Origin of the sequence: Rhodococcus sp. JG-3 (assembly GCF_000482405.1) — a bacterium.
Lineage (GTDB): Bacteria > Actinomycetota > Actinomycetes > Mycobacteriales > Mycobacteriaceae > Rhodococcoides > Rhodococcoides fascians.
This window is the reverse complement of sequence record NZ_KI519398.1, coordinates 343,033-570,621: the sequence shown is the minus strand read 5'-3', so window position 1 is coordinate 570,621 and position 227,589 is coordinate 343,033. Positions and strand designations below refer to the sequence as shown.

Below are 227,589 nucleotides of genomic sequence, written 5' to 3'. Positions count from 1 at the left end.
GTTCTGCGACGCGGCGATGTCCGAAGCCCGGTGCTCGCACCACGACGGACTGCATCGTGTTGTGCATGTTTCCACCGACCAACAGCTGCATCGCCGGTCCATCGACGTCCTCGGCGATGACCACCAGGGGACGATCTGCGCGCTTCGCAGCTTCGATGCTCGGCATGATGTCCTGGACCTGGTTGATCTTTTTGTTGGTCAACAGAATGACCGGATTTTCGTGGACGGCTTCTGCACGCTCGTGGTCGGTGATCATGTAGCCGGAGATGAACCCGTGATCGAACTCGATGCCGTCGACCACGTCGACCGACATCCCGAGAGTATCGCTTTCCTCGGTGGTGACGATGCCCGACTTACCCACGTACTCCACGGCTTTGGCCACGCACTGGCCGATGGCGTCGTCGTCGCTGGCCGCCAGTGTCGCGATGCGCTCGAGGTCTGCATTGCCGACCACCTCGACGGCTTGAGCGCGCAAGGAATCGACGACGGCCGAGACGGCGGTCTCGATGCCTCGGCGCAGACGCATCGGGTTGGCACCGGCGTCCACTGCTCGCAGCCCCTCCCGCACCATCGCTTGGGCGAGCACGGTGGCAGTGGTGGTTCCGTCGCCGACCACTCCGTTCGTCTTCATCGCCACCTCTTTGACCAGCTGCGCACCCATGTTCGCAAACGGGTTGCTGAGCTGAATCTCTTTCGCGATGGTGACGCCGTCGTTGGTGATAGTCGGTGGGCCCGTGAGCTTCTCGAGCACGGCGTTGCGGCCCTTCGGGCCCAGAGTCACCTTGACTGCGTCGGCGAGTGCGTTGACGCCTTGCTCCAGTAAAGCGCGCGCCTCGGTGTTGAACCGCAGTTCTTTGGCCATGACGTATTCCCTTCGAGTGGTGTGATGTGCGGTCGATTCGGTTCACGGGGTCGAGAGCGTGGACTATCCGGACGAATGTCGAGGCCCTCTTCGTTCGTCCGGCATCATGGGTTTGCCGCTCTCGTCCACGAAGACGCGACTGTTGGGACAGATGCTCAGCCCGAGTGCGCTCCGCCGTCGCAACAATTCTGTGGTGTGTCTTTCGCCCCTGATATCGCGGAGTGTCAGGGAACGAACACCATCGGTACCTTCTCCGGTGCGAGCCAGATGCTCAGCGATCGAACGATCCAGAACCGCGAAATATGCTTCGAGACAGGCAGTCTCGTGTTGGTCGACGTCGGTTTCGTACATCTTCGAATCTCCCACTCGTGTCGGTTCGGGGCTGCGCATCGATGGCCGGCGCTCGATCGGCCGAAGCGAGGTCAGGGCCGTTCGGCGAGATCGAACCCGATGTACTTGGCGGCGTCCTCGGGGCTGGCGAAGAGCATCGTCTTGTCGTCGAGGTGTACCATGCGGCCGTAATGCGTCGAGCTGATCTCCTCGAAGACCGACCCGTCGAATTCCTGGCCGAGTGCATCGGTCAGCTCGTCGTAGTCGAACGAGAGGAGTTTGGTGCCGTCGACGCGGATCATCGAGGGATACTCGGTGAGCTCGACGCCGTCCTTGTCACCCATCACCTCGGCAACCACACGTCCGACCGGCGTGTTCATCAGCGTCACGCCGCACTTGTTGGAGAACTCCGTGTCCGATCCGAAATGCATGGTCATAGTGCCAACTCCTGCGGGATGTCGAGGCCGAGTGATTCGAGCAGAACGGTGAATTTGGCGATCGCCGCGTCCAAGCTGGTCGCGAACGTCACAGCCTTGTCCGCGGGCTGCGACCAGATGGGTTGCAGGGCGCGCGCGGCGGCCAGACATCTCGGTACCCACAGCGCCATCCATTCGCCGAACAGTGCGCGATTGGCTTCGCCGTGTTCTGGATCGTGTGTGAGCAGTTGGAACAGCGTCCGGGTGTAGTTGAGGTCGCGGTCGTAGTCGTGCTCGCCGGTACCGACGATGGTCGGGGTGATGTAGTCGCCGTTGCGGGCGGAAATCTGCATCACCAGTTCGGTGCGGAACAGGGAGCCGACGAGCTGCTCGAAGACGATGTTGGTTGCGAAGAGCAATTCGCACCAATCCGGTACAGCCGTCAGCTGTTCCACGACCTCACGTGTCGGTTGCCACTCGGGTGCGCTCTTCCACACCTCCATGTGGGCCGAACCGTCGAAGGAGACATCGGCCTCGGACAGATCGAGATTGAACAATGCGAGGTCCTGTGCGAACCGCATCTTGTGGGCGGCGTTCACCGCAACGGCCGTGTTGATCATGTTCGTCGGCCCCGAACGCTGAATGGACGTGAACACATGCAGTGCCAGTCCATTTTCCGCGTGCATCCACGCCCCGACGTTCCGCTCGATGAACTTCAGCCACGGGGTGTTCCAGCCGGCGTAGGCACGGGCCCGCTTGGCGTTGCTCAGACACAGCTCGACTTGATGCACGACCGCGGAGTTGTTGCGGAAGATCGTCTGGTCCCATTCTTCGTTGGGATCCAGAAATTGGTGCCAGTTCGAGGATTTCGCGACCGTCCACTCCTGTGGGTAACCGCCCGGGCCGTCGCCGAAGCCGTAGATCCACCCTTGCGTGAGGTGCCGATCCGGGTCCGGCTGAACGTCGACGGTCACGTCCTCGTACATCGTGGCCCGACGTTTGGCCGGTGTGTAGTAGCTGTACGTACGGCTTCTCGAACTGGGGAACTCCTTGGCTCCGGCCTCGGAGTCGGTGAATTCGATTGTGGGGAAGCTGCGTTGCTTCGGCTCCGTCGTGGCAGTCGAGTCTGTGGTGGCAGTCATGTCTGGCCTCTCGGTTGAGGTAGGGGCTGGTGTTCGTGGTGCGCGTGCCCGGTCTCGGCGGTGAACTAGTCGAAGGCAGGGCTGGTGAACTTGTCGAAGAAGATCTGGTCCGTCGGCGTTCCGCACACGTCGAGGAGATCCAACGCAGCGTCGACCATCGGGGGAGGTCCGCACAGGTAGACCTCGGCTTTGGCGATGCCGGGCTCGAGGCGACGTACGACGTCGGTGACGTTTCCCTCTTCGATCGACAAGGATCCCGAGGATGCGACTCCCGCTGCGTCGGATACGCACGCCACGAAGGTGAAGTCGGCCAAACCTGCACCGAGGGAGATGATCTCGTCGACGTAGAACAAGTCGGCCGGGGTTCTCGCGCCATAGTAGAAGTGCACGGGACGGGTGTTGCCGGACTCGCTCATGTGCCGGACCAGCGACAGGACGGGTGCCATGCCGGCACCACCGCCGATGCAGACCACCGGCAGGACGTGACCGTCCTTGAGGGTGGAGGAGCCGTACGGGCCGGTCAGAGAAATGCTGTCGCCGACCGAAATTCCGTCGTCCAGCAAGGCCGCGAATACGCCGCCCGGATATTTCTTGATGAGGAACTCGACCTGGTTCGGCGTCGACGGTGTCGACGCCATGGAGAAGGATCTGAACTCGTCGGTGCCGGGGATCTGCAGATCGGCGTATTGGCCGGGTTTGAACTCGAACACCTCGGGCTCGATCGGTTCGAGGCGTAGGGCCACGATGTCGGCGGTGACCGACTCGACCGAGACTACGCGGGTGGTGACGTTCTGAATTGGAATTCCACCGAGTAGTTCGTCTTCGTCGAAATTGAGCAGCTCGATGGTGCAATCACTGTAAGCCTTTGTGCGACAGAGTAGTACGAAACCCTCGTCCTGTTCTGCCTCGTTGCACGCGAAAGTGGAGTGGCCCTCCATCTGAATGTCTCCGTCGAGAACGAACGACTTGCACGCCGAGCAACGTCCTTCGCGACAGCCGTGCATCAGGTGGATTCCTTGTCGGAAGGCCGCGTCGAGAATGTGTTCGTCCTCTCGGACTTCCATCTCGATGTCGACCGGGTCGAACGTGATTCGGTGTGTGTCGGCCACGAGGGGGTCTCCTGAATCGAAAGATAGTGATCGTGCTGGATGCGGTGGGCAGCGCCCGTGATCGGCCGCTGCCCACCGAGTCTGTGATCAGGCAGGCATGGTCGCGCCGGCTCGGTACGCGGCGATGTGTGCGTTCCGCTCCGATTCGGTCATCTGGTTCAGCAACACGTTCGGGCTCTGGAAGGTGTTCCCGCGGACATCGTCGAGTGTCCACATCTTCTTCGGATCCAGATCGAGATGTGGCTGACCGACGAGCGTCTTGCCGTCGTCGCGGACGTAGCCGAGATCGGAGACGATGTCGGCGAGATCCTTGCCGTGGTGCAGTGTCTCCCATTCACGGAAGCCGGTGAGACGACCCATGTTCGGCGTCTCCTTGCCCTCGTACTCGCCGCGGAAGGCAACTGCGTCGGTCCAGTAGCACGTCTCCGAACAGTAAGTGCGCCACTGGTTGTCGACCTTCTCGACCACCATGTCCTCGCGGATGAGGGCCGGCACCATGCACGTCCAGCAGCGGTGCGGGTACTGGTAGCCGACGTCCTCGAATGCGATCGGCTTGTTGATCCCCGGGTACGCGAGCCGGTTGTACTCCTCCCACCATTTGCCGTACTTGCTGTACCAGCCGGGGTACTTGTGCTCGAACCACTCGAAGTCCGTGTCGGTCATGGTGTCGATGCGCCAGTAGTTGACCGGCCAACCGGTGGCGAAGAATCGCGCAACCTCGTGCACGTAGCCCTTGTTCGTGATCCGGTTCCACGCTTCTTCGACCAAGTCGTGGGGGATTGTCAGGCCGTATTTCTCGAGCGGGATCAGGTAGCTGCGGTAGTAGTCGTCGTAGATCCACCGCTGCCACATCTCGGCGTAGCTTTCGCGGTCCTTGCGTCGATCCTTGGTGCCGTACTCGATGAACGTGCCGATGGCCGCGTCGACGACGCAGTGGTTGTTCCACCAGGCGTAACGCAGATCGCGTTCCAGGAGAGGACGATTCCGCTCGTCAGCGAGGGCCATGAGCAGAATCGAGTACCCGTTCGAGATGTGCCGTGATTCGTCGGACTGCACCGAGTGGAACACCGTCGGCAACAGGTAGTCGCCGTTGGCGGCGGCCTCGTCCGGCATGGCCACGAACAAGGTGTTGGTGAACGCCGTCTCCGCCACCACCGTCAGATAGATATTTGCCGCCGTGATGGCATCACCGGTGATGAAGCCCTCGCCGAACTGCCTGCCGATTGTGCCCGCGTAGTTGTTCGCGAACGCCTTCTCGGTCATATCGAAGCCGGCCGGGTCGATGTAGTTGTTCATGTAGAGCTTCTTGAGATTCATCTGAATCGTCGAGTGACGCACCTCGTCGATCATCTGAACGGCAAGGCCGTTGTGGATCTCGGGGTTCGGCACGGCGTCGATCGCCATCGGCATCGCACGTGCCGCCGAAATCTCGGGGAACGGGATGATCGAGAGGAACAACTTCTGCCACTCGAGCCAGCGTTGCTGGACCTGGCGGAACATGTTGCCGCGAATGGCACCGTCCATCGCGCCGTACACGCGGTTGTCCTTCTCCTCCTCCATGGGGAAGTAGGACCGCATGATCTGCTTGAGTGGGTCCTTCTTGGGTGCTTTCTCGAACGTGTAGTCCGTGCCGAAGCGAGTAGCAGGGGTAGCGAACGTGGGTTCCCACGTCAGCTCCGAAATCTTCGCGTGTGCCTTGGTAAGGCTTTGCCTACTCAATGTGCGCCTCCTGGATGCGAGGTCGGCAGGGGTTGTCGACCTTCTCGGGAAGATGTGCACATGATTGAACACCGTGATCTACGTCTCATCCGTCTCAGTTTGAGATTTGTGGCACTCAATGTGCGGCCTGGTAGACGGCGTACAGATCGGTCGAAAGTGCACCCAATGGAAACAAACCGAACGTAAGGTGTGATTGTCTCGCCGAGGAGGGCACGTGAGTTTTAGTTCAGGCAGAACGGCGACTGTGAGCGAGTCGGATGCTCAGGCTTCGCCGTTGTTCATCCCGCTGTTGTTCATCTCGGTGCTCTTCGTCGGTGCGTTGCCGTTCTACGTTCGGCAACCGGTCGTCAGCGGTGAGTCGGTGTCGGGTCCGGCGTGGTTCGGCGGTGCGCACCTCGGAGAACCAGCAGCCGGTGTGTACTGGCTGTGCGCTCTGCCGGTGTGCATCGGGGCCGTCGCGGTCTACTGCGTGTGGAGCGAACGTCGATCGGGCGTCGCCTTGCATGTTCGGCTGTGGCTCGTTGCGAGTCTCGGATTGTTTAGTGCAACAGCAGTTTTCGTGCAGAACGGAATGATGTTCTACGTGGGTAACATGACGATTCGAGGATTGTTGCCCTTACTGGCGATATCGATCGCGGTCCTGGTGTGGGGTGTCGGCCTGCGGTCGCGGTTGCTGGTGGCAATCGGTGTTGTCGCCGTTGCTGCGAGTCTGGTGTCCAACCTCTACAACGTCGAGAATCTCGTGCCGCGGGAGTGGGCACTGGACCCCCGCTTCGGTCTGTGGCCGAACATCGTGCTGACCGCAGCGGTGTTCGCGGTCGGAGCAGTGGGGTCGGGGTTTGCCGAACGGTCCCGGCGGTAAAGCCTGCAACGCAGCGTGACCCGGGCGATGGGGGTCGTCGCCGGCGGTGGACACTGGCAGGATGGCCAGCCCAGGTGACCCGAAGTCGGTGTGGACGACAGTCTCGGTGATCGTCGGCACCGTGGCAGCAGGCGTCGTAGTCGCCGGTCTTCTCCACGATCCGCAACCCGACGCCGTGTCGATACCCGGCTGTGCGGAGGTCGTCCAGCCCGAGGACATGCAGAGAATCAACTACGCCATCGTCGGACCGGATTCCGCCCCGGCGGGGTTCGACGCAGCAGCCAAGTCGGCCGCTTTGGCGCGAGCCCTTCCCGCCGGGACCACGGTAGAACCCGATGCCATGTTCCCGCCGCTGACATTCGACTCCAGCGCCTCTGCGTATGGGCGTATCTCGCTGGGCGGAGCCGTGGGTGACCTGAACGTGAGGCTGTCGACATCCGACCAATCTGCCGGTCCATGTTTGGCCGGCTACGTCGATGAGCGTCGGACACTGAGTGACGGCACAGTCGTCGATCTGAGATCATCCGAAAGAGGCAGTCGCGTAGAGGTATACGGGACCGACGGCAGCATCGTCGATGTATCCGCCGACCCTGTGTTGACGGTCCGAGAAGTGACCGACATTGCGATGACGCCCGGTCTTCGCTGGAATTCCTAGGCCCCCTTAGTCGACGTACCTTGCACGCCGGTGTCGGAACTGCCCCAACATGTCCGACCCCGCCGCAATGTCTGCGACGGGGTGGGGCACATGCGCGTGTTTCTACGCGCGGGCGACCAGCTTTCCTGCGATTCCCGACAAGATCTCGGTCGGCCTCTGCTGCTCACCCTGCTGAGCACCCAGCACCACGAGGGTTCCGGTCAGGACCGGCAATGCCCACTGGAGGTACTTCAATTGCTTCTGTGCTGCGGCGGCCTCGCGTGGGGTACCTGCTGACGGCTCGGTTGCCGAATCGATCGAATGACCCTGAGCCTTGGTCGTTTTCGCGCCGAGGACACCGCTGTACGCGGTGGCGGCGAGGGCGGCCCCGGTAACGGCGATCTTGAAGTTGGTGTTGGCGGTGACACCCTGTTGATGACGAGCACGACCGCGGTTGGCCATGAGTATGCCTGCGCCGCCGATGAGATGTGCACCGATGGCCGCGGCGTTGACCGGAGCCCATTTCGCCCACCCTGCCGCGGCAACCTGTGCGCGGTCTCGCGGATCCTGCACCGCAGTGGCAGCACCGTTGACGCCCACGGCACCCATGAGCGAGCCGCCGAACCAGGCAGCGGCACCGAGATCGTGTAGCGAACGGATGAGGGTATTTCTGTTGGACATCTGAGGATCCTTCGGTTGTGTGCGCTGCTCCGATCGCGAAACGCGCGATATAACAGAGGTTTTGGCGGCCGCGTGAACGGCTCCTTGGCTATCGGTTACCCGCGTGAGCGGTTTCCACACCTGGGCCCAACGCCGATTCGCGTTGGAATGCTGGTCGTTTGAGCCATATCGCGGTCGTACCGGGGGCTGAGGCGTGTTCAGGTTCGATGGCGCGAAAAGTCACCCGCCGATCAGAGGCGGCGGGGTGTGCTCGTACATCTCGCTGAACGTAGCGTCGTCCAATGTCATCACGTGATTCGACGCAGTGACGACCATCCAGCTACCCACGTCGGCGATCACGTGCCCGATCCCGACCGCGCCACCGCAGTTGGCCGCGTCGAGCCCCTTGGTCTCGAGCCAGGTCACGACGTCGTCGGCGTTGGTTCCATCGACGCGGACCGCCTCCACCGGAGAACCGGTGTAGGCCTGTGGAGTGGAGCCGGTTCTCCACCGTTCGTAGTTACTGTTCACCACGGATGCGCCCTCCTCGCTCTTCGGCTCCGACGGCGTTCATTGCGCGTCGTCCTCTTCCTCGCCTTCCGCCTGATCCGGTTGCGTGCCGGCGTTCTGCGTGAGGTTGGCCGGGTCCGCATCCGGATTTTGGCCGGGGTCGTATGGGTCCGTCGAATTCTGTGGACTGTTTTCACTGGTCATACTGCAGCTCTACCCGCGCGGAACGTGCTCAATCGGCACTCGGTCGTTTGATTCGATCCGGACCGGATATCTCGATGTCGAGGTAAAGCCACCGACTTCGTCACCCGAAAGGACCGACCGTGAACGACACCGCCGATCGACTGCAAGCTCTGTACGACAGCACCCCCGATGCACGACTCGTTCTGGTGGAGGGCGAACTCGTGCTCGATGTCCCGGAAAAGTCCGGCGACGAGTCGCAGGACGACGTCGCTGTTGTTGTTGTGACCCGAGCAGCGTTGACGGAGCGTCTGCAGGACGCCGGCGGCTTCTCCCGCGCGGCGTTGGAAGACTTCGCCCCGGTCGTCGATGACATCGCTGCGAAGTTGGGCGCATGAGTTACCTGCATTCACCCCGTAGCGAGAACCGACACAGCAGGGGGTGAATTCCATGTCCGTCCTCGATCTCGCGCGACGCAGTCGAGATGCGCAGCGCGCTGACGACAGCAGATTCTCCGAACTCCGCACTGTATCGACGCACTTGCTGGGTCTGCCTTTTCGCGGCCTCTCGGCCGTGCGGGACGCCCGGGCTTTTCATCCGGACGGGGTGAGTTTCAGTGGCTCCCTCGAACGGCTGTTGCCGGACCGTTACGGAATTCCGTTGCGTTCCTGCGAGGTGACCGTGCGAATCTCGAAGGGGATCGGTATTCCCGCAGGCCTCCCCGATGTCGCCGGGGTAGCGATCCGGGTCCCACCGCTCGAGGTCGGGGCCACCCCGTGGGATCTGTTGCTCGCCGGCTCGGCGACCGGAGTGGTAGGACGTATGGTGCCGTGGCCGTCGACGTCGTGGAACGACGCGCATCTGTCGTCTCTGATGCCGGTGAAGTACCAGGGCAGGATGTGGTGGTTGCGTGCACGGCTGACCCGCCCGCAGATGAACGGGATGAGCGTCGCGGACGTTCGACAAGCGATCGACGACCACGGTGTGAGCCTGGTTCTCGAACATGCTTGTGGTACAGCTGCGTTCGAGCCACTGGCCGTCGTTCACTCGACGACAATTCTGCAACCGTCCGAAGAGATCGACGCGTTCGATCCGGTGCTGAACAGTCCTGCGTCGGTGCGCCCCCAGCCGGAGTGGCTCCGCAACCTGAGACTGTCGGCGTATCGCAATTCTCGCGCAGGGCGAGGTATCGACAACGTCCGCAGAGGCGACAGAGGACGTCCCACCTGAGTGAACGAAACACATCGGCAAGCCTCTGCCGATGTGTTTCGTCCTCGAACTCCCGTCAGGCGTTCAGAGCAGTGAGCCGACCAGTCCGCCGTCCAGGACGAGGCTGCTCCCCGTGCACCAGGACGACTGTTGCGATGCGAAGAACGCGACAGCTGCTGCTACTTCCTCCGGTGTGCCGTAGCGCCCTTGTTTGTCGGCGATGAGGGTGTCGAACCCTCCTGCCGGTAGCCCCAGAGCTGCCTCGAATTCGGGGGCTGCCTTGGTGACCAGGGCGGTGTCGATGAACCCCGGCAGCACCGCGTTGACTCGAACACCCTGCGTTCTGAACTCCGTTGCGGCGGTTTCGGTCAGATTTCTCACCGCGGCCTTGCTGGCGGCGTAGGGCGCGAGCAGCGCCGAACCTGCCGTCGCGGTGATCGAGCTGATGGTGACGATGGAGCCGCCGCCGGATGCTGCGATCGCGGGTGCGGCGTAGCGGATGGTCAGGAACACGCCGTCCAGGTTGACTGCGGTGGTACGCCGCCAATCGGCGTACGACATCTGTGCGATCGCTCTGACTTCGCCGACACCGGCGTTGGGAATTGCTATGTGCAGGTTGCCGAAGTGTTCGACGGTCTGCTCGACGAGAGATCGAACCTCATCCTCGTCGGTGACGTCTGTCGCGACAGCGATCGCACCGTCGATCGACGACGCCACCTGGCGAGCGGCGTCGAGATCGATGTCGGAGACGACCACCTGTGCGCCGTCGGAGGCCAGTCGCCGCGCTGTGGCGGCACCGAGGCCTGCCCCGGCACCGGTGACGAGTGCGACCTTGCCGTGGAGAGATTCGTCGATTGGCATTGTGTTCGGTCCTTCCGTGGGAAAGCAGAGGTGGTGCCTTCTCGCTGACGACAGAGAAGACGAAAGGTATTGCTGTGTAGCTGTTTCAGCGCTTCAGCAGGTCATCCAGAGCTCGTCGCGCTGCATTCAGTCCCGCCATGCCGTGTGCACCGGGTCCGGGGGGAGTTGCCGCCGAACACAGATAGAACCCCGGCGTTCCCGTGCGGTACGGGTCTCGGCCGGGCCGTGGTCCGAGGAGCAATTGTGTCGGTGACGACGTACCGCACAGAATGTCGCCGCCGACGAAATTCGCGTTTCCTTCGGCGAAGCTCTGCGGAGACGTGCTGACTGTCTCCACAATTCGCGAACGCAGGCCCGGTGCGAACTGTTCGATGCGGTCGATCACGACGTCGGTGACATCGTGGTCGAGGCCGGCGGGAACATGGGCGTATGCGTACAACGGTACGACGTCTCCGTCCGCGCGCTGAGGATCTGCGACGAACTGCTGCCCGACGAGGACGAACGGCCGATCGGGCATTCGTCCTGCAGCAACGGCCGCCTCGGCTGCGATGGTGTCCTCGGCGCTACCTCCCACGTGCACAGTGCCGGCCTGCGCGACCCGGGGGTCGGTCCACGGGACTCCACCGCGCACCGCGAGGTCGACCTTGAACGCAGCCGGGCCGTGCCGAAACCTGTTGTAGGAGCGACGTGTACGCGTCGTCAGATCCTGGCCGAGTACGTCGGCCACCACGGCCGGCGTCGTGTCGAAGATCGTGATGTCCGACGACGGCAGATCGGCTCGCGTGGCAACCCGCGTCGAGGTCTGCACGGTTGCTCCCAGTTCGATGAGCGCGGAGTGCATCGCCCGTGAGATCGCCGCGGTTCCGCCCTCCGCCACCGGCCATCCGTTGTGGTGTCCCGCGGTCAGGATTCCCACCCCGATGGCGGAGGAGAACACTTCGGTCAACGGACGCATCGCGTGTGCCGCTGCTCCGACGAACAGTGCCCGCGCCTGCGGCGTGGCGAACACCCGAGACAACACCGCAGCGGGCAGAGCAGTCGGCGCACCGAATCTCGCCAGCAGCAGTGGATGTCGGGGCAGGTGCACGACCGGTCCGAGTAGGTCTGCGGACAGTCTGTCGTACGACGACGACGGTTGCCCGAACAGTGCCTTCCATCGTTTGCCGTCCGCGCCCAGGCCCACAGCAGTCTCGTTCATCGATCGATGGAGCAGCGCTGCCGCATCGTCGAGAAGCGGATGGGCGCAATCGATCTCGGGCCACCGCCACGTCAGTCCGTGTTGCTCGAGACCGGCGAGGGCAGGTGAACCCACCGCCATCGGATGGAAACCGGCACAGTGATCGACGAGCAGATCGACGGTGGTGAAAGGCCGGTGGCTACGGGTGCCGCCGCCGATCTCGCTCTCCGCCTCCAGCACGGTGACGTGTATGCCGTCGCGCGCCAGAGCAAGCGCAGCGGCAAGCCCGTTCGGGCCGCTGCCCACTATCGTCGCGGATCGTGTCATGATGTCGATTCTCCAGCACCGGCCGCCGCTGACGACGTCTCCGGTGCCGAGTGTCGAGCGGTTGTCGAGTCTGCGCGTCGCCGCCACGTCACCGACATGGGGATGGGGCCGTCGGGTAGCCACGGCTGGGCGGACACCGCGTCGTCGACGTTCCACGTACCGGTTTCGATCACGCCGAGGGCGGCATCGATGAGTTTGTAGGACTGCGTCTTTCGATGGATGGGCTGCGATTCGACCCAGGCCACCACGAACTCGCCCGGCTCGAAGTTGCAGCGTCGCTGAATCGCTGCGATGAGGGAGGCGTCGTGCAGGTGGCCGTCGCCGAAGTTGAAGCCGAGGATCGAGTTGCAGGCGAATTCGCCTTCACGCACCGTCCATCGATCGATGTCGGGAACGTTGCGGATCAGAAGCGAGAACAATCCGCGACCCTGACTGTGCATCGAGCGCCATGCGATGGTCTGTTGCATCGTGATCTCGGCGACGGCAGGCGGGTAACCCATGGCTTCGAGCTGTCGTACCTGATTGCGGGTGGGGCGCACGATCTGATCGAGCTTGTCCTCGGCACCCGGTGCGAACGCCCACAGACCGGAGGCCCAGTTGCCCGCGTACTGGCGCATCGAGGGCGTGAAGGCCACGAGGTCCGGTCGGAGGTTGCCCAGAACCGGGAAGAAGAACAAGCACACCAGCGCTGTCGCCACGAACCACGGGGAGGCGTCGAAGATCGAGAATCCCTGTCCTGCAGGGTGTCCGACGAAGAGGAACACCGCTGCGTAGCCGAACAACAGATTCCACTCCAGTGGGACCGCCAGCGGGAACGTCGAAATGATGAACAGGTGGAATGCCACCATGAGAAGTGCTCCGACGAGTGCGACGGTCGTGTTGGTGGTGAGCAGCAACACGACCGGTACTGCGATCTCGACGGTGGTGCCCGATACGTGCGCGATCAATTTGGCCGTTGCCGAGGGGCGAATGTCGTCCGGGAAATTCCGGTAGTGCTTGCGCCTGGCCCAGCGCGTGGGAATGCAGGGGCTGTTCGAGACCATGGGCGGAACGACGTTGGCGAAATGTGCACCGAATTTCGAGATGCCGGCCCCGACCCACACCGAGAAGATGAGCAGTTTCAGTCCGACGACGAGGTCGACGATGGCGTTGTCACCGAGGATTCCCACGAGACCGAACAGGACTATCGCAGGACCGTACTGCTCGGCGCGGGCAGCGATGAAGATCGTCTTGTCACGAAGGCCCACAACGATGGTGAGCAAGACCGGCGCGATCGCCCAGCGTGGATCGACGAGGTTGCCGATGCCCTCGGGCAGGATCGAGGCAAATGCACCAGGCGGTGTTCCGGGCGCGATGACGGGTACGAACAGACTCACCAGGAGCGCGAGATACAGCACGACGTCCAGCGGCGTCCTGGTGTCACCCGAGGTGAACGGCACCTTGCCCGGCCACGGAGGCATCCGAACGGTCCCCGGTTTCGCCCAGAACAGGATTCCGCCTGTCATCGGCTTGAACTTGCCGGCGATCGGTCCCCACGACCCCGCGAGTCCGACGGTTTCGAGCAGCATCGTCCAGTAGACCAACTTCTGGTAGACGATCATGTCGTCCCACCACGAGCCGACGTCCCACGGCATCCCGACGCCGGAAGTCAGTGTCGCCAGAGTCAGGCCGATCCCGATGTAGAGCACCAGGAGCTTGACGACGTAGGTGGTGGGGATGACCTTCGGCGAGCCGAAGCCGTAGTCGACCCAATGCAGTGCAAGGGTTTTCACTCGTTCCAGCAGAGGCCGGTCGAGGAAGGTTTCGAGGTCGACAGGTGGAAACTGTCCGTTCTTGAATCCCATGAGTGAGCTTTCTGTAGCGAGCGCTGAGGATGAAGGAGCAGGAGTCAGCCCTTTCGCCCGAGGCTCGGGTCGCGGTGACGCAACCATCGGACTGTGTCCTGCACCACAGAAAGCTACGGGGTTCCTATCGGCGGTCCCAATGGTTCGCCGACCCGAGGCTCACCTTCGTTTTTGTGACGCCGACACAAAGTGCACTCTCAGGAGAGGATGCGAGCCCCGAGCCACTGACATGCGGTGAGGGCAACCTCGACGGCGAGTCGGTCGTCGGACAGTGGCCGGGGGAGCAGCTTCTCGGCGTTGTCGACGCGGTAGCGAATCGAGTTCTTGTGCATCGTCATCACCGCAGCCGCCGCGGAGAGGCTCCGTTCGCACGCGAGGTAGATCCGCAACGTGGTGCGCAATCGTTCGGCATGTGTGGTGTCGGCGGCCAACTGCGGTCCCAGCACGGTCAGGACCCAGGCCTGCAATGCCGACGGGTCGCGAGCGCACAGGTCCACCACGGCCAACCCGGGGTCGTCGTAGCGTTCGATCGTTCGGCCTCGGCCACCCAGAACGGCCACGTGATGGGCGCGCTGAGCCTGCCGGTGGGATGTGACGAACCCGGCCGCGTCGAGTCCGATGGCCCCGGCCGCCAGCAGGGGTGCGTCCTCGGTCCGCGGTCGAGTGTTGATGCGATCGAGAACGACGGCGAGATCTGTGTCGTTCGATGGAACCTGAATCCATCCCCACGCGGTAGCGCCGTCGCGTCCGACCACCAGGGGAGGGGCCGGACTGTCCAAGTCCGCCGCCAGAGCGCGGATGGTGGTGGTGAACCTGCGCATCCGGTCGCCGCGAACGGCGGACTCACCGACCCAGGCCACGACGGCCAGGTGTCGTCCGCGCAGTCGATACCCGGTCACTCGCTCGACGACATCCACCGACCCCTTGCCGTTCAGGAGATCGAGTACCGCATCGAGTCGAGCATTCTCGCGGTCCGCCAGCCAGGACTCCCGCTCGGTCTCGTACACCGCGGCCACCCGTTGCGAGATCCAGTCGATGTAGTCGAACACCGAATCGACGATCACGCGGTGCGCTTCCATCCGGACCGGGTCCGGCGCGGCCAGCGACATCGAGGTCTCGAATGCTCGATCGAGCAGAAATTGCTGTCCGAGTCGATAGGCGCGAACCAAGGCATTGACCGGCACGCCCCACTGAGCCAGGCGGCGCGCATATTCGATGGCCGCCGCCGGCGGCTCGAATCCGGCACCGCCGATGTCGTGCTGCAGAGCGTGCAGGATGGTGTCGACGTTGCCCTCGATACTCGATCCCAGCAGCTCGATCAGCGATGGTTCGTTGTTCAGTTCCGTGATGCGCGACGCGAGTGTCGTGCGCATCTGCGCCACGACATCTGCCAGCCGGGCATTGAGGTGCGCGGCAACCGCGGCCACGTGAGTGCGCACCGCCTCGGCGGAGGCGGGCGAGATGTCGGCAGGTGTCGGCACGGGTGTTCCTTTTCGTTTCGGGCTACAAATAATCCGCGGTTTTTGTGCTGCTGGACCGAAGTCTTTCAAACGGGCAATCCGTAACCTACGTCACATGCTGCCAATTCTCGACGCCTTCTCGCCGGTTCTGCAGGCCATGTACCGCCGCATCGACAACGACCCGGACGGCGCGTGTCTGTCCGACGACTCCACTCGGTTGAGCAATGCCGAGTTCGGGCTCGAAGTCGACTCGGTTGCCGCCGAACTCGTCGACGCGGGGGTGGGAGCGGGTGATGTGGTTGCAGTCTTGCTTCCGAATCGCATCGACATCATCACCACGATGTTCGCGGCATGGGTGCTGGGAGCAACGTTGACTCCCGTCAATCCCGCACTCACCGACGACGAGGTGCGCTATCAACTCGAGGACTCGACCGCCCGCGTGCTCGTCGGTAGCGAGCGAGCCTGCACTCTAGGCCGCGCACAGGATATTTCGTTCATCGACGTGGACTCCGGCGATCGTCGTCCCCGCACGCCGCAGTTGGACGGCGCGCATCGTGGATCGGGGCCTGCCGACAGCTCGGCACCGGCCTTGATCGTCTACACCTCGGGAACGACGGGGCGGCCGAAAGGCTGTGTGCTGACTCATCGCAACGTCGACCGGATGAGCGCCGCGATCGTGACGGCCTGCGAATTGACCGAGGCCGATACGAGCCTGTTGGTGCTTCCACTCTTCCATTGCAACGGACTTGTCGTCGGCTCGGTCGCTCCGCTACGAGCCGGCGGGCGTGTGCACGTCGCGCCTCGTTTCTCGCCGGACACGTTCTGGGACAACGTGGAGACTGTCCGGCCCACCTACTTCTCCGCAGTGCCCACCATGTACTCGCTGCTTGCGGACCGTGGATCGACCGACCGCGACATCTCGTCGCTTCGATTCGTCATCTGTGGAGCAGCGCCCATGCCTGCCGGCCTGATCGCGTCATTCGAATCGATCTTCGGCGTGCCGGTCGTCGAAGGGTACGGCCTGTCGGAATGCACTGTGGCGGCAACGATCAACCCGCCGAACGGGATTCGCAAGCCGGGCACGGTCGGCATCGCGCTACCCGGTATCGACATCGCGATCGATACACCCGACGGTCCGAGCTCCCTTCCTGGCCGGACCGGTGAAGTGTTGGTGAGCGGAGAGACGGTCATGCAGGGATATCTGGGCCTGCCGGACGTGACCGCTAAGACCATTCGAGAGGGGTGGTTGCACACCGGCGACATCGGAGTCCTCGACGAGGACGGCTATCTCGTCTTGGTGGATCGACTCAAGGACATGATCATTCGCGGCGGCGAGAACATCGCGCCGAGCGAAATCGAACATGTCCTGCAATCCCATCCCGACGTCCTGGAAGCGGCCGTCGTCGGCGAAGCGCATCCGGTCTACGGGGAGGTGCCCGTCGCACACGTCGTTGCACGAGCCGGTCGCAGTATCTCGGTCGACGAGCTGGACGCGCACTGCGCGCGGAGCCTGGCCAAGTTCAAGCGACCGACTCGGACAGTGGTCCACGACGCTCTACCGAAGAACTCCGTCGGAAAGATCGTGAAGAAGGAGCTCGGCGCGTAGTCCGATCCGGCCCGCCGCTACCGGGGCGGGACGGTCGCGGTCACATGGACGAGGCCGCGAAGGTCAGGAACACGACGAACAATCCGATGCCACCGAGCGCCGCACCGATCACGGCGTCGCGACCGTTGGACGCGTCGCCCTCGACTGCGCGGCCCAGACCGATCCAGCCACTGACCACCGCGATCACTCCGGCCGGGATGGTCACAAAGTCTCCGACGAACGGCACGAACGCGCAGACGACCGCGACGATGCCCGCAATCAACGCCAGGTTTCCGGCGCCGTCACGGAACATCGACCGAGAAGGGGACTTGCGCATCACCGGCACTCCTTCTCGCATGCAGTGCGGCAGCACCGCCCCGACCTGTTTTTCTGCAGGTAACCGGCAACGACGCCTCCATAGTAGAGACTCGATCATCTCTTCCTCGGCGACGGTCGGTCGGATTTCACCGGCATGTGGTGGGAGTCGCGGCCAGTTGTATGCGCTGCGCCGTCGGGCAATCGCCGTCGAGCTTCCCGCCTGGCCCGAGTGGTCAGGGGGTGGGCGTGCTTCTGCGGACTCGGTGGTTGTGCCATGCATGCGCCGCCAGGGGCACCCCGACAACGCCGATGCAGACGACCGCTACTGCGAAAGACCACGGCACGTATGCGCTCTTCGCGGTCAACGCGACGCCGAAGACGGCCATCGGAAATCCGAAGGCCTCCAGTAGGTCTACTTGCCGGGGTTCGATCGGTGGCCGACCGTTCCAGGGAATTCGGCGGCCCGCGTTCTCGCGCATCCTTCGGCGCGTCGACGCAACGGTCAGCGCCGCGCCTATCGCTGTCGTGCATATCCCTGCGACGACCATCCATGACTGTCCGTCCTCGACCAGAACCGCCGTCAGAACAAGTCCTACAAGGACGATGCGCGCACCCCACACCTTCCATCGAGGTGCAGCCTCGCGCTCGTCCCGTTGCACGTCGACCGGCCGCATCGGCTGCAGGGGCTCCATGACTCGACCCTCCCATACAGCGGCTCTTGACCGGTCGCTGCGACTCACCGTACCCTGACCGACAGTTGATATATCAGAACCGCAGCGGACCGCCGAACCGAGGAATCGAAAGTATGACCACAGCGCTCAAGATCGACGGAACCGCGGTCAGCGCGATCGTCAAGGACGATCTGCGATACCGCGTCGAACGGCTCGCCCAGCAGGGGATTCGGCCCGGTCTGGGCACGATTCTGGTGGGCGACGATCCGGGTAGCCGTTCCTATGTCGCGGCGAAGCATCGCGACTGCGCCGAGGTGGGACTGCATTCGATTCAGGTCCGGTTGCCTGCAACCGCGAGTCAGCAGGAGATCGAAGATGCCGTGCACGCTCTCAACGAGGATCCCGAGTGCACCGGTTTCATCGTTCAGTTGCCGCTGCCCTCGCACATCGACACCCATCGGGTGATCGAGCTGATCGATCCTCGCAAGGATGCCGACGGGCTGCATCCGACCAATTTGGGTCGGCTCGTACTCGGCATGGATGGGCCGCTGCCCTGCACCCCACGCGGGATATTGGAACTGCTTCGGCACCACGATGTTCCGATCACCGGTGCTCGCTTCTGCATCATCGGATGTGGAATCACGGTGGGTCGTCCGCTCGGCTTGATGCTGACGCGTCGCAGCGAACACGCCACCGTGACCATGTGTCACGAGGCGACGGTGGACACCGCCGCGCACACTCGGGCCGCCGACGTGGTCATCGCGGCAGCGGGTGTTGCGCATCTGGTGCAACCGGACTGGATCAGTGCCGGGGCCACGGTGTTGTCGGTGGGAATCACCCGTACCGTCGAGGGCATTCTCGGCGACGTGCACCCCGGCGTCGAGCACATTGCGGGGCGGCTCAGTGGAGCGACCGGCGGGGTCGGGCCGATGACCAGGGCGATGCTGCTGACGAACGTGGTGGAGTGCGCGGAGGCCGCTCAGGCCGAGGGGATGAAGGACTCCCGGTAGCCCATTTTTTCGCTGATCTCGGCGGCGGCGGCCAGCACGTCGGGGACGATGGCCCGCATTCTGGTTTCGTCGAAGCGGTATACCGGTCCCGAGATGCTCAGCGCGGCGGTCGTCTTGCCGGTGTAGTCGAGAATCGGGGCTGCGATGGCGTTGAGTCCGGTCTCGAACTCTTCGACGACGACGGCATATCCGAGGGATACCGCGGCATCGAGTTCGGCAGTGAGACCGGCTTTGGTGGTGAGTGTGTGCTCGGTGTATCGGTGGAGGTCGAGTCCGTCCACGACGTCCTGACGAGTATCCGAGTCGAGGGCAGCCAGCAACACCTTGCCGCTCGCGGTGGCGTGCAGCGGTGTCTGCTCCCCGATCCAGTTGTGGGTTCCCACCGAGCTGGGCCCGCGGGCCTGGTCCAGGTGGACCGCTGTATTGGACCGCAGCACAGCGATATTGACCGTTTCGCCGAGCTTGCCGGCGAGGCGTTCACAGACCGCGTGGCCGTATTCGGTGATCTCCAGACGCTCGGGCACGGCCGCCGCGAGCCGGAGGACTCCGAGGCTGAGCCGGTACTTGCCGCGATTGTGCGTCTGCATCACCATGTCGTGTTCTTCGAGCGACGCCAGCAGCCTCGACACCGTGGATTTGTGCACACCGATCTCGGTGGCGATGGCGCTCACGCCGGCCTCTCCGAGCCGTGCCACGACCTCGAGCACCCGAAATGCGCGGTCGACGGACTGGACGCCACCCTCGGGGGCACGTGTCGAATCGTCGCTGGCCACCCCCGCGACTATACGTAACAGGCACTTGGCCGTGGTGTTGCCCCTCGAAGCGTGGCCCGAGTCGGCGATCTAGATGACGGCGCGCACCGCGTCGTCGAACTCGGTCACGTGTGCTCGGGCGATGGTCGCGGCCTTCTCGGCATCCCCGGCCGCGATGGCGCGCAGCAGCTCGGTGTGCGTCCCCACATGGTCGGCCAGGGGAGGCAGACGATCCATGAACAACCAGAAGATTCTCGTCGCGAGATTGTTGTAGCGAATCAATGCGTCTTCGAGAACCGGGTTGGCCGCCAGCCGGTAGACGGTGCGATGCACTTCGGCGTCCCAGTTGATCAGGTCGTATTGGCTCGGCGGCGTCGCCTCGAACTTCTCGGTGCGGTCGGCCATGCCCAGCAGAACTTGGCGTTGGGTTGCGGTAGCCGCGGTGGCGGCCTTCGCTGCGGCCAGTGGCTCGAGCCGCTGGCGGATTTCGGAGATGTCGCCCAGATCGGCGACGTCGATGGCCGTGGCAAAAGTGCCGCGGCGGGCGTGCGAGATGACGAGGCGCTCGTACTCGAGCCGCTTGAGAGCTTCCCGTACCGGCGTGCGTCCAACGCCCAGCTCGGCGGACAACGCCGATTCGACGACGGCCTCACCCGGCTTGATGGTCAGCATGATCAGTTTGTCGCGGATAGCCGAGTAAGCGACGTCGGCCATCGTCGCTCCGGGTTCGCCCGGCACCCCCGACGATCCGGGGGCGCCCGGCGATGCGACCTCGACACTCATGGTTACCGATCCTATCGGCACCGAGTGCGGGGCAGCGTGCGGTCAGGCCTCGATGCGGTTCTTCAGCCAGTCGTGGAAGATGCCGATGTGGTGTTCGCTGCCCACCAGCACTCCGCCGTCGCGGTACTTACGTGAGCTCATGGCGGGCTGGCAGCGTTCGCACGCCTCGAAGTCCTGCAGATTGACGCGGTGGAACAACTCCACCGATTTCTGCAGATCCCGTCCCGATGCGACGACGCCGGGCAGGTACAGCCAATCGCATTCCACCAGAGTGCGATCGGCGGCAAGTGGATACATCCGATGGATGATCACGTGATCCGGGACGAGGTTGACGAACACCTGTGGCCGGACGGTGATGGCGTAGTAGCGCCGGTCCTGTTCGGGTGCGATTCCGGGAATGGAGTCGTGTCCCTCGGAACCGTCGAGCGTGAATCCCTTGACGGATTCCCCGAATTCGGCCCCGTGGCCCACGTAGTACTGGGCGGCGTAACCGTCGGCGAATTCGGGAAGTACCTCGGTCAGCTCGGGGTGGATGGTGGCGCAGTGGTAGCACTCCATGAAGTTCTCGATGATGAGCTTCCAGTTGGCCTTGACGTCGTAGCTCACGCGGCGGCCGAGACCGAGGTCTTCGATCTTGTAGCGGTCGATCGACTCGACGTCGCCGAGTCGATCACGGATGTCCTGCACCACAGTGGTGTCGAAGGAGGCCGGATTGTCGCTCAGATTGACCCAGACGTACCCGAGCCATTCCTCGACCGACACCGACGCCAGGCCGTAGCGAACTCGGTCGATGTCGGGCATCTTGGTGAGATTCGGTGCTGCGATGAGCTTTCCGTCGAGATCGTAGGTCCAGGCGTGGTACGGACACTGGAACGATCGCTTGACTTCGCCCTTGTCCTCCATGCAGATTCGAGCACCGCGGTGCGCGCACACGTTCAGGTAGGCCTTGATCGCCCCGGTTCGGGTGCGCGTCACGATGACGCTTTCGCGGCCGATCTGCACGGTGCGGAAGGCGCCGGGCTTGTCCAGGTCAGCGGCACGGACCGCGCAGATCCACAGTTCCTCGAAGATCTTCTCCTGCTCGAGCTCGAAGATGGCCGGGTCGGTGTAATAGCGACCGGGCAGGGTGGAGATGAGGCTTTCGGGCAGGGGAAGGGAGGTTGCGGGCGGCGTGGTGTCGGGAATGGTGGTCAAGGGGTCCTCCGTACGTGGCCGATCTTGTGGATCGGTGACGAGACGTCAACTGGGGTAATGGAATACGACGGGTGGAGCAGCGGCCTGGGTGATTTCAGACCGCGCGAGCGGGAGCCGAGAGCTGTCGGCGCCAGCGGGTGAACAATCGAACTTGATTGACACCGAGTACACCGACCGGAAGTCCGTCGGATCGATACACGGCGAGGAAACTCCCGAGTTCGGGCGAACCCTCTTCGATGGTGCATTCACTGTCCGGTCCGGCGGTGCCGGCGAACTGAATACGTGACCCGTACTGGTCGGACCAGAAATACGGAGGTTTGACGTGTTGGCCGCCGTAACTGCCCGAGAGCAGGGTGGCCACTGCAACGGTGGGTCGTTCGGACGCCCCGGCCCAATGCTCGACGCGTCGGTGGACGCCGGTCGCATCCAGCCATGCGGCGCAGTCGCCGACTGCGACCACTCCTGGTACGGCAGTCGCGCCGCCGCCGTCGCACAGGATTCCGTTGCCCAGTGCGAGTCCGCTGGTGCCGAGCCAGTCGATGTTCGGAATGCCGCCGATGCCGACAACCACGACGTCGGCGTCGAGGAGTCGGCCGTCCGCGAGGCGAACGCCCGTCACTCGGTCGGTGCCGGTCAGGCCGTCGACGGCGATTCCGCAGATCAACGTGGTGCCGTTGTCGCGGTGCAGATTTCCCACCGCGCTACCCAATCGTGCACCGAGTGGCCCGGCGAGCGGTGACGGGGCGGCTTCGACGACGGTGACCTCGAGGCCCAACTTCCTTGCGGTGGAAGCTACTTCGGCTCCGATGAAGCCTGCGCCGATGACGACGAGACGTGCGCCGGGCGTGAGATCTGCACGCAGCCGGTCGGCGTCGTCGATCGTACGCAATACATGCACACCGGCGAGGTGATCGGTACCGGGAAGCGATCGCGCGCGTGAGCCGGTGGCGAGGACGACGCCGTCGGAGGTCAGCTCGGCACCGTCGTCGAGGGTGACGGTGCGACGCGATGGATCGAGGGCGGTGGCTGTGCGGCCCAGAATCCAGGTGGCGTCGAGGTTTTCGTCGTCGGGTTCGAGGGCGAGAGTGCTCACGTCCACGTCGCCGGCGAGGTATTCCTTCGACAGGGGAGGGCGGTCGTAGGGTCGGTGACTCTCGGCACCGACGATGGTGACGGAGCCGTCGAACCCAGCGGCCCGTAGTGCACGCGCGGAGCACAGGCCTGCCAGGGAGGCTCCGACGATGGTGACGCTCTTCATGAATGTCCCTCGGCGGCCAACCGGCTGCGAACGTCGGGCGGAAGATTGGGGGCCGCGGTGCTCAGCTCGACGTAGACGACGCCGTCCTCGACGACGACGGTGTGCGTGCGGACAGGCAACTTGGCGGGCGGAGCGTCGACAGCACCGGTACGCAGGTCGAAGGTGGACGCGTGGAGTGGGCATTCGACCGCGCACCCTTCGAGCCAGCCGTCGGCGAGCGACGCGTCTTGATGCGTACAGGTGTCATCGATCGCGAACAGCTCACCGTCCTCGGTGTGGAACACCGCCACCGGAGGGGTGGTGTCGACACGCAGAGCTTCGCCGCCGGGGAGATCGGCCAAGGAACACACCTTGAGCATTCGGATCCTTTCTGTATCGCTATGCGGAACACGTCTTACTTCCCGCAACAACAGTGTGAACATCGCCACAAGAGTGTGTCAATAGGTGACGGCACTTTTCATACATGCGAAACACGGCGTAACCGGAACCGGACAAACCACGCGTTGTACCAGCTGAGCAGGTGGTTAGCCCGTGCAATGACTTGGGTAGCCGGTGCCGCATCCGCTCGACTCGATGATGCCCCCGACGTCGGAATACGTCGAGGGCACCATGAAACAAAACGCTTCCGACGGGTAAAAAGGCCAACTTTGATATATCAGAGGTGTCGAGCCGCAGCGCACGGGCTCGAGTCACCGGAAGCGGCCACCTTCTCGACCCGGAACTGCCCACTCACAGGACCACCACCGAACGCAGCACCGTGCCCTGATGCATCTTCTCGAACGCCGCCTCGATATCACCGAGACCGATCCGTTCGGTCACGAACTTCTCGAGCGGCAACCGACCCTGCTCGTACAGATCGACCAACATCGGAAAATCACGCTCCGGCAGGCAATCGCCGTACCACGACGACTTCAACGACCCACCCCGGGAGAAGAAATCGATCAACGACATCTCGACGGTCATCTCCGGGGTCGGCACCCCGACGAGGACGACGGTCCCGGCGAGATCGCGGGCGTAGAACGCCTGCTTCCAGGTTTCCGGGCGACCGACGGCATCGATGACCACATCCGCCCCGAACCCACCGGTGAGCTCCTGGATGGCCTCGACGGCATCGACCTGGGAGGCATCGACAGTGTGGGTGGCCCCGAGTTCGAGGGCCCAGTCGAGTTTTTTCTTGTCGCGGTCGACGGCGATGATCGTCGACGCCCCCGCCAGGCGGGCTCCGGCGATCGCCGCATCACCGACACCGCCGCAGCCGATCACCGCGACGGAATCCCCGCGGGAGACGTGGCCGGTGTTCATCGCCGCCCCGAGCCCGGCCATCACCCCGCAGCCGAGCAACCCCACCACCGCCGGATCGGAGTCCGGGTCGACTTTGGTGCACTGTCCTTCGTGGACGAGGGTCTTGTCGGCGAACGCCCCGATCCCCAACGCCGGCGACAGTTCGGTGCCATCGGCGAGAGTCATCTTCTGCGACGCATTGTGGGTGTCGAAGCAGTACCAGGGGGTGCCTTTCTTGCAGGCTCGGCATTCCCCGCACACCGCACGCCAGTTCAACACCACGAAGTCGCCGACCTCGACATGAGTGACAGCGTCGCCGATGGTTTCGACGGTGCCTGCGGCTTCGTGGCCGAGCAGGAACGGGAACTCGTCGTTGATGCCGCCCTCGCGGTAATGCAGATCGGTATGACACACCCCGCACGCGGCGATGGTGACCACGACATCGTTCGGGCCGGGATCGGGAATGGTGATCGTCTCGATCGAGACGGGCTCGCCTTTGCTCGTGGCGACGACGGCGCGGACCTGCTGCGGCATGGTTGGTACTCCTGAGTGAGGTGAAGGAGCGGCGTTCGAGGCCGCCGGCAGTGGTGGAATCGGCTTAATATATCAGTTACCGGGCAGTATCGAATGTTAAAAGCGAGTATCGAATTCGGACAACTTTTGGCATTTACACTTGCATAGATGCTGTTCAGGGGCGTTGTCCGTTTCGAAAAACCGTGATGAACGCGTCTAAATGACCAGCCATCTATTGACATAGCCCCTGGGTCGGCTCAGTCTTGTTCGAGTCCAAACAAATCGTAGTTGCGCAGAGAGCAACGAGTCGCGCACCTATCCGACCACCCACGCTGCGTGCACGGGCGACACACCTATTCGGCGAGAGCCGGAGGGAGAACGATGTGACAACGAACAGCAAACCCCGGGGCGACAAAACTCGCGTCGATGCACCCGAGAAACATGCCCCTCATCATTACGGCCCCCTCGAGGTCTACCACCACGGAGAGGAGGGCAAGCCGCGCACCGACAAGGTGGTGTTCGGTATCACCGCCGCCATCGTGATCGCGATTCTGGCATGGGGCATCCTCGGCACCGAGAACATGAAGTCCGTCAACGCGTCGGTACTCGACTGGGTCGTGACCAACGTCGGCTGGCTGTTCATCTTCTCGGCCACCGGGTTCGTGATCTTCGCGCTGTGGCTCGCGCTCAGTCGCTACGGAAAGATTCCGCTCGGCAAAGACGGTGAGAAGCCCGAATTCAACACCGTCAGCTGGATCGCGATGATGTTCAGCGCCGGCATGGGAATCGGCTTGATCTTCTGGGGAGTGGCCGAGCCCCTCACCCACTTCGTCACCCCGCCGCCCGGAATCACCGATTCCACTGTGGGAACGGCACTGTCGACGGCCATCTTCCACTGGGGACTGCATCCGTGGTCGATGTACGCGGTGGTCGGATTGTCCATCGCCTACGGCACCTACCGGATGGGCCGCAAGCAGCTCATCAGCTCCTCGTTCATTCCGCTGATCGGTCGCCGCGCCGAAGGCCCCATCGGCAAGGTCATCGACATTCTGGCGATCTTCGCCACGATGTTCGGCACCGCGGCATCCCTCGGCCTCGGCGCTCTCCAGATCGGTTCCGGTATCGAGGTTCTCGGCTGGGTCAACCAAGCGGGGACGCTTCTGCTCGTGGCTGTCGTCGCCATCCTGACACTTGCATTCGTGGCCTCGGCAGTGTCCGGGGTTTCCAAAGGAATTCAGTGGCTGTCGAACATCAATATGGTGCTGGCTCTCGTGCTTGCGATCTTCGTGTTCGTCGCGGGCCCCACGGTCCTGATCCTGAATCTGCTGCCCACCACTCTCGGTGACTACGCCGCGCACATCGCCGGCATGTCGGCGCGCTCGGCGGCATCCGGTGGTCCCGAGACCGAGTCCTGGCTCTCGTCCTGGACGATCTTCTACTGGGCCTGGTGGATCTCGTGGACCCCCTTCGTCGGTATGTTCCTCGCTCGCATCAGTCGCGGCCGCACCATCCGCCAGTTCGTCATCGGCGTCATTCTCATCCCTACGTCGGTGAGCTTGGTCTGGTTCTCGATCTTCGGTGGAGCGGCAATCGGCGAGCAGCAGAAGGGAACCGAGGATCTGGTGGCCCTGGGTAAGGCGGAGTCGCAGCTGTTCGCGGTTCTCGACCACTTCCCGTTGGCCGGCATCTCGTCGGTGTTGGTGATGGTCTTGGTGGGCATCTTCTTCGTCAGTGGTGCCGACGCTGCCTCGATCGTGATGGGCACGCTGTCGCAACGGGGCACCCTGGATCCGTCCCGTGGGGTCGTCGCCTTCTGGGGTGTCGTCACCGGCGGCATCGCGATCCTGATGCTGTGGACGGGAGGTTCGGACGCTCTCAACGGGTTGCAGACGATGACCATCATCGTGGCGGCGCCGTTCGTACTGGTGATGATCGGTACGTGTGTCTCGCTGTACAAGGACGTCACGAACGACCCGTTCATCGTCAAGAACCCCAAGGCCCCGCCGAAAGTCAAGGCCGGCAAGTGAAGTGAGCGATGGTGCGGGACGCGAAACTATGCGTCCCGCATCATCGGTATTTCGGGGGTTGACCACAACCATCCCTGCCCATACTCTTGATATATCAATCTCTGGTTAGTTGTCGTGCAGGCCGTGGACCGCTTCGGCCGAGCTCCATCTCTCCACCCCGATACGGAAGGACCACCATGGGTTCACCGAGAGTTGTCATCATCGGCGCCGGCATAGTCGGTACCAACGTGGCCGACGAGCTCACCGCACGCGGTTGGGATCGCATCACCGTGCTGGATCAGGGGCCGCTCCCTCTCACGGGTGGATCCACCTCGCACGCACCGGGTCTGGTGTTTCAGACCAATGCATCCAAGACCATGACCGAACTCGCCCGATACACGGTCGAGAAGTTCATGGGCCTCGAGGTGGACGGGCAGTGGTGCTTCAATCAGCTCGGCGGCCTCGAAGTGGCCACCACCGAGGAGCGACTGGCCGACCTGCATCGCAAGCAGGGCTGGGCCACGTCCTGGGGAATCGAAGGATCGGTCATCGACCCGTCCGAATGCGCCAAACTGCATCCGCTGATCGACCGTTCGCGGGTTCTCGGCGGTCTGTACGTCGAGACCGACGGTCTTGCCAAAGCGTCCCGTGCCGTCGTGGCACTCACCCGTCGCGCAGAATCGCGCGGAGCCGTGTTCCGTGGTTCCACCAAGGTCATCGGTATCGAACAGACGGGTGGCCGCGTCACCGGTGTGGCAACCGACAACGGCGTCATCGAGGCCGACATCGTGGTGTCCTGCGCCGGCTTCTGGGGCCCCGATGTGGGCGAACTGGTCGGCATGAAGGTGCCGCTGCTGCCCTTGGCGCACCAGTACGCCAAGACCGATCAGATCCCGGAACTGGTGGGACGCAACACCGAAGCGGCCGAGGCCGGCATGCCCATTCTTCGTCATCAGGATCAGGACCTGTACTTCCGCGAGCACGTCGACCGTCTCGGCATCGGAACCTACGCGCACCGCCCGATGCCCGTCGACACCAAGACCCTGCCCGGCGGAGACGGTGTGTCCGACGAGGCGATGCCGTCCATGCTCGACTTCACGCAGGAGGATTTCGCCCCGTCGTGGGAGCAGTCCAAGCTGCTGTTGCCCTGCCTCGAGACCGCCAAGATCGACCACGGCTTCAACGGAGTCTTCTCGTTCACCCCCGACGGCGGACCGCTGCTCGGTGAATCCCCGGACGTCAAGGGCTTCTGGATCGCCGAGGCCGTGTGGGTGACGCATTCGGCCGGAGTCGGCCGGGCCATCGCACAGTTGCTGGTCGACGGACGCTCCGAGGTCGAACTGCACGGATGCGACGTCAACCGCTTCGAGGATTTCCAGCTCGATCCCTCGTACGTCAGCGAAACCTCGCAGCAGAACTTCATCGAGATCTACGACGTGCTGCATCCCTCGCAGCCGCGGTTGTCCCCGCGTGACGTTCGGGTCAGCCCCTTCAACGCGCGGCAGCATCAACTCGGTGCCGTGTTCCTCGAAGGCGGCGGGTGGGAACGCCCGCACTGGTACGAGGCCAATGCCGATCTGGTGCACCAGCTTCCCGTCGAGTGGCAGCCGCCCGAGCGCGACGAGTGGGCGTCGATGTTCCATTCGCCCATTGCCGCGGCCGAGGCGTGGAAGACCCGTACGTCCGTCGCCATGTACGACATGACCCCGCTCAAGCGTCTGCGCGTTCGCGGGCCCGGTGCGCTTGCACTGTTGGAGGGATTGACGTCCGGCAAGATGGACAAGTCCGTCGGGGCCGTCACGTACACGCTGGCTCTCGACGAGAAGGGCGGCGTCCGAAGTGATCTCACCGTGGCGCGGTTGTCCGCGGACGAGTTCCAGGTCGGAGCCAACGGCAATCTCGACTTCGATTACCTTCGCCGCGAAGCACCGAGTGACGGCAGCGTCACCGTCGACGACATCACCGGATCCACGTGCTGCATCGGCCTGTGGGGTCCCCACGCCCGCGAGGTCGTGGAGAAGCTCACCCAGGACGACTTCTCGAACGAGAACTTCAAGTACTTCCGCTGCAAGCAGGTTCGTATCGGGGGAGTGCCCGTCACCGCGATGCGGTTGTCATACGTGGGCGAGCTCGGGTGGGAGCTGTACACCACCGCCGATTACGGCCAGCGACTGTGGGACATGTTGTGGCAGGCCGGTTCCGAGTTCGGGATCATCGCCGGCGGGCGCGCTGCGTTCAACAGCCTGCGCATGGAGAAGGGCTACCGGTCGTGGGGTTCGGACATGACCACCGAGCACAACCCCTACGAGGCAGGCCTCGGCTTCGCGGTACGCCCACAGAAGGGCGAATTCCGCGGCCGCGACGCCGTACTCGAGATGTCCGACGACACCGTCTCGAAGAAGTTGGTCTGCTTGAAGATCGACGACGGCACGTCGGTGGTACTCGGCCACGAGCCCGTCCTGGTGGACGGTGAACCCGCCGGCTACGTCACCAGCGCCTCGTTCGGTCACACCGTCGGTGCGCCGATCGCCTACGCCTGGGTTCCTGCCGGTAGCGCAGAACCAGGTGCAGCAGTACAGATTCGATACTTCGATCGGCTCGTGTCCGCCACCGTCGTGGCCGAGCCCCTCGTGGACCCCGAGATGGCCAAGATCCGCAGCTGACGACCCACCAGTACCAGGAGATTCGATGACCGAGAACTTCACCCTCACGCTCAGCTGCGGCCAGCGGCCGGGCATCGTCCGGGCCGTCAGTGCGTTCCTCTTCGACAACGACTGCGACATCGCCGAACACCAACAGTTCGACGACTCCACGGACGGCTCGTTCTTTCTTCGCACCTCGTTCGTGGCCAGCGGCACCACCGACATCGAGAAGCTGACCGAGAGCTTCCGCGAGGTGGCCGATCGATTCGCGATGACGTACACCTTCAACGGCTGCAGCCAGCCGCGCGTGCTCGTCATGGTGTCCAAGATGGGGCACTGCCTCAACGACCTCATCTTCCGTTGGCGCTCTAAGAATCTCGGCGGCGAACTGGTGGCCGTGGTGAGCAATCACGAGGTGCTGCGGCCGATGGCCGAGGCTGCCGGGCTGCCGTTCGTCCACGTTCCCGTCACCCCGGGAACCAAGGCCGAGGCCGAGCAACGCCTGCTCGACCTCGTCGCAGAGTACGAGGTCGACCTGGTGGTGCTGGCCCGGTACATGCAGGTGCTCTCCGACGAGACGTGTCGAGCGCTGCACGGCAAGGCGATCAACATCCATCACTCGTTCCTGCCCGGCTTCAAGGGCGCGAAGCCCTACCACCAGGCCTTCGACCGGGGCGTCAAGCAGGTCGGAGCGACGGCGCACTACGTCACCCCCGACCTGGACGAGGGCCCGATCATCGAGCAGCAGGTCATTCGTATCGACCACACTCACGACCCGTCTCGTCTGGCCACCGTCGGACAGGACGCCGAGGCACTCGCACTCTCGCGGGCGGTCCGCTGGCACTGCGAGAATCGCGTCCTGCTGCACGGACACCGGACGGTCATCTTCAGCTGAACCGACACACGACGAGGGGCCCGTACCGAATCGGTACGGGCCCCTCGTCGTTGTGTGGCGGTGGAGAAAGTTCTCGGCCTCTAGCACTCCACGAAGTTCACCGGCACGTTGATCGCGAGGCCGCCGCTGGAGGTCTCTTTGTACTTCGAGTGCATGTCGGCCCCGGTGGACCGCATCGTCTCGATCACCTGGTCCAGGCTGACGCGGTGGGTACCGTTGCCGCGCAATGCCATCCGAGCGGCGTTGATAGCCTTGCCTGCCGAGATGGCGTTGCGTTCGATGCACGGAATCTGCACCAGTCCGCCGATGGGGTCGCACGTGAGACCGAGGCTGTGCTCCATCGCGATCTCGGCGGCGTTCTCCACCTGTTCGGGTGTGCCGCCCAGTACCTCGGCCAGACCGGCTGCGGCCATCGACGCTGCCGAACCCACCTCGCCCTGGCAACCCACTTCGGCACCGGAGATCGACGCCATCTCCTTGTAGAGCGATCCGATCGCGCCGGCGGTGAGCAGAAAACGCACTGTGCTGCCGTCGGGATCGGCGACCCCTGCCGCGGTGTAGCGGGTCGCGTAGTGCAGCACGGCCGGGATGATGCCGGCTGCGCCGTTGGTGGGTGCTGTGACGATTCGTCCGCCCGACGCGTTCTCCTCGTTGACGGCGAGTGCGACGAGATTGACCCAGTCCTCGGCGAATTCGCTCGAACGGTTCGGATCCTCGGCATCGAGCCGCAGGAACCAGTCCCGTGCTCGACGCCGCACTCCCAGGGCGCCGGGAAGGTAGCCGTCGCGGGAGATGCCGCGAACCTCGCACTCGACCATGACGTCACGGATGTGCAGCAGCGCGTCCCGAATCTCCTCGTGTGTGCGGCGTTCGAGCTCGACCTCGGTCATGACGTCACTGATGCTGCAGCGCCGACGTTCACAGAGCTGAAGTAGTTCCTTGGCCGACGCGAATCCGTTCGCGGAGGCGAGGGGTGCGACGGCCTCGACGCTTTCGGCCTCGGTCACCACGAAGCCGCCACCGACGGAGAAGTACACTTCGCTGTGCAGTTCGGTCGAATCCGCTCTGCGGGCAGTCAGTTTCATCCCGTTGGGGTGGAACGGCAGTACCGTCAACGGACGCAGCACGATGTCGTCGACCGCTAGGTCGATCTCTCGGTGACCACCGAAGACGATTCGGCCGGTGGCCGCCATCGATGCCTGCCGTTCTTCCATGACCTCGGTCGTGATGGTCTCGGGCGCATGGCCTTCCAGCCCCAGCAGTACGGCGGTCATGGTGCCGTGGCCGGCTCCGGTCGCGGCCAACGAGCCGTACAGATCGACCGCCAGCTCTCGAACGTCGTCGAACGCAGACATGGTCCGCAGATCGTCGACGAATCGGGCGGCCGCGCGCATCGGTCCGACGGTGTGCGAACTCGAGGGGCCGACTCCGACGGAGAAGAGGTCGAACACACTGATGGTCATGAGGTCGTCCGCACTGCGCCGGTCGGCTCGCGCATGGTCAGGTCGTCGAACGACGAGGCCGCGGGAGTCAGGACCGCGAACAGCCAGCCGGCACCGAGCGGATCGGCAGCGACGAGCGACGGGTCCTCGCGCACAGCGGGGTTGACGATCGTGACCATGCCGCTCGCCGGGGCGTACACCGTGACCGAGCCGGCGGAGGTGTGGATAGTGCCGCACGCATCACCGGCGGCGAGCACGGTACGTACCGACGGAAGATCGACGCCGATAATGTCGGCCGCGTCGGCCAACGCTGCCGGCGTCACCCCCACACGGCTCGGAGTCTGGGCCGGTGAACCGAACGGGTCGACGGCCATCCAACCGTGCTCGGCGCTGAAGAGCCGACGGGCGGAGGAGAGGGATGCGGTCATGAGGTGGCCTCGGCATTCGTCGTGGATTGACCTGGGTGTGAGGGCAGTACGTCGAGCGACCGCACTGCCCGCATCACGGCCAGTGCGTCGATGGTGGTGGCGACGTCGTGAACCCGCAGGAGTGACGCCCCGTTCTGGGCCGCGAAGATCGCGGCGGCGAGTGATCCGGCGAGTCGGCCGTCGACCTCTCGGCCGGTGATGGCACCGATCATGCCCTTCCGCGACAGACCCGCCATGATCGGTCGCCCGGCCGCGGTGAGCGCCCGAAGGCCCTGCAGCAGTTGCAGATTGTGCTCGAGAGTTTTCCCGAACCCGAATCCGGGATCGACCAGGATGCGGTACGCCGGGATTCCGGCCCTGATGCATTCGGCGGCCCGGTCGTCGAGGAACTGGCGGACCTCTGCCGTGACATCGCCGTACCGAGGGGAATGCTGCATGGTCGCCGGTTCGCCCTGCATATGCGTCAGGCATACGGCAACGTCCAGTTCGGCAGCTGCGGCGAGTGCGCCCGGAAGACGAAGAGCACGAACGTCATTGATGACACTCGCCCCGGCGCGTACCGCCTCTCGCATCACCTCGGGCCGTGATGTGTCGACCGACAGCGGTGTCGAGGTGAGCCTGGACAGGGCGTCGATCACCGGTACGACTCGCTCGATCTCTTCCTCGACGGTGGGTGGGGTGGCCCCCGGCCGGGTTGACTCACCGCCGATGTCGAGCAGTTCGGCACCCTCGTCGACCATCGACAGAGCATGCGCCACAGCACGATCCGAGTCCAGGAAGCGGCCGCCATCGGAGAACGAATCCGGGGTGACGTTGACGATCCCGCAGACGACCGGATGCGAGGTCGTCAACCGGGTCAGCAGCCGGTCGCGGGCATCGGCTGCCCGGGTTGCCGTGGAGACGGTCGTGAGCACTGCGGTCACCTTTTCTCTCGCGTCGGGTTCGGTGGTGCGACTCAGCCGGCGTCGGTGTATTCCTCGGCCGCGTCGGTCAGCCAGGCAGCGAGATAGCGTGCGAACGACGAGCGCACCAGGATGCGATAGTCCGTTCCGGTGTCGTCACAGGCAATGAGGATCATGCCTGCCATCGCCAACATCGTCTGTACCGTCGACCCGGCCGGGAAGACGCGAGGGTGCAGATCGATCGAGCACCCCTTCGCCAACACGTCGCGGGCCCGGGAACCGCTCAGCCGCAGACTGGTTCGCTGTGCGGACACATCGGTTGCCGCACCGCGATGCTCACGAACGGCCGAGCCGAGACGGTGTTCGAGTTCGACCGGATCGAGGCCCGCCCCGATGATCAGCCACTCCTCCGGGCCGAGCCAGATCGCGGTGGTGTTCGTGCCCTCGGCGACGCGTCCGGGGCCGGGCAGCTCGGTGCCGAGCTCGGCCGAGGCAGCGGCACCGCCCGGCCCGCTCGGGTCGACCCACAGGTCGATCCCGGCCAAGAACGGCTCCTCCACGATGCGTACAGCAGACGAGTCCGGCAGAACTGTTTCTGCGAGTGGGCTTCTGGCGGCGAGTCGGTCAGCCATCACGGCGGTTACCTTCCGGGTCGACGAGTACGGAGCCGGTGACTTCCACGGCGACGAGGGTGTCGCCCACCGGGACGTGCAGGATGTCGCCGAGTCGGTCACGCCCGGCCTCGAGCAGGGCCAGCCCGAACGGCCTGCCCAATTCTGCGCTGGCGTAACTCGACGTGACGTGGCCGAGCATCGGAACCGGAAGCTCGGGGAGGACGCCGCTCTCGGAGTGCTCGATGATCTGCGAGCCCTCGGGGAGGACGGTCTCCCGATCGACGGGCAGGAGCCCGACGAATTGCTTGCGCAACGGGTTCCGGTTCTCGGCACGGTCGAACGAGCGCTTTCCGATGAAGTCGAGCTTCTTCTTCGATACCGCCCAGCTCATACCGAGGTCCTGTGGGGTGACGGTCCCGTCGGTGTCCTGGCCGACGATCGGGTAGCCCTTCTCGGCCCGCAGCACGTGCATGGTCTCGGTGCCGTAGGGGGTGATGCCGTACTTCTCGCCCGCATCGATCAGCCGCGACCACAGTGCGCGGGCGTGCCAAGAATCGATGTTCACTTCGAAGGCCAGTTCACCGGAGAAGCTGATGCGCGCCACGCGTACCGGCACACCGTCGACCGAGGCGTCACGCCAGGCCATGAACGGGAACGCCTCGTTGGAGACGTCGAGCTCGGGGAAGATCTCGCCGACGAGGTCGCGGGAGCGCGGTCCGACGACGGGGAACGTGGCCCACTGCTCGGTCACCGACGTCAGCCGAACCGCCAGGTGCGGCCATTCGGTCTGCAGCCATTCCTCCATCCAGTCGAGCATTCCTGCTGCGCCGCCCGTGGTGGTGAACACCTGGAATCGGTCGTCCGCCAACCGCATCACGGTGCCGTCGTCGATCACCATGCCGTCGGCACCGCACATCACGCCGTAGCGAACCATGCCGACCTTCAAGTTGCTCATCATGTTCGTGTAGAACATGTCCAGCACCACACCGGCGTCGGGGCCCTGCACGTCGATCTTGCCCAGTGTCGAACCGTCGAGCATGCCAACGCTTGCACGCACGGCCGCGCACTCGCGGAGCACGGCGTCGTGCATCTCCTCGCCGGGCAGTGGATAGTAGCGGGGCCGCTTCCACTGTCCGACGTCCTCGAAGACCGCGCCGCGGGCGACGTGCCAATCATGAACTGCAGTAACCCGTTCCGGGTCGAAGGCCATGCCGCGGTTGCGGCCGGCCAACGCCGCGAACGCCACCGGGGTGTACGGCGGTCGGAAGGTGGTGGTGCCCAGGTTCTCCACCGGCTTGTCGAGCAGCTCCGCCACGATGCCCGAGGACACCACACCGGAGGTCTTGCCCTGATCGTGCGCGGTGCCGATCGTGGTGTAGCGCTTGATGTGTTCCATCGACGACATGCCTGCACCGACGGCGCGGACCAGATCGGCCACCGTCGCGTCACGCTGCACGTCGACGAACTGGCTGTCGGCTCCTAAGTCGTCGCGCACCCGCCACAGCACCAGCGACTCGCTGCTGGGCACGGATTCGACTGCTGGTGGCGACGTTTCGGTGACGTCGAAGCCGAGACGGGTCAGCGCACCTGCCGCGGCCGAGTTACCGTCGCGGAGGCATCCTGCCAGATCGAACACTCCCGAGGCCGACCCGGCGACACTGATGCCCTCGACGTCGTCCGCGGGAACGAACGCACCGAGTTCGCCGTCGTAGCGGAGCTTTCCGCGGGCCTGACTGAACAGGTGGACGGCGGGGTTCCAGCCACCGCTGACGAGCAGTACGTCGCACGCCACGGTGTCGGTGGCACCGTCGGCACCGGTCACCAATGCATGAGTGACGCGGGTGTCGCCGCGGGTGCCGGATACGACGCTGCCGGTGCGCACCTCGATACCGCGCTCGCGGCACGGGCCGAGCCAGTGTTCCGGTGCCTCGGAGCGGGCATCGACGATGCGCGCGATGCGGACCCCGGCGTCGTGCACATCGACGGCTGCCTTGTACGCGCTGTCGTTGGTGGTGAACACCACGGCCTCGGTTCCTACCGTCACGCCGTAGCGATGCAGGAACGTACGTGCACTGTGCGCCAACATGATTCCGGGTCGGTCGTTGTCGGTGAAGACGACGGGCCGCTCGTGGGCGCCGGTGGCCACCAGGATGTGACGCGAGCGAATACGCCAGACTCGCTGACGGCTCAGCGCTGCAGGAGCTTCCAAGCCCAGGTGATCGGTGCGACGCTCGAGGGCGAGCACGAAGCCGTCGTCGTAGGAACCGAACGCGGTGGTGCGGCGCAGCAACGTCACGTCGGGGAAGGTCGACAAGTCGGCCACCGCGTCGGCAACCCAGTCCAGGGCCGGCCGTCCGTCGATGACGTCGTCGGAGCCGAGCAGGGAGCCGCCGAATTCACTCTGATCGTCGACGACGACCACGCGAGCGCCACTGCGGGCGGCGACCAGAGCGGCCGTCAGACCGGCCGGGCCGGCGCCGACGACCAACAGGTCGGCGTGGGCGTGCATGGCGTCGTACTTGGCGGAGTCGGAGATCTCGGCGAGACGCCCCTGTCCGGGGATGCCCCGAGCGACCAGGCCGTCGTACAGCTCGATCGTCGTGGCGAGCAGCATCGGCTCGGGGAACGGCTCCTCGATCTGTACGAGTCCGCCGGTGTCCTCGGCCCATGCAGCGGTGAATCCACGGGGCCTGCCGAGCTTGATGCTGGTGGTCACCTGATGAATACCGTTGGCGAGCAACGCAGATGCCAGCGTGTCGCCCGGGTGGCCCTGCAGGGCCGAGCCGCCGAACGTGAAGTCGAAGGTGCTCGTGCGGTCGATGCGGCCGCCGGATGCGGTGCGGAATGCGGTCATGGGTTCACCGGCTTCGGGTCGTCGAGGCGATAGACACTGTGGATTCGATAGGTGGCGGTGTCCCGCACGGCGTTGAACCAACGCCGACAGCCCGCGCTGTGGCTCCACCGTTCCGCAAAGAGCCCCTTGGGGTTGTCGCGGAAGAACACGAAGTGCGCCCACTGTTCGTCGGTCAGAGCCGAGGGATCCTCGGGGTAGGCGATGTGCGCCTGGCCGCCGTAGTGGAACTCGGTCTCTTCTCGACTCCCGCACCACGGGCATTCGATCAATTGCATTGCCACTCCAAGATTTCTCGTTCGGGTGCTGCGTGTGTCGGGGCGGAGAAACTAGTGAGCCACGCCTGCGGCACCGTGCTCGTCCACCAGCGCGCCGGTGACGAATCGGTCCAGACTGAACGGTGCGATGTACTCGTGGACCTCGTCGTTGGCGATGGTGTCGGCCAGGCACCAACCGGCACCGGGGGTGGCCTTGAATCCGCCTGTACCCCAACCGCAATTGAGGAACACGTTGTCGAACGGCGTGCGTCCGACGATGGGGGAGGCATCGGGGCAGACGTCCACGATGCCGGCCCAGGTGCGCAGCAGGTGCGCGCGAGCGAAGACGGGGAACAACTCGACTGCAGCTGCCATCTGCCGTTCGATGATGTGGAACGCACCGCGCTGGCCGTAGCCGTTGTAGGAGTCGACGCCCGCACCCATCACCAGTTCGCCCTTGTGGGCCTGAGAGACGTACACGTGCACGGCATTCGACATGACGACCGTGGGATGCACGGGCTCGAGCAACTCCGAGACGAGGGCCTGCAGCGGATGGCTCTGCAGCGGAGTCTTGATGCCGAGCATGTCCGTCAGCGTCGAGGTGTGCCCGGCTGCGCACAGCGCGACCTGGCCGGTGGCGATGTCGCCACGCGTGGTCTTGACCCCGGTGACGCGGTTGCCGTCGGTGGTGAAGCCGGTGACCTCACAGTTCTGGATGATGTCGATACCGGCCGCGTCGGCGCGTCGGGCAAATCCCCAGGCGACGTAGTCGTGCTTGGCGATGCCGGCGCGTGGCTGGTACGTCGCACCGAGCACCGGGTAGCGAATGTCGCTGGAGATGTTGACGATCGGGCACAGCTTCTTGACCTCGTCGGGGTCGACCCACTGAGCGTCGATGCCGTTGAGTCGGTTGGCCTCGACGCGTCGCACGCTGTCGCGCACGTCCTGCAGACTGTGCGCGAGGTTGAGGACGCCGCGCTGGCTGAACAGGATGGGGTAGTCGAGGTCGTCGGCGAGCCCTTCCCACAGCTTCAGCGAGTGCTCGTAGATGCGCGCGCTCTCGTCCCACAGGTAGTTGGACCGGATGAGGGTGGTGTTGCGCGCCATGTTTCCGCCGGCGAGCCACCCCTTCTCCAGCACAGCCACATTGGTGATGCCGTGGTTCTTGGCGAGGTAGTGCGCGGTGGCCAGGCCGTGTCCGCCGCCGCCGATGATCACGACGTCGTACGACTTCTTCGGCTCGGGGTTGCGCCACAGGAAGTCCGGGTGGTCGGGCAGATGTGCGCCCGGAGGGGTTACGGGGGCGGTCATCGGTAGCCTTCCGTCAGGTCGGAGTAGAGGGGGAACTGCGCGGCGACGGCTTCGACCCGGATTCGCAGTGCATCGAGTCCGCGGTCGTCGGTGTCGGGACGCAACGCGTGGGCGATGACGTCGGAGACCTCGGCGAAGGCCGTGGCGTCCAGGCCGCGGGTCGCGAGGGCCGGGGTGCCGATGCGGACTCCGGAGCTCACCATGGGTGGCCGTGGATCGAACGGAACTGCGTTGCGGTTCACGGTGATTCCGACGTGATGGAGTCTGTCCTCGGCCTGCTTGCCGTCCAGTTCGGACTTGCGCAGGTCCACGAGAACGAGGTGGACGTCGGTGCCGCCCGAGACCACGTCGATGCCTGCGGCTGCTGCGTCGTCGGTCAACAGTCGATCGGCCAAGATCTTCGCGCCTTCGAGGGTGCGCTGCTGCCGTTCCCGAAAGTCCTCTTCTGCAGCAAGTTTGAAGGCGACGGCCTTGCCGGCGATGACGTGTTCGAGGGGCCCGCCCTGCTGACCGGGAAAGACCGAGGAGTTGAACTTCTTCGCCAGCGCGGCGTCGTTGGTGATGATGACGCCGCCGCGCGGTCCGCCGAGCGTCTTGTGCGTCGTCGAGGTGACCACGTGCGCGTGCGGTACCGGTGACGGGTGCAGTCCGGCGGCGACCAGGCCGGCGAAGTGCGCCATGTCCACCATCAGGTAGGCACCGACTTCGTCTGCGATGCGGCGGAATTCGGCGAAGTCGAGGTGGCGCGGGTAGGCGGACCAACCGGCCATGATCAGCTTGGGACGGTGCTCGTGGGCGAGGCGCTCCACCTCTGCCATGTCGACGAGATGGTCGTCTTCGCGGACGTGGTAGGCCGAGACGTCGTACAGCTTGCCGGAGAAGTTCAGCTTCATGCCGTGCGTGAGGTGTCCGCCGTGGGCGAGTGCGAGACCGAGAATCGAATCGCCCGGCTGCAGCAGTGCCGCCATGGCAGCGGCATTGGCCTGCGCACCGGAGTGCGGCTGCACGTTGGCGAACGACGATCCGAACAAGGCGTTGAGCCGGTCGATCGCGAGTTGCTCGATGACGTCGACGTTTTCGCATCCGCCGTAGTAGCGCCGGCCGGGGTAGCCCTCGGCGTACTTGTTCGTCAGTACCGAACCCTGCGCCTGCATGACGGCCAAGGGTGCGAAGTTCTCGCTCGCGATCATTTCGAGGGTGTTCTGCTGGCGGCCGAGCTCGGCACTGATCGCGCGGTGCACCTCGGGGTCGAGATCGGCGAGTACTCGGTTCGTCACGCCTCTCGGGTGCGGTGCCGTCGCTGTCGGTGCGAAGTCCTGCGTCAAGATGGCCGCCCTTCTGGAAGATCAATGATCTGGAACTGATATATCAAGATGCCAATAGAGTAAGATCACAAAGCAGAGCCGTCAAGGGCGGGGCGTCGACCGGGAGTGAGCAGACAAGATGACGATCGAAATTCAGCCGGTGATGGATGCAACGCAGTTTGTCGGAACCAACGCCGATCGAGCCTACGAAATAGTGCGTGAGCAGCTGATCATGTTGGAAATTCGTCCCGGTGAACCGATCAACGACGACCGCCTGGCCGAGCAATTGGGGCTGGGGCGCACACCGATTCGTGAGGGTCTGAAACGACTCGAACGTGAGCGCCTCGTCGTCGCGTATCCCCGACGCGGAACCTTCGCGACCGCCGTCGACATGACCGACCTGGCCAACATCTCGGAGATCCGCAAGCAGCTCGAGCCGGCGGCCTCGGCTCGTGCGGCGCGGACCGCGACACGGGCGGCTCGAGACCGGCTGGCCGAGCTCGCGGCCTCCATCGCGAGCATCGACGACACCGACGATTCACGCGAGGTGCTGCGCAAAGATGTTGCGGTGCATCGAGAGATCTATCGGGCGTCGGGCAATCCTCACCTCGAAGACATTCTGGTCAGCCTCGACGCGCACGCCACGCGCATCTGGTGCCTGTTTCTCGACCGACTGCCTAACGTGGCCGGCCATGTCCGTGAGCACGTCGTGTTGCTGCAGGCGATCATCGACGGCGATGCGGACACCGCGGCCGAACTGACCCTCGAACACGTCACCGGCTTCGAGAACGCCATCAGGGAACTGCTGTAGTCGCAGCTGCGATGCGCTCGGCCGCACCGCGCAATGCGGTCGAGATGGCATACATCGCCGGGGTGTACTGACGCCTGGCGAGTGACGCGATGTAGATGACGCGCGTCGGTACCCGATCCGTGTCGGGGAAGTCGATGGTGGTGACGTCGGGTCGATGGTGAATGACCGACAACCCGGGCACCATTGCGATGCCGACACCGGCAGCCACCATGGCCTCGATCTCCTGATAGTCGTGTGCCTCGTAGACGACGTCGGGCTCGAATCCTGCTACGCGACAACTGCGATAGAGAACCTCGGCAGCCGGGTGGTCGTTACTGCGGATGATCCATCGTGCGTCACGAAGATCGTGCAGCGACACATCGTGCTGCACCCGATCGTCGTCGATCGGCAGCAGCAGCACGGTCGGGTCTTCCATCAGCGGCTCGAGTGACAGTGATCGTTCGGCCTCTTCCGTCCAGGCATAGCTCCACAGCAGCGCCAGGTCGATTTCGCTCGAATGCAGCATGTCGAGCAACTGCGGGCGCACCGCCGATCGCACGCGGACGTCCACACCGGGCCATCGTGAGTGATAGTCCTTCAGCGCGTCCGAGAGCAGCGACGCGCTGACCGTGGGAAACGAGCCGAGTCGAACCGAACCGCGTTCGAGCCCTCGGATCGCTTCGAGGTCGCCGCTCGCGGCGCGCATCTCCCGTCGAAACAGCCGGGCGCGGCTGGTGAGGATTTCGCCGGCTTCGGTGAGTTGTACGCCGCGTGGCAGGCGGGTCAACACCGGTTGTTTGATGCCGTGTTCGAGTTTGCTGATGCGTTGGGACGCCGCGGAGGGCGTCATGTTCGCTCGTTCGGCACCTGCGGTCAGTGAGCCGGCCTCGGCGATGTCGAGAAGCAGAAACAACGTCACGACATCGAAGGTGTGGTTCATGCGCCTGTCTTTCAGCTCAGCTAAACGGCTAGGTAGCAAAACGATATTGTCCTAAAAGGCCGGCGTCAATAATGTGACACGGACAACGTTCGAGTGCGGATGTAACCGAGCACTGACCAGCCACCTGAAAGACGCCCATGACCTCCATCGAGATCCTCCCGCTCATCGCATTGGTTGCGATGTTCGTGATCGCAACCTTCTTCCCGATCAACATCGGCATCCTCGGCTTCATCGGTGCCTTCGTGGTCGGGTACTTCGCACTGGGATTCGACGACAAGGAAATCCTGAACGAGTTCCCCAGCTCGATCGTGTTGACCATCGTCGGCGTCACCTACTTCTTCGGTATGGCCAAACGCAATGGCACCATCGATCTGTTGGTCAACAGCTGCATCAGAGCGGTGCACGGCCGGGTGACGGTCGTTCCGTGGGTGTTCTTCTTCGTCGCCTCGGTCCTGACTGCACTCGGTACCTTCAGCCCCGCCGCGGTGGCGCTGATCGTGCCTGCCGCAATGGCGTTCGCCGCTCGAACCGGCATGAGCCCGCTGGTCATGGGCATCATGGTCATCAACGGTGCCCATGCAGGCGCGTTCTCCCCGATCTCCGTCTCCGGTGTACTGGTTCGCGACATCGTCGAGAACAACGGCCTCGCCCTGAACCCGTGGACGCTGTTCTTCGCCAGCTACGGCATCAACCTGCTGCTCTCGGTGCTGACGGTTGTCGGCTACGCCGCCCTGGCCCGCATGAAGGGCTTCGAGTACACCGCAACGGGGTCCACCGATCCCGCTCCCGGCAGTGGCCCCGTCGGCGGAACGCCGGTCAAGACGTCCGTCCCCACCGGCGGCGGTACCAGCGGCGGCAGCTCGGCAGGCGGCAGCACCCAGGTGCTCACTCGTCCGACCACAACCACCCTGGTCGACGCCCCGGCCCCGGTCACGTTCGTCCAGAAGCTCACGCTCTTCCTCATCGGCGCACTCCTGGTACTCGTTCTCGTACTGCACCTGCCGATCAGCTTCATCGCCATCGGAGCCGGAGCGGTCCTGGCGTTCACGGATCTGAAGAAGCAGAACGAAGCTATCGCAGACATCAGTTGGTCGACGGTTCTGCTGGTCGCCGGCATGGTCACCTACATCTCGATCCTGCAAGAAGTCGGCACCATCGATCACCTGGCCGAAATGGCGATCACCATCGGCGCTCCGATCATCGTGGCCATCGTGCTCTGCTACGTCATCGGCATCACCTCGGCGTTCGCGTCCTCCACCGCTCTGCTGGCCGCCGTCATTCCGCTGGCCATGCCGCTGCTGGGAACCGGTGCACTGCCGGTCGTCGGAGTCGTCGCTGCTCTGGCCATCTCGGCCACCGTCGTCGACGTCTCGCCCTTCTCGACCAACGGTGCGCTGGTGCTGGCCAACGCTCAGAACATCGAGCGCCCGCGCTTCTACCGTCAGCTGCTGCTCAATGCAGGAATCGTCGTCGCCATCGCGCCGGCCCTGTGCTGGTTGATCCTGGTGGTCGTGCCCGAGCTGTTCTGACCGGGACGCGCGCGTTAAGCGCTCCTGCACGGCCTGAACATATTTCGTAATTGTGCTTGACCATCCTCTGTCGCAGGGTGGAAGCATCGGATCCTGATCGGAAGGCACACCAGATGTTCACTCTTCGTGGAACGTGGATGCGTGGAGGCACCAGCAAGTGCTGGCTGTTCAACGCGGTCGACATCGACCCGTACATCGCCGACGCCGGCGGTCTCGACAACATCCTGACCGCGGCCTTCGGTTCTGGTGACCCGCGTCAGCTCGACGGGGTCGGGGGCGGCAGCTCCACCACCTCCAAGGCCGCCATCGTTCGACGTTCCAGCGCACCCGGTATCGATGTCGACTACCTGTTCGCTCAGGTCGCCATCGAGAACCGAACCGTGGAGTGGGGCAGCAACTGCGGAAACTGTGCGACGGCAATCGGCCTCTACGCCGTGCAGACCGGTCTCGTCGCCGTGGACGACCACGTCACCGTGGTCCGGATGCGCAACGAGAACACCGGCGCAATTCTGGCGGCGGAGATCGCGACCCCCGGCGGACGCATTCCTGCCGAGGGCGACGCGTCCGTCCCCGGCACCACGGCTCTCGGCGTCCCGGTGGGATTGACCTTCACCGATCCGGCCTCGGATCGAGTGACGATGCTTCCCACCGGCGCAGAGGTCGATCGAGTCGCGTTCGGCGGCAACGAGTTCCGCGGAACGTTCGTTCGAGCGGGTGCGCCCGCCGCATTGTTCGACGCCGCCGATTTCGGATTGACCGGGTCGGAGTCCAACGACGTCGTCGCCGCTCACGTCCCCACCCTCATCGCGCTACGGCGACAGGCCGCTCTGCGGATGGGGCTGAGCAAGCCCGAAGAACCTGTCTCGCATGCCATTCCGAAGGTCGGGATCGTCGGCCCGCCGCGGGAGTACGTGACGACGACGGGTGAGCACGTTGCCTCCGCCGACTACGACATCTCGGTACGCATGCTCTCGATGATGGCTCCGCACCCGGCGATCGGACTGACTTCCGCGGTGGCCGTGGCCGCAGCGGCGACGGTCATCGGTGGGGTCGTCACCGCCAACGCAGGGTCCGGCCGTCCAGGAACAATTCGGATCGGCACCGCCGCGGGAGTGCTCGAGGTCGACTACACGGTGGACGGCAACGGGTTACTTCAATCGGTCACCCTGCACCGCGCAGTGCGACGCATCGCCACCGCAGACCTCTTCGTGGTGCCGATGCCGGCTCTGGTCGGTGCCCACGCGTTCTGAGCAGCTTCCCTCGTGCGCGTTTTGCGTACCTGGAGGCGCGCAAAACGCGCACGACCGGAGCTACACACCACCGAGCACAGCATCGACCAGACTTTCTGCGTAGACGCGGTCCTCGGTGTCGCCTCGATCGGCATCGGTGTGATGCGAGAAGATGACGTGGCTGAGAACCGCTCCTGTTACCAGTTCGAGAATCCTGGTGGTATCGGCCGACTCGGGTAATTCGCCCCGTTCCTGGGCTCGGTGCACGATCAGCCGGGCCGCAACCAGTCGGCTTCGGTTGAGTGTGTCGATCATGTGCCCCAGTAGGTCGGGGTGCACCCGCGCATCGAGGGCGACGCGCAGGCTGACGAGACCGGCCGTTCCTCGGTAGCCCTGCAGAAGCTGCACCGCCAATTCGACGAGATCCGCCCGCAGGTTGCCGAGGTCGATCGGTGTCGCGAGCGGACTTCGAGCGTCCAGCGCGTCGACGACCAAGGCCCCCTTCGATTCCCAGCGCCGATAAAGCGCCGCCCTGCCGACGGACGCGCGGCGGGCAACGGCGTCGAGTGTGAAACCCGACCAGCCTTTCTCCCAGTAGACCTCGAGCACTGCGTCGTAGACGCGGTCCTCCAGATCAGGATCACGCGGCCTACCCCGTCGGCTCCTGGTTTTGTCGGTCACCCAGGGATTGTGACACCTACCCGGCATTGCGGACAATCTGTGTCTGTAATAGGTTCCCGGTCATGAGTTCAGTACGCCACGAGGCGTCGACGGTGGATCCGAGACGTGTTCCGGTGATCGTGGCTATCGGTGAGACAAGCGGCCGCGGCGAACCCATGGGCGTCGAACCCATGGAACTGATCGCGCGCGCTGCCACCGAGGCACTCCAGGATTCGCCGACGTCGGAGCCGTGGATTCGCAGAGCGGACAGCATCACGTTCTGCCATATCGCCAGCTGGGCTTACGCCAGTCCCGCCGCTGCGCTGGCCCGTAGATTCGGTGCCACCCCCACAGATGTGTTCGACGCGCCGATCGGTGGTCAGTGGCCCGCGCGCCTTCTCGACCGCGCAGCCTCGCGCATTGCGTCCGGGGAGTCGACGGTAGCGGTGATCGCGGGCGGTGAAGCGCAGGCCTCGATGGGCGCCTTGGTCAAGGCCGGGCGAGAGCCCGTGCGGGATGGGGGATGGACCGCGGACCCGGGAGGTCCGCCCACCTTCGACCTCGATCAACTCGGAAGTGCCGCAATGCAAGAGGCCGGCCTCATCACTCCGGTTCGGATCTATCCGTTGTTCGAGAGCCGCTTCAGATTCGAGGCCGGACTGGATCCGGAGTCTCGACTGGTCGAGTGCAGCGACCTGTATGCGGAGTTTTCCGTTGTCGCCCAGAAGAACCCGTACTCGTGGAACGGGCGAGTGCGGACGGCTGCCGACATCGGCACGCCGTCGCCGAAGAACCGCATCGTGTGCGAGCCGTATCCGTTGTCGATGAACGCCATGCCCTTCGTCGACCAGGCGGCGTGCATCGTGGTGACCAGCTTGGCCGAAGCCCGAGAACGCGGTGTCCCCGAGGGCGACCTCGTGTTCGTCTGGGGCGGTGCGGGTGCCGAGGATTCGGTCGACATTCTCGACCGCAGCGATTTCGGCCGGTCTCCAGCGATGGAGGATGCGATGGACCGAGCCTTGCGCGCCGCAGAGATCGGAGTCGAACAACTCGACGTGGTCGACGTGTACAGCTGCTTCCCGATCGTGCCGACCCTCGCCACCCGACACCTCGGAACGCCGAAATCATTGGTACCCAGTGTGACCGGTGGTCATTCGTCCTTCGGTGGTCCCCTCAGTAGTCATTCGCTGCATTCGATCACCGCATCCGTCCGCGAGATTCGCGGCGGCAAGAACTGCGCACTGGTGCACGCGAACGGTGGCTATATGACGTATCACCACTCGGTGCTGCTCGGTGGCGACCAGCACCCACAGGGCTACGTAGGAAATCCCGAACCCGCAGTGCTGACGCCGGATCCACCGCCTCGTGCACCTGTACAGGACGGGACTCTCGTGGTGGAGACAGTGTCCGTCGAGCATTCTCGGCAGCAGGAACCGAACCAGGCGTTCCTCGTCGCGAGAGACGAGCGCGGGCGACGCGTCGCCGCACAGACGGCACCCGGGGACACGGCCAGCGCCCGTGCGCTGTCTCTGTATCGAACCGACCCGGCACGCGAAATCATCGGGACCACACTCACTGTCGACACCATCGAGGGGAACATCCGTGTCCGAAGCAGCTAGCACCGAACCTGTCGTACTGACCAGGCGGGAAGGTCACGTACTCGTCGTCACCATCAACCGACCGCGAGCTGCCAACAGCATCGACGCCCGCGTGCACACGTTGCTCGGGGAGGCGTGGGAGTCCGCCGAGGCAGATCGAGACATCCGAGCCATCGTCCTGACCGGCGCGGGATCGGCGACTTTCTGCGGCGGTGCCGATCTGAAGGCCCTCGGCACCGGAGGGCCCGGCGCGGTGACCCCGTCCGAGACCGAACACTGGGGGTTCGCCGGCATTGTGCAACATCCGATCTCGGTCCCGGTCATCGCGGCCGTGAACGGGTCGGCGATGGGAGGAGGAACCGAGATCGCGCTGGTCTCGGACATGGTCGTCGCGTCGGACACGGCAGTGTTCGGCCTGCCCGAGATCCGGCGTGGTCTCATCGCTGGTGCAGGTGGCGCTTTTCGGCTGATGTCCGCGGTGCCGGAACACATTGCCCTGGAGATGATCTTGACCGGACAGCCGATCTCCGCGCAGGAAGCCGCACGGTGGGGATTGGTCAACAGAGTTGTGGCCCCGACCGAGGTCCTCGCCACCGCCCTCGAACTCGCTCGGCTCTGTGCTGAAGGCGCTCCGCTGGCGGTGCGCGCATCCAAGCGTCTGGCCCGACGTATCACCGACGGTGCCATCGCGCACGAGAAAGATTCGTGGGCACAGAACCGTCAGGAATTGGATCGACTCACCACCACGCAGGACGTCGTCGAAGGAATCACCGCATTCCTACAGAAACGCGATCCGACATGGACCGCGCAGTGAACGCACGGCCGTGAGCGTGGGAAATCCAAGCTTTACTCAGGCGGTTGCAGTGCGGGAGGCACCGTCGAAAGCCGAGTGATCCTCCCGCAGTGTTCCTCTATCGGGCAGTGACCTGCTCGTGCTCGTCGCTTGTGGGATTCTCGGTCCAGGGATTGGCTTCCCAGGCGAAATTCAGTCCGAAGACGACGCCCGCACCGACCAGAACCATCGATGCGGCTCGCCAGAGCGGGATGTCCCCGCCGACGCCCCAGAGAATTGCCAGCGCGACGATGGCACCCACGACCGGGCTCAATATCGCGCGTGTGGTGGCGTTCATGAAGTGCCTCCTGATTGTTGTCGTCCGGGCGGCTCGTTCGAGGTCGATTGAGCTCTCCGTTACGTACCAGAAGTAACGATAATGGAGCCGAAGGTTCCACGCACCCGCGTGGTCGGCTTTCGCAACCAGGCGCTCGAGCCCGCGAACAGCTGCTGGGCCGAAAGCGGAATGGAAGGCCGAGGGGCCAGTAGCTAGGTACCGGCGGTTCTGTGATCGCATGACCCCATGCGTACCTCGACATCCACCCGACTGATCACCGTGATCGCGGCGGCAACGTTGACGGCAGGCGTCGCGTGCTCCTCGACGGCCACTACCGAACCACCGCAATCCGCAGCGAGTACATCTCGGACCGCGACCGATCAGGCTATGGCCGAACAGCCATATTCTCAGCTCGAGGCGAGGGACGCCGCTCGGCTCGGCGTCAGCGCGCTCGATCTCACGTCCGGTTCCATCCAGAGTTATCGCGGTGACGAACGTTTCGCGTTCTGCTCGACGTTCAAGGTGTATGCCGTCGGGGCCGTACTCGCCGCCGTCGACGCAGGCAGGCTGCAGCTCACCGACACCAGAACAATCGCCGCAGAAGACAAGGTGCCTGAGTCGGCCGTCGATTGGGCACCCGGCTCGGTCGTCACCATCGCAGATCTCGCTTCCGCAGCGTTGACGAAGAGCGACAACACATCCGGCAATCTGCTGATACGTGAAGCAGGTGGCACAGCGGCGCTCACCGACTTCGCGCGATCGCTCGGCGACACCGAATTTCGCCTTGATCGCACCGAGCCGGAGTTGAACACGGCCATCCCCGACGACCCTCGGGACACCACAACTCCGAACTCGATGGCCGCCGGCTATCGGACCCTGCTCGACGGCGACGTACTGACACGGGCATCACGACAGCAGTTGCTGGACTGGATGGCGGGCACACAAACCTCCACGGCCCGCTTCCGCGCGGGCATTCCCCCGCAGTGGACGTCGGCCGACAAGACCGGAACCGGTAGCTACGGTGTCTCCAACGACGCGGGCCTGGTGCTCGGACCCGAAGGTCAGAAGATTCTGCTCGTCGTCCTCAGTGCTACGACGTCGGGTGCGGAGGACTCACCGGCCATGAACGCCCTTGTCGCCGACACGACTCGGACGGTCGTAGAACAGCTGGATTGACGTCAGTTCTCGGATCGGCGGATGGCGTCGACGAGGGGGACGAGATCCGGTTCGCTTGCTGCTTCGTCGAGGGCCTCACGCAGGGCCGCGTCGTTGGTCGGCCGCGCTGACTCGAGCAGAGCCAGGCCCTCGTCGCTGACGTCGGTGTAGATGCCGCGGCGGTCGGTGGGGCAGAGGTAACGGGTGAGCAGCCCGCGGTCCTCGAGGCGGGTGACCAGACGGGTCGTTGCACTCTGGCTCAGGACGACGGCGTCGGCCACCTGCTTCATCTGCAGGTGTCCGCCCACCCCGTCGTGCTGACGTGCCAGGACGTCGAGCAGCCAATACTCGCGAGCGCTGAGGTTGTGGCCGGCCTGCAGAGCCTTCTCGATGCGGCTCTCGATGCGACCGTGCAGGACCGACAACGCCAGCCAGTTTTGGGCCAGCGCCGTCAGGGCGGGGTCCTTCGCCGTCATTGCTGCGCCTTCCGTGCCGATGCTCGTACAGCCACCGTACAGCGCCTGCCGTTAATCGGCGTCTGCAACTACATCGGTCGGCGGGCGACGATGCGTCGAGCATGCGCCAGCACCGGTGCGTCCACCATCTGACCTCGGAAGGCGAACACCCCGCGATTGTGCTCGACGGCGTCGAGTACGGCTGTGGCCCAGTCCATTTCCTCGACCGTGGGCGCATAGGCCTCGCGAATGACGGGGATGTGGCTGGGGTGGATGGCCACTTTGCCGTCGAAGCCCACGGCTACAGCGTCGTCGGCCTCGGCGCGCACCCCGTCGAGATGGGGGATGTCGAGGTAGACCGAATCGAGCGCGAACAGTCCCCGCGCCTTGGCGGCCAGCAATGTCTGCGATCGAACATGCTGTGCGACATCGCGGTAGCGGCCGTCGCCCAGTCGACTCGAATTCCCGCCCATCGCAGCGACCAGATCCTCGGCACCCCACATGGCACCGATGGCATTGTCGGCTGCGAGTGCGTCGAAGACCGTCATCGCGCCGAGCGGGGATTCGATCAGTGCGACGACATTCAGTGATGCCAGAGCTGTTATCTGACCGGCAGATTCACACTTGGGCAACATGACGGTCGTGTACTCGGTGCGCTGCAACGCGTCGAGGTCGGCAGCCTGGTCTTCGGTGCCGTGCGCGTTGACTCGAACGATGGTGCGCGACGGGTCCAGCGGTGTCGACACCACGGACTCGCGAGCGCCGGCTTTGTCCGCGGCACCGACAGCGTCCTCGAGATCCAGAATGACGACATCGGCTCGGGCCGCTGCCTTCTCGTATCGCTCGGGTCGATCAGCTGGACAGAACAGCCACGCCGGGCCAGGGGCAATCCAGGTCACGACGCGTCGTCCTCGGGCCGCATCCGGACGAGAGTCTTGCGGACGGCAATCGCGACGACGTCACCGTGCTGATTTCGACCGGTGTGGGTGAACGTCACGATTCCCTCGCCGGGGCGGGACTTGGATTCGCGCTTGTCCGAGATCACCGTCTCCGCGTAGAGGGTGTCGCCGTGAAACAGCGGCTTCGGGAAGGAGACCTCGGAGAAGCCGAGGTTGGCGACAATCGTGCCCTGGGTCAGCTGCGTCACCGACAATCCGACGAGGGTGGACACGGTGAACATCGAATTCACCAGCCGTTGACCGAAAGATGTTGTCTCACTGTAGGCGGCATCGAGATGCAGGGCCTGGGTGTTCATCGTCTGTGTGGTGAACGATGTGTTGTCGGCCTCGGTGATGGTGCGGCCGGGGCGATGTTCGTAGACGGTACCGAGCTCCATCTCCTCGAACCACAGGCCGCGTTGCCGAATGCGCTTGTCGCTCATAGCCCCAAGCTCCGGGCGATGAGCATCAGCTGAACCTCGGTGGTGCCTTCACCGATTTCGAGGATCTTGCTGTCGCGGTAGTGACGGGCGACGACGTACTCGTTCATGAATCCGTAGCCGCCGTGAATCTGCGTCGCGTCGCGGGCGTTGTCCATCGCAGCCTCGGAGGCCACGAGCTTGGCGATGGACGCGGCCTTCTTGAACGGCTTGCCCGCCAACATCAGTGCCGCCGCGTCGTAATACGCCGTCCGTGCGGTGTGTGCGCGTGCCTCCATGCGGGCGATCTTGAACGAGATCGCCTGATTGCGGGCAATCGGAGCGCCGAATGCCTCGCGCTCCTTGGCGTACTTGACGCTCTCGTCGACGCAACCCTGAGCCGCACCGACCGATACGGCAGCGATCGCGATCCGGCCCTCGTCGAGGATGTGCAGGAAGTTCGCGTACCCGCGGCCTTCCTGGCCGAGCAGGTTCTCCTGCGGGACTCGTACATCGGTAAAGCTGAGCGGGTGTGTGTCCGAGGCATTCCAGCCGACCTTGTTGTACGCCGCTTCGGCCACGAACCCGGGAGTGTCGGTGGGCACGAGGATCGACGAAATCTGCTTGCGTCCTGTTGTCTCGTCGACGCCGGTCACAGCGGTGACGGTCACCAGTTCGGTGATGTCGGTTCCGGAGTTGGTGATGAACTGCTTGCTGCCGTTGATGATCCAGTCACCGCCGTCGCGCTTGGCGGTGGTCTTGGTGCCGCCCGCGTCGCTACCGGCACCCGGCTCGGTCAACCCGAAGGCCGCGAGAGCTTTGCCCGCGGTGAGCTTGGGTAGCCACTGCTGCTTCTGCTCGTCGTTGCCGAAACGGTAGACGGGCATGGCACCGAGCGAGACGCCTGCCTCGAGCGTCATCGCGACGCTCTGGTCGACCTTGCCGAGCTCTTCGAGTGCCAGGCACAGGGCGAAGTAGTCGCCGCCCATGCCGCCGTACTCCTCGGGGAAGGGCAGACCGAAAAGGCCCATCTCGGCCATCCCTGCGACCACCTCGTACGGAAAGGAGTGCTCGGCATCGTGTTTCGCCGAGACCGGCGCGACGACGGTGCGGGTGAAGTCCGCCACGGATTTGACCAGTTGCTGGTATTCGTCGGGCAGATTGGACGACGACAGATGTTCGGTCATGACTTGTCCTCTTCGGTGTCGGTGGGAACGATGCGGGCGAGGACCTGGTCGACGCGGACCTGATCTCCTACTGCGACTGTGAGTTCGACGGTGCCGTCGATGGGCGTGGTCAAGGTGTGTTCCATCTTCATCGCCTCGACGACGACGATGGCCGTGCCTGCGGTGACGGCGCTACCGGAGGTCGTTCCGATCGCGATGATCGAACCCGGCATCGGCGAGAGGATCTCTGCGTCGCCGGACTGCGTGTCGTCCTCGCGCACATTGGGTTCGGCGATTCGATCGATTCTCCAGGTGCCGCGTGAGCTGGATACCCAGGTGGACGATTCGTTTCGGGCTACGGTCATCGAATCGCGTCGATCATCGAGTACGAGGTCGATGGAATCCTCGGTAGCGGAGGCCCGCAGTCGGCGCGGTTCTTCGTCGTCGACGACGACCGTCGCCGCATCGAGGGTCCCGGTGATGGACACGTGCGCGGTCCGAGTGCCGGATGTCAGCCGGAGCTGGAACGGTGCGTGCGCTCCCACCCGCCAGCCCGACGGCGTTGCCCAGATGTCCTGGCCCGCCTCCTGCCACGTATCGAGCCAGGCGACGGTGGCTGCGGCGATCATCGCCTCGTCGGGGGCGTCGGCGGCAACGAAATCCTCGACGCGGCGGTCCAGTAGGCCGGTGTCGAGATTGCCGGCACGGACCTCGGTGTCGGCGAGCAGGAATCGAGCGAACTCGATGTTGGTGACGACGCCGAGTACCGAGGTATCGGCCAGCGCACGATCCAGGCTGCGCAGCGCTGTAGTCCGATCGGGGCCGTGCGCGATGACCTTCGAGAGCATGGGGTCGTAATTGCTGCCCACCTCGGTGCCGATGGCGAGACCGGAGTCGACGCGGATGCCCGTGCCGGTGGGCTCGCGCAACCCGACGACGGTGCCGCCGGTCGGGAGGAACTCGCGGCCGGGATCCTCGGCGTAGACGCGGGCTTCGATGGCGTGTCCGGTCAGTCGAATATCGTGCTGACTCAGCGTCAGTGGCTCGCCGGCGGCGATCCTGACCTGCCACTCCACGAGGTCGATGCCGGTCACCATCTCGGTCACCGGGTGTTCCACCTGGAGTCGAGTGTTCATCTCCATGAAGAAGAAGTCGTCGGGATGGTCGGCGGAGACGATGAACTCGACGGTGCCGGCACCGGAGTAGTCGACGCTGCGAGCGGTGTTGCAGGCAGCCTCGCCGATACGCGCTCGGGTCTGCGCGTCGAGCAGTGGGGACGGCGCTTCTTCGATGACCTTCTGATGGCGTCGCTGCAGGCTGCATTCACGCTCACCGAGGTGGATGACGTTGCCGTGACCGTCGGCGAGGATCTGCACCTCGATGTGCCGGGGCCGCAACACGAATCGCTCGAGGAACAGCGTGCCGTCGCCGAACGAGGAGGCCGCCTCGCGGCGGGCACTGGCCAGCGCGGCAGGCAGATCCTCGGCGCGCTCGACCAGACGCATGCCCTTGCCGCCGCCACCTGCGGACGGTTTGACCAGGACAGGGAATCCGACGTCGGGTGCACCGGCGATCAGGTCCTCGTCGGACAGTCCCGGTCGGGAGATGCCGGGTACAACCGGGACACCGAAGGCGCTGACCGCGGCCTTGGCGGCGATCTTGTCGCCCATCACCTCGATGGCCTTCTCCGGCGGTCCGAGGAAGGCGATTCCGGCTTCGACGCAGGCCGCAGCGAAGTGGGAGTTCTCCGAGAGGAATCCGTAGCCGGGGTGAATTCCCTGTGCGCCGGTGGCTTTCGCGGCGGCGATCACCTTGTCGATGTCGAGGTAGCTCTCGCGTGCGCTGGCGGGGCCGAGTCGTACCGCGGTATCGGCCTCGCGGACGTGCCGGGCGTCGGCGTCCGCATCGCTGTAGACGGCGACGGTCCGAATGCCCATGCGGCGCAACGTTCGAGCGACGCGTACCGCGATCTCACCGCGGTTGGCGATCAGAATGGTGTCCAACATCGTGGTCATCTCTCTCACATCCGGAAAACGCCGTAGGAGACCGGCTCGAGCGGCGCATTGGCGCACGCCGAGAGTGCCAGTCCAAGAACAGTTCTGGTGTCGGCGGGGTCGATGATGCCGTCATCCCACAGCCGGGCCGTCGAATAGTAGGGGTTGCCTTGACTCTCGTACTGGTCACGAATCGGAGCTTTGAAGGCCTCCTGGTCTTGCTCCGACCACGGATTACCCGACTCATCCAATTGGTCACCTCGGACGGTGGCAAGGACGGACGCGGCCTGTTCGCCGCCCATCACCGAGATTCGCGCGTTCGGCCACATGAACAGGAAACGCGGGGAATACGCTCTGCCGCACATGGAGTAGTTGCCTGCACCGTACGAGCCGCCGAGGACGACTGTGATCTTCGGAACGCGGGCGCAGGCCACTGCGGTGACCATCTTCGCGCCGTGCTTGGCGATGCCGCCGGCTTCATAGTCTCGGCCGACCATGAAGCCGGTGATGTTCTGCAAGAACACCAGTGGGATGCTGCGCTTGTCGCAGAGTTCGATGAAATGCGCGCCCTTCATCGCAGATTCGGCGAACAGCACACCGTTGTTGGCGATGATTCCGACGGGATGGCCGTGGAGGTGGGCGAATCCGGTGACGAGTGTCTTGCCGTATTCGGCTTTGAACTCGTCGAATTCGCCTGCGTCGACCACCCGAGTGATCACCTCTCGCACGTCGTACGGGGTGCGTGGGTCGGTGGGGACTACGTCGTAGATCTCGCTCTGGTCGACGATCGGGTCGCGGGTGGGAACGACATCCCATGGCCGCGGCGTGCGGGGCCCGAGGGTGGAGACGATCTTCCGGACGCGGCGCAATGCGTCGCGGTCGTCGTCTGCCAGATGGTCGGTGACTCCGGAGACCTTCGAGTGCAGGTCTCCGCCACCGAGTTCCTCGGCGGTGACGACCTCGCCGGTCGCAGCTTTCACCAGGGGCGGGCCGCCGAGGAAGATGGTTCCCTGATTCTTGACGATGATGGCCTCGTCGCTCATTGCAGGCACGTATGCCCCGCCCGCGGTGCAGGAGCCCATCACGGCGGCGATCTGCGCAATTCCCTTGGCGCTCATCGTCGCCTGGTTGAAGAAGATGCGTCCGAAGTGGTCGCGGTCAGGAAATACCTCGTCCTGACGCGGCAGGAATGCGCCACCGGAGTCGACGAGGTAGATGCACGGCAGTGTGTTCTGCAGGGCGATCTCCTGCGCGCGCAGATGCTTCTTCACCGTCATCGGGTAGTACGTGCCGCCTTTGACGGTGGCGTCGTTGGCAATGATGATGCACTCTCGACCGGCCACGCGACCGATGCCTGCGATCACGCCTGCCCCGGGGCACTCGTCGTCGTACAGGCCGTTGGCAGCCAGCGGTGCGATCTCGAGGAACGGGCTACCCGGATCCAACAGCTCGTCGACCCTGTCGCGGGGGAGCAGCTTGCCGCGGGCGATGTGCCGTTCCCGGGACTTCTCGCTACCGCCGAGTGCTGCCACGGCGAGCTTCTGGGAGAGCTGCTGCGTGAGTAGCTGATGATCTGCGCGGTTGGCAGCGGTATCGATCGCCATGAGATGCACGCCTTCAGGGGTTGGACGTCGGTGTCACACAGGGTTCAGTTAATGGTTGATAACTGACATGATAGTAAACTACGATTAACCGAGAGTCCAGGTTCGAGGGGGTGGCAGTGCAGGAGATCGAGGTCAAGCCGGCCACTGTGCGTGAGCAACGCAAAGCCGAACGTCGGCAGCAACTGCTCGATGCCGCGGCATCGCTGTTCGCCGAACGCGGGTTCGCGTCGGTGCGGCTCGAGGATCTGGGTGCAGCCGTCGGCATCAGTGGACCGGCCGTCTATCGCCACTTCCCGAACAAGGAGGCGGTGCTCGTCGAACTGATGGTCGGAATCTCGGAGTATCTGCTCGACGGCGGTCGCGAGGTGGTCGGCTCGCGGAAGGTCGATGAAGAGACGGTGTCGGCTCTGGTCGATTTCCACCTCGACTTCGCCTTCGAGACACCGGCTTTCATTCGGATTCAGGATCGCGACCTGCAGAGCCTCCCTGAGGGGGCGCGACGCAAGGTGCGCCGCATGCAGCGCGAATACGTGGAGCTGTGGGTGTCGACCCTGTGTGCCGTCGACCCGGAACTGAACGAGGCCGATGCCCGAACTACCGCGCACGCGGTATTCGGACTCATCAACTCCACGCCCTACAGCGCGGGCCGCACGCCTTCGCGCAATGCTCGACCGGTGCTTCGAGCAATGGCATTGGCGGCATTGGGGGTATTGCACTGACCTCAGCGCCCACAATTCGACTACGTAAGCGGGATTCCGCCTGCAGACACGAATTGTGGACACTCAGCACACCTTCGATGCCCCCTGGTTGCGAGCGAGGCGTCGCTGTCGATCGAATCGAGCCAAACTATTGAGACTCGCCCGCCGCAGCGTCGATGATTTCGTCGAGTGTGTCGCGGGAACGCTGGAGGTTCTGTATGGCCGCGTCGACCCGCGCCCGCTCTGAGGCCAACATCTCGGACAGCCTTTCTGTGGCGGTGTCGGATGGCCCGCCGTCGATGTCTCGCATGCACGGCAAAAGAGCGGACACGGTTCTACTGGAGACTCCTGCGGCGAACAGGTGCTGGATGTGCACGACTCGATCGACTGCCCACTCCGAGTAGAGCCGCTGGCCGGAGGGTGAGCGATCCGAAGCCAGTAGTCCTTGCTGCTCGTAGTAGCGCAAAGACCGCTCACTGACTCCTGTCCTGCGTGCCAACTCCCCGATTCGCATGGTTCGGTTATACCTTCGACGGTTGACTCTGACATGGGTGGCAGGTCTTACCGTGTCGTCCATGACAGACCAGCCACGCTTCGAGCCGCCGTACATTTACAGCCCCATCGTCGACAGAGCCCCGATCGTATGGCCCGGGTCCGCGCGGGTCGCGGTATACGTCGGGCTGAACGTCGAGCACTTTCTCTTCGACGAACCGTCGACCAGCATCTGGCCGAGCAGTTCGGCCCTGACTCCGGACGCGCTCAATCACGGGTGGCGTGATTACGGTGCCCGCGTCGGCATCTGGCGCACAATGGAAAGTCTCGATCGTCATGGAATTCGTCCCAGTGTTCTGCTCAATTCAGATGTTGTCGAGCACTATCCACAGATCATCGACGCTGGTCTGAAGAGACACTGGACATGGCTCGCGCACGGACGCACGAATTCGAGGTTGCACAGTGGACTCGAACCGGACGAAGAGCTGCGTGTACTGGGCGAGGTAACTGACGTCATTCGCGGAGCGACAGGCACCGCTCCTCGCGGTTGGATGGGCCCAGGGCTGACCGAGACCCATCACACTCCGGCCATTCTCGCGGAGCTGGGGTACCGATATGTCCTGGACTGGACCAATGACGACCAGCCGTACCCGTTGACAACCCCAGGGATGCTCAGCGTTCCGTACACCGTCGAACTCAACGATCTCCTGCTTTTCGGCAAAGGGCTCACCGGTCCGGATTTCTTGCAGATGGTGGTGGACTCTTACGAACAACTGCGTGCGGATTCGACGACGAGCGGACGGGTTCTGCCTCTTGCTTTGCACCCCTTCGTGATCGGGCAGCCTTTCAGGCACAAGTATCTCGATCTCGCGTTGGCCTACCTCGCGGCTCAACCCGATGTCTGGTTGACCACCAGTGACGAGATCGCCGACGAATACATCCGGCAGTCGGAAGGCTCAGATCCTCCTGAAGCATCCTGACCACGTGTCGCCGCGCCCTTCGTTCGAGTCGGCATACCCGCGTGCATCGGAGACAATGATCGACATGACGACCCAACTTTCGCCCGTCGAGATCGGCCGACGGCAGAGTCGATTCACTCGTGACGAGGTGCCGCGACTGCTGGCGATGGCCGGCTTCATCGCCGCTCTGCATGTGATCGGTTGGGGCCTGTTCACCCACTACGACTCGATTCCCAGCATCCACGGCCTCACCGGAGCCGACGGCACTCTCGTCTACGCCGGAGCCGGCGTGCTGGCGTACACCCTCGGTCTCAGGCATGCGTTCGACGCCGATCACATCGCCGCCATCGACGACACCACCCGCTTTCTGCTGCAGAAGGGCAAGCGGCCGTTGGCCGTCGGGCTGTTCTTCTCGCTCGGACACTCGACGGTCGTGTTCGTGTTCGTCGCCGCGATTGCCTTCGTCGCGTCGCAGGCGACGGCGTTTCAGGACGCGTTCGCCGGGGTCGGCGGCATCATCGGCACGTTGGTGTCGGGAACCTTCCTGTACCTGATCGCCGCGCTGAACATCGCGGTCCTCGCCGGCATCGTCGGAGTCTGGCGGCGCGCGAAACGCGGTGACGTCACCGAGGCCGGGCTCGACGAGCTGTTGGCCAAGCGCGGCTTGATGAATCGACTGTTCCGGGGCCGCTACGACAAGATGATCAACCATTCGTGGCAGATGTACCCGCTCGGCTTGCTGTTCGGACTCGGTTTCGACACCGCCACACAGGTCGGTCTACTCGCGATCGCCGGCACCACCGCTATCGCCGGCGGGCTCCCGCCGATGGCCATCATCGCGCTGCCGGTCCTGTTCGCGGCGGGCATGACGACGATGGACACGATCGACGGCATCTTCATGTCCAAGGCGTACGGCTGGGCGTTCGTAACTCCGGTCCGCAAGATCTACTACAACATGACGATGACGGGCCTGTCGGTCTTCGTTGCGTTGGTGATCGGGACGGTCCAGCTGCTGACGCTGCTTGCCGAGCAGTTCGAGCTGACCGGTGGCTTGTGGGACGCACTGGCCGTCATCGACCTCAACCTCGCCGGCCAACTCGTCGTCGGCACGTTTTTCGTTGTCTGGATCGGCGCGGTCGTGTATTACAAGGTGGCGCGCATCGACGAACGCGGTGGCGCACACTCGAACGCAACGGAGACCCAGTGATTGCTCGTCGTCGGATCGGTGCCCTTGCAGTAGTTACGGCGCTGGCGTCGGGCATGGCTTCTGGCCTGCTGACCGCCCCTGCCTCCGCAGCGCCGACGATCACCCAGAACATCGGCGATGTCGTCTCCAGTCGCGCTCTACCGCAAGAATTCTGGATCCCCGGCTCGTCCTCGGCCGAGGTGCTCACCTACGTCACCACCGACACGTTCGGCGAGAAGGCCCTGAGCACCGGCACCGTCTTCCTTCCGCAGGGCACTGCGCCCGAGGGCGGTTGGCCGGTGATCTCGTGGGCTCACGGCACCTCCGGGCTCGGTGACTCGTGCGCGCCCTCGGTCGCGGGACCCGCGCTGGCCGAACGAGATCTGCCGTACCTCGGTAACTGGCTCGCGCAGGGCTACGCCGTTGTGGCCAGTGACTATGCCGGCCTCGGCACCGAAGGATTGCAGGCATATCTGGACGGGCGGACCACGGCGCACAACGTGGTCGACATGGTGAAGGCAGGCCGCAACTACAGCGATCAACTCTCGCGCAAGTGGGTGACGGTCGGTCAGTCCCAGGGCGGCGGCGCAGCGATCTACACCGCGCGCTACGCGACCGAATTCGGTGGACCGGATCTGGACTATCGCGGCGCAGTGGGCACCGGGACTCCCGCGTACATCGAGAAGCTCGTCTCGATCGGTGGACCGGGGATGCCGCCGGTGGCGCTCCCGGCCGGTCTGACCGCGTACGTCGCGTACATCGCTGCTGCTCTTCGCTATTCGCACCCCGAGCTAGGCCTGGACAATATCCTCACTCCCGCCGGAAAGAAATACGCGGATCTGGCCGAGACGGCCTGTGTCGCGGACCTCGAGGAGCAGCTCGAGGGCGTCAAGGTCGGTGATTTCTTCACTGCGCCGTTGACCAGCCTGCCGAATTTCACCGCAGTACTCGACGACTACATGGCCATGCCCGAGGCCGGCTTCGACAAGCCGTTCTTCATGGGCCACGGACTGCGGGACACCGATGTCCCGTTCCCGACGACCGCCGCGTACGTCGCCAGGCTCACCGCCAACGGTCAGCCGGTGACCTTCCGGCCCTACGACGCCGATCACAGCGGAGCGCTCGTGCAATCACAGGCCGACACGATCCCGTTCGTCGCAGGGCTGTTCCGTTAGGTCACCGGTCGCTTGGTGGGCAGTCCGTACGCCCGGGCGGTGAACTTCTCGAGCACGGTGCGCGGCAGCAGTCGCTGCGCCATGAACACCGCGGGAGCGTTGCTGCCGACGGCATAGAGGGGTCGAGTCTTCTTGTCCTCGACGGCTTTCAGGACCGTCTCGGCCACGGTGTCCGCGGAGATACCCTGTGCCTCTTTGGCGTCGAGGTGCGAGATCACCGTTGTGAAGTCGCGGAGGTACGGTGAATGCGGTCCGCAGTACTTCGTGCGGCGGGCGGAGAGTCCGGTGGCGATGGAGCCGGGTTCGACGGTGGTGATGTCCACCCCGTAGGGCGCGAGCTCGAAGCGGGCCGCCGTCGAGAAGCCCTTGATCGCTGCCTTGGTCGCGGCGTACGACGAGCGATAGGCCAACGGGAAGCTGGCCAGCATCGAGCCGATATTGACGACCTTGCCCCGACGGCGTTCGCGCATCCCCGGCAGTACGGCTTGCATGAGCTCGACGGCACCGAACACGTTGAGCTGGAACAGCCGGGTGACCGCCTCGATCGGGAGTTCCTCGATGGGGCCGCACTGGCTTTCGCCCGCATTGTTGATCAGAACATCGATCTCCACGTCGGCAAGTCCGTCGACGAACGTCCGGATGGAGTCCGGGTCGGTCAGATCGAGATCTCGGTACTCGACCCCGGGGATGGGGTCGACCACGGTGGAACAACTGCGGCTCGTGCCGATGACGCGGTAGCCGCGAGCGAGCAGTAATTCGGCGACAGCTTGGCCGATACCGGACGTGGCTCCGGTGACAAGTGCGGTGTTCATCTACGCCTCTTCGTTGCGGTGTTTCCGGTTCTCGGGGTGGCTACTGCCGCCGTGGGAGTGGTTCGATCGATTCTTCGCAACCTGGTGCTCGGAACTCGGGTGTGCAAGGCCGGCACCGACTTACCCGCCGCCATGACGGTTCGGTCCGGTCGTACGACAGCCGCTACCGCGTGACCGCGCCGCAACCACAGTCCGAGCTCGGAGGAGGCCGCGACCTCGACGACGACAGCGCCACGACGATCGACCTCGCGTCGCTGTTCGACGGTCAACGGGGTCGTCGAGACGAAGAGAAACTGTCCCGGCGCGATGCTGTCCAGTCGGGTGCCGTTGTCCAGGGAGCTGTTGGGGCACAGCGCGCCTACCACCGAACGGATCTGCGCTGCCGGACGCTGGACGAAATCGGAACGGGTGAGCGGAGGAGTGGCGCTGTCGGACACCTTCGCTCCGATGAGGGGCAGGTGGCCGAGAGCCGGTGCGAGCGTGGTGCGCAGAATTCCGGTCAGTCGGCTGCCACCGGTCATTGTCCAGCCCATGGCGACGGCCATCCGAATCATGGCCGTGGCATGAGTCTTTCGCTCGATTTCGTAACTGTCGAGTGCCGAATCGGAGACGTGCCCGTCGAGGGCCCCGACGATCTTCCAGACCAGGTTGCGCGCATCACGCAGACCCGCGCCCATTCCCTGTCCGATGAACGGTGGAGTCAAGTGCGCCGCGTCGCCGAGGACGAACACGCGTCGATCCCGCCATCGGCCGGCGACCTGCGCCCGAAATGTGTACTCGGCGCTCCGAATCAGCTCCATGGTGGGGTCGTCGACGTGCCGCAGCCACGGCGCAATGAGCGGCCGGACGGCGGCGAGATCCTCGAACTCGTCGAGGGTTTCGCCGTCGAGCATCCGAAATTCCCAGCGGTAGCGGGTGGAGCCGATCCGCATGTACGTGGCGGATCGTTCGGAGTCGCACACCTGGTGAACGCCGTCCCACTGATCGAGTTCGGCATCGGTGGCGATATCGATCACCAACCACCGTTGCGCGAACCCGAGGTCCTCCATCTTCGACCCGATGGACCGGCGCACGATGCTGTTGGCACCGTCGCAGCCCAGTACGTAATCCGCGGTCACCCAGTGTGGGGTTCCGTCCTTGGTGGATGTGTACGACACTCGGGCGGCATCTTTCAGGTTCTGCACGTCGGTGATCTCGCACCCGCCGCGCATCTCGATCGTGTCGTATCGGGCGACGTGCGTGCGCATGAGGCGCTCGAGGTCCGGTTGATCGAACATGTTCGCCTGGGGGTAGCCGTGCGGTCTGTCGTCGGGATCGCGCTCGAACTCGGCCAGGGTGCGCAGATCTTTGGTGCACAGTCGCAGCCCGCGGCCGGGACGTGAGATGCCGGCGAAATCCTCCGCGACACCGATGTCGTGCAGAATTCGGTACACCTCGTCGTCGAGATGTACTGCGCGCGGCTGCGGATAGACGTCGGCCCAGCGATCGAGCACCAGGCAGGGGATGCCGTACTGCGCCAACAGCAGAGCGGCCGTCATGCCCGTCGGGCCGGATCCGACGATGACCACCGGGTGGTGGGTGCCGTCGGATCCGCGTTCGGTCATCGGTACGAGACCCGGGTGCGCTGCACTCCCAGGTCGAGGGATCCGTCGGGGGTGGAGCACGTCAGTTCGAGAACGTCGCCGTCCTGCAGGAAGTCGGGATTCTTGGCCTGCTTCTTGAAGAACACCTTCCACTTGAGCGCCGGCGGGATCAGAGATCCGATCATCTCGATCGGCTTGGCCGGAGCCTTCAGCGCAGTACCACCGGGAGTGCCGGTGAGCAGCAGATCTCCCGCGTCGAGCCGCTGGAACTTGCTTAGCGCCTTCAGGGATTCGACGGGACGGTAGATCATGTCGGCGACCGTACTGTCCTGTCGCACAGTCCCGTTGACGCGCAGTGTCAGAGTCAGCTCGCCGAACCGGTCGAATTCTCCGGCCTGGAGAAGGAGCAGTCGTGGGCCGACCGGCGTGAACGTGGGGTACGACTTACCCTCGTAGAACTGGGTTTTCGGTAATTGAACATCTCGCGCAGACACGTCGTTGGTGATGACGAGTCCGGCGACGTACTCGGCCACGTTGGTGGCGTCGATCTTTGTGCCGACGGTCAGCGTCTTGCCGAATACCAGGCCGATCTCGATTTCGTAGTCGAGGAGTTTCACGTGCGTCGGCTTGACGATGTCGTCGGTGGGGCCGCTGATCGAACCGGACGTCTTCCGAAAGAACGTCAGTGGCACCGTGTCGGGGTTCATGCCCGAGTCCTTGACGTGTGACACGAAATTGGTCATGTTCGCCACCACCCGGCACGGTGCGGTGACCGGGGAGACGAGCGAAAGCGTCTCCACTGCAACCACATCGGTGCCGGTACGTGCTGCGTCCACAGCGGCGCGATCGGCGAGAAGCTCGGCGGTCGTGGTTGCCGACGTGTCGATGCGCGACGCCCCGGCCGGGGTCTCGATCCACCAGGCGTCGGCGGTGCGTAGTACAGCGATGCTCATGAGGAAGCCACTTTCATCAGGCCACGAAGGCGTTCGGTATCGAACTCGTTGTCGGTGCGTAGGGAGGACAGGATCGATTTGAGCTCGTGCAGAGAGGCTTTGCTCGGGGCGATACCGAGAAAGTCCTTCGATGCCGGTGGGCCCCACTGGGCGAGGCCGGATGCCGTCATCGGTGCCCAGCCCGGTTCGAGCGAGCTGTCGAACATGTCGCCGTCGCTGAAATGCTCCACCAGGAAACCGTCGGGATCGCGCCAGTAGTCGAAGATCTGACTGCCCTGGATGTGTCTGCCGATACCCCAGGAGTGCTTGTACCCACGCTCGGTGAGGAATTCGCCACCGGCGGCGATGGCGTCGATGTCGGTCACCTGGTATGCCGAGTGCACGTACCGATTCGACGGGCCGAGAGTCATCGCGAGCGTGTGGTGATCGGACGGGATGCTGCCCCGATCGCAGCGGATGAAGCTCATCACCGGTCCGCGGTCGCGTTGGCCGTCGTAGTAGAGGAAATCGCTGACGATCAGACCCAGGTGGTGCAGGTACCAGTTCAGGTTCTCCAGGTAGTCCACTCGCTGCAGCACCACGTGCCCGAGCCGTTGGACGCGCGCGGGCTGACGCGGGGGCCTCTGGGTGGCGTTGATCCGGTTGCGTGGATCGCCGAAGTTGTAGGTGTGCGCGTCCTGGCCCGGGAGTTCGGGATGTTCGGTGTAGCCCGACACGATCTGCACAGGCTGCCCGCCCGGATCGGTCAGAGTGACGGCGATGCCGCCGAGTGTTTCGGGTAGCCGGTGCACCTGCTGCCCGGTGGCATCGGCGAGGCGGACGACGTCGGCGTCCTCGGCGGCAGCGAACGCCGCGCCGACGAACCGTGTTCGTCTGCCGCGTCGGATGATCACGCACGGCGACCCGACGTGCGTGCCGCGCAGGTGAATCTCCTCGGACGTGCGCAGTGAGACGGTGAAACCGAACGCCACCGCGAATGCCTCGGCCTTGGCCAGGTCGGGTTTGCGGAACTCGAGCCACGCGATGTCGCGCACCTTGATGATCGGGTCGGCGGCTTTTCCCGGGTGTTCGCCTGGAAGCGCGCCCTGATCCACATGCATGTTCTTGTGGCCGTCGACGTCGTGTCCCATCAGCCCTCCCTCGTTGGTGACACTATCGTCACCTATGACTAATCGGTCAGTCAAGAGTGTTGACAAATTCGTCAGCGGTGAGGAAGGGTCAAGGTGGCGACAAATGCACTCAGGAGTAGGGACCATGACCGAAACCCCGAATCGCCTCGAGCGACGCAAAGCGCGCACGCGCGGTGCCCTGATCTCTGCCGCGCAGAGCTTCATAGCCCGCGGCGAATTGCACGTGCCGATTGCCGAGATCACTCAGGCCGCAGACGTCGGCATGGGGTCGTTCTACAACCATTTCGAGAGCCGAGAGCAGCTGTTCCAGGCTGCGGTCGACGGTGCCCTCGAGCTGTTGGGCATCTACCTGGACTCGTTGAGCGACGACGAGGACGATCCCGCAGAAGCGTTCACCCGGTCGTTCCGCATCGCAGGCCGACTGTTCCGGCAACAACCGGATCTGAGCCGAGTGCTCATCCACTCCGGGCCGGAGTTGATCACCTCGAAGCACGGTCTCGGTCCGCGGGCCTCGCGCGACATCGAAGCCGGAGTACTGACCGGGCACTTCCGCGTGCAGGACACCCAGCTGGCTCTGGCTCTGGCAGCGGGGGCACTGCTGGGCATGGGGCAACTACTGCTCGAACAGCCGGAACGTAGCGACGTCGATGCCGTCGACAACATGGCGCACAGCGTGCTGCTCGCCCTCGGAATGTCCGATGCGGATGCGCGCGAGCTGTGTTCGCGAACCCTGCCTCCGCTGGACGCGGTTCCCAGCGTCGACGCGTAAGGGGCCCGTCCGGGTGTCAGTGCGCCCGGCTGTGTTCGAGGTCGCGAATGATATCGCCGACTGCGTTGTCACGCAGTAGCTTCCACTCCAGGATCGGGTTGAGGATCCCACGGAACCAGAAGTACGGTGCCCACACTGCAGGGGCGATCAGCCGTGCTCGACGCGTACGGACCGCGTCGACCAGGAGGTCCGCCGCCCGTGGGGACGGGAGTCGACGGCTCAACGGCCAGGGGAGAAAAGCACCGATCCGCTGGCCCATCGGATCGTTGTCGAGGGTGTGGCGCGCCAGATCGGTGTCGACCACCCCGAAGTACGCCAGACCGGCCGATGCACCGACCGCGGCGAGTTCGATGCGTAGCGCGCGGCCCAGTTGTTCCACGGCTGCCTTACTGACCATGTAGGCAGACCCGCCCATGCCGGGAGTGAATGCAGCACAGGACGATACGAGCAAAATGTGTCCACCACTGGTCACGATCTCGTCCGCCGCGGCGCGGACGATGGTGAGCACACCGCCGAAGTTGACCGCCATGACGGAGTCGAACACCGCGCGGTCGACGGTCCTGATGGTGGCAGGCGGCGGTGTGATGCCGGCGTTGGCGATCACGATGTCGATCCCGCCGAAGGCGCGCACCGTCGCCTGCACGCACTCCGCCATCGCCTCCGGATCCGTGACGTCCCCGGTCAACAGCAACACCCGTGCAGCACCAGCCGCGTCGGTCGGGAAATCTCGATCCACCACTGCCACGGACGCACCGGCGGCCACCAGTTTTGCTACGGTCGCGGCACCGATGCCGCGTGCACCGCCGGTCACCAGTGCGACCTTGCCGGTGAGGTCCATGTGGTTCTTCATGCGGACTCCTCGGTGACGGCGAGTGTGCCCGGCACATCGACAGTGGCACTGCGGCAGGAATAGTGGTCGAGTTCGATGGTCGACATACGACGGGTGAAGTTGCGTACCGAACCCGGCCAGTAGGTGACGTTGCGGCCCGATGGGCTCAGGTAGTAGCTGCTGCACCCACCCGAGTTCCACACCGAACCGGCCAACCGTTCGTCCGTGTAGTCCGCGAATTCCGTTTGTGCAGTGCGGGTGACGTCGATTGCGGCCAAGCGCTTGTCGTCCATCGCCCGCAGTGCTGCGAGAACGTAGTTCACCTGTGCTTCGATGGTGACGACCTGCGAGGTGTACACCACCGAATTGGGGCCGAGCACCATGAAGAAGTTCGGAAAGCCGTGCACCGTCGTCCCTCGATACGACGACATCTCTCCGTCGGGCCAGGTCTGCGCCAACGACCGTCCGCCTCGACCGACGATGCGCCGAAAGCCTGAATGCCCGGCGACGGTGAAACCTGTTCCGAGAACGATGGTGTCGACCTCGTGGACCGTTCCGTCGGTCGTGACGACGCCCTCGGGCACGACGCGGGAGATGGCGGTGGTCTCGACGGTGACGTTGTCGCGGCACAGGGCGGGGTAGAACTTGTTCGAGAACGTCGGCCGCTTGCAGCCGAATGTGTAGGTGGGAGTGAGCTTCTCGCGGAGTACGGGATCCTTCACCTGTCTGCGTAGGTGAGCCCGGCCCAGTGCGGTCAACGGCGTCAGCAGGGCGCGGTGCCGAATCAGGCCGGGCACCAGAGCTTCCTGGAACAGATCGAACGTACGACGCATGGCGCGCTGAGCCGCCGGAAACTTCCTCAGCGCGGATCTGCCGGACTCGGAGATGGGACGGTCCGGGTGGGGAAGGATCCACGTGGGCGTGCGTTGAAAAAGCGTCAGATGTGCGGCCGACGGAGCGAGTCGGGGTACGAACTGCACCGCCGATGCGCCGGTGCCGATGACGGCGAGACGCTTACCCTCGGCCGAATGGTCATGGTTCCATCGGGCCGAATGAAAGACGTTGCCTCCGAACGATTCCAGACCGTCGATACTGGGAGTGGCGGGTTCACTGAACGGGCCGAGGGCTCCGATCAGAATCCGAGAAGTCCATGTTCCGCCGCTCGTTCGCACGATCCAACGCGCCCGGTCGTCGTCCCACGTCGCGTCGAGCACCTCGTGTCCGAACCGGATTCGATCCCGGATACCGAACCGGTCGGTGCAGTCGTTGAGGTACTGCTCGATCTCGGGCTGCAGTGGATACAGGCGGGTCCAGTCCGGGTTGGGTGCGAACGAGAACGAATACAGCGCCGAGGGAATGTCGCACTGGGCGCCGGGATAGGTGTTCACGTGCCACGTCCCGCCGACCGCCCTGTCACGCTCGAAGATCAAGAAGTCGCCGCGGCCTTCCTGTTCGAGCCTGATTCCAGCTCCGAGCCCGCCGAAGCCGGCACCGATGATGGCGACGTCGATGTGCGACGCGGCAGAGTCGTTGTCGGTCATGATGTGTGGCTCCTTCTACAGATCGAGAACGACGACGTCGCCGTCGACCGCGGCGCGTGACACGCACAGGGTGAGTGAGTTCTCGCGTTCGGTGCTGCTCAGCACGCGATCGCGATGGTCGACGCGTCCGCCGGTGAGGCCGACGACGCAGGCACCGCAGAAACCTTGGCGGCAGGAGAACGGCTGATCGGGACGGACTCGTCGGAGGGCGTCGAGGGCGGTCTCCTGTGCGCCGACTTCGACGGTGTCGCCGGACCGTGCGAGCTTCAGCACGAACGGACGGCCGTCGACCACGGGGGCGGGCGCGAACAGCTCGGTGTGGAACTCCCGAACCGCGGTACTTCGGGTGGCCTCCTCGCGCAGCCGGCGCGAGAGTGCCGCGGGGCCGCAGACGTACAGGGCCGAGGATCCCGTCCCGAGATCGACGATGTCCGACGGACTCGGAAGTCCTTCCACGTCATCGGTTTTGATGATCACGTGACCGCGGGAGGTGAGCGCGGACTGCTGCAGTTCGGCGACGAACGGCAGGCTCGCACGAGATCTTCCGTGGTAGTAGAGGGTCCACCGTGTGCCGTCGGCGACGGCACGCTCGATCATGGACCGAATGGGCGTGATGCCGATGCCGGCCGCGACGAACAAGTAGTGCTCGGCGGCGGCCATGGGAAATGCGTTGCGGGGTCCACGGACTCGGAGGGTGTCTCCTGGAACGAGACCGTGTATCTCGGTGGAGGCCGTGCCGCCGGGGATCCTGCGGACACCGATGCGATACCGATCTCCTCCTGCCGGCCGACCTGCGAGCGAGTACTGCCGAACCGAGCCGGCCGGTGTGGTCACGTCGATGTGTGCACCGGGCAACCAGGTCGGCATTGCGCTCCCGTCGCTGCGACGCAGTAGAAGTGAGCGCACGTCCTCGGCCTCGTCGACGATCTCGTCGATGGTGGTCTCGAATTCGTATCCGATGCATCGGCGCGGTCGCGCCGGGGAGAGGGCGGTCACGACGGACGAGTCGGTGACCAGTCTTGCGTACACCCGAGACGCCGCAGCGATGGCTCGGAGGCCACGGCCGGGGTCGGTCACCGTGATCTCACCCAGATGGCTGTGCCTCGAGGCTGTTTCGGTGGTCACTGCTGTGCCGCCAGTGCCGCGGGTGACGTCGCCAGGTATCGCACGGCCTTGTCGATGTCGCCCATCTTGGATGGGTGAAAACCCGGTCGGATGTACAGGGCGAGTTGGACGAACAGAAACGACAGGCCAGGTATCAGTTGCTTGCGGGATGCTCGTGCGAAGGCGAGAGGCCAGGGGGTGCGAAGTCGGCGCTTCCCGGTGCGCGGGGTGGCTACCGAGTTCTTGTACAGGTACGCGGCGGTGCTGAACCAGAGCACGGCCAACCCCGCGCTGGCTATCACCGCGGTGCGGGCGCGGCGAAACGCACCCCCGTCGACGTACTGGAATGCGTCGAAGGCAACGTTGCGGTGTTCTAGTTCCTCGGCCCCGTGCCAGCGAAGCAGGTCCAGCATCGTCGGATCGACACCGAGGCGATCGAATTCGGTGTTGTCCAACAGCCATTCGCCCACTACTGCGGTGAAATGTTCGGCTGCGGCGTAGATCCCGAGGCGCTCGTTCAGCCACGCTTTGCCCGCGCGGCCGGTGAGGCCGTGATCGCCGAACACCACGCCCACCGCGAATCGAATGCGCTGCAGGATCGGCTCGATGTCGACTCCGTGCGCGACGAGGTACGTACGAAAGCTCTCGTGCGAGGACGCGTGCGTGGCTTCTTGTCCGACGAAACCGACGACCTCCTCGTGCAGTCTGCGGTCGTCGATGTACGGAAGCGCGAGGGCGAACACATCGGCCATCGCCCGTTCGCCCTCGGGCAGCACCAGGTGCATCACGTTCCAGAAGTGCGTGGCGTACCACTCGTGCGGAATGTACTGCAGCGGAACGCCGGTCCAGTCGAACGTCACTGCGCGGGCCACGATCGCGTAGGACTCGTCCAGGTGGCGCGCGTTCGGGTCGATCGCTCGGTCACGAGACATTCGAGCTCCATTCGTCGAAATGCTGATGAGGTGATGCTACATAGCAACAGATAGTGTTGCAATGTTGCATTCAATCATCGAGGGTGCCGTTAGGATCGGACGATGCATCCAGACGGTGACGACGGGCCGATCCTCGATGCCGCGTTGGAGTTGTTCGGCGAGGTCGGCATCCCCAGAACGACCATCGGGGACGTAGCCAAGCGCGCCAAGATCAACCGGGTGACGGTCTATCGCCGCATCGGATCCAAGGACGAGCTGGTGCGCGCGGTCATGGCACGTGAGTCGACGAGACTGTTCGTCGCGGTGGCGGCAGCGGCCGCCGAACAATCGTCTCGGGCGGATCGTGCCGCGCACGGATTCGCGACGACGATCGAGTCGGTGCGAACCAATCCCGTCCTGCTCAAGATGTTCGACTCCGAGAGTGCGTTGGTACTCGAACAGTTGACGACCAATGCGTCGACCCTGCTCGCGTCTGCAATAGACGCTGCCGCCCAGATCGCCCGGGGAGGGCTGGACTCGGACAGTTTCGCGGTACCCGACGCCCCGGAAATCGTGGTCCGCGTCGTGCATTCGATTCTGCTGACTCCGGCAGCCGGCGCTGCACTCGAGACGTACGACGATCTGCTGGCCTTCGCGCACCGGAGCATCGTGCCGTTGCTTGTCGGCGGTGACCACCGCGGCTAGAAGTTAGGCTAGGCTGCCCAGTTATGCCTCGATTCTTCGTGTTCCACGGCCGTGCAACCGGCCGGATGAGACGTTCCGCCTCTGCTGGGCTGTACACGCTCGTCGGCGCACTCTCTCTGGCTCTGGTCGGATGCTCGAGCGCCACGTCGGAACCGTCCGGTCCAGCCGAGGCCGCCGGCACCAGGACGGTGCAGGACTACTTCGGCTCGGTCGAGGTTCCCGAGCGACCCGCCCGGGTCGTCGCCGCCGACCCCATCTCACTGGCACTGATGCTGTCGCTCGAGGTGAATCCCGTGGCCGCGTCCTTCAACCCGCTGGCGCTACCCGCGCACGTCGACGAGCGCATCGGCGACATCGCGAACATTGCGGGTGAGGGTGGCGGCTTCGATCCCAACGTCGAGGGAATTCTGGCTCAGGACCCCGACCTGATCGTGGTGGTCGCCGGGTACGACGGCGAAGGCGAGAAGGCCTGGAACAAGGAGATCTACGACAAGCTCGCGGCCAGCGGAGTGCCGACCTACGGCTTCGCCTACAACGACGGGGTGTCGCTCGAGGATGTCTCGCACGGGGTAGCGGCCGTAGGGGATGCGCTCGGAAAGCAGAGCCAGGCAACGGACCTCATGCAGGGGCTGGCCGATCGCATGGCCGCGCTGAAGCAGCGGGTTGCCGACGCGGGCCTGGCCGACAAGCCGGTCTCCGCTGTTCGATTGAGCGAGCGTGGGGAGTACTCGATTCGCGTCGGCACGGGTGAGAGCATCGCCTTCCGCGGTGTGGGCATGGCGCAGCCCGAGGGCCAGCAGGATCCCAGTGTGTTCCGTATCGACATCACCGACGAGACGCTGAACATTCTGAACTCCGCCGACACCCTGTTCGTGTACACCGACCAGGGTGCCGACAGTGAACGGGACGCGATCAGTGCTGCACCGCTGTGGTCGACACTGCCTGCGGTGCAGCAGAATCGGGTGCACTGGGTCTCGGCGAGCGTGTGGAATTCGTCGGACCCGATCGGCCTGAACAGGATCATGGACGACATCGAAACGATGTTCGTCGAGCCGGCAGAGCAGAGCTGAACGCCCTGTCATGGCCGGTCGACGTGACGAGGGTGGATATCTCACCGCACGGGTAGTCCAATCGAAACGATTGTCACCGTCGCTGATTCGCGTCGTGTTCGATGCTTCCGCTGCACGCGGGTTCGAGTCGAGCGGAGTGCCCGACGAAATCGTGCACCTGTACTTTCCGGCCGACGGAGAGGACGTACCGCCCGAGATGACCCGACGCGACGGCGTTCTCGCGCACCATGACGACGTGGTTCGTGAATGCCGCAACTACACCGTCCGGTGCTGGGACGAGAACCGGATCACGATCGACTTCGTGGACCACGTCGGCGGCGTGGCCGCGGACTGGGCTCGCTCGGCCGAGCCGGGTACGGCGCTGGGGATGTGGGGAACACGGTCGTGGTACGAGCCGCCCGCCGACACGGAGTGGATGTTGTTGATCGCCGATCTACCGGGGCTACCCGCTCTGTGCCGTGCTCTCGAGCAGCTGCCTGCCGGACTCCGCGCGCATGCGATCGTCGAGGTGGCTCACGACGACGACGTGTTGGACGTTCGATCGGCGGCCTCGGTGACGATGGACTGGAGGGTGGCCGGAAACGGGCGCGCACCATCGCAACTCGACGATGCTGTGCGCACGTTCCGAGTTCCGGCAGGAAACGGGTACGTCTGGTTCGGCGGGGAGGCGTCGGCGGGTAGAGGCGTACGTAAGTACTTCCGCTGTGAGGTCGGCTTCCCTGCTAGCCGCATGGCCATCGTCGGCTACTGGCGAGACGACAAGGAAGCATGGATCGAACGCTATGAGAGAGTGGCCGATTCACTGATCGACGACTACGAGCGCATCGCGTCCGCTGGCATGGGTGAGGCCGAGGCCGAGATCCACTGGGACGAGATTCTCGAGCGCGCCGGACTGTGACTCAGGGACTCGTCGGACGAGCATTCACCGTCGCGTGATCACAGAACTGCGTCGGCCGATTCCTTGGCCACGTAGGCGTCACGCAGGTCGCGCTTGAGGATCTTGCCTGCTCCGCTCATGGGTAGCGCCGTCACGAACTCGATGGTGCGGGGAGTCTTGTACCCGGCAACGTAGGTGCGAGTGTGCTCGCGTAACTCGGCGGTCGTGGGTGAGAGTCCCTCGGCCAGAACGACACACGCATGAACTCGTTCACCCCACTCCTCGTCCGGAACGCCGATCACGGCGCAGGCCAGAACGGCGGGATGACGACTGAGCGCACTCTCCACCTCGGCGCTGTAGACGTTCTCGCCGCCGGTGATGATCATGTCCTTCAAGCGGTCGACGACGAACAGGAATCCGTCGGAGTCGAGGTAACCCACGTCGCCGGTGTGCATCCAGCCGTCTCGAACGGCGGCCGCGGTCTCCTCCGGCTTGTTCCAGTAGCCCAGCATCACATGACCGCCGCGGACGCAGATTTCGCCGACGTCACCGGTGGCGAGCTCCTCGTCGTCCGGGCCGAGGATGCAGATCTCCGAGTGTGGGGCTGCGCGTCCCGCCGAGCCGATACGTTGTCCAACATGATGTTCCGGCCACAGCAGAGATGCGACCGGGGCGAGTTCTGTCATGCCGTAGGCCTGCGTGAGGCGGGCCTGCGGAAGCCTGGCGAGGGTCCGTTCGAGAACACCGGCGGAGATGGGGGATCCTCCGTAGAGCACACGGCTCAGTGACGAGGTGTCGAACTCGCTCAACGTGGGGTGGTCGACGAGCAGCTGAATCATGGTGGGAACCAGCAACACATCGGTGACGGAGTGCTGTGCGATCGCGCCCAGTACCGCTGTCGGTTCGAAGAACGGAACCATGACATGGGTGCCACCGAGCATGACCTGCCCTACCCATGCAGCCAGATCGGCGAGATGGAACATCGGTGCGGCGTGGAGCAATACCGACGCGTCGTCGAGCAGCTGTCCGGTGGCCACCGTCCCCAGGCCGGAGGTCACCAGATTCGCGTGGGAAAGCATGACGCCCTTGGGGAATCCGGTGGTGCCGCCGGTGTAGAAGAGGCCGGCCAGGGCGTCGCCGCTGCGTCGTACATCGGGAACGGGACCGTGGGATGCCACCAGATCCTCGTACGACACCATGCCGTCAGGGGTGGAGCCGTCCCCGCAGTAGACGACGGTGGCCAGGTCGGGACACGACGCGCGTAGAGCCGAAACCATTGCGCCGAAGGTGTCGTCGACGATGAGTACCTTGGTGGCGGAGTCGTTGAGTGCATACGCAACTTCGACGGGTGACCACCGAATGTTGACGGGATTGAGCACGGCATCGGCCCACGGGACCGCAAGCAGGTACTCGGAGTAGCGGTCACTGTTGAACGCCAGCATTGCCACTCGATCGCCGCTCTCGACTCCGACGGAATGCAGACCGGCCGCCAACCTCGCCACACGATCGATCTGTTCCGAGAAGGTGCGCACGCGATCGCCGAACACCGTTGCTGCGCGATCAGGTGTGGTGGCTGCGGAGCGATGGAGGCCTTGAGTGAGATACATGGCGAGGTCCCTTGTGCGAGAGGGGGCGCGGTACGCCCGAGTGAATACGGTCACAGTTCCACCTTGTTGGCGTGGTGTCAATAGCGAAGCCGTGGGTGATCGACGGGATGTGAACCGTGAAAAGGATTGCCCAGCTACCGTTCTGGGGCGTTGTCGAGAGAGCGTGCGGTGGAGAGAACGGTGACGAGCACGTCTGTCAGAAGTGTTTCCACCTGGTCCCGGGTCAGCGTGCCGCGCACCAGCCACTCGCGACCTGCCGCCTTCACCATGCCGCCGAACGCCCGCACTGCCGATGCTGCGATGCGTCTGTCGCCGCGTTGTGTCTCGAAAGCCGTTGCGTCCAAGACACGCTCGGCCGCAAGGTCGTCCGCCTCGTCCAGAATCTGTGCCACCTGTTCGTCCACGCCCGAGCCGCTCGCCACCGACACCCACGCCGTTCCGTGTGCCTCGATGACGCCCACCAGCCAGTGCACACTCCCGCGAGCCCTCTCCTCGACCGAGCCCGTGGGCAAGTGCACGTCCTCGATCGGCGGCACGGTGACCAGGAAACGAACACACTCGAGGTACAGATCGCGTTTGCTACCGATGTAGTGATGAATGAGCCCGCGTGCAACACCCGCAGCCGCAGCCACGTCGGCCATGGAGACCTCGGCGTACGGCTTGTCGCCGAACAAGCGAACGGCGGCGGCCAGGATCTGGGTCCGTCGCTCGTCGGGTTCCAGTCGATTCCACTTGGGTGTGCTTGCAGCCGGCATGGTTGTCATGATCGCACCGAACCGAGCGAGCGCGATCTCAGAGGTACCGCTCGGTGCGCGCTCGCAGCGACCTTGGTACGACGAACCTGTCGCCGTATCGCGCCCGCAACTCGTCGGCTCGGTGCACGAATCCCGGGAGACCGCCGTCGAACTGGTTGACGAATTGCAGCACACCGCCGGACCAGGCAGGGAAGCCGATACCCAGAATGGACCCGATATTGGCGTCGGCGACGGTTCGGAGAACGCCCTCGTCGAGGCACGCGACCGAATCCAGCGATTGGGCGACGAGCATGCGATCCATCATGTCCTCGAACGGAATTCCGTGTTCGGGGTCATGGTAGTGCTCCACCAGGCCCGGCCAGAGCCGGACCTTGCTGCCGTCGTCGGCGTACTCGTAGAACCCGCGCCCCGCCTTGCGGCCTGGACGGTCGAATTCGTCGACGAGGCGATCCACCAGCGCGTAGGAGTTCGAGACGATCCAGGGGCGACCGTCCGCTCGAGCGGCCTCGGCCATGCCCTCGCGGATGTGCCGCGACAGGGTCAACGAAATCTCGTCCATCAGAGCCAGTGCGCCGGACGGGTAGCCGGCCTGGAGTGCGGCCTGCTCGACGGTGGCCGGATGCACGCCCTCCGCGACCAGCGAGATCGCCTCGTCCATGAATCGGCCGATGACGCGGGTGGTGAAGAAGCCGTGACTGTCGCCGACGACGATGGGTGTCTTGCCGATCAGGCGGACGAAGTCGAATGCGCGGGCAAGAGCGGAGTCGCTGGTGTGTTCTCCCACCACTATCTCCACCAACGGCATCTTGTCGACGGGGGAGAAGAAGTGCGTGCCGATGAAGTCGCCGGCTCGCGAAACAGATTGCGAGAGTACGGTGATGGGGAGGGTGGAGGTGTTCGAGCACAGCAGCGCGTCGGCGGTCAGGTACTTGTCGACGTCCTCGAAGGCACCCTGCTTGACGGCGGGATCCTCGAACACTGCCTCGACGACCAAGTCGCAACCCTCGGCGTCCGCCGCGTCGGAGCTGGGGGTGATGAGCGCGAGCACCGCATCGGCATCGGCCTGGCTTGTGCGGCCTTTCGCGACGGCTTTGCCGAGAACCGAACGTGCATAACTCTTCCCGCGCTCGGCGGATTCGATCGAGACATCACGGAGGATCACCGGAACCCCGGCCGAGGCGACGACGTAGGCGATGGCGGCACCCATCATTCCGGCCCCGATCACCAGCACTTTCTCGGGAACTCGATGTGGTTCGGCCGGAGGGCGGGAAGCGCCTTTGGTGATGGAGCCGAGATCGAAGAACATCGACTGGATCAGGTTGCCCGAGATCGGCCCGCAGGCGAGCGACGTGCAGTAGCGGGTTTCGACGAGCGAGGCGGCGTCGAAGTCGAGTACCGATCCTTCCACTGCCGCGGCAACCACTGCGATGGGGGCAGGCATCGGCGCGCCCTTGACCTGTTTACGCACTGTTGCCGTGAGTGCCGGCAGCTGCGCGGCCACAGCCGGTGCTGACGCCGTACCGCCGGGGATCGTGAATCCCGCCCTGTCCCAGGGCTGGAGGGCCCCGGGATTGGCGGTGATCCATGAACGTGCCTGCGCCATCATCTGCTCGTGGGTGTCGACGACCTCGTCGATGAGTCCGAGTTCGAGGGCCTGCGCCGGCCGATATCGCTGGCCCTGGCCCACCACCTGTGTCAGAGCCTTGACGATGCCGAACATCCGAACCGTTCGGGTGACGCCACCGGCCCCGGGCAGCAACCCGAGGGTCACCTCGGGCAGCCCGAAGCGAGCCTTGCTGTTGTTCAGCGCAATTCGATGGTGGCAGGCCAGGGCGATCTCGAAGCCGCCGCCGAGTGCGGTGCCGCCCAGTGCGGCCACGACCGGCTTGCCGAGCGTCTCGAGCCGCCGAAACTTGTCCTTCGTGAAATCGAGCGCACCTGCGATGGCTGCATGGTCGGACGGACCGGCGTCGCGCAGCAATTCCAGGTCGCCGCCGGAGAAGAACGAATCCTTGCCCGACGTGACGATGATGCCGTCGAACGCATCGAGGTTGGTCTCGAGCCAGTCGACGGTGCGCTCGAGCGATTCACCGAATGCCGCGTTCATGGTGTTCGTGGAATGCGCAGGATCGTCGATCGTCAGCACGACGATACGATCTAAGCCGATCTCGCCGGTGATGGTGGAAGTGTGCAGTGCGGCTGGGCTGTTCATCGGATCCTCGGGTCGGTGCGGGTTCTACAGAGAGCGAGAGATGAGGTCTTTCATGACTTCGTTGGCACCGGCATAGATACGGGCGATGCGACCGTCGACGAACATGCGGGCGATGGGGTATTCCTCCATGTAGCCGTAGCCGCCGAAGAGTTGCAGGCAGCGGTCGACCACCTCGAATTGTCGATCGGTGGTCCAGTACTTGACCATCGCGGCCGTCGTCACGTCCAGTGACCCCGAAATATGTTGGGCCACTGCGTCGTCGACGAAGGTGCGGACGACGCGTCCGATGGTGGCGCATTCGGCGAGCTCGAACTTGGTGTTCTGCAGGTCGAACAGTGTCTTGCCGAACGCGCTTCGTGTCTTGGTGTAGTCGACGGTCTGCTGCACGGCGGCCTCGATCATCGCAGCGGCGGCAATACCGCAGATCAGCCGTTCCTGAGGAAGCTGCTGCATCAACTGCGCGAAGCCGCGACCTTCTTCACCCAGGAGGTTGGCAGCCGGAACACGTAGACCGTCGAAGCTGAGTTCTGCTGTGTCCTGGCCTTTCTGGCCGATCTTGTGCAGTACCCGGCCGCGGTGGAAGCCTTCGGTGTCGTCGGAGACCTCGGCCACGAGCAGCGATAGCCCGCGGGCTCCGGCGGTTGGATCTGTCTTGGCGGCAATGATGATCAGATCACAGTGAGCTCCGTTGGAAATGAACGTCTTTCCGCCCGTGACCACGTAGTCGTCGCCGTCGCGCACCGCGCGGGTGGTGATGCCCTGGAGGTCCGAGCCGGTTCCCGGTTCGGTCATCGCGATCGCGCCGATCCACTCGCCGGAGCACAGCTTCGGAAGCCAGCGCTGCTTCTTATCCTCGGTTGCGTACGCAAGGATGTAATGCGGAACGATGCCGCTGTGCACACCCAACTGCATGGCCGAGTCGCCTGCGCGGACCTGCTCCTCGAACAGCACCGCCTCGTGGCGGAAGTCGCCGCCGCCTCCGCCGTACTGCTGGGGTATCGACATTCCCAGGAGTCCATGGTTGCCCGCACTCCGGTAGACCTCGCGGCTGGGGCGTCCGGCCGCCGCGAATTCCTCGCGGTGCGGCGCGACCTCCTTCTCGAAGAAGCTGCGGGCGAGCTGTCGGACGTCGGCGAGCTCGGTGGTGACGTCGTCGGTGCGGTCTGCGAGTGCAGTCATGGAGGGTCCTCGGGTCGGAGCGTACGACGCGTTGTTGGCGCTGTGCCAATAACGATGCACCGACGTGGCCACGGATGTCAACCATGTTCTGCGGCGGGTGAGTTCTCTAGCTGTCCGTGGAGCGGAGCAGTGCAACGTCCGAGACGAGGCGGATGTGCTCGGCCATCGCGCGTCCGGCCTCGGCCGAATTCTGTTGCCGCACAGCGTCGGCGATGCGGCGGTGGTGTTCCAACGAAGTCTGCGGACGGTTCGACTGCGACAATGATTCGATTCGAGTTTCGCGAATCAGGCCGGCGATTTCGCCCATCAGTCGGGCGAGTAGCGGCGAGTGCGCGGCCTCGGTGATGGCGTGATGGAACAGCTCGTCGCCGGAGTCGCCGCGATTTCCGTCGGTGATTTCCGAGGCCATGACCGACAGGGCGTGGTCGATCGCCGCCATTTCGGCGTCGCTGCGGCGGGTTGCGGCGAGCTCGGCGAGCTTGACCTCGAGTGCCTCGCGGGCTTCGATCACCTCGGGCAGGCGATCGGCGTGCTCGCGCAGGGCGCGAATGGCCATGTCTCCCACGGGCCGTCGCACGAGTACCGCTCCGTCGCCGTGGCGGACGGCCAGTATGCCCTGTACTTCGAGTGCAACGAGGGCCTGGCTCAGTGAGGCTCTACTGACGCCGAGGTGACCCGCCAGTTCACGCTCGGGCGGGAGTCGATCGCCGGGCTTCATGTCGCGATCGGCGATGTGTTTGCACAGCTGCTCCACGATGACCTCGTACAGCCGTGGTCGGGTCACCGGGCGAATTTGCTCAGCCACTGTGTCACTCGCTCTCTGCTCCTCTGGACCCCCACCTTAACCCTCGGGTGGGCAGTGGCCCGGGTCATAGCAACTGTTGACAAGTGATCCACTTCACTGGTTCAGTCTGTAAAGACTCAGTGGCTAGTCCAATTGGCCACGGAACCCGAGCGCCCGCTCGGGGGACAACCTCAGACGAACCGGAGACCTTCGATGTCGACCGAGTTGATACCCATCATTGCGCTCGTCGTCATGTTCCTCGCTGCGACCGTGTTCCCGGTGAACATGGGCGCGCTGGGGTTCGTGGCGGCGTTCTTCGTCGGAACCATTGCCGTGGGCATGGGCACCGACGACATCATCGCCGGCTTCCCGAGCAGCTTGTTCCTGACGCTCGTCGGTATCACCTACCTCTTCGCGATCGCCCAGAACAACGGCACGGTCGACCTCCTGGTCCGCGGTGCGGTGCGGCTGGTCGGTGGCCGGGTCGCCCTGATTCCGTGGGTCATGTTCGGTATCACCGGCGTGCTGACCTCAATCGGAGCGCTGGGACCGGCAGCCGTGGCGATCGTCGCACCGATCGCACTCGGCTTCGCGGCGCGGTACAAGATCAATGCCCTGCTCATGGGCATGATGGTCATTCACGGCGCACAGGCGGGCGGGTTCTCGCCGATCAGCATCTACGGCGTCACGGTCAACAACATCGCTCAGAAGGCGGGTCTGGTCAACAGCCCACTCACCTTGTTCCTGGGCAGCATGCTGTTCAACGCGGCAATCGGTGCGTTGCTGTTCATGTTCCTGGGCGGACGTGCACTTCTCGGACGTAGCGTGCACGACGAGGACGGCACCCGCCCCGAGGGAGATTCGGGCGGAGTAGGCGGGGGCGGCTCGAGAACTGTCATGCGCGGATTCGGATCGTCGACGCCCAAGCCGTCCGGTCAGACGGTCACGGTCGAGAACGCGCCACCCCTGGCCACCGCCGTCAAGGCCATCACGTTCGATCAGATCCTCACGCTCGTCGGGCTGGCCTCGCTGGCGTTGTTCTCACTCGTCCTCGATCTCGATGTCGGCTTCGTGTCGATGACGGTCGCCGTGGTCCTCGCCCTGGCGTCGCCCAAGGCTCAGAAGGGTGCGATCAACCAGATCAGCTGGTCGACGGTACTGCTCATCGGTGGCGTGCTGACGTTCGTCGGCGTGCTGCAGGAAGCCGGCACGGTCGAGTACGTCGGTGATGCGGTTGCCGGCATCGGTATTCCGCTGCTCGTGGCTCTGTTGCTGTGCTACATCGGTGCCATCGTGTCGGCGTTCGCGTCGTCGACGGCCATCCTCGGTGTCACCATCCCACTGGCCGTTCCGTTCCTGCTCGCCGGCGAGGTCGGTGCCATCGGTGTCATCGTGGCCCTGTCCATCGCCTCGACGATCGTCGATGTCAGTCCCTTCTCCACCAACGGCGCTCTGGTGCTGGCCAACGCCCAGGACATCGATCGGGACGTCTTCTACAAGCAGATCCTGAAATACAGCGCGTTGGTCGTCGTCGTCGGCCCGTTGATCGCCTGGGCGGTACTGGTCGTGCCCGGCTGGCTCTAGCTCTCGAGCTGCGCGGACGTCCGAGAACTCGATCTTGACTTCCCCTCGGATCGCTGGTCCAATGAAATTGGCTAGTCCACTGACCCAATGGGCCACACTGGCGATTCACCCCCTCATCGCTTTCGACGTAAGGATCAATTCGATGCCCCTCAACACGACAGGCAGAACCGGACCGCTCGACGGCACCGTGGTGGTGGATCTGACGCGCGCCCTGGCCGGCCCGCACGCGGCGATGATGCTCGGAGATCTCGGCGCGGACATCATCAAGGTCGAGACCCCCAAGGGCGGCGACGACACCCGGGTGTGGGGCCCGCCTTTCGTCACCCCGCGTGACGCGGAGCGCGAATCGACGTACTTCCTTTCGGCCAACCGCAACAAGCGGTCGATCGCGCTCGACCTCAAAACCGACGATGGCCGAGAAGCGTTAGAGCGCATGATCGAACGCGCGGATGTTCTGCTCGAGAACTTCCGCACGGGAGTGCTCGATCGGCTCGGCTTCTCGCCCGAGCGCATCGCTGAGATCAACCCGCGCACGGTCGTGCTGTCGATCAGTGGATTCGGACACGACGGCCCCGAGGGTGGCCGATCCGGCTACGACCAGATCGCTCAGGGCGAGGCCGGGTTGATGTCGTTCACCGGCTCCGGTCCCGACGATGTTCAGCGCGTGGGGGTTCCGATCGCGGACCTGCTGGCCGGAATGTACGGAGCGTTCGGCGTTCTCGCTGCGCTGCGCGAGCGCGACCGCACCGGCCGCGGCAAGGTGGTTCGAACGTCGTTGCTGGCCAGCGTCGTCGGGGTGCATGCATTCCAAGGCACCAAGTGGACCGTGGCAGGCGAGATCGGTGAGGCGCAGGGCAACCACCACCCGTCGATCTGCCCGTACGGCCTGTTTCCCACTTCCGATGGAGCCGTGCAGATCTCGGTGGGCAGCGAGGGACTGTGGCATCGCTTCTGTGAGGGCTTCGGTATCGATCCCGACCTCGAGGGCATGGCGACCAACCCGCAACGCGTCGACAGTCGCGACGACGTCGTCGAACTCGTGTCCAAGATCTTCCGTACCTACGAGACCGAGCCGTTGTTGGCGCTTCTCGACCAAATCGGTGTCCCCGCAGGCAAAGTACGCAACGTGCAGCAAGTGTACGAGTGGGAGCAGACCAAGTCTCAGGGCCTGCTCATCGACGTCGAGCACGAGACGCTGGGCACGGTGACCCTGCCCGGGCCGCCGCTGCGATTCTTCGAGTCCGACGGCACGGAGGTCACCGAGAACCGGCATCTGGCACCGCCGGTTCTCGGAGCCGACGACGAACTCGTCCGCGACTGGTTGAAAGAAGCGATCCGATGACGAGGATGACCGCGCTCGAACTTCTCGATCTGGTGATCGATCCCGGGAGTTTCGAGTCGTGGGACAGCCCGGCTGCCGACTACGTCATCGACGACGAGTACGCGAACGAACTGGCTGCGGCGCGTGAGAAGACCGGACTCGACGAATCCGTTCTCACCGGATCCGCGACCGTGCGCGGACGTAAGGTGGCAATCCTGTTGGGCGAGTTCGCCTTTCTGGCCGGATCCATCGGGGTGGCCGCCGGTGAACGTTTGGTCAGCGCGGTGCACCGATCCACCGCCGAGCGGCTTCCACTGCTCGCGTTGCCGACCTCGGGTGGAACGCGCATGCAGGAGGGCACTGTCGCGTTTCTGCAGATGGTCAAGATCACCGCGGCGATCACCGCACACAAGGCGGCGAACCTGCCGTACATCGTCTATCTGCGGCACCCGACCACCGGCGGCGTCTTCGCATCCTGGGGATCGCTCGGTCACGTCACCGTTGCCGAGCCCGGTGCGCTCGTCGGATTTCTCGGCCCCCGTGTCTACGAGGCGTTGTACGACGCGAAATTCCCCGCCGGCGTGCAGACCTCGGAGAACCTGCAGGCGCACGGACTCATCGACGCCATCCGTCCGCCCGAGCAACTCGGTGAGATCGTCGACCGTGCACTACGCATCATGACCGACGTGCCGTCGTGTCGCGTCCGGCATTCCGATGCTCTCGAGTGGGAGATCGAGGACGTGCCGGCATGGACCTCGATTCTGGCCTCACGCAGGAGCGATCGGCCGGGGGTGCGCGAATTGCTGTTCAACACAGCGGCAGACGTGTTACCGCTCAACGGAACCGGTCAGGGCGAGTCCGATCCGGGCCTCATTCTGGCGCTCGTCCGGTTCGGCGACATGCCGTGCGTTCTGCTCGGCCAGGACCGGAGGAGCCAGACGACGAAGACGCCACTCGGCCCCGCGGCTCTGCGTGAGGCCCGACGCGGCATGCGGCTGGCGCAGGATTTGAAGCTTCCCCTCGTCACCGTCATCGATACTGCCGGCGCAGCGCTGTCCAAAGAGGCGGAGGAAGGCGGCCTGGCCGGCGAGATAGCGCGGTGCATCGCAGACATGGTCGACCTCGAAACCCCCACGCTCTCCTTGCTGTTGGGGCAGGGAACCGGCGGTGGTGCCCTTGCGCTGGTGCCCGCGGATCGAGTTCTCGCTGCTCAGCACGCCTGGCTCTCGCCGTTGCCGCCCGAGGGTGCCTCGGCCATCGTGCATCGCGACACCACCCACGCCGCCGAGATGGCGACCAAGCAGGGAGTGCGCTCGCTCGATCTCTTCCGGGCCGGTGTCGTCGACATCATCGTTCCCGAGTTGCCCGACGCCGCAGACGAATCACAGCAGTTCTGCGATCGAGTGGGCGCGGTACTGCACCGAGAACTTGCCGAGCTGATCGCTCAGGACCCTTCGATGCGGATGATCGCGCGCGAAAAGCGTTTCAATCGAATCGGTTTTGCCGCTGCCGCTGTGTGATATCCGCCGAGCTCGAAGTTATGGACGGATTTCAGGCCGAATGTGTCCATAACTTCGAGTTCGGCGAGAATCAGGACTCGAGCCAGGCGGCGAAAGTAGTAGTGGACAGTTCGGCCCCATCGCCTGGAACCAGTTCACGGCCGTGCAACAGTGCGCCGAAGTACGGAGCCTGGTCGTCGGCGACGACGGTTCTGCTGTCGCCGCGTGCCTTCAGACCTCTTTCAACGAACTCGTTGAGCCCGAACGCTTCCGGGCCTCCGATCTCGATCGTCTCGTTACGCGGTGCCTCGAGAGCGACACGAGCGACAACGGTCGAAACGTCGTGTGCCGCGATCGGCTGGACGAGACCCGAGCTCAACCGGACTTCGTCGCCCGTCGTCGCGCCCTGTGCGATGGCGGAGAAGAACTCGAAGAACTGCGTTGCGCGCACGAGGGTGTACGGAATCGACGATGCGCGAATCAGTTTCTCTTGAGCCACCTTTGCGCGCAAGTAGCCGCTGGCGGGCAGTCGGTCGTTGCCGACCACGGACAGTGCAACGTGGTGCTGCACGCCCGCACTCGCTTCGGCTGCGAGGATGTTGGTCGTCGCGCGTGTGAAGAAGTCCAACACGGCCGCGTCCTCGAACGACGGTGAATTCGAGACGTCGACAACGATATTCGCACTGACGAGAGCATCGGCCAGGCCCTCGCCGGTCAGAGTATTCACACCGGACTTGGGCGACGCCGCTATCGCATCGTGACCGTGCTCGGTCAACATGCTCACAACTGCAGAACCTATGAGGCCGGTTCCGCCGATGACAACGATCTTCATGAGAATCCTCTCTTCGCCGCAGGAGGGGTGCCTGCGAGACGAGCCGGTCAACTCTTGTCTGCTGCCGGTCGCAGTGTTGACAGGGCAGCGCTCCGATCTGTGACACCTAGCGCGGCAGCGCGTGCAGCTTGTCCGGATTCATCACCCACAGGACGGTCCCGATCCCGTCCTCGGTGGCATCGATCGTCAGCAGCGTGGTCACCGTCGACTCACGAACGATCAGTACGGCAGCCCTTCCGTTGACCTGGATGAACGACGTCGTGGTTCCTATCCAGAAATGCGAGGAGAACGCCGCAACGAATGCGGCGACTCGGCTGCGTCCGACAATGGGTATTCGGGCTGCAGCCTTCACCTTGCCGCCGCCGTCGGACAGGCTCACTACGTCCTGCGCAAGAATCTTTTCCAGAGCGGCCAGATCGCCCCCCTTGGCTGCGGCGAGAAAGGCGTCGAGCAGTCGATGATGGCGGTCGGAATCGACAGGGGTCGGACGAGCGTCGGCCACATGTCTGCGGGCGCGCGTCACCAGTTGACGCGCGTTGGCTTCGGTTGTCTCCACTATGTCGGCGATCCGGCCGTACGGATAGTCGAATGCTTCCCGGAGAACGTACGCGGCTCGCTCACGAGCCGGAAGTCGTTCCAGCACAACAAGAACGGCAAGCTCGACCGTGGCGTCGTTGTCTGCCACCGTCGCCGGATCGGCTCGGGTGTCGATCGGTTCGGGCAGCCACGGGCCGACGTACGACTCCCGCCGCACCCGCGCCGACTGCGTGACGTTGATGGCCAGGCGTGTCGTGACGGTGGTGAGGAAGGCGAGTGAATTACGGACGGTGGTGCGGTCGGTGGCGTGCCACTTCAGCCAGACATCCTGCACCACATCTTCGGCCTCGGCGGCGCTGCCCAGCATGCGATAGGCAATCCCGAACAATCGCGGGCGTGCCAGCTCGAATGCGGCGGTGCCGTCGTCGGTCATCGGCGTGGTCTCACTCTCTGTCTCGTGGGGACACTATCGTCCATGTCATGGCTGGCAATGCTCGAGACCCCGGAGTCTCGGTGGCCGCGCGGCTGCTGGCCTTGCTCGGGGTGTTCGACGAGAAGGCTCCGTCGCTGACCTTGACCGACCTGGCCGCCGGTGCCGACCTACCCATCGCCACTGCGCATCGACTGGTGCGAGAACTGGTGGAGTGGGGTGCGTTGGTCCGGGGCGACGACGGGCGCTACGTCGTCGGTAGGCGGTTGTGGAAACTGGGCTTGCTCGCACCCGATCAGTCCGATCTTCGCGACATCGCATCACCGTTTCTGCACGACATCTACGGAGCGACCCTTGCGACGGTGCACCTGGCTATCCGCGACGGGTGCGAAGTGCTCTATCTCGACAGGTTGGCCGGCCACGCATCGGTTCCCGCGGTCAGTCGCGTCGGCGCTCGGCTGCCGCTGCACGCCACCGGCGTCGGCAAGGTGCTGCTGGCGTACGCGCCGCGGGAGGTGCAGGAGCAGGTGATGCGCTCCCTGGATCGCCTCACCCCGTACACGGTGACGCATCCTGGCCAGCTGGAGAGCGAGTTGCGTCGAGTGCGTCGCGAGGGCTTCGCGCAGACGGTCGAAGAGATGACACTCGGTGCGTGTTCGGTGGCTGTGCCGGTCCATGCCGGCGACAGTGTGGTCGCCGCATTGGGAATCGTGGTTCCCAAGCTGGGCCGCGATCGAGTGAGACTGGTTGCCGCACTTCAGGTTGCGGCCCAGGGGATCGGACGAAGTCTCGGCGGGTAGTCGGCCGTTTTCACTCAGTGGAAGTGCGGTCTTGTTCGGCTCGAAATCCCGGGGTCTACTGCTTGCATGCGTACACAGGTTGCCATCATCGGTGCAGGGCCCGCGGGTCTGCTGCTGTCCCACCTGCTCGACGAGCAGGGGATCGACTCCATTCTGATCGAGTCACGTACTCAGGAATACGTGCTCTCCCGAATCCGGGCCGGAGTCCTCGAACACTCGACGGTCCAGTTGCTCGACGAACACGGACTCGGTGAGCGTCTGCACCGCGAGGGCGACGAGCATCGAGGCATCTACCTGCAGTGGCCGGAAGAGCGGCACCACATCGACTTTCGTGATCTCGTCGACCGGAGTGTCTGGGTGTACGGGCAAACGGAGGTCACCAAGGACCTCGTCGTGGCACGCGAGAAGGCCGGCCAACAGATCTACTACGACGTCTCGGATACGGCGTTGCACGACGTCGAATCCGACGCCCCCTACGTCACGTTCACCGACGCGTCGGGCAACGCGGTGCGAATCGACGCGACAGTCGTTGCGGGATGCGACGGTTCCTTCGGACCGAGCCGGGCGGCCATGCCCGATTCGGTGCGCAACACCTGGGAAAGGGTCTATCCCTACTCCTGGCTCGGGGTGCTCGCCGATGTCGCCCCCTCGACGGACGAACTGATCTATGCCTGGCACCAGGACGGCTTCGCCATGCACTCGATGCGCTCGTCGACGGTCAGCCGGCTGTATCTGCAGGTGCCGAACGGAACCGATATCGACACGTGGTCCGACGACCGCATCTGGGATGCGTTGGCGTTAAGGCTCGGTCACGGTCAGGATGGGTGGACTCTGAACCCCGGCCCCATCACCGAGAAGAGCGTGTTGCCGATGCGCAGCTACGTGCAGACACCGATGAGACACGGCAACCTGTACCTGGCCGGCGACGCCGCGCACATCGTGCCGCCCACCGGAGCGAAGGGCCTCAACCTCGCGGTAGCCGACGTGGCTCTGCTCGCGCCTGCCCTGGCGCAGAAGCTGAAGGGGAACGATTCGCGGGCCGCAGACAGCTACAGCGACGACGCACTTCGGCGCGTCTGGCGCTGCACCCACTTTTCGTGGTGGATGACCACGATGCTGCATACCGGCGACGACCCCTTCGACGCGCAACTGCAACTCTCGCAACTGAAATGGGTGGCGTCCAGCGAGGCGGGTGCCATGGGACTGGCGGAGAACTACGCCGGATTGCCGATCGGATTCTGATCGGCGGGCGGCGTGTGCACCGCGAGGAATTGATCGCTCCGACTTATCAATGAGCTGCAAATAGGTCTTTGTCATCAATGGATTGCGGGCTTACTGTGGGCAGGGTCACGCCTGAGCGTGATACGAACCGACAGGAGGCAATCGATGGAACTGAGGCATCTTCATCAGTTCGTCGCCGTGGCCGAGACCTGTCACTTCGGTCAGGCAGCCAAACGCCTGCATCTGGCGCAGCCGGCATTGTCTCAGTCGGTCCGACAGCTCGAGGCCGAACTGGGCGTCACCCTGCTCACCCGAACCACGCGTCAAGTGAGCCTGACTCCGGCGGGGGAGTTCTTCTACCGCGAGACCGTCCGCAACCTCGACAATCTCGAACGCAGCAACCGCGGTGTCCGACGCATCGCCGATGGCCGGTACGGGTTGGTACGTATCGGCTTCACCGGCACGGCGGCATTCGATCAGTTGCCGCCGATCGCCCGTGCGATCAAGCAGCGCCTTCCCGGGATCGCGCTCGAAATTCACGGGGATCTGTTGACCCCCGCTCAGGTGGAGGGATTGCGGTCGGAGCAGCTCGACGTCGCGGTTCTGCGGCCACCCGTGGCAGGTGACGACCTCGTCGTACGCACCATCACCACCGAGTCGCTGCTGCTTGCGGTGCCCGTAGATCACCGGTACGCCGCCGAGGCAGCGCTCGGCATGGCCGACCTCATGTACGAGGACTTCGTGATGTATGCGGACACGCACTCGGTGATGAACGACGCCGTGGTGCGTAGTTGTCGCGCAGCGGGTTTCAGTCCTCGTCGTGAACACGAAGCCCCGGACACCTCGGTTCTGCTGGCCCTCGTCGCGGCCGGGTTGGGTGTGGCATTGGTTCCCGAATCCGTCCGCGCTCTGCAGTTGAACGGCGTCGTGTTCCGCGACATCGCCGGAGCGAGCACGATCGACCTGGCATTGGCGTGGCACCGCGACCGACCGTCGGCACTCGTCGATGCGCTGGTCGCAGCGTTGGAGGACGCGGGAGTGCTCCCTCCGCTCGAACTATCCGTACCGCCTGCTCAGTCGAAGGACGCGTTGTGAAAATCGTTGCTGTGGAGGCTATCCCGTACTCGATTCCGTATCGAAAGCCGCTGAAGTTCGCCAGCGGCGAGGTCGATGCCGCCGACCACGTTCTCGTACGCGTTCATACCGACGACGGTGTCGTCGGAGTCGCCGACGCTCCGCCTCGGCCGTTCACGTACGGCGAGACCCAGCGCGGGGTGGTGGCGGTAATCGAGACCCTGTTCGCGCCGGCCGTCGTGGGACTGCCGCTCACCTCGAGGGAGGTGGTCAATGCCAAACTTGCTCGTACAGTGGGTAATCCGGTTGCCAAATCTGCCGTGGACATGGCCATCTGGGATGCGCTCGGGCAGACACTCGACCTACCCGTCACCGAACTCCTCGGCGGCTACACCGACCGTATGCGGGTGAGCCACATGCTCGGATTCGACACGCCTGCAGCGATGGTCGACGAGGCGAGTCGGATGCGAGAGACATACGGCATCGGAGTCTTCAAGGTCAAAGTCGGGCGAAGGCCCGTAGAGCTCGACACCGCCGTGGTCCGCGCACTGCGAGAGGGGCTCGGTGAGACGGTCGAACTGTACGTCGACGGCAATCGCGGATGGACCGCTGCCGAATCTGCGCGTGCCATGAAAGAGATGTCGCATCTGGGGCTCACTCTTGCCGAGGAACTGTGCCCGGCAGACGACGTCCTCGGGCGTCGTTGGCTGGTACAGCAACTCGATGTTCCGTTCGTTGCCGACGAATCGGCGACGACCCCGGCGGAGGTCACTCGCGAGATCCTCGGTGGGTCCGCAACGGCCGTCAGTATCAAGACCGCTCGCACCGGATTCACCCGCTCGCTCCGCACTCATCACCTGTGCGAAGGGCTCGGTGTCGACGTGGTGATGGGAAACCAGATCGACGGCCAGCTCGGCACAGCCTGCACCGTCGCCTTCGGCGCGGCCTTCGACCTCACCTCACGCCGAGCAGGCGAGCTGTCGAACTTCCTCGACATGAGCGACGACCTGCTGACCGAAAGCCTCGTCATCCGCGACGGCGAACTGCACGTACTGCCGGGCTCGGGCCTCGGCGTGCGTATCGACCCCGACAAGCTCGCGAAATACCGCACCGACCACTGATCTTCAGCCCCGAAGAACGCAACTGTGAGCCAAGGAGTTCTCCATGAGCATCGACCACGCACCCTCGACGGAATCCGCTACCGAGGTGGCCACCGCAGCCGCGTCGGGGGCGAACGCCACCGAGCGTTTCACCTCCGACAAGCAGGCAGCCGCCGACACCCCGCCGGAGCGAGTCAGTCTGCTTGCTCGACAGGTCATTTCGGCAGTCCATGACACGATTCGCGAACACAAGGTCACTTACGACGAGTACAACGCACTCAAGGCCTGGCTGATCAACGTCGGTCAGACCGGTGAGTGGCCGCTGTTTCTCGACGTCTGGGTAGAGCACGTCGTCGAAGAAGTTGCCGGCGAAACCCGTGAAGGCAGCAAGGGCACCATCGAAGGTCCGTACTACGTTCCGAATGCCCCTGAGCTCGGGTCGGCCGCGATCCTGCCCACTCGCGACGGCGAACAGGGCACACCGCTGCTGTTCCAAGGTCAGGTCACGAGCGTCGACGGTAGCCCACTCCCGCATGCGGTCATCGAGATCTGGCACGCCGATTCCGACGGCTTCTACTCGCAGTTCGCGCCCGGAATCCCGGAGTGGAATCTGCGCGGCACGGTCACGGCAGACGATCAGGGCAACTTCTGGATCCACACGATGAAGCCCGCCCCGTACCAGATCCCGACCGACGGGGCCTGCGGCAAGCTGATCTCCGCGGCCGGCTGGCACCCGTGGCGTCCTGCACACCTGCACCTCAAAGTTGCGGCTGCCGGGCATCAGCAGATCACCACCCAGCTCTATTTCCCGGGCGACGCACACAACGACGACGACGTCGCCAACGCCGTCAAGCCCGAACTGATCCTCGATCCTCGGGAAGTCGACGGCGGCCAAGAAGTGACGTACGACTTCGTACTCGACAAGGGCTGAGCCACATGATTTTTGCCGTGAAGATGCACGTCGCATTGCCGCAGGACCTCGATGCGGACGTACGAGCGGACACCCTCTCCAGGGAGAAGGCGTACTCGCAGCAACTGCAGCGGGACGGGGAGTGGGTGCGCATCTGGCGCATCGTCGGCCAGTACTCCAACCTCAGCATCTTCGATGTCCGGGACAACGAGCGGCTACACGAAATCCTGTGGAATCTCCCACTGTTCCCGTACATGACGATCGAGGTGTCCCCGCTCGCGCAACACCCGTCGGACATTTCCGCGGGGTGATCGACCCCGCCGAACTCGAAGTTGGGGACGGAATTTCCGCGGAATCTGTCCCTAACTTCGAGTTCGCGGGAAGATTCGGTCGACGACGCGTTCGGCGATCAGCTCATGCGTCGACTGGTCGGGGTGCAGCCTATCCGGCAACGGGTGGTCCTCGACATCGTTGTCTCCGTACAGTTCTCGGCCGTCGAGGTAATGAAGGTGGGGGTCCTCGGTAGCGCGCTCGGACACGATACGGGCGAGTTTCTCGCGGATCACGGTCAGAGTCAGCTTACCGGCACGCACCTCGGCGGGATCACCCGTCGCCGCGAATTTCACCGTGTCCGACGCCAATGCCGCCGGATCGAATGCACCTGGGCCGGGGGTGTTCTCGTGGATGGGGCACAGCAGCGCGGAGATCACGAACAGTGGGGTGTGGGGGTGACCGTCGCGGATGGTGTCGAGAAATCCGTGCACCGCGGAGGTGAATGCGCGTAGCCGCATCACGTCGGAGTTGACGAGGTTGATTCCTATCTCGAGGCTGATGAGGTCGGCGGGCGCGTCCCGAATGGCCGTCGCTACGAAGTGATCGAGCAGTGCGCTTCCGCCGAAACCCAGATTGCGCAGTTGCACACCGGCTGTCGCGGCGGCGAGGGCCGTCCAGGTGGTGCTGGGCCCTGTGGCGTTGGACCCCTGACTGATGGAGCTGCCGTAGTCGATCCAGATCGGTCGGGTGTCGACGACGGGTGAGACAGCGGCGTCGGTACGCAGCGCGACCAGCTCGATGATTTCGTTGTGCGGCAACCAGATTTCGACGTGTTTGTCGGTTGCGGGCAGCCCGGAGAACCGCGCGACACCGGTCGGCTCGACCTGATCGGTGACCGACCCCGTCGCCAGGTCGATGGTCGTGGTGATGCCACCCGTCGTCGGAACGCGCTCGATGAGGGCGCCGTCGATTCGCAGGTCGAACAGTCCGGCCGGCCGCGGCGGCAGGCCCAGGAATGCGCGACGGGTCGCCACTGCGTCGATCTCGATGATGGTGGCGGTCGTGGTGAAGACCAACCGAACTCCGGACGGCTGAGATTCCGCCATCGTGAGCTGGGGGTCGGTGAAGCGCTGACGAGCTGCGCGTGGCAGGCGATGAGGAAGCACGCCGTTGTCGGTTCGTTCCAGCTCGGTCGCGCCGTGCAGAAGTGTGTCGGAGATGTCGGTAGTGATCATGGGGGTCTCGATCTCTGGGGTGTCGGGCTGAGGTAAGGGCAGCTGGCGCACCTGCCTTCCTATACAAACCGTATATTTGCCTAATGCACTTAGGCAAACCGTTTCGCACACGGATGGGCCGCACGTAATTAAGGTGGCCACATGCGCATCGACGAGTATCGGACGTACGACGGCCTCGGGCTGGCCGAGTTGGTCTCCACAGGCGATGTCACCCCGCGTGAACTTCTCGATTGCGCACTGGAGCAGGCGAAGTCGGTGAACCCGGGTCTCAACGCGATCGTGCGTCCGATGCGCGAGGAGGCCGAGCAACGGCTGGCCGGAACGCTGGAAGGTCCGTTCGCCGGGGTGCCGTTTCTGATCAAGGACCTGTCCCAGGATTACGCGGGGCTGCCCACGTCCAGTGGTTCACGTGCACTCTTCGAGCTGCCGATGCCAGAACACGCGACGGTGGTGCAGCGCTGGCTCGACGCCGGTCTCGTCATCTTCGGTAAGACGAACACCCCGGAGTTCGGTGCCAAGGGAATCACCGAGCCGGCAGTGTTCGGCCCGGCTCGAAACCCGTGGGACCGCAGCAGAACTCCCGGTGGTTCGTCGGGTGGCTCCGCCGCGGCGGTCGCGGCCGGGATCGCGCCGGTGGCGGGAGCGAACGACGGCGGCGGCTCGATCCGCATTCCGGCGGCCTGCTGTGGACTCGTCGGGCTCAAGCCCGGCCGCGGGCTGGTGCCGTCGGGACCGACGTTCGGCGAGCCGATGCACGGGGCCGCAGTGCAGGGCGTGGTGTCGCGGTCGGTCCGCGACACCGCCGCGATGCTCGATGTCCTCGCCGGTGGTGAGCCGACGTCGGGATACTCGTCCACGCCGCCGCCCGACGGGTTCCTGTCTCGGATGGACACCGACCCGCGGCCGTTACGGATCGGCATGTACGCCGCGACCTCGGTGAATCCGTCTCCGGCCCCGGAGGCGATCGCTGCGATGGAATCGGCGGCGACGACGCTCGGCGAACTGGGCCATACCGTCGAACTCCTCGAGGCCCCGCCGTTCGACGACGCGGCGCTCAACCGCGAATTCCTGCTCGCCTGGTTCACGTACCTGGCGTGGGAAATGGAAGAGGTCAAGCGCAGAACCGGGTGCGGTGACGACGCATTCGAGCGGGACACCCGAATCATGGCCGCGCTCGGCCGATCCGCGAGCGGAGTCGACTACCTCGATGCGGTGGAGGGCCGACACGTGCACGTGCGGGCCCTGGCCACCTACTTCGAGACGTACGACCTGCTGCTGACCCCGACTCTGGCCGAGCTTCCCCCGAAGATCGGGGCGTTCGAGCTCGCGAAGCCGCTGCAGTTGGCATCGGACTTGCTGTTGCGCAGCCGAACTGCGGGAATGCTCAAGTACACCGGCATCGTGGATCAAATGATCGACGAGAACATCTCGTGGATCCCGTACACCCAGACCGCCAACGTCACCGGGCGTCCCGCCCTGTCCGTTCCGCTGCACTGGACGAGCTCAGGTCTGCCCATGGGCGCACACTTTCTCGCCCCGCTGGGCGGGGAGGGGCTGCTCGTCCAACTCGCGGCGCAGTTGGAACGAGCAGTGCCCTGGGCTCATCGCTACAGCGACATCGGCTGACAGCTACATCAGCTGACAGACATCGACACCGGCTAGCGGGTCGCTCCGAGCTGGACCTTGCCCGCGATGCCGGACGGACGCTGTCGCACGGTGCCGTCGACGATGTCGACGACTCCGCCTGCCCAGTCCGGATCGGTGTCGGCTGCGGCCTGAGGATCGGCGTGTGCGTCCGTACCTTCCTCGGCTGCCACCGTGATGGAGCGTTCCAAGGCCTCCCGCACACTGAGCAACGTCGTATCCGGTTCTGCGAACACCTCCGTCGCGGCATTACCGCGTCGCACGACCATGTCGTGGGTCAGGCTCTCCACCAACGAGATCACGGTGCCGGGCGGCATCGCGGTGATGACTGCGACCGCGCGGCCGACCAGCCCCGTCGGCAGCAGTGGCACCGGAATCTGTGCTCGGCGCAGACCGGCGACGCTGCCGTACGCCTGCAGGAGTTCCGGGTAGCTCATCGTCTCGGTGCCGCCGATGTCGAACGATCCGGGGCGGGCTGTGTCGCCGAGGGCGCGGGCGATGATGGCGACGACGTCCACGACGGCGATCGGCTGTACCTGTCTGCGCATCCACGTCGGAATCGGCGTCACCGGCAGTCGCTCGGTCATGCGTCGCACCAACTCGAACGACGTCGATCCGGAACCGAGGATGATGGCCGCCCGAAGGACGGTGGCATCGACGGAACTGTCGAGGAACGCCTCCTCGACCTGCAGCCGGGAGCGCAGGTGATCCGACAGCGGAGTGCCGTCGTCGGGAATCAGTCCGGACAGATAGACGATTCGCTGGAGCCCGTTGCGTTCCGCGGCAGCGGCCATCGACTGCGCGGCGTGGCGATCCTTCTCGACGAAATCGCCCTCGTCCATCGAGTGGACCAGGTAGACCACCGCGTCGACGTTCTCGGTAGCGGAGTCGAAGCTGTCGTGGTCGTCGAGGTCGAAGTGCACAGCCGTCACGTGCGCACCCCAGGCGAAGCGCGACTTCTTCTTGGGGTCACGCATCGCGGCGTGTACCTCGTGGCCCTGTTCGAGAAGCACGGGGATCAGCCGAGATCCGATGTATCCGGTTGCGCCGGTGACCAGCACTCGCATGAGATTCTCGTTTCTGTAGACAGGGGTCATACCCTGTCCGGGCAGTCTCACTCCCCGCTTCCGGTGCCGGATGACACACTGTGCAGGTGAGTGCGCGCATCAGGAACAACGTGAAAGTCGTCGGAGCTGCCGACGGCCCGGTCGTGATGCTGGCGCACGGCTTCGGCTGCGACCAGACGTTGTGGCGAGGCGTCACCGAGATCCTGGCTTCGCGATTCCGGATCGTCCTGTTCGACCACGTGGGGGCCGGGGCATCGGACCCGGCGGCCTGGGACGCCGAGAGATACGCCCACATGAGCACGTACGCCGCCGACATCGTCGAGATCGCGCAGGAACTCGACCTGACCGACGTCACGTTGGTCGGTCACTCGGTGGCGTCGATGATGGGGGTGCTGGCCGCCACCTCTGCGCCCGATCGATTCACCAAGTTGATTCTGCTGACTCCGTCCCCCCGGTACATCGACGACGGCGACTACCGCGGCGGCTTCAGTGCAGAGGACATCGACGAACTGCTCGAATCGCTGGACAGCAACTACCTCGGTTGGTCCGCATCGATGGCATCGGTGGTCGTGAACGCACCCGATCGACCGGAACTCGAGAACATGTGGACCGCGAGCGTGTGCCGAACCGATCCGGCGTGCGCACGGGTGTTCGCCCGCACCACCTTTCTGTCCGACAATCGGGCGGATCTGCCTGCAGTACCGGTGCCGACGTTGATTATCGACAGTGCGCGCGACTCGCTCGCACCGCCTCAGGTCGGCCGGTTCGTGCACGAACAGATCCCGGGGAGCGTCCGCATCACGCTCGACGTCAGTGGCCATTGCCCGCAGATCACCGCACCCGAACTGACGGCCGAGACCATCGCGGACTTCGTGAGACCGTCGTGATCGATGACCTCGATGTCGAGGACCTGTACGAGAATGCGCCATGCGGGTACCTGTCCGTACGCCCCGACATGCGGATCGCGCGACTGAACTCGACGCTGGCAACCTGGCTGGGCTTCGAGGTCGACGCGCTGGTCGGCACCGATTTCGGGGAGCTGCTCACCGTCGGTGGACGCATTCACTACGAGACCCACTTCGGGCCGATGCTGTTGATGAACGGCAAGCTCGACGGCATTGCACTGGACCTGGTGACGGCGGATCGTCGACGGCTGCCGGTGTTCATCACGGCGAACGTCAAGATCGACGCAGAGGGCCGGCCGGTACTGATCCGCATCACGGCGCTCGACGCTCGCGATCGCCGTACTTACGAGCGCGAATTGCTGCAATCACGCACGCGTGCAGAACTGTTGGCCAAGACGCTGCAGCGGTCGCTGTTGCCGCCCGCACTGCTACCGCCGTCGGGGATGACCGCCGCGGCGCACTACCGGGCAGCGTCCCGCGACGAGGTGGGTGGCGACTTCTACGACCTGTTTCCGTTGTCCGACGACTGCTGGGGCTTCTTTCTCGGCGACGTCTGTGGCAAAGGTGCATCGGCGGCCGCTGTGACGTCGCTGACGCGGTACACGTTGCGCGCGGCAGCGGTGTACGACGAGAACCCCGTCGCGGTGCTGCAGAATCTGGATTCTGTTCTGCGGCAAGAGTTTCGGGACGCCAATGCGCAGTTCTGCACCGCAGTCTTCGGCATTCTGAGCCGAACGGACACCGGATTCGAGGTATCGATGGCCAGTGGCGGGCACCCCCCACCGCTGGTCCTTCGTGCCGACGGAACCGCCCACTACGTGCCCATGACGGGCGGCCAGCTGATCGGAATACTTCGGCACGCTCGCTTCGTTCCGGCGACCGTCACGCTCGAAGCAGGGGACACCCTGATGCTCTACAGCGACGGTCTCACCGAAGCGCGAGTCGGCCGGGGCCGATACGACGACGACGGTGCCCTGCTGGAATTCGCGACGGCGCACGCTCCGGCGACTCCGGCAGCCATCGTCGACGATCTGCGGTTGCTGCTGCGCAGTTTCGGCGACGGTCTGGCCGACGACGCCGCCGTCATGGCACTGGGCGTATCCCCGGCCCCCGACTCAGTCGAGGGCAGCGAGGGCTGACGGCAGGTCGGCGTGCAGGGTGAATTCCTGATCCAAGCCCATCAGTTTGATCGGCCGGCTGGTGGTCGGTCCGTCGGCGACGACCGAGAACGACAGGGACTCTCCGTGATCCTGTTGCGCCGTCGCGAGAACGGTCATGGCCGCCGAGGCCAGAAACGACACTCCGCTCAGGTCGACGATCAGTGCAGCCGGGCCGGTCGCGGTCTGTGCGGTGATGGCCTCGGACAGTGCCGGAGCGGTGGTGACGTCGAGCTCGCCCGCTACCGAGATGACGGCCGCGCGCCCGTCGTTGGAGGACTGGATCGAGAATCCTGCGGCGTTCGTGTCGACTGGCATCTGTACTCCTGAATCGTTACCCGCCGCGCTCGTCGACGGGGGATGCGGACCATTCAATCAGGCGGTGTCAGCGGAGCGTGACCTGAGTTCCTCGAAGCGCAGGCGCGCCCACCGTGGTGGTCCAGGAGGGGACGGCCTCCGGTGCGATTCCGGTGGCACCGCCGTAGATGACGGCCAGGGTCTGCTGCTCGGTGACCGAGCCCGCGTACGACGCGGGAACAGGAGAGAGCTGCGGAGCCGAGAGCACCGGGATGTTCTGCTCGCCCGGGTTTCTGGTCGGCACCTGGTACGAGCCGTCGTTGGGTGACCCACCCGGGTACTGCGGGAAGTATTCGCCCGCATTGCGGTCGAGGGGGGTGTAGCAGCTCGGTCCGCGGGTCTGCTCGAACAGCCGTGGCTCGTCCTGGTTCGGCAGGTATCGACCCTTCGGGTTGACGAACGGCATCGAGACGTTGATGCCGGGATACTCGTCGCCGACGCCGGTGACGATCCTGCCGCGTCGAGCCCCTTCGGCGAACTGTGCAACCGTGCAACCCAGGGCGGGGGAGAACTCGGCCAGCACTTCGAGTGCCTCGCGCGAATTCGCGGCGAGACCGATCAGCTGCGTCGAATTCGCCTCGAGAAAGCCGGCCGTCGTGTTCGAGGCGGATGTCACCGACGTGTACAGCGTCGCGAGCGCGGATTGCTTCTCGACGACGGTGTTGCCGGTGGTCCGCAGATTGTCGAGAGCGCTGACCAACTCGGGAGCTGCATCGGCGTAGGTCTGGGAGAAGTCCGCCAATCCGCGTAGGTCCTGCTGGATGGCGGGGAGTTCGGTGTTCAGTCCGGAGAAGATGTTCTCCAGCCGATCGATCGTCAGGCCCAGCTGTTCTCCGCGGCCGCTGAGCCCCTGTGCCAGTGCGCCGAGGGTGTTCGAGAGATCCTGTGGCGGCACGGCTTGGAGTAACGGCAGCAGGCCGTCGAGCAATTGCCCCACCTCGATGGCATTTCCGCTGCGATCCTGCTTCAGCACGGTGCCCTCGGTGATGGGCGAACCGGGCTTGCCGTCCGGCGGAATCAACGCGACGTACCGCTCACCGAAGAGAGTCTTGGGCAGCAGGCGAGCCGTGACGTTCGAGGGGATCATCGGCGCTTTGTCCGGCTCGATCGCCAGTTCCGAGGTGACGACGCCGTCGGTGGTCGTAGCCGATCGGACCTCGCCGACGATCATGCCGCGCACCTTGACGTCGGCATTGCGGGGCAGCGCGTTGCCGACGCTGTCGGTCTCGAGGGAGACGGTCACGACGTCGACGAAGGTCTTGTTGTACGAGGTGACACTCCACCCGACGAACACCACGATGAGCACGACCAGTCCGATTCCGAGGAGACGGTTCTGCGCCGGCGAAGGGGCGCCGGTCATGCGACGGTCTGTGCGACAACAGCAGTCATGACGCGAACCTTAGTGCTACATAGAGTCACACTTACTGCTCCGACGCCCCTTCTGAGATGCACCTATCAGTGCCCGGGTGATGCGATACAGATCACACGCAGTCGGTGTGTCAATCTGCGATCAGTTGCGTCGACGAGAACCAGCCGTCTCCGCCGCGTTCGCGCTGACGACCGATGACGTATCGGCCGGGTGCAATTCCGGTGGCCCCGTGTTCGGGGTGAATGAGGTAGGCGGTCTCCGAGTTGCTCAGGATGCCCAGAGCGAGGCGTCGAACGTCGTGCACCGGACTCGACCACGTGCATCCGCGGCCGTCGGCGACGAGGCTGTGCGGATTGCCGCCCGCCGCACTGCGGAGTAGTTCGATGCCGGACAACGGCACGGTCTCGTGTCGTGTCCGTTCGGTGGTGACGACGATGCCGTCGAGTACGGCGAGCGGGACGACGATCAGATCTCCCTGGGCCTGCGACCCGTTGACGACGGGCACCGATATCTCCTTGTCGAGGTAGTCGAAGACATCCAGACCGGTGCGGTCGGTGAGAGTGGACAGCGTGATGTTCGAGTTCATGGGGTCACCTGTGGTTGGTCGTTGGGGTGGGTAGTTGTGGTGTGGGTATCTCTGGAGTTCGTGCGGAGTCACGTACGGCGGAGGAGCCGGGCATAGTCGGCTCCGGCCAGACCGTAGGTCCAGCCTGCCGCGTCGATGGCGGAGGTGAAGGCGGCGGGGACCCGCAGGCCGTAACGGCGACGCCGGCCATCGCGTTCACGGGAACCGTTGACGGCGAGCAGAATTCGTCCCCCGTCCTGCCAGCCCTCCGGTGCTGCGTACAGCTCCAGGGTGCAGCCCGGGTTCCCCGGATCCTGGCCGGCGTCGACAAGACGTAGGCCCGCCTGCTCCAGATAGGTGTCCCAGCCGATTCGTTCGATGGCGCTTCGTCGCACTTCGACGTTGCGTTCGACAGTGATGCGGTCGACCGTCGGGTCGCGGATGACCCAGCTCGGAACCACGGTGCCGCTCAGTACGTGGACCGCGCTGCCGTCGGCGAACTCCACGGCCGGCCCGTCCGAATTATGCAGTCGCACTTCACCGTGCGGCGAATCGGGCAACGGTTCGACGTGTACTGCGGTGGGCCGTTCGGCCATCACTGCGGTGTTCTCGAACGCCCACCACCACCCCGTCGACTCGATGAGGGCGGTTTGGACGTCGAGTAGTTCGACGTCCTCGAAAGAGAACCGGGCGAGGCCGTGGCGACGGAAAGCGTCGTAGTAGGCAACGCGATGGGCTTCCTGTTGGCCGTACCAGGTGATGGAGCCGAACGGGCGGGGAGTGGTCGTGCGGATGGCAGTGGCAATTCCGTCGAACAGGCTGGTGTGCAACGACGTACGGACGGTCCGGTCGATGATGGGATCCGGGCTGATCCCGGCGAGGGCCGCCTCGATTGGGGTACCGCGGGCGACGATGCCGCGGGCTCGAAAGTCGTTGCTGCCGTTGACCGTCGACCACCGATTTACCCGCGGCCATTCGATGTGGCGGCGCTCGATGATGCGGTCCATACGGTGCCGGGAGTCGGACAACATGGTCGCGATCGCGGCGTCCACCTCGGTACCGGCGGTGGATATCGACGGTGTTCTCGCCAAGTGTCTGCCGGCGATGAAGGTCGCTGCAGCCCGAGGCGACGGCACCCAATGGAACTCGGGCTCGTCGAACCCGGCAGATCGATACATTTGTGCCACAGCATGTTCCGCGACAGATCTGTCGGCTGGGCCGGCTTTCAGTTCGTAATCGAGCCACCGGTCGCGTTGCGCACAGACCGCGCGGATGTCTTCGGCGTAGGAATCGGGATCTTCGGAGAATGTGCCTCGACGGGGGAATGTCGACGGCATCGGCACGGCGCTCACTTCGGTGAGGCGGTGTCCGCCTTTCCTGTTGTCATGAACCAAGAGTGACACGAGATTCGGCCGAGCGCAAGGGTTGCCCACGTGCGCGGAAGTTCGTAGCAGGGGTCGAGCTTCCACTCACATGGTCAGCGCGAGCGCAACACCAATTTCGCGGCGCTGATGTCGTCGATCACCAGATCGGTGATCAGGCCACCGCGCAGTGCGGCGGTGAGGGCGTCGAGTTTGGACTCTCCCGCCACGATGGCGACTCTGCGCGGGACGGCCTTGAGTCGATCGAGGCTCGGCCCACTCGATCTGTCGTTCAACGCAATTCGGTTGTAGCTGCCGTCGGATCGGAGGAACACCGTGGCGATGTCGCCGACGACGCCGTCACGTTGCAGCTCGGCTCTGTCCTCGCGTTCGAGATAGCCGGCGCTGTAGACGTGACTCGGAACGGCTCCACTCATGACGCCGATGCTGAAGACGGCGAGGTTCATGCGATCCTGAAGTTCGAGCACGCGCCTGATGCTGCGCTCGCGCCACAGGTGCTGTCTCGTTTCCGGATAGTCGAAGAATGCGGGAACCGGAAATCCCTGTGCCGCAGCCCCGTACGCGTCGGCGAACGTCCGGATGATGTCGGTGGCATACGAGACCCCCGTGGTGCGCATGTTGGCTGCCCCGTTCAGTTGCACCACGCTCGAGTTGTGGGTTCGCTTGGGGGCGAGCTTGCGGCTGACGGCGCTGACGGTGGTTCCCCAGGCGACGCCCATCACCATGTCCGACTCGAAGAACGACGTGAGTAGTCGGCCGGCGAAGGTCGCGACCCGATCGAGACGCTGCAGTTCGTCGACCGTCTCCGCGACCGGCACCACGTGTGCACGAATGTCGTACAGATCGGCGAATGCACGCTCGATCCGCGGTGCCTGACCGAGTGGGGTGGAGATCTTGATTTCCACCAGTCCCGACGCCCGCGCGAACGTGATGAGTCGTGAGACTGTCGAACGAGATACGCCCAGCTCACGGCCGATGGCCGCCATCGTCATGTCCTGGAAGTAGTACAGCCGCGCCGCCTGGGTGGCATGGCCGGTCCGCAGGTCGGATTCGGGAGTGATGCCGGTGTCCGTCACCGGCACCAGTGTACGACCGAATTGCACATATGTGCATCAGCTGTGAAACGCAGTGCAGGCCGTCTACCGTGGCAAATGGCACGCAATGTGGCGTGTATCACTGACTGTGTGGAGGCTGGAAGATGGCACGTAAGGAACCGGAATGGGGGCTACCGGCGCACATGGCCGCGGAGTTCGCCGGAACCATGATTCTCATTCTGTTCGGTGTCGGCGTCGTCGCTCAGGTGGTCTCGGGTGGTGAGTCCGGCAGCCTCGGCGGTCACGACTCGATCGCCTGGGCGTGGGGGCTGGGCGTGATGTTCGGTATCTATGTCGCGGGCCGTATCACCGGCGCGCACCTCAATCCCGCGGTGACCATCACGTTCGCACTCTTCCGCGGATTCAGCTGGAAGATGGTTGCGCCGTACATTCTCGCGCAGACCGCAGGTGCCTTCGTGGCCGCGCTGCTGGTGCGCTGGAACTACAACGACATGATCAACGCGGTCGACCCCGGGCACACCACCGCCACCCAGACCATCTTCTCGACACTGCCCGGTAACGGGACACTGCCGGTGAGTGTGTCCTCGGCGCTGATCGACCAGATCATCGGTACCGCCATTCTGCTGTTCCTCATCGTGGCCGTGACCGATTCGCTCGGCACCGCACCGATGGCCAACATGGCTCCTCTGATCGTGGGCCTCATCGTCGTCGCCATCGGATTCGCCTGGGCCACCAACGCCGGCTACGCGATCAACCCGGCTCGAGATTTCGGACCTCGCCTGGCGTCGTACATCACGGGCTACGGTGGAGCGTGGCGAGATCAATACGGTGGCCTGTACTTCTGGGTGCCGATCGTCGGACCTCTCGTAGGTGGACCGATAGGAGTGTTCCTGTACGACCTGTTGATCGGTAAGAACCTACGCAAACAAGAAGGTTCGACGCCCGAGCCGCCATCACGACTCCCAGCAGACACCCAGACCACAGGAGAGAAGCCATGACCGAGTTCGCAGGAAAGTACGTCGCCGCGATCGATCAGGGAACCACGTCCTCACGCTGCATGATCTTCGATCACGCGGGCACCGTCGTCGCCGTCGATCAGAAGGAACACCAGCAGATCTTCCCGCAGGCCGGTTGGGTCGAGCACGACGCGTCGGAGATCTGGGACAACGTGCGCGCCGTCGCGGCGGGTGCCATGGCCGCAGCGGATCTGACGCGCGAGGACATCGCCGCAGTCGGTATCACCAACCAGCGTGAGACGGCACTGGTGTGGGATCGCGAGACGGGCAAGCCGATCTACAACGCCATCGTCTGGCAGGACACCCGTACCGATCGCATCGCGACCGCACTCGGCGGCGGCGATGCCAACAAGTACACCGCCAAGACCGGTCTCCCGTTGGCCACCTACTTCTCCGGGCCGAAGATCAAGTGGATTCTGGACAACGTCGACGGTGCACGGGCCAAAGCCGAAGCGGGAGAGCTGTGTTTCGGCAACATGGACACCTGGGTGCTGTGGAACATGACCGGCGGAACCGACGGCGGATTGCACTACACCGATCCGACCAACGCCTCGCGCACGTTGCTGATGGATCTCGACACCCTGCAGTGGGACGAGGGCATCTGCGCCGACATGGGCATTCCGAAGTCGATGCTGCCCGAGATCAGGTCGAGTTCCGAGGTGTACGGCACCGGCCGTGAACGCGGACCGTTCCGCGGTGTGCCGATCTCCGGCATCCTGGGCGACCAGCAGGCTGCCACCTTCGGGCAGGCCTGCTTGTCTCCCGGTGAGGCCAAGAACACCTACGGCACAGGCAATTTCGTGCTGCTCAACACCGGCACCGAGAAGGTCATGAGCAAGAACGGCCTGCTCACCACCGTCTGCTACAAGATCGGCGACCAGCCGACGGTGTACGCGCTCGAAGGCTCGATCGCGGTGACGGGTTCGCTCGTGCAGTGGCTGCGGGACAACCTCGGCATGATCTCCTCGGCTGCGGACATCGAGACCGACGCGCGTTCGGTGGACGACAACGGCGGCGCGTACTTCGTGCCCGCGTTCTCGGGTCTGTTCGCTCCGCACTGGCGTGCCGATGCTCGCGGTGCCATCGTGGGATTGACGCGATTCGTCAACAAGGGCCACCTGGCCCGTGCCGTACTCGAAGCCACTGCATACCAGACGCGTGAGGTCATCGAGGCCATGAACGCCGACTCCGGCGTCGACCTCGAGGTGCTCAAGGTCGACGGCGGAATGGTCGTCAACGAACTGTTGATGCAGTTCCAGTCCGACATCCTGAACGTCGACGTGGTGCGGCCCGTCGTAGCCGAAACCACCGCTCTCGGAGCGGCATACGCGGCAGGCCTCGCCGTCGGATATTGGGCGAGCGAGGACGACATTCGCCAGAACTGGGCCGAGGACAAGACATGGACACCGTCCATGGACGAAGACCAGCGGGCAAAGCTGTACGCCGGCTGGAAGAAGGCAGTGACACGTACTCTCGATTGGGTTGATGAAGAATGAGTTCCACCACAACGGCTTTGAGTCCAACCGCGCGCGCCGAGGCGATCGCACGGATGGAAGCCGAAGAGCTGGACATCCTGGTGATCGGCGGCGGCGTCGTCGGCGCGGGAACGGCTCTCGACGCGGTGACGCGTGGTCTGAAGGTCGGACTGCTCGAAGCACGCGACTATGCGGCCGGCACGTCCAGTCGCTCGAGCAAGCTGTTCCACGGCGGTCTGCGGTACCTCGAACAGTTCAACTTCTCGCTGGTGTTCGAGGCCCTCAAAGAGCGCTCGCTCGTGCTGAACACGTTGTGCCCGCACCTCGCTCGGCCGGTCCCGTTCATCTATCCGCTCGAAAAGGTGATCGACCGTCCGTACGTGGGGCTCGGAATCGGCGTGTACGACGTCATGGGTGCCGGACGCGGCGTACCGAGTCATCACAAGCATCTAGGTAAGAAGAAGACGCTCGAATCCTTCCCTTCCGGTAAGCGGTCGGCGATTCGCGGTGCGGTGAAGTTCTACGAGGGCCAGGTCGACGACGCTCGGCACACGATGATGATTGCGCGGACCGCAGCTGCCTATGGTGCGTTGTGCGCCAACAGCACTCGCGTCACGGGCTTCCTTCGGGAGGACGACAAGGTCGTCGGTGTCGTGGCGAGCGATCTGGAAACGGGTCGTTCGTTCGAGGTGCGTGCCAAGCAGGTCATCAATGCCGCGGGTGTCTGGACCGACGAGGTCCAGCAGATGGTCGGCGGGCGTGGACAGTTCCAGGTTCGCGCATCCAAGGGCGTGCACCTGGTGGTGCCCCGCAACCGCATCAACAGCGCCACGGGCATCATCACGCGCACCGAGAAGAGCCTGCTCTTCGTCATCCCGTGGGGAAGCCATTGGATCATCGGCACCACCGATACCGACTGGAAGCTCGATCTCGCCCACCCGGCCGCGAGCCAGAGCGACATCGACTACATCCTGGGGCACGTGAACAAGCTGCTGGCCGATCCACTGGACCGCGCCGATGTCGTCGGGGTCTACGCAGGTCTGCGGCCGTTGCTGTTCGGAGAATCCGACTCCACCAGCACGCTCTCCCGCGAGCATGCGGTGTCCAGCCCGGTGCGAGGACTGACCGTCATCGCCGGTGGCAAGTACACCACCTACCGCGTGATGGCCAAGGACGCAGTGGATGCTGCGGTGCACGGTCTCGAACGCACAGTGCCCAAGTGTGTCACCGAGAACATCCCACTCGTCGGGGCCGACGGCTACCTCGGGGCGTACAACTCCCGCAATCTGACGGCCGAGCGCACCGGCATGCGGGTCTCACGCGTCGAGCATCTGTTGGGTCGGTACGGCACCCTGATGGGTGAGGTGCTGGATCTGATCGACGCCGATCCCGAACTCGGTAAGCCTCTCGACAGCGCACCGGAGTACCTCAAGGCAGAGGTTGTCTATGCCGCGAGTCACGAAGGCGCGCAGCATCTCGAGGACATCCTGACCCGGCGCACCCGCATCTCCATCGAGGTTCCCGATCGTGGTGAAGCGGCAGCCGAGGAAGTGGCTCGGCTGGTGGCTCCGATTCTCGGATGGGACGATCAGCACCGGACGGAAGAGATCGAGCACTACCGTCTTCGTGTTCTGGCAGAACGGGATTCACAGCAACAGCCCGATGACGAGACCGCCGACGCGGCCAGGCTCGGGGCACCGGACGTGCGCGCCGGGGTGAGCTGACCCTCACAGCGGTTCGGTGAGGTAGCGCCGCAGGGTCGGGATCGGTGGTTGTGTTTTCCGATCCTGCGGCCGCGTTCCTCGTCGCACGGTACGACGCGCTTGTGGCGGAAATCGTCTGTCTTCCTGGGCGCTACGAGCCGTTCATGTCGATGCTGGACGGTGAAGGGCATGCAGCTCACCCGTCGATCCCTCCTCCGATATGCCGCTCTCGGTGCCGCTGCCACGCCTGTGCTGGCATGCAGCCCGGCGTTGGTTCGCACCCGGCCGGTGCTGACACACGGTGTCGCCAGCGGTGATGTGCGTGCCGACGGAGCGCTGGTGTGGGCACGTTCGGATACTCCGGCGACGATGATCGTCGACACGTCCGCGACGGACTCGTTCTCCTCTGTGACTACGATGCGGGGGCCACTGCTGACTCCGCAGTCGGACGGCACGGGGGTGCTGCGCCTGACCGGATTGCCTGCGGGACAGAAGGTTCACTATCGCGTCACGCTCGAGGGCGAGGACGGCGCGACGTCGGAACCCATCACCGGAGTGTTCTCCACAGCTCCTGACGGCCCATCCGACATCCGCCTGTTGTGGGGTGGCGACACCGCAGGCCAGGGCTACGGTATCAACCCCGACATCGGCGGTATGACCATCTTCTCGGCGATGGCCGACAGGCAACCGGATCTGTTCCTGCACAGCGGCGATGTGATCTATGCGGACGGCCCGCTCGAGAAGCGCGTGACACTTCCCGACGGTCGAATCTGGCGAAACACCATGAGCGAGGCCAAGTCCAAGGTCGCCGAGACGCTCGACGAGTACCGCGGCCAGTACGCCTACAATCTCACCGACGACAACTACCGCCGCTTCAATTCGTCTGTCGCCCAGATGGTCCAGTGGGACGATCACGAAACCGTCAACAACTGGTACCCCGGTGAGATCCTCGACCTGGAGCAATACACGGTGAAGGATGTGGACCTGCTGTCGCAGAGAGCGTTGCAGGCGTTTCACGAGTGGTTGCCCATCGCGCCCACAGAAGCCGTCGACGGCCGGGTGTACCGCAAGATCGCCTACGGGCCGCTGCTCGACGTCTTCGTCCTCGACATGCGCACGTACAAGGATGCGAACGGTGCGAACACCGCTGCGTCAGGGGAGATCCTCGGCTCGGCGCAGCGTCAGTGGTTGATCGACGAGCTGTCCCGCTCCACCGCGACGTGGAAGATCATCGCGAACGACCTGCCCCTCGGACTCGTCGTTCCTGATGGGAAAGACGCGCAGGAAGGCGTCGGCAACGGCGACCCCGGTGCGCCGTTGGGCCGTGAGACCGACATTGCGCAGGTGCTCACCGCGATCGATCGGAACGACGTCACCGGCACCGTCTGGCTCACCGCCGACGTGCATTACACAGCAGCGCATCACTATTCGCCGGAGCGCGCGGCCTACCAGGAATTTCGCGAGTTCTGGGAATTTGTCAGCGGGCCGCTCAACGCCGGCGCGTTCGGCCCCAACGACTTGGACGGCACCTTCGGCCCGGAGGCAGTGTTCGTGCACGCGCCACCGGAGCCGAACGCGTCGCCACTCGACGCGTTTCAGCATTTCGGTGAGGTGCTCATCGACGGGGACTCGCGCGATCTGACCGTCAACCTCTGCGACGCGACCGGGGCCGTGCTGTTCACGAAGGTACTGCCTGCCGCCTGATCGCTCGGGTCCGTCGGGGTCAGGTCGGCGAGAGCGACTGCACTCGAACGGACATCGTCCGCCGTACCGACAGCGGCCCCGCCGTCCTCGTCCGGCCCGACGGATACATCGCGTGGGCCGGACGCTCCGAATCGGAGGAGTGGCTACAGATTCTCGAACGGTGGACCGATCAGCCTTGCAGCAACGTGAACGAATGCTCGCGAATCAGAATGGACGGCCCGCCCGCCTCGTACGCCTGATCCGGATCACTCGACGTCGACTGACTCCACTTGCCCTCTGGCAGCGTGAATTCGACTGTCGCAGGTGAGGCGTTGACCATCCAGGCGAACGCAGCGTCTTTCTCGCCCGCACGCATCAGGATGAGAATGCTGTGTGCGTTGCCGTCGGACCAATCCTCGTCGACCAGTTTCTGACCGTCGGCGCGGTAGAAGTCGACCGTATCGGGTCCTGCCCCGTCCTCTTCGGAATCGCTGTCGTGCCGGAACCAGGTGGGACGCAACGCCGGATGCTCGTCGCGCAGCGAGATCAGTTGGGTGGTGAAGTCGACGAGATCCTGATCGACCGTGCTCCAGTCGAACCAGGAGACCTCGTTGTCCTGGCAGTACGCGTTGTTGTTGCCGTTCTGTGTTCGGCCCAGTTCGTCGCCGCCGAGGATCATCGGGACGCCGGCCGAAAGGAGCAGTGTGGCAAGGTGATTACGCTGCTGGCGGGCGCGGAGTGCGTTGACGCCCTCGTCGTCGGTCGGGCCCTCGGCACCACATCCCCACGAACGGTTGTCGGATTCGCCGTCCTGGCTGTCCTCGCCGTTCTCCTCGTTGTGCTTCTCGTCGTAGGAATTGAGGTCGGCCAGGGTGAAGCCGTCGTGGGCGGTGATGAAGTTGACACTTGCCAACGTCGGGCGCCGGGTGCTCTCGTAGACGTCGGGGCTGCCGGTGACACGTTGCGCCAGAGCGGACAACGCGCCGTCCTCGCCGCGCCAGAAGTCACGAACGTCGTCGCGGAACTTACCGTTCCACTCCGACCACCGGGCCGGGAACCCGCCCACCTGGTAGCCCTGGGTGTCCCAGGGCTCGGCAATGAGTTTGACCGGTGCGAGCGTCGGATCCTGGTGTACAAGATCGAGGAACGCGCTGTGGACGTCGAGGCCGGAGTCCTGACGGGTCAGGGTGCTCGCGAGATCGAAACGGAATCCGTCGACGTGCATCTCCGTGACCCAGTACCGCAGCGAGTCCATGATCAGGCCCAGCGCCGCGGGATGTCCGACGTTGAGGCTGTTGCCGGTGCCCGTGGTGTCGTAGTAGGCGCTGCGGTCGTCGTCGACGAGTCGGTAGTGCGAGCCGTTGTCGATTCCTTTGAGCGACAACGTCGGTCCCAGGTGGTTGCCCTCGGCTGTGTGGTTGTAGACGACGTCGAGGATGACCTCGATACCGGCCTCGTGCATCGCCTTGACCAATGCCTTGAATTCGTCCACCTGGCCGCCGGTGTCGCCGGTGCTGGAGTACTCGTTGTGCGGGGCGAAGAAGCCGATGGAGTTGTAGCCCCAGTAGTTTCGGCGTCCCTCTTCGAGCAGGTGCGAATCCTGGACGAACTGATGAATGGGCAACAGCTCCACTGCGGTGACGCCGATACGCTTCAGGTGCGCGATCGCGGCGGGGTGGGCCAGCCCGGCGTATGTTCCTCGAATGTCCTCGGGAACATCGGGGTTGGTGGCGGTGAAGCCCTTCACGTGGACCTCGTAGACGACGGTTCGGTCCAACGGAGTTCTCGGCGCTTCGTCGCCGGACCAGTCGAAGTTCGATTGCACCGCAACGGAATACGGCATGTGCGGCGCGGAGTCCTCGTCGTTGCGGGTCTCCGGCTCGGCATGCAGATGCGAGAACACCGACTCGTTCCAGTCGACCTGGCCGGTGATGGCCGTGGCGTACGGGTCGAGCAGTAGCTTCGCCGGGTTGTGACGCAGTCCCGAGGCGGGATCCCACGGGCCGTCTACGCGGAGGCCGTATCGCGTTCCCGGGGTGACGTCGGGCACCAGATCGTGGAAGACGTGGCCGGTGCGAAGCGTCAACGGCGTTGTACTGCGCTCTGTTCCGTCTTCGTTCATCACGACGACGGACACCGAGTCGGCTGTTTCGGAGTAGACGGCGAGGTTGGCACCGTCGTCGGACAGACGCGAGACGCCCAGGGGATACGGGAGACTGGATGAGGTGGGCATGAGCGGCCGATTACCCCCGGCGCAGGTGAGCGAAACGCTTGCCCACCTGGCGCTCGGATAGAATCGACGAGGAGATTGCGCCCGTCCTTGACCTACGGCCGCATGTGACTAAGGACGAGGCCATGAATCCCGCAGTACCCGATCCCGGTTCGGCTCGGCTCGACGAGCTGTTTCCCGGTGACAATGCCACCGAGGCTCGCTTTCGCGAGCTGGATTGGAGCTCCACGGAGCTGGGACCGGTGGAGCAATGGCCGTACGAACTGATCGCGGCCATCCGCACGGTCATGCCGTCGACCATCCCGATGTTGATCTGGTGGGGGCCGCACCTGGTCCAGATCTTCAACCACTCGTACACCGATTTTCTCGGTGACAAGTTTCCCGCCGCCGCAGCTCAGACGGCCGGGGACTGCTGGGCAGAGATCTGGGACGAGATCGGCGCGTTGGCTCATCAGGTCGTCGACGGCGGCACTGCGGTGCACGGTGCTCGCCAACGGTTCATGATGAATCGGTACGGGTTCCTCGAAGAGACGTACTGGACCTTCTCGTACAGTCCGATTCACGGTCCCGAGCGCGCGGTCCTCGGCGTGTTCGTCGCGACGTCGGAGGTCACCCAACAGCTGCTCGGCGAACGCCGCATGCAGGCGTTGCTGAGCCTGGGCACGCTGACGGGTAACGACACCGACGGTGCCGTGGACATCTGCCGTGCGGCAGTGGGCGTGCTCGCGGCCGAAGCGTCGGAGTTCCCCCTCGTCGCCGGTTACCTCCGCGAAGATCTGACTGCGGACGGCCCGGTGGAGTGTGTCGTGACCGGCGGCGACGCCGGGTACGACGCTGCGACGTGGGAGTGCGCCGACATCTCTCGCGTTGCCGACGGCACGGTCGCCTGCGCGACCGTGCAGGTGGACGGCAACGTTCCGCAGGCCGTCGTCGTGCCGTTGACGATGGCCGGTCGGGTACAGCCGGTCGGGGCGCTGTTGATCGGAGTGAGCAGCCATCGGGTGATCGACGATGCCTTCACCTCGTTCTGCGTCGTCGTCGCCGAACGCCTGTCCACCGCACTGACGGCCTCGCACGCGTTCGAGATGGAGCGCAGCCGGGTGGCGGCCTTGGCCGACGCCGATGCTGCGAAGACTCGGCTGCTCGAGAACGTCGGGCACGAATTCCGCACCCCGCTGACGTTGCTGACGGGCCCGCTCGATTCGGTACGCGAGAACGCTGCTTCGGTGCTGGACGCGAACGACCGCGAATCACTCGACGTCGTTCATCGCGCGTCGATGCGGCTGCGCAGGTTGGTGGACGACCTGCTCGACATCGTCAATGCCGAGGCCGGCCGACTCGTCTCTCGACCCGAGCCGGTGAACCTCGGCTCGGTGACACGCGATTGCGCGACGATGTTCTCGGCCGTCGCGTCGGCGCAGGGGCTCGAGCTCGTCGTGGATGCGGCCGAGGACGTCGTGGTCCTGACCGACGCCGAAATGTGGTCGAAGGTGGTATTCAACCTCGTCGCCAACGCCGTCAAGTACACCCCGGCCGGACGGGTGTCGGTTCGTCTGGTCGCGGACGAGACCACCGTTCGGCTCGTGGTCGCAGACACCGGACTGGGAATTCCGGCCGAGGACCTGCCTCGAATCTTCGACCGGTTCCACCGCGTCGAACGAGAAGGCGCGCACAGCATCGAAGGGTCCGGAATCGGGCTTGCCCTGGTGACGGACTTGCTGACCGCCTTGAACGGGCGGATCGACGTCGACAGCGACGTGGGCCGGGGGACTACCTTCACCGTGCAGGTGCCGCGGTTGCCCGCAGAAGCTGCCGCTGTCGATCGACCCGGCGCTCCGGCCGATCCGATCTCGGCGATCTTCCCCTCGATCGAGCCCGTTCCCGAGACGACCGATCGCGCCGACGTCCTGCTCGTCGAGGACAACGTCGACATGCGCAACTACCTCGCGCGCCTGCTGACCGACGAAGGGTGGTCCGTCTCGACAGCGGGGGACATCGAGACCGCTCTCGATCGTGCCCGAGCGATGCTGCCGGGGCTCGTGCTCTCCGACGTCATGCTGCCGGGGCGCAGTGGTCTGGATCTGGTGGACGACATCCGCGGCGACGCCGACTTGAGACGAGTACCGGTCATCTTGCTGACCGCTCGTGCGGGAACCGACTTTGTGCTCGACGGACTCGGACGCGGTGCCGACGATTACATCGTCAAGCCGTTCCACGACCGAGAACTCGTCGCGCGCGTTCGCGTGCACCTCGAACTGTCACGGATGCGCGAGCAGCTGATCGCCGAGAGCGGCAATCAGGCCGCGACACTGCGTACGGCGCTCGAGACCCGCGGCACGATCGGCCGAGCCGTCGGCATCCTCATGTCGGTGTACCGCATCGACGCCGACGCCGCGTTCACGCAATTGACCGAACTCTCACAGAACACCAACCGCAAGACGCGGGATCTGGCCGTCATGATCGCCGACGACTTCACCGCAGGCCTCGCCCGCGAGCACTGACCGGGCGGTCAGTGGTTGCGGCGGTAGTTCTCGCGTTCGCGTTCGAGTTCCGCCGTTTTCTTCTCGCTTTTCAGGTCGGCGGGCAGTCCGTGAATCTCGAGACGACGGGCGCGGTTCTGGTCCATGTATGCGGCGGTGTAGAACAGCGCGAGCAGCAGGGCCAACAGGACCATCGAGGCACGTAACCAGATCGCGCCGGGAAAGAGCACGAAGAACCCGATGAAGATGGGAAGGAACGGGATCATCGAGCGCAGGATGTGACGCGGTGTCGCGCCGGGGCCGACGAGGTCGCGTCGAACCCAATCCTGCATGGGGTCGGGGAGTTTGCGGCCCAGGACGGCGTAGCCCAACCATTGGCCGGCGTTCGGACGGGTGCGCTGGGGTCGTGCGCTCATGTCAGTGCTCCTGCTGCGATCGCCGCGTCGTTGACGCGAGTGAGGACGCGGCGCAACTGCTCCAGTTCGTCGAGTGACGCACCGAGTCTCGCCACGACCGCGGATGGAATCTTTTCTGCCTCGGCGCGGAGAGCGGCTCCGGCGGGGGTGAGGGATACGAGCAGAATGCGCTCGTCTTCCGTGCTGCGTGTGCGAGTGAGCAGGCCCATCGATTCCAGACGCTTCAGCAGGGGAGACAGGGTGGGCGAGTCGAGTTGCAGCGCTGAGCCGATCGCTTTGACCGACATCGGCGACTCGCCCCACAAGGCCAACATCACCAGATACTGCGGATGGGTCAGGCCCATCGGTTCGAGCAAAGGCCGATACACCGACAGCACAGCCCGGTTGGTGACGGCCAGGGCGAAGCAGACCTGGCGATCGAGCGCGAGTGGATCCTCGGTGGTGGTCACGCTGGCCAGAGTATCAGAATTGATTAGTGCACGAATTGTTCGTGTGCGACTCAAAGGGCGAAAAAGGGCGGAGGTACAGGTTCGCCACCTCGATCGGGTATCGAGTCTGCGTCAGTGGTGAAAGTTTGCCCACAACGTGTTACCGGGCGCGCAATTGTGCAATGCTGCACCTCGATTCACCCTTACCGTGATAATCCCGAGAGGATCGCCATGCGTCGCCGACGCATCTCCACCACTGTCTTCGTCGCAGCGTTGTCCCTGTCGATCGCCTCGGGAGGTATCGCATCCGCCGAGCCGGCTGCCCCCTCCGCCCGCATCGTCGACACCGTCCTGACATCCGACACGCTGCGCACGCTGAAGGTCGACTCACCCGCTATGGGGGCCGTCGTCGAAGTGCAGGTGCTCACACCCGCGGCGAAAAGCGGACCGCGTCCGACGCTGTACATGCTCAGCGGCATCGGCGAAGAGGATCCGCACAACAGCATGTGGTTGCGGAAGGGGCAGGCAGCGGAGTTCTTCGCCGACAAGAACGTCAACGTCGTCCTGCCGTTGGCCGGGCCAGGAAGCTTCTACACCGACTGGCAGCGCGACGACCCGAAACTCGGCCGCTACCAGTGGGAAACGTTTCTCACCGAGGAACTGCCTCCGCTGATCGATGCGGCCGTGGACGGCAACGGCCGCAACGCGATAGCGGGACTGTCGATGGGCGCACAATCGGCGATGATGCTCGCCGCACGTAACCCGGATGTGTACTCCGGCGTGGCGTCGTACAGCGGCTGCTTCGCGTCCGCCGAGCCGTTGGGCCAGGCCAGTATTCGAGCCATCGTCGGGGCATTCGGCGGCAATGCCGACAACATGTGGGGCGGACCCTTCGATCCTGCGTGGGCCGAACATGATTCGGTGGCCAACGCCGAAAGTCTGCGCGGTACCGATGTCTACGTGTCGGTGGGAACCGGAGCACCCGGACGACACGAAAGCTTCGACACGGCAGCGGGATGGGACAGGGTGGTGGTCGGTGGCCTCATCGAGGTCGGGTCGAACTACTGCACACACCGACTTGCGGATCGGCTCGGCCAGTTGAACATTCCTGCAACGTTCGACTTCACCGAGACCGGAACGCACTCGTGGCCGTACTGGGTGGAGCAGCTACCGAAGAGTTGGCCGACCCTCGCCGGATCCCTCGGTATCTCGGGCTGACACTCGGTATCTCGGGCCGATTGCTCAGTGGGTCCATGGGCAGTCGAGAGGCTTCGTCAGGCCGAGGTGCTTCTCGACTCGCGTCACCGACTCGTCTCGGAGACGGCCGTAGATCCGGTACGGGTCGTGCAGGGTCCGTCCCAGAACGCTTTCCATCGCCTCCGCATCGAAGGCTGCCGCGGTGTTGTCGGAATTGCGGGTGCCGTCGGATTCGAGATTGGACCTGAAGATGCCCGCCGCCGACTTGGGCAGGAAGTCCTCGTACACGATCGGGTCGGCCGCGAGAACACCCGACCTGACCAGATCGACGAGGCCACCGTCCCGGTCTGCAGCGGACGGGTTGGTCCCGGTGACTCGAAAGGTGAAGTAGGCGAGGTCTTCTGCCATCCACTGTGTCTCGTCGTCCGGCACCAGCGACGACCACAGTGCGGACGCGTCCTCAGGTTCCTCGGTATCGAGTCGATCCAGATACTCGTCGTAGCGACGTCGTCCGAGTGCGGTAGCTGCCGCGCCCCTGGCTTCGACCTCGCCGAACCGCACCCGCAGATGGCCGGGTTCGACGTTGCCGTTCTCGTCGAGAAACATCCGCTGCTCGTCCAGCGCTCGGAACGACGTCTGGCGCAACAACAATCCAGGACCGGACGTACGAGGAGGCCCCTGGATGGTGTCGATCATTGCCACCCCGCGCTCTCCCATACGGCGATGCAGAAGATCGATGTCCAGAACCCTCGGTGTCAGATGATTGATGTGGGTGGAGGAGACACCACCGATGTCGGCGGCCACCGCCGAGACTGCCTCGAGTTCGCGATACCACGCTCTGTCGACAGGGTCGGTCGACAACGCGAACGCCGCCGTCGCGAGGTCCAGAAAGGTAGCGGACTCCTCCGCTGCGAGGCCGTTGCCCCTCTCGCACGTGGCTGCCAGCTCGAGCAGTAGCGGAGGGAACAGTGTTCTGCGGTCGAGGAATTCCGTCAGGCGACGGCCGAGATCCGGGTCGAAGAACCGTCGATCCGACGCCACCAGCATCGAGGTGAAGATCCGGAACGGGTTGATCGCCAGCTCGGCCGGATCGATCGGCCGGAACGCTGTCGACACCACCGGAATCGAACTCGACGCAGTGTCACGCAGATCGTAGAAACCCACCGGATACATTCCCATGGCACCGAATATCAGTGCTACCTGCGACATCTCACGTGCATTGCCGACACGAATCGCCCCGTGTCGCTCGGCGGTGACGCGATCGATGGAGCCGAAACGTTCCGCATCGGCACCCACGTTGCGCATCGTCTCGGCATTGATCGACGCGGTGACATCCAACAGCGTCGTGTACGCGGGAACCTCCCGCCCGTACAGAGCCGACAGACGAAGGGCGAACTGCGCTCGCAATTGCGTCGGTGTCACGTTCACCACCTCATACTGCGCCTTTCGGTGCCGACACGGAACCCGTTCGGCTGTCTGCTGCCTTCTCGCGACTGTGCGCTTCTACCGCACAATGTGTGCGCGATCACACAAGACCGGCACGTTCGCCCGGGAGCAGTCTGGAGCAGACATGCGAGAGGTGCCTGCACACGGCACCGAGAAGGAGCGAAAACACATGACCGCAGTACAGGAATCGGCCGCACCGTCGCTGCCGACCGGCACCGCCACCGAGCTCTACATCGCGGGGCAGTGGCACGGTGCATCCGACGGAGGCACCTTCACCGACTTGAACCCGACCACCGAACAGCCCCTGGCCGAGATTGCCGCAGCCACGGCGTCGGACGTGGACGCAGCGGTGTGTGCGGCCCGTGCCCAGCTCGGTGGTGAGTGGGGTGCTACCCCCGGAGCAGTCCGGGGCCAGCTGCTCAATCGGGTGGCCGATCTGATCGAGCGGGACGGTGACGTGCTCGCTCGGCTCGAAGCTCTCGACGTCGGCAAGCCGGTGGGTCAGCCCGCGATGCTCGACATCCCCAATGCTGCAGCCACTTTCCGGCACTTCGCGGGCTGGGCCGACAAGATCACCGGGAGCTCCATCCCCACCGCGGGCTACTTCGGGCAGCCGACGCACTCGTACACCGTCCGTGAGCCGGTGGGCGTCATCGGCATGATCGTTCCCTGGAACACCCCGCTGATGATCGCGGCGTGGAAGCTCGCTCCCGCTCTGGCAGCCGGAAACACCGTGGTCGTCAAGCCGCCGGAGGACGCGCCGCTGTCCATCCTGCACCTGGCTCGACTGATCGACGAGGCAGGCGTACCGGCCGGAGTGGTCAATGTTGTTCCAGGACTGGGTGAGCTCACCGGTGACGCCTTGGTCGGACACCCGGACGTCGACAAGATCAGCTTCACCGGCAGTCCCCGAGTCGGCAAGCTCATCGCGAAGAAGGCTGCCGACACGTTCAAGCGGACGACGCTCGAGCTCGGCGGCAAGTCCCCGCAGATCATCCTCGAGGATGCGGACCTGGAGGCGGCGATCAACGGAACCGCGATGGGACTGTTCTTCAATCAGGGCCAGGTGTGTGCCGCGGGGACGCGAGTGCTGGTGCACCGCTCGCTGTACTCGCAGGTGGTGGACGGGTTGGCCGCAGCGGCCTCGGCTCAGGTGCTGGGCGATCCGTTCGATCCGTCGACGACGATGGGTGCCCTCGTCAACGCGACGCAGCGTGACAGCGTCCTCGGGTACATCCAGGCGGGACGCGACGGCGGAGCTCGAGTCGCGGCCGGTGGCGGACGTCCCGACGGTGCCGGCTATTTCGTCGAGCCGACGATCTTCGCCGATGCCGACAACGACATGAAGATCGCCCAGGAGGAGATTTTCGGGCCGGTCGGAACGGTGATTCCGTTCGATACGGCCGACGAGGCGATCTCCATTGCCAACGACACCGTGTACGGGTTGGCCGCCTCGATCTGGACCCGCGACGTGTCGAGGGCGCACATACTGGCCGGGCAGGTCCGTTCCGGCGCGGTGTGGGTGAACGGCTGGGCTGCAATCGATCCCGCTCTCCCCTGGGGCGGCATGAAGTCCAGCGGCACGGGCCGGGAACTCGGGTGGGCCGGTATCGAGGCCAACACCGAAGAGAAGGTCGTCACCGTAGTTCTGTAGCCCGACTCCCGCGTGCAGCAACGAAACAGCAAGGACTGACATGCCGAAGAAATCGACCGACTACCTCGTCGTCGGAGCAGGATCAGCAGGAAGCGTCATCGCCAGGAGGCCCCTCGACGCTGGCCACACCGTCCACGTCATCGAGGCCGGTCCCGTGGACACCGATCCGGCGATCCACTCACCGCAGGGCTGGCCGACGCTGTTGGGCGGACCGCAGGACTGGGGACTGTTCACCACCCCGCAGAAGCACGCCAACGATCGGCGAATCTTCTGGCCACGCGGACGCGTTCTCGGTGGCAGCTCGTCCCTCAACGGAATGATCTACGTACGTGGGCATTCCAGCGATTACGACGGGTGGGCATCGGCCAGCGGCGACGCCGGATGGTCGTGGGAGAACGTGCTGCCGCTGTTCAAGCGTTCGGAGTCACACGAGCTGGGTGCCAACGAGTTCCACGGCGGTGACGGGCCACTGCCGGTGTCCATCATGGGTACCCCGCATCCGCTGGCGGCAGCCTTCGTCGACGCGGCCGTCGAGCACGGGCACAAGCTCATCGACGACTTCAACGCCGACGAGATGGTCGGTGCCGGCTACAACCACACCACCACACGCGACGGTGAGCGGATGAGTGCCTGGAAGAGCTTCGTCGGCCCGGTGCTCGACAATCCCGACCTGACGTTGACCACCGGTGCTCTCGTGCACCGAGTGGTGCTCGAGAACGGCCGAGCGGTGGGCATCGAATACAGCCGCGGAGATGGCGAGCTGGAGCGAGCGTTCGCCGATCACGAGGTCATCCTGTGCGGCGGAGCCCTCGGCTCTCCGAAGACCCTGCTGCTCAGTGGAATCGGGCCGTCCAGACATTTGGCTGAACTGGAAATCGACACCGTCGTCGACCTGCCGGGCGTCGGCGAGAACCTGCACGACCATTTGCTGCTCAGCAACATCTACGAGTCCCTCGAGCCGCTCGCAGCCGGTACCAACAACCTGCTCGAAGCGCAGCTGTACGCCCGCAGTACCGGATGGGCCGGCGCTGCACCCGATCTGCAGCCCCTGTTCATGCACATCCCCTACCCCGCCGACGGATACCCGGTGCCGGAGAACGGCTACACAATCGCTCCGGGAATCGTGGCTCCGCGTTCACGCGGCACGCTGCGATTGGCGTCCTCGGATCCGAATGAACTGCCGCTGGCGGATCCGAACATCCTGGCCGATCCGTACGACCTCGAGGCGATGGTCGACGCGGTGGAGATCTGCCGGGAGATCGGTGCCTCCGATGCCTTCGCGCCGTGGCGCAAGGCGGAGGTGGTTCCGGGACCGAGCGCCCGCACCCGCGACGACCTGCGGGCATACGTCCGACAGACTGCCGGTACGTACCACCACCAGGTCGGCACCTGCAAGATGGGAGCCGAGTCGGACTCCGATGCCGTTGTCGGAGCGGACCTTCGGGTCCGCGGGGTCGATGGATTGCGCGTGGCGGACGCGTCGATCATGCCCACGGTGCCGTCGGGCAACACCAACGCGCCGTCCATCATGGTCGGTGAGCGGGCCTCGGATCTGATCCTCGGAAAGTAGTTCGTGGTCGGGTGAGGGCGGCGTGCGCTCTCACCCGGCGCGATACTCCCGCGGCGACATACCGTACGTCTCCTTGAACAGCTTCGAGAAGTTCGAGGAATCGATCAAACCGTGACGCGCACAGACGGTTCCGATACTGTCTGCGGCGAAACGAGGATCACGCAGATCGCGGTGGCACCTCTCCAGTCGCCTGGATCTGATCCAACCGGCCACCGTGCGACCGTCCTGCTCGAAGAGCTTCTGCAAGTAGCGCGTCGAAATATGCAGGTGCGCAGCGAGAGACGCCGTGGACAGTGTCGGATCGGACAGCTGAGATTCGACGAGACTCTTGGCCTCGATCAGGAGTGTGGATCCCGGCGTATCGTGGGGAGCCGCGTCGTCGAGAGCGGCGCAGAGCAAATCGAGGACGGCGTTCTCGAGCATCGGTGTCGTCGGCAATGTGCCGTCGGCGGCGTTGCGACGCAAATTGAACAGGAACGGCGACACCAGCGCACCGACGCCGTGATCGCCCTCGATGCGACGCGCGGCAACGGTCGTCAAGTCACGGGAATCGATGCGGAGCGCGTCGCGTGGAAACATCACCACGAACATCTCGAAGTCCCCGGCGAAGTGCAGATCGTAAGGGGCACTGGTGTCGTAGACCGCGAAGTCGCCAGGATGGAGCACGGCCTCGCGCTCGTTCTGGACGATCGTGCCGCACCCCGTCAGCTGCAGACCCACCTTGATCAACCCGGGGTCGGACCGCCGGATGGTCGCGCGTGTGCGCCTGACGTCGACCTCCCGGCCGGTCACCTCGCTCAGTTGCAGCGCCCCGAGCGTCGACGACACCAGCGTGCCCTGGAACGACGACGGCCCGGTGGACACAGCGTCGAGCGGCACGAACGCCGTCGAGACGTTCTCGCGCCATTGCTCGAAATCCTGTGCCACCGGGCTCATGTCATACGGTCGGACGGTTGTCGATCAGACGGCGGGCCTTACCGATGGAACGCTCGAGGGCCGCCGGTGCAACGACGTCAACCGCGACGCTGACGCCGATCCGGTCCTTGACCAGCTTCTTCAGCGTTGCTGCGGCAATCGGATGCGTGTCGAGCGCGGCATCGGGTCGGGCTTCGACGAGGACGGTCAGTGAGTCCATGCGTCCGGCACGCTCGAGCACGCACTGGAACTGCGGTGCCAGAACGGGAACCGTCAAGATCAGCTCCTCGATCTGAGTCGGGAAGAGATTGACTCCGCGCAGAATGATCATGTCGTCGGTGCGGCCGGTGACCTTCTGCATCCGACGCATCGTGCGAGCCGTGCCCGGCAACAGTCGCGTCAGATCGCGGGTGCGGTAGCGGATGATCGGCATCGCTTCCTTGGACAAGGACGTGAACACCAATTCACCCTCCTCGCCGTCGGGCAGAACCTCGCCGGTCACCGGGTCGATGACCTCCGGGTAGAAATGATCCTCCCAAATATGGAGTCCGTCCTTGGTTTCGACGCATTCCATCGCGACACCCGGTCCCATGACCTCGGACAGGCCGTAGATGTCGACGGCGTCCATGTCGAGGGTCTTCTCGATCTCCTTGCGCATCTCCTCGGTCCACGGCTCCGCGCCGAAAACTCCGGTCTTCAGCGAAGTCTTGGCCGGATCGATGCCCTTCTTGACCATCGCGTCCACGATCGTGAGCATGTAGGACGGCGTCACCATGATCGCGTCGGGCTCGAAGTCCTCGATGAGCTGGATCTGACGATCGGTCATACCACCGGACATCGGAATAACGGTGCAACCCAGTCGTTCTGCGCCGTAGTGCGCGCCGAGTCCGCCGGTGAAGAGACCGTAGCCGTAGGCCACGTGAACCTTGTCGGACGGCTTCACCCCGCCTGCGCGAAGGCTACGGGCGATGAGGTCCGCCCAATTGCTGATGTCGTTCGCGGTGTATCCGACGACGGTCGGTCGGCCAGTGGTGCCCGAGGACGCATGGATGCGTGAGACCTTGTCCTGCGGAACCGCGAACATCCCGAACGGGTAGTTCTCCCGCAGGTCCTTCTTGGCGGTGAACGGGAACTTCGCCAGATCCGACAGGTCTTTCAGATCGGTCGGATGCACCCCGGCGTCGTCGAATGCTTTCGTGTAGTGCGGAACGTTGTCGTACGCGTGCTGCAGCGACCATCGCAGGCGCTCCAACTGCAGCGTGGAAATGCGGTCCCGAGAGGCGAACTCGATGTCGGGGGTATCGGTGGGGGCGGACAGCACACTGGTCATGATCGGTCTCTCGTGGTCTCAGGCGTCGAAGTCGACGGTGACGGTGTCGCTGAGTGGGAAGGTTTGGCAGGTGAGCACGAAGCCGGCATCGACCTCGTTGTCTTCCAATGCATAGTTACGACGCATGTCGACCTCTCCGAAGGTCACCTTCGCGCGGCAGGTGCCGCACACTCCGCCCTTGCATGCGAAGGGGAGGTCCGATCGCAGCTGCTCGGCCGAATCGAGAATCGAATCGTCCTGCGGCAGAGCGCCTTTCACCTCGCGGCCATCGAGGATGATCGTGACCTCACTGCTGGGTCCGGTGATACCGGGCTCGCGGTGCTGCTCCTGCGGCGGCGGTACGTCGTCGACGTAGAACAGTTCGTGGTGAATGCTGCTCTTCGCAACGCCGAGTTCCTTCAGAACGTCCTGCGCGTCGTTCACCATCCCGAACGGACCGCACAACCAGAAGTGGTCGATGTCCGGGGTTGCGACGACGGTGTCGAGTATCTCGCGTAGCCGGTCGGCATCGAGCCTGCCGCTGAACAATTCGACTTCCCGTGGTTCGCGAGACAGTACGTGAATGACGTCGAATCGACTGCCGTACTGGTCCTTCAGGTCGGCGATCTCCTCGGCGAACATCACCGTTCGCGTCCGGCGATTGCCGTACAGCAGAACCACTTCGGAGTCGGGATTTGCCAGAACGGACGCCGCAATCGACAACATCGGGGTGATGCCGGAACCGGCGGCGATGAGCACGTGCCTGCCGGCCTGGGCCGGATCGGCGTGGAAGGTGCCGCTCGGGCCCTGCACGTCGATGCGGTCGCCTGCTTTGACGTCGTGAACGAGCCAGGAGGAGAACAGACCGTCGGACACCTCGCGGACACCGACGCGGGGACGCGCACCGGCCGGGGCGCAGATGGAGTATGAGCGGCGGTGCTCGACGCCGTCGACGGTGCGGCTGAGCATCAGTGACTGGCCCGGTCGAAAGTCGAACTCTTCGCGCAATTCTTCCGGGACGTCGAACGTGACAGCAACGGCGTCGTCGCAGAGGGATTCCACGTCGGCAACGGTCAATGAATGAAAAGGATTGTTGCGTAGATTCTTCTGAACGGGCTCGGCGGTGACGGTCATCAGATTTCCTTCACGTGGTCGAAGGGCTCGAGGCAGTCGTCGCACCGGTACTGGGCTTTGCAGAGGGTGGCGCCGAACTCGGACGTGAGCCGGGTGTTGCGCGAGCTGCATTGCGGGCAGGTGAGCTGACGGGGTTTGACGGTCAAGGTCAGCGGAACCGGGCCGGATGTACGTTCCGGGGCCGGACCCGGAGTGGAGTAGCCGGTCTCGCGAAGCTTGCGCAGGCCCTCCTCGGAGATCCAGTCGGTACTCCATGCCGGCGTCAGGCTGGTGACGATCTCGACATCCGCGTAGCCGTGGTCCTGAAGCGTGTGAGCGATGTCGTCCCGCATCGTCGCCATGGCGGGGCAGCCGGAGTACGTCGGAGTGATCGTGACGAGCACGCTGCCGTTCTCGCGTACCTCGACGTCGCGCAGGACGCCGAGGTCGTCGAGGGTGAGCAGCGGCATCTCCGGATCCATGACGGTGGCGGCAATCTCGCGGGCGGTTTTCTCGAGTGTGGTCACCAGACTCCCTCCGGATGGGCCCTCGCCACGACCTGCATCTCGGCGATCAGTGGACCGAATGCTTCGGTGTGAATGCCGCGACGACCACCGCGGCCGCCGATGGTGCCCACGGACTTGCCCTCGGGTGCCTCCAGCTCCGCGGCGTGCAGCACCTGTGCGAGAACCGAATCGAACTCGTCGCGAACATCGCGAGGGTCGACGGCGACACCGACCTTCGCGAGTGCGATCTCCTCGTCCGTCGGGATGAACAATTCAGAGACGTACGGCCAGATCCGGGTCACGGCGTCGCGGACGCGTCGCTTCGATTCGTCGGTTCCGCAGCCCAGGGTGACGACCCAGCGTGCCGCGTAATCGCGGTGGTACGTCAGCTCTTTGACGCCCTTGTTCGCAACTGCGGCAAGAACGGGATCACGGGATTCCTGCAGGCGAGTGAAGACGGCGAGCCGCCACGTCGAAAACACGAGGAGCCGAACCAGCGATTTCGCGAAGTCGCCGTTGTCGAGCTCGGTGAGTCTGACGTTGCGGAAGTCGGCCTCGTCGCGAAAGAACGCCAGCGCATCCTCGGCGGGTGCGGGTGAAGTGTCCGAGATGAACGGCACCACCGTCGGATCGGCTTTCGCGGCGCGGGCCAGTAGCAGCCGGGCCTGGCCGAGGAGATCGAGGCCGACGTTCGCCAGCGCCACCTCTTCTTCCAGTTCCGGTGCGCGAGTGCTCCATTCGGCGAGGCGCTGGGAGCTGATCAGCGCATCGTCACCGAGCATGAGGCAGTACGCGGCAAGGGCTTTCAGGTCGACGTCGTCGGGAACGGTGGTATCGACGCCGGCGAGCGGGTCGTCGAAACTCGTCCCGAATGCCCACTGCCCGTGCGAGTCCTCGTCGACGAGGCCCTCGTAGGCGCTGTCGTGATCAGTCATGGGTGCTTGTCCTCTGGGAGTATGGGTCTCACATGTGGGGAACGTTGTCGGGGATCTCGTAGAACGTCGGGTGGCGGTACACCTTGTCGCCACTCGGTGCGAAGAACGGATCCTTCTCCGACGGCGACGACGCGACGATCGAGTTGGACGGAACCACCCAGATGCTGACGCCTTCGTTGCGGCGGGTGTAGACGTCGCGAGCATGCCGCAGGGCCATGTGGTCGTCGGCAGCGTGGAGCGATCCGACATGCACGTGGTTCAGGCCGCGCTTGCCGCGCAGGAACACCTCGTACAACGGCCAATCAGCCTTTACTGCTTCTCTTTTCGGCTCCACCGGCACGTTGTCGGTGGGAACTGCGCCGTGGCCGCCCTCGGCCGTGAATTCTGTCATGATGCTGCGTTCCTTTCGGCGAATGCGGTTGCGGCCTCACGGACCCAGGCTCCGCCGTCGTGAGCTGCTCGACGGTTCGCGATGCGCTCGACGTTGGAGGCACCGTTGCCCTTGATCACCTGCATGAACTCGGACCAGTCGGGCTCACCGAAATCGTGTGACTTGCGCTCCTCGTTCCACTTCAGGTCCGGGTCGGGGAACGTGACTCCGAGTGCCTTCGCCTGCGGGATCGACATGTCGACGAAGCGTTGGCGCAGTTCGTCGTTGGTGTGGCGCTTGATGCCCCACTTCATGGACTGCTCGGTGTTGGGGGACTCGTCGTCCGGCGGGCCGAACATCATCAGTGCCGGCCACCACCATCGGTTGACGGATTCCTGGACCATGGCACGCTGTTCGTCGGTGCCGCGCATCATCGTGGCCAGCAGCTCGTAGCCCTGACGCTGGTGGAAGGATTCTTCCTTGCAGACGCGGATCATCGCGCGCGCGTACGGCCCGAAACTGCTGCGACACAGCGGAACCTGGTTGCAGATCGCTGCGCCGTCGACGAGCCAGCCGATGGTGCCCACGTCGGCGTACGTCAGGGTGGGGTAGTTGAAGATCGAGGAGTACTTCTGCTTGCCCTCGATGAGCTTGACCGTCAGGTCGGCGCGGTCCGCCCCGAGGGTTTCGGCAGCGGAATAGAGGTAGAGGCCGTGACCGGCCTCGTCCTGCACCTTGGCCATCAGGATCGCCTTGCGGCGCAACGACGGTGCGCGGGTGAGCCAGTTGCCCTCCGGCTGCATGCCGATGATTTCGGAGTGCGCGTGCTGGGCGATCTGGCGGATGAGCGACTTGCGGTAGCCGTCGGGCATCCAGTCGCGGGGCTCGACGCGCTGCTCGTGGGCAATGGTCTCGTCGAACCCGTCCTGCAGCGTCTCGGTGGACAGGGTGTTTGACGTGGTCATAAGTCCTACTTTCATTACCGAATGATCGGTTGGTAACCAGTATGCATCGAAGTGACCCCACGCACAAGAGCGGCTTCGCCGCACGTGCGTGGAAGTTCGTAGCAGGGGTCGAGTTTCCGTTCACATGGGTCGTTCCGCAGGCTCCACTCCCGCTCACATGCCGACGAAGGAGGCTCCCTTCTTCGCGAGGAAAGCATCGACGGCGGCCTTGTGGTCGGCGGTCTGTCCCAGAGCGGTCTGCGCCTGCGCCTCGCGGTCCAGGGCGTCGGACAGTCCGGACCGCGCGATCAGTGATTTGACCTGCTTGTACGCCAGGGTGGGTCCCGCAGCGAGCGTTGTGGCCAGCGTGCGCGCGGTCTCGAGAACGTCGGCATCGTCGACGACGCGATGCACCAGACCCCAGTCGAGGGCCTGCGCGGCGGTGACCTTGTCGCCGAGCAGCATCAGTCCCGCGGCCCGGCTCGCGCCCAGTGCGTCGACCAGCGTGTAGCTCAATCCCGAGTCGCTGGCCAGTCCGATGCCGGTGAACGCCGTGGCGAACGACGACTTGGTACCGGCAACCCGGATGTCTCCGGCGAGTGCGATCCCGAGACCGGCACCGACGCACGCGCCGGGGATGGCCACGACGATCGGCACCTCGAGCGCTGCGAGCCCTCGGATGAGCGGGTTGTAATGCTCGCCGACGGTATCCATCGCCGTGGCCGGGTCGGCTTCGAGCGCGGTGACGTGCTCGCCGAGGTCCTGGCCAACGCAGAAGTTCTTGCCCTCCGCGGTGATGAGCACCGCGCGCACACTGGGTGCGGCGGCGTTCTGCACTGCAGACATCAGGCCGACTTTCGTCATGACGTCGAGGGCGTTGTGTGCCTCGGAGCGCGCGAGGGTGATGGTCGCCAGGCCGTCGGTGACGTCGAACCGTACCGTCATGCGTTCGTCCAATCGTGAAAGCCGCGACCGGACTTGCGTCCGATATCGCCGCGAGCAACCATGTCTCGCAACAACTGCGGGGGAGTGAACCTGTCGCCGAGGGTCGACGCCAGGTGTTCTGCGATGGCGAGCCGAACGTCCAACCCGACGAGGTCGGTCGACCGCAACGGACCCATCGGATGCTTGTAGCCGAGTTCCATGGCGCGGTCGATCGATTCGGCGTCGGCGACGCCTTCCTCCAGCATCCGGATGGCCTCGAGTCCGAGGCACACGCCGAGCCGGGAGGTAGCGAACCCGGGGGAGTCGTTGACGAGCACCTCGGTTTTGCCGAGCAGTGACACCCACTGCTGCACTCGCTGCACGACGTCTAGGGAAGTGGCCGGAGCGCGCACGATCTCGACGAGAGTCGACGCCGGAACCGGGTTGAAGAAGTGCATCCCGACGAAGCGGCTCGGATCGCTCAATGCTGCGCCGAGTTCCGCGATGGAGATCGAGCTCGTGTTCGACGCGATGACCGTGTCGGGCCCGGCGATCTTGTCGACGAGAGCCAGTACCTCGACCTTGAGCGACGGAATCTCGGGAACCGCTTCGACAACCAGGTCCAGGTCGGCAGCAAGATCCGCGGGGCCGGCGACGGTGGAGACCCGGGCGAGAATCGCAGCGGGGTCCTCGCTGAGCTTGCCGCGCTCGTGCGCCCGGTCCAGCCCGGTCGAGACTCGTCCGAGGGCTGCAGTCTGGTCGGCTGCTTCGGCGATGACGACGGTCGAGCCGAGGGCCGCGAACACCTGGGCAATACCTGCACCCATGCGGCCTCCGCCGACAACAGCTACTTTCACAGGAACTGTCATTTCTTCTTCTCCAGAAATGCCGTCATGCGGCGTTGTTTGTCTTCGGTCTCGAACAGAACAGCCTGCGCGATGTCGTCGGCCCACGGGTGCGAACCGGGTGCATCGAGAATCCTTTTCGTCAGCTTCAGGGCCAGTGGTGCTTGTCTCGCAATGCGATCCGCGAGGGAATGCGCTGCAGTCAACGGCTCGTCGACGACGTCCAGCACCAGGCCGCACCGAAGTGCCACCTCTGCGTCCAGTGTCCGGCCACCGAGAAGCACCTGCTTCGCTACGGACACCCCCACCAGCGTCGGTAACCGGTAGCTGGCTCCGGCGGCAGCCATGATGCCCAGTCCCGGTTCGGGATTGCCGAACACGGCCGTCGGCGACGCGATGCGGATGTCGCAGGCGTAGGACAGTTCGGCTCCGCCGCCGAGTGCGTATCCGCGGACGGCTGCGATCGTCGGCAGGGGGAGTGCGGCGATGCGGTCGAACAGGTTTCGGTTGATGCCGCGCAGTGCGTCGTCGCGGGTGCGGGCCCGCAACTGGTTGATGTCGGCACCGCCGGCAAAATGCTCGCCTGCTCCGGTCAGGATCACGATCCTGGGATCCTGCTCCACGAGCGCGCACACCTCGTGCAACTCGCCGATCATGTCGGAATCGATTGCGTTGCGTTGCGTCTCGCGGCTCAGGGTGACGACAACGCGGTCCGTCGACTCCTCGACGATGAGCGTGTTCACGGTGCCTCGATCAACACCGACACGCCTTGCCCGACGCCGACGCACAGTGTCGCGAGCCCACGGGAGGCCTTCTCGCGTTCCATCCGGCCCAGCAGCGTCAACAGGATTCGCGCACCCGACGAGCCGAGAGGGTGGCCGAGGGCGATGGCCCCGCCGTCGGCGTTGACGATGTTCTCGTCGAGCTTCAGCTGGCGGATGACGCCGAGGGACTGTGCCGCGAAGGCCTCGTTGAGTTCGACGGCACCGAGGTCGTCGACAGACCATCCGGCGCGCGTGAGCGCCTTCTGCGTGGACGGGACCGGCCCGAGTCCCATGATGTGGGGCGCGATGCCGGCGCTCGCACTGGTGACGATGCGGCCGCGAACCTCGAGGCCGTACGTGCGCACGGCTTCTTCCGAGGCCACGACCAATGCCGATGCCCCGTCGGTGAACGGTGACGACGTGCCGGCGGTGACGATCCCGTCCTTGCGAAACACGGTCTTCAGGGTGCCGAGCTTGTCCAACGTGGTTCCGCGGCGCGGCGTCTCGTCCTCGGTGACCTCGCCGTTCTTGGTGCTGACGGGCACGATCTCGTCGGCGAAGCGCCCGGCATCCTGGGCGGCGACGGCACGCTGCTGACTGCGGAAAGCGAAGGCGTCGGACTCTTCACGGGTGATGCCTTCGCTGAGCGCGACCTCTTCGGCGGTCTCGCCCATCGACAATGTGATCTTGGGGTCGGTCCCCGCGTCGTGCGCTGCGAAGGTCGGGTTGGTGAATCGCCAGCCGAGGGAGGTATCGAAGATCTCGCCGGGCTTGGCCCACGCCGTCCCGGGCTTGGCCATGACCCACGGCGCGCGCGTCATGGACTCGACGCCACCGGCGACGATGATGTCGGCCTCACCGCTGCGAATGGTGCTCGCGGCGTTGGCTACTGCGGTCAGTCCGCTCGCGCACAGGCGATTGACGGTATATCCCGGCACCGACTGGGGCAGACCTGCGAGCAGAACCGCCATTCTGGCCACATCGCGATTGTCCTCGCCTGCTTGGTTGGCCGCACCCAGAATCACCTCGTCGATTCGATCGACGGGTACGCCCGCTCTGCGGACCGCCTCGGCCACGACCAGCCCGGCGAGATCGTCGGGGCGCACCGAGGCCAGGGCACCGCCGTAGCGCCCGTGCGGGGTACGTGCGCCGGCCACGAGAAATACTTCGCCCACTTCGAAACTCCTTCGTCGGTTGCGTCATTAATAACCGAACATTCGGTCGTTTGGCAAGGTCTGCTGCCCGTGGTGCTGTGGAATCGTCCGCCGACTGCGAAGATGTGGCAATGACAACCGCACGCGCGCCGCGCAAGACCGGACAGCCAGGGCGGCCGGGATACGACCTGGATTCCCTCTTGGCCGTGGCGGTCAAGGTCTTCAACGACCGTGGGTACGACGGCACCAGCATGGAGATTCTGGCGAAGCGGCTCGGTATCACCAAGTCGTCGATCTACCACCACGTATCGGGCAAGTCCGAGTTGCTCGAACTCGCGCTGTCGCGGGCTCTCAATGCACTGTTCGCCGTGACGACCGAGGATCGGGCGACCACCGGGCGGTACATCGATCGCCTCGAATACCTGGTGCGTCGCAGCGTCGACATCTTGTGCGCGGAACTGCCCTACGTGACGCTGCTGCTGCGGGTGCGGGGCAACACCGACGTCGAGCGGCGCGCTCTCGCCCGCAGGCGCGAATTCGACACGTTCGTCACCGGGCTCGTCGTCGCCGCCGCCGAGGAGGGCGACCTGCGTCCCGGTGTCGACCCGGCTCTGGCGTCCAAGCTCGTCTTCGGCACGGTCAACTCGCTCATCGAGTGGTACCGCCCGCGCACCGGCGGATCCGTCGAGGAATTGGCCGACGCCGTCGTGGCTCTGACCTTCGACGGCCTGCGCCGCACGTAGCAACGTAAGTCTTGACTTCTCGGCGTTCGGCGGCGATGGTAATTACCGACCGAACGTACGGTGAGATGGAGGCGTTGTGAGCAGACTTCTGGAAAGCTATGCCCAGGGCACGTGGTATTCCGCGACAGACGAGGGAACGCCGCTGCTGAGCGCCGTCGACGGCAGTGAGATCGCCCGGGTGTCATCCAGTGGTCTCGACGTCGCAGGCATGGTCGACTACGCCCGGACCGTCGGAGGGCCCGCGCTCGCAGCCCTGACGTTCCACGAGCGTGCAGCCCTGCTCAAACAACTGGGTCTCACGCTGCTGGCCGGCAAAGAGGAGTTCTACCAACTCTCCCGGCACACCGGAGCCACCACCCGCGATTCCGGCGTCGACATCGACGGCGGTTTCGGCACCGTGCTGAGCTACGCGAGCAAGGCTCGACGCGAACTCCCGAACGAGACGGTCTATCTCGACGGTGCCATCGAGCAGCTCGGTAAGAAGGGCACCTTCCTCGGTCAGCACATCTACACCTCCCGGCGCGGCGTCGCCGTGCAGATCAACGCGTACAACTTCCCCGTCTGGGGCTTCCTCGAAAAGCTGGCACCCGCGTTCATCGCGGGCGTGCCCTCGATCGTCAAGCCCGCCAGCCAAACTGCGTACCTGACCGAGCTTGTCTTTCGTCGGATCATCGAGTCGGGGTTGCTGCCCGAGGGGTCGGTTCAGTTGCTGTGTGGCAGTGCCCGCGGTGTCCTCGACCACCTCGGCGGCCAGGACTCGGTGGCCTTCACCGGATCGGCCGAAACCGCTGCGACCCTGCGCTCACACCCCAACGTCGTCGGCGAGGGACTCCATTTCACGGCGGAAGCCGATTCTCTCAACGCGTCCATCCTGGGTTCCGATGTGGCACACACTGATCCGGAGTTCGACCTGTTCGTCAAAGGTGTCTTCACCGAGATGACATCCAAAGCCGGCCAGAAGTGCACGGCCATCCGCCGCGTGCTGGTGCCGCAGGACTCGGTCGAACCCGTCATCGAGGCGCTGAAGGCCAGGCTCGACAAGGTCGTCGTCGGTGACCCGCAGGACGACGGCGTCACCATGGGTGCACTCGCCAGCATCGACCAGCGCGACGAGGTCCTCAAATCCATTCGTGGACTGATCAAGTCGGCGTCCGTCGTCTTCGGTGATCCCGAGACCGTGGATTCACGGCCTGGTGCCTTCATGGCGCCGGTCCTGTTGCGGGCCGGCGACAAGAGCGCACCCGAACCGCACGAGATCGAGGCATTCGGGCCCGTCTCCACCGTCATCGGTTACGACAGCACCGCGGACCTGCTCGACCTCGTCGCCCGCGGAAAGGGCTCTCTGGTCGCATCTCTGGTGACCAAAGATTCGGCCATCGCGCGCGAGATCGTCCTGGGCACCGCTCCGTATCACGGGCGCATCCTGGTCCTGAATTCCGAGGACGCCAAGGAATCGACCGGTCACGGTTCGCCGCTACCGGTACTGGTGCACGGCGGACCCGGCCGCGCAGGCGGTGGTGAAGAACTCGGCGGTATCCGCGGCGTCCTGCACCACATGCAGCGCACCGCAATCCAGGGAACCCCGGACGTGCTGACGGCCATCGGCAACAAGTGGGTCACCGGAGCGAAGCGGACGACCGGCGACGTTCACCCGTTCCGCAAGAACCTCGGCGAACTGCGACTGGGCGATACCATCGTCGGTGGCCCACGACAGGTCACCCGCGCCGACATCGATCACTTCGCCGAATTCACCGGCGACACGTTCTACGCGCACACCGATCCCGAAGCGGCAGCGGCAAATCCGTTGTTCGGCGGCATCGTGGCGCACGGCTACCTGGTGGTCTCGCTGGCCGCAGGGCTGTTCGTCGACCCGGCACCGGGCCCCGTCCTGGCGAACTTCGGCGTCGACAGCCTGCGCTTCCTGACGCCGGTCAAGGCCGAGGATTCGCTGACGGTCACGTTGACGGCCAAGCTCATCACACCGCGCCAAAGTGCCGATTACGGCGAGGTGCGGTGGGACGCAGTGGTCGTCAACCAGGACGGTGACCCCGTCGCCACCTACGACGTACTCACTCTGGTCGCGAAGCCCGAGGCCGCGTCATGAGCGTGCGAGTAGCCGTCTGTTACGGAATGCCCGAGGACCCTGCCGCCTTCGATCGGCACTACGCCGAGGTGCACGTGCCCCTCGCTCGCGCAGTTCCCGGCCTGGTCGACTTCACTTGGGGCACGCTCGACTCGCTCGACGAGTCCCCGCCGCCCTACTACGCAATCGCAAGTCTGTACTTCGCGGACGAGGCATCGCTGAAGGCAGGATTGGCGTCGCTTGAAATGAAAGCGGCAGGCAAGGATCTGCGCAACTTCGCGACCGGTGGCGTCACGATGTTCACCCAGAACGAGCGTTCGGTGCTGCGGCCGTGACGGATTCGCCTATTGCGCGGGAGATGTTCGAGGTCGACGCCGCGTCCCGCAAGCTCGGTATCGAACTGATCGAGCTGTCACCCGGTCACGCGAGAATGTCGATGGTCGTGACCGAGGACATGGTCAACGGTTACGCCATCACGCACGGCGGATACGTCTTCCTGCTTGCGGATACGACGTTCGCTATGGCCTGCAACTCGCACGAGGATTCGGCCGTCGCTGCCCGATGCGACATCCGGTACCTCCGTCCGACGAAGGTCGGTGACGTCCTCGTCGCCGACGCCGACGAGCGTGCGAGGTTCGGCCGCAACGGTATCTACGACGTGTCGGTGACGTGCCGAGACGAGCTGATCGCCGAATTCCGAGGCGACAGTCGCACGATAGCGCGATAGCGATCCGGCGCGTGGAAGTACTGTGAGTCGGTGACCACTGCAGACCTGTCGGCGCTGGCAGACGCCACCGCCACTGCGGTGGGTGGTGCTGTGTCGGTGATGGATCCGCAGGGCTATGTGGTGGCGTATTCGTCGGTGCCGGGGCAGCCGATCGACGACGTGCGACGCGACGGCATTCTGGGCAAGCAGGTCCCGGCTCGATACATGGTGCATCACATCGATCCGGACTTCCGGCGCAGCTCGACCGTGCACGTCGTCGATGTGGCCGGTGCGCTACCCCGTCTGGCAGTAGCGGTTTCGGTCGACGGTGAGTACCTCGGCTCCATCTGGTGCATTGCGTCCGGTGCGGGCATCCGTCCGCCGGCCCCTGCGGCAGTGGCTGCATTGACGCGTGCGGCCGCAGCTGCAGTGCCGTTGTTGTCGGCCCGACATCATCCGGCCGATGCCGACAATCCCAGGGTGCGTGCGTTACTGACCGATCCCGAGGTCGTCACTACGCCGGGAAAGCGCTACGCCGTTCTGGCCGCAGAAGTGAAGTCGCCGCGAGCGCAGAAAGTGTTGGTGCAGCTCGCTGGTCTGCTGCAGCTCACGTTCGGCAACGCGGGCGACTCCGGATGCATCGTCGACGGGAACACCGTCCTGCTGGTGGTGGAGTCCGACGACGAACGCGCATTCGCTGCGGAGGCAGAGGAGGTTCGACGACGCGCAGAGGCGGCCTTCGGTGCTGCGGTGAGCTTCGCGATCGGTGGCCCGGACGCCCGTCCCGCGATAGCGCTCAAGCATGCTCACTGGGTACTCGACGCGATCGAAACGGGCGCGCAGACAACGACATTCGAGCAGAATCGCGTATCGGTCACTCTTCGGAGAGCGGGGGAGGCACTGTCGGAGGTGTCGCTCGCGTTGCCTGCCGTCGAACGGATGCTGTCCTGCGATGCCTCGGAAGGTACGGAATACGCCGCGACGGTGCTGGCGTTGTTGGCACACGAATCCAACGTCGCTGCCGCGTCTGCGTCGCTGTACCTGCACCCCAATACCTTTCGCTACCGACTTCGGCGTACCAAGGAGTTGTTCGGTCTCGATCTCGACGACGTGGACACCCGTTTACTGGTGTGGATGTCGCTGCGGCTCACGACCGGGCGGTGAGGACCTTCCCTGGGTTGAGCAGGTAATGCGGGTCGAGCAGTTCCTTGATGCCGCGCTGCAGTTCCGCTGCAACAGAGTCGAGTTCGGTCTCGAGAAGATCGCGTTTGAGCAGGCCGACTCCGTGCTCACCGGTAATGGTCCCGCCCAGAGAGAGGGCGAATGCCGCGATCTCGTCGAACGCGCGGTGTGCCTTGGCCAACGATGAAGGGTCCATCGGGTCGACGATGACCGTCGGATGGATGTTGCCGTCCCCTGCGTGGCCGACGACGCCGATGACGATGCCGATGCGCTCGGCGATGCGTCCGACCTCGTCGATCATCGCGGCGAGCTGCGAAATAGGAACGGACACATCGTCGACCAACGGTGAGCCGAGACGCTCGAGTGCCGGGTACGCCAGTCGACGGGCCTGCACGAGCTGCTCCGATTCGACCTCGTCCTCGGCAACGGCCACATCGGTTGCCCCGGCTGCGGTGCACAGTGCGGCGATGGCTTCGAGCTCCTGCACAGAGCCTGCGCCGATATCGGACTGAGCGATCAGCACGGCCGCGGCGTCGGTGCCGAAGTCCATCCGGGCGTACGCGTCGATCGCGGCGATGGTGGTGCGGTCCAGCAACTCGAACAGACTCGGAGTGATACCGGCGGCCCGGATCTGCGTCACCGCTTCACCGGCCGCGAAAGTCGACGGGAAGGTCGCGGCCATGGTCAGCGGAGTGGCAGCCGGAAAGTCGAGTCCTACGGTTGCCTCGGTGATGATTCCGAGTGTGCCTTCGGATCCGACGAACAGTTCGGCCAGGGAAAGCCCGGCCACGCCTTTGACAGTGCGTCGACCGACGAACGTGGCGCGCCCGTCGGCGAGTACGACGCGCAGACCACGGACGAACCGTGCTGTGACGCCGTATTTCACGCAGCACAGACCGCCGGCGTTGGTGGCGATGTTGCCGCCGATGGTCGACGCCTCCCAGCTGGACGGGTCAGGGAGGTACGTCAACCCCTGCTGCAGGGCAGCATCTTTCAGCTCTTTGTTCGTGACACCGGGTTGCACGACGGCGGTGCGGTTGACGACGTCCAACTCGACGATCTTGTTCATCCGCCGGGTGTTGAGGGCAATGGCTCCGACGCTGGCGTTCGCGGCTCCCGCCAGGCCGGTCAATGCGCCCTGCGGTACCACGGGAATGCGATGTGCCGATGCGATTTTCATGATCGCCTGTACGTCCGATTCGGTGCTCGGTAGCACTGCCGCCAGGGGTAGCGCGGATTCGCACAGAGCGGCGGCGTCGTGCCGGAAGCTCTGCAGAATGTCCGGGTCGGTCACCACCGCGTCGGCACCGAGGGCGCGCATCAGTTCGTCGATGACCGGCGAATGGAGAACGAGGGTGGTCGGAGCAGCCATGGATTCGAGTATGTCGGGCGGCGCTGTCGATGTCTGCGTCGTTTCGGACGAAGCACGAGGTCTCGATCGGTAGTTTCCGACGAAGTGTGGGCAGGGCCTTGTTATGCACGCGACCACCTTGACAAACTACGGTGGCGCCGGTCACAGTAATTACCGACCGAATGGACGGTGAGTTTTATCCGGTTCGTCGGTTACCTGAATCCGCCGCTGTTCATACCCCACGTCACTCCGAACTGTCGCTCGCTCTCACGAGCGCCGGAGCCCGAACGAAACGAGATCGTCGATGACAACACAGGTCGAGACGCCCACCGGGGTGTCGCGTGAGCATCGCCGCGCCGCGATGGCCAGCATGGTCGGAACCACCGTCGAGTGGTACGACTTCTTCATCTACGCGCAGGCCGCGTCGTTGATCTTCGCTCAGCTGTTCTTCGCGCCCATGGGCTCGTCCGGACAGCTGGTCGCCTACGTGACCATCGGTATCAGCTTCGTGTTCCGTCCTCTCGGGGCCATCGTCGCGGGGTACTTCGGCGACAAGATCGGTCGCAAGAAGGTCCTCATCGCGACCCTCACCCTCATGGGCGCGGCCACCGTCGGAATGGGACTGCTGCCCACCTACGCGACCATCGGCATCTGGGCTCCGATCATCCTGATCGTGTTGCGCATCCTGCAGGGATTCTCGACCGGCGGCGAATGGGGCGGCGCGGCATTGATGGCCGTCGAGCACGCGCCGAAGGGCAAGCGCGGAATCTACGGTGCCGCAACGCAGATGGGTGTTCCGCTCGGCATGCTCATCGCGGTGGGAACGTTGGCACTGTGCACCGGTTTGCTCAGCGAAGAGCAGTTCGAGGCCTGGGGCTGGCGTATTCCGTTCCTCATCAGCTTCGTGCTGATCCTGGTCGGCTTCTACATCCGACGCCGCGTCGAAGAGACTCCGGTGTTCAAGGAGCTCGCAGAACGCAAGGAGCGCAACCACACTCCCGTTCGTGCACTGTGGCGCACCAACAAGAAGCAGGTCATGCTGGCCGCGCTGTCGTTCGTCGGCAACAACGGCAACGGTTACATCATCGTCGGTGGCTTCATCGTCGCGTACTCGACGAGGGAGCACGGGCTCGCCCGTGTGGACGTGTTGGTGGCCAGTCTGTTCGCGGCTCTCGTGTGGGGTGTGTTCACCCTGCTCGGTGCGTATCTGTCCGACCGCTACTCCCGGACCGCCATCATGAACCTGGGCAACGCGTCAATGGTGTTGTGCGCCATCCCGTTCTTCCTGCTCGTCGATACCGGTGAGCTGCAGTGGATCTACGTGGCCCTCGGACTCTTCGCCGTCGGACTCGGCCTCGCCTACGGACCACAGCCGGCGCTGTACGCCGAAATGTTCCCCGCAGCAGTCCGATTCAGTGGAGCATCCATCGGCTACGCCATCGGCACCGTGCTCGGTGGAGCCTTCGTCCCCACGATCTCCGAGGCACTGTTCAAGGGAACGGGTACCTCGATGTCGATCTCGATCTACCTGATGATCCTGGCGGCGATCTCGTTCATCGCGACCTCGCGCATCAAGAACCGTAGGGACGAGGATCTGAACGTCTGACCCAACGACGACAGCCCCGCAACCAGCCCAGTTGCGGGGCTGTCGTCGCGTATGTGGCCCAGACGGTGTTCGTTCCGCGTGAGCTCAACTAACCTGTGTTGCAGCCTCTTTGCCCCATTGTTCGAGTGCGACAATTGCGTCACGCAAGGCGAGACCTCTCTCGGTCAGCGCGTACGCGCGAGTGTTGTGCCGAAGGGGGAGACGGGTCAACACTCCTGCCGCTTCGAGTTCGCGCAGCCGGGTAGCGAGCATGTTCGTCGGTACTCCCAGGTCGCGCTGCAGATCGCCGTACCGTTGCGGTTCCTTGAGCAGTCGCTCGACAATAAGAAGTGCCCACCGGGCACCGACGATGTCGAGGGCGGCGGCGAGGTCGCTCATTCGGCCGTATCGGTGTCCGGCTTCATCCAGAACGGCGAGTAGTGGTAGCCGTCGAGGTCGTCGAACTGCCGTTGATACATGAAGGCGTAGTCATCGATGTCTCCGATGCGTCCACCGGCAGCACCGGCCCGCTCGGTGAGCTCGTCGACCGCCTCGCGACTACCGAGGTCGAACGAGACCGTGACCTTCGACGGGGTGTGGGGACCGCCGATCAGCTCCTCGGTGCCACCCACGCTCGCATACATCTCGCGGCTTCCGAGCATGACGTACTGCCCCGGTGTGATGGCGAAGCACGACACGTTGTGGTCGGACATCTCGGGGTTGAGCGTCCAGCCGAGGGCTGTGTAGAAGGCGGTTGCGCGCTCGACATTCTCGACGGGACAGGTGATGAACAGGCTCATGCAGTGATACTTGCAAAATGCAAGCTGGCAGTCAAGGGTCGTGCCCGCTGACCGTTTGGCATGTCACCGTGTTGGCCTCGAGTAATCGATGATGCAGTTTCAGTGGGAGATCGTGAGTACAGCTTTTCCGCCGGGCAATTCGCGTCGTTTCATCAGTTCGATGACATGAATGAGTTCCGACCAGTCGACGCAGTACCCGGGTGTCGGATCGAGGCGGCCGTCGGCGGCCAAGCCCACGAGCAATTCGAGGTCCTCGCGTTCGGGGTACGCGACTGCATACGACATGTAGTTGGTGATCGTTGCGCCCTCGTGACCCATGAACGAGAACACATCGAGCTCGGCCTTGCTACCAGAACTGTTGCCGATCATTACCAGCGTGCCACGGGGTGCCAGCACGGACAGTGCCGCTTCGAGTACTGCGCCGCCAACTGATTCGATAATCAGATCGAAGGGACCTGATGCATCCGACGGTGTAGTAGTGACCTCGGTTGCTCCGAGTTCGATCAGTTCGCTGGCTTCGTTCTCGCCGGCTGTCGTGGTCGCTGTGACCGACGCACCTGCGGCACTTGCCAATTGGATCTGAAATCGACCCACGCCGCCGTTGGCGCCGGTGATCAGGACCTTGCGTCCCAGGAGGTCGCCACCCATACGCACAGTGCGTAGCGCGGTCAGCCCCGCCATTGGTAGAGCGGCAGCGATGTTGGTGCCCAACGTATCCGGGAGGACTGCCATTCGGTCGGTGCGCACGGCTGCGAGTTCGGACCATCCGGCTCCGTCGACCATTCCGACAATGGGTGTGCCTGCTTTGGGTCCGCTCCCGTCTGCGGCCGCATCGATCACGACGCCACTGATGTCCTGGCCGGGTCGCCAGCCGTGGCCCCTCGCGGCCATGAGGGAGAGTTCCCCGCGGTTGACAGAGAACGAATGGATCTGCACGAGAGCCTCATCGGCGGCCGGCTTCGGATCTTCGGCTTCGAGGCGTTGGATGGGAGTATCAGAGTCAGGGGTGTTGATCGTCGTGTACATCGGCGTATCCGATCTCGTCGTGTGGTCACACCGCGAGGGTGTGAATCTGTACGACGACGAGTCAACGCCGATCCGTCGGTGTGAACCAGAATCAATTCGTGCACTCAGCGTTCACGAAAAACAATCGGAGGTCAGATGCGGGCGCACGCTTCGGCCAGGGCGTCGACGAGTGTGGTCCGTTCTCGTACCGCCAACCACATCTGCACGGCCATGCCAGGATCGGTCACGGGCCGGAAGGTGACGCGTTCGGTCGACAGCGCTTGTGCTGAGCCCTCGTACATCGCTGTCCACGATGGTGGTCCCGAGCCGAGTTCGAGCACTGTCGCTTGTAGATCTCGGAATGGAACTCCCGTGGCCGGCTCGAACCCGGCGTCCGCACAAGCACGGAGCACGGTGGCGGCGAAGGCGGGGTTCTGCTCGGACGGAATCAGACGCAGCGGAAGGTCCGCCAGATCAGATAGCGTGAGATCGGGTTTGGAAGCCAGTGGGTGGCGCGTGGGAATCGCAACGACGATCCGGTCGAACCACGCCGGAGTCATCTCCAGATCGTGATCGTTCCTGGGCAGGCGAACAAGTGCGGCGTCGAGTGCTCCCGAACGAACAGCGTCGAGTTGCTCCCACACCTGCCCGATTTCCAGTGTGACGAGCAGATCGGGAAACTGAGTTCCAAGGTGGTCCAGCACCAGATCGACGCGAGTGCCCGAGCCTCCAGCTATCCCCAGTCGCAGGTGTGGTGGCCCGTCCGGCTCATCGGAGCGAGATTGCACAGTCGCCGCGGCGTGTGCCACCGCGTCGAGCACTGCATGAGCCTCCGGGACCAGCCTGCACCCGGCGGGGGTGAGTGTCACCTGACGTTTGGACCGGTCGAACAACGGCTGACCCAGCTCGTGTTCGAGTCTTCGAATCTGTTGACTGACCACGGCCTGGACCACGTGCAATCGTTCCGCCGAACGGGCGAAATGCAGTTCCTCGGCGACCACTAGAAAGTATCTGAGCTGCTTGATCTCCATGTCGAAACCGCCCCCTGCTCGGACCCCGCGTTCATAGAACCTACCGATCAGTATCCATTGTGTCCTGCTCGTCCGCCGGATGGAAAGACATCGACCACCAATGCTCAGCTATGCGCGTGCAACGGCCTACCCGAGAGCGCCATCATTGCCTCACCGAATGCTTCGTTCTGAGTGGGGTGGGCGTGCACGAAGCTACCGACCTCCGATGGCAGTGCTTCCCATGCCACCGCGAGTTGCGCCTCGCCGATCAGCTCGCCCACGCGGTCACCGACGAGGTGAACCCCGACGACGGGGCCGTCCTCACGTGCGCGAATAACCTTGACTCCGCCCGCGGTGGCGAGGATGCGGCTCTTGCCGTTGCCGCCGAGGTCGTAGACTACCGAGGTCACGGTGCCGTACTTCTGCTCCGCGGCCTTCTCGGTGAGTCCGACCGATGCGACCTCCGGATGCGAATAGGTCACGCGCGGAACGAGATCACCGTCGATGCGTGCCGGTGCGAGGCCGGCGATGTGCTCGGCGACGAACATGCCGTGCTGAAAACCGCGATGAGCCAACTGATACCCCGCCACGATGTCGCCGACGGCATAGACGCCGTCCGCGGTGGTGAGCAGATCGTCGTCGACAGTGACGAAGCCCCGTTCGGTGACAATGCCCTGCTCGGCCAGACCAAGGCCATCGGTACGGGGTCCACGACCGACGGACACGAGCACAAGATCTGCGGCGAGGGTGTCTCCGGAGGACAGTGCCACTGCGACGTCGTCGGAAGATTCGGTCACGGTCTCGACCTTGGTGCCGGTACGAATGTCGATGCCGCGTTTGCGCAATGCCTTGGTCAGCTGCTTCGAGGACCATTCGTCCTCACCCGGAACGATGCGATCGAGGGCCTCGACGACGGTGACCTTGGCACCGAAAGAGGCCCAGATACTGGCGAATTCGATACCGATGACACCGCCGCCGAGCACGACGACAGGCTCGGGGATACGGTCGAGCGACAGTGCGCTGTCACTGGTGAGCACACGTGGGCCCAGTTCCATACCGGGGATGGTGCGCGAATACGACCCGGTGGCGAGAACCAGTGAAGCCCCGGTGATGCGTCGCCCATCGACTTCGACGGTGCGAGGACCGACCACCTGACCACGGCCCGAGACGATCTCGATTCCCGGACGTTTCAACAAGCCTTGCAGTCCGGAATACAAGCCTGCGACCACACTGCGCTGATAGCCCAGTGCCGCAGGCATATCCACGCCAGCAAACGATGCGGTGACGCCGACATGCGCCGAACCGCGCACCGCGTCGGCGACCTCGGCGGTGTGCAGCAGCGCCTTGGTGGGGATGCATCCGCGATGCAGGCAGGTGCCGCCGAGCTTGTCCTCCTCGACCAATGCGACCGTCAGGCCGAGTTGCTCGGCGCGCAGGGCGCAGGAGTACCCACCTGATCCGCCACCGAGGATGAGAACGTCGACGTCACTCATCGGACGGATCCCAATGCCACGACGGGGTTCTCGACGAAATCAGCCACGGTGCGCAAGAAACCGCCGGCCACTCCGCCGTCGCACACGCGGTGATCGAACGCCAATGACAGCTGCGCAACCTTGCGGACGGCCAATTGGCCGTCGACCACCCACGGGCGGTCGATGATGCGTCCGATGCCCAGGATCGCGGCTTCGGGATGGTTGATGATCGCGGCCGAGCCGTCGACCCCGAACACTCCGTAGTTGTTGAGGGTGAACGTTCCGCCGCTCAGTCGAGCTGCGGGGAGAGAGCCGGTTCGCGCGAGCTCGGTCAGCTCGGCCAACCGCTCAGAGAGCTCCTTCAGATCGGCCTTGTCGGCCTGCGGCACAACAGGAACCATCAATCCGCGATCGGTCTGCGCGGCAATGCCGAGTCCGACGTTCTCGTATCGCAGGATCTCGCCCGCCGCAGTATCGACCGTGCTGTTGAGCTCGGGGAACTTGGACAGCGCGATCATCGTCAGCTTTGCCAGCACCGCTAGCAGCGTCACCTTCACGCCGTCGACGGAGGCGTCGAGGTCACGTCGGGCTTGCAGCACAGCCGTCGCGTCGACGTCGACCCAGACGGTCGCCTCGGGAATCTCCGTACGACTGCGAGAGAGTTTGTCGGCGATGGTCTTACGAATCCCGGTGATGGGAATTCGCGTGACGCCCTCCGGCGAGGAAGCATCGGCCGAACCGGCCAAGGCGCGTTCCACGTCCGCGCGGGTGATCACGCCGTGGCCGCCGGCTGTCTCGATAGACGCCAGATCCAACCCACCCTGCAGTGCCATGCTCCGAACAATGGGGGAGAGCACCTTCGGTGCATGTGAGTGGAAATTCGTAGCCTGGGTCGAGTTTCCACTCACATGCGAAGCTCTTTTTCGGCGGCCGGTGGGGCCGTGTCCCGTGCCATAGCCGATCAGCACATTTCCTGAGCCGGCGCGTTCTTCTTCGCGGTATCGCTCGTGGGCTGCAGGCGTATCGGCGACGGCACCGCCGGTGATGCTGATCAGGGGAGCGCCGACGGCGAGTGAGGTGCCCTCGGCCGCATGCAGCTCGCCGACAACACCCTCGAATGGGCAGGGCACCTCGACGGAGGCTTTCGCGGTTTCCACTTCGACGACGACCTGATCGATGGTGACGGTGTCGCCGGGCTTGACCTTCCACTCGACGATCTCGGCCTCGGTCAGTCCTTCACCGAGATCGGGGAGCAGGAAGACCTGCATGCTCATACCGTGACCGCCTTGCTGAGGTCGGGCGCGTCGTTCCACTGCAGTCGGTCGATGGCATCGAGCACACGGTCGGCGGACGGTAGGTGGAAGTGTTCGAGTTTCGGTGCCGGGTAGGGAATGTCGAGTCCGGTCACCCGCAGCACCGGCGCGTGCAGGTGGTGGAAGCAGCGCTCGGAGACGCGCGAGGCGATCTCCGCCGCGACGCCGGAGAAGCCCTGCGCTTCCTGAATCACGATGCAGCGTCCGGTCTTCCGTACCGAGGCTGCGACGCTTTCGTCGTCGAACGGATTGATCGACCGCAGATCGATCACCTCGACGCTCCGGCCGTCCTCGGACGCGAACTCTGCTGCCTGCATGGCAACCGAGACGGTGGGGCCGTACGCGAGCAGAGTGACGTCGGTACCGGCACGACGCACGACGGCGGTGCCGATCGGCTCGGTCTTCGCCAGCTCGATGTCGTCCTTGGAGAAGTACAGCCGCTTCGGTTCGAGGAAGATCACCGGATCGGGATCTGCGATGGCGTCACGCATCAGCGAGTACGCGTCGGCGACGGTGGACGGGGAGACGACTTTCAGGCCCGGGGTGTGCGCGTAGTAGGCCTCGGACGAGTCGCAGTGATGTTCGACGCCGCCGATGCCGCCCGCGAATGGAATGCGGATGACCATCGGCGCGGTGAGTGATCCGCGAGTTCTGTTGCGCAGCTTTGCAACATGGGACACGATCTGCTCGAAAGCCGGGTAGGCAAAGGCGTCGAACTGCATCTCGACGACGGGCTTGTAGCCCGACATCGCCATGCCGATCGCGAATCCGACGATGCCGGACTCCGCGAGCGGGGTGTCGAAGCAACGATCGTCACCGAAGTCTCGGGTCAGTCCGTCGGTGACGCGAAAGACTCCGCCGAGCGTGCCGACATCCTCGCCGAAGACAACGACCTTCTCGTCCTCGGTCAACGCGTCGCGCAGGGCGGCGTTGAGGGCTCCGGCCATGGTCATCGTGGTCATGACAGTTCTCCTGCTGCGATCTCGGCGGCGACCTGATTTCGCTGTTCGATCAGGCCGGGGGTGGGGGAGGAGTAGACGAACCGGAACAGATCCTCGGGGTCGACGTCCTGCTCGACGTTCATGCCCGCGCGAAGTGCCGCGGCATCGGCGTCGGCGGATACCGTCATCTGTTCGCGCAGCTCGTCGGTGAGCAGACCCTGGGCTTCGAGGTAGGAATCGAGGCGCGAGAGCGGATCTCGGGCCAACCACCCTTGCACCTCGTCTGCCTTGCGGTAGCGAGTGGCGTCGTCGGCGTTCGTGTGTGCGTCCATGCGGTAGGTGTGCGCCTCGACGACCACCGGTCCCTTGCCTGCTCGGACGTACTTCACGGCCTCGTCCATCACGGCCATCATCGCGATCGGGTCGTTGCCGTCGACCTGCTCGCTGCCGATGCCGTAGCCGACGCCCTTGTGCGACAACGACGGAGCTGCAGTCTGACGCGCGAGTGGAACGCTGATGGCGAATCCGTTGTTCTGCACCAGGAAAATCACCGGTGCGCGGAACACCGCGGCAAAGTTGAGGGCCTCGTGGAAGTCGCCTTCACTGGTCGCGCCGTCACCGCAGAACGCGAGGGCGATGGTGTCTCGTCCCTGCTTGGCCTCGGCGTAGGCGAAACCGGTCGCGTGCAGCAATTGTGTTGCCAGAGGTGTGCATTGGGGAGCGACCTTGTAGGCGGTGGGGTCGTATCCGCAGTGCCAGTAGCCGGCGAGCATGCCGAGCAACTCCACCTGGTCGACGCCTCGCGCCGCGAGAGCCATCGAGTCACGGTACGTCGGGAACATCCAGTCCTGCTCACCCAGGCACAGGGCTGCGGCGATCTGGCAGGCCTCCTGGCCGCGGGAGGACGGGTAGACCGCAAGCCGACCCTGTTTGGTCAATGCTGTTGCCTGCTGGTCGAATCGGCGACCGTGCACCATCGAGCGGTACATCTCGAGCAGGCGCTCGTTCGACGGGTGTGCGTAGCGGGCGGCACTGTCCACGCCCGTCCCATCGGGTGCGAGGTACTGCACGGGACGGTCGGCAGGCATGAACTGTTGGTAGGACGTTGCCGGAACCTTCTCGACGGTCGTCATGGGGCATTCTCCTGAGATCGGCTTGTACGGTGATTCTGGCCGAATCGGTGAGGAAGAAGTCCTATGGTCGTAGGATTGCAGACATATTGCCGACACTTCAGGTACGAACTGACTATCTGTCGGATCGGCGTAGCGAACCACCAGGTAGGAGCGGACGAATGGACGACGTCTCGAGACGTGTGGAATTGGACGACACGGATCGTCGCATCCTCGCCGAGCTGACTGCCGACGGGCGGGTCTCGATGCGGGTGCTGGCCGATCGATTGAATCTCTCTCGGGCACATACCTATACACGGGTGGACAGGCTCAAGGATGCGGGTGTCATCGAACGGTTCACCGTGCAGGTGGATCACGGGGCGTCCGGGCTAGGGACCTCGGCGTTCATCGCGTTGTCGATCCGTCAGGATTCGTGGCGCAGTGTGTCCGAGGGGTTGCGGTCGATGGAATTCGTCGACCACTTCAGTTTGCTCGGAGGGGATTTCGACGTGCTGGTACTCATCAGGACTCCCGACAACGAGAGCCTGCGGCAAGTCGTGCTGGAGGGCCTGCAATCGCTCGACGGCGTCCGGGCGACGCGCACGTGGTTGATCTTCGACGAGGACCGAGGTGGTCTGGGACGAACTGCGCCGCCCACCGAACGCTGACAGTGGGCGGCGTCGTTCGGGGTACGGGTCAGAAGTTGCCGCGAGCGTCCTGCTCACGTTCGATGGCCTCGAACAGTGCCTTGAAGTTGCCGATGCCGAAGCCGAGCGAGCCGTGGCGTTCGATCATCTCGAAGAACACCGTCGGGCGATCGACCAGCGGCTTGGTGAAGATCTGCAGTAGGTACCCGTCCTCGTCTCGGTCGACGAGAATTCCGCGCTTCTGCAACTCTTCGATCGGCACTCGGACCTTACCGATACGGGCTCGCAGTGCGGGATCCTCGTAGTACGAATCAGGAGTGGCGAGAAATTCGACGCCCGCCGCGCGGAGCGCATCGACCGAAGACAGGATGTCGTTGGTCGCCAGCGCCAGATGCTGTGCGCCCGGGCCGCGGTAGAAATCCAGGTACTCGTCGATCTGTGAGCGCTTCTTCGCGATGGCCGGCTCGTTCAGCGGGAACTTCACTCGGTGGTTGCCGTTGGAGACGACCTTGCTCATCAAGGCCGAGTAATCGGTGGCGATGTCGGCCCCGACGAACTCGGCCATGTTCGTGAAGCCCATGACGCGGTGGTAGAAGTCGACCCACTCGTCCATCTTGCCGAGCTCGACATTGCCGACCACGTGATCGAGAGCCTGGAAGATGCGCTTGGGAGCGCCTTCCGGTCGCTGCAACGTCGACGTCCGCGGTACATAACCGGGGAGGTAGGTGCCGGTATAGCGGGAGCGGTCGACCAACGTGTGTCGGGTGTCGCCGTAGGTCGCGATGGCCGCGGTGCGGACCGTGCCGTGCTCGTCGGACATGTCGGTCGGCTCTTGTAGTACGCGCGCGCCCTGCGCTCGCGCATGCTCGATGCATCGGTCGACATCGGGTACGGCCAGCGCGATGTCGATGACGCCGTCGCCGTGGCGCGTGTGGTGTGCCACCAGTTCGCTGTCGGGGTCGACGGCTCCCTTGATGACGAAACGCACTGCGCCGGACTTGAGCACGTACGCGTGGTGGTCACGTTGGCCGGTCGTCGGGCCCGAGTACGCAACGAGCTCCATGCCGAACGCGGACTGGAAGAAGTGCGCGGTCTGCGTCGCGTTGCCGACCACCCACACGATGGCGTCCCAGCCACTGACGGGAAAGGGATCTCGCTTGTCGTCGTACTCCACGAGTCCGACGAGCTGCCGCAGCTGATCGGCGTCGAGATCGGCGAGCTTCTCGTCGTCGTTGAGGATGTTGTCGAGGCTCATGAAAGCTCCTGGTTGGTCCGAGTGAGACACACTGTTCCGCCCAGCCCAACATCGCGGTGCAGGGGAGTCAATCGACGCCTGAATAGCTGTCCGTGCTGTGCAGATAGGGCAGGTTGTTCCGCACTTTGCTATACGATTCGTATAGCAAAGTGGAGGTGCGTCATGGAATCGACGTTGGACGAATTGGACCGGGCGATGCTCGCTGCGCTGCACGACAATTCGCGGATCGGCGTGCTCGAGCTGTCGCGAACGCTCGGTGTTGCACGTGCGACTGTGTCGGCCCGCCTGCAGCGATTGGAGGACAGCGGTGTCATCACCGGCTATCAGCCTCGAATCGGTTTGGCAGCAGCCGGTTACGGCGTGCAGGCGTTCGTCACATTGGAGATTGCCCAGGGTGCGCTCGGCGACGTCGTCGCCGTCCTGGAGCAGATACCCGGAGTGTTGGAGGCATTCGCGACAACCGGCGTCGGCGATGTGTTGTGCCGGGTCGCCGCGGCGTCTCATGACGATCTGCAGCGTACGTTGATCGCGCTCAATCAATCTCGCACGATCGCGCGGTCGACCAGTGTTGTCGTACTCTCGCAATTGGTCGAGTTCCGGGCACTGCCGTTGCTCAACAGCGCCGAGTCCGATCGAACCCCCAGAGCCCCCGCATACCGACGGGCGCACGAGTGACGGGCCTCAGGCCGGAACGATCCGGCCACGGACGTCGCCGAACCCGATACGACACCCGTTCGGCCCCGGAGCGCTGGCGGCGATGACGACCTCGTCGCCGTCTTCGAGGAAGGTCCGGGTCTCCGCGCCGAGTGACACGGGTTCCTTACCACCCCAGGTGAGTTCGATGAAGGCACCGCGCTGATTCTTCTCGGGTCCCGAGATGGTGCCCGACGCGAACAGGTCACCGGTTCGGGATGTCGCGCCGTTGCTGGTCTCGTGAGCCAGCATCTGGGCCGGCGACCAATACATCGAACTGTACGGCGGACGGGATACGACGTGGCCGTTCCACGTGACGGACAGATCGATATCGAGTGCCCAGGAACGGGATTCGCGGAGGTGTTCGAGCGGCGCGGGCTCCTGCGCCGGTGTCGACACCCGCGCCTGATCCAACGCGAGCAAGGGGACCACCCAGGGCGAGATGGACGTCGCGAAACTCTTGCCGAGGTTCGGCCCCAGCGGCACGTACTCCCAGGCTTGGATGTCGCGAGCAGACCAGTCGTTGACGATGACGACACCGAACACGTGCTCGGAGAACTGATCCGGCGAGATGGGACCATTCGCCGGAACGCCGACGACAAAGCCCATCTCTGCCTCGATGTCCAGTCGACAAGATGGGCCGAACGTGGGTGACGCCTCGTCGGGTGCCTTGCGTTGACCGTTCGGGCGCTTGACATCTGTACCGGACACGACAACCGTCCCTGCCCGGCCGTGATACGCCACGGGCAGGTGCTTCCAATTCGGTAGCAGCGGTTCGGCATCGGGACGAAAGAGTCGGCCGAGATTGGACGCGTGGTGCTCGGACGCGTAGAAGTCCACGTAGTCCGCAACTTCGAACGGCAGATGCATCGTGACATCGGAAACCGAGACGATCGCTTCCGTGGGGGTCGTGCCACTGACGATCATGGCGGTGACGGACTCGCGAACCTCGACCCACCGACTGCGGCCGCGCGCCATGAAAGCATTGAGGCTGGGCGAGGCGAGATCCGAATCGTTCAGAGCGACAAACAGATCGATTACATTGTCGCCGTAGCGGACTCCGACCCGAGCGTCCGAACCAGGAGTACTGAAAATGCCGTAAGGAAGGTTGTCGATTCCGAACTCGGAGTCGGCGGGGATGTCGATGTGCGTCATGAACGGCGCGCTCCTTGGTTCACTGAGGTGGGACGAGTCCGAGGCGGACCAGGTCGTCCAGCGGTTCGCGGATGCTGCAGGTGCCGAACGAGGCGAAGGCGCGTTGACCCTCGATCCCGGCGACGAGACCGGCGAGGACGTCGGCGTCCCGGATCGCCAGGATCTTCTCGAGCTCGCCGACGCGTGCGCCGCTGTGTGCGGCCTGCGCCGCGAGGATCACGTTGAGGAAACCGTGTTGCTCGAAACCGTTGTGGGGATCGGTGTTACGGGCGGCGTGGTGCAGACCCGCGGTGGCTTTGAAGTGGACCTCGCGCTGTGCCGCCTTGTAGATGGACCCGGCAAGCTCTCGCTCGTCCGGGTACTCGTCGGCCGTGACGCCGCCGGTCCTGAATTTGGCGCGATACCCGAACTCGTCGACTGCGTCGAAGATGTCGTCTCGTCGGGAGTCTCGGGGGATTTCGACATAGATGTCGATGTCCTGAGTGATGTTGCGCAAGGCGTCGATGTTCGTGCCGTCGGGTACGGCCACTTCGACGGCAACGACCGTCACGCCGGCGGTCCGGTCGGCGGCGCGTAGGCCTGCCTCCACGCTGCCCGGACCGGCAGGTGCGGTCAACGCGACCTCCATCCGGGCGCCCAGGACGAGTTCGTGCACCCGGTCCATCGGAACGACCAACGGGCCGACGAGGTCTGCGAAAGAACTCGCCCGGTACTCGAGATGTTGTGCTGCAGCAACATCGAGTGGTGCATTGCCGGGAGGGAAGGCAGCGGCGTCGTCGCACAGGCGGTGGAAGAACTTCGGGATCATCGGTTCGGCCCCCGGCCTGCCCACGTCCACGCATACCCGGTGTCCTCGCACGCGAGCGCTCCTTCACCGAGTTCGAGGGGGCGGAAAGTATCGACCATGACGGCCAGTTCGTCGAAGAACTCGGCGCCGATACTGCGTTCGTATGCACCGGGTTGCGGACCGTGAGCATGACCGCCCGGATGCACCGAGATCGATCCCTGGCCGATTCCGGAACCCTTGCGGGCCTCGTAGTCGCCGCCGACGTAGAACATGATCTCGTCGGAGTCGACGTTGGAGTGGTAGTACGGCACCGGAATTGCGAGCGGGTGGTAGTCGACCTTGCGCGGAACGAAATTACAGATCACGAAGTTGACCCCCTCGAATGCCTGATGCGCAGGCGGCGGTTGATGCACACGGCCGGTGATCGGTTCGTAGTCGGAGATGTTGAACGTGTACGGATACAGGCAGCCGTCCCACCCCACCACGTCGAACGGGTGTTGCGGGTAGACGTAGCGGGTTCCGACGATGCCCGTCGAACCACGGTGCTTGACAAGTACTTCGATGTCTTCGCCGTCGGCGAGTAGAGGCTCGGTGGGGCCGTGCAGATCGCGTTCGCAGTAGGGAGCGTTCTCGAGCAACTGGCCGTACTTCGACAGGAACCGCTTCGGTGGAGCGATGTGACTGTTGGCCTCGATGGCGTAGGCGCGCAGGGGGCCGTCGGGAATCCAACGGTGCGTCGTCGCACGCGGAATGAGCACGTAGTCACCCTGCTGCGCCTGGAGAGTACCGAACACCGTTTCGACGGTGGCAGAACCGGATTCGACGTAGACCATCTCGTCACCGATCGAATTGCGATACAGCGGTGAAGTTTTCGATGCGACGATGTAGGACAGTCTGACGTCGGCGTTGCCCAGAACGAGGCGTCGTCCGGTGACCACGTCGGTGTCCGCCACCGTGGATTCGGGAAACAGCTCGTGCAACTTCAGGTGCCGCGGCACGAGCGGATGGTTGGGCGTCGTCGATTGATCGGGCAGGTCCCACACCGTGGCATCGACGATGGCCGACGGTATGTGGCGGTGGTACAGCAGAGACGAGTCCGAGGAGAAGCCCTCTTCGCCCATCAGCTCCTCGTAATAGAGGTTGCCGTCGGGAGTTCGGTGCTGGGTGTGCCGCTTCGGCGGAACCGATCCGAGCTGCCGGTAGTAGGCCACGTGCTCTCTCCTGAGTTCTGTCACCGCTTGTAGTAAAGACATTAACTACTTTCACGTGATCTACGCAACCTTCAGTTGCGCCCCCGTACGTCGAACTGGCTGCGGTTGGTGATCAGTTTGGTCAACAGCATCACCAGGATTCGCTGTTCGGGTTCGGTGAGCGCGCTGGCCCATGCGTTCTCCCGTTCGTTCTGTTCGGCGAACGCCGCGACCATCTCGTCGTGCCCCAGCGCGGTCAGGGCGAGGCGCACCGAACGTCCGTCCTTCTCGTCGGGCGTGCTGGCGAGCAGGCCGCCGGAGATGAGTGTCTTGGACAGGTTCGACACGGCGGCGCGGCTCATGCCGGTCAATTCGGCTGCTCGTCGCGGCTCGATCGGGCCGGCGAGCCACGTGACGAACATCAGCCGAAACGACGACCACGACCAGCCTCGCGGGCGATGAACCGTCGACTCGAGGTCGTACGTGACAATGTTCGACGCTCGGTTCAGTGTCAGCAGAACCTCGGTGGCCAGCTGATGCTCGAACCCGTACTCCCGGGCCAGTGTGGTGTTGGCGGTGTCGATGAACGACCAGAAATCGGGCTCGGGTGCGTCGGTCACGGATTCACTGTAGCCACGAACACATCTGATCAACACCTTTACTACTCACGCAGCGAGATTCGTGTCCCACCGAGGAGGGGCCATGATGGACCCATGAGCTCGAAGAACCTGTTCGGTGGCCCCCGCACCCTGCTGATCGTGGCAGCAGTGGTCATCGTGATCGCACTCGTCGCTGCTGCCGCGACCCTGATCGTCCGCGCCGTACTCGGACCGCCTGAGGGGGAGAACAAGTTCGAGATCCAGGGTTACTCTCTCGTACAGGTCGATCCCCAGGTCAGCGACCTCGCGCTCGCCACACGCTAGCCGACTCTGCACCGACCTGCGGGTCGTGCGTCTGCTGAAAATTTCGCCCGCCGCGCGCGAATGTGCGGAGTGTGGCGGCGGGTACCTCGTGTTCGGGAACGGGCTCGCCGATCCACTCGCAGTCACGGACGAAGGTCAGGTTCGACGCCACCGCGTCGGCGCTGTGATCTTCCCGCAGTGGGCCGGTAATTCGGCCGAGGAAGTACTCGCCGTGCTCGGTTCGCGTCCAGACGAAAGATCCGTCCGCGACCTGCTCGAAACGCTCGACCCGTCGTAGCGAGCGTTCGTCGTTCGCCGACATACCGCAGAGTCTGTAGGTGAGGGCACGCTCGACGCCATTCGGCATCGGGGCGCGGTAGACGGCGTCCGGCATACGTTCGAGAGTATCGATGCTGGCCGGAATGCCCAATGGGTGCTAAGTTGAAGATTCAACTTAGGTACTTCGAAGGACCCGCCATGACTTCTGTGATAAACCCGCCCGTCGCGGGTGCCGCATTCGATGCGTTTCTCGCCGACGCAGCACCCGCGAGCCGGTCGCAGCAGATGTGGACCCCGCACGACGGGCCGATGCCCGCGCTGTACATCAGTCACGGTGCACCCCCGGTGTTCGACGACGCGCTCTGGATGAACGAACTCTTCACCTGGTCGCAGTCGATGCCTAAGCCGAAGGCGATCCTGATCGTCAGCGCACACTGGGAAGAGGCCCCGTTGAGCCTGTCCGCGACGGCTGCGGCGACACCACTCGTCTACGACTTCGGTGGATTTGCCCAGCGTTACTACTCGATGGAATACCGGACTCCCGACGCTCAGGCGCTGGCTGCACGGGTGGCCGCGGCCATTCCGGCGTCGGAGAACCTGCATCGGCACACCGCGCGCGGACTCGATCACGGTGCCTGGGTGCCGCTGAAGGTCATGTATCCCTACGCCGATGTCCCGGTTCTGCAATTGAGCCTGCCGACGCACGCCCCCGATCGGCTGATGGCGATAGGCGCTGCGCTGAAGGAACTTCGGGCCGAGGGTGTGTTGGTCATCGGTTCCGGGTTCATGACCCACGGACTGCCGTTCCTGTCCCGGGAGAATTTCGCTACGAACACCGTGCCGACGTGGTCCGAGGACTTCGACCTCTGGGCTGCCGACGCCTTGTCTCGCGGTGACGTCGGGACTCTCGCCGACTTCCGCAGTGCCGCACCGGGAATGCCGTACGCGCACCCCACTGTCGAACATTTCACGCCGTTGTTCGTCACCCTCGGTGCCGCCGAGAATCCGGAAGCTCCGGTGACGACGGCCATCACCGGCTTCCAGTTCGGTTTGGCGAAGCGATCTTTCGCCGTCGCGTGACGAACGGGAACTAATCCGTGCAATTGGGCTCGATTCAGTTCTGAATCTTTTTCGGTTCGGGGATTGTTATCCACGCCACTTCGCTCTACAGTTCTCAGCACTATCTCGGACATCGGTGTCCAAGATCGTCGGATGCGCTGTACGAAATGTCGCCGGGCGCGCGTCCCGTGGACCCCGTTGTCCGGCGCGAAGGAGTACAGCTGTGTCTTCTGCCCGATCTTGGACGCTGCGGGTAGCGATCGGTGTGGCGACCGTAGCCGCCGCCGTTGCCGCTACGACCAGCCCCGCTTCCGCTGAACCCGAATCCAGCGGTCCGGCCGGTGTGGAGGTTCAGCCGCCTCTGCCGCCGCTCACGTGGCCGAAGATTCCCGAGTTCGACACCGACTTCTACCTTCCTCCCGCCGACGTGGTGGCAGCGGCCGCGCCGGGCCAGATCATCGCCGCACGGCCCGTCGAGCTCGCTACTCTCAACGTCATTCCCACACAGGTCGACGCGTGGCAGTTGTCGTTCCGGTCCAACAACGGGCGCGACGAGCCGATCGCCGCCGTGACCACGGTCATCAAGCCGCGTGGAGTGCCTGCGGCACCGCGTCCGTTGATCTCCATCCAGGTGGCCGAGGATTCTCTCGCGGCCTACTGCGCTCCGTCGTACGCGATGCGAGCGGGTGCCATCCCCTGGCCGGTGACCGGCGCGGTGACGTCGGGCGCTCAATTCCTCGAAGTGCAGGCAGCGTTGGCGCAAGGATGGGCGGTGTCGGTACCCGATCATCAGGGCCCGAACAATTCGTTCGCCGCCGGGCCGGTCGCCGGCCGGATCACACTCGACGGCATCCGAGCTGCCGAGAATTTCGCGCCGATGCAGTTGGCCGGGGAGGCCACCAAGGTGGGGATGAGCGGCTACTCCGGTGGCGCGATCGCCACCGGGCACGCAGCAGAACTGGCCGAAAACTACGCCCCTGAGCTCGATATCGTCGGAGTCACCGAGGGCGGCACCCCGGCCGAACTCGGGGCATTGGTCGACAACGCGAACAACACCCTGGGATCGGGCATCGTGGCCGCCGGCATCATCGGTGCCAGCCGCGAGAGTCCCGAGCTGGCCGCCTTCATCGACGAACACGTCGACCCGTTCGGTAGAACGTTGTTCGCGGCCAAGGACAACCTCTGTGTCGGCTACTCGTCGGCGCTGCTGCCGTTCGTCAACCTGAAAGGCTTGCTGCACACCGACGGCGACCCGATCCAGCAACCGGTGGTGAAGAAGGCCCTGTCTGCGATGCAGCTCGGCCGTACCACTCCGAACATGCCGCTCTACGTCTACCATTCCAACCCGGACTGGCTGGTGCCGATCGGGCCGGTCAACGCGATGGTCGAGTCGTACTGCAGCCGTCCGGGTGCCGACGTCACCTACACCCGCGATCATTTCAGTGAGCACATCAGCTTGGAGCTGATCGCGTTTCCGAGTGCGGTGTTGTGGATGCGCGACCGATTTGCCGGTGTTCCGGTGGAACCGGGTTGCCGGACGAACGATGTCGGCTCGATGGCGCTCGACACGCGTGCACACCCGACGTTCGTCGCGGCCGTCGGCGAGATAATCGCCGGATTGTTCGGGAAGCCGATCGGGTCGTGATGGAACCGATCAGCGGGGCTGCGAGCGGTGCGTCGCCTGTAGACTCCCTCGGTGACTGTCGCCGATGATCAGGGCCGCATCTACGCCGGACGATCCTCCGCTGTTCGGAAAGCCGATCGACGAGCTCGGTTCTTGCACGCGGCTATCGAGGTCATCGGGGGACGCGGGTACGCCGCCACCTCGGTGGCGGATATCTGCTCCGCGGCAGGCCTCGCGCGCAGTCAGTTCTACAGTGAGTTCGCCAACCGTGAGGCGCTGCTCGTGGACGTCTACGACCTGATCCAAGACGACGCGCTGGCCGCCGTCGTCGCCGCACTCGACGAGCAGGTCGACCGTGATCGTCGCTCTCTGGTCGTCGCAGCGATGACGGCCCTGGTCGGATCGATCGGAGGTGACCCACGTCGGGCGCGCATCTCCTATCTGGAGATGCTGGGTGTCAGCGATGCCGTCGAACAGCATCGGACGCGCCGTCGTGCGCAGTGGGTGGAGTTCTTCGAGAACACCCTGCGCTCGGAAGTCGGTTCCGATTTCGTTCCCCCGGGTGGATACCGCTTGGCCGCAACGGCATTCCTCGGTGCGCTCACCGAGATCGTCTCCGACTGGTCCCGCACTGCTCCGCCTCGTCCACCCATCGAGCAGATCGTGGACACGATGGTTGCTGTCCTGGCAGCGTTCGTTCCGGACCTGAACTGAACTGCAGCCGGCCGCGCAATACAGTGGACCGATGACAGACGCCACCGGTCCGCTCGCAGGCCTCGTGGTCGCGGACTTCTCTCGTGTGCTCGCCGGACCGTACGCGACGATGATGCTCGGCGACATGGGCGCAGACGTGATCAAGATCGAGCGGCCCGGCAGCGGCGACGACACCCGATTGTGGGGTCCGCCGTACGATTCTGCCGGTACCGCAACGTATTTCAACTCGGTCAATCGGAACAAGACGTCTCGGTTCATCGACCTGCAGTCCGAGAGCGGTGTGGCCGAGGCCTGTGAGATCGTCGCGGGCGCAGACATCGTGATCGAGAACTTCCGCGCCGGAACGATGGACCGGCTCGGTCTCGGCTATTCGGCTGTCGCGCAGACGAACCCTGGCCTGATCTACTGCTCGATCACCGGTTTCGGTACCGGCGGCGGTGCTGCTCTTCCTGGATACGATCTGGTGGTCCAAGCCGTCGGCGGGCTGATGAGCGTCACCGGGCCCGACGCATCCACGCCGACGAAAGTGGGCGTGGCGATGGTCGATATCGTCACCGGTCTGCACGCGCTGAGCGGAATCCTTGCCGCACTGCATCATCGATCGAACACCGGTGCGGGTCAGCGGGTGCACACCTCGCTGATGGCGTCGGTACTGTCCGCACTCAGCAACCAGTCGGCGGCATACCTCGGGGCCGGGGTCGTACCGGTTCCCATGGGCAACAAGCATCCGTCGTTGGTGCCGTACGAGGTGTTCGAGACCGCCGATCGACCGCTCGCGTTGGCCGTGGGCAACGATCGGCAATTTCAGGCGCTGGTCGACGTGCTGGGTACCCCGGATCTGGCTGCGGATCAACGCTTCTCGTCCAATTCTGCTCGCGTCGAACATCGAGATCAGTTGGTCGACCTGCTCAACACGGCGTTGCAGACGCGTACTGCGGACGACTGGTATCGAGAACTGATGGCGCGGCACGTTCCCGCCGGGCCGGTCAATTCCATCGAGGAGGCATTCGCGTTCGCGCAGTCGTTGGGTCTCGAACCACGCATCGAGGTTCCAGGGGCAGCGGCCGAGGGCGTCCGAAATCCGGTGGATTTCTCGGCGACCCCGGTGAACTACCGGCTGCCGCCCCCGCCGGCCGGCTGAGCCCGTGCGTGGTGGTCCTGCAACTTGTGCTCCACTCCCGGGCTCGAGTCGGCGAATCCCCGGTATGCAACCTCTTCAGTGGAGCAATAGTTGCAGCGGCAGTAACTCGCTGCGCTAGTTCAGCGCCCACTTCACCGACACGGACACGCTGACGGTCTGCTGTCCCGGTTCGATGGGCACTGCCGTGTCGAACGAAGCGGAGTCGCGAAAGCTCGTCGGCTGCTCCTGACCGGTGATCGATTCGGTGATCGACAGAACGTCACCGAGTTCGCCGCCTGCGAGCGACGCATACTGCTCGGCGCGATCGCGGGCGTCGGCGAACGCCCTGGACCTGGCATCGGTGATCAGTTCGGAATCGTCGTCGATCTTGAACGAGACCCCGGAGATTCGGGTCGCGTTGCCACCGGCGGAGGTGGCGTCGCCGAGGACTGCAGACGCCTTCGACAGGTCGCGCACCGTGACCTGCAACGTGTTGGTGGCCTGATATCCGGAGATGGCCGAGGTGCCGCCCGGCAGTGCTCCGGAGTACTGCGGATCGATCGAGACCTGCTGCGTCTGAATGTCCTCGCGCGCGACGCCGGCAGCAATCACTGCGTCGGTCACCTCGGTAACCGCAGCATTGGCCTGTTCGATGGCGGCAGTGACGTCCTCGGCTGTGGCCTGAACGCCGATCTGGGTCGTCAACGTGTCCGGTGCACCCTGGACTTCGCCCACTCCGTTGACGTTCACTCCGGGAGGTCCGTCCGGGGACGAGGTCGCCGGACTGCTGCAGCCTGCGGTCAGGGCTGCAGCCAACACCAAGGCCGATGCGCACGATCCGATCGTCCATCGATTTCGGTTCACCGCCGTAGTGTCCACCATTGCAGGTGAATTGGGAAGGCTCAGGGCTTGAGATACTCGGCGTCGAACGTGACGGTCACGTCGTCCGCCACCTTCATGGCTCCGAACATCTGCGAATACGGCGTGATCTTGTAATCCGTTTGACGCACGGTAGTTTCGGAACCGATCTGCCATCTGTCGCCGGAGTCGGTGACGTCCACGTCCACGGTGATTTCCTTCGAGACACCGTGTATTTCGACTGTTCCGGCCAACCGATATCCGGAGGCGACGGCAGTGATCTCCTCCGAACGAAATCGAATTGTCGGGTATCGGTTGGCGTCGAAGATCCTGAGTGCGTTAGCTTTTGCCACGATCTTCTCCGGCCCGATCAGCGGTGTCAGTCCGCCCTCACCGTGGATCACCTCGAGTGAGCCGACCTCGGCGGTCAGTGACACCGCGGTGGGGGCGTCCCCGGACCACCCGACCGTTGCGGTCCAGGAGGTCACCGCAATCGTGAGTCGATGCCCCATCTTGGATGCCCTTCCGGTGACATCCGTCCGAACAGCCAACTGCCCGCCGTCCGATGCGTCGAAAGCCCAGGTCTCGGTGGTCATCTTCGCGACTGTAGACGCGCGGCGGCCCGGCAGCTCACCGAAGCCGACAATAGAGGCTTAGTGTGAAGGAATGTTCTCCAATTCTCCTCGAACATTCGTCGCCGACGCCCTCCGCGGCTTCGTGGCCGCCACCGATGACGTCACCTGGCACGCCGATCCCGGATTCCTCACCCGTCGCTATCGCATCTCCGACGGTCAAGTCGCGCTGCTGTCCGGTGGCGGATCGGGCCACGAGCCGATGCATGCCGGATTCATCGGTCGCGGCATGCTCACCGGCGCGTGCCCCGGCCTGGTGTTCACGTCACCGAACGCCCTCCAAGTACACGAGGCATCCAAGGCCGTGGACTCCGGCGGCGGAGTGGTGCACATCGTGAAGAACTACACCGGCGACGTGATGAACTTCAAGATCGCCCGAGAGTTGTTGCAGGAAGACGGTATTGCGGCCGATGTCGTTCTCGTCGACGACGACGTGGCCAGCGAGAGCGAGGACGGCCCGGGTCGCCGTGGCACTGCCGCGACCATCGTCGTCGAAAAGGTGTGCGGCGCAGCGGCAGAACGTGGCGACAGCCTGCAGGCGGTGGTCACGCTGGGGCGTCGAACAGCGGAGAACGCACGCAGCATGGCGGTCGCACTGAACCCGCCGACGCTACCGGGTGCCGACGGCCCGTCGTTCGAATTGCCCAAGGAGGAAATCGAACTCGGCATCGGTATCCACGGTGAGCGCGGCACCGACCGGGTGTCCCGGCTGCCTGCTCAGGAGGTCGTCGAGAAGCTGACCGAGCCCATCGTGAGCTCGCTCGGCCTGAACTCGGGCGAATCGGTGATCGCCATCGTCAACGGGCTCGGCGCAACGCACCCGCTCGAACTGCATCTGCTGTTCGGGGAACTCTCGGAGTACCTCGCGGGTAAGGGCATCGAGATAACCCGCTCACTCGTCGGAAGTTTTGTCACCGCACTCAACATGGGTGGAGCGTCCATCACTCTGGTGCGCGCCGACGACGAGATGCTCGAGCTCTGGGATGCCCCCACCGATGCGCCCGGTTGGCCCAATGCCTCCAGTCGTGGAGCGAAGGAGGTGGGAGAACGCGGTGCTTTCGGCCCGTCCTACGAGCCCTCCGATTCAGGCGAGAAGTCGGCATTCGTGTCCGAGTGGATCGGGTCGTGGGCCCAGCGGGTACTCGACGAGGAGCCCGCTCTGACCGAATTGGATCGCAAGGCGGGTGACGGCGACTTCGGCACCAACATGGTGGCCGCACTGGAACAACTCGACCTTGACGCGATCAAGGAAACCTATTCGGCAGCAACGGTATTCGAATCCGTGAGCGAGGCCTACCTCGGCCACGCAGGCGGTACGTCCGGCGCACTGTTCGGTATCTGGTTCCGCCAGTTCTACCGAACGATGCTCGAATCCGAGCCATCTGCCGCGGCTGTCGCAGCGGCCGCGCGGGCCGGACTGGACAGCATCACCGAACTCGGTGGAGCCCGCGTGGGCGACAAGACGATGATCGACGCCATTGCCCCGGCTGTCGACGCGCTCGAGAAGGACGGCGGCACCCTGCAGGATGCCGCCGACGCCGCGAAGACCGGAGCCGAATCGACCAAGGACATCACCGCCAACCGGGGCCGTGCCAGCTATGTCGGTGAGGCCGCGCGAGGCGTCGTCGACCCCGGTGCGTTGGTCATGGACTGGTTCTTCGAGGCGGCAGCGTCTAGCTGATCGAACCGAGGAACACCGCCGCGATCGCTTCGAGGCCGGCCTGATCGTCGGCGTCGAAGCGATCGGGTATCGGGCTGTCCAGATCGAATACACCGATCAGTTTCTCGCCCTGGTACAGCGGAACGACGACCTCGGAGCGAGTGTTGGCATCGCACGCGATGTGGCCGGGAAAGGCATGAACGTCGGCCACTCGCTGTGTCTCGCGGGTGGTCGCGGCAGCGCCGCAGACCCCTTTGCTCAGCGCGATACGAACACAGGCAGGCTGGCCCTGGAACGGACCGACTACCAGTTCGGTGCCGTCGAACAGGTAGAAGCCGACCCAATTGACCTCGGGCAGAGCGTGATAGACCAACGCGGAAAGATTGGCGGCGTTGGCGATCAGGTTCGATTCCTCGTAGACGAGGCCCCTGGCCTGCTCGGCGAGCTGCTGGTACTGCTCTGCCTTGGACCCGTTCAGTGCTGTCGCGGTGAAGGACATGCGCCGAGTCTAAGCGCACACCCCAGCACCACCAGATACGCCGACATCCCGCCCACCTGCACCCGCTGAGCGATGCCGAGGCCGTGATCGCCGGGAAGGTTGTCGGCGATCAACAGCCACGCCGTGGCCAGGGCCGTGATGGCCAGCACCGCGACACCGAGCGTCCGAAGCAGGGGATAGGCCCGATAGCGGAATGCGGCGAGCGTGAACGCGATCATGACCGTGAAGATCGCGAACACCGCGATGGTGCTCGTCAGAGCATGAAGATGATGAAGCTGTGGGAACAACCCGCTGGGCTCGATCGGGCAGCTCGGATCGTCGGCGGCCACACACTCGAGTGGCAGTTTCGCGTCGGCGATGGTGGCGATACCGAAGATGCCCGACGCCACCCAGCCGGTGACGACGAGCCGTCGGCGAGGGCTGACGAAGAAGCCGAGCACGGCGGCGAGGATCATCAGCGAACCCGTGACCACGTCTGCGGTGGAGAAGAATTCGCGGTACGGCTGATCGCGGGCATCGAGTTCGCTGAGGAAGGATCGGGCCGGGTCGAGCCCGGTATCGAGGAAGAATTCGGCCACCCACGCGGAGTACAGCAACCCGGCGAGGATCAGAAACACCACCGCGATTACTCGGCGGATATCCACACCTTCGGTTTTCGAGCGCACCGACCAAGGCTAACCAGTGAGCTCGTCGGCAGCTGCCACCGCCAGCGCGACCGCGGAGTCGCAGTCGTCCGCCATGACGGACAGCTCGGGAACCGTGCGGGCGTAGCGCGCGGCCGAGTCCTCGTTATCGGGCAGGCCGAGAACGGGGTTGCCCAACACGATATCGGCCGAACACACCGAATCCGAGTCGCGAGTCTCCACGGTGTAACCGCCCTGCCAGATCTTCTCGCGATCCGTCGATCGCAAGTCGCTGTCGTCGTAGGTGAGCGCGACGTCGAGCAGAACCAGGTTGTCCTCGAACGTCGCCGACGACGCCTCGAAGTGGCAGCCGTACGGATCCGCGGCAGGGTTCCACCGGTCGACCGTCCAGGTCTCGGGCAGATGCTCCAGAACGCTGCACGGATCCTTCGTGGCCAACGGAAGGTTGTACCTGGAATCGGCACGTAGTGGTGGATCGCTCACGAGGCCGAGTGCGGTCTCGGTGACGGATTTCGCTGCACTGCAGGCGTCTCCGTCAGCAAGATAGACGTCGATCGTGGCGAAACTACGACCGGATTCGGTGAGGACATCGTCCATGGGCCCGGAGGTGGTGCCGTCGAACTCGTCGCGAAGCGGGAAGCTGACGCGACACGTCCCTCGAGAGGCGTCGTCGAGATACACCTGTTCGTCGCCGATCGTGACTTGCTCGAAGTTGGGGTCGGCCGGAGTCGGCTGGTATCCGTTCAGCTTGATCGACACGGAGTCCGTGACGTCCGATCGCCCAGGGTTGACTTCTGCCGAGCAGCTACTCAGTTCGCCGTCCGGTCGGAGCTGCACCACGGTGCCGAGGGCGGTGAGGTCGTCCTCGGTGAGGAAGCCGCAGGGATCGAGGCTGCGGACGAAGGCCGCCGAGTCGGCCAGATAGCGGTCTGCCTCCGACATCTCGAATCCGTACCGGTTCTGTCCCGCCGGCGACGCACTGCCGGCGGGGAACGCGCTGCCGAGCAACACCACCGCGCATCCACTGGTCGATACCGACATCGCCGCTGCCATCGCCGCAAGCACCCAACTTTTACGCACTGTCCTCATCCCCCGACTCGAATCGACCGATCATCAGGTTGGACGCGCGGGGAGTGCTGTGGGTTTCAGTCGGTCACTATCGGATCTGCAGCAAGATCGTCGACGACGCGTTGGGCGGCGACGACCGGGTCCTCGTGTTCCCAGATCCGCACGACGCGCCAGCCTTCCTCGATCAGGCGGGTGTCGGTGTCGCGGTCGCGGGCCACGTTCGCAGCCAGCTTGTCGGCCCACCACTGGGCGTTGTTGCGCGGTTTCGTCGCGTGGACGGGGCAACTGTGCCAGAAGCAACCGTCGACGTAGACCGCCACTTTGCGACGGGGGAACACCAGATCTGCTCGACGCCGCATGCCCTTCAGCGGGGCGCGGTCGACGAAGTAGCGCAGTCCTCGTCGGTGCAACTCACGACGCAGCGCCACTTCCGGTTTGGTGTCGCGGCGGCGCTGCTTACTGAGCCGTGCACTGGTTTTCGCGTCGGTGATGGGGCGTGTCGCGCTCACACCGACACCCGTTGCGTGTACCCACCCATGCGCTCGAGGTGGGCGTCGAGGTCGTCGAGAAAGCCGTCGGCGAAGCGGAGGTTGCCGGCTCGCGCGCGCTTGAGGAACCCGGCCGTGGCTCGCGCCGACAGCAGGGTGGAGTCGTCCAGGAAGTCGATCAGGTCCTCGGGCGGTTCGTGCACCGGCATGGTCGAGACGGTCACCTTGAAGCTCGCGCGGTCTCGGCCCCACGCGGCCGTGGGCCAGGCCTGACCGGGCAGCAATGCGGTATCGCCTGCGACGTCGTAGGGCTTCGGGTCGTCGAGTGCGGCGGCGACCCACGACGCCATCCGCACACTGACGGCATTGCCGACGAGCTTCCAACGATGCCCGGTACGCACTCCGGCGCGCTCGACCGCGGGCAGCGTCCAGTCCGGATCGAACCCCTGCAGCCGCTCGGCCCCGATGATGCCGGGCGTGACGATCTCCCCGGACGGCAACCGGACGGCCGGCGGACTGGCGATGCCGAGGGAGGAACCGCCCTTGAGGGTGGGGACGGCGTTGACGGCCCAGCCCAGTCCGCGGGTGCCCTCGGTCCAGTAGAAGCCGCAGGGCGCAGTGCTCGGATCGCCGTCGGGCAACGGCCCGGCATCCTGCGAGAACAGCACCTCACGCGGATCGTCGGTGCGCGAGGCCAGCATCACCACGCGCTGTCGACGCTGCGGCAACCCGAACGCACGGGCGTCGACGACGCGGTAGGCCCACATGTAGCCGAGGTCCTCGAGCGCGTAGGTGATGTGTCGCATCGCTGCGCCACGTCCGAGTTGCAGCATGAACGGCACGTTCTCCATCAACAGCCACCGCGGGCCGCGGCGACGTGAGACCAGCCGGAACACCTCGTCGACCAGCCCGGAACGAGCCCCGGTGATGCCTGCGGTCCGTCCGGCCTGGGAGAGGTCCTGGCAGGGGAAGCCGGCGGCCACGAGTTCGGTGCCGGTGGGCAGGCTGCGCAGCGTGGTGACGTCGGTGTGCAGCGGAACGTTCGGCATGCGCGCCGACAGCACCGCGCCGGCACCCGGATCGATTTCGCACAACAGCTGCGTCGTCCACCCTGCCTCGGCCAACCCCAGCTCGAGCCCGCCGATTCCGGCGAACAACCCGACCATCGACCGTGTGCTCACGTGTGCCCTTCTCTCGCCCGACGGGTTCACGTTACTCGAGAGTCGGTGCGCTGAGCGTCGACAAGCTGAGCGTCGGTCGAACTTGACCTCGACCGCGCTCGAGGTTCCACACTGGAATGCACGCCGCCGAAAATCGGTTGGAAACTGAGCCTGAGCAATGAAATCATTCGGGCACCGCAGTAAGGAGAACAACACGTGTCCACGGGTGTGCTCGACCCCGAAGCCCCAACCGTCGTTGAGTCGAACCCGAATGCTGCGCGGACACCCACGTCGCTGCAGCGTTTCGCGCCGTTCCTGGCCCCGTACAAGTGGTTCTACATCGGCTCCATCGTGGTCTCGCTCATCGCGACCCTCACCGGCCTCGTCATTCCGCTGGTGATGCAACGCGTCATCGACGGGCCCATCGCCGACCGCAACTTTTCCGCGGTGTGGTGGCCCGCGGCTTTGATCCTGCTGCTCGGCACCATCGACGCGGCCGGCATCTGGGTGCGTCGATACCTGGTGTCCCGCCCGTCGAGCCAGTTCGAGATCAGTGCTCGGGCAACGGTATTCGACAAGCTGCAACGGCTGTCGGTCGCGGCGCACGAGAGTTGGGAATCGGGTCAGCTGCTCTCCCGTGCCATCGCCGATCTCGGGTCGCTGCGCCGGTTCATGGCGTTCATCGGCCCGTTCATCATCATCAATGCCGTCACGCTCGTCGTGGGTATCGGTGTATTGCTCGTTCAGGCATGGCAATTGGGTCTGATCATGTTGGTGACATCGGTTCCGCTGGTGATCGCCTGCACCAGGTTCGAGACGCTGTACCGCGTCGTCGCGCGTGATGCTCAGGACCAAGCGGGCGATGTGACGACGACGGTCGAGGAGTCCATCCAGGGCATCCGTGTTCTGAAGGCGTTCGGGCGAAGTGCGCACCTGGGCAAGCAGTTTCTGCGTCAGGCCTACACTCTTCGCGGTACCGAGCTGAAGAAGGTGCGCTATCTCGCGATCATCTGGGCGGTGATCGTCGGACTGCAGCCGATCACCATCGGCGCGATTCTGGCCGTGGGGACCTACTCGATCGTGCAGGGCACGATGACGGTCGGCACACTCGTCGCTGCCATCGCCATCGTCACGTTCCTGCTGTGGCCGATCGAATCCTTCGGATACCTGCTGGCGGAGTTGAACAATGCGCGTACCGCAGCCGATCGGTACTGGGAGATCATCGACACCCCGGAGACCGTGACGGATCCGGACGACCCCGTCGAATTGCCCGACACGATCCGTGGCCGAGTGCAGTTCGACCGCGTCGGTTTCACCTTTCCCGACGCGTCCTCGCCGCTGCTCACCGATGTCAGTTTCGTCGTCGAGCCAGGGGAAACCGTTGCGCTCGTCGGTAACACCGGCAGCGGAAAGACGGCACTGACGAACCTCGTTCCTCGCTTGTTCGACGCCACCGAGGGCACCATTTCGATCGACGGTATCGATGTGGCGTCGATGCGCCTGGCCGATCTGCGCTCGATCGTCTCGGTAGCGTTCGAGGATCCGGTGCTGTTCTCGGCCAGTGCGCGGGAGAACATCGCGCTCGGCTCTCCCGGCGCGTCCGATGCCGAGATCACCGAGGCGCTGGAGATTGCCCACGCAACGGAATTCGTCGACCGGCTGCCGTGGGGCCTGGCCACGCGAATCGGTGAGCAGGGCATGAGTTTGTCGGGCGGGCAGCGGCAGCGACTGGCACTGGCCCGTGCGGTGCTGGGCAAGCCTCGGGTGCTGGTGCTCGACGACCCCCTCTCGGCACTCGACGTGGATACCGAAGCGAAGGTGCAGAAGGAATTACGGCGCGTGTTGGCGCATTCGACGACGTTGCTGGTGGCACACCGGCCGTCGACTGCGGCGTTGGCCGACCGGGTGCTGTATCTGGAGAACGGAAGAATTGTGGAGCAGGGAACGCACGAGGGACTGCTGGCGTCGTCGCCGCGGTACCGCGACGTGATGGGGTCGATCCATGGCTGAGCAGACCGCAACCGCAGATTGGCGGGGAGTGGGCGGCGAGGACTCGGAGGTGGACGCCACCGGAAACCTGGTGTTGGCCGGGCGTTCTCGGAGGCTGCTCGCCTCGCTGGTGCGCCCGTACAAGAAGCAGGCCCTGCTGTCTTTCGTCATCATCCTGATCGACAACATCACCTATGTGGCCGGCCCGCTGTTCGTCGCCTACGCCCTCGACAACGGCGTCGGTGCTGCCGGACAGGGTGATTGGGGTCCGCTGCTGTGGGCCGTGGGCGGATACACCGGCTTCGGCCTGCTCGGAATGTTCACCACCTACGCGTTTCTCACCGTCTCGGGCCGACTCAGTCAGAACATTCTCTACGACCTTCGTGGACGCGTGTTCGACCACGCGCAGAAGCTGAGTCTGTCGTTCCACGAGAAATACACGTCGGGACGGTTGATCTCGCGGTTGACCAGTGACGTGGAGTCGTTGCAGACACTGCTCGAAAGTGCGCTCAACGACGCGTTGACGGCCATCCTGTCGATGGTCTCGATTGCCGTCATCCTCGTGTATCTCGACGTTCCGATGGCGATGATCGTGCTCGCCGGCTTCGTACCGCTGGTGCTCGTCACCCGGTGGTCACAGCGACGCCAACGCCAGGGATACCGCCGAACACGGGTGGCGATCGCACGTGTGGTGGTTCATTTCGTGGAGTCGATGGGCGGAATCCGTGCCGTGCAGGTCTTCCGGCGTGAGGGTCGCAACGACGCGATCCTCGAGACCGAGGACTCGGAGTACCGAGACGCCACCACCGCGGCCCTGCGCGGCATGGCGAGCTACACCGGAATCGTCCGGTGGATCGGCAACGTCACACTGGCGATCATCCTGGTGTTCGGTAGCTGGCGAGTGATCAACGGCCACATGGACGTCGGCGTGCTCGCCGCGTACGTGCTGTACCTTCGCCGGTTCTACGGCCCGCTCGACGAGCTGGCGATGGTGTTCAATGCCTACCAGTCGGCCGCCGCTGCGCTGGAGAAGATCTCCGGCGTACTCGAGGAAGAGCCGTCGGTGGTTGCCCCGAAAAACCCGGTGTCGATCGGAACGGTGAAGGGAGACATCACGTTCGACGACGTGCACTTCTCCTACGGCACCGAGCGCGTCGTGCTGCCGGAGTTCTCGTTGCATGTGCCCGCGGGACAGGTGGTTGCCATGGTCGGCGCGACCGGAGCCGGAAAGTCGACGTTGGCAAAGATGTTGGCGCGCTTCTACGATCCGACCGCCGGATCCGTGCGACTCGACGGCATCGACATGCGCGACATCTCCGACGAGGACCTGCGCCGCAACGTCGTCATGGTGACACAGGAATCGTTCCTGTTCTCCGGCTCGGTGGCCGACAACATCCGCCTCGGACGTCCCGACGCGACGGACGCCGAGGTCCGCGCTGCCGCCGAGGCCGTCGGACTGACCGAGTTCATCGCCTCGCTCCCCGAAGGGATCGATACCGACGTGCGAAAGCGCGGAGGCCGATTGTCCTCGGGCCAAAGGCAATTGGTGGCCTTTGCGAGGGTGTTCCTCGCTGCGCCGTCGGTAATCGTGCTCGACGAGGCGACGTCGAGTCTCGACATCCCGAGCGAGCGGTTGGTGCAGCGCGCACTCGAAACGATTCTGCAGGGCCGGACGGCGTTGATCATCGCGCACCGCTTGTCGACGGTGGCCATCGCGGACCGTGTCCTCGTCATGGCGGACGGGAACATCGTCGAGGACGGCACCCCGGCGGACCTCATTGCGGGAGAGGGCCGCTTCGCGCACCTGCACGAGGCGTGGGAGGACTCGCTCGTCTAGGTCCAGGGGGTGATCGGCGGCTTGACCCACATGATCTTCTCGTCGGCGTGCTGGGGCGTCGCCCCGTCGTGACCGGGGTGCTCGGCCGCCCACGCGGTTTTGCGGTCGAGCAACTCGGCCACGATGGTCCACGTTTCCATCGTGCTCGGTGGATGCAGGTCCGCTGCGCGGGCCAGTTTTCGACGGGTGGCGTCGGGAAGATCGAGCAGTTCCGCGCCGCTGATGCCGCGCTCCCAGACGTAGCGCGCCAGAGCGGTGGCCTTGTCCTGTCGGCTCTTCGCGGCCTGCTCGGAATGCGCGAAATCGAACTGGCCGCCGCCTGGGTTCCCTGTCGTCACGGCCATCACCTTAGTAATCGTGAGCGAAATCGACAGGGCCCGGCCGCTGTAAGGCGTCGCACACGGTAGCGGGCCAGAAGTCGACGTCGACGGGGGTCGGCCGGGGCCGAGCGCAGCATGAACGGCCGGGTCGGTGCAAAGAAAAGTCGCGTCGGCTTGTTCTACAGGGGGCCCTGTCGCATACCGTAGGACCCGTGATCACTCAAGCATCGGGTGCAGAGCACGTCTCCGTTCCCGCAACCGCCACCACCGACGCGAAATCCTGGCCCTCGATCCTGACGTGGCGAGCGCACGACGTTCCCCGCATGGAGTCCGTGCGCGTCCAGCTTTCCGGCAACCGCATCAAAGCTGCCGGACGCATCATCGGTGCCGCCTGCAGTGATCATCCCGCGTTCAGTGCGTCGTACGACCTGGTGACCGACGAATACGGCGTCACCAAGAGGCTCTCGGTGCGCACGTCGCTCGCGTCGGGCGACCGGCAGGCCTCGGTCAGCCGCGACGACGAGGGCTACTGGATGGTGGAGAACTCCGCCAACCACCAGCGCTCGACCTACAGCGGTGCCCTCGACGTCGACATGGTGCTCAGCCCGTTCTTCAACACCCTGCCGATCCGACGATTCGGTCTGCACACCCAGGTACAAGACCTCGAGGTCCCGACGGTCTACGTCAACCTCCTCGATCTGAGCATCCAGGAAGCGACGCTGACCTACAGCAGCGGCGCGCACGGCATCCACGTCATCTCGCCGGTCTCGACATCGTCGGTGACGGTCGACGCCGACGGCTTCGTCGTCGACTACCCGGGACTCGCCGAGCGGATCTGACGCACGACGCCACCGCGTCGCCCCGCGTCCTGCAGGTTCTCTCGCCACCCCGGCTCGCCCGGGGTGACGTCGGTGATGTCGAATCGCTGATGCTGCTCGTACTGCAGTCGCGCTGCGTGTCCGGCGTCGACCAGCGTTTCGGTCGAGTTCTCGTTCAATTTTTCGCGCGCTGTGGTGAGCGCATGCAGCGCCTCGTCGAGCGCGGTTCGTAGCGCGGTCGCGTTGCCCTCGGTCATCGCACGGACGAGATTGGGGGCCGAGGACGCCACCCGGGTGCCGTCGCGAAACGACCCCGCGGCGAGCCCGAGCGCCAACGGCCCGCCCGCGGCCCCCACGATCGCCAACGCCTCGGCCAGCAGATGCGGTAGGTGCGAGATGCGGGCGACGGCACTGTCGTGCTCGACGCTGCCGGCCGGAACGACCACCGAACCGCAGTCCAGGGCCAGCTGGGCCACCCGGACCCACACGTGCGCGTCGACCCCGGGATCCGTGGACACCACCCAGACCGCGTCGGCGAACAGTGCCGGGTCCGTCGCCGACCAGCCCGAGTGGTTGGTACCCGCCATCGGATGGCCGCCGACATAGCGGGCCTGTAGTCCGCGAGCAGCGACGGCCGCGGCAACCTCGGCCTTGACGCTCACCACGTCGGTGATCGGGGCGGCGGGTGCGTGCTCGGCGATGGCCTGCAGAACGGAGTCGACGGCAGGCATCGGAACGGCGATGACGATGAGCGCATCCTCGTCTGCAGCCCTGGTCAGAGCGGCTGTCAGATCGGTGCCGACGTCGTAGCCATCGTCCGCAGCCCCGGCGATCGCGTCGGCCGATCGGTTCCAGCCCCACACCCGGCGACCGGCGTCATGCGTCGCCCGCAGAATCGACCCACCGATCAGTCCCAGACCGAGAACGCACACCGAAGAAGAAGTCACCCGATCAGATTGGCACAGGTGGGTGACTTCCAAGGGAGGTGGACTTCGAATACCGGCACCTACCGGACTACCGTTGCGCACATGGCCGCACAGCGCGCGAACAACAACCGTGCCTCCGCATCGGAGTACGACGACCTCGAAGGATTCGGCGTTGCAGTTGTCCGAGAGGACGGCAAGTGGACCGTGACGCCACTGTCCGACGACGCACTGACCAGCCTGTCGGCAGCAGAGACCGAACTGCGTGAACTACGCAGCTCGGGAGCGGTGTTCGGACTGCTCGACGTGGACGAGGAATTCTTCGTCATCCTGCGTCCCGCACCCAACGGCACCCGCCTGCTGCTGTCCGACGCGGTCGCCGCCGTCGACTACGAAATCGCCGCCGACGTCCTCGACGCACTCAACATCGAGATCCCCGACGTCGACCCCGACGAACTCGACGACATCGAACCCTACGAGGAAGGCGACCTCGCTCTCCTCGCCGACCTGGGCCTGCCCGAGGCAGTCCTGGGCATCATCGTCGCCGAGACCGACGACTACCCGGACGAACAACTGCAATCCATCGCCGAGCGCCTGGGCTTCGAGGACGAATTCGCCGCAGCGGTGAACAAGCTGCGGCGGTAACCGATGCCGCTGCCCGACGCGGACATGATCCGCGCAGCGCTGTCGGCCGCAGCCGAGGCATCGGACGCCGACGTCCCCGTCGGAGCCGTCGTGTACGACGCGTCGGGACGTGAGATCGCGCGAGCCTGCAATGCGCGGGAGGCGTCGGGCGACCCCACTGCGCACGCCGAAGTGCTCGCATTGCGTCGAGCAGCCGCCGTCCACGGAGATGGCTGGCGACTCGAAAACTGCACTCTTGCAGTCACTTTGGAACCCTGCACGATGTGCGCCGGTGCCCTCGTTGCTGCCCGCGTCGGCACCGTGGTGTTCGGAGCCTGGGAACCGAAAACCGGGGCCGTCGGCTCGCTGTGGGACGTCGTCCGAGACCGTCGACTCACCCACCGCCCACAGGTGCGCGGGGGAGTGTTGGAAGCCGAATGCGCCGAAGTGCTGACGCAATTCTTCGCCCGCCAGAGATAACGATCTCGTCACGGGGTGGCCGGAATGTCCAACATTGGGGAGGGTGGAGGGCAGGGCGCAACGCTGCGCTCCGAACTTGCGAAGGAGACACTCATGGGACTCGACGACAAGATCTCGAACAAGACCGAAGACCTCGGCGGCAAGGCAAAAGAAGCCGCAGGTTCGGCAACCGGAGACAGGGACCTCGAAGCAGAGGGCAAGGGCGATCAGACCTCCGCCGCATTCAAAGACGGTGCCGAGAAGGTCAAGGACGCGGCCTCGAACATCAAGGACAAGCTCACCGGTAAGTAACTTTGCGCTCTGAGCAGGCGATTTAGCCTCAGGCGCTCATTCCGGTACAGTCTTCTGCGGTGGCGTGTCCGAGCGGCCTAAGGAGCACGCCTCGAAAGCGTGTGAGGGTTCACCCCCTCCGAGGGTTCAAATCCCTCCGCCACCGCCAAGACTCCCCACCCGATCCGTCGGGTGGGGAGTTTTTTGTGCGCGGGGTGGGGTGGCTGGGTGTTGCTCGGCAAACGCGCGCGCATTCGTCAGACGCGAGCGAATTTGCCACCGATTCGGGGTCTATTTCGCGCGCACCTGGCAAACGCGCGCGCGTTTGCGGGATCACCAGGGCCCGGGCATCGAACTCCCAGGGCCCGGACGGGATCACCGGGCGGGTGTTGCTCGGCAAACGCGCGCGCATTCGTCAGACGCGAGCGAATTTGCCACCGATTCGGGGTCTACTTCGCGCGCACCTGGCAAACGCGCGCGCGTTTGCGGGATCACCAGGGCCCGGGCATCGAACCCCCAGGGCCCGGATGGGATCACCGGGCGGGTGTTACGCGGCAAACGCGCGCGCATTTGTCAGACGCGAGCGAATTTGCCATCGATTCGGGGTCTATTTCGCGCGCACCTAGCAAACGCGCGCGCGTTTGCGGCGGTAGAGGGGCGGCGACCGACTCAGACGCTCAGCATTGCCCCGCGCCCGCGGCGTCGAGTCCCCGCAGAATTTCGCCTTGATCGGCCTCGGGCACCGTGGACCAACTCGGCGCGGTGGTCATTTCGCTGCGCAGACCCTCGACGGATTTTGCGCGATCGGAGATTCCGGTTTGCTCCAGTGCATCGATGGACGGGAGAAACTGGGTGCAGGTCTGACGGTAGAGATCGTCGCCGGTGACGCCTCCGGTTCCTCCGGTCACCGCGGGGTCGGCTGGATCAGCGGCGGACGGGGCCTCGGGAGCCGGGCTGTCAGCGGGTGCATCGGCCGTCGGAGTGGCAGCTGCTGTGGTCGCCTGCGTCGTCGTAGCCGGAGCTGACGTGGCTTGAACAGACGTGGCCTGAACGGACGTGGTCGACGCGTTCTCGGTCGACGCGTCGTCGCCGCATCCGGCTACAGAGGTGGCCACGATCAGCCCGAGCAATCCGGTCACGATCTTTCGTTTCATCGCCACTGTGTACCACCTGCGGCTCAGAGCAGTGTCTGCGCGCGCCCGGTGATGGTGCTCAATGCGGTGGACCAGGCAATGTGCTTGGGGTCCAAAAACGCTCCGTGTCCGGCTCCGGGCAACACGACCAGCTCGGGATCCGTGCTCCCTGCGCGGGTCGCGGCGTCGACGTACACGCGGCTCTGGTTCACCGACACGGTCTGGTCCGCATCACCGTGCAGCGCGGTCAACGGGACGTCGAGCGGGAGGTATTCGATGGGGGAGGCGATCTTGTACCGACCGGGAACGTCGTTGGGCATGCCGCCGAGGAATGCGGGCACGAACTTGTCGTTGCCGATGTTCGCCGCTCGTTTCATGTCGAACACCCCGGCCATGATGGTGGCACTGCGCGGTCGGATTCTGGGGTCCGCTCCCGGTGCGTCGATCGGCATCAGGTGACGCGCAGCGACCCACGCGGCCAGCTGTCCGCCGGCCGAATGTCCGGCGACGTGCACTCGATCGAGGTCGAGTCGCCCGTCGGCGGCGTTCTGTACGACGGTTGCCAGTGCCTCGGTGGCGTCGTCGACGTCGGTCAGGGTGTTGGCCCAATTGTTCGGTCCGCGCCGATACTCGACGTTCCACACGGCGATGCCCTGGTCTGCGATGGCCTTGGACATCTGCTGGAAGTACGACAGATCGAGGTTCTCCTGCCATCCACCGCCGTGGATCATCACCACCACCGGCAGTGACGTCGCAGTGTTGGCAGGCAGATACAGGTCTCCGATGTTGTCGGGTTGGTACCCGTACTTCAACCGGATGGGATCTCCGGTCGGTCCCGAAACGGGTTGCAGTGCAGCCGAATACGTCTCTGCTGTGCTCGGTGAGGATTCGGTGTCCGTGGAATTGCAGCCGACCAGCGTGACCGCGAGCAGGCCGGACAGGAAGTGGCGACGATTCACGTGCCCTGAGCCGTCCAATCGAGCAGCTCGGGCAGCGACCAGGTGTTGATGACGCGATCGGCGGGAACGCCTTGGGCTTCGGCGCGGACACAGCCGTAGCCCTGCCAGTCGAGCTGGCCCGGTGCGTGTGCGTCGGTATCGATGGAGAAGAGGCAGTCGCGTTCGAGGGCGATGTCGATCAGGCGCTCGGGCGGGTCCTGGCGTTCGGGCCTGGCGTTGATCTCCACTGCGGTGCCGAACTGTCGGCATCCCTCGAACACCACCGGGGCGTCGAACGTCGACTCGGGCCGCTTTCCCCGGCCGCCCTCGACCAGTCGGCCGGTGCAATGACCGAGAACGTCGACGTGCGGATTAGCGATAGCGGTGACCATGCGTTTCGTCATCGCCACAGAATCGGCACGCAGGTTCGAGTGCACGCTGGCCACCACCACGTCCAGCTCGGCGAGCAATCCCTCGTCCTGATCCAGCGAACCGTCGTCGAGGATGTCCACTTCGATTCCGGTGAGGATACGGAACGGCGCGAGTTGCTCGTTGAGCTCGGCGATGATGTCGAGTTGTCTTCGCAGACGCTCCGCACTGAGTCCGTTGGCGACCTTGAGCCGCGGTGAATGATCGGTCAGCGCGCAGTACTCGTGCCCGAGGTTCTTGGCGGTGCGCATCATCTCGTCGATGGGGCTGCCGCCGTCGGACCAATTGGAATGGGTGTGCAGGTCGCCTTTGAGTGCGGCCCGTAGTGCGTTGTTGCCGATGGGTTCTGCGGCGTCGCGTTGTTCGGCCAGGTAGTCAGGAACGTCCTGGGTCAGCGCCTGCCGGATGATCAGCGAGGTCTTCGCACCGATTCCGGCCAACGACGACCAGCTGTCCGCCTTCTCGTGCTCGGATCGCTGTGCAGGAGAGAGTGATTCGACGACATCCGCGGCTCGGCGGTAGGCCTTGACGCGATGGGTGTCCGAGCGCGAACGCTCGAGCCAGAAGCCGATCTCACGAAGTGCCTCCACCGGATCCATGGGTTCCATTGTGCCTGGCACCACCGACACCTGCGCACGGGGTAATCGGACAAAATTCTCAGGGAGTTGCCAGGTCGCTCACTCCCCATGGGCTTGAAGCTGCAACTATCATCGTCGGTCATGACCAAGAAATGGTGGACAGTCGGCGTCGTTGTCGTAGTGCTCGTGGCCCTCGGGCTGTATTTCGGCCCCAAGATCTACGCGTCCTTCCAGGAGGACGACGCTCCGGCAGCGACCGTCGACACCTCCGGTGCGCAGGCCGCCACCACCGACGATCTGAACGGCACCTGGACGGTGACGGCAGGCGATGCGTCGAACAAGACCGCGGCCGGCTACACCGTCGACGAGGTGCTCAACGGATCGGATGTGACCGTCGTCGGGTCGACGCCCGAGGTCAGCGGCTCGGTGACCGTGGCGGATAATTCGTTGACCGCCGGTGAGGTTGTGGTGCAGACCAATTCGATCACCACCGACAGTGACCGTCGAGACGGTCAGTTCCGCGGCAACATCTTCGACACCGCGACATATCCGACGGCGACGTTCACCGTCGACCAGCCCGTCGACCTCTCGTCGTTGCCCAAGGACGGCACCACCCAAACCGTCACGGCGGAAGGCACATTGACGCTCAAGGATCAGACGCGCCCGGTGTCGGTCGAGATGGAGGTGCTGCAGTCCGGTGACACGCTCATCGCGTCGGGCGCAATTCCGACGACGTGGTCGGACTACGGCATCGAGCCGCCGTCGCTCGGTTTCGTGACCGTCGAGGGTTCGGGAACGGTCGACTTCCTGATCAATCTGAGTCGGCAGTAGCCCGTTCTCGTGGGGCCGCCGGTGTCCATCCCGGCGGTCCGACGACGTATCCGACGCGTTCCTTCCATGACCTCGATGCCGCGACATCCCGTGCGATGTTGCGGTATTCGTGTGTTTGGAGCGTCCAGATGTTGAACGTGTCGACGGGCTTGGTCAGTCCGTAATTCGGTCGCTGCACTTCGTCGGCGTAGCTGCCGAACAGGCGGTCCCAGACGATGAGGATGCCGCCGTAGTTCTTGTCGAGGTACTGCGGATCGCGACCGTGATGGACGCGGTGGTGCGAGGGCGTGTTGAAGACGAACTCGAACGGTCGCGGCAACTTGTCGATCCGTTCGGTGTGTACCCAGAACTGGTAGACGAGATTGATCGAAAAGCCCACGAACACCATCCACGGCGGCATCCCCAGCAGCGGCAGGGGCAGCCACATGATGATCTCGCCGCTGTTGTTCCACTTCTGCCGCAGCGCCGCGGCGAAGTTGAAGTACTCGCTCGAATGGTGAGCCTGATGGGTCGCCCAGATCAGTCGGGTTCGGTGCGCGATGCGGTGGTAGCCGTAGAACAGCAGATCGACGCCCAGGATCAGGATGACCCACGTGTACCAGGCATCGGCGGGTAGATGCCACGGCGCGATGTAGACGTAGATGGCCGTGTAGCCGATCAGGGCCAGCGCTTTCTACGTAGTCGTGGTTGCGATCGAAACCAAACCCATGCTCAGGCTCGCCCGTGCGTCCCGGGCCGAATACGCGCCGGGGGTTCCGTCTTCGAGTTTCTTCGCCGCGATCCACTCGATCGCCAGCAGTAGCGCGAACGCGGGGACGGCCAGGGCAACCGGATCCCGCAGCGGTTCGGGTAGCGAGTTCCACGCCGATGCGAGTTGGTCCCTCATGTGTACGGCCTTCCGTGCGTGACACTGCTGTTCGAAGTGTAACGACAGTATGGTGATCGTAGTCTCGACGCGTGAAAATTCGTAGCCGCCGTTCCGGGGATATGGCGTTGTGTGTGACCGCGCTGGCGATGGTGCACGAGGCCGACGGGTATCCCGCACTGTGGCCCGAGGATCCGGCCGCCTGGTTGCACTCGGCAACGCAGGTCGCCGCATGGGTAGCGGAGTCGAATGACCGCATCATCGGCCACCTGGCACTCGACCTGGTCGACGACGGGCTGATGGTCTCGCGATTGTTCGTTCGTCCCGAGTGCAGGGGCACGGGCGCAGCCGCGGCCTTGTTGGACGCCGCAGTGGCGTATGCGGCAGAACGGTCCGTTGCTATCGAACTGCACGTGGAGCTGGGCTCGGCTGCGGCGATTGCGTTCTACGAGAAGTCAGGTTGGATCCGGACCGGTACCGCGCCCGCTGACTGGGTGTTGCCCGACGGGCGCAGAGCCGTCGAACATCGGTACGTACCCGGTCGCTAATTTCCTATCGAAATGATAGGAATTGAATCGTGCACATCACGGCGAAAGCGGACTACGCGGTGCGGACTCTCGTCGAACTCGCCGCGGTCGGCGGCCGAGCACCCGCCAAGGCCGAGGCGCTGGCCGCCGCGCAAGGGATACCGCACAAATTTCTCGAGTCGGTGCTCTCCGACCTGCGTCGCGCCGAGTTGGTGCGAAGTAGAAGGGGGCCCGACGGCGGATACTGGCTCGCGCGGGAAGCGTCGAACATTTCCGTCGCGGACGTGATGCGTGCCGTCGAGGGACCGCTCGCATCGGTGCGCGGGCAACGGCCCGAGGATGCGCAGTACGCCGGTCCCGCCGAGCCGTTGACGCGGGTGTGGCTGGCCGTCCGCGTCAATCTGCGTGCGGTTCTCGAATCCGTATCGCTGGCGGACATCGTCGACGACGACCTCCCGGATTTTGTCGGAGAGCTGATCAGCGAGCCGACCGCATGGTCCCGTCGATGACCTGAGTCACAGTCGGCCGCCGATGTGGCGCGGTCGTCAATATTGCACAGCTCTGCAAACTTGCCGAGCTGTGCAACTTCCGTATGTTGGACAGGGTGACCACCCCGACCGGCCTTCGCGATCAGAAGAAGGCAGCCACCCGCGACGCCCTCGGCATTGCCGCGGTCCGTCTGGGAAAAGAGCACGGACTCGATGCCGTGACGGCCGACGCCATCGCACACGAAGCCGGAGTGTCGACCCGAACGTTCCACAACTACTTCTCCAACAAGGAAGAAGCGGTACTCCACAACATCGAGGCCTCGGCCCTGGAATGGTTCGAGCTGCTTCGCGCCAGACCCGAGGCCGAACCCATCTGGGATTCGCTGCAGCACATCGCCGTCAACCTCGTCGCCGACCCCGGCCGCGACCTCGACGACACATTCGCCGCAGCGCGACTCATCGAGGCCAACCCGGCGCTGATGGCGCGCAAGCTCGAAATGCACCACTCGCTCACCCGCAAACTCGGCGAGGCGATCGCTGAGCGCACCGGAACCGATATCGATTCCGACCTCTACCCCAACCTCCTGCAAATGGCAGTCGGCGGTGCCGTGACCGCCGCACTGAACCTGTGGATCAACGACCCCGGCGGAGAGAACACTCCGAAAGCACTCGTGGAGAACGCATTTCAGCAACTCCGCGCCGGAATCCCCGAGCCGAAATCTCGCCAGCACGTATCCGATAACAACCGAGGAGCCTGACAGTGGCCACCTATCTGTACCGAATCGGCAGATTCGCCTACCGCCGCAAGGGGGTCGTCCTCGGCCTCTGGCTCGTCATTCTGATCCTGGCCGGAGTGGGCGCAGCCACGCTGTCCGCGCCTACCGTCAACTCGTTCAGCATCCCCGGAACGCCTGCTCAGGCCGCATTGGATCTGCAGAAGGAACGATTCGGCGGAGCCGAGGATCCCCTTCAGGCCGTCAACGCCGAGTACGTGTTCCAGGCACCCGACGGTCAGTCGCTCGATACCCCGCAGTACACCTCGGCCATCGACGCCACGATCGCCGAGATCGAGAAGGTCGATGCGGCCAAGCCGGCGGAAGGCGCTCCGCCGCTTGCCGATCCGGTCGAGGCGAACAAGGCCATCGTGCAGCAGTACACCGACGCAGCCGCCGAGGCAGGAACGCCGGCCGACAAGGTGGCAGCCGACGCGGCAGCCACGTCGCCGTTGAGCCCCAACGGCAACGTCGGCACCGTCACGGTTCCGATCAACGTCGAGCTGGCCGACGTCACCGACGCGATTCGCAGCGATCTCGATGCCGCGGCGCAACCCGCGCGTGACGCAGGACTGACCGTCATCCTCGGTGGCACCGTCGCCCAGGAGAACCCGTCGCCCGGTGGAAGTTCGGAGATCGTCGGTCTTGCCGTCGCCGCCATCGTGCTTCTCATCATGTTCGGCTCCGCCGCAGCTGCCAGCCTGCCGCTGATCACCGCGATCGTCGGTATCGGTATTTCGAGTCTGGCCATCACGACGGCATCCGGTTTCGCAAGCTTGTCCTCGTTCACCCCGATCCTCGCGATCATGATCGGACTTGCAGTCGCGATCGACTACTCGCTCTTCATCCTCGCGCGGTACCGGCACGAGCTCACGCTCACCGACAACCGCGAAGAAGCAGTCGGTCGAGCGGTCGGTACCGCCGGATCGGCCGTCGTGTTCGCCGGCGCGACCGTGCTCATCGCCCTCGTCGCCCTGCGCGTCGTCGGCATCCCGTTCCTGTCGCAGATGGGTCTGGCAGCAGGCTTCGCGGTGTTCATCGCGGTACTCATCGCCCTGACGTTCCTGCCCGCCATGCTGGGCGTCTACAAGGGCAAGGCCTTCGCGGGCAAGCTCAAGTTCGTCAACACCACCGACCCGGAGGACCCGAACGCAACCCCCACCAACGGTCTTCGGTGGGCACGATTCCTCGTCAAGAAGCCGATCCTCGGCCTCGTCGGAGGCATCGTGCTCCTCGGCGTCATCGCGGGCCCGACCACCGGGTTGTCGCTGGCTCTCCCGTCGATCGCCACCTCGGACCCGTCGACTCCTGCCCGTCAGGCCTACGACATCACCGAAGAGGCATTCGGGCCGGGACGTAACGGCCCGCTGCTCGTCATCGCCGACGCGTCCGACGTCGCCGAGGCCGACCGCACCGCGTCCTTCGGCAAGGTCATCGAGACGATCACCGCGCAATCGGACGTCACGAACGCACAGATCGTCGCCGTCAACCCGGCGGGTGACACCGCGCAGATACTCGTCACCCCGTCGAGCACACCCAACAGCGACCAGACGAAGGCGCTCGTGACCAACCTGCGCGATGCCGAGAGCGGATTGCAGGAGAGCTCGGGCGTCTCCTACGGAGTGACGGGCGAAACCGCGATCGGGATCGACATCTCGGAGCGGCTGCAGAGCGCGCTGATTCCGTACCTGGCCGTGGTCGTCGGACTGGCGTTCGTGCTGCTGATGCTGGTGTTCCGCTCGATTCTGGTGCCGCTGACGGCAACGGTCGGGTTCCTGCTCAGCGTGCTCGCCACCTTCGGTGCGACGGTGTTCATCTTCCAAGAGGGCGGGCTCGGCATCATTTCCAACCCGCAGCCGATCGTCAGCTTCATGCCGATCTTCCTCATCGGTGTGGTGTTCGGCCTCGCGATGGACTACCAGGTGTTCCTCGTCTCGCGCATGCGTGAGGAGTTCGTGCACGGCGCGGCCGCCAAGGACGCCGTCGTCAACGGCTTCAAGTACGGCGCACGCGTGGTCACCTCGGCAGCGGTCATCATGATCTCGGTGTTCGCCGCGTTCATCGCCGAGCCGGACTCGTTCATCAAGTCCATCGGCTTCGCATTGGCCGCGGCCGTCTTCTTCGACGCGTTCGTCGTGCGTATGGTGCTGATTCCGTCGGTGATGGCGCTACTGGGCGACAAAGCCTGGTGGTTGCCGAAGTGGCTGGACAAGATCCTGCCCAACGTCGACATCGAAGGGGCCAAGCTGAAGACGGCCCCGGAGAAGCGCGCGTAGTACTCGCGTCGCAGCTGAGAGGCCGAAGATTGCTCGTAATACTCGAAACGGAGAGACTGTTATCCATGTGTACGAGTAATCTTCGGTCATCATGCTGATCCCCCTTCTGCGTAGGTTTCTCGCCCCGTACAAGCTGCCGATTCTCTGCTTGGTGCTGCTGCAGCTGATCGCCACCCTCGCCGCGTTGTTCCTCCCGAGTCTCAACGCGGACATCATCGACAACGGTGTGACCGTCGGCGACACCGGCTACATCCTGTCCGCCGGCGGCGTCATGCTGTTGATCTCGGCAGTACAGATCATCAGCTCTGCGGCAGCGGTGTTCCTCGGTGCACGCACGGCCATGAGTGTCGGACGCGACCTTCGCGGAGCAATCCTCGAACGCGTCGGGACGTTCTCCGCCCGCGAGGTCGGAAAATTCGGTGCTCCGTCACTGATCACCCGCAACACCAACGACGTGCAGCAGGTGCAGTTGGTGATCATCATGGGATTCACCATCGTGGTGATGGCTCCCATCATGTGCATCGGCGGCATCGTGATGTCGCTACGTGAGGACATCGGCCTGTCGTGGATCCTGCTCATCGCCGTGCCCGGCCTCGCGCTCGCGATGGGCCTGATCATCGTTCGTATGGTGCCGGCCTTCCGCTCCATGCAGAAGCGCATCGACGCGGTCAATCGCGTACTACGCGAACAGATCACCGGTATTCGCGTCGTGCGGGCGTTCGTTCGCGAACAGTTCGAGGTCGACCGTTTCGGCGCAGCGAACACCTCGTTGACCGAGACGGCACTCAAGGTCGGCCGGCTGATGGCCCTGATGTTTCCGACCGTCATGCTCATCAGCAACGTCACCAGTGTCGCCGTCATCTGGTTCGGCGGTCACGCCATCGACAACGGCACGATGCAGATCGGTTCGCTTACTGCGCTTCTGAGCTACATCATGCTCATCCTGATGTCGGTGATGATGGCGTCGTTCATCGCGATGATGGTGCCGCGCGCATCGGTGTGCGCCGATCGCATCAGCGAGGTTCTGGCCACCGAATCCTCGGTGGTGCTGCCCGAGAATCCCCGGACGTTCGTGTCCTCACCGGGCACGGTCGAGCTCGTCGGGGCCGAATTCTCCTATCCCGGAGCCGAATACCCGGTGCTGTGCGGGGTGAATCTGACTGCCGAGGCAGGCAAGGTCACCGCCATCATCGGCGGCACCGGATCGGGTAAATCGACTCTAGTCAATCTGATTCCACGGCTGATGGACGTCACCGGCGGCCAGGTGCGGGTCGGCGGTGTCGACATTCGCGAACTCGATCTGGACCTGCTGCGATCCGAGATCGGATTCGTGCCGCAGAAGCCGTACCTGTTCTCCGGCACCATCGCCAGCAATCTGCGGTACGGCAAGGCCGACGCCACCGACGCGGAACTGTGGGAGGCGCTCGAGATCGCCCAGGGAGCTGACTTCGTGCGCGCGATGCCCGACGGCCTCGAGACTGCCGTCGCGCAGGGCGGCACCACCGTGTCGGGAGGACAGCGTCAACGACTGGCCATTGCCCGGGCGCTGGTACGCAAGCCCAAGATCTACCTGTTCGACGATTCCTTCTCCGCTCTCGACCTCACCACCGACGCGAAACTGCGTGCGGCGCTGCGGCCGGTGACGCGAGATGCATGCATGATCGTTGTGGCTCAACGGGTGTCGACCATCGTCGACGCCGACCAGATACTCGTGCTCGACGACGGAAAGCCGGTGGGCGTGGGTAACCACGAGCAACTGATGGCCACCTGCCCCACCTACGCCGAGATCGTCGACTCGCAGCGGCAAGTTGCAGGTGCACTGTGACCGACACCGAAACCACCAAGGATTCCGCAGCCAAGCCCTCTTTGGAGAAGAAGAAGGGCGGCCGCGTCGCGAAGGCACTGCCGGCCACGAAAGCCAAGAACTTCAAGGGCTCGTTCAAACGCGTCATCGGTTTGCTCGCTCCGGAACGATTCCTGCTGAGCCTCATGCTCGTGCTGGGAATCGTCAGCGTCGTCCTCAGCGTCGCTGCGCCGACCGTCCTCGGGCATGCGACCAACCTCATCTTCAACGGAGTCGTCGGCGGAGATCTCGAACCGGGGCAGACGAAAGAACAAGCGGTCGACGGCCTTCGGGCCGCCGGTAACGACACCGTCGCCGATCTCGTCTCGGGCATGGACGTGACGCCCGGTGCGGGAATCGATTTCGGTGCCGTCGGAACGGTGTTGCTCTGGGTTCTCGCACTGTACGTAGTGTCTGCACTGCTGGCATGGGCTCAGGGCTACATCCTCAACATCGCGCTGCAGCGTCGAATTCTGTTGCTGCGCGGCAGCGTCGAGGCCAAGGTGCATCGCCTGCCGCTGCAGTACTTCGACAACAATGCCCGAGGCGAGACGCTCAGCCGCGTCACCAACGACATCGACAACGTCTCGACCAGCCTGCAGCAGACACTGAGCCAGCTCATCACCGGCATCCTGACCGTGCTCGGCATCCTCGGCGTGATGATCTGGATCTCGCCGTTGCTCGCTCTGGTTGCGCTGCTGACGATCCCGGCCTCGTTCCTGGTGACCGCGCTGATCGCCAAGAGGTCGCAGCCGCACTTCGTGGCGCAGTGGAAGCACACCGGCAAGCTCAACGCGCAGATCGAAGAGACCTACACCGGCCACGAGATCGTCAAGGCGTTCGGTCGCCAGGCGGAGGTGGAACGCGAGTTCGGTGACCGCAACGAGAAGCTCTTCCAAGCAGGCTTCCGAGCGCAATTCATCTCCGGTCTGATCATGCCGATCATCATGTTCCTCGGAAACATCAACTACGTCGTCGTCGCCGTTGTGGGCGGCCTTCGCGTGGCGTCGGGAACATTGAGCCTGGGCGAAGTGCAGGCATTCATTCAGTATTCGCGGCAGTTCACTCAGCCGCTGTCGCAGGTCGGCGCGATGATCAACCTGATTCAGTCCGGAGTCGCGTCCGCCGAACGCATCTTCGAGGTGCTCGACGCCGACGAGGAAGACCCCGACGTCGTGCCTGCGTCCAGCCCGACGGAGCGCCGCGGACGCGTCGTGTTCGACGACGTCTCGTTCAGTTACTCGCCGGAGCAGCCGCTCATCCAGAACCTGTCGCTCACTGCGGATCCGGGACATCTCGTGGCGATCGTCGGACCCACGGGTGCCGGCAAGACCACACTGGTCAACCTGATCATGCGGTTCTACGAGATCGATTCCGGCCGAATCACACTCGATGGCGTCGACACTCGCCAGATGACGCGCGACGAGTTGCGTTCGCGAACCGGCATGGTGTTGCAGGACACGTGGCTGTTCGGCGGCACCATCCGCGACAACATCGCCTACGGTGACCCGACCGCCAGTGAGGAAGAGATCCTCGAGGCAGCTCGGGTGAGCTACGTCGACAAGTTCGTGCATTCGCTGCCCGACGGATACGACACGATCATCGACGAGGAGGGCAACAACGTCAGCGCCGGTGAGAAGCAGCTCATCACTATCGCCCGTGCCTTCCTGGCCAAGCCGCTGATCCTGATCCTCGACGAGGCCACCAGCTCGGTGGACACGCGCACCGAACTGCTCGTGCAGAAGGCGACGGCAGCGCTGCGCAACGACCGCACCAGTTTTGTTATCGCGCATCGTCTCTCGACCATCCGTGACGCCGACACCATCGTCGTGATGGAAAACGGCAGCATCGTCGAGCAGGGCAATCACGAGGAACTGCTCGCGGCCAAGGGTGCGTATTACCGGCTCTACAGCAGTTAGGCGGCTGGCGCCGCACGTGAGTGGAAAATCGTAGTGGGCTACGAATTTCCACTCACAAGCGGCGAAGCCGCATACTGACGCGGTGAGTTCTTCCAATTTCGGCTTCGATATCGGCACCCGGCTCGACGGTGAGCTCGGCCGCACCGGCACCATCCACACCCCGCACGGCGACATCGCCACCCCGGCGTTCATTGCGGTGGGGACGAAGGCGACCGTCAAAGCAGTGCTGCCGGAGGCGATGAAGGAACTCGGCGCTCAGGCGGTACTCGCCAACGCGTATCACCTGTACCTGCAGCCGGGCTCGGACATTGTCGACGAGGCCGGCGGGTTGGGCAAATTCATGAACTGGGACGGGCCCACGTTCACCGACAGCGGCGGCTTCCAGGTGATGTCCCTCGGTGTCGGGTTCAAGAAGGTCATCTCGATGGACGCCTCACGGGTGGAGTCCGACGACGTCATCGCCGAGGGCAAGGAGCGATTGGCCCACGTCGACGACGACGGCGTGACGTTCAAGTCCCATCTCGACGGCTCGAAGCATCGATTCACTCCCGAGGTGTCGATGCAGATTCAGCATCGGCTCGGGGCCGACATCATGTTCGCGTTCGACGAGCTGACGACGCTGATGAATACCCGCGGGTATCAGGAGAAGTCGGTCGACCGCACCCAGGCATGGGCGAAGCGATGCGTCCTCGAACACGAACGCCTCACCGTCGAGCGCGCCGACAAGCCGTACCAGGCGCTGTTCGGAGTGGTGCAGGGAGCGCAGTACGAAGACCTGCGACGCAAGGCCGCGCACGACCTCGAGACCATCACGGGGGACACGGGCCGTGGGTTCGACGGCTACGGAATTGGCGGTGCACTCGAGAAGCAGAACCTCGGCACCATCACTCGGTGGGTGAACGAGGAACTGCCCGAACACAAGCCGCGCCACATGCTCGGGATCAGCGAGCCGGACGACTTCTTCGTTGCGATCGAGAACGGTGCCGACACCTTCGACTGCGTCAATCCCTCACGGGTGGCGCGCAATGCGGCGATCTACGTGCCCACGGGCCGCTTCAACATCAACACCGCGAAGCATCGGCGCGATTTCACCCCGATCGACGAGAACTGCGACTGCTACACCTGCGCGCACTACACCAAGGCGTACATCCATCACCTGTTCAAGGCGAAGGAGATGCTCGCCTCGACGCTGTGCACGATCCACAACGAGCGATTCACGGTCAAGCTGGTCGACGACATCCGCGCTTCGATCGAGCAGCAGCGATTCACCGAGTTCAAGACGGAGTATCTGGGCCGGTTCTATGCGCCGAAAACTGCCTGAGCTGATCCTCCAGCTCCGAAATATGCTGCAGTAGTTCGGTTTCCCGCTCGGCAGCTTTGCGTTGGTACACCTCGGACAGGTCCGCGAGGTATGCCGCGTCGTAGCGCGGGATGATGCTGCGGGTGCAGTTCCAGTCGAATGCCTCGACATCGATGACGACGCTGCGTTCACAGGTGGCCGCGACGGTCAGGTCACCGATTTTTTTGAGTCGCTCCAGTAGTTCGGGATCGTCCGCGGCCTCGATCGTACGTGCCCGTCCGTAGAGCTTGAGTCGTTGCCGCAGAGGGTAATTCACGAGGAAGATCGCGACGCGATCGTCGTGATCGAGATTGGCCGCCGTCACGTACTGATGGTTGCCGGCGAAATCGGCGAAACCCAGAGTGTGGTTGTCGAGAACCTGGAGAAATCCCTTCGGTCCACTTCGGTACTGGATGTAGGGCCACCCGGACTCGGTGACGGTGGCGATCTGGAACTGATCCAGGGCGCGGATCATCGCCTTCTCGCGATCGTCGAGTGGCATCGGGCCGTCGTCGGGTCGCTCGGTCTGCGAGCCGTAGGCGGTGTAACTGCCGTCGACCTGCTGCCGCGCAATCGCGGCAGGTCCGAACATCAAGTGGTGATAGTGGTTGTTCGGCGGCACGCACCGACCATACGACACCCCAGGCCAGCACGGCTGTCGAGATCTCGCCAGTGTTCGACTCTGGCAGCGGCGTACATTGTTACTACAGATCATGTAGTAGCTGGAACCGCCGTGGGGGGACCACAATGTTCGACGCCTTGCCTCTGACTTCGGCGCAGGCCGATATCTGGATGGCTCAGCAATTCATGCCGGACGCGCCCTTCGCCATCGCGTACTACGTCGATCTCGTCGGTGCTGTGGACCTGGATACCCTGGTTAACAGCGGTAGCGCGGCGCATCGAGAGTACTCGTCGTCGACGATGCGCATCGTCGAGATCGACGGCCTCCCGACGCAGCGGTTCGAGGCGGCGGAGACCGACGCAGTGCAGATCCTCGACTTCCGTGAGCACGACTCTCCGGAAGACGCGGCCCGACAGTGGATGAACGACGATTGTCGAACACCGCTGTCGACGGACGGTCAGCTCGTACGGTTGCGTGTCCTCCGCGTCGGGGACGATCGCGTGTTCTGGTACACCAGAGCCCACCACATCGCGCTCGACGGCTATGCCTCGATGAAGGTTCTCGAGCGGGCGGCGGCTCTATATGCCGCAGTACAGGACGGAGTGGAGCCACCGCTGATCGAGCCGACGACTCCCGCGGCACTTCTCGCCGAGGACGAGCGCTATCACGCATCCACTCGCGCACGGCGGGATCGGGAGTACTGGGAATCCACCGAGATGGGGTACACCGCGCCCCTAAGCCCGGCCGCCACGCCTGCATTCGTGCCCATCGTCGTGGGCGAAGATCGAACCATTTCTCGGGCCGACTGCGGTCAACCCACGTCGACGGTGGTCATCGCAGCATTCGCCGCCTATCTCGCGCGCATGAACGACACCGACGACGTCGATCTGTCCTTGCCCGTATCTGCACGGCCCACAGCACTTCTGCGCCGAGCCGGATCGTCGTTGTCGAATGTGGTTCCGTTGCGGCTGCCGGGCATCGGGTCGGCGACAGTGAACAGCGTGGTCAAATCGACCGAGGTCGCCATCGCAGCCGTGCTGCGACATCAACGCAGCAGGCCCCCGGCGTCGGAGAGTGGACGTGCACTGCGCGCCGGCCGTTTCGGGCCGACGATCAACGTGATGATGTTCGCGAACACGGTGTCCCTCGGCGATGTCGACGGCGAGATCAACATTCTGGCCACGGGTCCGGTGCCGGACCTTGCGGTCAACATCTATCCCGGTCGAGGCGGAGCTCGTCCGCGCATCGACTTCGAGGCCAACCCTGCCGCGTACACCCCGAGCGACCTCGCTCGCCACCACGAACGGTTCCTGCACTTCCTCGACCGTTTCGCCGCATCCGGCTACGGCGACACGGCAGTGGCCGACCTCGACCTGTTCCTCCCCGACGAGCGTGATGTGGCGTCCGCTTCGGTCGGCGCGGCCGTGACCGAGCACGGTTCTCTGAACGAGACGTTGACCGAGGCAATCATGAACTACAGCAATCGAATTGCGATTCACGATGCGCATGTGTCGGTCACCTACGCAGAGTTGGGCACGAGAGTTGCTGCCCTCGCATCTGTTCTGACTGCCCGAGGAATCGGCATCGAGGACCGGGTGGCCGTGCGCATCGGCCGGTCGGTGGAGGGAGTCGTCGCGTTCTGGGCAATCGCGCGAGTGGGCGCGGTGTACGTTCCTGTCGACCCGAATCACCCCCGCGAGCGGGCGCGGTTCGTCGTGCACGACAGCGCAGCAGTGTTGGGTCTGTGCACGGCCGGCAACGAATCGGGCGCGATCGAGTGGCTGAACATCGAGAACGTTGTCGCAAAGGGAAGCTCGAACGATAGGACGGCGTCGACCGCACCGCACCAGGCGGCCTACGTCATCTACACCTCGGGATCCACCGGTACACCCAAGGGTGTCGTCGTCACCCACGATGGAATCTCCGCTCTGGTGCAACAGATCCGACGCAGCTACGACCTCGACGCCAGGTCGCGGGTCTGTCATCTCGCCTCACCCGGATTCGACACCGCCCTAGTCGAAATGCTGGCCGCAGCGAGTGCAGGCGCGGCAGTGGTGATCGCACCGACAAGTAGTTACGGTGGCTCGGAACTGTCCGATGTGATTGCCCAACAGGCTATTACCCATCTCTTGATCACGCCCTCGGTTCTGGCGACGATGGAGCCCGCAGCGCTGGTGGGTGTCGGGACGATCATCATCGGCGGTGAGGCAGCCCCGCAGGATACGGTCGACCGCTGGTCGACGGGTCGGCGACTGCTCAACGCCTACGGCCCCACCGAGACGACCTGCAGTGTGACGATGACGGCGCCGCTGCGTCCGGGCAGCACCGACGGAATAGGACGAGCCATGGTGGGTGCGGTGATTCACCTCCTCGATCGCACCCTACGGCCGGTTCCATCGGGTGCGGTCGGTGAGATCTACATCGAGACGTCCGGTATCGCGCGGGGATATCTCGGTCGCACCGTGGACACATCGGCGCGGTTCGTCGCGAACCCGTTCAGTAGCAATGGGATTCGGATGTTTCGTAGCGGAGACCGGGCGCGCCGGCGCGAAGATGGCACGCTGGAGTTCCTCGGCCGCATCGACGATCAGATCAAGATTCGGGGAAGTCGCGTCGAACTGGGTGAGGTCGACGCAGCGCTACGGGCGCATCCGGAGGTCGTATCGGCATCGTCTGCGTTGCGTCGCAGCGACACTGGTGATCTGCGTATCGACGGGTACGTCGTGGCCGCACGCGCCGGGCACGTGCTCGACACCGAGGCCATTCGTCGGGATCTCGCACAGAGACTGCCTACCCACATGGTGCCGTCGACCCTGTCGGTTCTCGACGAGATTCCGTTGACCATCAATCGGAAGGTCGATCGCGGTGCACTTCCCGCGCCGGACCTCACCACGTCGACGACCGGTGCTCGAAGCGAACCGTCCGGTGCCACCGAGGAAATCGTGGCGGCCGCGTTCGCGCGCGTGCTCGGCAGGGACGGTGTCGATTGCACCGCGTCGTTCTTCGACCTCGGAGGCGACTCGCTGGCGGCGACCAGAGTCGTTGCGTCGGTGCGGGCCGAGACATCGGCGGACATCGGTGTGCGAGACCTCGCCGGTGCGCCGTCCGTCCAGGCGTTGGCTGCATGTATCGATGAGCGTCGTCTGGTTGAGCGGCAGGACAATTCGCGGCCCGAATGCGGAATGTCGGAGGGGGTAGTCGCAATTCCGCTCGCGCCGCAGCAACGCCACATCGATCGAAGCGCACGGCTTCCGCTGTACAACCTGCCGTTCACGGTCACGATTTCCGGGGAGTTCCACGCAGTAGCAGCCGCGCAGGCCTTGACCGACCTGATCGATCGACACAGCACGCTGCGTACGCGCTACCCGGATGTCGACGGGGTCCCGGTGCAAGTGGTCGAACCGGATTCTGCCGGCGTCGCACCGAATCTCGTTGTCCACCACTTCGACGATGCCGCGGTGACGCAGATCCTCGAGCAAGCCTTCGACGTGCGCACCGAGTTTCCGATCCGAGCGCGCCTGTTCGCAGTAGCGCCCGATCGCCACGTGCTTGCGTGCGCCATTCACCACATCGCCGCGGACGGGTGGTCACTGGGGCTGTTGGCGTCGGATTTCGTCGTCGCGTATCACGCCAGGATGACCGGCACCACGCCGTCGTGGCCCGAATTATCCTTGTACTACGCCGATTACAGCGTCTGGGCCTGCACACGAGACGTATCGGCCGATCTGGACTTCTGGCGCGCAGAGCTGGCGGACATACCCAGGTCGAGGGACTTGCCACTGGACCGCCCGCGAGCACAGGACTGGGACTTCTCCGGCGCACGCACAACGCTACGGTTCGATGCACACGCCACGCAGAGAATGTCCGGTCTCGCACAACGCTGCGGGACAGGACGATTCACCGTGCTGCGTGCAGCGCTGTTGATTCTGCTCGCCGAGACGACAGCGTCCACCGATCTCGTCGTCGGAACCCCGGTTGCCGGTCGCGACGACCCGGACCTCGAGCAGGTCGTCGGAACGTTCACCACCACCGTTGCCATCCGGACCGAGATCGCAGCGGCGACAACCGTCGAGGACGTCGTGAAGGCGGCTCGGGCCAGTGAACTGCGGGCTTTCGACCATGCGACGGTGCCGTTCGAAGATGTCGTCGCCGATCTCGCTGCGGAGTCGTCGGAAGCGCGGCATCCCATCTTTCAGGTTGCGCTGTCGTTGGATGTCTTTGCGACCCAGACCCTCACTACGGGGGACGTGCACGTCGAGATCACGCCGCAGCCGATCGACATCGCCAAGTGCGATCTCCACTTTCACGTCACCGAACTGCGGGACGACGAAGGGAAGGCTATCGAGACTACGGTCGATATCGTCTATCCCACAGCATTGTTCGACGAGAACACCGTGATGGAGCTCGGTCGGCGATTCGAGCAGATCCTGGCTGCAGGCGTCGCAGAACCGGACTCAGCGTGGCGAAACCCGACTACCTAGGTACTACACGATGTGTAGTATCAACGCTGCGTGAGGTGCACGCGACTTCGAATCCAGCGGGAGAACGCATGTCCACCTTCAACGGCCTTCCGGCCCATATTCTGCTCGTTCACTTCATCGTGGTGCTGGCACCGCTGACCGCGCTGCTCGCCATCGCGGCCAGTATCTGGTCCGGTGTGCGCAGCCGGCTGGTGTGGCTCATCGCAGCCCTGGCGGTGTTCACGCTGGTGCTGACTCCGCTGACCACCGAGGCAGGCGAGTGGCTCGAGAAGCGCGTACCCGAGACCGCGGCGGTGGAACAGCACACCGAGATCGGTGACTGGATGATCTACTTCTCCGTCGGCTTGGTGATCGTCGCTGCACTGCTCGTGTTCCTGCATCTGCGTGAGCGTCGCGGTAACGCGCCCGTGCGGTGGCAGTCGATTGTCGTGGTGGTCTTGGCAGTGGTGATCGGAGCGACCACAATCGTCCAGGTGTACAGAATCGGAGAGTCCGGCGCGCGCGCCGCGTGGAACGACGTATCGGCAACGGCGGAAGAATGACAGAGCCCGAGCCGAGCCTGCACGAGCACGAACCGCACGGTGATCTGTCCGCTCGGCTGAACTGGCTGCGGGCCGGGGTGTTGGGTGCCAACGATGGCATCGTCTCCACCGCCGGCCTGGTCGTCGGCGTCGCGGCCGCCACCACGGACAGGGGGTCGCTGCTCACCGCTGGTGTCGCGGGGCTCGTCGCCGGAGCGGTGTCCATGGCGCTGGGGGAGTACGTCTCGGTGAGCACGCAACGTGACGCCGAGCGTTCTCTGTTGATCAAGGAACGCCGAGAACTCGACGAGCAACCCGAGCAGGAATTGGCGGAGCTCGCGGCACTGTACGAGGCAAAGGGCCTGTCGGCCGACACCGCACAGACCGTCGCTCGCGAACTCACCGAACACGATCCGTTTGCCGCCCACGTGGACATCGAGCTGGGAATCGACCCGGATGCGTTGACCAATCCGTGGCAGGCCGCCGGATCGTCGGCGGTCTCGTTCGTCAGCGGCGCACTGCTGCCGCTGTTGTCCATCCTGTTGTTGCCTGCGTCGCTGCGCATCCCGGTGACGTTCGTCGTGGTGCTGGTGGCTCTGGCCTTGACCGGCAGTATCAGCGCGCGTCTCGGTGGTGCGCCCGGTCGGCCGGCGATGACTCGAATCGTGATCGGCGGTGCGATCGCGATGGCCGTTACGTACGCGATCGGCCAACTCGCGGGCGTCGCGGGTATCTGAGATCAGCGGAAGATCGAAGTGGCGACTTCTCCGGTTTCGGGTGCCACCACATCTTGGACGACGTCGAACAACGCCACCGAGATGACGGTGAAGGCGAGGACGAGAACCAAGCCGGCCGCAAGGATTCCGCGATCGTGACGGTGCCGTGGTGGTTCGCTGAGGGCCTGCACGCGGCGCACGACGTCGCCGCCGGTACTGGCGAGAGTGCGAGTTCCACGGTCGAGATGCTTCCGAAGCAGAGAGGTTCTGGCAATGGCAGACAACGTCTCTCGCCGCCCCAGCCTTGCCGCACTCTCGTCTGCCTGACGCTCCGCCGCGTGCCGTACCTTCGCGGTCAACGGTTCGAGAACCGGATCGACGCGGGCCGCGATTTCGCACATCTGGATCCACACGCTGTGACGGTGCCTCAGATGGGCGCGCTCGTGTTCGATCACTGCTCGTAATTCGTTGTTCGACAACGCTTCCGCGAGGCCGGTGGTGATCACGACCGCACCTCCGCCGGACGGGACAGCAAAAGCGTCGGGAACGTCGGAGTCGACGACGACGATGCCGCCCGTCGCCCGCGCCTCGTCACCGAATTCGGATGCGATGGACGTACTGGCGACGACGCGTCGAACATGGCGGGCCACCTCGACCGACCGCCAGATCATCCACGCGCAGATCACAATTCCGAGTGTCACCCACACGGCCCGACTCGTCGCCAGAAAGACCGCGGCGAGTGCAGTCAGGGACGCGAGCACCGAGAACGCCGTGACCACAGACAGAACGGGCAGCAGTACGACGGCGGTCGAGGGGTTGAGACGACGGTCGATGCGGTCGGCTCCGAATCCGAGGAGCAGCGACAGCGCCCACGGCAACACAGCGACAATCAGGAGCAGAGTCATCGATGGTGCTCGGCTGCGTCCGATTTGGCGAGCAACTCTCGCAGCGTCGCCTCGTCCTCGGGGTCGAGTGCGGCAACGAAGCTGGCCAGTACGTCGGCTCGCTCGGCTCGTGTGCCGAGCTCGGTGCGCATTCGCATCGCGGCCCGAAGCGCCGGGATCTCGTCGACCGGGGCGTTGAGGGTGTAGACGTACGACCGTCCTCGACGCTCGCGATCGACCAGCCCCTTGCCGTGCAAGCGCACCAATGCGGTCATGACGGTGGTGTGCGCGAGATCCGAGCCCAGATGCTCGCGGGCTTGGGCCACCGAGAGTTCCGTGTGCTCGCCGAGCAAATCGAGGATCGACTCCTCCAACTGTCCGGACGCTCTTCGCACTGCGATCCCTCACTCGATTCGGTTACCTCGAGGATAGGCCAGTTCGAGGTCCCGCCACTATCCCGCGGCCTCGAGAATGTCGGTCAACGCGTCGATCAGAGCCACGATTCGGGCCGACGGCGGCCTACCGCGCATGGTGTGAATTTCGGCCCGGCGCTGGGCGAACACCGGATGCACGAGGGGGATGTACGTCAGGCCCGACTTGCGGTCACCACCCAGGTCGCTGACGAGTGCGACGCCGTCGCTTGAGCGAGCGAACTCCAGTATCGGAGCCAGCCGCTCGCATTGCAGACCGACGTGGGGTGAGAGTCCCTCCAGACGGATTCCGGCGTCGAACAATTCGCGTTGACTCGATCCGGTGGTCGACAGCGCGAGGGGATAGGAGCAGATATCGGCCAGATCGACGCTGGCTCGGTCGGTGAGCGGGTGACCGAGCGCGACGACGGCGCAGATGGGCACGGTGACGGAATGTTCGACCGTCACGTCGGTGCGTCGACCGAGCGAGAAGGTGACCGCGACGTCCGCGCGGGCGTCGACCACCCGTCGGCTGGCCTCGTCCGGTCCCACCACGTCCAAAGTGAAGGTGACCGACGGGTGAGTCCGATGGACCGACGCCATGGCCCGTGGGACGACGGACTGCGAGAATCCTTCGGTGCAGGCGACGGTGACGCTGCCGTGTTCGCTGGCGTCGACGCTGCGTATTTCGGCGATCAGAGTCGACGATTCCACTTCGTGTCTGCGCGCGTGGGCGAGGAGGCGATGGCCCGCTTCGGTGAGCGTCATCCCCCGGGCATGTCGTGCGAAGAGCGGCACGCCGATGTCACGTTCGAGCTTGGCGATCTGTCTGCTGACCGCCGACGCGGCCAGATGTTGTGTTGCGGCCGCCTCGGTGACCGAACCCGTTCGCGCAACTTCGCAGAAGTACGTCAGCGCAGATGGCATCAGATGCAACGACATCACCCCTTCTTTCACAGCACTGTCACGGCGGTGACACGTGATTGTCATCGAGCCACTCGCTGGTCCTGCGTTGCCGTGAAAGCAACGCTGAGGCCACCAATCGGCAATGGTGTAGACGGTATCGGGCTCGCTACTGTCAGGCGAACACCAGGCCGACGACGAGGGAGATTCGATGAACCGCGAGCATGTGATCGCGCAGGCCCAGGACTTCTACGATTCGGGTGCGTTCCATCGTGAACTCTCCGAGCTCGTGTCGGTCCCCTCGGAAAGCCAGTCGACGGCCGGTCGAGTTGCGTTGTCGGCATATCTCCAGGATCTGCTCGTGCCGAGGCTCGAGGCGCTCGGGTGTGCGGTCGAGACCTATTCCAACCCGGTCGAGGAGGGTGGTCCCTTCCTGATCGCCACCCGTCACGAGGCCCCCGAACTGCCGACCGTGCTCTGTTACGGCCACGCCGACGTGGTTCTGGGCATGGCCGAGGACTGGTCGGACGGTTTGTCGCCCTGGACTCTCGTCGAGCGGGACGGACGGCTCTACGGGCGCGGAACAGCCGACAACAAGGGTCAGCATCTGGTGAACCTCGCGGCGCTGCGGACGGTTCTCGAAGCCCGCGGATCGTTGGGATTCAATCTGACGCTGCTGTTCGAGACCGGTGAAGAGATCGGCTCACCCGGACTCGAACAATTCGTGTCGGATCACCGAGGCGAACTCGCTGCCGACGTGCTGATCGCCTCGGACGGACCACGCCTCGACGCCCAGACGCCCACACTGTTTCTCGGTGCCCGTGGGGGCGTGGACTTCGACCTCGTCGTCGACCTACGTGAGCGCGGCTACCACTCGGGCAACTGGGGTGGACTGCTCCGCAACCCCGCGACCACCCTGGCCGGTGCCATCGGGACCCTCGTCGACGGCCACGGCCGTATCCAGCTCGACAGCCTCGTACCCGAGCGCATTCCCGAGTCCGTCGTCGATGCGCTCAGAGCTATCGAGGTCGGACGCACCCCGGGCGATCCGGTGGTCGACTCCGGCTGGTCGGCGACGGAATTGTCGCCGGCAGAGCGGGTTTTCGGGTGGAACACTCTCGAAGTGATCGCTATGATCGCAGGCAACATCGTCGAACCGGTCAATGCGATTCCCGGCCAGGCGCGAGCGCGGTTGCAGCTGCGGTACGTCGTCGGGACCGACCTCGACGATCTCGCCGCGCGGTTACGACGACACCTCGACGCGCACGGGTACTCGATGGTCGCCGTCGAACTCGGCATCTCGTTTCCTGCGAGCCGAACGGACCCGAACGACCCCTGGGTTCGCACGGTCGCCCAGTCGGTCGAGCGCACAGTCGGTTCCCCAGTCACCTTGCTGCCCAACATCGGTGGGTCCCTGCCCAATCACGTGTTCACCGACACCCTCGGAATTCCGACGGTCTGGATGCCGCACTCCTACCCGGGATGCCGTCAACATGCACCCGACGAACACATGCTCGCATCCGTTGCTCGCCAAGGACTCGCCATGGCCACGGGCCTGTTCTTCGACCTCGGCGCAGGTACAGAAGACGACCGCGACGCACCGCTCGAATCCGCCAGCGCCTCGCGCTCCTGAACACCACCGGAGAATCCGACATGTCCACTGCACACGTTCATCGAACTCCCGATCGTGACGGCGCGGGTGAAGCCGTTGTGTCCGTCAAGAATCCGGTCCGCGCCATCGCTGCCGCCACCATCGGCAACGCTCTCGAGTGGTTCGACATCGCCATCTATGCGCTGTTCGCCATCTACATCGGGCAGAACTTCTTTCCGTCTGCGGACCCCGGCGTGCAACTGGTGCAGACGTTCGCGGTCTTCGGGGTTTCGTATCTGATTCGCCCCCTCGGCGGACTGATCCTCGGCTCCTACGCAGACCGGAAGGGGCGAAAGAAGGCTCTGGTGATGAGCATTCGCCTGATGGTGCTCGGCACCGCGTTGATCGCCTTCATGCCCAACTACGACGACATCGGCATCCTCGCCCCCATTGGCATCATCGTGGCGCGCCTGATTCAGGGTTTCGCTGCCGGTGGTGAATTCGGTGCGGCCACATCCTTTCTCGTCGAACAGAACGGCAAGCGCCGCGGATTCTTCGGCAGCTTCCAGTTCGCCAGCCAGGGACTGGCCACACTGATGGCGGCCTCGTTCGCCGCCGGACTGACCGCGGTGTTGTCCGAGGCCAGCATGGTCGACTGGGGTTGGCGAGTGCCGTTCGTCTTCGGGCTCATGGTGGGTCCGGTGGGATGGTTCATCCGCCGTCACGTCGACGAATCGCCGGCCATCGTCGCCGCGTCGGACACGCCGAAATCGCCTGTACGCGATCTGTTTCGGAATCAGTGGGGCGGAATTCTCATTGCCGGCGGCGTGCTGGTGGTGTCCACTGCGCTGAACTTCATCCTGCAGTACCTGCCGACCTTCGGTATCAAGCAACTGGGACTGAACAATTCGCTGTCGTTCGTCGCACTGATGATCACCGGCGTGATTCTGACCGTGGTGACGCCGTTCGTCGGTCAGTTGTCCGACAAGGTCGGCCGCATCAAGATCATGTTGCCGTCGGCGATCGCGATCGGCGTCAGCGTCGTCCCGCTCTTCATGTGGCTCATCGCGGTGCCGTCGTTCCTCACCCTCGCTCTCGTCATGACCGTGCTCGGATTGCTGAAGGCGCTGTACTTCGGTGCGCTGCCGTCGGTGATGTCCGACGCGTTCCCGGTCCATTCGCGGGCCACCGGCCTGTCGTTCGGATACAACGTCACCACGGCGATCTTCGGTGGATTCACTCCGACCATCGCGGCCGCTCTGGTGGCTGCAACAGGTCAGGCGGTGTCCCCGGGCTACTACATCCTGGCGGTGTCCCTGGTCAGCATCGCTGCGCTGATCGGTGCCGTACGGATTCGTGGCATTCGCTAGCTTACAGATGCCTAGCGGTCGGCACATTGATGTAATACGCTGATCTCATCAGCCCACCACCTCGAGGACGATCCATGAGCGTCGAAGCGAACACCCGGAAGATCGAGAAGAGTGTCGTCACCGATTTCAGTGACCGCATGAGCTACGGGTCCTACCTCGACCTCGATACGCTGCTCAGCGCTCAGAAACCGGTGAGCACCCCCGAGCATCACGACGAACTGCTGTTCATCATCCAGCACCAGACTACCGAGCTGTGGCTCAAGCTGGTGCTGCACGAGACCCTCGCCGCGCGCGCAGCTTTCGATGCCGACGACATCGGTACCGCACTCAAATGCGTGGCCCGGGTGAAGCACATTCAGAAGACGCTGACCGAGCAGTGGTCGGTACTGGCCACTCTGACGCCGACGGAGTACTCGCAGTTCCGCGACTTTCTCGGGAACTCCTCGGGGTTCCAGTCGTATCAATACCGGGCCGTGGAGTTCGTGCTGGGAAACAAGAATGCGGGAATGCTGAAAGTCTTCGAGTCCGATCTGGCTGCGCATGAGCTGCTTTCGACGCTGCTGCACGAGCCCAGCCTGTACGACGCCTTCTGGCGGTCGTTGGCGCGGCAGGGTTACGACGTACCGGCATCGGCCCTCGACCGTGACGTCACCACGGCGTACACGGTCAACGAGGACTTGATGCCGCTGATCAAGTTCGTCTACGAGAACCACACCGAACATTGGGCGGTGTACGAGGCATTCGAAGAGCTCGTCGACTTGGAGGAAAACTTCCAGCTCTGGCGATTCCGCCACATGCGCACGGTGCTGCGCACCATCGGAATGAAGAGCGGGACGGGAGGGTCGAGCGGCGTCGGGTTCTTACAGAAAGCACTCGAACTCACGTTCTTCCCCGAATTGCTCGCTGTGAGAACGGAGATCGGTCGATGATGGAACGCGCAGTTGAACTCGATAACACGGATCCGCTCCGCAGCTATCGCGACAAGTTCCTCGGTAGCGACGACCCGTCGATCACCGCATATCTCGACGGCAATTCCCTGGGTCGGCCCACCAAAGCCAGCGTCGAACGCATCAACACCTTCATGACCGACGCCTGGGGCGGACGCCTCATCCGCGGCTGGGATGAGCAGTGGTTCGACCTCCCCGTCACCATCGGCGACGCCCTGGCCGACGCCACCCTCGGGGCAGCGTCCGGTCAGACCACCATCGGCGATTCCACGACGGTACTGCTGTACAAGCTGGCACGGGCGGCGATCGCCATGCGGCCGGGTCGCACCGAGATCGTCATCGACCGCGACAACTTCCCGACCGACCGATACTTGCTCGAAGGCATTGCAGCAGAGCTGAACATGACCCTGCGATGGATCGAGACGGACCGCCGCGGTGGTATCGAGCCCGAACAACTCGCCGAGGTGGTGGGGGAGAACACTGCCTTGGTGGTGATCACTCACGTCGCCTACCGATCCGGCTTCCTCGTCGACGTGGCCGAGGCGACGCGTATCACGCACGAGGCCGGCGCGCTGATGCTGTTGGACGTGTGCCATTCCGTCGGGTCGGTACCGCTCGAACTCGATTCTTGGGGAGTGGATCTGGCCGTCGGGTGCACCTACAAGTACCTCAACGGAGGTCCGGGTTCACCGGCCTTCGCGTACGTGCGCAGCGATCTTCTCGACGACTTCGTGCAGCCGATCTGGGGCTGGATGGGCCGGGCCGATCCGTTCGAGATGGCGCAGGGTTACGTTCCGGCACAGGGTATTCGACGCGTCATCAGTGGCACGCCGTCGGTGTTCGGGATGATCGCAATGCAGGACACTATCGAGATGATCGCCGAGGTGGGGATGGACGCGATACGCGCGAAGTCCGTCGCACTGACCGAATACGCCCTCGAACTTGTCCGCGAGATGCTGGTACCGCTCGGGGTGGAGATCGCCTCACCCGAGGATTCGAATCGGCGCGGTGGTCACGTCACCATCGACCATCCTAAGTTCAAGGCCATCACCGCTCGGCTGTGGGAGCAGGGTGTCATCCCGGATTACCGCGCACCACACGGTATTCGGCTGGGGCTGAGCCCGCTGAGCACCTCGTACCGCGAGGTGTATCTGGGTATCGTGACGATTCGTGACGAACTTCGCGCCTAGCATCGCCGGGGCCATCCTCGACGACTTCGAGTCGCGTCCAGGTAGTGCGACGTCGTTGGTGCGCACGGTGCTCGGAGCCTACGTTCGGCCTCTCGGCGGGTGGTTCGCCATCGCCGATTTTGTCGTCTGGATGGACACGCTGGGAGTGCCACCGGAGAGCACGCGCATTGCGGTGACGCGGTTGAAGAAGAAGGGCGTCCTCGAATCAGCTAATCGTGAGGGCCGCACCGGCTATCGGATCACCGAGCAGGCCGACGCCATGTTCGCACGGGGAGACGGCCGGATCTTCGGCTTCCGGCGGATGGCCGACGGCGATCCATTTCGGTTGATCTCGTTCACCATTCCCGAGACGCAACGCGCGGCTCGGCACCAGCTGAGGCGACGACTCACCGGAATAGGCTGTGGCACAGTCTCACCAGGATTGTGGATCGCGCCCGAATATCTGGCGGCGGAGGCCATTGCCATCGTCGACGCGTTGGAGTTGTCGCAGTACGTCACGACGTTCGTCGCGTCCGAGGTCGCGCCTCCCGGCACGCTGCGCGAAAGTGCCGAGCAGTGGTGGGATCTGGCCGGCATCGCCGATCGGCATCGGGCATTTCTCGACGCTTTCGACGGAGGGTCGCCGGCTCGGAACCCGCGCGACGCGTTTGTCACGTTCGTGCCGTTGCTCGACGAATGGCGCGTCATTCCCTACGTCGACCCGGGTCTTCCACCGTGCATGACGCCGGAGGACTGGCCGGGCACCCGGGCCGTCGCCACGTTCGAGACGGCCCGGGAGCGCTACTTCGATCTCAGTTTTGAATGGGTCGCGTTCTAGCGATCCTGGTACGACGGCTCGCGCTTTTTGATGTACGAGATGACGCGGTACGTGATGGGCATGACGATGACCTCGGCAAGCGTCTTCCACAAGAATCCGACGATGACGTAGTTGATGAAGTCGGTCCACGTGGTGATGCCGATGACTCCGGCGGCGATGGAGCAGAAGATCAGCGTGTCGAAGAATTCGCCGACGATGGTCGAGCCGATCAGTCGCGCCCACAGGTGCTTTTCCTTGGTGCGTTCCTTGATCTTGACCAGCACGACGGAGTTGAGGAGCTGCCCGACGGTGTAGCCGGCGAGACCGGCGAGGACCAGCCGGGGAACGACGCCGACGACGCTTTCGAGCGCGGCCTGGTTCTCGTAGAACGAGGCGGCGGGGAGTTCGATGGCGATCCAGAAGCACACCGAGGTGAGCAGCAGGGAGCCGAAGCCGAGATAGATCGCTCGGCGCGTGGCTTTGAAGCCGTAGACCTCGCTGAGTACGTCGCCGAGGATGTAGGCGAGGGGGAACAGAAAGAATGCGCCGTCGGTGTTGATCGGCAGGATTTGGAACGGTCCGAGCATGACGTCGGACGAGGCGAAGAAGGCGACACCTTTGCTGGCGGCCACATTCGAGATCAGCAGCGTCGCGACGAACAACGCGACGATGGTGGGGTAGTAGCCCCGGCTGATGTGAGCGAACGTGGCCTGCCCAGACTCGGCGCCGCCGTCAGGGGCGGTGTGTTGGGTAGTAGTCACCTGACGATCCAAGCACCGAGACGACGATGGGCGCGAATCCCGGGGTAGGGGATTCGCGCCCATCGAGGCGGATTACGGGTCAGGCGACGTTGCCACGCACCGTGACGCGGTAAGCGTAGGTACCGGCGATGATCGTGATCGGAATGGTCACCAGCAGACCGAGGCCGAGGGGGATCGCACCGACGATGTTGAGGCCTACCAGGGCGAGAGCGAGCACGAAGAGGGTCCCGCCGTTCGACGCGATTGCCTGCGCGCTGGCCTTGATGGCGGGAATCGGCTCGTCGCCGCGGTCGATGACGAACTGGAAGGTCCACCACGTGAAGAACGTGATGACGATGCCGGGGATGATCAGCAGGACGAAGCCGATGCTGGTTGCAATGCCGACGAGGATGCCGGCGATGATGACGGCGGCGACGTTGCCGAATTGGAAGAAGGACCCGAACGCGGGCTTGATCCCGTCCACCTCGTGCAGAGCGCCGCGGACGAGCGCCGCCTGGATGAGGAGTGCGACGACACCGACGATGATGCTGAAGACCAGGCTGAGGACGATGCTGTCGGAGCTCAGAACGAAGTTCAGCACGCCCTGGATGATCGCGGCGATCAGGACGATGCCCATCCAGACGAGGGCGTTCTGCTTGAACTTCTCGAACGCGTAGCCGATGGCTGTTCCCACGGATAGCTGCGTCGCCGTCGGCGAGTTACCGAACGGCGGAGGCGGCGGGTAGTTGCCCTGTGGGGGCGGTGGGTAGCCACCGGGTGGTGGGTAGCCACCTTGCTGGGGATAGTCGCCGGGAGGAGGTGGGTAATTTCCGGGCGGCGGATAGTTGCCTTGCGCGGGTGGTGGGTAGTTGCCGGGTGGTGGGTAGCCGCCGCCCTGCGGCGGGGGATAACCACCGGGGTTCTGTGGATCCTTGTCGGGGTCGTAGCCGCCTGAGGTCATTGTGTCCTTCTCCCTCGGGATAAGTTTGTCGCGGTCACTGTACGTCCGATTCGTGCGCAGTTGGGTTCTGTCGCGTTGCGACGTGATCTCGATTTTGTCAGGGCGTTCAGAGATTCAAGGGGTCGAACACCCACGGTTCGCGCGGCACCAGCCTCGGCTTCCACCGCTCGAGCAGTTCCTCGGCGTTCTTCACGTCCGGTACACCGAGGGAAGCGGTGATGAGCGCCCACGCATCGGGCCGTTCGCGCAGTGTGACCGCGCCGTCCCGTTTGGCCAGACGCTTGCCCTCGACGTTCAGTGCGAGGGGGACGTGGACGTACGTCGCGGGGGTCAGGCCCAGGAGTTGAGCGAGGTAGCCCTGCCGCGGCGCGGACGTGAGAAGGTCGTCTCCGCGCACGATCTGGTCGACGCCCTGCGCGCCATCGTCGACGACGACGGCGAGGTTGTAGGCGGGCACACCGTCGGATCGACGCAGGACGAAGTCGTCGACCTGGCCTCGAAACAGGCCGTGCAGCTGGTCGACGATGGTGAATTCGGTTGTCTGCGAACGCAATCGGATGGCGGGTGGGCGGTCCTTCGCTACTCTCTGGTCTGCGGTCAGATTTCGACACGTGCCGGGATATGCGCCGTCGGGAGCATGGGGCGCGGATGCGGCCTGTTGGATTTCCCGACGCGTACAGAAACATTCGTACGTCATCCCGGCGGCGGTGAGGGAGCGAATCGTGGCGTCGTAGATTTCCCGACGCTCGGACTGCCGCATGACAGGCCCGTCCCAGTCGAGTCCGATGGCGGCGAGGTCGTCGAGCTGGCGTTGCTCGGAGCCGGCTTTCACGCGATCGAGGTCTTCGACGCGCATGACGAAACGCCGTTCAGTGGAGCGGGCGAAGAGCCATGCCAGTAGTGCGGTTCGTAGATTGCCGAGATGCAAGTCGCCGGAGGGACTGGGAGCGAAACGTCCGGCGGGCATGGGAACAGCTTAGTTTCAGGGTGTTCATAACTGACCAACCGATTGCGGTATCGGGGTATCGGCCGCGAAGACTTCGGTAGGTGCGGGGCGGCAGTGGCTGACGGGCCAGGTCGGCTGGGTTGGACCCATGGTCGAGGCTTGCCGGTTCCGCGGTTCTTTCGGCGGCCTTGGTTCGGGTAGGGCGTCGCCTTCGGCGTCGACCGATTGTATTGTGCCGGTTGCTTTTTTGTCTGCCCCGGATCACGTAGCGGTACACGTATGCAGTGTCGCAACCTTGACAACCCTGACCGAGCGTCGGATGATGCGAGAGTCGATCGACAACGACAATCATGTTCAACAATGGAAGAAGGTATGCGTAATGTCCAACTTCACCGCAACCGATATCGCCGGCGCTCCCACGACGAGCGCACTGCAGGGTGCGACCACGAACTCGATCGTGCACAACCCGTTCGCCTTCGAGGAGATCGAGTCGTCGGCTGCGCAGAGCGCCCCGCAGAGCCCGACCACCAATTCGATCGTGCACAATCCGTTCGCCTTCGAGGACTGACACACGTTCGCGGACAACTGAACTGACACCGAACTACTCACGCCTGTGATCGCGGGCCCACTCTGACGGAGCTTGTCATGCCAAGTATTGCCGCCGGACATCATCTGTATCCGGCTGTCGACGGCACCTGGTTGTGCTCGAGGCCGGGAGATCGCTTCGTCCGCCTCAGCGGGCCACCTCATGTGGTGAAACTCCTGCAGGAGTCGGCTCATATGGGGAGGGAAATCGATTTTGACTCGCTCGGCGACGATGCCGACCTGACTCGGCAGCTCATCGCACTACTGGATGAGCGCGGCATTCTTGCGGAGGAGTCGACAGCTTCATCTGTATCGACGGCGTCGTCTGTTCTCGTCGACGGAGACACTCCGATCGCCGAGGCGGTGGCTTCTCTGCTCGAGGACTGCGGCGATGTGACGGTGGGGATTGCAGACGAGGGCTCGGTGTCGACGGCGGACGTCGTGGTCAGCTGCGCTACATGGCTGCCCGACGCCCGCTGGTCGCAATTGCAGAACTGGTGCACTGCCCACCGAACGGCATGGCACCGCTGCCACGCCGAAGGCGAACGGTTCTTCATCGGTCCGCTGTGGTCACCGGCATCGAACAATGCCGACTACCACGACGTCCGGGGTCGCCGTCTCGCCGCGTCCGGTGTCGCCGACCAACTCCTCGATCATTGGCGCTACCTCGACGATCCCCACTCGATCCTGCCTCCCGTTCGGTGGCCCCACCGCAGCGGTATCGCCGTCGTCGCCGGTGTCATCGCCGCCGAGGTGCGCGCATACCTCGCAACGGGCGACACTGCAATCGGCTCGGTGCAACTCGACGTCGACCCGGCATCGGCGCACATCGTTCATCATCCCGTTCTGCCCATCCCGTTTCGGCGCGGCACCGCTACGCTGTGACGAACAGTCCACGCTCGCAGCACAACCTGCGCGTGTCGAACGGCGACGGAACGTGTTGCGTCGCAGACATCTACCTTCCCGAGCCAGGATGTTTCCCGGCCACCGCTGTCATCACACGCACGATGTACGGACGATCGCGCCACCGCTCCGAAGGCCTCGGCTGGGCGCGCAACGGCTTCGCCTACATCGTCGCCGACGTACGCGGACGGTACGACTCCGACGGAACCTTCACTCCCTACCACTCGGAACGAGACGACGGCGCAGCACTGGTCGACTTCGTATGCGGTCAACCATGGTCGAACGCCGGCGTCGTCGCATACGGCGGCTCCTACTCCGCTTACACCGCATGGGCGATGGCCGTAGAACGCCCGATCGCGGTCCGGGCGGTGGTGAGCCTGTGTCCCTCGATGGAACTCGCTCGCACCAAATTCGACCCGTCCGGCATTCTGCGCCTGTACGAGCACCTGGGGTGGTGGCTGCAGCACGGCGACGCCCGGGTGAGCCGAACGGACATGCCGGGCAATGCTTTACCCGACCTCGAGTCGTATCTCGCACTTCCGGTCAAGCAGCTACCCGACACCACCGGGGTGCACCTCCCGACGTGGGGCGGGGTACTCGATCGAGGCCCGGACCATCTCGACGACCAACGCATCACCGACAACGAACTGGCCGAATTGACGGTGCCTTCGTTTCACGTCGGAGGGTGGTACGACCTGGTGACCGAGACGTCGATCGCCCATTTCGACCTTGTCGGGTCCAACGTCGAACCCCGCCCGGCCCGGCGGCTGATGATCGGGCCATGGACCCACGAGCTGTTCGTCGATCCTTCCGGCCGCCACGGCCCGGTCGCGTCGATCGAGTGGGGGACGATATGCGTGCAGTGGCTGCATTCGGTCCTCGGCCACCGCGCCGCCGAATCCAAATCGGCGTCCGTGTCGATCTTTCACCGGGGGGTCGAGACGTGGATCGACAACGAGACACGTGAAGAACCGGAATCGTCGATCCTGCTGTATGCACACGACCGTCGCCGGCTCGAAACCGCGCCCCAGTCCGGCTCGGCAGCACTGTCTTTCGAGTACAACCCCGCCGACCCGTACCCCACCATCCCCACCCACCACGACCGCAGCGCTGTCGTCCGGAGTGACTTCGTCGATTTCACGACCGGCCCGCTGGCAGCCGACCTGCACATCGACGGCATCCCAGAAGCACACCTGACCGCATCGACCACAGCACCGGAAGCCGACTGGATCGTGCGGCTGCTCCACCGCAGCGCCGGCGGTTCGCTGCACCAAATCGGCTACGGCGTCGCGGTGACCGGTGCCGGCACCGACGCCGTGCGCGTTCCTCTCTCTCGCACGGCTGTACATCTCGAACGCGGGTCGGAGCTGATCCTGCACATCACCGGCAGCGACTTCCCCGCCCTCACGCGGAATTTGAACAGCGGCAACCGCTACACCGGCACGACAATCGAGAAGGCAACGCAAACAGTGCATGTCGGTGCCGCCCGTACCCTCGTCCGTCTCCCTATCCGACAGGAAAAGCAGTGAGCGTTCACGGATCGAGCCTTCATGGATCCCGGCTCGGCGTCCTCACCGGTGTGGGTCCGCTCGAACGAGATGTCGAGCTGCCCAGTGCGTGGGTGGGCTACCGCGCCCATGTCGCATGCATGGATCGGGTCGTCGACTGGGTCGCCGACCCGATCGGCTTCGGTGCCTCGTTCGGAGATCACGGAGCGGCACGTGGTGCCGCGATCGGGGAAGCCGTCGAACGGTATTGCGGCAATGCTGTTCCCCCGCATCTCGACCGTGCGAGCTACCGCGAACTGCGCGCCCGCGGAATCGACGCGCTCGATCCCGGCACCTTCGCGTTGTACTCGCCCGAGCAATACGCAAGCCGTGGTTTCCCGTTCGTACCGTTCACTGCCGATACCCCTGTCGAATGGGTCGAAGGCGTTGACATGCACGATGGCCGGGCCGTACGAGCCCCGGCAGGACCGGTCTATCTCAACTACATTCGTGGCTCCCGCACGTCGGAGCCGCCGCTGCACTCGTTGATGTACTCCGGTATCGCCACCGGCACGAGCCGGCAGCGGGCCGAGCAATCCGCCATCGAGGAGCTGCTCGAGCGCGATGCCACAACGATCTGGTGGGCCAGCGGTGCCGACGCTCACCGACTCGACGACGGGGGACGGGTCATAGGCCAGATGGGCTGCCCCGCTGAAGGATTCGACCTCGACGTGACTTTGATCCACATCCCGTCGCAATTCGGTGTGCCCGTCGTCGGGGCACTGGTCCGCGACCGTGCCCGCGAACTCGTCGCCTTCGGAAGCGCCTGCCGCGCCACCCCGCATGCCGCTGCGACGAAAGCGCTCGTCGAAGCGCTGGGATCGATGCAACTCTCCCGTCAACTTGCCGACCCGAACAGCGAGACCTGGCAGTCCGTCCGTACCGGCGCGATGCCAGACCACGTCTTCCTTCCGTACCGCGCGGATCGCAACTACCTCGACGCGGCCGGAAAGAACTTCCGCAACCTGGTCGACCTCCCCGCCGTCGCACAGCTCTACCAGGACCGGCGCATGCAGGCCGGCGCCGCGCTCCTTCGCCTCGAACCTCGCGACCTGGTCGCGATGGACGAGATCCCCGCGGTCACGGGCTCGGTGCGGGAAACCTACCTCGCCGCACTCGCACGCCACGGCATCGACGCGGTCGTCGTCGATCTCACCACCGACGATATCGCGCAATCCGGTCTGACGGTGGTTCGAGTGCTGACACCCCAACTGGTCGGCAACGGCCCGCCGGCATTCCCGCTCCACGGGTCACCGCGTCTACTCGAGGTACCCACCGCTCTCGGGTGGAACGCGCACCCGCGCAACAGCTCTGACCTGGTCAGAGTCCCCCTACCGCTTGCCTAGTATTGCTTGCCCTGTGGCCGACTGCAAGGAGAAGGAAGACATGTACGACGCGTTGGTCGACCCCCGGTTCGGAGTTCTCACCCGACTGGACCCCCGCTCCATTCCCGAGCACTTTCCCTCCTCCTTCGCCCTGACCCATTCCCGTATCAGCGACATCAGCCGATTCAGCGACTGGCCGGCGGACAATTCCGGAGCCGGCTACGGCTTCGGCTCCCCGGACCGCGTGCTGGGCGCGGCAATCGGCGAAGGCGTCGAACGATACTGCGGCAACCTCGTTCCGGACGGCCTCCGCCGCGGCAGCTACCTCTCTCTGACCGCCGAGGGTGTCGACGCTCTCGACCCCGCCACGGTGTGCCTGTACTCCGCCGAACAGCATGCGGCACCGCGCTTCCCTGCGTCCGAGCTCACCGGAAGCCTCGACGTCGAATGGATCGACGGCACCGACCTCTCGACCGGGAGCTCGGTGTGGGTGCCGGCGTCACTGGTGTGGCCCTCGTACTTCGGATCGCACACACGCCCGGTGGGCGAGGACCGCCCGCTGACGAACCCGATCATCCAGGCAGGTCTCGCCGCGGGCCCCAGCAGTGAATTCGCCTGCTGGGGCGCACTATGCGAAATACTCGAACGTGATGCGATGACACTGTCCTGGTACGGCGGGCGAGGCGTTCACGAAGTGTCCGTACCGACGTGGCTACGCCAGTTCGCGAGGGGGCCACAGGGGCGACTCGACACTCGTTTCTATTCGTTCACCACCGAATTCGGCATTCCGGTACTCGGGTCTTTGGTGCACGACCGCTCGACGGGATTTCTGACGCTCGGGATGGGTGTGGGAACAGACGCGGTGCGCGCTGCGGAAAAGGCATACGCCGAAGCCCTGCAACTTCAACTGTTCGTCTCCGAATACGACGACCCGACCTCGGCTTATATGCAGGCCGCGCAGTCACCGACCAGCCCGCTCAAACCCTGGCGCGAGGACCGCGCCTACGGAATGTCCTATCGAAGCGATCGGCGCGATCTGGTCGACTACGTCTGCCACCTCCAAATACACCTCGATCCCGAAGTGCAAGAACAGTTCCGTCGTGAACTTACCGCCGCCACACTCGGTTCGGTCGACCTGTCGGGCCTCGACACAGCCGACGCCGCACCGACAACCGACCGAATCGCGGCATTGGTCAAGGTCTTGAACAGCGCTGGGCACCGTGTCGTCGAAGTCGATGTCACCACCGCGGACGTGAGAGCGGCCGGACTACACGTAGTTCGGGTCGTTGCCACCGGGCTGTATTCGAGCTCGCCGATCGGCCTTCCGTTCCTCGGCGGGAGCCGTATGCCCGCTGCTGTCGCCGCCGCAGCCGCCGCGGGCACCACGCTGCCGACTACGCCCCTCCCACACTGAGACCAACCCCTACACCGACGATTCTTTCAGCCCGGTGATGCGCGGTGGCCCAACAGCCACCAGCATCGTCACGATCGCAGCAGCATCGAGTCCGAGCACCGATTCCGCCGCCGGATCGGAAAAACCCGAGACTGCGCAGCACGCCATGCCCATCGCTGTGGCGGTCAAATACAGATTCTGGACCCCGATGCCGGCATCGACGTGCACCGTACGGTAGTGGCGCGGTGGGTATTTGGCCAGCGCGACATCCAGCCTTGCAGTCAGAGCGAGGCTCGCCGCCGGCAACGCCGCGAACTCGGTCTGGGCGTACAGCTCGGCCAATGCAACGGCAGGGTCCACCTCGGACACGAGCTGCAAGGAGTGATCGGCCATGTCGTATCGGTAGATCCCCGGCCGGATGCCGGCGATGCGGGTTGCGAACAGGAACGTGTCGCGGGTGCGGAGGCCGCCTGCGGTCGGTGCCACGCTCAGCGGGTACTCGCGGTCGCCGTAGGCCTCGATCCGGCGTCCGAGTCCGAGCGCGGTACCGAGCAGGGTTCCGACCGAATCCACGCTCAGTTCGCCACTCGGGTCGAAGTCGTACCGCGAACGCCGGGCATGGACCAGCGCTGTGAACGGCGAGTCGAGTGTGCGTGGCTTCGGGAGGTGAATCGAGGCACCGTTTCGATCCATGGGTCTCTGAGTCGGCGCAGGATCGACTGCGCCGTTGAGCCGATCGTGAATCTCTTTGAGCGAGGCGATCTCCGTGTGCATCAGGGTCGGCTCCTTCACCAGTACGCGCAGCCCGAGGTGTCGTCGCCGCACTGTGTTCGCTACTGTATCGACACTGATTGTCATTAACAACTAGCTGTCGGGATGTAGACCTGATGAAACGATCGTCGGCCACTGCGGTGCGCAGCACGGGCGCACCGCCCTTCGCCTCGCCCCAACGCTTTCGCGTGTTGCTGGCGATCTCGGGCTTCGCCATCGTGGTCATCGCGGTGGCGTCGGTCAGCATCGGCGCCGTCACCATCGGACTCGGAGACATCTGGGGTTCGGTCGCCCAACACCTCGGCATGGCGGGCACGCACACCTCGACACCGGTCAACGATCAGATCGTCTGGCAGGTCCGCGTCCCGCGCACCATTCTCGCCATCGTCGTCGGCGCGGGTCTGGCGATAGCGGGCGTGGTCATTCAAGTCGTTGTACGTAACCCGCTGGGCGACCCCTACCTGATCGGGATCGTGCCGGGCGCGAGCCTGGGCGCAGTTATCGTCATCGTCTTCGGTGCCGGGGTACTCGGCGGCGTATCGCTGTCCGCAGCAGCCTTCATCGGCGGCCTCCTGGCGTTCGCGCTGGTGTTCGTCCTCGCCCGCCGCGGAGGGCAATGGCCACCGACCCGGCTCGTGCTGGCAGGGGTCGCCGTCGGGTACCTCGTCTCCTCGTTCACGTTCTTCTTTCAAACCATCGCTACTCCCAATCAATCTCAGCGCGTGCTGTTCTGGAGTCTCGGCTCGATCGCCGGAGCATCGTGGGCGAGCCTGCTGCTGCCCGCGGTCGTCATCGCGGCGGCCACGACGTGGCTGATGTGGAACAGTGCCCGCCTGAACGCCCTGGCTTCCGGCACCGACCTCGGCTACTCCCTCGGCATCGACGTCGCGCGATTCCAAATGACGCTGATGGTCGTGGTGTCGGTCCTGACCGGCGTCATCGTTGCCGAAGTCGGCGGTATCGGGTTCGTCGGCCTGGTCATCCCGCACATTGCGCGTCTGCTCGTCGGTGCCGATCACCGCCGCGTCGTCGTCACCGCAACACTGCTCGGCGCATGCTTCCTACCGCTCTCGGACATCGCCGCCCGCGTGCTCCGCGCCCCCGCCGAACTTCCGATCGGGGTGGTCACCTCGGCCATCGGCGCTCCGTTCTTCCTGTACCTGCTGGTCTCCTCCGGGCGGACGGCGAGGGCTCGATGAAACTCGACGCACAGGGCGTCGCCGTCGCCATCGACGGCGCCAAGATTCTCACCGACGGCGTAATACACGCCGAATCAGGCTCGATTGTAGGACTTCTCGGACCGAACGGCAGCGGAAAGTCGACGCTGCTACGCACGCTCTACCGGGCCCTCATACTCTCAGGCGGAACGATCGTGCTGGGCGAGGACGACCTTCGCCGCCTCAGCGCTCGTGAATCGGCGACCAGGACTGCGGTTGTCCTGCAGGATGATTCACCGGAATTCGAGTTCACCGCACGGGAGATCATCGAACTCGGACGCATCCCGCACAACACCGGTCTGCGACGCTTCGGCGCGGTCGATGTCGCCGCAGTGGACGCCGCCGTGATGGCCGCCGGGATCGCGCACCTCGTCGACCGTCAGATCTCGACCCTGTCCGGAGGCGAGCGGCAACGCGTCTTCGTAGCTCGGGCCCTCGCGCAACAAGCTCCGATACTGATCCTCGACGAACCCACCAATCACCTCGACATCTCGGCGCAGCTCGACCTCCTCGAACTGCTCACCGCAACCGAAGCCACCGTTGTCGTCGCACTACACGACATCGACCTCGCTGCCGCCTACTGCGACAGCCTGTTCGTCATGAAATCCGGTGCCCTCGTCGCCCACGGAACTCCCACCGACGTCTTGACAACGGACATGCTTCGCGAGGTCTACGGCGTCGATTCGGTCATCGCCGTCAACCCGATCACCGGCCGACCGTGCGTCCATTTCGGACCCGCCACCTCGCACCGCCCATCCACCGCGAGCTGCACCGCTACTCAACCCAATTTCGACACCCGCACCGAAAGTAGCCAACCATGAAGATCGCCGTACGAACCGGAACTTGCGCCGCCGCAACCATTCTCCTATTGTCCGCCTGCGCGAGCGGACAGGCCGAACCCACTGCCGCAGGCACCGAGACCGACAGCGGCACCTCGGCATACCCGGTGACCGTGGCCAGCTGCGGCGTCGACTACACCTACGACGCCCCACCCGAGCGGGTACTCCTCGGAGCTCCGGGAGTCATCGCCACGCTCGATGCACTCGGCGTCGCCGACAGCGCGATCGGATACACCAACGGCAGTTACGCATTCGACGGACTCGACCGATTCTCGGGCCTGACCTCCAACACCGACGACTATGCACCCTCACGCGAATTCCTTATCGGGGCCTCACCGGATCTGTTCCTGTCCAACGACCAAGGGCAACTCGGCGGCCAAGGATCGGCGAGCTCCGATGACCTGACCACTGCAGGCGGCAACCTTTACGTCCTCGGCGAATACTGCCAGAACACGCTCGCGCCCACGACAATCGACGCGGTCTACACCGACGTGGACAACCTCGGCACCATCTACGGCGTCCCGGACAAAGCCGCAGAGGTCGTGACCTCGCTGCGCGATCGCGTCACCGCAGCGCGAGCGAAGAACACCGACAGTGCGCCGCTGTCGGCAGCAGTTGTCCAAAGCTTCGACGGCAAGCTCTACGCCTTGAGTGGGTCTTACTACAGCGCAGTGGTCGACGCACTCGGCATGACCAACGAATTCGCCGACATCGACGGCAATTTTGCCGAAATCACTCCCGAAGCAGCCTTGAGCGCTGCACCCGACGTCGTCCTGGTGCAGTACGCCGGATCGGAAGCGGCCGCCGCGGCCGCCGTGACAGATATATCGGCTCTGCTCGCGAACTCACCAGCGGTGCGGAACTCCCGGGTGTACCCGCAGAACGAAGCCGACTTCCAGGCTGCCGGAGTCCGCATCGTCGACGCCATCGAGAACACCGCGGACAACGTGTTCGGCAAGTGAGCTCGACGACCGCTCGGACGTCGCTGGGGGCCGCGTTCCGGCTGATGGTGCTCGCGCGCACCGTCGCATGGTTCGGAACCGCCGTCGCGTTGGTCGCCTTCCCGCTCGTCATCTACCGCACCACCGGAAGTGCCGCGGCCACTGCGCTTCTCACCGCTGTCGAATCGGCACCGTACCTGCTGTTCGGGCTGTTCGCCGGTGCCGTTGCCGACCGCTGGCGGCGTCGCCCGACGATGGTCGTCACCGCGCTCGCCGCATGCGCTGCAACGGCATCCATACCGGCTGCGTATTGGATGGCGACTCTGTCGACGGCACACGTGTTCGTTGCAGCGTTCGTCAGCGCCGCCGCTATGGTGTTCTTCGACGCCGCCGGCTTCGGTTTGCTGCCCTCACTGGTGCCACGCGCTCGACTGGCCGACGCGGTCGGGCGACAAACTGCGATGGCAACGGTCATCACTATGGCCGGGCCCGCACTGGGTGGTGTGCTTATTGCCGCATCCTCGCCGTTCGCCGCGCTGGCCCTCAACGCGGCCACGTTCGCAGTGACCGCGATCCTGCTTCTGTGGGTACGTGAACCCACATCCGCGCCGCGGACGGAACAACCCCACTTGTGGCGCGATATCGGCAACGGGGTGCGCTTCGTCTACGGTCACCCACTTGTCCGCCTGCTCACCCTGATTGGGACCGGCAACAGTGTGGCCGGCGGCATCATGACCGGCCTCCTCGTCGTCACCGCCGTCGAGCGGTATGGTGTCGACGAGGGCGGCGGCGAGTTGGGTCTGTTCTTCGCAGCCCTCGGCGTTGGAACCCTGATCTCGACAGCATTACTACCGCGCCTGTCCCGAAAGTTCACAGCTGGGACGATCGCCATCGCCGGTTTGCTCGCACAAGCAGGCGCGATCAGCGTGTGGATTCTGGCCACCGAACCGGTGCTGGGAGTGTGCGCGTTGGTCGTCTTCCAAGCAGCAGCATCGACGGTGATCATCAACGGCATCACCGTCCGCCACCTGGTGACCCCGGACGAACTTCAGGGCCGCGTCAACACCACGGCCCGAATGCTGGCGTGGGGCGGACAACCCATCGGTGCCGGCCTCGCCGGAGCCCTCGTGGGTCCGATCGGCCTGCCCGCAACGCTGTCGCTGGCAGTCGGCGTCATTGCGGCCAACGCCCTGTTCGCGTACCTGTCCTCGCTACGAGCCGTCAGCTCACAACTCCACTCGAACAGCCGTTGAGGACCGGACAGGCAGAAAGACGGCTGTGAGAACGGTCAGACCTCGATCGCGAGCCCTGACGACCGAGTTCGAAGACCCGGCCTGCGACACGTCGGATCGAACACCACAAGGGTAGCTGTTTCACCTTACGGCGACCGGTACGCCCGATCTGCCGACCATCTCAGCGGTATGGGGACTTCGGCCGGCTCCGGAGTGCGAGAACTGCGAACAGCCACATCTTCGACCTCAACTCGTGACAAACCTCGCCCCACCCGGAATCTGCAATCCCACGGCGTCCCCGACCCGCACAGCAGATCCCGCCGCCAGCTCCACCTTCAGCACTGTCGATCCCACCGTCACATCGGCGATGCTGCGAAATCCGGTAGGCCTCGAGGCAGAAACAACCCCACGAATCCCGTTGTCATTCAATGTGATCAACTCATGTCGAAGCAGTAGCACGGCACGCCCAGCCGGCAAAGAAACTCCTTCGACCTCCAGCTCCCCGAGCTCGGAGCGATGCACCCCAACCCCGTCCCACTGCCCCTCGATTTCGTTCATCCCACCCATCAGTCGCGACACTGCGAGCGTGCTCGGACGCGTGTAGGCCGTCGCGATATCGGAGTGATGCTCCAGTCGGCCGTCGATGAGTACTGCGACCGAATCGGCCAGCACCGCCGCTTCTTGTTGATCGTGGGTGACGAGCAGCAGGGTCTGATCCAACGTCGAACGCAATTCGCGCACCAGGTCGTGCATCTCGGTGCGCAACACAGGGTCCAGAGCGCTGAAGGGCTCGTCCAACAACAACACTCGCGGTAAACCGGCAAGTGAGCGTGCCAACGCCACCCGTTGGGCCTGCCCGCCGGATACCTCCGACACCGCGCGATCCCCGATGTCACCGAGATGAACCAGATCGAGATACTCCCGGGCACGTTCGCGCGACCGCTTGCGACTTTCCCCGGCCGCGCGGTACGCGAAACCGATGTTGTCCAGTACCGACATGTGCGGGAACAACATCGGACGTTGAAACACCATCCCGACGCCGCGGTTCTCGGCCGCAACACCGTTCACCTCGTGGCCGTCGATCTGCACCGTGCCGGTGGTGGGTGAATCCAATCCCGCGATGAGCCGCAGCGCCGTACTCTTGCCCGAGCCCGACGGCCCGAGAATCGCCGTGCAGGATCCCGGTGGCACGGTGAGATCCAACGAATCCAGAGCCGCAACCGATTGACCGGCATGTACTTTCGTGAGTCCGTGAACGGACAGTTCGACGCTCATCGTGCACTCCTACGACGCAACCGGGCGAGCATGAGCACCAGCAGCAACGGCGGCACGACGGCGGTGACCGACAGCGCAGCCACCACCGAATCGTTACCGGTGCCTGCGGCGAAGGAGGCGACGAGAATGGGCACAGTGACCAGTCTGCCGCCACCGATCAACAACGTGATCACGTAGTCGCTCCACGCGACGAGGAACGCGAGCAACGCCGCACCCGCCAACGCCGGAGCCAACAGCGGAATGCGAATACGCCGCAGCACCATGGCATTCGACGCACCGAGAGTGCGTGCCTCCTCCTCGTAGCCGATGTCGTACGCGCCGAACGCCACTCGCATCAGGTACGTCGTGTACGGAATCGCCGCGACCGTCAGCAACGCAATCACCGCCACCGTGCTCGGAATGCGCGAGCGCAGCACCAGAACATCGAGTCCCAACGCCACAGCAAACGGGGGCAGGGTCAGCGGAGCGAAGAGAACCCCGGCCACGAAAGCGGGGAAACGCACGGAACCGTTCACCAGTGCGCGAGCGGCCAACGCGCCCAATGGTGTTGCGATGGCGGCGACGGCGAGAGCGAGGAGGGTAGACCGCACGAACGCATCGACACCACCGGCGTCGAGGGCGCTGCGGACGCCGTCGAATCCCCATTCCTGGGGAACCGATCCGGGAAACGACCAGCGATTGCTGATGGCCCACAAGACAACCGGAATCAGCGGCAACAGGAACCACAGGACCAGAACGGACCTGCCGACAGCGGGAAGAATCCTGTTCACTTCCACCCTGTTCATTTCCACGCTGCCGATCTGCGCAGATAGTGCAGCGCCACCGCGGCTACGGCCACCGTCAGAGCGGTGGCGACCGTCGCCGCAGCAGCTGCCTGCGGACGCGTCTGAAGATCGATCGAGGTGAACAGTCGAATGGCCATCACCGACAACGGCTCCGGATACGGGCGACCCAGAATGCGGGCTACCTCGTACGAGCCGACCGTGTAGGCGAACGCGATGGCCGCCGATGCGATCAGCGCGGGCCGAGCCAACGGCAGCGTGACCAAACGGAGCCGAGCCCACCGTCCGGCACCCAAGGTCGCGGCCGTCTCGTCGAATGCCGCTACTCGGGTGGCGAGCGTCCCGGCCACGACGACGGCTACGAAAGCCGATTCCTTCCAGGCGTATTCGGCGACAACGGCGATCCACCACCTCCCACCGACCAACTCCGGCCAGCCGCCGTCGGTCATGCCGAGAATGCGCGGCAGCATCCCCGAATCCGCCAGCAACAACGCCATCGCCGCCGCGCCGATCAGGTGCGGCACCGTGACCGTCACCCCAGCAGCGACCAACGCGGCGCGTCCACCCGACAACGCCGTCAGCGCCGCGGCAAGCCCGATCACCGTGGCCAACGCCGTCGAGACGATGGCGATCGACAGCGTCAGCACCACCGAGCGCCAGAGGTCGCCGCCCAGAGCGGAGTACGCGTCGACCGATAGTTCGGGGGTTCCGACCAACGGCATCAGACCCAGGCTCTGCAGCACCACGGTTCCCAGGCCGCCGCCGACGACGAGAACGACCAAGACGACGGCGGGGAGGACCGCCGCTGTGCCGCGAAAGCTCCTCGTGGACGCGCTCACTGACCGGCGAGCACGCTTCGACGCCAACCCTCGTCGACCGGCGAGACCCAGTCGGCTGACAGTTCTGGATGCGCGTTGGCCGACAGCTCTTCGTAGGACGGCAGAACCGTCGAACTCGGCAACGCCTCGAACCTGGCGCGGGCGTCATCGGGCAATCGGTCGATATCGAGCACGGTGAACTGGCCCCACACTTCCGGAGTCGCCTTTGCAAGTTGTTGCTCGGGCGACAACGCGAGATTGGCAACCACCTGCGCCGCGGCCGACTTCCCCGACGTCGACGGAATGGCAAGAAAACTCGCATTCCCGACGGTTCCCTCGTCGAGAGTCAGGACGCGGGTCTCCGGTGGGAAGGTGCCGTCGGCGACGAGTTTCGGGAGGGTCGCGGGGCCGTACGTCATGGTCATGTCGACCTGGCCACCGGCGTAGAGGGCGTCGAGCTCGGAGGAGGACTGCGGATACGTCGTTCCCTCGCGCCACAGTGACGGGGCGAGCTCGTTCAATCGATCGAACAATGCCGGGGCGAGTCGGTCGTAGGAGTCCTGATCGAACTGAGCGGGAACCTCGTCGACACCGCCGGAGGCGTTGATCAAGGCTTCACGCACGAACACCGAACCGGTGAAGTCCGGGGGAGCGGGGTAGGTGAAGCGGCCCGGGTTCGCCCGCGCCCAGTCGAGCACGCCGTCGAATGTCGTCGGCGGATCGGGGATGGCTGCTGCGTTGTAGACCAGGGTGAATTGAGCTTTGTGCCAGGGTGATTCACAGTTCTCGACCGGGGTGCCGAAGTCGTCGCGCAACAGCGGATCCTCGGGATCGGTCAGTTCCATGTTCGGCAGATTCTGCGTCCACCCGCACAGCCACGCGCCGGCCTGCTTACCGGTGCCGAAGTTCGCGCCGTTGACCCACACCAGGTCCACCTCGCCGTCGGTGACCCCGGCCTGCCGCTCGGACAGGATGCGATTGACGGCATCGGTCGTCGATTCCACCGGCACGCGACGCAATGTGACGCCCTCCGCGGCGGCCGCGGGGGTGAGCACGTCGTCGACGTAGGCATTGCCCTGCTCGTCGCCGCCGTACATCCACAGCGAGACGGTCTGTCCTTGCGCCTGCTCCTGGATCTCGCTCCAGGACAGGTCGTCGGCGCGCGGAGCCTCCGATGATGGTGCTGCGCATGCGGTGAGCAGCAACCCTGCGCTCGCCGCAATCGCCACTGCGCACCGTACTGAACGAATCACCCGGGGGCCTCCAGATCAACCGAAGCAGCCGTCGTCGACGCTGCCCTCACCACCGTAATCGGTCGAATGCGACAACCGCTGAACACGCGGGCAGACCGGCCGTGTGCACAATGGATCGTGAACCGTCGGACGAGAGGCACACACCGTGACGCAGGACCGCCCGACGCGTAGTCGCCGCGGCACGACCCTGAAATTGCTCGCGGCTGCCGTGATCGTCATCGCTGTGGTGATCGTGCTGAGCACCGTCGATCTTCCCGATCCGTCGTTCATCCGCGATCGCGTGGTGTCGGCCGGGCCCTGGGGCATCGCGTTGTTCGTCGTGCTCTATGCCGTCCTGTCGGCTACCCCGTTCCCCGCCAGCACGTTGACCATCGCGTCGGGACTGCTGTTCGGGTTGGCGGTGGGCGCGACCGTCGTGGTGTTCGCCGCCACCGCGGGGGCATATCTCGGGTACTGGGGAGCGCGGGCGCTTGGCCGTGGACAGGTGGCCCGCACCGAATGGGACAGGCTCCGCCGGCTCGACGCCATGCTCGGACGACGAGGATTGCTGTCAGTACTGCTCGTGCGACTGGTGCCGCTGCCGTTCTCCCTGGTCAACTACGCGGCCGGAGTCAGTGCCGTAGGGCAACGTGACTACGTGGTGGGCACCATGATCGGGATCGTGCCCGCGACCGTCGCCTACACCGCGCTCGGTGCCTACGGAACGTCGCCGCTGTCGTGGCCGTTCGCCATCGCACTGCTCGCGGTCCTGGCGATCGCGGCCGGCTCGGCCCTGTTGGCACGCCGTCTGGGACTCACCGGTGCAGCCGAATGATCGACAGCTTTCTGCGCCGACACCTCGAAGGCCCACTCGATCGTTGTGCACGCGCGCTCGACCGTCCCTCGATCACGCCCGACCGGATCACCGCGGCGGGACTCGTTCTGGGCCTGGGTAGTGCACTGGCCGCCGGCCTGCAATTCTGGTTGCTCGCTTTGGCATTGTGGATCGTCTCCCGCATCGCCGACGGGCTGGACGGGCCTCTCGCGCGTAGGCGTTCCACTACGGGCGGTGCCGGCGGATTCTTCGACATCACCGCCGATTTTGTGGTCTACGGAACGACTGTGGTGGGCGTCGCGATCGGTGCCTCAGCCGCGTACGACGCCCCCTGGTGGCCGTTCCTGCTGGTTTTGTTGGCGTACTACATCAACGGCACCGCGTTTCTTGCGTTCTCCTCCATTGCCGAGCACACCGGTCGCACCATCGACGACGGTCGATCGCTGTCGTTCCTCGGCGGCTTGGCGGAGGGTGCCGAAACCATTGCGGTGCACAGTCTCTGGCTACTGTTGCCGGGAATCTCGTGGCAGATCGCGGTGGTCTGGGCAGCGGTGGTCGCGGTGAGCTCCGGTCAGCGGATCATCGCCGGGTATCGCGCGCTCTCCTGATCCACGTGCCGCGCACCTTCGCCAGTGCGGCCGTTGCTCGGGAAATTACCGGAGAACCCAACTGCGCCTTCACGTCTGCGATCGCCGCATTCCACGGCCCGTCGTTGTACGTCGGATACGGATGCGTGGCCCCGGCGAGGTCGCGAGTACGCAAACCCTGCTCGATGGCGATGATCAGCTCCCCGATCGTCTCGCCCGCTCGCGGACCCACCACGCAGGCTCCGACGATACGTCGCTTGGCGTCGAGCACGAGCGTCGTCGATCCGTTCGTTGCACTCTCGGTGACGGCGCGATCGACGTGTTGGTGCTCGAGTGTCTGCAGCCGCAACCCACGCTGACGCGCAGTCCGTACATCGATTCCGGCCGAGGCGATCTCGGGATCGGTGAACGTCACCCGCGGAGTCCCCGTCGTACTCACCTTTCGGTTCAGGCCGAGCACGGCGTTGCTCGCCGCCAGGCTGCCATGCACGCCCGCTGTGTGCGTGAACTGCGGATGACCGGTGAGATCACCCGCGGCCCAGATGCGGGGATTGGTGGTCCGCAGATGCTCGTCGACCCGAACGAATCCGTTGTCGCCCACTTCCACACCGGCCGAATCCAACCCGAGAGACGCGGTCCGCGGAGTCCGTCCGGTCGCGACGAGTACCCGATCGAAGTCGATCTCGACGCCCGTGTCGGTTGTGGCTGAGCCGTCGTCGATGCGTACGACGGCGGTGGAGGTCAGTACCCGCACACCCTCGTCGGTCAGGGCCTGCGTCAGTATCGACGAGGCCTCAGGGTGCTCGCGGGGAAGGATCGTCGCTGACCGTCCTACAAGGGTGACGTCGGATCCGAGACGCGAGAATGCTTGCGCCATTTCGCAACCCACCGACCCGGCACCGACGATCAGCAGTCGCTGCGGTAAGTCCTTCAGATCCCACAGGGTGTCGCTGGTCAGGTAGTCCACGTGCTCGATGCCGTCGATCGCCGGCACTGTGGGATGCGCGCCGGTGGTCACGATCGCCTGACCGAAATGCAGCATCCGCGTGCCAACATTCACCGTGTTCGGACCGGTGAACACGGCGTTACCGCTGATAACGTCGACCCCGGCCGCAGTGAGTGCCTCGGGTGAATCGATCGGCGCGATCTCGGCGATCGACCCGTGCACGTGCTGCATCACGCGTGCAAAATCCACGCGCGGTGGCTCGGTGTCGATGCCGAACCGGGACGCGAATCGAACCGTCTGTGCCACCGAAGCCGCCGCGAGCAGTGCTTTCGACGGCACGCATCCGGTCCACAGGCAGTCGCCGCCGGTGCGGTCCCGCTCGATCAATACGACGCGAACGCCGAAACCCGCCGCGGTCTTCGCTGCCACGATGCCGGCGGTACCGCCGCCCACCACGACCACGTCGGGCACACTCGAAGTCGAACGACGGATTCCCATACCTCCCACTATGCCCGCGCCTTGGAGAGACCCGAGATGAGACGACCGACCAAGTACACCTTCTCGGCGCGCCTGTACGACGTGATCTCCGCCGAGTGGCCGGTGTATCGAGCTGGACGGGACGCGGCGTTCGAGCTGATGAATCTGCCTGTGGGGAGCCATGTTCTGGACCTCGGCTGCGGGACGGGGCTGAACTTCGCCGGGTTGCAGCGGATGATCGGCCCGACCGGCTCGATCACCGGAATCGACGCCAGCCCGCAGATGCTCGAACAGGCCCGACTTCGAGCTACCCGCGCGGGGTGGATGAATGTCACATTGATCCCCGCCGACGCCACCGCCCTGACGTCCGCCGATCTGGGGGAGCAGGCCCCGTTCGATGCGGCCCTGAGCACCTACGCGCTGTCGTTGATGACGCCATGGCAGGCGGCGCTCGAATCGATGATCTCGGCTACGCGAGTGGGCGGCGTCGTGGCCGTCGTCGACATGCAGCGGCCCGTCGGACGAGCCGCAGCGTGGACGCCGCTCGCGAAGCTTGCGTGTCGACTCGGAGGGTCGGACATCGAGGCGCATCCATGGACGGCGATGACGCCACTGCTGCAGGATCTTTCGGCCCGCGCTGTCCGCGGAGGCCATATCCAGATTCGCGTCGGGACGGTCAACTCTGGCTCGGTAGAGCCGAGTTCATGAACGGTGCGTCGAACGGCTCGTCGTCGCGCGAGGTCTGCCTCGTCGAACGGCGATCGAGTCAAGTAGTGCGGCCATACCACCAGCGTCCGCGCATCGGGTGCATCGTCACCCGGATATCCGATCGAGCCACTCGGCCAACAACTGCCGCTCCGAATTGCTCAGTACGTCGATGTCGGAAATCGAGGCTCGCAAGGCAATCGCTGCACCGTGCGCAGAGCTTTCGGGATACCGAGGTGTGTCGACGACGATGTGGCGCATGACTGCATCGAACAGCTCGTCGGCGAGTCCGACGTCTCGGCGATCGTGCTGTGTGCCGAGGATGGTCAGGACAGCACCCGTACCCGCGGCATGAATGAGCTCCACCGCGCGCTGCTCGGTGACCCGAAGTCGGCCGGTGCGGGCTATCCGGCGAATCCGTGCCGCGAGAACGGCTTCTCCTTCCCGGACCGCGGGAGAATCGGGCACTCGAGCAGGGTCGCTGAGCAGAGCGAACAAGGTTGGGTTGGCGATCCCGAACTCGATCTGTGCGCGCCATCCGGTTCTCAGATCCTCCACGGGGTCACCATCCTCGGCGAGCTCATTGTCTGCGATCTCGGACTTCGTGGACACATAGGTGGCCATGACATGTTCGGCGACGGCGTCGAGCAGACCATTCTTATCCCCGAACAATCGGTAGATGGCCGGTGCCTGAACCCCGGCCGACTCGGCGACGCCGCGAGTGGTCACCGCCCCCGGGCCGTTTTCCTGCAGAAGCCGAGCTGCGGCATCGACGATTCGTCGACGTGTGCTGTCTCTGGTGCTCGTCGACGAATCCTCCACGTATCGACGATAACGCATTGTTGCTATCGTTGTGTTTCCGGTGTTAACTTCTATCTGATTCCATTGATAACAGGAGGTCGTCATGATCGTCATCACCGGAGCTACCGGGGCATTGAACGGTGCCACCGTCGACCATCTACTCGAACTCGTTCACCCCTCGGAGATCGCCGTCGCGGTTCGCGATGTGGCTCGGGCGCAGCGCTTTGCGGATCGTGGCGCGCAGGTGCGTCGAGGCGTTTATGACGATTCGGACTCGCTGACGACGGCGTTCGACGGGGCAGACCAGGTGTTGCTCGTCTCGTCCAGCGATCCCGGGGCCGACGCGACAGCGTTGCATCGCAACGCGATCGACGCGGCGGTCGCCGCCGGTGCCGGGCGCATTCTCTATACGAGTCACCAGGGCTCGGGGCTCGACAGTCCGTTCAAGCCTGCGCGCGATCATGCTGCGACCGAGCAGATGTTGGCCGACAGCGGTGTGGCGTGGACGTCGTTACGCAACGGCTTCTACGCACACAGCCTCGATTTCGTCATGGGCGATTGGCGCGAGACCGGCGTTGTATCCATACCCGTGGACGGCCCTGTTTCGTGGACCGACAGAGCGGATTCGGCGGAAGCTGCCGCCGCGATACTCACGTCGGATGGCGCATACGAGGGCCCCACGGTGTTGACGGCCCGCGATGCTCCGACAATGACCGAGGTAGCGGCCATCGCGTCGACAGTCGTGGGTCGAAAGATCGAGGTATCGATCGTGGGTGAGGAGCAGTGGGTCGCCGATCGCGTGGCTGCAGGTGCGAACGAGTTCATGGCTCGCTTCACCCTTGGCATCTTTCTCGCCGCCCACGACGGCCGATTCGCCGGTACCGACCCGCTGTTGGGCGAACTGCTCGGTCGCGAACCACGAACTACGCGTGACTTTCTCGTGTCGAGTGAACGCGCGACGTGACATAGCCGTGCCCGCCGCCGTTGCCTTCAGTTTATCGCTGAGTTGGGGGCTTGCGGCAAGACCCCATCGGCGGTGCACACTCTTCCGGCTACCGACACGGAGGAATTTCTATGGCAGACATGGCCGACACACCGGAGCGATTTCGCGTGCACGAGTCAGGTTCTTACTTTCATGGCACGAAGGCCGATCTGAAGGCCGGCGATTACTTGTCTCCCGGCTATCGCTCGAATTACCGTCCCGAGCACATCGCGAACTACATCTACATGACCAAGGTGCTGGACGGTGCCGTGCTCGCGGCCGAGATGGCCGTCGGCGAGGGGCGTCCTCGGGTCTACATCGTGAAGCCGACCGGCAGTGTCGAGGGCGATCCGAACGTGACGGACAAGAAGTTCCCCGGCAATCCGACTCATTCTTACCGCAGCGCGGAACCGGTACGCATCGTCGAAGAGACGTCCGAGTGGGTCGGGCATTCGCCCGAATATCTGAACCGGTTTCGTGAAGGTCTGGAGAAGTTGAGGCAGACGGGAACGGCGGTTCTCTACGACTAGGCGGTGAGTTTTCGCGCAGACCCAGGTCCACACAGCATGACGACACAGACAGTTTCCGTTCCTGGTGCAACCCTGACGTACGACGTGATCGGCGAACTCGAGCCCGGGGTTTCTCCCTTGGTGCTCATCGGCTCACCGATGGATGCGAGCGGGTTCGGGACGTTGGCATCGCACTTCCGCGACCGAGTGGTCGTCACGTACGACCCGAGAAATGTGGGACGCAGTCGACGAGACGACACGACGGCCGCGGTCACCTTCGGTCAACATGCCGACGACCTGCACGCAGTGCTCACCGCCGTCGGCCATGGGCCTGTGGATGTGTTCGCCTCGAGCGGGGGTGCGGTCAATGCGCTGGTACTCGTCAGCAGATACCCGTCCGATGTTCGGACGTTGGTGGCCCACGAACCACCCGCCGGAGGCACTCTGCAGGACCGGGAGAACATTGCGACCGTGTGCGCAAACATGGTGGCCGCATACGACGCTCACGGCCGCGGTCCGGCCATGGCCCAGTTCATGGCGTTGCTCATGCACGCAGGACCCATCGACAACACGTTCTTCGATCGCCCGGCACCGGACCCGGCGCAGTTCGGCCTCTCGGCCGAGGACGACGGAACCCGCGACGACGCCCTGATGTCCAACATGCGCAGCGGCGGAGTCGATTTCGCACCCGACGTCGACGCGGTGCGTGCTGCTCCCACCACGGTTGTGATCGGAGTCGGCGAGGAATCCGGCGGTCCCGAGGACGGTCACATCGCCGCTCGCGCAGCGTATTCCACTGCGGCGCTCCTCGGATCGGAGCCGATTGTCTTTCCCGGCGGCCACTCGGGCTTCCTCGGCGGCGAATTCGGTCAGACGGGAAAGCCGACCGAATTTGCCGAGACACTACGGAAAGTATTGGGCTGATCGAGCTTTCGTCCTACAGAACCAGGAGCAATCATGGGCCTCATCACGCTGGAGCTTTTTGCCACCCTCGACCTCGTCGCGCAATCACCCGGAAGCCCGGAGGAAGACCCCGAGAATTTTCCCTACGGCGGCTGGCAGGCTCCTTTGCTCGACCAGGTTTCGGGGGCACAGGTCGCCGCCGCATACGAGGGCACGGATGCGCTCCTACTCGGGCGGCGTACCTACGACATCTTCGCCGCGTACTGGCCGCACCAACGCGATTCGTTCGCAACGTTGTTCAACACCATCCCGAAATACGTGGCCTCGCGCGGCACACCCGATCTGCGGTGGGACGGTTCGACTCAACTCGGACCGGACTTGGCCGGGGCGGTGGGTGAGATCCGAGATCGACACGACAATATCAAGGTGGTCGGAAGTCTCGATCTGGTGCAGACCCTGTTGCGCGAGAGGCTCTTCGATCGGCTCGATCTATGGGTGCACCCCATCCTTCTCGGAGTCGGAAAGAAGGTCTTCGCCGACGGCACCGTGCCCAGCAACCTGACGTTGCTCGAGCCACCGGCCGTCGGAGGCAAAGGCACCGTCTACCTGCGATACGGCCTCGACGCCGGGACTCCGGACGTCGGCAACATGGACGACGTACTGACCGACTAGATCGGAGGGCAATTCACTTCTTCTGCCGCCGGCTCCCGCCGTGCCAATCCTGTTGCACGCCAACCTCGTCCTCCGTCAGCCCGAGTGCCTTCAACTGGGGGAGCTCACGCATGCTGCGCTTCATCTCGGCAAATCCAGGGAATCGTGCGAGTCCGATCACGTTGTCCCACAGCGGCACTGCCTCCTCGTCGCTGGGAATCCTGCTGATCACCGGACCGAAGAACGCGACACCGTCCGGTGGCTCGAAGGCGATGATGGGAGTTCCGACGTCCTTGCCGGTCAGCGACAGCGCATGATCGGTTTCGGCCCGGATCTCGTCGTCGATCGTCGAATCATCGAGTGCTGCAGTGTGATGGGTGGGCAGCCCGACTTCCTCGAGGATCGGCCCGAGGAATGCGGCGGTGCCGCGATGTCCGTGACTCGCAGCGTCGTCGGGCACCGCCTCGGTGTCGAAGATGTGCGTTCCGAGGGCCTGATACAGCGGCCCGACAGCGTCCGACCCATGCTCACGACGAACAGAGGCAGCGGCCCGCAGTAGTCGCAGACCCGCGGTGTGGCCGGCCTCGTACTCGGGTGGGAAATGGGCGTCGTAGTCGATGTGGGAGTTGAGCAGGCGAAGCGAGATGAACCGCCAGTCGACGGAGTAATCGCGCTGGGATTGAACCTTGCGAACCCATTTGCTGGTCATCCACGCGAACGGGCATACCGGATCGAAATAGAAATCGATATCGGACATCAGGGGACTCTCCTTGTGGGGCGTAGGTTCCGTGCGTTCATTTCTCACCCAGCAGAGCCGGGCGCTGTTCGGTGACTACCGCTCGAATCGCGTCGATCACCGCCGACACTTCGGGTCGTCTGAGAGTTTCGGTGCGAGTGACGAGCCAGTAGGTCAGGGTCACCGCGATGGCGTCGGGCAGGATTCGTTGCAGGTCGGGGTGTCGGTCGGCCATGAAACACGGCAACAATCCGATGCCCGCCGAGGCTCGTGTGGCCTCGACGTGGACGAACACGTTGGTCGACGTCACCGATTCGCGCATCGTCGGAGTGAAGTTGGGGGCCAGATCCAGATCGTCGACATGCAGCATCGAGTCGATGAAGTAGATGAACGGATGGGCGGCGAGGTCGGCCGGCACCTGCGGCGTGCCGTGCTCGTCAACGTAGGTCTTCGACGCGTACAGACCCAGCACGTAGTCGCCGAGCCGGATGGCCTCCGCGCGATGCACCTGCGGTTGTCCGACGACGATCTCGATGTCCAATCCGGACCGTTGCCTCGACGCACGTCTGGTGGTCGCGACGATCTCCACCGACACCAGCGGATGGGTGCGTTGCACGCGAGCAGCCGCAGGAGCTGCGATGTAAGCACTGAAACCGTCCGTGGCCGAGATGCGTACGACGCCCTTCAGCGCACCCGCGTCGCTCGAGACCAGCGTCTGCAGCGCGTTTTCGACGGCCTCGGCAGCGGCCAGTGCACCGTGCCCCAGTTGGGTCAGTTCCCAACCTCCGCCGGCACGGGTGAGCACTCGTCCGCCGAGGGTGTCCTCGAGTGCGGCGATGCGTCGGGAGATGGTCGTGTGGTTGATGCCGAGGTCGTCGGCAGCGGAGCTGTAGCGTCCGGTTCGACTGACGGCGAGCAGCACCAGCAGGTCGTCGGCACTGGGAACCTTCCCGTCACCGCGTGTCATGTGTGCAGTTTTGCAGATCGAACCTGCGTCCATGCCTCTTGCGCAGAAAAAGATCTGCACCAATACTCAGACCAACCCCGCTAAATGTGTGGTCTGTCACAAACACGAGCACGCAGTGCCGAGCAACACAGGAGAAGCTATGAGCGTCGACCGACCGCTGGCAGAAAGGTCCGAGCCGGACCCCGATGCCACCCCCACGGGCCTGAAGAAGGTCGTCGGAGCATCGATGGCCGGCACCATCGTCGAGTGGTACGAGTTCTTTCTCTACGGAACCGCCGCCACACTGGTGTTCAGCAAGATTTTCTTTGCGGCCGGAACCAGTGAGCTCGACGCCATCCTCGCGGCCTTCGTCACCTACGCCGTCGGCTTCGTCGCGCGACCCCTGGGCGGCATCGTCTTCGGACACTACGGCGACAAGTACGGCCGAAAGAAGCTGCTGCAGTTCAGCCTCGTCCTCGTCGGCGGAGCCACGTTCCTCATGGGCTGCCTACCGACATTCGAGGCCATCGGCTACTGGGCCCCGGCACTGTTGGTCACCCTGCGATTCATTCAGGGCTTCGCCGTCGGCGGCGAATGGGGCGGCGCGGTTCTCCTTGTCGCAGAACACAGTCCGAACAAGAGCCGCGGATTCTGGGCCAGCTGGCCGCAGGCAGGCGTGCCCGCAGGTAACCTCCTCGCGACCGTCGCACTGCTCGTCCTGACGACAACCCTGTCCGACGAAGCATTCCTCAGCTGGGGCTGGCGCGTCGCGTTCTGGCTCTCTGCCGTCATCGTTTTCGTCGGCTACTACATCCGTACCAAGGTCTCCGACGCCCCGATCTTCATCGAGGCACACAAGCAGGCCGAGGTCATCAAGGCCGCGTCGTACGGCGTCTTCGAGGTCGTGAAGCGTTACCCACGTGGCGTATTCACCGCAATGGGCCTGCGCTTCGGTGAGAACGTCATGTACTACCTCGTCGTCACCTTCTCCATCACCTACCTCAAGGTGGAGGTCGGCACCGACACCAGCACGATCCTGTGGTGGATGCTCATCGCCCACGCGATCCACTTCTGCACAATTCCGTTGGTGGGCAGGCTCGCCGACCGCATCGGCCGCCGTCCGGTCTACTTCGCCGGTGCCCTCACCGCGGCAACGTGGGGCTTCTTCGCCTTCCCGATGATGAACAGCGGCCACAACGTCGTGATCCTGCTGGCCATCATCATCGGCCTGATGTTCCACGCCTTCATGTACGCCACGCAGCCGGCCATCATGGCCGAGATGTTCCCGACGCGGATGCGGTATTCCGGTGTGTCCCTCGGCTATCAGGTCACCTCGATCGTCGCCGGCTCGCTGGCCCCGATCATCGCCGTGAAGCTGCTCGACATCTACGGCTCGTCCGTGCCCATCGCGGTGTACTTGGCCGTGGCCTGCGCGATCACCGTGGTTGCCGTCGTCGTCGCCAGGGAGACAAAGGGATTGGCGCTCGAAAGCATCGACATCGCCGACGCCAAGAACCTGGCCACCGAAGCCGAGCTGGCGAAGGCCGGCCTGCTCGATCCGAGTGTAAAGCGGTGACCGACCTGACCGGACGCTCCGCCCTGATCACCGGGGGAGCGTCCGGCATCGGGGCCGCGTGCGCGCGTGAGCTCGCCGGCCGCGGTGCCCGCGTCACCATCGCCGACGTGAACGACGTCGCAGCAAAGGAATTGGCGGCCGAGCTCGACGGCGAGGTGTGGTCGGTCGATCTGCTCGACACCGCCGCACTGGACGACCTTCGGCTCGACGTCGACATCCTGGTGAACAATGCCGGCATCCAAACAGTCGCACCGATCGTCGATTTCGACCCCGGCGCATTCCGTCGAATTCAGACGCTGATGGTCGAAGCTCCGTTCCTGCTGATTCGTGCGGCGCTGCCTGGGATGAATGCCCGCCGGTTCGGCCGGGTCATCAATCTGTCGTCGGTGCACGGACTGCGGGCATCGGAATTCAAGGTCGCCTACGTCACCGCCAAACACGCACTCGAAGGACTGTCGAAGGTGACAGCCCTCGAAGGTGCCGCGCATGGCGTGACGAGCAACTGCGTCAACCCCGGGTACGTCCGCACACCGCTGGTCGAAAAACAGATCGCCGATCAGGCCAAGGCGCACGGGATTCCCGAGAACGAGGTACTGGAGAAAGTTTTGCTGACCGAGGCCGCCATCAAGAGACTCGTCGAACCGGCCGAAGTCGCCTCACTGGTGGGATGGCTGACCTCCGAGAACGCAGGCATGGTCACCGGGGCGTCCTACACCATGGACGGTGGTTGGTCGGCTCGTTAGATTCAGTGCCGCCCGTCTGCTGCGCCCCCCACTTTGGGATCAAAGCTTGGTTTTCAGTCGCTCAGATTGCAACAAAGTCGCATTCATCCGGATCGGGTCGCCGCACCCCACCGGATGAATGCGGCTTTGTTGCACTCAGACGGACTCGAACGCCCATTGATCCGGAGACGGGTGGGCTGATCGGGAGACGGGTGGGCGCGAACCGGAGCACCCCTCCCCGAACAGCAAGAAGCCCCCGTGACAGGTCACGGGGGCTTCTTTGGCGGAGGATAGGGGATTTGAACCCCTGAGGGCGTTAACCCAACCCGCGTTCCAGGCGAGCGCCATAGGCCACTAGGCGAATCCTCCGTGGGGGAGCTTACCCGGTTACCCCCACCAACTCCCAAATCGGGAGGCGCGAAGGGTGGTGATGCGTTGCCCGACGGGAGGCGGCTACACTTCCTAACGGATCCCGCGCGGCGCGCATCCTGTGAACTCCCCCAGGGCCGGAAGGCAGCAAGGGTCAATGGGCTCTGCCGGGTGCGCGGGGTCCCCTTTATTTCAGTGACATAGACACTGTCCGGGGAACCCAGTCACCGAGAGGCCGCTCCGCATGCCAGCGCAAACCCAGTTGGGTCTGATGAACCATGAGGAGCTCGCCTCCGAGCACGAGCGGCAGAGCGCGAAGTACACGCAGCTCAAAGCCGAGAATCTGAAGCTGGATCTCACCCGCGGCAAGCCGTCGCCCGAGCAGCTCGATCTCGCTGCCGAGCTGCTGACGCTCCCCGGCGCGGACTACAAGGACGGCAACGGCACCGATTGCCGCAACTACGGTGGCCTTGCGGGTCTGCCGGAATTGCGTGCCATCTTCGGTGAACTGCTCGGCATCCCGGTGAAGAACCTGGTGGCCGGTAACAACGCCAGCCTCGAAATCATGCAGGACCTCGTGGTCTGGGCTCTGCTGCACGGGCTGTCGGATTCGCCACGCCCGTGGTCGGCGGAGCCGAACGTTCGCTTCCTGTGCCCGGCCCCCGGCTACGACCGTCACTTCGCGATCACCGAGAGCTTCGGCATCGAGATGATTACGGTGCCGATGGGTCCCGACGGACCGGACGTGCACGAGATCGCCAACCTGGTGGCGTCGGATCCGCAGATCAAGGGCATGTGGGTGGTGCCGAACTACGCCAATCCCACCGGTGCCGTCTACTCGGAGGAAGTCGTTCGCGCGCTGGCAACGATGCCCGCAGCCGCACCCGATTTCCGTCTGTTCTGGGACAACGCGTACGCGGTGCATCCGCTGACCGACGAGTTCGCGCCGTCCTACGACGTCATCGGCATGGCGGCCAAGGCAGGTTTCCCCAATCGTGCGTTCGTGTTCGCGTCGACCTCGAAGGTCACGTTCGCCGGTGCGGGCGTCAGCTTCTTCGGCAGTTCCGAGGAGAACCTCGCCTGGTATCAGAAGCACCTCGGCAAGAAGAGCATCGGACCGGACAAGCTCAACCAGCTGCGGCACCTGCGTTTCTTCGGTGACGCCGAGGGGGTGCGGGCGCACATGGCCAAGCATCGCGAGATCCTGAAGCCCAAGTTCGCGCTGGTGCAGCAGATTCTCGAGGACCGGCTCGGTGCCTCGAAGATCGCGTCGTGGACCGAACCCAAGGGTGGTTACTTCATCAGCCTCGACGTGCTCGAAGGGACGGCTGCGCGGTCGATC

217 protein-coding genes, 2 tRNA genes, 1 other RNA gene and 1 pseudogene (2 of these 221 cut by a window edge) are annotated in these 227,589 nt (G+C 64.5%); 101 read left to right on the top strand and 120 right to left on the bottom strand.

Annotation, left to right across the window (positions count from 1 at the left end):
- The 5 genes from groL to K414_RS0103915 all read right to left on the bottom strand — a co-directional run.
- A protein-coding gene (groL, locus tag K414_RS0103940) for a chaperonin GroEL (protein WP_027494761.1) crosses the window boundary here: on the bottom strand, window positions 1-862 show its 5' portion. Its footprint begins 788 nt before the window's first position; only the first 862 of its 1,650 coding nucleotides appear in the window; it begins with the start codon at window positions 860-862; its stop codon lies beyond the left edge, outside the window.
- 422 nt (window positions 863-1,284) lie between these two features.
- Complete coding sequence (locus K414_RS0103930) at window positions 1,285-1,629, bottom strand: MmoB/DmpM family protein (RefSeq protein ID WP_027494759.1); 345 nt, start codon at window positions 1,627-1,629, stop codon at window positions 1,285-1,287.
- The gene (locus K414_RS0103925; RefSeq protein WP_027494758.1) at window positions 1,626-2,750 is read right to left on the bottom strand and encodes an aromatic/alkene monooxygenase hydroxylase subunit beta; all 1,125 of its coding nucleotides are present in this window, start codon (window positions 2,748-2,750) and stop codon (window positions 1,626-1,628) included. The genes K414_RS0103930 and K414_RS0103925 overlap by 4 nt, the downstream gene beginning before the upstream one ends.
- Before the next feature lie 65 nt (window positions 2,751-2,815).
- The gene (locus K414_RS0103920; RefSeq protein WP_027494757.1) at window positions 2,816-3,859 is read right to left on the bottom strand and encodes an FAD-binding oxidoreductase; all 1,044 of its coding nucleotides are present in this window, start codon (window positions 3,857-3,859) and stop codon (window positions 2,816-2,818) included.
- 87 nt (window positions 3,860-3,946) lie between these two features.
- Window positions 3,947-5,578: a methane monooxygenase gene (locus tag K414_RS0103915; RefSeq protein WP_027494756.1), complete on the bottom strand. Its 1,632-nt coding sequence runs from the start codon at window positions 5,576-5,578 to the stop codon at window positions 3,947-3,949.
- 244 nt (window positions 5,579-5,822) lie between these two features.
- Between K414_RS0103915 and K414_RS0103910 the strand changes: the two genes are divergently transcribed.
- Window positions 5,823-6,440 carry a hypothetical protein gene (locus tag K414_RS0103910; protein WP_027494755.1) on the top strand — a complete coding sequence of 206 codons (618 nt, stop codon included), beginning with the start codon at window positions 5,823-5,825 and terminating at the stop codon, window positions 6,438-6,440.
- Between the two features lie 61 nt (window positions 6,441-6,501).
- Window positions 6,502-7,095 carry a hypothetical protein gene (locus K414_RS0103905; protein WP_051364924.1) on the top strand — a complete coding sequence of 198 codons (594 nt, stop codon included), beginning with the start codon at window positions 6,502-6,504 and terminating at the stop codon, window positions 7,093-7,095.
- Window positions 7,096-7,197: 102 nt separating this feature from the next.
- Here K414_RS0103905 and K414_RS0103900 read toward each other — a convergent pair whose 3' ends face one another.
- The 3 genes from K414_RS0103900 to K414_RS29260 all read right to left on the bottom strand — a co-directional run bounded on the left by K414_RS0103900 (window position 7,198) and on the right by K414_RS29260 (window position 8,448).
- On the bottom strand, window positions 7,198-7,755 hold the full coding sequence (locus K414_RS0103900; RefSeq protein ID WP_027494753.1) for a hypothetical protein: 558 nt from the start codon (window positions 7,753-7,755) through the stop codon (window positions 7,198-7,200).
- 219 nt (window positions 7,756-7,974) lie between these two features.
- A complete protein-coding gene (locus K414_RS0103895; RefSeq protein WP_027494752.1) occupies window positions 7,975-8,268 on the bottom strand; it encodes a hypothetical protein in 294 nt (97 codons plus the stop codon).
- A 36-nt stretch (window positions 8,269-8,304) separates the two neighbouring features.
- Complete coding sequence (locus K414_RS29260) at window positions 8,305-8,448, bottom strand: hypothetical protein (protein WP_202595043.1); 144 nt, start codon at window positions 8,446-8,448, stop codon at window positions 8,305-8,307.
- Between the two features lie 119 nt (window positions 8,449-8,567).
- Between K414_RS29260 and K414_RS0103890 the strand changes: the two genes are divergently transcribed.
- Both K414_RS0103890 and K414_RS25980 read left to right on the top strand, forming a co-directional pair.
- Window positions 8,568-8,822 (top strand): hypothetical protein, encoded by a 255-nt coding sequence (locus K414_RS0103890; RefSeq protein WP_027494751.1) that lies wholly within the window; start codon window positions 8,568-8,570, stop codon window positions 8,820-8,822.
- Window positions 8,823-8,874: 52 nt separating this feature from the next.
- Window positions 8,875-9,654 (top strand): hypothetical protein, encoded by a 780-nt coding sequence (locus K414_RS25980; RefSeq protein ID WP_051364923.1) that lies wholly within the window; start codon window positions 8,875-8,877, stop codon window positions 9,652-9,654.
- 63 nt (window positions 9,655-9,717) lie between these two features.
- Here the strand turns inward: K414_RS25980 and K414_RS0103880 are convergent, their stop codons facing one another.
- The 4 genes from K414_RS0103880 to K414_RS0103865 form a co-directional block, all read right to left on the bottom strand.
- Window positions 9,718-10,494, bottom strand: a complete 777-nt coding sequence (locus K414_RS0103880; RefSeq protein ID WP_152530355.1) for a glucose 1-dehydrogenase — start codon at window positions 10,492-10,494, stop codon at window positions 9,718-9,720.
- Window positions 10,495-10,579: 85 nt separating this feature from the next.
- Window positions 10,580-11,998, bottom strand: a complete 1,419-nt coding sequence (locus tag K414_RS0103875; RefSeq protein WP_027494749.1) for an NAD(P)/FAD-dependent oxidoreductase — start codon at window positions 11,996-11,998, stop codon at window positions 10,580-10,582.
- Window positions 11,995-13,842 carry a DUF3556 domain-containing protein gene (locus tag K414_RS0103870; protein WP_027494748.1) on the bottom strand — a complete coding sequence of 616 codons (1,848 nt, stop codon included), beginning with the start codon at window positions 13,840-13,842 and terminating at the stop codon, window positions 11,995-11,997. The genes K414_RS0103875 and K414_RS0103870 overlap by 4 nt, the downstream gene beginning before the upstream one ends.
- 197 nt (window positions 13,843-14,039) lie before the next feature.
- A complete protein-coding gene (locus tag K414_RS0103865; RefSeq protein WP_051364922.1) occupies window positions 14,040-15,323 on the bottom strand; it encodes a helix-turn-helix domain-containing protein in 1,284 nt (427 codons plus the stop codon).
- A 94-nt stretch (window positions 15,324-15,417) separates the two neighbouring features.
- On the opposite strand from K414_RS0103865, the gene K414_RS25975 reads away from it, so the two are divergent.
- Entirely contained in the window at window positions 15,418-16,908 is a 1,491-nt protein-coding gene (locus tag K414_RS25975; protein WP_037218872.1) for an AMP-binding protein, read from the top strand.
- A 40-nt stretch (window positions 16,909-16,948) separates the two neighbouring features.
- On the opposite strand, the gene K414_RS0103855 is transcribed toward K414_RS25975, so the two are convergent.
- Window positions 16,949-17,224 carry a hypothetical protein gene (locus K414_RS0103855; RefSeq protein ID WP_032366628.1) on the bottom strand — a complete coding sequence of 92 codons (276 nt, stop codon included), beginning with the start codon at window positions 17,222-17,224 and terminating at the stop codon, window positions 16,949-16,951.
- Window positions 17,225-17,438: 214 nt separating this feature from the next.
- On the bottom strand, window positions 17,439-17,897 hold the full coding sequence (locus K414_RS0103850; protein WP_051364921.1) for a hypothetical protein: 459 nt from the start codon (window positions 17,895-17,897) through the stop codon (window positions 17,439-17,441).
- A gap of 113 nt (window positions 17,898-18,010) precedes the next feature.
- On the opposite strand from K414_RS0103850, the gene K414_RS0103845 reads away from it, so the two are divergent.
- Window positions 18,011-18,886, top strand: a complete 876-nt coding sequence (locus K414_RS0103845; protein ID WP_027494744.1) for a bifunctional methylenetetrahydrofolate dehydrogenase/methenyltetrahydrofolate cyclohydrolase — start codon at window positions 18,011-18,013, stop codon at window positions 18,884-18,886.
- Here K414_RS0103845 and K414_RS0103840 read toward each other — a convergent pair.
- From K414_RS0103840 to K414_RS0103815, 6 genes are all read right to left on the bottom strand, one after another.
- Complete coding sequence (locus K414_RS0103840; protein ID WP_027494743.1) at window positions 18,856-19,659, bottom strand: IclR family transcriptional regulator; 804 nt, start codon at window positions 19,657-19,659, stop codon at window positions 18,856-18,858. The two genes, K414_RS0103845 and K414_RS0103840, sit on opposite strands and share 31 nt — an antisense overlap.
- Window positions 19,660-19,728: 69 nt before the next feature.
- On the bottom strand, window positions 19,729-20,421 hold the full coding sequence (locus K414_RS0103835; RefSeq protein ID WP_202595042.1) for a GntR family transcriptional regulator: 693 nt from the start codon (window positions 20,419-20,421) through the stop codon (window positions 19,729-19,731).
- Window positions 20,422-20,463: 42 nt separating this feature from the next.
- Complete coding sequence (locus K414_RS0103830) at window positions 20,464-21,615, bottom strand: aromatic ring-hydroxylating dioxygenase subunit alpha (protein ID WP_027494741.1); 1,152 nt, start codon at window positions 21,613-21,615, stop codon at window positions 20,464-20,466.
- A gap of 94 nt (window positions 21,616-21,709) precedes the next feature.
- Window positions 21,710-22,873, bottom strand: a complete 1,164-nt coding sequence (locus K414_RS0103825; RefSeq protein ID WP_196248898.1) for an FAD-dependent oxidoreductase — start codon at window positions 22,871-22,873, stop codon at window positions 21,710-21,712.
- Window positions 22,870-23,232, bottom strand: coding sequence for a bifunctional 3-phenylpropionate/cinnamic acid dioxygenase ferredoxin subunit (locus tag K414_RS0103820; protein ID WP_027494739.1), 363 nt, complete (start codon window positions 23,230-23,232; stop codon window positions 22,870-22,872). The genes K414_RS0103825 and K414_RS0103820 overlap by 4 nt, the downstream gene beginning before the upstream one ends.
- A gap of 370 nt (window positions 23,233-23,602) precedes the next feature.
- Window positions 23,603-24,688, bottom strand: a complete 1,086-nt coding sequence (locus K414_RS0103815) for an S-(hydroxymethyl)mycothiol dehydrogenase (protein WP_027494738.1) — start codon at window positions 24,686-24,688, stop codon at window positions 23,603-23,605.
- A gap of 491 nt (window positions 24,689-25,179) precedes the next feature.
- On the opposite strand from K414_RS0103815, the gene K414_RS25970 reads away from it, so the two are divergent.
- From K414_RS25970 to purU, 3 genes are all read left to right on the top strand, one after another.
- On the top strand, window positions 25,180-26,694 hold the full coding sequence (locus tag K414_RS25970) for a BCCT family transporter (RefSeq protein WP_051365301.1): 1,515 nt from the start codon (window positions 25,180-25,182) through the stop codon (window positions 26,692-26,694).
- Between the two features lie 176 nt (window positions 26,695-26,870).
- Entirely contained in the window at window positions 26,871-29,336 is a 2,466-nt protein-coding gene (locus K414_RS0103805; RefSeq protein ID WP_027494737.1) for an FAD-dependent oxidoreductase, read from the top strand.
- Window positions 29,337-29,361: 25 nt separating this feature from the next.
- Entirely contained in the window at window positions 29,362-30,210 is an 849-nt protein-coding gene (purU, locus tag K414_RS0103800; protein ID WP_027494736.1) for a formyltetrahydrofolate deformylase, read from the top strand.
- Window positions 30,211-30,290: 80 nt separating this feature from the next.
- On the opposite strand, the gene K414_RS0103795 is transcribed toward purU, so the two are convergent.
- The 8 genes from K414_RS0103795 to glyA form a co-directional block, all read right to left on the bottom strand.
- Window positions 30,291-31,673 carry an L-serine ammonia-lyase gene (locus tag K414_RS0103795; protein ID WP_027494735.1) on the bottom strand — a complete coding sequence of 461 codons (1,383 nt, stop codon included), beginning with the start codon at window positions 31,671-31,673 and terminating at the stop codon, window positions 30,291-30,293.
- Window positions 31,670-32,080, bottom strand: a complete 411-nt coding sequence (locus K414_RS25965) for a glycine cleavage system protein H (protein ID WP_051364920.1) — start codon at window positions 32,078-32,080, stop codon at window positions 31,670-31,672. The genes K414_RS0103795 and K414_RS25965 overlap by 4 nt, the downstream gene beginning before the upstream one ends.
- Window positions 32,077-32,943, bottom strand: coding sequence for a dihydropteroate synthase (gene folP, locus K414_RS25960; protein WP_152530480.1), 867 nt, complete (start codon window positions 32,941-32,943; stop codon window positions 32,077-32,079). Before folP ends, K414_RS25965 begins: the two co-directional genes overlap by 4 nt.
- A 92-nt stretch (window positions 32,944-33,035) precedes the next feature.
- The gene (locus tag K414_RS0103780) at window positions 33,036-33,614 is read right to left on the bottom strand and encodes a sarcosine oxidase subunit gamma family protein (protein ID WP_027494734.1); all 579 of its coding nucleotides are present in this window, start codon (window positions 33,612-33,614) and stop codon (window positions 33,036-33,038) included.
- On the bottom strand, window positions 33,607-36,450 hold the full coding sequence (locus K414_RS0103775; RefSeq protein WP_027494733.1) for a 2Fe-2S iron-sulfur cluster-binding protein: 2,844 nt from the start codon (window positions 36,448-36,450) through the stop codon (window positions 33,607-33,609). Before K414_RS0103775 ends, K414_RS0103780 begins: the two co-directional genes overlap by 8 nt.
- Window positions 36,447-36,725, bottom strand: a complete 279-nt coding sequence (locus K414_RS0103770; RefSeq protein WP_027494732.1) for a sarcosine oxidase subunit delta — start codon at window positions 36,723-36,725, stop codon at window positions 36,447-36,449. Before K414_RS0103770 ends, K414_RS0103775 begins: the two co-directional genes overlap by 4 nt.
- 51 nt (window positions 36,726-36,776) lie before the next feature.
- Window positions 36,777-38,015: a sarcosine oxidase subunit beta family protein gene (locus tag K414_RS0103765; RefSeq protein WP_027494731.1), complete on the bottom strand. Its 1,239-nt coding sequence runs from the start codon at window positions 38,013-38,015 to the stop codon at window positions 36,777-36,779.
- On the bottom strand, window positions 38,012-39,292 hold the full coding sequence (glyA, locus tag K414_RS0103760) for a serine hydroxymethyltransferase (protein WP_027494730.1): 1,281 nt from the start codon (window positions 39,290-39,292) through the stop codon (window positions 38,012-38,014). Before glyA ends, K414_RS0103765 begins: the two co-directional genes overlap by 4 nt.
- 166 nt (window positions 39,293-39,458) lie before the next feature.
- Between glyA and K414_RS0103755 the strand changes: the two genes are divergently transcribed.
- Complete coding sequence (locus K414_RS0103755) at window positions 39,459-40,130, top strand: GntR family transcriptional regulator (RefSeq protein WP_027494729.1); 672 nt, start codon at window positions 39,459-39,461, stop codon at window positions 40,128-40,130.
- On the opposite strand, the gene K414_RS0103750 is transcribed toward K414_RS0103755, so the two are convergent.
- On the bottom strand, window positions 40,114-41,049 hold the full coding sequence (locus K414_RS0103750) for a LysR family transcriptional regulator (RefSeq protein ID WP_027494728.1): 936 nt from the start codon (window positions 41,047-41,049) through the stop codon (window positions 40,114-40,116). The two genes, K414_RS0103755 and K414_RS0103750, sit on opposite strands and share 17 nt — an antisense overlap.
- A 137-nt stretch (window positions 41,050-41,186) precedes the next feature.
- Here K414_RS0103750 and K414_RS0103745 point away from each other — a divergent pair, with 137 nt between their 5' ends.
- Together K414_RS0103745 and K414_RS0103740 are read left to right on the top strand one after the other, a co-directional pair.
- Window positions 41,187-42,578: an SLC13 family permease gene (locus K414_RS0103745; RefSeq protein ID WP_027494727.1), complete on the top strand. Its 1,392-nt coding sequence runs from the start codon at window positions 41,187-41,189 to the stop codon at window positions 42,576-42,578.
- 113 nt (window positions 42,579-42,691) lie between these two features.
- On the top strand, window positions 42,692-43,828 hold the full coding sequence (locus K414_RS0103740) for a PrpF domain-containing protein (RefSeq protein WP_027494726.1): 1,137 nt from the start codon (window positions 42,692-42,694) through the stop codon (window positions 43,826-43,828).
- A gap of 60 nt (window positions 43,829-43,888) precedes the next feature.
- On the opposite strand, the gene K414_RS0103735 is transcribed toward K414_RS0103740, so the two are convergent.
- Window positions 43,889-44,488 (bottom strand): TetR/AcrR family transcriptional regulator, encoded by a 600-nt coding sequence (locus K414_RS0103735; RefSeq protein WP_027494725.1) that lies wholly within the window; start codon window positions 44,486-44,488, stop codon window positions 43,889-43,891.
- 62 nt (window positions 44,489-44,550) lie between these two features.
- Between K414_RS0103735 and K414_RS0103730 the strand changes: the two genes are divergently transcribed.
- Both K414_RS0103730 and K414_RS0103725 read left to right on the top strand, forming a co-directional pair.
- Window positions 44,551-46,086: an acetyl-CoA acetyltransferase gene (locus K414_RS0103730; protein ID WP_237606122.1), complete on the top strand. Its 1,536-nt coding sequence runs from the start codon at window positions 44,551-44,553 to the stop codon at window positions 46,084-46,086.
- Window positions 46,070-46,879, top strand: a complete 810-nt coding sequence (locus K414_RS0103725) for an enoyl-CoA hydratase-related protein (RefSeq protein WP_037218868.1) — start codon at window positions 46,070-46,072, stop codon at window positions 46,877-46,879. The genes K414_RS0103730 and K414_RS0103725 overlap by 17 nt, the downstream gene beginning before the upstream one ends.
- Window positions 46,880-46,976: 97 nt before the next feature.
- Here K414_RS0103725 and K414_RS0103720 read toward each other — a convergent pair whose 3' ends face one another.
- A complete protein-coding gene (locus tag K414_RS0103720; RefSeq protein ID WP_027494722.1) occupies window positions 46,977-47,195 on the bottom strand; it encodes a hypothetical protein in 219 nt (72 codons plus the stop codon).
- 225 nt (window positions 47,196-47,420) lie between these two features.
- Between K414_RS0103720 and bla the strand changes: the two genes are divergently transcribed.
- Window positions 47,421-48,350: a class A beta-lactamase gene (bla, locus tag K414_RS0103715; protein WP_027494721.1), complete on the top strand. Its 930-nt coding sequence runs from the start codon at window positions 47,421-47,423 to the stop codon at window positions 48,348-48,350.
- A gap of 2 nt (window positions 48,351-48,352) precedes the next feature.
- Here bla and K414_RS0103710 read toward each other — a convergent pair whose 3' ends face one another.
- The 6 genes from K414_RS0103710 to K414_RS0103685 all read right to left on the bottom strand — a co-directional run bounded on the left by K414_RS0103710 (window position 48,353) and on the right by K414_RS0103685 (window position 54,905).
- Window positions 48,353-48,805, bottom strand: a complete 453-nt coding sequence (locus K414_RS0103710) for a MarR family transcriptional regulator (RefSeq protein ID WP_027494720.1) — start codon at window positions 48,803-48,805, stop codon at window positions 48,353-48,355.
- Between the two features lie 68 nt (window positions 48,806-48,873).
- Window positions 48,874-49,683, bottom strand: a complete 810-nt coding sequence (locus tag K414_RS0103705; protein WP_027494719.1) for a CoA ester lyase — start codon at window positions 49,681-49,683, stop codon at window positions 48,874-48,876.
- Window positions 49,680-50,165: a MaoC family dehydratase gene (locus tag K414_RS0103700; RefSeq protein ID WP_027494718.1), complete on the bottom strand. Its 486-nt coding sequence runs from the start codon at window positions 50,163-50,165 to the stop codon at window positions 49,680-49,682. Before K414_RS0103700 ends, K414_RS0103705 begins: the two co-directional genes overlap by 4 nt.
- The gene (locus K414_RS0103695) at window positions 50,162-51,328 is read right to left on the bottom strand and encodes an acyl-CoA dehydrogenase family protein (protein ID WP_027494717.1); all 1,167 of its coding nucleotides are present in this window, start codon (window positions 51,326-51,328) and stop codon (window positions 50,162-50,164) included. The genes K414_RS0103700 and K414_RS0103695 overlap by 4 nt, the downstream gene beginning before the upstream one ends.
- Window positions 51,325-53,322, bottom strand: a complete 1,998-nt coding sequence (locus K414_RS0103690) for an acetyl/propionyl/methylcrotonyl-CoA carboxylase subunit alpha (RefSeq protein WP_037219701.1) — start codon at window positions 53,320-53,322, stop codon at window positions 51,325-51,327. The genes K414_RS0103695 and K414_RS0103690 overlap by 4 nt, the downstream gene beginning before the upstream one ends.
- A gap of 5 nt (window positions 53,323-53,327) precedes the next feature.
- Window positions 53,328-54,905 (bottom strand): carboxyl transferase domain-containing protein, encoded by a 1,578-nt coding sequence (locus K414_RS0103685; RefSeq protein WP_027494715.1) that lies wholly within the window; start codon window positions 54,903-54,905, stop codon window positions 53,328-53,330.
- A 110-nt stretch (window positions 54,906-55,015) separates the two neighbouring features.
- Here K414_RS0103685 and K414_RS0103680 point away from each other — a divergent pair, with 110 nt between their 5' ends.
- On the top strand, window positions 55,016-55,624 hold the full coding sequence (locus K414_RS0103680) for a TetR/AcrR family transcriptional regulator (protein ID WP_027494714.1): 609 nt from the start codon (window positions 55,016-55,018) through the stop codon (window positions 55,622-55,624).
- 127 nt (window positions 55,625-55,751) lie between these two features.
- Here K414_RS0103680 and K414_RS0103675 read toward each other — a convergent pair whose 3' ends face one another.
- Window positions 55,752-56,117: a MerR family transcriptional regulator gene (locus K414_RS0103675; protein WP_027494713.1), complete on the bottom strand. Its 366-nt coding sequence runs from the start codon at window positions 56,115-56,117 to the stop codon at window positions 55,752-55,754.
- Window positions 56,118-56,178: 61 nt separating this feature from the next.
- Between K414_RS0103675 and K414_RS0103670 the strand changes: the two genes are divergently transcribed.
- From K414_RS0103670 to K414_RS0103660, 3 genes are all read left to right on the top strand, one after another.
- Window positions 56,179-57,075, top strand: a complete 897-nt coding sequence (locus K414_RS0103670; RefSeq protein ID WP_027494712.1) for a polysaccharide deacetylase family protein — start codon at window positions 56,179-56,181, stop codon at window positions 57,073-57,075.
- Window positions 57,076-57,139: 64 nt separating this feature from the next.
- The gene (locus K414_RS0103665) at window positions 57,140-58,261 is read left to right on the top strand and encodes a HoxN/HupN/NixA family nickel/cobalt transporter (RefSeq protein ID WP_051365299.1); all 1,122 of its coding nucleotides are present in this window, start codon (window positions 57,140-57,142) and stop codon (window positions 58,259-58,261) included.
- Between the two features lie 53 nt (window positions 58,262-58,314).
- Entirely contained in the window at window positions 58,315-59,415 is a 1,101-nt protein-coding gene (locus K414_RS0103660) for a lipase family protein (protein ID WP_143537114.1), read from the top strand.
- On the opposite strand, the gene K414_RS0103655 is transcribed toward K414_RS0103660, so the two are convergent.
- Genes K414_RS0103655 through K414_RS0103640 form a run of 4 tightly spaced genes read right to left on the bottom strand, consistent with a single transcriptional unit; the run spans window position 59,412 to window position 63,893 of the window.
- The gene (locus K414_RS0103655; protein ID WP_027494709.1) at window positions 59,412-60,227 is read right to left on the bottom strand and encodes an SDR family oxidoreductase; all 816 of its coding nucleotides are present in this window, start codon (window positions 60,225-60,227) and stop codon (window positions 59,412-59,414) included. The two genes, K414_RS0103660 and K414_RS0103655, sit on opposite strands and share 4 nt — an antisense overlap.
- The gene (locus tag K414_RS25955) at window positions 60,224-61,831 is read right to left on the bottom strand and encodes a bifunctional 3-(3-hydroxy-phenyl)propionate/3-hydroxycinnamic acid hydroxylase (RefSeq protein ID WP_051364918.1); all 1,608 of its coding nucleotides are present in this window, start codon (window positions 61,829-61,831) and stop codon (window positions 60,224-60,226) included. Before K414_RS25955 ends, K414_RS0103655 begins: the two co-directional genes overlap by 4 nt.
- Window positions 61,828-62,763 (bottom strand): fumarylacetoacetate hydrolase family protein, encoded by a 936-nt coding sequence (locus K414_RS0103645; protein ID WP_027494708.1) that lies wholly within the window; start codon window positions 62,761-62,763, stop codon window positions 61,828-61,830. The genes K414_RS25955 and K414_RS0103645 overlap by 4 nt, the downstream gene beginning before the upstream one ends.
- Window positions 62,760-63,893 carry a VOC family protein gene (locus K414_RS0103640; protein WP_027494707.1) on the bottom strand — a complete coding sequence of 378 codons (1,134 nt, stop codon included), beginning with the start codon at window positions 63,891-63,893 and terminating at the stop codon, window positions 62,760-62,762. The genes K414_RS0103645 and K414_RS0103640 overlap by 4 nt, the downstream gene beginning before the upstream one ends.
- Window positions 63,894-64,017: 124 nt before the next feature.
- Here K414_RS0103640 and K414_RS0103635 point away from each other — a divergent pair, with 124 nt between their 5' ends.
- Window positions 64,018-64,662 (top strand): TetR/AcrR family transcriptional regulator, encoded by a 645-nt coding sequence (locus K414_RS0103635; protein ID WP_027494706.1) that lies wholly within the window; start codon window positions 64,018-64,020, stop codon window positions 64,660-64,662.
- Window positions 64,663-64,678: 16 nt separating this feature from the next.
- On the opposite strand, the gene K414_RS0103630 is transcribed toward K414_RS0103635, so the two are convergent.
- The 4 genes from K414_RS0103630 to K414_RS0103615 are packed head-to-tail and all read right to left on the bottom strand — an operon-like array spanning window position 64,679 to window position 69,068.
- Window positions 64,679-65,512 (bottom strand): SDR family NAD(P)-dependent oxidoreductase, encoded by an 834-nt coding sequence (locus K414_RS0103630; protein WP_027494705.1) that lies wholly within the window; start codon window positions 65,510-65,512, stop codon window positions 64,679-64,681.
- Window positions 65,509-67,032: an NAD(P)/FAD-dependent oxidoreductase gene (locus K414_RS25950; RefSeq protein ID WP_051364917.1), complete on the bottom strand. Its 1,524-nt coding sequence runs from the start codon at window positions 67,030-67,032 to the stop codon at window positions 65,509-65,511. The genes K414_RS0103630 and K414_RS25950 overlap by 4 nt, the downstream gene beginning before the upstream one ends.
- A 15-nt stretch (window positions 67,033-67,047) precedes the next feature.
- The gene (locus K414_RS0103620; protein ID WP_237606121.1) at window positions 67,048-68,157 is read right to left on the bottom strand and encodes a PDR/VanB family oxidoreductase; all 1,110 of its coding nucleotides are present in this window, start codon (window positions 68,155-68,157) and stop codon (window positions 67,048-67,050) included.
- Window positions 68,154-69,068, bottom strand: coding sequence for a metal-dependent hydrolase (locus tag K414_RS0103615; RefSeq protein WP_027494703.1), 915 nt, complete (start codon window positions 69,066-69,068; stop codon window positions 68,154-68,156). Before K414_RS0103615 ends, K414_RS0103620 begins: the two co-directional genes overlap by 4 nt.
- A 102-nt stretch (window positions 69,069-69,170) precedes the next feature.
- On the opposite strand from K414_RS0103615, the gene K414_RS0103610 reads away from it, so the two are divergent.
- The 3 genes from K414_RS0103610 to K414_RS0103600 are packed head-to-tail and all read left to right on the top strand — an operon-like array spanning window position 69,171 to window position 71,720.
- Window positions 69,171-69,752: a TetR/AcrR family transcriptional regulator gene (locus tag K414_RS0103610; RefSeq protein WP_027494702.1), complete on the top strand. Its 582-nt coding sequence runs from the start codon at window positions 69,171-69,173 to the stop codon at window positions 69,750-69,752.
- Between the two features lie 23 nt (window positions 69,753-69,775).
- The gene (locus tag K414_RS0103605) at window positions 69,776-70,822 is read left to right on the top strand and encodes an ABC transporter substrate-binding protein (protein ID WP_081371250.1); all 1,047 of its coding nucleotides are present in this window, start codon (window positions 69,776-69,778) and stop codon (window positions 70,820-70,822) included.
- Window positions 70,823-70,832: 10 nt separating this feature from the next.
- Window positions 70,833-71,720 carry a siderophore-interacting protein gene (locus tag K414_RS0103600; RefSeq protein WP_027494700.1) on the top strand — a complete coding sequence of 296 codons (888 nt, stop codon included), beginning with the start codon at window positions 70,833-70,835 and terminating at the stop codon, window positions 71,718-71,720.
- A gap of 38 nt (window positions 71,721-71,758) precedes the next feature.
- Here the strand turns inward: K414_RS0103600 and K414_RS0103595 are convergent, their stop codons facing one another.
- The 5 genes from K414_RS0103595 to K414_RS0103575 all read right to left on the bottom strand — a co-directional run bounded on the left by K414_RS0103595 (window position 71,759) and on the right by K414_RS0103575 (window position 78,257).
- Window positions 71,759-73,306, bottom strand: coding sequence for a long-chain fatty acid--CoA ligase (locus K414_RS0103595; RefSeq protein ID WP_027494699.1), 1,548 nt, complete (start codon window positions 73,304-73,306; stop codon window positions 71,759-71,761).
- 134 nt (window positions 73,307-73,440) lie between these two features.
- Window positions 73,441-74,070, bottom strand: coding sequence for a helix-turn-helix domain-containing protein (locus K414_RS0103590; protein WP_027494698.1), 630 nt, complete (start codon window positions 74,068-74,070; stop codon window positions 73,441-73,443).
- Window positions 74,071-74,098: 28 nt separating this feature from the next.
- On the bottom strand, window positions 74,099-76,273 hold the full coding sequence (locus K414_RS0103585) for a 3-hydroxyacyl-CoA dehydrogenase NAD-binding domain-containing protein (RefSeq protein ID WP_037218860.1): 2,175 nt from the start codon (window positions 76,271-76,273) through the stop codon (window positions 74,099-74,101).
- 24 nt (window positions 76,274-76,297) lie between these two features.
- Window positions 76,298-77,452 carry an acyl-CoA dehydrogenase family protein gene (locus K414_RS0103580; protein ID WP_027494696.1) on the bottom strand — a complete coding sequence of 385 codons (1,155 nt, stop codon included), beginning with the start codon at window positions 77,450-77,452 and terminating at the stop codon, window positions 76,298-76,300.
- 106 nt (window positions 77,453-77,558) lie between these two features.
- A complete protein-coding gene (locus tag K414_RS0103575) occupies window positions 77,559-78,257 on the bottom strand; it encodes a FadR/GntR family transcriptional regulator (RefSeq protein ID WP_027494695.1) in 699 nt (232 codons plus the stop codon).
- Window positions 78,258-78,449: 192 nt separating this feature from the next.
- Here K414_RS0103575 and K414_RS0103570 point away from each other — a divergent pair, with 192 nt between their 5' ends.
- From K414_RS0103570 to K414_RS0103560, 3 genes are all read left to right on the top strand, one after another.
- Window positions 78,450-79,820 (top strand): SLC13 family permease, encoded by a 1,371-nt coding sequence (locus tag K414_RS0103570; RefSeq protein ID WP_027494694.1) that lies wholly within the window; start codon window positions 78,450-78,452, stop codon window positions 79,818-79,820.
- Window positions 79,821-79,962: 142 nt separating this feature from the next.
- The gene (locus K414_RS0103565; protein WP_027494693.1) at window positions 79,963-81,162 is read left to right on the top strand and encodes a CoA transferase; all 1,200 of its coding nucleotides are present in this window, start codon (window positions 79,963-79,965) and stop codon (window positions 81,160-81,162) included.
- Window positions 81,159-82,661, top strand: coding sequence for a carboxyl transferase domain-containing protein (locus K414_RS0103560; RefSeq protein WP_027494692.1), 1,503 nt, complete (start codon window positions 81,159-81,161; stop codon window positions 82,659-82,661). The genes K414_RS0103565 and K414_RS0103560 overlap by 4 nt, the downstream gene beginning before the upstream one ends.
- Window positions 82,662-82,731: 70 nt before the next feature.
- On the opposite strand, the gene K414_RS0103555 is transcribed toward K414_RS0103560, so the two are convergent.
- Both K414_RS0103555 and K414_RS0103550 read right to left on the bottom strand, forming a co-directional pair.
- A complete protein-coding gene (locus K414_RS0103555) occupies window positions 82,732-83,472 on the bottom strand; it encodes an SDR family oxidoreductase (protein WP_027494691.1) in 741 nt (246 codons plus the stop codon).
- 106 nt (window positions 83,473-83,578) lie between these two features.
- A complete protein-coding gene (locus tag K414_RS0103550; RefSeq protein ID WP_027494690.1) occupies window positions 83,579-84,442 on the bottom strand; it encodes an RNA polymerase sigma-70 factor in 864 nt (287 codons plus the stop codon).
- Window positions 84,443-84,489: 47 nt separating this feature from the next.
- Between K414_RS0103550 and K414_RS0103545 the strand changes: the two genes are divergently transcribed.
- The 6 genes from K414_RS0103545 to catC all read left to right on the top strand — a co-directional run bounded on the left by K414_RS0103545 (window position 84,490) and on the right by catC (window position 89,855).
- Entirely contained in the window at window positions 84,490-85,239 is a 750-nt protein-coding gene (locus tag K414_RS0103545) for an IclR family transcriptional regulator (protein ID WP_027494689.1), read from the top strand.
- A 66-nt stretch (window positions 85,240-85,305) separates the two neighbouring features.
- Window positions 85,306-86,481 carry a 4-hydroxybenzoate 3-monooxygenase gene (locus K414_RS0103540; RefSeq protein WP_027494688.1) on the top strand — a complete coding sequence of 392 codons (1,176 nt, stop codon included), beginning with the start codon at window positions 85,306-85,308 and terminating at the stop codon, window positions 86,479-86,481.
- Window positions 86,482-86,625: 144 nt separating this feature from the next.
- Window positions 86,626-87,555 carry a LysR family transcriptional regulator gene (locus tag K414_RS0103535; protein ID WP_027494687.1) on the top strand — a complete coding sequence of 310 codons (930 nt, stop codon included), beginning with the start codon at window positions 86,626-86,628 and terminating at the stop codon, window positions 87,553-87,555.
- On the top strand, window positions 87,552-88,655 hold the full coding sequence (locus tag K414_RS0103530) for an enolase C-terminal domain-like protein (protein WP_027494686.1): 1,104 nt from the start codon (window positions 87,552-87,554) through the stop codon (window positions 88,653-88,655). The genes K414_RS0103535 and K414_RS0103530 overlap by 4 nt, the downstream gene beginning before the upstream one ends.
- A 43-nt stretch (window positions 88,656-88,698) precedes the next feature.
- Window positions 88,699-89,565 carry a catechol 1,2-dioxygenase gene (catA, locus tag K414_RS0103525; RefSeq protein WP_032384189.1) on the top strand — a complete coding sequence of 289 codons (867 nt, stop codon included), beginning with the start codon at window positions 88,699-88,701 and terminating at the stop codon, window positions 89,563-89,565.
- A 5-nt stretch (window positions 89,566-89,570) separates the two neighbouring features.
- Window positions 89,571-89,855, top strand: a complete 285-nt coding sequence (gene catC, locus K414_RS0103520) for a muconolactone Delta-isomerase (protein ID WP_027494684.1) — start codon at window positions 89,571-89,573, stop codon at window positions 89,853-89,855.
- Between the two features lie 51 nt (window positions 89,856-89,906).
- On the opposite strand, the gene K414_RS0103515 is transcribed toward catC, so the two are convergent.
- A complete protein-coding gene (locus K414_RS0103515) occupies window positions 89,907-91,052 on the bottom strand; it encodes an SGNH/GDSL hydrolase family protein (protein WP_027494683.1) in 1,146 nt (381 codons plus the stop codon).
- Window positions 91,053-91,193: 141 nt separating this feature from the next.
- Between K414_RS0103515 and K414_RS0103510 the strand changes: the two genes are divergently transcribed.
- A complete protein-coding gene (locus K414_RS0103510; protein ID WP_027494682.1) occupies window positions 91,194-92,678 on the top strand; it encodes an amidase in 1,485 nt (494 codons plus the stop codon).
- Between the two features lie 32 nt (window positions 92,679-92,710).
- Here the strand turns inward: K414_RS0103510 and K414_RS25945 are convergent, their stop codons facing one another.
- On the bottom strand, window positions 92,711-93,763 hold the full coding sequence (locus K414_RS25945) for an NAD(P)H-binding protein (RefSeq protein WP_158514263.1): 1,053 nt from the start codon (window positions 93,761-93,763) through the stop codon (window positions 92,711-92,713).
- A gap of 86 nt (window positions 93,764-93,849) precedes the next feature.
- Between K414_RS25945 and K414_RS0103500 the strand changes: the two genes are divergently transcribed.
- Complete coding sequence (locus tag K414_RS0103500; protein ID WP_027494681.1) at window positions 93,850-94,650, top strand: alpha/beta hydrolase; 801 nt, start codon at window positions 93,850-93,852, stop codon at window positions 94,648-94,650.
- Entirely contained in the window at window positions 94,647-95,807 is a 1,161-nt protein-coding gene (locus K414_RS0103495; RefSeq protein WP_027494680.1) for a SpoIIE family protein phosphatase, read from the top strand. The genes K414_RS0103500 and K414_RS0103495 overlap by 4 nt, the downstream gene beginning before the upstream one ends.
- On the opposite strand, the gene K414_RS0103490 is transcribed toward K414_RS0103495, so the two are convergent.
- The 5 genes from K414_RS0103490 to K414_RS0103470 form a co-directional block, all read right to left on the bottom strand.
- Complete coding sequence (locus K414_RS0103490; RefSeq protein WP_027494679.1) at window positions 95,784-96,143, bottom strand: STAS domain-containing protein; 360 nt, start codon at window positions 96,141-96,143, stop codon at window positions 95,784-95,786. The two genes, K414_RS0103495 and K414_RS0103490, sit on opposite strands and share 24 nt — an antisense overlap.
- A gap of 67 nt (window positions 96,144-96,210) precedes the next feature.
- The gene (locus K414_RS0103485) at window positions 96,211-97,542 is read right to left on the bottom strand and encodes an MCE family protein (RefSeq protein ID WP_027494678.1); all 1,332 of its coding nucleotides are present in this window, start codon (window positions 97,540-97,542) and stop codon (window positions 96,211-96,213) included.
- A gap of 139 nt (window positions 97,543-97,681) precedes the next feature.
- The gene (locus K414_RS0103480) at window positions 97,682-98,137 is read right to left on the bottom strand and encodes a hypothetical protein (protein WP_027494677.1); all 456 of its coding nucleotides are present in this window, start codon (window positions 98,135-98,137) and stop codon (window positions 97,682-97,684) included.
- Window positions 98,138-98,205: 68 nt separating this feature from the next.
- The gene (locus tag K414_RS0103475; protein WP_152530478.1) at window positions 98,206-99,453 is read right to left on the bottom strand and encodes a DUF6745 domain-containing protein; all 1,248 of its coding nucleotides are present in this window, start codon (window positions 99,451-99,453) and stop codon (window positions 98,206-98,208) included.
- Window positions 99,454-99,593: 140 nt separating this feature from the next.
- Window positions 99,594-100,574 (bottom strand): sugar-binding domain-containing protein, encoded by a 981-nt coding sequence (locus tag K414_RS0103470; protein WP_027494675.1) that lies wholly within the window; start codon window positions 100,572-100,574, stop codon window positions 99,594-99,596.
- 122 nt (window positions 100,575-100,696) lie between these two features.
- Here K414_RS0103470 and K414_RS0103465 point away from each other — a divergent pair, with 122 nt between their 5' ends.
- The 5 genes from K414_RS0103465 (at window position 100,697) to K414_RS29810 (ending at window position 106,690) form a co-directional block, all read left to right on the top strand.
- Window positions 100,697-101,551 carry an MIP/aquaporin family protein gene (locus K414_RS0103465; protein ID WP_027494674.1) on the top strand — a complete coding sequence of 285 codons (855 nt, stop codon included), beginning with the start codon at window positions 100,697-100,699 and terminating at the stop codon, window positions 101,549-101,551.
- Window positions 101,548-103,065: a glycerol kinase GlpK gene (gene glpK, locus K414_RS0103460; RefSeq protein ID WP_027494673.1), complete on the top strand. Its 1,518-nt coding sequence runs from the start codon at window positions 101,548-101,550 to the stop codon at window positions 103,063-103,065. The genes K414_RS0103465 and glpK overlap by 4 nt, the downstream gene beginning before the upstream one ends.
- The gene (locus K414_RS0103455) at window positions 103,062-104,768 is read left to right on the top strand and encodes a glycerol-3-phosphate dehydrogenase/oxidase (protein WP_027494672.1); all 1,707 of its coding nucleotides are present in this window, start codon (window positions 103,062-103,064) and stop codon (window positions 104,766-104,768) included. Before glpK ends, K414_RS0103455 begins: the two co-directional genes overlap by 4 nt.
- Window positions 104,769-104,936: 168 nt before the next feature.
- Window positions 104,937-106,451: an alkaline phosphatase D family protein gene (locus K414_RS0103450; protein ID WP_027494671.1), complete on the top strand. Its 1,515-nt coding sequence runs from the start codon at window positions 104,937-104,939 to the stop codon at window positions 106,449-106,451.
- A complete protein-coding gene (locus tag K414_RS29810; protein WP_328587987.1) occupies window positions 106,400-106,690 on the top strand; it encodes a hypothetical protein in 291 nt (96 codons plus the stop codon). Before K414_RS0103450 ends, K414_RS29810 begins: the two co-directional genes overlap by 52 nt.
- Here the strand turns inward: K414_RS29810 and glgX are convergent.
- On the bottom strand, window positions 106,621-108,663 hold the full coding sequence (gene glgX, locus K414_RS0103445; protein WP_027494670.1) for a glycogen debranching protein GlgX: 2,043 nt from the start codon (window positions 108,661-108,663) through the stop codon (window positions 106,621-106,623). The two genes, K414_RS29810 and glgX, sit on opposite strands and share 70 nt — an antisense overlap.
- Window positions 108,664-108,785: 122 nt before the next feature.
- On the opposite strand from glgX, the gene K414_RS0103440 reads away from it, so the two are divergent.
- A complete protein-coding gene (locus K414_RS0103440; RefSeq protein ID WP_027494669.1) occupies window positions 108,786-111,161 on the top strand; it encodes an ATP-binding protein in 2,376 nt (791 codons plus the stop codon).
- Window positions 111,162-111,169: 8 nt separating this feature from the next.
- Here the strand turns inward: K414_RS0103440 and K414_RS0103435 are convergent, their stop codons facing one another.
- Window positions 111,170-111,556: a DUF5313 family protein gene (locus tag K414_RS0103435; RefSeq protein WP_027494668.1), complete on the bottom strand. Its 387-nt coding sequence runs from the start codon at window positions 111,554-111,556 to the stop codon at window positions 111,170-111,172.
- Window positions 111,553-112,005: a MarR family transcriptional regulator gene (locus K414_RS0103430; RefSeq protein WP_027494667.1), complete on the bottom strand. Its 453-nt coding sequence runs from the start codon at window positions 112,003-112,005 to the stop codon at window positions 111,553-111,555. The genes K414_RS0103435 and K414_RS0103430 overlap by 4 nt, the downstream gene beginning before the upstream one ends.
- A gap of 210 nt (window positions 112,006-112,215) precedes the next feature.
- Between K414_RS0103430 and K414_RS0103425 the strand changes: the two genes are divergently transcribed.
- Window positions 112,216-113,202 carry an alpha/beta hydrolase family protein gene (locus K414_RS0103425; protein WP_027494666.1) on the top strand — a complete coding sequence of 329 codons (987 nt, stop codon included), beginning with the start codon at window positions 112,216-112,218 and terminating at the stop codon, window positions 113,200-113,202.
- A 24-nt stretch (window positions 113,203-113,226) separates the two neighbouring features.
- On the opposite strand, the gene K414_RS0103420 is transcribed toward K414_RS0103425, so the two are convergent.
- Window positions 113,227-114,612, bottom strand: a complete 1,386-nt coding sequence (locus K414_RS0103420; protein ID WP_152530354.1) for a VOC family protein — start codon at window positions 114,610-114,612, stop codon at window positions 113,227-113,229.
- A 184-nt stretch (window positions 114,613-114,796) separates the two neighbouring features.
- On the opposite strand from K414_RS0103420, the gene styD reads away from it, so the two are divergent.
- Together styD and K414_RS0103410 are read left to right on the top strand one after the other, a co-directional pair.
- A complete protein-coding gene (styD, locus tag K414_RS0103415) occupies window positions 114,797-116,281 on the top strand; it encodes a phenylacetaldehyde dehydrogenase StyD (RefSeq protein ID WP_027494664.1) in 1,485 nt (494 codons plus the stop codon).
- 40 nt (window positions 116,282-116,321) lie between these two features.
- On the top strand, window positions 116,322-117,851 hold the full coding sequence (locus K414_RS0103410; RefSeq protein ID WP_027494663.1) for a GMC family oxidoreductase N-terminal domain-containing protein: 1,530 nt from the start codon (window positions 116,322-116,324) through the stop codon (window positions 117,849-117,851).
- Between the two features lie 30 nt (window positions 117,852-117,881).
- On the opposite strand, the gene K414_RS0103405 is transcribed toward K414_RS0103410, so the two are convergent.
- The 11 genes from K414_RS0103405 to K414_RS0103355 form a co-directional block, all read right to left on the bottom strand.
- Window positions 117,882-118,787: a helix-turn-helix domain-containing protein gene (locus K414_RS0103405; RefSeq protein ID WP_027494662.1), complete on the bottom strand. Its 906-nt coding sequence runs from the start codon at window positions 118,785-118,787 to the stop codon at window positions 117,882-117,884.
- 1 nt (window position 118,788) lies between these two features.
- Window positions 118,789-120,096: a phenylacetate--CoA ligase PaaK gene (paaK, locus tag K414_RS0103400; protein WP_027494661.1), complete on the bottom strand. Its 1,308-nt coding sequence runs from the start codon at window positions 120,094-120,096 to the stop codon at window positions 118,789-118,791.
- 18 nt (window positions 120,097-120,114) lie between these two features.
- Window positions 120,115-121,209, bottom strand: coding sequence for a 1,2-phenylacetyl-CoA epoxidase subunit PaaE (gene paaE / locus K414_RS0103395; protein WP_027494660.1), 1,095 nt, complete (start codon window positions 121,207-121,209; stop codon window positions 120,115-120,117).
- On the bottom strand, window positions 121,209-121,670 hold the full coding sequence (gene paaD, locus K414_RS0103390; RefSeq protein ID WP_051365296.1) for a 1,2-phenylacetyl-CoA epoxidase subunit PaaD: 462 nt from the start codon (window positions 121,668-121,670) through the stop codon (window positions 121,209-121,211). The genes paaE and paaD overlap by 1 nt, the downstream gene beginning before the upstream one ends.
- Before the next feature lie 41 nt (window positions 121,671-121,711).
- Window positions 121,712-122,629, bottom strand: coding sequence for a 1,2-phenylacetyl-CoA epoxidase subunit PaaC (gene paaC / locus K414_RS0103385; RefSeq protein ID WP_027494658.1), 918 nt, complete (start codon window positions 122,627-122,629; stop codon window positions 121,712-121,714).
- Between the two features lie 28 nt (window positions 122,630-122,657).
- Window positions 122,658-123,020 (bottom strand): 1,2-phenylacetyl-CoA epoxidase subunit PaaB, encoded by a 363-nt coding sequence (paaB, locus tag K414_RS0103380; RefSeq protein WP_027494657.1) that lies wholly within the window; start codon window positions 123,018-123,020, stop codon window positions 122,658-122,660.
- Entirely contained in the window at window positions 123,017-123,964 is a 948-nt protein-coding gene (gene paaA, locus K414_RS0103375) for a 1,2-phenylacetyl-CoA epoxidase subunit PaaA (RefSeq protein ID WP_027494656.1), read from the bottom strand. Before paaA ends, paaB begins: the two co-directional genes overlap by 4 nt.
- Window positions 123,965-124,117: 153 nt before the next feature.
- Window positions 124,118-124,888 (bottom strand): enoyl-CoA hydratase-related protein, encoded by a 771-nt coding sequence (locus K414_RS0103370; protein WP_027494655.1) that lies wholly within the window; start codon window positions 124,886-124,888, stop codon window positions 124,118-124,120.
- Entirely contained in the window at window positions 124,885-125,736 is an 852-nt protein-coding gene (locus K414_RS0103365; protein ID WP_027494654.1) for a 3-hydroxyacyl-CoA dehydrogenase family protein, read from the bottom strand. The genes K414_RS0103370 and K414_RS0103365 overlap by 4 nt, the downstream gene beginning before the upstream one ends.
- On the bottom strand, window positions 125,733-126,455 hold the full coding sequence (locus K414_RS0103360) for an enoyl-CoA hydratase/isomerase family protein (RefSeq protein WP_027494653.1): 723 nt from the start codon (window positions 126,453-126,455) through the stop codon (window positions 125,733-125,735). The genes K414_RS0103365 and K414_RS0103360 overlap by 4 nt, the downstream gene beginning before the upstream one ends.
- Window positions 126,452-127,651, bottom strand: a complete 1,200-nt coding sequence (locus tag K414_RS0103355; RefSeq protein ID WP_027494652.1) for a thiolase family protein — start codon at window positions 127,649-127,651, stop codon at window positions 126,452-126,454. The genes K414_RS0103360 and K414_RS0103355 overlap by 4 nt, the downstream gene beginning before the upstream one ends.
- A 110-nt stretch (window positions 127,652-127,761) precedes the next feature.
- On the opposite strand from K414_RS0103355, the gene K414_RS0103350 reads away from it, so the two are divergent.
- From K414_RS0103350 to K414_RS0103330, 5 genes are all read left to right on the top strand, one after another.
- Window positions 127,762-128,373 carry a TetR/AcrR family transcriptional regulator gene (locus tag K414_RS0103350; RefSeq protein ID WP_027494651.1) on the top strand — a complete coding sequence of 204 codons (612 nt, stop codon included), beginning with the start codon at window positions 127,762-127,764 and terminating at the stop codon, window positions 128,371-128,373.
- A gap of 76 nt (window positions 128,374-128,449) precedes the next feature.
- A complete protein-coding gene (gene paaZ / locus K414_RS0103345; protein ID WP_027494650.1) occupies window positions 128,450-130,477 on the top strand; it encodes a phenylacetic acid degradation bifunctional protein PaaZ in 2,028 nt (675 codons plus the stop codon).
- Window positions 130,474-130,791 (top strand): EthD family reductase, encoded by a 318-nt coding sequence (locus K414_RS0103340; protein ID WP_027494649.1) that lies wholly within the window; start codon window positions 130,474-130,476, stop codon window positions 130,789-130,791. The genes paaZ and K414_RS0103340 overlap by 4 nt, the downstream gene beginning before the upstream one ends.
- A 23-nt stretch (window positions 130,792-130,814) precedes the next feature.
- Window positions 130,815-131,183 (top strand): hydroxyphenylacetyl-CoA thioesterase PaaI, encoded by a 369-nt coding sequence (paaI, locus tag K414_RS0103335; RefSeq protein ID WP_051364915.1) that lies wholly within the window; start codon window positions 130,815-130,817, stop codon window positions 131,181-131,183.
- A gap of 30 nt (window positions 131,184-131,213) precedes the next feature.
- Window positions 131,214-132,326 (top strand): PucR family transcriptional regulator, encoded by a 1,113-nt coding sequence (locus K414_RS0103330; protein ID WP_027494647.1) that lies wholly within the window; start codon window positions 131,214-131,216, stop codon window positions 132,324-132,326.
- On the opposite strand, the gene K414_RS0103325 is transcribed toward K414_RS0103330, so the two are convergent.
- Window positions 132,310-133,716: an FAD-linked oxidase C-terminal domain-containing protein gene (locus K414_RS0103325; RefSeq protein WP_027494646.1), complete on the bottom strand. Its 1,407-nt coding sequence runs from the start codon at window positions 133,714-133,716 to the stop codon at window positions 132,310-132,312. The two genes, K414_RS0103330 and K414_RS0103325, sit on opposite strands and share 17 nt — an antisense overlap.
- Window positions 133,717-133,999: 283 nt before the next feature.
- Between K414_RS0103325 and K414_RS0103320 the strand changes: the two genes are divergently transcribed.
- Window positions 134,000-135,301, top strand: a complete 1,302-nt coding sequence (locus tag K414_RS0103320; RefSeq protein ID WP_027494645.1) for an MFS transporter — start codon at window positions 134,000-134,002, stop codon at window positions 135,299-135,301.
- Between the two features lie 84 nt (window positions 135,302-135,385).
- Here K414_RS0103320 and K414_RS0103315 read toward each other — a convergent pair whose 3' ends face one another.
- The 8 genes from K414_RS0103315 to pdhA all read right to left on the bottom strand — a co-directional run bounded on the left by K414_RS0103315 (window position 135,386) and on the right by pdhA (window position 142,954).
- Window positions 135,386-135,679 (bottom strand): helix-turn-helix domain-containing protein, encoded by a 294-nt coding sequence (locus tag K414_RS0103315; protein ID WP_027494644.1) that lies wholly within the window; start codon window positions 135,677-135,679, stop codon window positions 135,386-135,388.
- Window positions 135,676-136,080 carry a VOC family protein gene (locus K414_RS0103310; RefSeq protein WP_027494643.1) on the bottom strand — a complete coding sequence of 135 codons (405 nt, stop codon included), beginning with the start codon at window positions 136,078-136,080 and terminating at the stop codon, window positions 135,676-135,678. The genes K414_RS0103315 and K414_RS0103310 overlap by 4 nt, the downstream gene beginning before the upstream one ends.
- Before the next feature lie 99 nt (window positions 136,081-136,179).
- Entirely contained in the window at window positions 136,180-137,106 is a 927-nt protein-coding gene (locus K414_RS0103305) for a zinc-binding dehydrogenase (RefSeq protein ID WP_027494642.1), read from the bottom strand.
- 131 nt (window positions 137,107-137,237) lie between these two features.
- A complete protein-coding gene (locus K414_RS0103300) occupies window positions 137,238-138,116 on the bottom strand; it encodes a LysR family transcriptional regulator (protein ID WP_027494641.1) in 879 nt (292 codons plus the stop codon).
- A gap of 104 nt (window positions 138,117-138,220) precedes the next feature.
- Entirely contained in the window at window positions 138,221-139,588 is a 1,368-nt protein-coding gene (gene lpdA, locus K414_RS0103295; RefSeq protein ID WP_027494640.1) for a dihydrolipoyl dehydrogenase, read from the bottom strand.
- On the bottom strand, window positions 139,585-140,841 hold the full coding sequence (locus tag K414_RS0103290; RefSeq protein WP_027494639.1) for a dihydrolipoamide acetyltransferase family protein: 1,257 nt from the start codon (window positions 140,839-140,841) through the stop codon (window positions 139,585-139,587). Before K414_RS0103290 ends, lpdA begins: the two co-directional genes overlap by 4 nt.
- Complete coding sequence (locus K414_RS0103285) at window positions 140,838-141,842, bottom strand: alpha-ketoacid dehydrogenase subunit beta (protein WP_027494638.1); 1,005 nt, start codon at window positions 141,840-141,842, stop codon at window positions 140,838-140,840. Before K414_RS0103285 ends, K414_RS0103290 begins: the two co-directional genes overlap by 4 nt.
- Window positions 141,839-142,954 (bottom strand): pyruvate dehydrogenase (acetyl-transferring) E1 component subunit alpha, encoded by a 1,116-nt coding sequence (pdhA, locus tag K414_RS0103280; protein WP_027494637.1) that lies wholly within the window; start codon window positions 142,952-142,954, stop codon window positions 141,839-141,841. The genes K414_RS0103285 and pdhA overlap by 4 nt, the downstream gene beginning before the upstream one ends.
- 158 nt (window positions 142,955-143,112) lie before the next feature.
- Between pdhA and K414_RS0103275 the strand changes: the two genes are divergently transcribed.
- Complete coding sequence (locus K414_RS0103275) at window positions 143,113-143,598, top strand: Lrp/AsnC family transcriptional regulator (RefSeq protein WP_032368670.1); 486 nt, start codon at window positions 143,113-143,115, stop codon at window positions 143,596-143,598.
- A gap of 28 nt (window positions 143,599-143,626) precedes the next feature.
- Here the strand turns inward: K414_RS0103275 and hppD are convergent, their stop codons facing one another.
- Entirely contained in the window at window positions 143,627-144,832 is a 1,206-nt protein-coding gene (hppD, locus tag K414_RS0103270; protein ID WP_027494635.1) for a 4-hydroxyphenylpyruvate dioxygenase, read from the bottom strand.
- A 162-nt stretch (window positions 144,833-144,994) separates the two neighbouring features.
- Between hppD and K414_RS0103265 the strand changes: the two genes are divergently transcribed.
- On the top strand, window positions 144,995-145,507 hold the full coding sequence (locus tag K414_RS0103265; RefSeq protein ID WP_027494634.1) for an Lrp/AsnC family transcriptional regulator: 513 nt from the start codon (window positions 144,995-144,997) through the stop codon (window positions 145,505-145,507).
- A gap of 6 nt (window positions 145,508-145,513) precedes the next feature.
- On the opposite strand, the gene fahA is transcribed toward K414_RS0103265, so the two are convergent.
- The 4 genes from fahA to K414_RS0103245 form a co-directional block, all read right to left on the bottom strand.
- A complete protein-coding gene (gene fahA, locus K414_RS0103260) occupies window positions 145,514-146,680 on the bottom strand; it encodes a fumarylacetoacetase (RefSeq protein ID WP_027494633.1) in 1,167 nt (388 codons plus the stop codon).
- Window positions 146,681-146,699: 19 nt separating this feature from the next.
- Window positions 146,700-147,518, bottom strand: coding sequence for a hypothetical protein (locus tag K414_RS0103255; protein WP_051364914.1), 819 nt, complete (start codon window positions 147,516-147,518; stop codon window positions 146,700-146,702).
- Window positions 147,485-148,678 (bottom strand): homogentisate 1,2-dioxygenase, encoded by a 1,194-nt coding sequence (locus tag K414_RS0103250; RefSeq protein WP_027494631.1) that lies wholly within the window; start codon window positions 148,676-148,678, stop codon window positions 147,485-147,487. Before K414_RS0103250 ends, K414_RS0103255 begins: the two co-directional genes overlap by 34 nt.
- 71 nt (window positions 148,679-148,749) lie before the next feature.
- Entirely contained in the window at window positions 148,750-149,277 is a 528-nt protein-coding gene (locus K414_RS0103245; RefSeq protein ID WP_027494630.1) for a MarR family transcriptional regulator, read from the bottom strand.
- A 93-nt stretch (window positions 149,278-149,370) separates the two neighbouring features.
- On the opposite strand from K414_RS0103245, the gene K414_RS29255 reads away from it, so the two are divergent.
- Window positions 149,371-149,580 carry a hypothetical protein gene (locus tag K414_RS29255; RefSeq protein WP_032367822.1) on the top strand — a complete coding sequence of 70 codons (210 nt, stop codon included), beginning with the start codon at window positions 149,371-149,373 and terminating at the stop codon, window positions 149,578-149,580.
- Here the strand turns inward: K414_RS29255 and K414_RS0103235 are convergent.
- Window positions 149,552-149,953: a hypothetical protein gene (locus K414_RS0103235; RefSeq protein WP_027494629.1), complete on the bottom strand. Its 402-nt coding sequence runs from the start codon at window positions 149,951-149,953 to the stop codon at window positions 149,552-149,554. The genes K414_RS29255 and K414_RS0103235 overlap by 29 nt on opposite strands.
- 83 nt (window positions 149,954-150,036) lie before the next feature.
- Between K414_RS0103235 and K414_RS0103230 the strand changes: the two genes are divergently transcribed.
- The 4 genes from K414_RS0103230 to K414_RS0103215 all read left to right on the top strand — a co-directional run bounded on the left by K414_RS0103230 (window position 150,037) and on the right by K414_RS0103215 (window position 154,376).
- Window positions 150,037-150,918: a class III extradiol ring-cleavage dioxygenase gene (locus K414_RS0103230; protein ID WP_027494628.1), complete on the top strand. Its 882-nt coding sequence runs from the start codon at window positions 150,037-150,039 to the stop codon at window positions 150,916-150,918.
- Window positions 150,919-151,120: 202 nt separating this feature from the next.
- Window positions 151,121-152,542, top strand: coding sequence for a triacylglycerol lipase (locus tag K414_RS0103225; RefSeq protein ID WP_027494627.1), 1,422 nt, complete (start codon window positions 151,121-151,123; stop codon window positions 152,540-152,542).
- Between the two features lie 51 nt (window positions 152,543-152,593).
- A complete protein-coding gene (locus K414_RS0103220; RefSeq protein WP_027494626.1) occupies window positions 152,594-153,235 on the top strand; it encodes a TetR/AcrR family transcriptional regulator in 642 nt (213 codons plus the stop codon).
- A gap of 31 nt (window positions 153,236-153,266) precedes the next feature.
- The gene (locus K414_RS0103215) at window positions 153,267-154,376 is read left to right on the top strand and encodes a CoA transferase (RefSeq protein ID WP_027494625.1); all 1,110 of its coding nucleotides are present in this window, start codon (window positions 153,267-153,269) and stop codon (window positions 154,374-154,376) included.
- A gap of 114 nt (window positions 154,377-154,490) precedes the next feature.
- Here the strand turns inward: K414_RS0103215 and K414_RS0103210 are convergent, their stop codons facing one another.
- Both K414_RS0103210 and K414_RS0103205 read right to left on the bottom strand, forming a co-directional pair.
- The gene (locus K414_RS0103210) at window positions 154,491-155,219 is read right to left on the bottom strand and encodes an SIMPL domain-containing protein (protein WP_027494624.1); all 729 of its coding nucleotides are present in this window, start codon (window positions 155,217-155,219) and stop codon (window positions 154,491-154,493) included.
- A gap of 38 nt (window positions 155,220-155,257) precedes the next feature.
- Complete coding sequence (locus tag K414_RS0103205) at window positions 155,258-155,809, bottom strand: YceI family protein (protein WP_027494623.1); 552 nt, start codon at window positions 155,807-155,809, stop codon at window positions 155,258-155,260.
- A gap of 70 nt (window positions 155,810-155,879) precedes the next feature.
- On the opposite strand from K414_RS0103205, the gene K414_RS0103200 reads away from it, so the two are divergent.
- Window positions 155,880-157,526, top strand: a complete 1,647-nt coding sequence (locus K414_RS0103200) for a dihydroxyacetone kinase family protein (RefSeq protein ID WP_027494622.1) — start codon at window positions 155,880-155,882, stop codon at window positions 157,524-157,526.
- Here K414_RS0103200 and K414_RS0103195 read toward each other — a convergent pair.
- From K414_RS0103195 to dcm, 5 genes are read right to left on the bottom strand one after another with little or no spacing between them, the layout of a single operon-like run.
- Complete coding sequence (locus K414_RS0103195) at window positions 157,519-158,004, bottom strand: GAF domain-containing protein (RefSeq protein WP_027494621.1); 486 nt, start codon at window positions 158,002-158,004, stop codon at window positions 157,519-157,521. The genes K414_RS0103200 and K414_RS0103195 overlap by 8 nt on opposite strands.
- The gene (locus K414_RS0103190) at window positions 157,980-158,669 is read right to left on the bottom strand and encodes a DUF998 domain-containing protein (protein WP_237606120.1); all 690 of its coding nucleotides are present in this window, start codon (window positions 158,667-158,669) and stop codon (window positions 157,980-157,982) included. The genes K414_RS0103195 and K414_RS0103190 overlap by 25 nt, the downstream gene beginning before the upstream one ends.
- A 9-nt stretch (window positions 158,670-158,678) precedes the next feature.
- A complete protein-coding gene (locus K414_RS0103185) occupies window positions 158,679-159,737 on the bottom strand; it encodes a hypothetical protein (RefSeq protein ID WP_152530353.1) in 1,059 nt (352 codons plus the stop codon).
- A gap of 56 nt (window positions 159,738-159,793) precedes the next feature.
- Window positions 159,794-160,225 (bottom strand): very short patch repair endonuclease, encoded by a 432-nt coding sequence (locus K414_RS0103180; RefSeq protein ID WP_027494618.1) that lies wholly within the window; start codon window positions 160,223-160,225, stop codon window positions 159,794-159,796.
- Complete coding sequence (gene dcm / locus K414_RS0103175) at window positions 160,222-161,370, bottom strand: DNA (cytosine-5-)-methyltransferase (RefSeq protein ID WP_202595091.1); 1,149 nt, start codon at window positions 161,368-161,370, stop codon at window positions 160,222-160,224. Before dcm ends, K414_RS0103180 begins: the two co-directional genes overlap by 4 nt.
- Window positions 161,371-161,580: 210 nt before the next feature.
- On the opposite strand from dcm, the gene K414_RS0103170 reads away from it, so the two are divergent.
- A complete protein-coding gene (locus K414_RS0103170; protein ID WP_027494616.1) occupies window positions 161,581-163,374 on the top strand; it encodes an ABC transporter ATP-binding protein in 1,794 nt (597 codons plus the stop codon).
- Window positions 163,367-165,190 (top strand): ABC transporter ATP-binding protein, encoded by a 1,824-nt coding sequence (locus K414_RS0103165; protein ID WP_027494615.1) that lies wholly within the window; start codon window positions 163,367-163,369, stop codon window positions 165,188-165,190. The genes K414_RS0103170 and K414_RS0103165 overlap by 8 nt, the downstream gene beginning before the upstream one ends.
- Here K414_RS0103165 and K414_RS0103160 read toward each other — a convergent pair.
- Window positions 165,187-165,534 (bottom strand): hypothetical protein, encoded by a 348-nt coding sequence (locus tag K414_RS0103160; protein WP_037218847.1) that lies wholly within the window; start codon window positions 165,532-165,534, stop codon window positions 165,187-165,189. The genes K414_RS0103165 and K414_RS0103160 overlap by 4 nt on opposite strands.
- 299 nt (window positions 165,535-165,833) lie before the next feature.
- Here K414_RS0103160 and K414_RS0103155 point away from each other — a divergent pair, with 299 nt between their 5' ends.
- Entirely contained in the window at window positions 165,834-166,349 is a 516-nt protein-coding gene (locus K414_RS0103155) for a putative glycolipid-binding domain-containing protein (RefSeq protein WP_027494613.1), read from the top strand.
- Here the strand turns inward: K414_RS0103155 and K414_RS0103150 are convergent.
- Complete coding sequence (locus K414_RS0103150; protein WP_152530352.1) at window positions 166,322-167,275, bottom strand: prephenate dehydrogenase; 954 nt, start codon at window positions 167,273-167,275, stop codon at window positions 166,322-166,324. The genes K414_RS0103155 and K414_RS0103150 overlap by 28 nt on opposite strands.
- 81 nt (window positions 167,276-167,356) lie before the next feature.
- Here K414_RS0103150 and K414_RS0103145 point away from each other — a divergent pair, with 81 nt between their 5' ends.
- The 4 genes from K414_RS0103145 (at window position 167,357) to K414_RS0103130 (ending at window position 168,794) form a co-directional block, all read left to right on the top strand.
- Window positions 167,357-167,896, top strand: coding sequence for a tRNA adenosine deaminase-associated protein (locus tag K414_RS0103145; RefSeq protein ID WP_027494611.1), 540 nt, complete (start codon window positions 167,357-167,359; stop codon window positions 167,894-167,896).
- Between the two features lie 3 nt (window positions 167,897-167,899).
- Window positions 167,900-168,355, top strand: coding sequence for a nucleoside deaminase (locus K414_RS0103140; RefSeq protein WP_027494610.1), 456 nt, complete (start codon window positions 167,900-167,902; stop codon window positions 168,353-168,355).
- 93 nt (window positions 168,356-168,448) lie between these two features.
- Window positions 168,449-168,646, top strand: a complete 198-nt coding sequence (locus tag K414_RS0103135; RefSeq protein WP_027494609.1) for a CsbD family protein — start codon at window positions 168,449-168,451, stop codon at window positions 168,644-168,646.
- 58 nt (window positions 168,647-168,704) lie between these two features.
- Window positions 168,705-168,794 (top strand) — tRNA-Ser (locus K414_RS0103130).
- A gap of 508 nt (window positions 168,795-169,302) precedes the next feature.
- Here the strand turns inward: K414_RS0103130 and K414_RS0103125 are convergent.
- Genes K414_RS0103125 through K414_RS0103115 form a run of 3 tightly spaced genes read right to left on the bottom strand, consistent with a single transcriptional unit; the run spans window position 169,303 to window position 171,724 of the window.
- Window positions 169,303-169,779: a hypothetical protein gene (locus K414_RS0103125; RefSeq protein ID WP_027494608.1), complete on the bottom strand. Its 477-nt coding sequence runs from the start codon at window positions 169,777-169,779 to the stop codon at window positions 169,303-169,305.
- Between the two features lie 23 nt (window positions 169,780-169,802).
- Complete coding sequence (locus tag K414_RS0103120) at window positions 169,803-170,717, bottom strand: alpha/beta hydrolase (RefSeq protein ID WP_027494607.1); 915 nt, start codon at window positions 170,715-170,717, stop codon at window positions 169,803-169,805.
- The gene (locus K414_RS0103115) at window positions 170,714-171,724 is read right to left on the bottom strand and encodes a PHP domain-containing protein (protein WP_027494606.1); all 1,011 of its coding nucleotides are present in this window, start codon (window positions 171,722-171,724) and stop codon (window positions 170,714-170,716) included. Before K414_RS0103115 ends, K414_RS0103120 begins: the two co-directional genes overlap by 4 nt.
- 120 nt (window positions 171,725-171,844) lie before the next feature.
- Here K414_RS0103115 and K414_RS0103110 point away from each other — a divergent pair, with 120 nt between their 5' ends.
- Entirely contained in the window at window positions 171,845-172,534 is a 690-nt protein-coding gene (locus K414_RS0103110; protein ID WP_027494605.1) for a YceI family protein, read from the top strand.
- Window positions 172,535-172,550: 16 nt separating this feature from the next.
- Here K414_RS0103110 and K414_RS25935 read toward each other — a convergent pair.
- Window positions 172,551-173,420, bottom strand: a pseudogene (locus K414_RS25935) (sterol desaturase family protein); the annotation flags it as partial.
- A gap of 71 nt (window positions 173,421-173,491) precedes the next feature.
- On the opposite strand from K414_RS25935, the gene K414_RS0103100 reads away from it, so the two are divergent.
- The 7 genes from K414_RS0103100 (at window position 173,492) to tgt (ending at window position 182,546) form a co-directional block, all read left to right on the top strand.
- On the top strand, window positions 173,492-173,947 hold the full coding sequence (locus K414_RS0103100; protein WP_027494604.1) for a GNAT family N-acetyltransferase: 456 nt from the start codon (window positions 173,492-173,494) through the stop codon (window positions 173,945-173,947).
- A gap of 29 nt (window positions 173,948-173,976) precedes the next feature.
- Window positions 173,977-174,435 carry an Rrf2 family transcriptional regulator gene (locus tag K414_RS0103095; protein ID WP_027494603.1) on the top strand — a complete coding sequence of 153 codons (459 nt, stop codon included), beginning with the start codon at window positions 173,977-173,979 and terminating at the stop codon, window positions 174,433-174,435.
- An 86-nt stretch (window positions 174,436-174,521) separates the two neighbouring features.
- A complete protein-coding gene (locus K414_RS0103090) occupies window positions 174,522-175,172 on the top strand; it encodes a TetR/AcrR family transcriptional regulator (RefSeq protein ID WP_080729039.1) in 651 nt (216 codons plus the stop codon).
- Between the two features lie 2 nt (window positions 175,173-175,174).
- Window positions 175,175-177,463, top strand: coding sequence for an MMPL family transporter (locus K414_RS0103085; RefSeq protein ID WP_027494601.1), 2,289 nt, complete (start codon window positions 175,175-175,177; stop codon window positions 177,461-177,463).
- Window positions 177,464-177,554: 91 nt separating this feature from the next.
- Complete coding sequence (locus tag K414_RS0103080) at window positions 177,555-179,288, top strand: ABC transporter ATP-binding protein (protein ID WP_027494600.1); 1,734 nt, start codon at window positions 177,555-177,557, stop codon at window positions 179,286-179,288.
- A 77-nt stretch (window positions 179,289-179,365) separates the two neighbouring features.
- Complete coding sequence (locus K414_RS0103075; RefSeq protein ID WP_237606437.1) at window positions 179,366-181,225, top strand: ABC transporter ATP-binding protein; 1,860 nt, start codon at window positions 179,366-179,368, stop codon at window positions 181,223-181,225.
- Between the two features lie 82 nt (window positions 181,226-181,307).
- The gene (tgt, locus tag K414_RS0103070) at window positions 181,308-182,546 is read left to right on the top strand and encodes a tRNA guanosine(34) transglycosylase Tgt (protein WP_027494598.1); all 1,239 of its coding nucleotides are present in this window, start codon (window positions 181,308-181,310) and stop codon (window positions 182,544-182,546) included.
- Here the strand turns inward: tgt and K414_RS0103065 are convergent.
- A complete protein-coding gene (locus K414_RS0103065) occupies window positions 182,500-183,156 on the bottom strand; it encodes a pyridoxamine 5'-phosphate oxidase family protein (RefSeq protein ID WP_051365295.1) in 657 nt (218 codons plus the stop codon). The two genes, tgt and K414_RS0103065, sit on opposite strands and share 47 nt — an antisense overlap.
- A 167-nt stretch (window positions 183,157-183,323) precedes the next feature.
- Here K414_RS0103065 and K414_RS25930 point away from each other — a divergent pair, with 167 nt between their 5' ends.
- The 3 genes from K414_RS25930 (at window position 183,324) to K414_RS0103050 (ending at window position 188,925) form a co-directional block, all read left to right on the top strand.
- Window positions 183,324-187,667 (top strand): amino acid adenylation domain-containing protein, encoded by a 4,344-nt coding sequence (locus K414_RS25930; protein ID WP_237606119.1) that lies wholly within the window; start codon window positions 183,324-183,326, stop codon window positions 187,665-187,667.
- 68 nt (window positions 187,668-187,735) lie between these two features.
- Window positions 187,736-188,209: a DUF2231 domain-containing protein gene (locus tag K414_RS0103055; RefSeq protein ID WP_027494596.1), complete on the top strand. Its 474-nt coding sequence runs from the start codon at window positions 187,736-187,738 to the stop codon at window positions 188,207-188,209.
- Window positions 188,206-188,925, top strand: a complete 720-nt coding sequence (locus K414_RS0103050; RefSeq protein ID WP_027494595.1) for a VIT family protein — start codon at window positions 188,206-188,208, stop codon at window positions 188,923-188,925. Before K414_RS0103055 ends, K414_RS0103050 begins: the two co-directional genes overlap by 4 nt.
- 2 nt (window positions 188,926-188,927) lie before the next feature.
- Here K414_RS0103050 and K414_RS0103045 read toward each other — a convergent pair whose 3' ends face one another.
- From K414_RS0103045 to K414_RS0103035, 3 genes are read right to left on the bottom strand one after another with little or no spacing between them, the layout of a single operon-like run.
- Window positions 188,928-189,809, bottom strand: a complete 882-nt coding sequence (locus tag K414_RS0103045) for a M56 family metallopeptidase (RefSeq protein WP_027494594.1) — start codon at window positions 189,807-189,809, stop codon at window positions 188,928-188,930.
- Window positions 189,806-190,183, bottom strand: a complete 378-nt coding sequence (locus K414_RS25925) for a BlaI/MecI/CopY family transcriptional regulator (protein ID WP_032367790.1) — start codon at window positions 190,181-190,183, stop codon at window positions 189,806-189,808. Before K414_RS25925 ends, K414_RS0103045 begins: the two co-directional genes overlap by 4 nt.
- A gap of 57 nt (window positions 190,184-190,240) precedes the next feature.
- Window positions 190,241-191,140, bottom strand: a complete 900-nt coding sequence (locus K414_RS0103035) for a LysR family transcriptional regulator (RefSeq protein ID WP_051365294.1) — start codon at window positions 191,138-191,140, stop codon at window positions 190,241-190,243.
- A 172-nt stretch (window positions 191,141-191,312) separates the two neighbouring features.
- On the opposite strand from K414_RS0103035, the gene K414_RS0103030 reads away from it, so the two are divergent.
- From K414_RS0103030 to K414_RS0103010, 5 genes are all read left to right on the top strand, one after another.
- Window positions 191,313-192,734 (top strand): M20 family metallopeptidase, encoded by a 1,422-nt coding sequence (locus tag K414_RS0103030; protein ID WP_027494592.1) that lies wholly within the window; start codon window positions 191,313-191,315, stop codon window positions 192,732-192,734.
- A gap of 20 nt (window positions 192,735-192,754) precedes the next feature.
- Window positions 192,755-194,062, top strand: a complete 1,308-nt coding sequence (locus K414_RS0103025) for an MFS transporter (RefSeq protein WP_051364912.1) — start codon at window positions 192,755-192,757, stop codon at window positions 194,060-194,062.
- A gap of 74 nt (window positions 194,063-194,136) precedes the next feature.
- Window positions 194,137-194,991, top strand: a complete 855-nt coding sequence (locus K414_RS0103020) for a tryptophan 2,3-dioxygenase family protein (RefSeq protein WP_027494590.1) — start codon at window positions 194,137-194,139, stop codon at window positions 194,989-194,991.
- Entirely contained in the window at window positions 194,991-196,199 is a 1,209-nt protein-coding gene (locus K414_RS0103015; RefSeq protein WP_027494589.1) for an aminotransferase class V-fold PLP-dependent enzyme, read from the top strand. The genes K414_RS0103020 and K414_RS0103015 overlap by 1 nt, the downstream gene beginning before the upstream one ends.
- Complete coding sequence (locus K414_RS0103010) at window positions 196,180-197,016, top strand: PaaX family transcriptional regulator C-terminal domain-containing protein (protein WP_027494588.1); 837 nt, start codon at window positions 196,180-196,182, stop codon at window positions 197,014-197,016. The genes K414_RS0103015 and K414_RS0103010 overlap by 20 nt, the downstream gene beginning before the upstream one ends.
- On the opposite strand, the gene K414_RS0103005 is transcribed toward K414_RS0103010, so the two are convergent.
- The 3 genes from K414_RS0103005 to gluQRS form a co-directional block, all read right to left on the bottom strand.
- On the bottom strand, window positions 197,013-197,756 hold the full coding sequence (locus tag K414_RS0103005) for a queuosine precursor transporter (protein WP_027494587.1): 744 nt from the start codon (window positions 197,754-197,756) through the stop codon (window positions 197,013-197,015). The two genes, K414_RS0103010 and K414_RS0103005, sit on opposite strands and share 4 nt — an antisense overlap.
- A 79-nt stretch (window positions 197,757-197,835) precedes the next feature.
- On the bottom strand, window positions 197,836-198,696 hold the full coding sequence (locus K414_RS25920; protein ID WP_037218833.1) for a membrane protein: 861 nt from the start codon (window positions 198,694-198,696) through the stop codon (window positions 197,836-197,838).
- A gap of 106 nt (window positions 198,697-198,802) precedes the next feature.
- Entirely contained in the window at window positions 198,803-199,663 is an 861-nt protein-coding gene (gene gluQRS, locus K414_RS0102995) for a tRNA glutamyl-Q(34) synthetase GluQRS (RefSeq protein WP_027494586.1), read from the bottom strand.
- A gap of 358 nt (window positions 199,664-200,021) precedes the next feature.
- Here gluQRS and K414_RS0102990 point away from each other — a divergent pair, with 358 nt between their 5' ends.
- From K414_RS0102990 to K414_RS0102970, 5 genes are all read left to right on the top strand, one after another.
- Window positions 200,022-200,210, top strand: a complete 189-nt coding sequence (locus K414_RS0102990) for a streptamidine-related RiPP repeat protein (protein ID WP_048316866.1) — start codon at window positions 200,022-200,024, stop codon at window positions 200,208-200,210.
- A gap of 77 nt (window positions 200,211-200,287) precedes the next feature.
- The gene (locus K414_RS29045; protein WP_037218832.1) at window positions 200,288-201,112 is read left to right on the top strand and encodes a hypothetical protein; all 825 of its coding nucleotides are present in this window, start codon (window positions 200,288-200,290) and stop codon (window positions 201,110-201,112) included.
- Window positions 201,109-202,659, top strand: a complete 1,551-nt coding sequence (locus K414_RS25910; RefSeq protein WP_051364909.1) for a CocE/NonD family hydrolase — start codon at window positions 201,109-201,111, stop codon at window positions 202,657-202,659. Before K414_RS29045 ends, K414_RS25910 begins: the two co-directional genes overlap by 4 nt.
- A complete protein-coding gene (locus K414_RS0102975) occupies window positions 202,656-204,023 on the top strand; it encodes a YcaO-like family protein (RefSeq protein WP_027494584.1) in 1,368 nt (455 codons plus the stop codon). The genes K414_RS25910 and K414_RS0102975 overlap by 4 nt, the downstream gene beginning before the upstream one ends.
- Before the next feature lie 13 nt (window positions 204,024-204,036).
- On the top strand, window positions 204,037-205,416 hold the full coding sequence (locus K414_RS0102970) for a YcaO-like family protein (RefSeq protein ID WP_051364907.1): 1,380 nt from the start codon (window positions 204,037-204,039) through the stop codon (window positions 205,414-205,416).
- Between the two features lie 9 nt (window positions 205,417-205,425).
- On the opposite strand, the gene K414_RS0102965 is transcribed toward K414_RS0102970, so the two are convergent.
- Complete coding sequence (locus K414_RS0102965; RefSeq protein WP_027494582.1) at window positions 205,426-206,169, bottom strand: SagB family peptide dehydrogenase; 744 nt, start codon at window positions 206,167-206,169, stop codon at window positions 205,426-205,428.
- Window positions 206,170-206,282: 113 nt separating this feature from the next.
- Here K414_RS0102965 and K414_RS25905 point away from each other — a divergent pair, with 113 nt between their 5' ends.
- The 4 genes from K414_RS25905 to K414_RS0102945 are packed head-to-tail and all read left to right on the top strand — an operon-like array spanning window position 206,283 to window position 210,416.
- A complete protein-coding gene (locus K414_RS25905) occupies window positions 206,283-207,365 on the top strand; it encodes an iron ABC transporter permease (protein ID WP_081701523.1) in 1,083 nt (360 codons plus the stop codon).
- The gene (locus K414_RS25900) at window positions 207,362-208,204 is read left to right on the top strand and encodes an ABC transporter ATP-binding protein (protein WP_081701522.1); all 843 of its coding nucleotides are present in this window, start codon (window positions 207,362-207,364) and stop codon (window positions 208,202-208,204) included. Before K414_RS25905 ends, K414_RS25900 begins: the two co-directional genes overlap by 4 nt.
- A complete protein-coding gene (locus K414_RS0102950) occupies window positions 208,201-209,184 on the top strand; it encodes an ABC transporter substrate-binding protein (RefSeq protein ID WP_027494581.1) in 984 nt (327 codons plus the stop codon). The genes K414_RS25900 and K414_RS0102950 overlap by 4 nt, the downstream gene beginning before the upstream one ends.
- Window positions 209,181-210,416, top strand: coding sequence for an MFS transporter (locus tag K414_RS0102945; protein ID WP_051364905.1), 1,236 nt, complete (start codon window positions 209,181-209,183; stop codon window positions 210,414-210,416). The genes K414_RS0102950 and K414_RS0102945 overlap by 4 nt, the downstream gene beginning before the upstream one ends.
- A 225-nt stretch (window positions 210,417-210,641) precedes the next feature.
- Here K414_RS0102945 and K414_RS25895 read toward each other — a convergent pair whose 3' ends face one another.
- Genes K414_RS25895 through K414_RS0102925 form a run of 4 tightly spaced genes read right to left on the bottom strand, consistent with a single transcriptional unit; the run spans window position 210,642 to window position 214,523 of the window.
- Complete coding sequence (locus tag K414_RS25895) at window positions 210,642-211,670, bottom strand: ABC transporter ATP-binding protein (protein ID WP_037218831.1); 1,029 nt, start codon at window positions 211,668-211,670, stop codon at window positions 210,642-210,644.
- The gene (locus K414_RS0102935; protein ID WP_237606118.1) at window positions 211,667-212,440 is read right to left on the bottom strand and encodes an ABC transporter permease subunit; all 774 of its coding nucleotides are present in this window, start codon (window positions 212,438-212,440) and stop codon (window positions 211,667-211,669) included. Before K414_RS0102935 ends, K414_RS25895 begins: the two co-directional genes overlap by 4 nt.
- 11 nt (window positions 212,441-212,451) lie before the next feature.
- A complete protein-coding gene (locus tag K414_RS0102930; RefSeq protein ID WP_027494578.1) occupies window positions 212,452-213,291 on the bottom strand; it encodes an ABC transporter permease subunit in 840 nt (279 codons plus the stop codon).
- Window positions 213,288-214,523 (bottom strand): ABC transporter substrate-binding protein, encoded by a 1,236-nt coding sequence (locus tag K414_RS0102925; RefSeq protein ID WP_037218830.1) that lies wholly within the window; start codon window positions 214,521-214,523, stop codon window positions 213,288-213,290. The genes K414_RS0102930 and K414_RS0102925 overlap by 4 nt, the downstream gene beginning before the upstream one ends.
- A 145-nt stretch (window positions 214,524-214,668) precedes the next feature.
- Between K414_RS0102925 and K414_RS0102920 the strand changes: the two genes are divergently transcribed.
- Together K414_RS0102920 and K414_RS0102915 are read left to right on the top strand one after the other, a co-directional pair.
- The gene (locus tag K414_RS0102920; RefSeq protein WP_237606117.1) at window positions 214,669-215,337 is read left to right on the top strand and encodes a VTT domain-containing protein; all 669 of its coding nucleotides are present in this window, start codon (window positions 214,669-214,671) and stop codon (window positions 215,335-215,337) included.
- Window positions 215,334-215,945 (top strand): CDP-alcohol phosphatidyltransferase family protein, encoded by a 612-nt coding sequence (locus K414_RS0102915; protein ID WP_027494575.1) that lies wholly within the window; start codon window positions 215,334-215,336, stop codon window positions 215,943-215,945. Before K414_RS0102920 ends, K414_RS0102915 begins: the two co-directional genes overlap by 4 nt.
- Here K414_RS0102915 and K414_RS0102910 read toward each other — a convergent pair.
- Entirely contained in the window at window positions 215,917-217,368 is a 1,452-nt protein-coding gene (locus tag K414_RS0102910) for an FAD-dependent oxidoreductase (protein ID WP_037218828.1), read from the bottom strand. The two genes, K414_RS0102915 and K414_RS0102910, sit on opposite strands and share 29 nt — an antisense overlap.
- A gap of 36 nt (window positions 217,369-217,404) precedes the next feature.
- On the opposite strand from K414_RS0102910, the gene K414_RS0102905 reads away from it, so the two are divergent.
- The gene (locus K414_RS0102905; protein WP_027494573.1) at window positions 217,405-218,055 is read left to right on the top strand and encodes a methyltransferase domain-containing protein; all 651 of its coding nucleotides are present in this window, start codon (window positions 217,405-217,407) and stop codon (window positions 218,053-218,055) included.
- 105 nt (window positions 218,056-218,160) lie between these two features.
- Here the strand turns inward: K414_RS0102905 and K414_RS0102900 are convergent, their stop codons facing one another.
- Window positions 218,161-218,874 carry a TetR/AcrR family transcriptional regulator gene (locus tag K414_RS0102900; protein WP_202595041.1) on the bottom strand — a complete coding sequence of 238 codons (714 nt, stop codon included), beginning with the start codon at window positions 218,872-218,874 and terminating at the stop codon, window positions 218,161-218,163.
- Between the two features lie 82 nt (window positions 218,875-218,956).
- Between K414_RS0102900 and K414_RS0102895 the strand changes: the two genes are divergently transcribed.
- From K414_RS0102895 to K414_RS0102880, 4 genes are all read left to right on the top strand, one after another.
- Window positions 218,957-219,817 (top strand): NmrA family NAD(P)-binding protein, encoded by an 861-nt coding sequence (locus K414_RS0102895; protein WP_027494571.1) that lies wholly within the window; start codon window positions 218,957-218,959, stop codon window positions 219,815-219,817.
- A gap of 119 nt (window positions 219,818-219,936) precedes the next feature.
- A complete protein-coding gene (gene arr, locus K414_RS0102890) occupies window positions 219,937-220,365 on the top strand; it encodes an NAD(+)--rifampin ADP-ribosyltransferase (protein WP_027494570.1) in 429 nt (142 codons plus the stop codon).
- 36 nt (window positions 220,366-220,401) lie between these two features.
- Window positions 220,402-221,268: an alpha/beta hydrolase gene (locus K414_RS0102885; protein ID WP_027494569.1), complete on the top strand. Its 867-nt coding sequence runs from the start codon at window positions 220,402-220,404 to the stop codon at window positions 221,266-221,268.
- Between the two features lie 33 nt (window positions 221,269-221,301).
- Window positions 221,302-221,919, top strand: coding sequence for a dihydrofolate reductase family protein (locus K414_RS0102880; protein ID WP_027494568.1), 618 nt, complete (start codon window positions 221,302-221,304; stop codon window positions 221,917-221,919).
- 13 nt (window positions 221,920-221,932) lie between these two features.
- On the opposite strand, the gene K414_RS0102875 is transcribed toward K414_RS0102880, so the two are convergent.
- Both K414_RS0102875 and K414_RS0102870 read right to left on the bottom strand, forming a co-directional pair.
- On the bottom strand, window positions 221,933-222,655 hold the full coding sequence (locus tag K414_RS0102875) for a hypothetical protein (RefSeq protein ID WP_027494567.1): 723 nt from the start codon (window positions 222,653-222,655) through the stop codon (window positions 221,933-221,935).
- Between the two features lie 37 nt (window positions 222,656-222,692).
- Window positions 222,693-223,601 carry a LysR family transcriptional regulator gene (locus K414_RS0102870; protein ID WP_152530350.1) on the bottom strand — a complete coding sequence of 303 codons (909 nt, stop codon included), beginning with the start codon at window positions 223,599-223,601 and terminating at the stop codon, window positions 222,693-222,695.
- A 139-nt stretch (window positions 223,602-223,740) separates the two neighbouring features.
- On the opposite strand from K414_RS0102870, the gene K414_RS0102865 reads away from it, so the two are divergent.
- Both K414_RS0102865 and K414_RS0102860 read left to right on the top strand, forming a co-directional pair.
- Window positions 223,741-225,156, top strand: a complete 1,416-nt coding sequence (locus K414_RS0102865; RefSeq protein WP_027494565.1) for an MFS transporter — start codon at window positions 223,741-223,743, stop codon at window positions 225,154-225,156.
- Entirely contained in the window at window positions 225,153-225,899 is a 747-nt protein-coding gene (locus tag K414_RS0102860; RefSeq protein ID WP_027494564.1) for a 3-hydroxybutyrate dehydrogenase, read from the top strand. Before K414_RS0102865 ends, K414_RS0102860 begins: the two co-directional genes overlap by 4 nt.
- Window positions 225,900-226,159: 260 nt before the next feature.
- Here K414_RS0102860 and K414_RS0102855 read toward each other — a convergent pair.
- Window positions 226,160-226,247: transfer RNA gene (locus K414_RS0102855), tRNA-Ser, on the bottom strand.
- 95 nt (window positions 226,248-226,342) lie between these two features.
- On the opposite strand from K414_RS0102855, the gene ffs reads away from it, so the two are divergent.
- Window positions 226,343-226,437: signal recognition particle sRNA small type (gene ffs, locus K414_RS28440), an RNA gene on the top strand.
- A 54-nt stretch (window positions 226,438-226,491) separates the two neighbouring features.
- Window positions 226,492-227,589: the 5' portion of an aminotransferase class I/II-fold pyridoxal phosphate-dependent enzyme gene (locus K414_RS0102850; protein WP_027494563.1), read on the top strand. It continues 189 nt past the right edge of the window; only the first 1,098 of its 1,287 coding nucleotides appear in the window; its start codon is at window positions 226,492-226,494; its stop codon lies beyond the right edge, outside the window.

What these genes read in the sequence shown, in the direction of transcription:
- K414_RS0103930 (WP_027494759.1), bottom strand. Translation starts at nt 1,629, where the DNA reads ATGACCATGCATTTCGGATCGGACACGGAGTTCTCCAACAAGTGCGGC.
- K414_RS0103925 (WP_027494758.1), bottom strand. Translation starts at nt 2,750, where the DNA reads ATGACTGCCACCACAGACTCGACTGCCACGACGGAGCCGAAGCAACGC.
- K414_RS0103905 (WP_051364924.1), top strand. Translation starts at nt 6,502, where the DNA reads ATGGCCAGCCCAGGTGACCCGAAGTCGGTGTGGACGACAGTCTCGGTG.
- K414_RS0103900 (WP_027494753.1), bottom strand. Translation starts at nt 7,755, where the DNA reads ATGTCCAACAGAAATACCCTCATCCGTTCGCTACACGATCTCGGTGCC.
- K414_RS29260 (WP_202595043.1), bottom strand. Translation starts at nt 8,448, where the DNA reads ATGACCAGTGAAAACAGTCCACAGAATTCGACGGACCCATACGACCCC.
- K414_RS25980 (WP_051364923.1), top strand. Translation starts at nt 8,875, where the DNA reads ATGTCCGTCCTCGATCTCGCGCGACGCAGTCGAGATGCGCAGCGCGCT.
- K414_RS0103880 (WP_152530355.1), bottom strand. Translation starts at nt 10,494, where the DNA reads ATGCCAATCGACGAATCTCTCCACGGCAAGGTCGCACTCGTCACCGGT.
- K414_RS0103875 (WP_027494749.1), bottom strand. Translation starts at nt 11,998, where the DNA reads ATGACACGATCCGCGACGATAGTGGGCAGCGGCCCGAACGGGCTTGCC.
- K414_RS0103870 (WP_027494748.1), bottom strand. Translation starts at nt 13,842, where the DNA reads ATGGGATTCAAGAACGGACAGTTTCCACCTGTCGACCTCGAAACCTTC.
- K414_RS25975 (WP_037218872.1), top strand. Translation starts at nt 15,418, where the DNA reads ATGCTGCCAATTCTCGACGCCTTCTCGCCGGTTCTGCAGGCCATGTAC.
- K414_RS0103855 (WP_032366628.1), bottom strand. Translation starts at nt 17,224, where the DNA reads ATGCGCAAGTCCCCTTCTCGGTCGATGTTCCGTGACGGCGCCGGAAAC.
- K414_RS0103850 (WP_051364921.1), bottom strand. Translation starts at nt 17,897, where the DNA reads ATGGAGCCCCTGCAGCCGATGCGGCCGGTCGACGTGCAACGGGACGAG.
- K414_RS0103845 (WP_027494744.1), top strand. Translation starts at nt 18,011, where the DNA reads ATGACCACAGCGCTCAAGATCGACGGAACCGCGGTCAGCGCGATCGTC.
- K414_RS0103835 (WP_202595042.1), bottom strand. Translation starts at nt 20,421, where the DNA reads ATGAGTGTCGAGGTCGCATCGCCGGGCGCCCCCGGATCGTCGGGGGTG.
- K414_RS0103825 (WP_196248898.1), bottom strand. Translation starts at nt 22,873, where the DNA reads ATGAAGAGCGTCACCATCGTCGGAGCCTCCCTGGCAGGCCTGTGCTCC.
- K414_RS0103820 (WP_027494739.1), bottom strand. Translation starts at nt 23,232, where the DNA reads ATGCTCAAGGTGTGTTCCTTGGCCGATCTCCCCGGCGGCGAAGCTCTG.
- K414_RS0103815 (WP_027494738.1), bottom strand. Translation starts at nt 24,688, where the DNA reads ATGCCGCAGCAGGTCCGCGCCGTCGTCGCCACGAGCAAAGGCGAGCCC.
- K414_RS0103805 (WP_027494737.1), top strand. Translation starts at nt 26,871, where the DNA reads ATGGGTTCACCGAGAGTTGTCATCATCGGCGCCGGCATAGTCGGTACC.
- purU (WP_027494736.1), top strand. Translation starts at nt 29,362, where the DNA reads ATGACCGAGAACTTCACCCTCACGCTCAGCTGCGGCCAGCGGCCGGGC.
- K414_RS0103795 (WP_027494735.1), bottom strand. Translation starts at nt 31,673, where the DNA reads ATGACCATCAGTGTGTTCGACCTCTTCTCCGTCGGAGTCGGCCCCTCG.
- K414_RS25965 (WP_051364920.1), bottom strand. Translation starts at nt 32,080, where the DNA reads ATGACCGCATCCCTCTCCTCCGCCCGTCGGCTCTTCAGCGCCGAGCAC.
- K414_RS0103780 (WP_027494734.1), bottom strand. Translation starts at nt 33,614, where the DNA reads ATGGCTGACCGACTCGCCGCCAGAAGCCCACTCGCAGAAACAGTTCTG.
- K414_RS0103775 (WP_027494733.1), bottom strand. Translation starts at nt 36,450, where the DNA reads ATGACCGCATTCCGCACCGCATCCGGCGGCCGCATCGACCGCACGAGC.
- K414_RS0103770 (WP_027494732.1), bottom strand. Translation starts at nt 36,725, where the DNA reads ATGCAATTGATCGAATGCCCGTGGTGCGGGAGTCGAGAAGAGACCGAG.
- K414_RS0103765 (WP_027494731.1), bottom strand. Translation starts at nt 38,015, where the DNA reads ATGACCGCCCCCGTAACCCCTCCGGGCGCACATCTGCCCGACCACCCG.
- K414_RS0103755 (WP_027494729.1), top strand. Translation starts at nt 39,459, where the DNA reads ATGACGATCGAAATTCAGCCGGTGATGGATGCAACGCAGTTTGTCGGA.
- K414_RS0103750 (WP_027494728.1), bottom strand. Translation starts at nt 41,049, where the DNA reads ATGAACCACACCTTCGATGTCGTGACGTTGTTTCTGCTTCTCGACATC.
- K414_RS0103745 (WP_027494727.1), top strand. Translation starts at nt 41,187, where the DNA reads ATGACCTCCATCGAGATCCTCCCGCTCATCGCATTGGTTGCGATGTTC.
- K414_RS0103740 (WP_027494726.1), top strand. Translation starts at nt 42,692, where the DNA reads ATGTTCACTCTTCGTGGAACGTGGATGCGTGGAGGCACCAGCAAGTGC.
- K414_RS0103730 (WP_237606122.1), top strand. Translation starts at nt 44,551, where the DNA reads ATGAGTTCAGTACGCCACGAGGCGTCGACGGTGGATCCGAGACGTGTT.
- K414_RS0103720 (WP_027494722.1), bottom strand. Translation starts at nt 47,195, where the DNA reads ATGAACGCCACCACACGCGCGATATTGAGCCCGGTCGTGGGTGCCATC.
- bla (WP_027494721.1), top strand. Translation starts at nt 47,421, where the DNA reads ATGCGTACCTCGACATCCACCCGACTGATCACCGTGATCGCGGCGGCA.
- K414_RS0103710 (WP_027494720.1), bottom strand. Translation starts at nt 48,805, where the DNA reads ATGACGGCGAAGGACCCCGCCCTGACGGCGCTGGCCCAAAACTGGCTG.
- K414_RS0103700 (WP_027494718.1), bottom strand. Translation starts at nt 50,165, where the DNA reads ATGAGCGACAAGCGCATTCGGCAACGCGGCCTGTGGTTCGAGGAGATG.
- K414_RS0103695 (WP_027494717.1), bottom strand. Translation starts at nt 51,328, where the DNA reads ATGACCGAACATCTGTCGTCGTCCAATCTGCCCGACGAATACCAGCAA.
- K414_RS0103690 (WP_037219701.1), bottom strand. Translation starts at nt 53,322, where the DNA reads ATGACCACGATGTTGGACACCATTCTGATCGCCAACCGCGGTGAGATC.
- K414_RS0103685 (WP_027494715.1), bottom strand. Translation starts at nt 54,905, where the DNA reads ATGGCGATCGATACCGCTGCCAACCGCGCAGATCATCAGCTACTCACG.
- K414_RS0103675 (WP_027494713.1), bottom strand. Translation starts at nt 56,117, where the DNA reads ATGCGAATCGGGGAGTTGGCACGCAGGACAGGAGTCAGTGAGCGGTCT.
- K414_RS0103670 (WP_027494712.1), top strand. Translation starts at nt 56,179, where the DNA reads ATGACAGACCAGCCACGCTTCGAGCCGCCGTACATTTACAGCCCCATC.
- K414_RS0103665 (WP_051365299.1), top strand. Translation starts at nt 57,140, where the DNA reads ATGACGACCCAACTTTCGCCCGTCGAGATCGGCCGACGGCAGAGTCGA.
- K414_RS0103660 (WP_143537114.1), top strand. Translation starts at nt 58,315, where the DNA reads ATGGCTTCTGGCCTGCTGACCGCCCCTGCCTCCGCAGCGCCGACGATC.
- K414_RS0103655 (WP_027494709.1), bottom strand. Translation starts at nt 60,227, where the DNA reads ATGAACACCGCACTTGTCACCGGAGCCACGTCCGGTATCGGCCAAGCT.
- K414_RS25955 (WP_051364918.1), bottom strand. Translation starts at nt 61,831, where the DNA reads ATGACCGAACGCGGATCCGACGGCACCCACCACCCGGTGGTCATCGTC.
- K414_RS0103645 (WP_027494708.1), bottom strand. Translation starts at nt 62,763, where the DNA reads ATGAGCATCGCTGTACTACGCACCGCCGACGCCTGGTGGATCGAGACC.
- K414_RS0103640 (WP_027494707.1), bottom strand. Translation starts at nt 63,893, where the DNA reads ATGGGACACGACGTCGACGGCCACAAGAACATGCATGTGGATCAGGGC.
- K414_RS0103635 (WP_027494706.1), top strand. Translation starts at nt 64,018, where the DNA reads ATGACCGAAACCCCGAATCGCCTCGAGCGACGCAAAGCGCGCACGCGC.
- K414_RS0103630 (WP_027494705.1), bottom strand. Translation starts at nt 65,512, where the DNA reads ATGAAGAACCACATGGACCTCACCGGCAAGGTCGCACTGGTGACCGGC.
- K414_RS25950 (WP_051364917.1), bottom strand. Translation starts at nt 67,032, where the DNA reads ATGACCGACAACGACTCTGCCGCGTCGCACATCGACGTCGCCATCATC.
- K414_RS0103615 (WP_027494703.1), bottom strand. Translation starts at nt 69,068, where the DNA reads ATGTCTCGTGACCGAGCGATCGACCCGAACGCGCGCCACCTGGACGAG.
- K414_RS0103610 (WP_027494702.1), top strand. Translation starts at nt 69,171, where the DNA reads ATGCATCCAGACGGTGACGACGGGCCGATCCTCGATGCCGCGTTGGAG.
- K414_RS0103605 (WP_081371250.1), top strand. Translation starts at nt 69,776, where the DNA reads ATGCCTCGATTCTTCGTGTTCCACGGCCGTGCAACCGGCCGGATGAGA.
- K414_RS0103600 (WP_027494700.1), top strand. Translation starts at nt 70,833, where the DNA reads ATGGCCGGTCGACGTGACGAGGGTGGATATCTCACCGCACGGGTAGTC.
- K414_RS0103595 (WP_027494699.1), bottom strand. Translation starts at nt 73,306, where the DNA reads ATGTATCTCACTCAAGGCCTCCATCGCTCCGCAGCCACCACACCTGAT.
- K414_RS0103590 (WP_027494698.1), bottom strand. Translation starts at nt 74,070, where the DNA reads ATGACAACCATGCCGGCTGCAAGCACACCCAAGTGGAATCGACTGGAA.
- K414_RS0103585 (WP_037218860.1), bottom strand. Translation starts at nt 76,273, where the DNA reads ATGAACAGCCCAGCCGCACTGCACACTTCCACCATCACCGGCGAGATC.
- K414_RS0103580 (WP_027494696.1), bottom strand. Translation starts at nt 77,452, where the DNA reads ATGACTGCACTCGCAGACCGCACCGACGACGTCACCACCGAGCTCGCC.
- K414_RS0103570 (WP_027494694.1), top strand. Translation starts at nt 78,450, where the DNA reads ATGTCGACCGAGTTGATACCCATCATTGCGCTCGTCGTCATGTTCCTC.
- K414_RS0103565 (WP_027494693.1), top strand. Translation starts at nt 79,963, where the DNA reads ATGCCCCTCAACACGACAGGCAGAACCGGACCGCTCGACGGCACCGTG.
- K414_RS0103560 (WP_027494692.1), top strand. Translation starts at nt 81,159, where the DNA reads ATGACGAGGATGACCGCGCTCGAACTTCTCGATCTGGTGATCGATCCC.
- K414_RS0103555 (WP_027494691.1), bottom strand. Translation starts at nt 83,472, where the DNA reads ATGAAGATCGTTGTCATCGGCGGAACCGGCCTCATAGGTTCTGCAGTT.
- K414_RS0103550 (WP_027494690.1), bottom strand. Translation starts at nt 84,442, where the DNA reads ATGACCGACGACGGCACCGCCGCATTCGAGCTGGCACGCCCGCGATTG.
- K414_RS0103545 (WP_027494689.1), top strand. Translation starts at nt 84,490, where the DNA reads ATGGCTGGCAATGCTCGAGACCCCGGAGTCTCGGTGGCCGCGCGGCTG.
- K414_RS0103540 (WP_027494688.1), top strand. Translation starts at nt 85,306, where the DNA reads ATGCGTACACAGGTTGCCATCATCGGTGCAGGGCCCGCGGGTCTGCTG.
- K414_RS0103535 (WP_027494687.1), top strand. Translation starts at nt 86,626, where the DNA reads ATGGAACTGAGGCATCTTCATCAGTTCGTCGCCGTGGCCGAGACCTGT.
- catA (WP_032384189.1), top strand. Translation starts at nt 88,699, where the DNA reads ATGAGCATCGACCACGCACCCTCGACGGAATCCGCTACCGAGGTGGCC.
- catC (WP_027494684.1), top strand. Translation starts at nt 89,571, where the DNA reads ATGATTTTTGCCGTGAAGATGCACGTCGCATTGCCGCAGGACCTCGAT.
- K414_RS0103515 (WP_027494683.1), bottom strand. Translation starts at nt 91,052, where the DNA reads ATGATCACTACCGACATCTCCGACACACTTCTGCACGGCGCGACCGAG.
- K414_RS0103510 (WP_027494682.1), top strand. Translation starts at nt 91,194, where the DNA reads ATGCGCATCGACGAGTATCGGACGTACGACGGCCTCGGGCTGGCCGAG.
- K414_RS25945 (WP_158514263.1), bottom strand. Translation starts at nt 93,763, where the DNA reads ATGCGAGTGCTGGTCACCGGCGCAACCGGATACATCGGATCTCGGCTG.
- K414_RS0103490 (WP_027494679.1), bottom strand. Translation starts at nt 96,143, where the DNA reads ATGCCAGTCGACACGAACGCCGCAGGATTCTCGATCCAGTCCTCCAAC.
- K414_RS0103485 (WP_027494678.1), bottom strand. Translation starts at nt 97,542, where the DNA reads ATGACCGGCGCCCCTTCGCCGGCGCAGAACCGTCTCCTCGGAATCGGA.
- K414_RS0103480 (WP_027494677.1), bottom strand. Translation starts at nt 98,137, where the DNA reads ATGAACTCGAACATCACGCTGTCCACTCTCACCGACCGCACCGGTCTG.
- K414_RS0103475 (WP_152530478.1), bottom strand. Translation starts at nt 99,453, where the DNA reads ATGCCGTCGACATTCCCCCGTCGAGGCACATTCTCCGAAGATCCCGAT.
- K414_RS0103465 (WP_027494674.1), top strand. Translation starts at nt 100,697, where the DNA reads ATGGCACGTAAGGAACCGGAATGGGGGCTACCGGCGCACATGGCCGCG.
- glpK (WP_027494673.1), top strand. Translation starts at nt 101,548, where the DNA reads ATGACCGAGTTCGCAGGAAAGTACGTCGCCGCGATCGATCAGGGAACC.
- K414_RS0103455 (WP_027494672.1), top strand. Translation starts at nt 103,062, where the DNA reads ATGAGTTCCACCACAACGGCTTTGAGTCCAACCGCGCGCGCCGAGGCG.
- K414_RS0103450 (WP_027494671.1), top strand. Translation starts at nt 104,937, where the DNA reads ATGCAGCTCACCCGTCGATCCCTCCTCCGATATGCCGCTCTCGGTGCC.
- glgX (WP_027494670.1), bottom strand. Translation starts at nt 108,663, where the DNA reads ATGCCCACCTCATCCAGTCTCCCGTATCCCCTGGGCGTCTCGCGTCTG.
- K414_RS0103440 (WP_027494669.1), top strand. Translation starts at nt 108,786, where the DNA reads ATGAATCCCGCAGTACCCGATCCCGGTTCGGCTCGGCTCGACGAGCTG.
- K414_RS0103435 (WP_027494668.1), bottom strand. Translation starts at nt 111,556, where the DNA reads ATGAGCGCACGACCCCAGCGCACCCGTCCGAACGCCGGCCAATGGTTG.
- K414_RS0103425 (WP_027494666.1), top strand. Translation starts at nt 112,216, where the DNA reads ATGCGTCGCCGACGCATCTCCACCACTGTCTTCGTCGCAGCGTTGTCC.
- styD (WP_027494664.1), top strand. Translation starts at nt 114,797, where the DNA reads ATGACCGCAGTACAGGAATCGGCCGCACCGTCGCTGCCGACCGGCACC.
- K414_RS0103410 (WP_027494663.1), top strand. Translation starts at nt 116,322, where the DNA reads ATGCCGAAGAAATCGACCGACTACCTCGTCGTCGGAGCAGGATCAGCA.
- K414_RS0103405 (WP_027494662.1), bottom strand. Translation starts at nt 118,787, where the DNA reads ATGAGCCCGGTGGCACAGGATTTCGAGCAATGGCGCGAGAACGTCTCG.
- paaK (WP_027494661.1), bottom strand. Translation starts at nt 120,096, where the DNA reads ATGACCAGTGTGCTGTCCGCCCCCACCGATACCCCCGACATCGAGTTC.
- paaE (WP_027494660.1), bottom strand. Translation starts at nt 121,209, where the DNA reads ATGACCGTCACCGCCGAGCCCGTTCAGAAGAATCTACGCAACAATCCT.
- paaD (WP_051365296.1), bottom strand. Translation starts at nt 121,670, where the DNA reads ATGGATCCGGAGATGCCGCTGCTCACCCTCGACGACCTCGGCGTCCTG.
- paaC (WP_027494658.1), bottom strand. Translation starts at nt 122,629, where the DNA reads ATGACTGATCACGACAGCGCCTACGAGGGCCTCGTCGACGAGGACTCG.
- paaB (WP_027494657.1), bottom strand. Translation starts at nt 123,020, where the DNA reads ATGACAGAATTCACGGCCGAGGGCGGCCACGGCGCAGTTCCCACCGAC.
- paaA (WP_027494656.1), bottom strand. Translation starts at nt 123,964, where the DNA reads ATGACCACGTCAAACACCCTGTCCACCGAGACGCTGCAGGACGGGTTC.
- K414_RS0103370 (WP_027494655.1), bottom strand. Translation starts at nt 124,888, where the DNA reads ATGACGGTACGGTTCGACGTCACCGACGGCCTGGCGACCATCACCCTC.
- K414_RS0103365 (WP_027494654.1), bottom strand. Translation starts at nt 125,736, where the DNA reads ATGACAGTTCCTGTGAAAGTAGCTGTTGTCGGCGGAGGCCGCATGGGT.
- K414_RS0103350 (WP_027494651.1), top strand. Translation starts at nt 127,762, where the DNA reads ATGACAACCGCACGCGCGCCGCGCAAGACCGGACAGCCAGGGCGGCCG.
- K414_RS0103340 (WP_027494649.1), top strand. Translation starts at nt 130,474, where the DNA reads ATGAGCGTGCGAGTAGCCGTCTGTTACGGAATGCCCGAGGACCCTGCC.
- paaI (WP_051364915.1), top strand. Translation starts at nt 130,815, where the DNA reads ATGTTCGAGGTCGACGCCGCGTCCCGCAAGCTCGGTATCGAACTGATC.
- K414_RS0103325 (WP_027494646.1), bottom strand. Translation starts at nt 133,716, where the DNA reads ATGGCTGCTCCGACCACCCTCGTTCTCCATTCGCCGGTCATCGACGAA.
- K414_RS0103320 (WP_027494645.1), top strand. Translation starts at nt 134,000, where the DNA reads ATGACAACACAGGTCGAGACGCCCACCGGGGTGTCGCGTGAGCATCGC.
- K414_RS0103315 (WP_027494644.1), bottom strand. Translation starts at nt 135,679, where the DNA reads ATGAGCGACCTCGCCGCCGCCCTCGACATCGTCGGTGCCCGGTGGGCA.
- K414_RS0103310 (WP_027494643.1), bottom strand. Translation starts at nt 136,080, where the DNA reads ATGAGCCTGTTCATCACCTGTCCCGTCGAGAATGTCGAGCGCGCAACC.
- K414_RS0103305 (WP_027494642.1), bottom strand. Translation starts at nt 137,106, where the DNA reads ATGTACACGACGATCAACACCCCTGACTCTGATACTCCCATCCAACGC.
- K414_RS0103300 (WP_027494641.1), bottom strand. Translation starts at nt 138,116, where the DNA reads ATGGAGATCAAGCAGCTCAGATACTTTCTAGTGGTCGCCGAGGAACTG.
- lpdA (WP_027494640.1), bottom strand. Translation starts at nt 139,588, where the DNA reads ATGAGTGACGTCGACGTTCTCATCCTCGGTGGCGGATCAGGTGGGTAC.
- K414_RS0103290 (WP_027494639.1), bottom strand. Translation starts at nt 140,841, where the DNA reads ATGAGCATGCAGGTCTTCCTGCTCCCCGATCTCGGTGAAGGACTGACC.
- K414_RS0103285 (WP_027494638.1), bottom strand. Translation starts at nt 141,842, where the DNA reads ATGACCACGATGACCATGGCCGGAGCCCTCAACGCCGCCCTGCGCGAC.
- pdhA (WP_027494637.1), bottom strand. Translation starts at nt 142,954, where the DNA reads ATGACGACCGTCGAGAAGGTTCCGGCAACGTCCTACCAACAGTTCATG.
- K414_RS0103275 (WP_032368670.1), top strand. Translation starts at nt 143,113, where the DNA reads ATGGACGACGTCTCGAGACGTGTGGAATTGGACGACACGGATCGTCGC.
- hppD (WP_027494635.1), bottom strand. Translation starts at nt 144,832, where the DNA reads ATGAGCCTCGACAACATCCTCAACGACGACGAGAAGCTCGCCGATCTC.
- K414_RS0103265 (WP_027494634.1), top strand. Translation starts at nt 144,995, where the DNA reads ATGGAATCGACGTTGGACGAATTGGACCGGGCGATGCTCGCTGCGCTG.
- fahA (WP_027494633.1), bottom strand. Translation starts at nt 146,680, where the DNA reads ATGACGCACATCGACATCCCCGCCGACTCCGAGTTCGGAATCGACAAC.
- K414_RS29255 (WP_032367822.1), top strand. Translation starts at nt 149,371, where the DNA reads ATGAGCTCGAAGAACCTGTTCGGTGGCCCCCGCACCCTGCTGATCGTG.
- K414_RS0103235 (WP_027494629.1), bottom strand. Translation starts at nt 149,953, where the DNA reads ATGCCGGACGCCGTCTACCGCGCCCCGATGCCGAATGGCGTCGAGCGT.
- K414_RS0103230 (WP_027494628.1), top strand. Translation starts at nt 150,037, where the DNA reads ATGACTTCTGTGATAAACCCGCCCGTCGCGGGTGCCGCATTCGATGCG.
- K414_RS0103215 (WP_027494625.1), top strand. Translation starts at nt 153,267, where the DNA reads ATGACAGACGCCACCGGTCCGCTCGCAGGCCTCGTGGTCGCGGACTTC.
- K414_RS0103205 (WP_027494623.1), bottom strand. Translation starts at nt 155,809, where the DNA reads ATGACCACCGAGACCTGGGCTTTCGACGCATCGGACGGCGGGCAGTTG.
- K414_RS0103200 (WP_027494622.1), top strand. Translation starts at nt 155,880, where the DNA reads ATGTTCTCCAATTCTCCTCGAACATTCGTCGCCGACGCCCTCCGCGGC.
- K414_RS0103195 (WP_027494621.1), bottom strand. Translation starts at nt 158,004, where the DNA reads ATGTCCTTCACCGCGACAGCACTGAACGGGTCCAAGGCAGAGCAGTAC.
- K414_RS0103185 (WP_152530353.1), bottom strand. Translation starts at nt 159,737, where the DNA reads ATGAGGACAGTGCGTAAAAGTTGGGTGCTTGCGGCGATGGCAGCGGCG.
- dcm (WP_202595091.1), bottom strand. Translation starts at nt 161,370, where the DNA reads ATGGTCGGGTTGTTCGCCGGAATCGGCGGGCTCGAGCTGGGGTTGGCC.
- K414_RS0103165 (WP_027494615.1), top strand. Translation starts at nt 163,367, where the DNA reads ATGGCTGAGCAGACCGCAACCGCAGATTGGCGGGGAGTGGGCGGCGAG.
- K414_RS0103160 (WP_037218847.1), bottom strand. Translation starts at nt 165,534, where the DNA reads ATGGCCGTGACGACAGGGAACCCAGGCGGCGGCCAGTTCGATTTCGCG.
- K414_RS0103155 (WP_027494613.1), top strand. Translation starts at nt 165,834, where the DNA reads ATGGAGTCCGTGCGCGTCCAGCTTTCCGGCAACCGCATCAAAGCTGCC.
- K414_RS0103145 (WP_027494611.1), top strand. Translation starts at nt 167,357, where the DNA reads ATGGCCGCACAGCGCGCGAACAACAACCGTGCCTCCGCATCGGAGTAC.
- K414_RS0103140 (WP_027494610.1), top strand. Translation starts at nt 167,900, where the DNA reads ATGCCGCTGCCCGACGCGGACATGATCCGCGCAGCGCTGTCGGCCGCA.
- K414_RS0103135 (WP_027494609.1), top strand. Translation starts at nt 168,449, where the DNA reads ATGGGACTCGACGACAAGATCTCGAACAAGACCGAAGACCTCGGCGGC.
- K414_RS0103125 (WP_027494608.1), bottom strand. Translation starts at nt 169,779, where the DNA reads ATGAAACGAAAGATCGTGACCGGATTGCTCGGGCTGATCGTGGCCACC.
- K414_RS0103115 (WP_027494606.1), bottom strand. Translation starts at nt 171,724, where the DNA reads ATGGATCCGGTGGAGGCACTTCGTGAGATCGGCTTCTGGCTCGAGCGT.
- K414_RS0103110 (WP_027494605.1), top strand. Translation starts at nt 171,845, where the DNA reads ATGACCAAGAAATGGTGGACAGTCGGCGTCGTTGTCGTAGTGCTCGTG.
- K414_RS0103080 (WP_027494600.1), top strand. Translation starts at nt 177,555, where the DNA reads ATGCTGATCCCCCTTCTGCGTAGGTTTCTCGCCCCGTACAAGCTGCCG.
- K414_RS0103065 (WP_051365295.1), bottom strand. Translation starts at nt 183,156, where the DNA reads ATGTTCGGACCTGCCGCGATTGCGCGGCAGCAGGTCGACGGCAGTTAC.
- K414_RS0103055 (WP_027494596.1), top strand. Translation starts at nt 187,736, where the DNA reads ATGTCCACCTTCAACGGCCTTCCGGCCCATATTCTGCTCGTTCACTTC.
- K414_RS0103050 (WP_027494595.1), top strand. Translation starts at nt 188,206, where the DNA reads ATGACAGAGCCCGAGCCGAGCCTGCACGAGCACGAACCGCACGGTGAT.
- K414_RS0103045 (WP_027494594.1), bottom strand. Translation starts at nt 189,809, where the DNA reads ATGACTCTGCTCCTGATTGTCGCTGTGTTGCCGTGGGCGCTGTCGCTG.
- K414_RS0103035 (WP_051365294.1), bottom strand. Translation starts at nt 191,140, where the DNA reads ATGTCGTTGCATCTGATGCCATCTGCGCTGACGTACTTCTGCGAAGTT.
- K414_RS0103030 (WP_027494592.1), top strand. Translation starts at nt 191,313, where the DNA reads ATGAACCGCGAGCATGTGATCGCGCAGGCCCAGGACTTCTACGATTCG.
- K414_RS0103025 (WP_051364912.1), top strand. Translation starts at nt 192,755, where the DNA reads ATGTCCACTGCACACGTTCATCGAACTCCCGATCGTGACGGCGCGGGT.
- K414_RS0103020 (WP_027494590.1), top strand. Translation starts at nt 194,137, where the DNA reads ATGAGCGTCGAAGCGAACACCCGGAAGATCGAGAAGAGTGTCGTCACC.
- K414_RS0103015 (WP_027494589.1), top strand. Translation starts at nt 194,991, where the DNA reads ATGGAACGCGCAGTTGAACTCGATAACACGGATCCGCTCCGCAGCTAT.
- K414_RS25920 (WP_037218833.1), bottom strand. Translation starts at nt 198,696, where the DNA reads ATGACCTCAGGCGGCTACGACCCCGACAAGGATCCACAGAACCCCGGT.
- gluQRS (WP_027494586.1), bottom strand. Translation starts at nt 199,663, where the DNA reads ATGCCCGCCGGACGTTTCGCTCCCAGTCCCTCCGGCGACTTGCATCTC.
- K414_RS0102990 (WP_048316866.1), top strand. Translation starts at nt 200,022, where the DNA reads ATGTCCAACTTCACCGCAACCGATATCGCCGGCGCTCCCACGACGAGC.
- K414_RS29045 (WP_037218832.1), top strand. Translation starts at nt 200,288, where the DNA reads ATGCCAAGTATTGCCGCCGGACATCATCTGTATCCGGCTGTCGACGGC.
- K414_RS0102965 (WP_027494582.1), bottom strand. Translation starts at nt 206,169, where the DNA reads ATGCACACGGAGATCGCCTCGCTCAAAGAGATTCACGATCGGCTCAAC.
- K414_RS25905 (WP_081701523.1), top strand. Translation starts at nt 206,283, where the DNA reads ATGAAACGATCGTCGGCCACTGCGGTGCGCAGCACGGGCGCACCGCCC.
- K414_RS25900 (WP_081701522.1), top strand. Translation starts at nt 207,362, where the DNA reads ATGAAACTCGACGCACAGGGCGTCGCCGTCGCCATCGACGGCGCCAAG.
- K414_RS0102950 (WP_027494581.1), top strand. Translation starts at nt 208,201, where the DNA reads ATGAAGATCGCCGTACGAACCGGAACTTGCGCCGCCGCAACCATTCTC.
- K414_RS25895 (WP_037218831.1), bottom strand. Translation starts at nt 211,670, where the DNA reads ATGAGCGTCGAACTGTCCGTTCACGGACTCACGAAAGTACATGCCGGT.
- K414_RS0102915 (WP_027494575.1), top strand. Translation starts at nt 215,334, where the DNA reads ATGATCGACAGCTTTCTGCGCCGACACCTCGAAGGCCCACTCGATCGT.
- K414_RS0102910 (WP_037218828.1), bottom strand. Translation starts at nt 217,368, where the DNA reads ATGGGAATCCGTCGTTCGACTTCGAGTGTGCCCGACGTGGTCGTGGTG.
- K414_RS0102905 (WP_027494573.1), top strand. Translation starts at nt 217,405, where the DNA reads ATGAGACGACCGACCAAGTACACCTTCTCGGCGCGCCTGTACGACGTG.
- K414_RS0102895 (WP_027494571.1), top strand. Translation starts at nt 218,957, where the DNA reads ATGATCGTCATCACCGGAGCTACCGGGGCATTGAACGGTGCCACCGTC.
- arr (WP_027494570.1), top strand. Translation starts at nt 219,937, where the DNA reads ATGGCCGACACACCGGAGCGATTTCGCGTGCACGAGTCAGGTTCTTAC.
- K414_RS0102885 (WP_027494569.1), top strand. Translation starts at nt 220,402, where the DNA reads ATGACGACACAGACAGTTTCCGTTCCTGGTGCAACCCTGACGTACGAC.
- K414_RS0102880 (WP_027494568.1), top strand. Translation starts at nt 221,302, where the DNA reads ATGGGCCTCATCACGCTGGAGCTTTTTGCCACCCTCGACCTCGTCGCG.
- K414_RS0102875 (WP_027494567.1), bottom strand. Translation starts at nt 222,655, where the DNA reads ATGTCCGATATCGATTTCTATTTCGATCCGGTATGCCCGTTCGCGTGG.
- K414_RS0102870 (WP_152530350.1), bottom strand. Translation starts at nt 223,601, where the DNA reads ATGACACGCGGTGACGGGAAGGTTCCCAGTGCCGACGACCTGCTGGTG.
- K414_RS0102865 (WP_027494565.1), top strand. Translation starts at nt 223,741, where the DNA reads ATGAGCGTCGACCGACCGCTGGCAGAAAGGTCCGAGCCGGACCCCGAT.